The sequence below is a fragment of the Cognaticolwellia mytili genome (assembly GCF_002104475.1).
GTDB lineage: Bacteria > Pseudomonadota > Gammaproteobacteria > Enterobacterales > Alteromonadaceae > Cognaticolwellia > Cognaticolwellia mytili.
Genome location: NZ_NBOF01000001.1, coordinates 922,747 through 1,123,828, shown reverse-complemented (window position 1 = coordinate 1,123,828; position 201,082 = coordinate 922,747). Strand labels below are relative to the sequence as shown.

Genomic DNA, 201,082 nt, shown 5'->3' with positions numbered 1-201,082 from the left:
TGGTTTTGTAGGTAAGTTTGACAACACTCGCAAGAGTGACACGTACATAAAGAATTGAATAAGACACTAACGTATTTATAAATGCTTTCTAGATTAACTTTTTTGTCTAGCGACAATAGCGACATAGCCCCACCTGATCCCATTCCGAACTCAGTAGTGAAATGTGTTAGCGCCGATGGTAGTGTGGGAGTTCCCATGTGAGAGTAGGACATTGCTAGACTTCTATTAAGAAAAGCCCGTTACTAATGTGACGGGCTTTTTGCTGTCTGACGTTTAAAGTTTTAAAATATGAATTAGCGTCGCTGGTTCATAGCGAGTGGGAGTTGTTCTCTATTATGTGAGTCCGTTCCTGCACATTCATGTGCTTACGGCGTTTGTATGTTCTATGCGTCAGTAGCACACAACTCATTGCCATCCTGGCATCGTTGCATTAGAAAATTCATGCACGTCATTGCTAGATTTCTATTAAGAAAAGCCCGATTCGAAAGAGTCGGGATTCTTGTTGTCTACACTTTTACTACTTACTATAGCATCACTCGCTTCTTGCCATCTCGAGAACTACTTCAGCGTTGTTCTAATGACTACATCCATGCTACCGCGATATCAGTATTCCTATAGGTCATAGTAGTGTGACTAAGTTAAAAGTAAGCCAATGTGAACGCGCAATTGGACATGAATAGGCTTTTATTTAAAGAAATCAGTAGTTTAAATGGGATTTTTTTGTTGTTTGGCGTTTGATTAATACAAATGGTGTGAAAAATACTACTTTATGTCATTTTCTTTTTAATGTACTAGCTCTATCCTTTATGATTAAAGGGAGCCTTTGGATAAGTTATGACGGCATAGATAAACACTATTTCTATTTATCGTATTGTCCAATAACGTTTTCAATCGTCATAATGCCAAACATGACTTTACGAATGAATGATTCAGAGCTTCCCACTAAATTGAAGTTTGGGTGTTTTGACCATATCTGTTGAAGCTTTTTATCTAGTTTAATGGCTGCAGTTTCTGATTCATTTCTAATTGGGTTGTTACTTCTGATACTTTCACCTGATTTCGCAGCTGTTTCGAAAAATATCACTGCATCATATCGAGAAAATTCTTCTTCAATGGATGTGTTCATTTGTTTAAAAAAATTTTCTTCAGTACCTGGCCAATAAGCTAGACCGTCGAGTGTACCTCGATCACAAAGCACTAAACATTCTGGATACGTCGCTCTTTGTATATCTTCGAGATGTTTCTGTAAGTTGAATATTGCAGCTTGCTGAGTTTTTAAAACACTATTATTGGACGCTCGTTCTATTCCGCCGCTAAATATCATTGTTGCTGACTCAGGAACTGAGGCTATTCTTCCATTGAACTCTCGTCTGATGAGATCAAGTGCGGTAGTCTTACCTCCACCAGGGCCACCAGTGATAACTATTCTTTTTTTGATATGTAAGTTTGTCATGATAATAGAGGTAATGCGTCGATTAAATTGAGATGTTGATAGCTTAAGCATAACTAAACTTAATATGAATGCAATAGTACTTTAACGTGTTGAAAGGAAAATGTTGATATGATTTACTTTCGAACATTAAATATTGAAAATAAATGCTTTTTTAGTATAAATATACTCTGAATATGTTATGTTTTTCATCAGTAAGTGAAAAATGTTGCTGTTACTTTTTATGTGATAGCTTGCTGACAATTTTTATAAGTGTGAACAATAATAATGAATATTGATGGAAAGTTAACAGCAAAGAATTTACGAGCTGAATTAGCTGTAGAAGTAGCTGAGTTGAAATCTAACTATGGCATTCAGCCTAAATTAACCGTGATTTTAGTTGGTGAAGATCCGGCAAGCCAAGTTTATGTCAGAAATAAAATAAAGCAGACACAAGAAATCGGCATGATTTCTGATGAAATTAAGTTACCTGCTGACACAGGCCAAGAAGAGTTATTAAAATATCTTGAACACTTAAATAATGATCGAAACATTCACGGTATCTTAGTGCAACTACCTTTGCCAAAACACATTGACGAAAGTGTCATTATTGCAGCAATTAATCCGAATAAAGATGTTGATGGTTTTCATGCTATGAATTCAGGTCGGCTTTTCAATGGCGAGACAGGGGCGTTAGTACCTTGTACTCCGCAAGGCTGCATCATGCTAGCGAAACAACATTTGGGTAGCGATTTATCAGGAAAACATGCTGTCGTTATTGGTCGCTCTAACATTGTTGGAAAGCCAGTCGCCATGCTGTTATTACAAGAAAATTGTACCGTGACTATTGCTCATTCTCGTACTAAAAATTTGCCTGAAGTTTGCCAGCAAGCAGATATTTTAGTTGCTGCAGTTGGCATTGCTGAGTTTGTTAAAGCCGATTGGGTTAAAGAAGGCGCAACAGTGATTGATGTTGGTATCAATCGAATATCTACAGAGGAAGGTAAAACTAAGCTTGTCGGTGATGTTGATTTCGATAATGTCGTTGGTAAGTGCGGCGCCATTACACCTGTTCCAGGTGGCGTAGGACCAATGACAATTGCTTGTTTACTAAAAAACACCATAACGGCTGCTAAGCAGAGTGTTTGTTAATCTTGTCTATAACTTCTAAAGCAAGAGAAACAAACTTTAGTTATCTTGCTTTTATTTGTTATTAAGTTGTTGTTTACTAAATATTTATAGGGTTACTTTTACATGCCTATTCACAAATAGTAAATTATATTCCCCGAAACATATTTCAAACTATGTCTGAAGATTGCAAACAATTTCTACTTTGCTACTTGCCTCATTTTATCCGCGGTTGACCGTAAGCCTGCTATCTAATTTGTAATCCACTGTTATTTTCTAGTTATGCCTCTGTAAACCAATACATTGTTATTGGTAAATAAAAAATCAAGTGGAATTACTCTATGAAGTTAACATCAAGTGCTCTTTCTAGCCCTGCAGCAGTTTCAGTTGGCGTTGCTTTAATCCTGCTCGTTGGCATGTTGAGTTTATTTAAACTGCCAGTGCAATTATTTCCAGATATCGAGCGTCCTCGTATTGCCATACAAACTTTTTGGCGTGCAGCATCGCCACAAGAAGTAGAATCCGAATTAATAGAGCCACAAGAGCAAGTACTTCGTGGTATTCCTGGATTAAGTTCAATGAATGCTTTTGCTAATCGCGGTAGCTCTTTTATTAATTTAGAGTTCGGTGTTGATACCAATATGGAGCAAACGCTTATTGAAGTGATTAGCCGTATGACTAGAGTTGCTAACCTCCCTCGTGATGCTAGACCCCCTCGAATCATGCTAGGTGGGTTTGGTGGTGGTACTCCAGCGTTAACTTTCTTTTTCTTGCAGGCTTTACCCGGTAACGACAAGCCTATTGCTGATTATATAGATTTCACTAACGATACTATCAGGCCGCGTATTGAATCTATTGCAGGGGTTTCTAGTGTCGAAACCTTTACGCAACAAAATAGAGAAGAATTACAAATTCGTTTTGATCCGATAAAAGCGGCTGACTACGGTATTCAAATTCCTGAATTGATTGCATTAGTTTCAGAATCAAGTGATGTGTCGGGAGGATTCATAGATGTAGGTCGTCGTCAATATACATTGCGGTTCAATGGCAAGTATCGAGTTGAAGAATTGTCAGACTTGATATTAGAGTCACGTAACGGCAGCAATATTAAACTAAGCGATGTTGCCACTGTAGAGGTACGTAGAAATGATCGACAGAATTTAGCCGTACAGAATGGCAACCCAGCATTTTCCATGAGAATTAACCGTGCCAATGGTGCTAACGTTTTAGAAACGCTAAACCGAGTTAAAAATGAAGTAGATTTAATTAACTCTGAGATTTTAGCTGAACGAGAATTGGTGATGGTGCAATCATTTGACGCATCGGTGTTTATTTATCGTGCGATTAATTTGGTGACTGGGAATCTTTTTGCTGGAGTTGTTTTATCATTGTCGGTGCTATGGTTTTTTATTAGAAGAATGCGTGCAACGTTAATTATTGCCACGGCAATACCGGTAAGTTTGTTGAGTACTTTTATCGTACTAGAAATTACTGGACGATCGCTTAATGTAATTTCACTGGCGGGGTTAGCATTCGCAGTTGGTATGGTACTAGATGCGGCCATTGTTGTACTTGAAAATATATTACGAATGCGTGATAAAGGGGCTGATAACCACAAAAGTGCGGAACAAGGTGCTCAACAAGTTTGGGGAGCACTGCTTGCATCTACGGCAACAACCGTCGCGATATTTTTGCCGGTGTTTTTCCTAAAAGATATTGAAGGCCAGCTATTTGGCGACTTAGCGCTGACTATAGCTATTGCTGTATCTGTTTCCCTAATTGTTGCTGTTGTACTTTTACCAGTATTGGCTAAGTATTTCTTGAAACAGCAATCTGCTGAAGACCCTAATGAAAAACTTTGGCAACGTATAACGTCATTTGTTATGCGTATTACCCGTTCGACTAAAAGACGTTTAACAGTGGCTACTGTGCTACTTATTGTGCCAATTATTGTTACCTATATTGCATTGCCGACATTAGATTATTTACCGCCAGTTAAGCGTGATGCCGTTGATGCTAATTTACGCTTTCCACCAGGTGCAAACGTAAACACTATCGAAAAAGAAGTTGTTGAGCCAATTGTTGCGCGTCTTAAGCCTTATATGGATGGTAGCAAAGAGCCAGCACTGAAAAACTACTATTTATTCTCTGGACCATTTGGCGGTAGTTTAGGAGTTAGAGCAAAAGATCAATCTAAAGTCGATGAGCTGCTTGATATTGTTCGCAATGAAATACTAGTCGATTTACCTGATACTCAAGCTTTTGCCTCTCAAGGGAATTTATTTGGTGGCTTTGGTGGTGGTCGTCAAGTTAGCGTACATTTGCAATCTAAAGATACCCGCGCATTACAAAATACTGCAAGACAAGGTATTGAATGGGTGAAAGCGGCAATTCCAGGCGCACGAGTACAAGCAAACCCAGGCACTGAAATGGCTGAGCCAGAATTACGTTTAACACCTAATGATCGCAGTATTTTGGAGCAAGGTTGGAATCGTCGCGATATTGGTCGCGTGGTCAGAACCATGGGCGATGGTTTATTCGTTGGCGAATATTTTAATGGTAGTAAGCGTTTGAATATGATTTTACGCGCTGAAGGTTGGGGTGATCCCGATAATTTAGGTGATGTGCCTGTTGTCACCGGTACAGGTTCAATAACCCAGTTATCTGAATTGGTTGATATTCAACGCACTGTTGGGCCATCACGATTAACACGAATCGATGGCAACCGTACTATTACGTTAAATGTTAACCCACCAGAAGGCTGGTCATTAGAACAAACTATTGCAGTACTTAAGAGTGAGGTTGAGCCTCAGTTAAAAGCGAGTTTACCTGATGACGCCAATATTTTGTATGGCGGTAGTGCTGATCAATTGGAAAAAGCAATTTCAGTTATGGCGGAGAATTTCGCGTTTGCCTTGGTGATCCTATTTTTATTAATGGCTGCCTTGTTCCGCTCACTTAAAGACAGCGCGTTAGTGCTAATTACCATTCCATTAGCTACCGTAGGTGGAATATTAGCTTTGCAATTACTCAATACTGTTGTCTTCCAGCCACTTGATTTACTAACCATGATTGGCTTCGTTATCTTGCTTGGTTTAGTGGTAAATAACGCTATTTTATTGGTCCATCAAACTCGCACCGCGCAAAATAGCGGTATGTCGCGTGTTGATGCAATTGAGCAAGCATTAACCTTGAGGCTACGACCTATATTCATGAGCACGGCAACCAGCTTTTTTGGCATGTTGCCATTATTACTAATGCCCGGTGCTGGCAGTGTTATTTACCGTGGTCTATCGGCGGTTATTGTCGGTGGGTTAGCCGTTAGCACACTATTTACTATTGTTTTACTCCCATGTTTATTAAGGCTTAATCGCAGTGACTTCACTTTTGTAGCTAAAGAGAAAACATCAATCAAACAGCCAGCACGAATTAAATTAATTGCTGACAAGTAAAAGCTCATTTTAAGGAGATTATGATGAATAAATTTTATAAGTACTTAAGCGTAATGACACTAGCATCAAGCTTAGTCGTTAATGTTAGCGTTATGGCTGAAGAAAAAGAACAGCCAGGGCAATTAGTTAGTGTTGAGAAAGTTAAAAATGAACACGTTAATCCAACATTATGGTTACCTGGAAATGTGATCAGCAGAGTGAATGCGCCAATTTCTGCTGAACAAATGGGGCAGCTACTTTGGATTGAAGACGTTGGCTCACAAGTGGAAAAAGGGCAAGTTATTGCTCGAATCGATAATCGGCATTTAGTTTTACAAATGTCGCGACAGCAAGCACAAATTAAGCGTTATCATGCTGACGTGGTGTATTTAACCAGTCAAAAGAAACGCATGTCTGCTTTGAGCCAAAAGAATAATACAGCCATTAGTGAATTAGAACGTATTACTAAAGATTTAGCTGTAGCTGAAAGTGAAGTACTTGCTTTAAGTATGCAAATCAAACAAACCGAATTAGCGATAGAGAAAACAGCAATAGTAGCGCCGTTTACAGGCAATATCAGTCAGCGTTTCGCTCATGTTGGTGAACTTATTAGTGTTGGTCGCTCGTTAGTGCAATTGGTTGATACAAACCATTTAGACATTATGATTGCTGCGCCAATTTCTATTGCACCTTTTTTGCAGAAAGACGCGAAAGTATTGGTGAAATGGCAGAATAAATTAGTTGAATTACCGGTCAGAACTTGGAGTAAGGTGGGGGTACAATCTTCTCGTACTTTTGATGTTAGGTTAGATGCAAAAGATTTAACCTTGCTGGCAGGTTCGGCAGTAACAGTGTCATTGCCGAAAGAACAAGTGAGTAAAGCGACATTAGTGCCGCGAGATGCATTAGTATTGCGAGAAAAAGAAACCTTTGTACTCACTGTTGATAAAGAAAATAATGCCAAAAAAGTGAACGTTTTAGTTGGCCAAGGTAGCGGCGGTTGGATTTCAGTTTCAGGTGCTATTTGGGCCGGTGATGAAGTTATTGTGCGCGGTGGTGAACGTTTGCAAGAAGGCCAAAAAATTAGAAGAGGTGAGAGTTTAGTGGCTAAAAGGTAATGCGGCTTTATCAAATGATAAGTAAAATAATAAAATTAGAGGATATACATGAGCTACTTTCGAGCCGGTTTGATAACAATTAGTTTAATTTTAGTGCTTGGCTTCTTAAGTAGTTGCTCAAACAACCAAAAAGTCACGAGTGGTTTATTGGCGCCGAAGCCAGAGAACCATCAAGGTGGCGTTATCCAAGTTTATGCTGCAAGAACTTGGGGCGCTAAACAAGCGGTTGCTGTTCATACTTGGTTCAGTGTAAAGCGCAGTGGTGATGACCATTACACAAGTTATGAAATAATTGGTTGGCGATTAAGACGGAGTGATACTGCTTTGGTAGTGAGAACTAATAAGCCAGATCGTGACTGGTGGGGGCATCAACCTGAGTTGTTATTGGATTATCGCGCTGCAGATGCTGACGAACTTATTGCTCGTATAGAGCATATCGTCGAGCAATACCGGTATAAAAACGAGTATCAAGCATACCCAGGTCCTAACAGTAATACCTTTACCGCTGCCATTGGCCGTGAAGTGCCAGAGTTAGGCTTAGATTTACCTTCTACGGCGATAGGTAAAGATTACAAAACCTTTAGTGAAATGTTTGGTCGTTCATCTTCCGGCAGCGGAGTGCAAGCATCATTTTTTGGTTTGTTAGGATTAACACTTGGTGTTGAAGAAGGCATTGAGCTTAATGTTTTAGGTTTGAATTTTGAATTGGACTTATTTGATCTTGCCATTGAATTACCGGGTGTAGGACGCATTGGCGCTGACGTAATATCAAATAATATTAACGAAATTGCAGAAGATAAATCACGCAAGCAAGGAGAGTAGACTTTTTTATTAGCGGCATTGATATAAAGTTAGCATGGAGCTTTAAGCTCAAAAATGTTGTAGGTCTTAGAGCCAAACAGGTGATTTATATTGAAAATATAATATTTAACTTACCTATTGTTATTCACATATTATGAATAAGCTTTTATAATACTATGTGTATCATAATCAGAGGTTTATATGTTTAAGGCAGTTTTAAGAGTGTTAGTTATAGCAATAATGCTTTTTGCCTTTGTTGGACAAACAGTTGCTTTTAATAGCGCTATACCTTGTGAAGCATCTGAAAACTCCCATCCACCTCACGCTAGTGAAACCGCAAAAAATTATGACTTGAATATGACTCATACTGATAGCGAAGAAAATTGCTGTGGCATTGATTGTTGCAATATTGATTGCATTTGTATTGCTAATGCATGTTCGTCAATCGTCTATTTTAGTATAGAAGTTAATTCAGCTGACATATGCACTCTAAGTGATGTTGTTTACACACAGCAGCCTAAGCAAACGATATCTATGGCTACTTTGCTCTATCGCCCTCCTATTCTTATCTCATAAGAACTTTAAATAATCCAAATGAGTTATATACCTGTACTACTTGAAGCTACAGGTTTCAGCAAGTCGAGAAAGGGCTAGCACCAAGGCATTGGTTGAAGAGAATAGTTATTCTATTGTCGAAATCAATAACACTGGAGATAACCCTTTATCGGTTTGCCTTTAGAGAGCTAAGCTAGAGAATCAGTTCCGCGTTTCGATACTTGACACGGGAATTATCATTATCTGCGTACCGCGTCTTGATTTGATGTCCTAGCTTAACTCTGAAATTGCATCTTCAAGTGGGGCGAGTATAAGTAACATTTACTCAATTAATCAGCACTATTGTGCCGAATAATTCCTAAATATAAACTAAGTAATATCTGAGATGAAAATGTTTAAAAAACCTTTTAAAATGGCAGTAGCAGTACTGTTAGCACCTGCGTTTGCATATGCGAATGAAAATATTGTCGAAAATAAGAAAGAACATGCTCATCATGAAGAGCAAGAGCATCATGAACATAGCGATAACAAGGTTGAAGTAATTCAAGTAAGAGCCTCTCGCTTAGGCCGAATTGTTACCGAATCAGCCACTCGAACCGAAATTATAAATGGCGAAGAAATACAAGAAAAAGCACTGATGCGACCTGGAAATATCTCTATGCTAGTTGCTGAAACTGGTGGCGTTAGAGTTCAAACCACCTCACCGGCACTCGGTAGTGCTAATATTCGCCTGCAAGGGTTATATGGGCGTTACACACAGCTATTGAGCGACGGCTTACCTTTATATGGTGGTCAAACAGCGTCAATTGGCCTGTTGCAAATTCCACCGACAGACCTTGCCAATGTTGAAATAATTAAAGGCTCGGCTTCTTCTCTTTATGGAGGCTCTGCGCTCGGCGGGGTGATCAACTTAATTTCACGTACTCCATCGAATGAGTTTGAAGGAGAAGTATTGTTTAATGCTACTTCTAGAGGCGGTCAAGATATAACATCGTACTTTTCATCACCTTTAACGAACAACTTAAGTGCATCAATTACCACAGGTATTCATCATCAAGAAGAAAAAGATTTAGACGACGATGGCTGGATTGATATAGCCGGTTATGAAAGGGGCAGCGTTCGCCCTCGTTTCTATTGGCAAGGTGACAGTGGGGAAAATCTTTACGTCACGCTTGGTGCTATGAAAGAGCAAAGAGATGGCGGAACTTTAGGTAGCGCGACCGTACCTGATGGTAATGAGTTCCTGCAAACGCAAAATACACTTAGAACAGATATTGGCTTTATTTATGACCAACCATTAGGGGACGTTATTAATTTAAACCTGCGTGGCTCTGCCATGAATCAAGATCATGAGCATGAATTTGGTCTTGTTCAAGAAGATGATAACCATGAAAGTTACTTAATAGAGTCGAGCTTATCAGGGTATACTGACAAAACAGCATGGTTGGTTGGGGTAGCACTCCAATCTGAAAAATTTGATTCTAATACCTTTTCTGAGTTTAATTATTCTTATCAAGTACCCGGATTATTTTCACAAGTAGACTATGAAGCAAGTGACGAAATATCACTGTCGCTTAGTGCGCGTGCTGATTGGCACAGTGAATACGGCACACAGGTAAGTCCACGCATTTCATTACTATACAGCCCTGAAAACTGGATTGTTAGGGGAGCATATGGACAAGGTTTTTTCGCACCAAGCCCGTTTATTGAAGATATTGATGAAGCGGGTTTATCTCGTCTTGCGCCGCTAGAAAATATTGATGAAGAACGAGCATCTACTGCTTCTATAGATATTAGCTATATAATGGGCAGTACAGAAACTAGCCTAACGCTGTTTTCGTCAGAGATTGATAACGTAACTGAATTAGAAACCATTGATGGCGTTAATGACGCTTTGGCCAAGCAAGTTCGCATTGTTAATGCTGCAGGTGAAAGTGAAATAAGTGGTGCTGAATTACTATTGCGTTATCGCTGGCGAGATATTAAATTCACCGGTAGCTATTTATACACAGACGCCACTAAAGAAAGTGCGACTGGCTTTGACCGAGTACCGTTAACACTGACGCCACAACATTCTGCAGGTCTCGTTGTTATGTGGGAAGAACATGGTAGTCATTTACTAGGGTTTGAAGCTTATTATACGGGTACGCAGCAGCTTGAAAACAACCCATACCGCGAGCGCAGTGATGCTTATTGGCATTTAGGACTTTTAGGCCAAATTACCATAGGAAAAGTAAGCTACTTTGTTAATGCTGAAAACTTATTAAATGTGCGACAAACTAAGGACGACTCTTTGCTGTTGCTAGAGCAATCCGCTAGCGGGCGATGGACAACCGATATTTGGTCAAGAAACGATGGCTTTACCGTTAATGCGGGATTGCGCTTTCAATTTGGCAGTTAAATAGCAGAGTTTATTAGGTTTCTGGTTGAGCTATATTTTATGAGTTTTGAACGTCATCACCGTTACTTTGAAATATAGCCCAACTCGAATTCTATTGGTATTAGCATTTAGAAATTAAATGTAAATAAAGTTATGAACGATGAATTTAGTTGCTTATTCATATGCTTGATATAAAAAGCATTGTAAACTTTTTTGCTTTTTACGATAGCTAACATATCGGTGTTTAAACTCTTTCGGTAACTGAGCAATATCATGTTCAGCGTTATAATTGATAAATTGGTTTGAATAGTAGAATGTGCTTAATGCAGTGTCTGCGAAACAGAGTATTTGGTGATATTGTATCTGTTCATGTCGGCACTTTTTAGCACAAATGGTTTGTAATAATTGACTCGCAATCCCACGATCTTGATATTCCTTATTCACCACTAAAGCATGCAATAACCAATACGCTCCATTTTCTTGGCCTGCAGAAACCATGGCACAGGCAATAATTTCGTTATCAGCTTTGATAAAATAACAATGGTCCTGCCCGATATAGCTTGCAGCATATCGTTTATTCTTATAAAAGCGTACAATGTCTTTTTTATCTGCTTTTGTTGCTTTTATCACAGCATAATGAGGAGGTGGAGAAGGCAATTTTATTTCGCTATTTTGTTATATTAATTCGTTGCGTACTAAGCCTCGACGAATATTTTTACACAACTTACCCAAACGAGTAATTTCGCCTAAAAGTGGCTGTTCGTTATTTTCCAAGCGAACTTCCCAATATGAAAGTTCAGTATCTGCTAATTCTAATAACTTTTTCGGACAACCGACACACTTTCCTGCACATATTTGTGCCTCAGGTAAACTGAAAGGAAATTCTTTTCTTACCTCGGTAATTAATGTGATCATGGCTGTGTGTCGATCAGGCTTCATTTTATAGGTCTTAAATTACTGCTTCATTCGCGAATTTTACCCGCTATTGCTATGTTATTGTTTGCTGTAACTCAAGTTATGTTTATTTAAGTGACATTAAACGGGATAAATAATAATCGATAAGGTGTTTTGTATTAATAATACGTTTTTTAAAGTAAATAAGGATATTTTTAACTTATTGCCAAAATAGTTTAGCTAAATATGCTCAAGAACAGGTTATAATACGACAATAGTTTATTGGTTTTACCCAACTCGTTTATTAAGTGGAGAGTAAGTTTGCAGTTTAGTGATTTTGGATTAGATAGTAAAATAATGTCAACCGTGGAGCATTTAGGTTTTAATGAGCCTACTGAGATCCAGCAGCAGGCAATTCCTGCCGCCATGACAGGTCATGATTTGATCGCATCATCTAAAACAGGCTCAGGCAAAACATTAGCATTTATTATTCCCGCAATGCAGCGTTTATTAAAGAACCGTGCCTTAAGTAAACGTGACCCACGAGTGGTTATTTTAACGCCAACGCGTGAATTAGCTAAGCAAGTATTTACCCAATTAAGAATGTTTACTTCAGGTTCGCAGTTTAAAGCAGTACTTATTCTCGGCGGTGAAAACTTTAACGACCAAGTAAAAACGTTAGAAAAAGATCCACAATTTATTGTTGCAACACCGGGGCGTTTAGCGGATCACTTAACTCAAGGGCACTTCTACTTAAATGGCTTAGAGCTGCTTATTCTTGATGAAGCAGATCGAATGCTGGACCTAGGCTTTGCTGAGCAATTAGCCCAAATTAATAAGGCAGCGGATCATCGTAAACGTCAAACCTTAATGTTCTCTGCCACTTTAGACCATGCGCAAGTTAATGACTTTGCATTAGCATTATTGAAAAAACCAAAACGTATTGCTATTGGTAGTGCTCATACTGAACATAAAGATATTACCAAGCGCTTTTATCTTTGCGATAACTTAACGCAAAAAGAAAAGCTGCTTCAACATTTTATCGCTCATGAAGAACATCAACAAATGATCATCTTCACTGCCACGCGTGCTGATACTGACAGACTTTCTACATTGCTAACCGAGCAAGGGTTAAGCACTGTTGCGTTAAGTGGTGAACTAAATCAAGGTCAACGTAACCAAATTATGGACGGTTTTAGTAAAGGTCAGCAAAAAATACTAATTACCACTGACTTAGCCTCACGTGGTTTAGATTTAGTTAATGTTTCGCATGTTATCAATTTTGATATGCCAAAGCATACCGAAGAATTCGTGCACCGTATTGGTCGCACAGGTCGCGCTGGTAGCACAGGTGATGCCATTTCCTTTGTTGGACCGAAAGATTGGATAAGCTTTAAAAATGTTGAAGGTTTTTTACAACAAAAGCTTACTTTTGATACCATTGACGGCTTTAAAGCAAAGTTTAAAGGCATAAAACCGAAGAAAGCAAAGGTTGCCGTTAAAGCGAAAGATAATGCCAAGTCAGCAACACAAGTTAAAAAGCCAAAAGCGAAGAAAATTGTTAAGAAAAGCTTTTTAGCGCAAGATGCCGGTGAATTGCCAGTATTAAGACGTAAAGTTGTTGCGCCTGAAGATATTGAAAGTAATGATATTGACGAAGTAGAGTAGGTATTTATATGGCAAGCAACATTGTTGTTCGCATGGCAATTAAAAATGATCATCAGTTTATCTTAGCACTTTCGCCTCGTTTAGCTGAGGTTGCAATGTTAGCATGGCATACTGACGATGTTATCCAAACGATGCAAGACAATTACATCGGCGAGATGTTAGCGAAAACTTCAGTACCTCATACGTTATTAATCGCGGAAGAGCATAAAGTACCGTTAGGTTTTATTCATGTGAAAGAGCACATCGATGAAATTTCTAATGAAGCTTGTGCAATGGTTACATTATTGGCAATTTCACCCGCCGCCCAAGGAAAAGGTACTGGGCAAGTATTAATGCAAGCTGCAGAATCATGGGCAAAGAAGCAAAACTATCGACTATTGCATTTGGAAGTTTTTGCCAATAATGATAATGCACAAGGCTTTTATCAGCACTTAGGTTTCCAGCCTGAAATGATGACTATGGTTAAGCCGCTATAAAAATTCCATCGCAATAATTAAATGACTAGCAGAATGTTATTTTAAATATTTCATCGCTGTTGGCATAACGATATATGAAATTATCGGTACTATAATTGCCACATCAACACAGACTTGTAGTAACTTATTTACTGGTAAAAATGGATTAACTAGTTCTGGAATAAAGTAGACCAGTGGCACTAAAGCAAAGTAATTAATTGTTGCGATAAGGTGTTTGTTAGGTATTTTCATATCGTTATCTCTTAAGGTGATGAGCTGAAGTGGAATCGTTGCTTTGTTGTTAGTGCAAGTGCCGAACCAATTTTTCGGCACTTTACGCTCGGTTTAGAGTGTTATTCCTTGCTCGCTTCTAAATAACTGTTATAAACCCAGTGATATGTTGTGTGTTGACCTAAAACAGCACCGAGTTCCATGCCTTTCTCACTACGCCAATCATCCATTACTTCTGCTAATACGCTGGCCCAAGTTGCTACTTTTACGCCTGCTTGGGTCATACGGTGAATGGCAGCATCGGCAACTGACTTATTCCAAGTACCTGAAGCGTCGACAACTGCGTAAACGTCATAACCTTCTGCTACAGCAGAAATAGCAGGAAACAGTAAACATACGTCAGTAACTATGCCAGCCATGATGATTTTTTTACGACCTGTTGCTTCTATCGCTTGTTTAAATTCTGGGCTTTTCCAAGCATTGATTTCACCGGCGCGTTCAATAATCGTATCCCCTAAAATGTCGGTGATCTCCGGCATAATTGGACCGTTGGGCCCATCAGGCATACTCGCTGTGATAATGGTTGGCATATCGACGGTTTTTGCCATATTACATAAGCCTTTAATATTTTCGGTCATTAAATGAGGGTCTTGATCGCGACAACTGACAAGTAGGCCCGTTTGATGATCGATCATCGCTAATACTGCGTTATCTACGGTTAAAGTTTCTGCAAATTTGTTCATTTTATTCTCCAAATACTGAGTTGGTTTTTATATGTTACTTTCTATATTACTGCTCGCTGATGACAATAATCTCTATGTTCTCATCGGTGCTTATCTCGGTTTTATAGCTGCGTATTAAATCGCCATCTTCGGCATCAAATGTACTGTTTTGATCTGATGTTTTTGCTTGCCCCTTGCTGATATAAAGTAAAGTTTCCTGATCAAAACTGATGCTTTTCCCAGCCGATAAGCGCACAACATCGATGTTAGTTTTACTTGCAAAGGTACCTTTTTGATTATGCTCTCCGCCATATATACGAGTGCTGGCGTTGGGCTTTAATGGATAATGTTTGTATCCTGCTGCTTGGCCTGATTTTTCAGGTAATACCCATAATTGCAACATACGGTTTTTCGTATTATCGGGGTTAATTTCATTGTGTGAAAAACCTTCTCCGCCCGCACGTTGTACTTGTACTTCTCCGGCATGCAAACTTTGTCCATGCTCTAATGAACCTTCATGACTGACACTGCCTTCGATCATGATAGAAATCACATCTATTTCTTTATGAGGATGCATTCGGGTTTCACCGTGAGGATTAAATCGAGCGTCAGCGAGGTAAACAAAGTTGCCGATGCCATCAAAAGTGTTATTGGATTTATTGCTACCAAATACACGACGGTCCATGACTAATCGGTGTTCGGTCAATCCGGCGAATCCGCCTAAAGGTAATGATTTTTTACTGAGTATTTGCATGTGTTGCTCCGTTTTACGTTCTGTCTTTGTTTTGATGATTACCATATTAGTCCGTCGTCATTGTTTGATAAATTCCACATTGTTGTTATGATAATTCCATTTTCAACAACAATTACGCGACTTAAGTAAGCTACTTACAACAGCGTATGGCCTATCAAAACGCGTTAATGACAAGAATGAGCACTCAATGGAACATGATTTAAATGACATGATGGTTTTTCTAGCCGTAGTTGAGTCGGGAAGTTTTACTCACGCTGCAGAAAGATTAGGTATCCCTAAGGCTAATGTCAGTCGAAAGGTTTCTCGTTTGGAAGCGCAGTTGAATATAACGTTACTTGAACGTTCCACTCGTTCACAGCATTTAACTGAAGCAGGTAAGCGCTATATAGTGCACTGCAAACGTGTTCATGAAGAACTAAACCTCGCGAGTGCTTCAGTAGATGAAATTGCTCATAGTTATAAAGGCCGTTTGAAAATTGGCGCATCGGTTGCAAGTGGACAGCAAATACTGAGGCCAGCGCTAGCTAAGTTTATGCATCAATACCCAGAGTTAAATGTGCAGCTTAACTTGGTTAATCGGCGGGTTGATTTTATAGAAGAAGGTTTTGATGTACTGATCCGCATTGGTCAGCTTGATGATTCAATGTTAATCGCCAAAAAACTCGGTACGGTGACAAGAAAGCTCTACGCCAGTCCAGCTTATGTTGCAAAACAAGGATTAGCTCAATCCGTAGCAGAATTAAGTCAGTATCAATTATTGATAATGAACCCAGTGAATAATGCTTTAAAACTAAAGCTAGTTTCTACTAAAAATGAATCTTTCACACTAAACTGCCAACCAAGGTTGTTGGTTGATGATTTTGCTATTTTAAAGCAGTCGATAATAGATGATCTAGGCATTGCAATATTGCCAGACTATATGGCCAAGAATGAAGTGGCCGCAGGTCAGTTAGTGAATGTTCTACCTGAATGGGGTATGGAAAGCGTCGATGTATTTGCACTTTATCCGCGTAATCGAGCGAAAATACCCAAGGTAAAAGCTTTTTTAGACTTTGTTAGTAAGCTTTATACTGAAACGTTAAACTAGGCAAAAGACATAACTATGAAGAATATAACTGAGAAGAATAAAGGCAGTTGTTTATGTGACAATGTCAGCTTTACGGTTGTGAAGTTGGAACCATTAGTCGGGCACTGCCATTGCACTATGTGTCGTAAGTTTCACGGCGCGGCGTTTTCAACCTTTGTTGAAGTCAAACTTGAGCATTTAACTTGGCTAAGTGGTGAAAGTGAATTAAGTGCTTATCAGGCTGAAAATAACTCTGTACGGAAATTTTGTCAGCATTGTGGTTCAAGTTTACTGTTTATTTCTACTTTTAATCAGCAAGCTAAAACCGTGGAAATAGCATTAGCTTGCTTTGATGAAATAGAAACTGTAACGCCTGATGCCCATATTTATTTGGAAAGTAAGATTGATTGGTATGCCAGTATCTCGCAGTTATATTGAACAGGTAAAAGCGCTTATAATATAGGCGCTTTTACCTGCGAGTCTATTCAGCGATGAGTTGCTCTAGCGTAAAGCTTGTTTCTTGTGTGCCTAGCTTGTCTTTTAAGTAAGGTAGGATTTCTTCTAACTGTTTAGTTAACTGCCAAGGTGGGTTAACTATAAATAATCCGGTACCCGTCATGCCATATTCTTGGGTATCGGCTTTTTGGCAAAACTCTACCTGCACAACATTGCGTACATCACTTTTGGTGAAAGCGTTTTGCATTTGTTCTACAAGCTCACGCTTAACGACCGGGTACCATAAAATATAAGTGCCAGTGGCAAACTTTTTATAGGCATTAACAATAGTGCGAACCGCTTTTATGTAATCTTCTTTTAGCTCGTAAGGCGGGTCAATTAATACCACACCACGTCGGTTAGGTGGAGGCACTAAGCCCAAAACACCTTGATAACCGTCTGATTTCTTAACGTGAGATTTATTCCAACGTTGACTGTACGCTTGTAAGTGTTCAATATCAGCAGGATGTAACTCAAAAAGGTGGGCGCTGTCTTGACGGCGGGTGAATTGTCGAGCAATACCCGGCGAGCCTGGGTAAAGCGCTATTTCACCATTTTCATCAATGGTATCTTCGTTTAAGCTTTTGACTAAATCAATGTATGGCTGTAACGATTCTGGTAAGTCATCGTTATCGATTAATTTAGCAATACCGTCTTTGTATTCACCGGTTTTTTGCGCGTATTCGTCTTCAAGTTGATACATGCCGGCGCCTGAGTGACTGTCGATATAATAAAAGCCTTTATCTTTTCGCGTCATGTATTCAAGTACTAAAGTTAGTACAGAATGTTTTAAAACATCGGCAAAATTTCCGGCGTGAAAGGCGTGGCGATAACTAAGCACTTTATTTCCTTAAAGAGTAAGAGGGAAAAATAGGGAAGAACAGATTTGAATCTACAATGGCATCATCTAAAAAAGTGGCACTAGCAAAAAGTGATAATGCCATTTTCAATGATGTCTTACTAACAGCTAACTAAACGTTAACCAGAAGCTTAAATTTGTGATGCTAAGTATTCGTCGTAAGTACCAGCAAAGTCAGTGTAACCGCCAGTTTCTAATTCAATAATACGAGTTGCTAAACTTGAAACAAATTCACGGTCATGGCTGACGAATAAAATAGTGCCTTCAAATTGTTCCATCGCCATATTTAATGATTCAATAGATTCCATATCCATGTGGTTAGTCGGTTCATCCATGATAAGAATATTTGGCTTTTGCATCATGATTTTACCGAACAACATACGACCTTGTTCACCACCAGAAAGCACTTTTACTGACTTGTTAATATCATCAGCAGAAAATAATAAACGCCCTAAATAACCACGAACCGCTTGTTCATCATCAGTTGGTTGACGCCATTGGCTCATCCACTCAAATAAAGTCATGTCATTTTCAAATTCATGACTATGGTCTTGCGCGTAGTAACCAATGTTGACGTTTTCAGACCAAGTGTATAAGCCTGATGTTGGTTGATAGTCATCTTCACCCATAATTGTGCGTAAAAAGGTCGTTTTACCAATACCGTTTTGGCCGATAATAGCAACACGTTCGCCAACTTCAATCATCATATTAAGGTTATTTAACACCTTGTTATCATCAAAGTTTTTGCTCATATCTTCAAGCACAAGGGCGTTACGAAATAGTTTCTTTTCTTGTTCAAAGCGAATAAACGGGTTTACACGACTTGAAGCTTTCACATCCGCTAACTGAATTTTATCAATTTGCTTAGCACGAGAAGTCGCTTGTTTTGCTTTTGAAGCATTGGCAGAGAAACGAGCAACGAAGGCTTGTAGTTCACCAATTTGCGCTTTTTTCTTAGCGTTATCAGCCATTAATTGCGCTCTAGCTTGTGTAGACGCCAACATATACTCGTCGTAGTTACCTGGGAACACGCGCAATTCGCCGTAATCCAAATCAGCCATATGAGTACAAACACTGTTCAAGAAATGACGGTCATGCGAGATGATGATCATGGTTGAGTCACGTTCGTTCAAGGTTTCTTCTAACCATTGAATGGTGTGAATATCCAAGTTGTTGGTTGGCTCATCTAATAATAGAACATCAGGGTTTGAAAATAGCGCTTGTGCCAATAACACACGTAATTTCCAACCAGGAGCAACTTCGCTCATTAAACCATAATGTTGTTCAACGGGAATACCCACGCCCATTAATAACTCGCCGGCGCGACTTTCTGCGCTGTAACCGTCCATTTCTGCGAATTCTGACTCTAAATCACCAGCACGCATGCCGTCTTCTTCACTCATTTCAGGTAAAGCGTAAATACCGTCACGTTCTTCTTTGATAGCCCATAATGCGGTATGACCCATAATTACAGTGTCAATAACAGAAGATGCTTCGAAACCGAATTGGTCTTGGCGAAGTTTACCAATACGCTCGTTAGGGTCTAAGTTAACGTTGCCAGATGTTTGCTCTAAATCACCACCTAAAATTTTCATAAAGGTAGATTTACCACAACCATTAGCGCCGATTAAGCCATAGCGATTTCCGCCACCAAATTTTTGTGAGATGTTTTCAAATAACGGCTTAGCACCGAATTGTTGGGTAATATTGTTTGCAGCTAACATATCTGTTCCGTAGCGAGTGGTTAACGAGTTGAAATGGAATAAAACTCGCAACATTAATAATAAAAAATAATGCGCGCGATTATACAGCGCCCAATGATTAAAGTCTTTAGAACATTTATCATATTTATTAGTAGATAAAGTTGCTAGGTTATACCTCTTAAGAATGTTTGAAAGTGATCTTTTAAATATCTAGTGGTCTTAGGGAAGTCCAAACGGTGGGTACACGAATAACGTAAGTTTTTTCAAATAGCCGTTTTATTGATGAACATAAAAAATTAATAATAATATCATGCGCTTATTATGCCGATTTCTACTAATCGGTATAAGCAGGAGAAGCTTTAGAGTGACAGAATAATTTATTGATTTAGACAGGACGTTTAATCATATTCCTGCAATAGAAGAGTAGCAATAAATAACTCCCCAAATAATGAGAAAAGCACCATGCCTGTTTAGGCTAAGTATCTCTCCTCTATCAATGTAATGAAAAGACACCTACTAAGACGAGTGAATTACATTAACCTTGTTATGTGTTTTTACCAAAGAACATCGTATATAAAACAAATGCATCCAACCCTCTAACGTCAGATTAAAATCCACCACCCTGTTATCAGCTAGGTCGTAACCTAAGCCAGGTTAAACCTGAAGGCTATGAATAGTGTCAAAAAGTCCATACTAAAATTTATCTAAAGTTCTAATAGCCTGAATAATAATAATAATATAGTATCTTAAACCCAAACTTCCAAAGCCTATAATGAGCTAATGGTTCTTATTCAAGATGATTCGACAAAGTTTTCTTAAATTTATTTTTATAGGGGTAGTGACCACACTTTTTTCATTTTGTGTAAACTCGAAACCTGCATTGCAAAAAGTAGTTTTGCCCGTAAGCGAAGGTTGGCCACCGTATTTTTTTAGAAATAACAATGGCTTCTACGAAGGAACAGACATAAGTTTACTGTCAAGCGTTCTAACTAAAATGGATTATTCTTTGGAGTTCAAAGAAGATATCCCCATCAGGCGATTGACTAAATATAATAAGGGTTTAGGATTTAATGCTAATGTTTCTGCAACATTCACTGAAGAACGAGCATTAAAGTACCATTATTCAATACCTTATAGGGTAGAGAATATTGCTGTTTTTTACATAAATTTAGAGTTTAATAAATTTGCGTCTTTGGAAGATCTTATCGTTGGTTCAAAAATCGGTACCATCAATTTAGCTGGGTACTACGGTAAAGAATTTGAAATATTAAAATCTAAATATAAGCAGAAATTAATACATAGCGAAACAGCTACAAGAAGAATAAAACTATTAATGGCAGGAAGAGTTGATTACGTAATCGGTGACGTTAAAAACATGGAATTTTTATTAGAAAAAAATAATGTAACTGGAGTTAGGCAATCATCATTTTTTGTAAATCAGCAAGAAGTTAGTATGATATTCCTCAAAACAGAATTTGACTCAAAATTTATGAATAATTTTAATAAACTACTCAAACAAAAATTAAGTAGTTAACGTTATAGAAATAGCACCCAATATATAACTATTGATAAAAACATATCTACCAAAAGTGTAAATCAAGTTGATTAAATTACGCTTGAAAAAAGTAAAGGTAAACCATGTTAGTTTCTAGTTTTTATAAATAGCTAGAAATAGTCCAATCGAACTACGTTCCCTTCTAATAATGAGTAAAACACCATGCCTCTTAAACTGGTTATATCTAGGCTTTTGATCTCTTCAATATGATAAAGAGGTATCCATTCAAGGGGGAAACTTCATTTGTTCGTTTAAATGTCTTATTGGCTTGGCAGACTATTCAAAATCAGGCTTTAATAAACCAAAGCATTTTAAATCGTGAAATTCGTTTTTCCAATAACCACTAGCACGACGAATACCTTCTTCCTTAAAACCCAATTTTAGCAGCACTGATTCTGAAGCGTTATTGCCAAGCATGGTATCGCCTTGAATTCTATAAAGTTCACCAAAGGGAAGCTGATTTAGAAATGCTGAATCGATCACTTTATGTAATACTTCTGTGGCGTAACCTTGCCCCCAATACTTAGAAGAAAATTCGTAACCTATACCAGCATTTTTCATTTTTTGGTTCCATGAGTTAAAACCACAAGTACCGATTAATTGATTAGTGCTCTTTAAACGTACAGCCCATCTAATGCCGGTACCATCATTGAAACGGGTATTGAAAAATTCAATTAATTTCAGTGACTGTTCTTCGGTGTTATAAGCCTCTATGTCGTAGAATTTAACCACTTCTGTATCAGAAAAAATTTTTAATAGTGCTTCACTATCATTACTTGATAGTTGAGTAAGCTTTAATCTCGGTGTTTCTAATTCAGGGAAATTCACTGGAATTCTCCATGGTATATACAGTGTGTTTTGGCGAGGGTTTTAATAAACTATAGCCATAATAATTATTTAATTAAGATTAATATCCCATAGATTCAATGTTTTATAAAGAATAGTATTCAGTCATTTCCACTTTTATGACAGCAGGTGAGTTAATTTAGTTGAATAACAAAAAAGCCTAGCGATAACGCTAGGCTTGCTGTGACTAAGTTAATCGTTAGAAAACCTATTTAGCTATCTTTTGGTAAGTCTGCAACTTCGATTTCAAGCCATTTCAGTGTTAATTCTGCGACAGCGCTATAGAAAAAATCATGATCATGCTTACTGACTTGTTGAGTAAATTTACCTATCCAGGTCATTAAGTAAGTCTCAATAAAACTGAGCTGATTTTCGATGCTAGCAGATAAACATAAGTGGGCAGCATAGGCCAAAATGACAGCGATATGATCTCCTGGCTCTGGAAAATCACTATGCACCTGTACATTACTATGGTTTAAAAATTCAGTCATTTGCTGATGAAACTCACCAAATACCTGCACTTTTTCTGATTTTTTCTTAGCGTGCTCGATACCACTTAATTCAGTATTAAGGTACTGTCCAGCATAAGGTGAAACACTTGTTCTACCATCGACTAAAAACAAACCACAAAAGTCTGCGGCAAGTTCCAGTAATGATTCATCGCTGTTAAGCTTCGTTAGCTTAGTCTTCATTTTATCGATAGAAGCTGCCAATGTTGGCTCAAGCGCAAGCGAACTTAAAAAGTCTTGTCCTTGCCCTGATGTTAATTGAGCCACTAAATCTTTGTTTAATTCTTTGGCAAATAATGATGACAAAAAATTATAGACAATTGCTCTACCTTGATTCTCACTGGCAACATCTTCTCGGGTAAGTTCTGCTGATGGACTCATGCGCCTATCTCCAATGGGCCAGAAAATGAAGTTACTGGCGGTAACTTTTTGGTAAACTTCTCATAATCAACTAAACAGGTATAAGCAGAGCACGCTTGAGCTAGTTTAGATGAACCAATATCTTGAGTTAACGTATTTGGATCGCCATAACTGCATAGTGCTCCTACTTTTGCGCCGCCGATTAAACTACCATCATCACCTACCGGTCCATACCAAGCACCTTCATGAATACGTATAACACCAGGAGGGAAGTTGTTGCTGATAACAGCACCAGCAAGTAATTGCCCACGGCTGTTAAAAACTCTCACGACATCGCCATTTTTTATGCCACGTTTTTTTGCATCTTGCGGGTTCAAGTAAACCGGCTCTCTGTCTTGTACCGTGTAGGTTTGGCGGTATTCTTTTGATTCACACATTTGTGAATGTAAACGTTTGTCTGGATGACAAGATTGCATCCATATTGGGTGTTTATCTGAGCCAGGACCACCATGACTACGTTCTGTTTTTTCCATCCATGTTGGGTGGCCTTTACAGTCATCATATTGAAAACGTTCAATTTTACGGCTAAATATTTCTATCATACCAGAAGGAGTTCCCAAAGGATTAATTTCAGGATCTGCTCTGAAGTCAGCATGACGCGTCCAAGGCTTTCCTTCACCAAAGTGTACATAACCGTCTTGCCAAAACTGTTCAAATTCAGGCATAGCGAACTTTCCATCATTTGCTTTTTTGCATTCACCGTAAAGCTTTTTCAACCAATCAAGCTCTGTCATACCACGGGTATATTCTTTTTCCTTACCTAGAATTCGTGCAAAACGGGTAAATATTTCATAGTCGGACAAACTGTCAAATAATGGTTCAACCATTTTTTGCATTGCAAGCAAACCTCTATTGGCATAGCTGCCATAAACATCAATATCGTTTCGTTCCATCGTCGTACAAGCGGGCAGTACGATATCGGAAAAACGACAGGTGGCAGTCCAGTTTATGTCGATGCTGACCACACATTCCAGTTTATGAAAGGCTTGTTTCATGCGGTTTCTATCTTGATGATGGTTCCAAGGATTATTACCTGAGAAAATCATCATTTTAATATCAGGATAAGTCACCTTAGAGCCATTGGCATCAATGACTTTACCGGGCTCTAAAATCGCATCAATCCAACGAGCAACAGGGATAGTGCTGCTTGCACCTTTAAAATCACTGTTATCAAATATTGGTTTTTGGCCTTCATCTAGGTTTCTAGGAAAAGCACCAGGGGCCGCAGCACCAGAAGAGGGCACACCAATACTTGAATAATGATGACCATAGCTGATGCCGCCACCAGGTAACCCTATTTGACCTATCATGGTCGCTAATACAGCGGCCATCCAGTACGGTTGTTCGCCATGTTGCTGGCGTTGAATACACCAACCCATTAATATTTGTGTACGATCAGCGACCAAGGTTTTAGCTAAGTCTTTTATAATATCAGCAGGTACAGAAGTGATTTTCTCAGCCCATTGTGCTGTTTTAACGATACCATCGTCTTCACCTGTTAAATACGGAACGAAACGCTCAAAACCTAAGCTGTAACCCTCAATAAATTCTTTATCGTGTAAGTCATTAGTATAGAGTTCATACGCGATGGCAAGCATTAACGCAACGTCGGTTTGTGGATTAACATAGATTTTTTCACAACCTAAGTAGTCCTGCGTTTTAGATGCCACGGGATCTATGCTGATCACACGAATTTTACCTTGCTTTACCTTATCTTTAAGCTGTGCAAGATATTCGTAACTTTCATGTGTTTCGGCATTCCAACCCACTTGTAAGTTTTTATAAGGGTCATTACCCCATAAAACAATGGTTTTGGCATTATCTAAAATAAGTGGCCATGAAGTACCTTGGGCATAAACTTCAGTTGAGCCTAAAACATAAGGTAATATTGTTTGGCCGGCGCCTGTAGAGTAGTCACCAATTTTTTTGACAAAATTGCCATGCATAGCAACAGCGCGTTGCATATGACTAGTGCTTGAGTGCAATTGCCCGGTAGCACGCCAACCTGTTTGTCCTGCATGTAACCCAGAAGGACCGTAGTTAGTTTGTACTTCATCTAGTGATTGTTTAAACAAGGTCAGTGCTTGATCCCAAGTCACCCTGACAAAGCGGAAGTCACCGCGTTGACTGGTATTGCTTTTATGACCTTTAAGTAAAAAATCTAAACGCACCATCGGATAACGAATACGTGATGGGTTATATACTAGGCCTTTTACACCATTGATCATATCCGTGGGATACTTATCTAAATCAAAGGGTTTTACTTGGTCAATAACACCATTTTTGCGCTTAACTTTAAAAGCACCAAAATGTGAACCTGTAGTGAGCCAATCATCACGATTTTTAGCGCCAACTTTTGCTAGAGCGGTTAACGGTGTTAATACGGAAGCAGCACCAGCAAGCGTAAAAGATGTTGCTAGTATTCCTTTTAAAAAATTTCTTCTTTTCATGATAATTAACTCCTATTAATGCTTTTCTTTAACAAAGGTGGAAGAATGTTGTTGCAAGTATTTTTGCACAAGTGCTTGGGTATCTTGATCCATATTGACAAAAGCTATCATGCCTTGGAACATACCTGGCCAAGTGTTGGCGTCAAAGTGAGCTTCATCAGGTTGGGTATGACAAACACTACAACTACTTCTAAAGGTATCTCTTGCATAATCCCAAAGTGGTTGCTGTTCGGTGATTAAGTACTCAGCGTCAGTCCATAATTGGCTTTCAACTCGTTGCCATTTTAAGCCTGTCATATCATCTTCTTTTTCTTCAAAAGCATTGATGACACCTTCGGTTTTTGCTGCGTCTTTTGATAATTGTGCCGTTAACATATTAATGCCGAAATCGTAGTAGATAACACGACCTGCACCCATTTTTTTACGCCAACCTTCAATGGCAATTTTGACTCGATTATCTTTGGTTTCTAAAACCTTAACCTTAGTTGCTACATTAAGTGTTCCTGCCTCTACATCACCATTTGAGCTGAAAAATAGTGGCTTAGTTAACGCTGAAAAATAGTTTTGTTCATTCGTGAATTTACTTGGTCCTGTTCCTACCTCAGCGATCAACTCAGGCGCACGTGCTGTACCCATGTCAGGTAATGTGTGCGCAATACCTTTGTGACAGTCGACACAACTTTGATCTTTTTCTGCGGCGCGCTTCATTTGCTTTTGCGCTAGTTTTGACATTTCATCCCATTTCATCGAGTCATAGTTATGGCAATTTTTACAGGCAAGTGAATCATCACGATCGAAGCGACCCCATTCTCTAGACGCCATTTCTAAACGTTTATCTTCATATTTTTCATCGGTATTAACGGTGTTAAAAAACCATCCCCAAACATCGCTAGAAGCCTCCATTTTACGAGCTATCTTTCGACTCCAATTATGAGGGACATGGCAATCAGGACAAGTTGCTCGTACACCTGAGTGATTTGACCAATGCACAGTTTCTTGTAGCTCTTTATAAGGTTTACTTTCCATACTATGACAACCAATACAGAACTCTTCAGTGTTGGTTGCTTGTATTGCAGTATTAAAACCACCCCAAAAAATAATGCCCATAATAAAGGCCGTTAAGCTGATAGAACCTAGTGTTAAGTATTTGGCTGGTGTATTGAGTGTTTGCCAAAGGGTTACTAACCATTTCATTTGATACTCCTCGTTTTTCTTAATTATATTGAGATGCTAGTGAGCAACTACACCGCCAAATGCTTGAATTAACCAAATGATCAAACCATAACCACCGATAGCGAAAATGCTCAATACGGGAAATAGCACCACAATGATAAAACCAAGTGCCCTAAGCTCTTTGAACTTGCTCTTTTTATTTTCTTCTTTCTTTACTTGTTTCGCAGTCATGTCGAAACTCCTTACTTGTTTATTAAATTAATTCAGCGGTATTGGTTGTTGAGCTAATAAAACTTTTTTGACGGTATAATTTTAAAAAAATAATATGAATAACGATGAAGTGATAAATGACAGCTTGAGTGAGTTTGTGAAAGAATGTGAATAGAAATAAATTGAGAATGAACGCAGTGATTTGTCGATAGGGCATTGGTTGAAGAGAATAACCATTATCTACATAACGCGTCTTGACCTGATGTCCTAGCTTAATTCTGAAATTGCACTTCAAGTGGGGTGGGGGTATATGCTCGAAACATGATTTAAAGAGTAGGCAACATATAATGTATGCCTACTTTACTCTTGCTTTATTACTGACTAATCTGAAACTTGTTATGGCTAGAAGCTTTTACTTGCGCTAAAAACTAAACGGTTATCAAATATTTTTTGCCCTTGTTCTGAGCCATAAACTTTATGTGAGCTATCAATGCTTGAATCATGGTAACGTACATCAATATTAAGGCCGTAAAAGTTTTTACTGGCACCTAAGTTCCAATGAGCCCAACCTTCCGCATTTTCTCCAGATAAATCTTGGTAGCCAATTGAGCCTGAGAGTGTAATACCATTGGCAAATGTTTTACTTGGATGTAGAGCGTAATTAACCCCACTCCAACCATCAACGCCAAACCAGTCATTTAAGGTTGGAGTGACTTCAAGTTTAAGGTTTACGGGACCGAAATCTTTGGCAATTGTCATCCAAAGTTCGGTGTAGTCCATATCTTGGACACCAGGGTAAGTATAATGAAAAATAAAGGCATTATAGCTGATGTCACTATCACCAAAAGTACCAAATTTTCCAATATAAGGTGCAAATACCGCTCTAATATCAGGTGTCGACTCAAACTGATTAGTCGCAGCAAAAACACCAGCATAAATACCATCTTCGTGTGTCCAAGTTAAACTGCCTTTGACTGCTGGGATATTACCGTCAGCAACTTCAGACTCACCACGAAATACATAATCACTGGCTATTTCTAATGAACCACTAAAAGTACCATTGAATAACTTTTCTTTATTTTGTTCTGCACTGACAATAAAAGGGGCAGAGAGTAGCATTGTGCCAATAACTAGGCTGTTAGCGCTTTTTATTACTTTATTCATAACTTAGTACCTCAAGATTGATGTAAATCAGACAAACTATTTTCGATGGGGTTATTGTAAAGAACGCTTATGAACAGCATTGCGTAGATAAATGAACACAATATGTAAAAATATTTATAAATAGTTATTAATTTGTAACTGGACAGGAAATTAGGTTTGAATGATAAACATATCTTAGTTGTTGAAGATGAGGCGATAACACGTGCCAAGCTGGTAGGGTATTTTCAACATGCCGGCTATAGGGTTAGTGAAGCTGAAAATAAAGCACAAATGAATGTCGTATTAGAAAGTAATCACATTGACCTGATCATGTTAGATATTAACTTACCAGATGAAGACGGCTTGATGATCACTCGAAATTTACGTAGTCATTCTACTGTTGGCATCGTGCTTGTGACAGGGCGTACAGATGCTATTGATAAAATAATTGGGCTAGAAATGGGGGCAGATGATTATGTCACCAAACCTTTTGAATTAAGGGAATTACTAGTTAGAGTTAAAAATATTTTATGGCGAATTTCATTAACAGAACAGAAATCGACAGAGGATTTACTTGCAAGCCAAGCTGAGGATGATGATCTATTTCGCTTCGGCCAATGTACTTTCGATATTCCAAAACGAAAGTTACTGAAAAATAATTCGCCAGTAAAATTAACGAAAGCAGAGTACGACATGTTAGTGGCTTTTGTTGCTAATCCAAGTCGAGTATTAAGCAGAGATCGCTTACTTAATCTTCTTGAACATAGAGTTGACGCACCAAACGATAGAACAATAGATGTGCTGGTGCGCCGGTTACGTAATAAAATTGAAGATTGCCCCAAAGAGCCTGAAATTTTTATTACTATCCATGGAGAAGGCTATTTATTTGCAGCAGACATTAGTTAATTAGCTTCAAAGTGCCAACATTAATATCATACAGTGGTTTAAAGTGACTTGGTGATAAAGATAATTCTGCACTTGTTTTATCAATATTTCCTTGATGGATGGTAATAATCTCAGGGGCTAGAAGTACTTTACTTTTACCTGTTTGGATATAATCAACCGCTTGGTTAATTGCCATTTTTCCTTGTAATACCATTTGATCAGAGTTTGCCATTAATATTTTATGGCGTTTAATGCCTCGATATACCGCATGGCTAAGATAGTGGCTAAGAATTTTAGGACGCTGAGTAATGGTTATATCGGCAACTTCATTGATAGCCATTTCTGCCATAACAGCATTGCCTGCTAAGTAATCTAAGTTTTTATATTTATTTAAAGTATCTTTTAATAATGAAAATTGACTTATCTTTTCATTCAAACCATGTTGTATTGTTACTATTTCAATCGTACTTTTTGCCAATGCGTCTTGTAGCCCTTTTGTTGATTGCAAGCTACCTCCGCCGCTTTTGGGGCCGGGGAACCAAGCAAGTTTCGTTGATTTTGAGTTATTATCTGAGTTGTGCTTGTTAACGAGGTAAGCGCCTAATTTATAGCCCATTTGATACCAAGACACGCCAGTTCGTCCGGTAATATGCTCGGTGGATATTTCGTTAACTAGTGCAAAAACGGGGGTTCGCTTGTTAATTTGAGCCAGCTTTAGGTCTAGTTGTTCAAAGTTCACTGAACCTACGAGTATTGCATCTGCTTGCCAGTCAATACATTGTTCTATTTGTTTTAATTGTTCATCTGTATTTTGATATCCACCGGCTTCAAGTACTTTTAATTTAATAGATCTTTGTTTTGCTTGTTCAGTCATGCCAAAATTGATGCTAAGCCAGTAAGAGTCTTTTAAGTGAGGGTAGACTGCACAAAGCTTAATTGGGCTCTTAATTAATTGATTGTTTATTTTGGCTTGAGTTTGAAGACGAGCTAGAGATGAAAAACTCAATAAGTAATTAAATATAAAGAATAAAACAATTAATCGTATTTTTACTAAAATAACATCATCCTTACATTGATTCGCCGTTATACGAGGAAACTACAGTGTACTTTCGCCGAAGTATAGGCAATAAACTTTTATTTGCCTTTAGTTTTGTTGCTGGTCTATTACTCTTTGTGAGTATTGTTGCATGGAATGGCCTGAGCCTTATTGCCAGTACAGGTGATACGATTATTCAGCAAACGCTACCAACGCTTTCAAGCGCGAGGGCATTGGCTAATATTAGCTTGGAGATCACGCATACTACAACATTATTGAAAAATACCACTGATGAAGCCCAACGACAAGAATTCAGTGATAAATTAGTAAGCTTGCACTTAGCCATTGAAGAAAAGTTCGCTGCACTTGCACTGCTCAATATTAATAATAAAAATTTAGTTGAATTATCTACTCTTAAAAATGAAATTAGCCTAGATATCGATAAGCTTGACAGCACTGCTAAAAATAAAATCATCAATAGAGTGCAATTAGATATATATTTTTCAATTGTAAATAATGCGGTGCATGAAATAAGAGAGCTATCACAATCACAAGTAGCGAACGCAAGCACTTTTGCATTAGTTCGTCTATCAGGGTTGTATGATTTAGTTGGCCAGCCCAAAAATGTACAACAGGCACACCAAGATATTGATTTAATTATTGATGAAGATCTCAATTTACTCGACAAAATGTCAGCATTAGAGCGTCATGCACTTGAATTAGAACAAATTGCTACTTTGGTAACTACTACAGAAAAATTTGAGGCGTTAGATAATCTTACTATCCGCAAGAGTAAGCATTTATTATTGATAAAAAAATTAGTGGGCGCTATTACAGATCCATATAGATTGAACTTGGCGCAGGTATCACTTAATAAATTAGCGCGTTTTGAAAGATTAATAAGCTTACAGCAAACAGAAATTGAGCTTTCACAAAACCAAAACTTACTGCACCAGCATATATCTAAGCAATTAGATCAATTAAATTTTGGCATATTAACACTAGTTAATCGACAAGGTGAGCTTGCCACACGTACCAGTGAGCAGCACCAGAAACTGGTTTCATGGTCACAAAATGTTTTTTTATTTACCACATTATTATCATTGATTGTCATTATTTTTGTTATGTGGAAAGTTGTTTATCAAGGCATTGTTTTTAAACTACAAAAACATACTCATGCGATTGAAAAGTTAGCCGCAGGTGATTTAGAAATCACCGTAGAGCCATCTGTTGATGAAGAATTTAAACATATGGCAAATGCTTTGGATGTTTTTCGTACACATGCGATTAAAAAGCAAAAGCTTGAATATGAGCAGCGTCAAATTGAACAAGAATTACGTCTTCACAAAGATAATTTAGAGCAACTGGTGGACGTAAGAACGCAAGAGCTAACTTCTACTAATGAAAAACTTAACCGTGAATCTCAGGCGCATGCTTTAGCAAAACAGCAAGCGGAGCAAGCTAATCGGGCTAAATCTGTATTTTTAGCCAGTATGAGTCATGAAATACGTACACCAATGAACGGTATGATAGGCACGTTAGAGCGGCTAACCGATACTAAGCTTACGGCAGAGCAGAATAAATTTGCGCAAACAATTTTATATTCTAGTGAAAGCTTACTCGATATTCTTAATGATATTTTAGATTATTCAAAAATTGAAGCGGGCCATATTGAGCTTTCTTACCGCGCTATTGATTTAGTAAAACTGGGTCAAGATGTTGTACAACTTATGACCGCACGAGCTGGGCATAAAACCTTGCAGTTACACTTTGAACAAGACACCGGTATTGATAACTGGCGTTTAGCTGACTTAGGGAAATTGCGACAAGTACTGATTAACTTGATTAACAATGCCATTAAATTTACACAACGAGGCAGTATTACATTATCAATAACAGCAAATGATATAGAGCATCAGGGCAGTTCAAATATAACCTTTGCCGTTACTGATACCGGATGTGGTATTGCAAAAAGTAAGCAAGATGATGTTTTTAAAGCATTTACACAATTAGAAAATTTACAAAGCACCGCAGGCACTGGCTTGGGTTTAGCTATATGTCAGCGGTTAGTATCTGCAATGCATGGACGATTATTTCTAGAAAGTGAAGAAAGTCGTGGCAGTTGTTTTTCGTTTACTATTCCATTGCAGCAGGCGTCAAAACACGAAATTACTGCACAGAAAAGGTTGTTTATGCCGTCAGCAGAATTAACTCAAAAATTTAATGTGCTTATCGTTGAGGATAATGACATTAATCTTGAAGTTGCTTGCGCATTAACTGAAAAGCTAGGACATAAGGTAACTGCAGCAAAAGATGGTGCAAGTGCGCTTAAGATTATGCAAAGTCAGTTATTTGATCTCGCATTACTTGATATTAATTTACCCGATATTGACGGCGTTGCACTATCTCAACAACTTAAAGTTATCGCTCAAGAAAAGCAAACATCTCTGAAAACCATTGCGGTATCTGCTCACGTATTTAATGAAGATATTAAAAAGTTTATTTCATCTGGCTTTGATGGCTTTGTTGCGAAACCCGTACAAATGAAAAAGCTTAAACCGACTATTATAAAAGTAATGGCTAATGTCGACACTCCGGCTATCATTGAAGGCAATAAACCTAGCGTTACGGATGACCAAGATGATGATAATAACCAAATGTTAGCCGCTGAAGCTGAAAGTGTAAGTCAGTATCAAATCATAGATATTAATATTCCTAATCAAGATATTGAGTACTTAGGTGCAAAAAAAATTAAGCAACTTGCGCAATTATTTTGCCAGCAAGTTAATACTGAATATCATGACTTTGCAAATATTCCTATTGCGGCTCAACAGGCCAAGTTGCACAAACTTAAAGGTGCTGCAATTGGTTTGGGATTAGTTAGACTATACCAGCTTTGTAAAGCACTTGAAGTGGCAATTGAAAGGGAAAAGCTGAGTGAACGGCAGCTGCAAGCGATTGCCAAACTTATTAAAGATTCGAAGTATAGACTCAGTAAATATGCTGAGACTCTTTAGCCAAAACTGTGGGTTTACTTTCGTCAAGTTCGAAATCTTTTCAGCATCGTTCAATGACAAAAAAGCCTAGCGAGAATGTTAGGCTTTTAAATTTTTATCAATAGGTGAATAAAGTTAACGTGGGTTATTACTGCGCTTTTTCTTAACAGGGCCTTTAGGCTTTCTGTCATTAAACTGGTTGTCAGAAAAACGCGTTAAGCCTTGTTTCGCTTTTTCACCTGGCTTAGCTTTTTTAGCGGTCACTGGCTTTTTGCCAAAACGCTTCTCTTGCCCTGGTGAAGTCTTATTACCTTGTGCGTTATTTTTACCTTTACCGTTATTTTTATAATGCTGTTGGTTTAACTCTCCACGGGTTTCATTTGGTACTAAACATTCTGGCTTTGAACCAATTAGTTTTCTCGCTAGGCCCATTTTAGTGAAAGCTTGGCGTAATATCGGCCAGTTTGCTGGATCGTGGTAACGTAATATTGCTTTATGTAATCGACGTTGAATAGTACCTTTAGGTACAGGCACCGTGTCACTATTCTTTTTAACATTTTTTAGTGAGTTTATTTCAGTATGATAAAGCGTTGTTGCATTCGCTAACGGCGACGGATAAAAGTTTTGTACTTGGTCGAGCTTAAAGTCATTACGCTTTAACCACAAGGCTAAGTTGATCATGTCGAGATCAGTAGTTCCTGGGTGAGCAGAAATGAAATAAGGGATTAAGTACTGTTTCTTACCGGCAAGCTTAGAATAATGATCAAACATTTCTTTAAATTTGTCATAGCTGCCCATGCCTGGCTTCATCATGTTATTTAATGGGCCTTCTTCAGTATGCTCTGGTGCAATTTTTAAATAGCCACCTACATGATGACTGGCAAGCTCTTTAACGTATTCTGGGTCTTGTATCGCCAAGTCATAGCGTACGCCAGAGGCGATAAGAATTTTCTTAATACCTTTAACTTTTCTCGCTCGGCGGTATAAATTAATGGTTGGCGTGTGGTCGGTGTCTAAATGGCCACAAATAGTTGGCCAAACACATGATGGCTTACGACATGTTGCCTCGGCTTTTTCACTTTTACAATTCAATTGATACATGTTGGCGGTTGGGCCACCCAGATCTGAAATTACGCCAGTAAAGCCAGGTACTTTTTCTTTAATGTCTTCAATTTCTGCGATGATTGAATCTTCACTGCGACTTTGAATAATTCGACCTTCATGCTCAGTAATTGAACAGAACGTACAACCACCGAAACAGCCACGCATGATATTAATTGAGGTCTTAATCATATCGTAGGCAGGTATTTTTGCTTTACCGTAAGCAGGATGAGGTACACGTTGGTAAGGTAAACCAAATACACCATCCATTTCTGCTTCAGATAGGGGCTTAGCTGGAGGGTTTAACCAAATCATTCTGCTGCCATGTTTTTGTACTAATGGCTTGGCAGACGTCGGGTTTACTTCTTGATGAAAAATACGTGAAGCATGGGCGTAAAGCACCTTGTTATCTCGAACTTGCTCGAAAGTTGGCAAGTTAATATAAGTAGTTTCCCAAGGCTTCTTTTTCTTATCCCAACTGTCATTTTGTAATTTTTTCGCTCGGTATTCACCAAGCTGAATAGGTTGCGCTGTTTTAGTGACATCTTTGGCTATTTCACCCGTAACGTCCTTGCCTTCTTCTGAACAGGTTTTGGTTGAAATCTCTTGGTAAGGACTGATGATAGGGTCAATTTTTCCTGGCTTATCAATGCTGCGAGAATCAATGCCTTTCCAATTTGGTAATACTTGATTCGTTAAAAAGGCACTACCACGTACATCAGTAATACTTTTAACTTCCTCACCGTTGGCTATTCTATGGGCAATTTCTATTAACGGTCGTTCGGCGTTACCGTAAACTAATAAGTCAGCTTTTGAGTCGAATAATACCGATTGACGGACTTTATCAGACCAATAATCGTAATGAGCGATACGACGTAAACTCGCTTCAATACCACCAATAATAATTGGCACGCCTTTATAGGCTTCTTTACATTTTTGAGTGTAAGCGGTTACGGCGCGATCGGGGCGTTTGCCACCTTCGTCATTAGGGGTATAGGCATCGTCATGGCGCATGCGACGTTCAGCGGTATAGCGATTGATCATCGAGTCCATATTACCCGCGGTAACACCAAAAAATAGATTTGGCTTACCAAGTTGCATAAAGGCGTCTTTTGATTTCCAATCAGGTTGGGCAATAATGCCAACACGAAAACCTTGTGCTTCAAGCATTCTGCCAATAATTGCCATACCAAAACTTGGATGGTCAACATAAGCATCGCCGGTAACGAGTATAATATCGCAACTATCCCAGCCTAGAACATCCATCTCTTTTCGAGACATAGGTAAAAATGGCGCCGTTCCATAGCATTCCGCCCAATATTTTGGATAGTCGAATAGTTTTGGAGTTGTTTTTTGTGTTGACGCTAAATTCATACCATACCTAAATTAGATTCTAAACTGTGGCTTTACGCACATTACGCCATCTCATTATGGCTCATTTATCCGCATTTAAACTGTATTGATGATCAATATCACATTTAAGCGGCGCGCGATTATAGCAAAGTAAATGCTTAAGCCCAAATAATCAGTTCATTAAGTAAAAGAGAAGCTGTTAGGGCTTATTATAGGTAAAAATTAATCTTGGTGATTTTCTTGAAATGAATTGAAGTGCTTTAGATAAAGCAAACGTAATAATATGTGCTTCTTAAGAGTGAAGCCGAGTACGTTTACCCTTACATATTATAGTGTAAAGGCAAACGTATCGTATTATATTTTACAAGCGCCTTGACTTAATATCTGCAAAGCAGAACGCAATTTGTCTTCGGCAACATAACCGCGTTTCTTTAAAAGTAACTCTCCACTACCGTCATATATTAATGTTGTTGGCGATGCTTGGTATCCACCAATGCTACGCAAAAACTTACTATCAGCAATAAATGCAGGTATCGCATTGTGATAATTTTTAAGAGTTTGCTTTAGCTGGCGTCTATTACCATTAGCACCAATTAAAGCAACATTTATTGAGTCATTACATTGTTCAAATACCTTTGCCATTGTAATGCCTTGCTTTTTACACCAACTACATTCCGGCTGAAAAATCATCGTTACCGTTGCCAGATCGTTTGTTTGTATTCGAACGCTTGTATCAGCAGGTTTTAGTGATTTTAGCGAAAATTGAGCAGCACTAACATAATTTACCATTACGATGGCACTAGCAATGACTAGTACCATCTTGATTTGTAGCCAATTTATCTTAAGATAAAAAAGTTTCATGAATATTATTCAATATATAATTTAAAGCTTTATTTCAATGCCAGCGTACATTTCGCGGCCATGTAGCGCACCGTAAATATAAGCAACATCGTAACCACCGTTAGCATCATAAAACAGTGGCGTATCACCATTGTCTATTTGTGTTTCTTCAAACACATTAGAAACGCCAGCATAAATTTTTGTGTGCCCAGTTAATTGATATTGCACTTTAATGTCTGATGTCGTGAAGGCGTCGCCTACTAATGCTTTGGCGGTGCTTGTGTCGTTCAATTTATTAAAACCTTCATAACCATATTCAGCTAAATCTTTCTCACCAAACCAAACCGTTGACCAGAAAACTTTGAGGTTATCTTTTTCATATTGCAGTTCAATACTGGCGCGTTCTTCAACAGGGGCAATAGCATAAGATGATTTAAAATTATTATCGTAATTGAATTTCTCAATACCAATGTTTACGGTAAAATTTTCTGTAACGTTGTAACCTGCAGTAACATCAAAAGTTGTTACGGCTGCGCTGTCTTCAAGCTGTGTTAACAATGGTACACCGTTAGCATCTTCTTCAAGGCTAGCCAAATTATCTACAGAAGAATGTGCAATAGATGCTGTTACCGCCAAGGTTTCATTGTCATAATTTAGTGAATAACTGGCTGAAAGTGATTCTTCTAGAGAGTCGATATCGATTTGATAACCTAGTTCGGCATCTAAAATTCCGTGATCAGTTTCAAAAAATGATAAAGGTGCGCGATAGCCTCGACCCGTTGAAAAGCGAGATGTTAGTTCTTCATTGTGGAAATAACGAATATCTAAACGTGGCGCAATAAAGGTTTCATCAATTTCAGTGCCTACTTTTTCAGGGTCAGTAAAGTCAGCTGTTATTTGGTCAATACGAACGGCAATTGCTACTTCAAACTCTTCCAACGGTGTCCACGTGTCTTGAAAGAAAAGACCGATGGTATCGTAATCAAAGGCATCACTTTGATATGCCGCAACGGCTTCTAATGCATCTGTTGATGAGCGCATTTCCTCTCGGCGGCTATCAATACCGAACGTTATAAAATGTTCATCCGATAATTCCATATCAAACTTTGCACGGGCATACCACATGGTATCGTCTGCCTGATAATCAATACCTTCATAAAAAGAGTCTTGTTTATGCTTAGCATAACTAACTGCAAACTCAGCAACAGTATAGTCACTGATTTCAGTTAAGTATTTGATATAGGCTTCATCACGTGAGGTATCTATCCATTCCGTTGTTTCCCATGGCTTACCGATATAATCATTGCGCACATCATCATCAACGAATAATTGCTCTGATTCCACTTGGTCATAGCCAGCAAGTGCAGCACCAATAGATTTAACACCTTTGCCTAGAATAGGACCACCAAAAATTTCAGATTGCACTTTAGATATACGTAATTGAACGTTACTTGTGTCTGAAAGATCTTGAGTAATAAATGATGTTAACGAAAGGTTTTCAATAAACGGTGCTTCGCTGACTCCATTTTCATCATGATCCTCTTGATCTTGCTTGTCATATTGGCCAATTAAGGTAATACCCGTTTTACCATCATCCGAAATGTTTGTTGCCATGCCTTTCATGGCCGTAAAGTCATGTGAGCCTTTAGCAAAGTCAAACGTGGCAGTATTTTCATAAGCTTCTTTGGTGATTATATTGACCGTACCACCAATGGCTTCAGGTGCTATTAACGACGCGCCAGCACCTCGTGCAACTTCAATCCGATCAACACCCGTTGTTGCAATAGCATCAACGGCATAAAAACCAGAAATAAGGGTATGCGTCGGTAAGCCATCAACAAGTATTGTGGTATGCTCACCTTTCATGCCATTTAGCATAATACGTTTAACACCACACATTGAACATTCATTTGAGACATTAACGCCCGGCTCATTATTAATAGCAGCTGTTAAGCTTAGGGCATTTTTATTTTCTATCGTTAATGCATCTAGTATTTCAGTTTGTTGAATAACATCCTTTAGGCGGCCGGCTTGATCAAGTTTCTGTCTAAAGCTACGAATTTCGATAACTTCTACATCACTACTTTTTGTTGCACCTTCTTCTGCATAAGTGGTTAAAGGCGTGATTAAAGGTAAACTTGTCGCAATTGCAAGGTATAAAGGAGATAGTTTTTTCATTTGTTACTCAATCTTCAATGTTCAAAAGGAATGACTATTAATATGAGTGTTAATGTAAATTATTATCGTTTGTATTTTGTTGATGCAAGTCAACCTTTGCGTGCACTGTGCTAATTTTTTAGATATTTAAAAGGCGATTAGCAATTTGGCTGTTTATTGATTTAATCTCAGCGTTGCTTCTATCTCATTGACCTTATAAAAATGCGCATTGGTCTTGTTGTACAACACTTTCATTGAAAATTAGCTCATTGCTTAGTATAAATAGGCGTTAGTATTGTGATTAAGCACATTATTAATAAATTTGTACTTTATTAAAGATTAATTAACAATTTTTCAAGCGTTTAGATAAATATAACGATGAGGTCAACGAAGCTTATTGTTATTAACCCATATAACTAACAGAAGTTATCCACTACAAGTAAAAATAAATTATGAAATTACAATTAATTGCCGCTGCTATTAGCCTTTCTTTAGTTGCTTGTGCATCTACAGAACAAAAAAAAGCTGCGTTGGAAAATAACGCTTCAGCGCCGAGTGAAGTTACTGCAGCACCTGCCGTAGGTGTTACCAGTTCAACAACGATTACTTTAGAAAAAATCATGTCAAATCCTGATTGGATGGGACGTTCACCTGAGTCATGGTACTGGGGTGATGACAGCCAAACCGTTTTCTACAAGCAAAAGCGTGCAGGTAATCCGCTACGAGATTTAATGCAAAAGAATGTAAGCACCCAAGGTAATGGTAATTTAGTTAAATTAGCGCAAATGCATGTTGTTGCAGACAGCAATGCGGTTTTAAATAGTGACGGTACACATGAAGCCTATGCATTTGAAGGCAATATTTTTGTTAAAACGTTAGCAACACAAAAAGTTCAGCAATTAACTTACACATCAGCGGTTGAATCATCGGTAATGTTTTTAACCAATGGTAATGTGGCTTACCGTGTCGGTAATATATTTTACGCGCATGATATGACTAGCCAAAAAATTATTGAGTTAGCTAACTTAGAAATGACTGATGGCAGAAAACCAAACGTGGCACCAGTGAGTTATATTGCTAAAGAGCAAAATGAGCTTATTGAATATGTTGCATTGCAGCAGCGTAATAAAGACCTACGCGCTGAGCAAAAACGTCAATTGCGAGTAAAAAATAGCACAGTAACACAAACTAATTTTTACTTAGGTAAAGGCAATCGTGTAGTACATGCAAGCCTTTCCCCAGCTGGCGATAAAATGGTAGTTAGTGTGGCTCCGGCAAAGTCTTCTCGCGAAGACAGCGATATTATGCCGAATTATATTGCCAATGATGGTCATGTAAAAGCAGAAAAAGTACGTGCTCGTGTGGCGAATAACCGTCAATATTCTGAACAGCTATATGTACTAGATTTGGCACAAGGCACCAAAGAGCTGCTAAATTACGATACTTTACCTGGCTTTGACGAAGACGTTTTAGCCAGTGTACGTAAAGAAAACTATGCCCGTGAAGGTAAGAAATATAAATCAGAAAAATCAGCACGTAATATTCATGTAATGCAGGCATGGAACCCAATTAAGTGGCAAGAGAACGGCTCACAAGTTGCTATTATGTTAGAAGCTTGGGACAACAAAGATCGTTGGATCAGTACCGTTGATTTTGAAAAGAAAGCTTTAGTACCTCAACACCGCTTACATGATGATGCATGGATTAACTATACCTTCAATGAGTTGGGCTGGTTAGATAATACAGATAGCTTGTATTACCTTTCAGAAGAAAGTGGTTATGCGCATTTATACGTTAAGCCGTTAAATGGTAAAGCAAAAGCCTTAACATCAGGAAGCTTTGAAGTTAACGACTTAACAGTTTCTGCTGATGAGCAAAGCATTTACTTTAAAGCCAATAAGAAACATCCTGGTATTTACGAAATATACAAAGTTGATGTTAATTCAGCGAAAATAACAGTATTAACTGACTTAGGTGGTATGAATGATTATTCATTGAGCCCAGATGAGTCGAAGTTATTGCTTGAGCACTCTGAAATTACTATGCCCCCAGAGCTTTATGTGAAAGATATTGCAAACAATGCCGAAGCAATTCGTTTAACTCATACCGTTTCTGAAGAGTTTCTTGCTATGCCTTGGGCGGCGCCGAATGTTGTTGCCATTGAATCCTCACATCAAGAACAACCAGTTTATTCAAAAGTTTATCTACCAAAAGGTTACGACCAAAATACCGCTAAAAATAAAGCGGTTATGTTTAGCCATGGTGCCGGTTATTTACAAAACTCACACTTAGGTTGGTCAGGTTACTTCCGTGAATATATGTTTCATAGCATGTTAGTTCAACAAGGCTATGTGGTGATTGATATGGATTACCGTGCATCGAAAGGCTATGGTCGTGACTGGCGTACCGCAATTTATCGTCATATGGGTAAGCCTGAAGTACAAGATATGCGTGATGGTGTTAACTGGTTAGTTGAAAATGCTAATGTTGATGCTAAACGTGTGGGTACTTACGGTGGCTCGTATGGTGGTTTCTTAACGTTAATGTCGATGTTTACTGATCCTGACTTATTTCAATCTGGCTCAGCATTGCGTTTAGTGTCTGATTGGGCATATTACAATCATGGCTATACGTCGAATATTTTAAATATGCCGGGTGATGACGCAATTGCTTATGAGCGTAGTTCACCAATTTATTTTGCTGAAGGTTTAGAAAAACCACTACTGATTAACGCGCCTATGGTTGATGACAACGTGTTCTTCCAAGATACCGTACGACTAGTTCAGCGTTTAATTGAATTGGAAAAACAAGATTTTGAAACCGCTATCTATCCAGTCGAGCCACATGGTTTTGTACAACCAAGTTCATGGTTAAATGAGTATCGTAGAATTTATAAGTTATTTGAAAATACCTTGTAAAGCTGCTAGAAAGTGCTCGACAACATTTGAATGATTAAGGCCTCTTCGGAGGCCTTTTATATAACGGCAACAATATATTTTAAAGCATTGATGTCTTGATAAAAGTGGTTATTATTTCGTAGGCATAAGCTTAAATTTCCACTTGTTCCATATCGTTTCGTAGGTGTTATCTAGATAAATACTTTCTAACTTATCGGCTAAATGCGTAATTGTAGTATCATCGGTTTGAGGGCTACAGGCGAAGAAAAAATTTAACGGCAAAGCGTCAATTTTAAATACACGTTGTAGCTTGTTGATATTCGCACCGACTAGCTGAGCCCTATAATTAATCGTTGTATCATCCGCAACGATTAAATCAATTTCTGGGCGAGTAATTAATAGGTTGATCAACGACTCGGTATTATTTAAAACATATAGATGTTTATCTTCTTCAAAGCCTAGCTCCATTAAGCCTGTATGGCCTATATCATTGCGATTTACCGCGAGAGTATATTTTTTTACATCCTCCAGACTATTAACTTTAATATTTTTATCCTTAAGTGCCCACACCACTGTATTGTTAACTTTTGAAATAGGACCAACCCATTTAAATAGCTTCTCACGTGAAGGCAGACGAGCTACTGAAAAGATGCAGTGATTAGGTTTTCTCTGTGCTAGTTTATATGCACGAGCCCATGGATAGCTTTTTAGCGAATAGGTAAAATGGCTACGAGCCATTATTTCTTCAATAATATCAACGGCAAATCCTGATATTGATTTGTCTTCAGCGACAATTTGATAAGGCGGTAAGTGCTCGGTAACTATTTGAATGACTGGATCTTTAATAGAATCAGCAATACTAAAAGGGGAAGTAGAGGACAATAAAGCTAACGCTAGTGTGATATATAATATTTTTTTAATTCTGCTACTACGTACACCTTTTTTGATGGTTACGTAAGGTAAAGTAAATTTTTTTTTGCAAAGCACTTAAATACCCTTATTTAAAACAATGCTACTAGACAGCAAGAATATATCAGTTGAAAATAGATTGGTTTATTTTTAATCAAGTTTATTCATCATATACAAGTTTTATCTTTTTTGTCAGGCAAATGATATTTAATGGCGGTTGAAAGAATAACTATTATTTCAGGTCATCTATTTATACATGGTTAGTATTACTAATAAATATATCAATAACACCATTTAACGAGGTATACATGGACAACATGCTCGGCTTCTTAGAAACTCTCTCGGCATTTTTTATTTTCCTTTTAGCGTTAGGTATTTTCGCTATTATCTATATGTATATTGTTGATCGAATGCAGAACAAGCACGCCATCCGACGAAACTATCCGGTCATTGGTCGTTTTAGGTATCTATTTGAAAAGCAGGGCGAATTTTTTCGACAGTATTTTTTTGCTATGGATAGAGAAGAGTTACCGTTTAATCGTGCCGAGCGTAGTTGGGTTTACCGTGCGGCAAAAAATGTTGATCGAACCATCGCTTTTGGCTCAACACGAAACTTAGAGCCCACCGGTACTATCATGTTCATGAATTGTGCGTTTCCAACCTTAGAAGAAGATGCTGTACCGCCGAGCACGATTACTTTTGGTCAGGGCTGTAAAACTCCGTACAGTACCGATTCACTATTTAATATTTCAGCGATGAGTTTTGGTGCTTTATCAGCGCCGGCGGTAAAAGCACTATCCAACGGTGCTGCAAAAGCGGGCTGTTGGATGAATACCGGCGAGGGAGGCGTAAGTGAGCATCACCTAGCCAGCGGCGCTGATATTATTTACCAAATTGGTACAGCAAAGTATGGCGTTAGCGATGGCAATGGAAACTTGTGTGATGAGAAATTAGCTAAAATGGCTGCAAAGCCACAAATAAAAATGTTTGAAATTAAGATGAGTCAAGGCGCTAAGCCTGGCAAAGGGGGGATTCTACCAGGTAAAAAAGTCACTGCGGAAATTGCTGAAATTCGCGGTATTGAACAAGGGCAAGACTCGATAAGTCCGAATGCTCACCGAGAAATTAAATCAGTAAAAGATATTTTGACCATGGTGAATCATATACGTGATGTTACAGGGAAACCCGTAGGGTTTAAAGCTGTTATTGGTGAGTCATTATGGCTTAGAGAGCTCCTTGAAGAAATTAATCTCCAAGGAGCAGAATTTGCACCTGACTTTATTACCATTGATAGTGCTGACGGCGGCACGGGCGCTGCGCCGCAACCTTTAATGGATTACGTGGGGTTACCGTTAAAAGAAAGCTTGCCATTAGTGGTTAATTTACTGGTGGAGTATGGTTTGCGTAAACGTATTCGAGTGATCTGTGCAGGTAAGCTAATCACGCCATCAAAAGTTGCTTGGGCGTTGGCGGTTGGTGCCGATGCAATTAACTCAGCAAGAGGCTTTATGTTTTCACTAGGCTGTATTCAAGCGCTGCAATGTAATAAAGATACATGTCCGACAGGTATTACTACGCATAATCTTAAATTACAGCGAGGCTTAGATCCTAAAGACAAAGCCGAACGCGTGGCTAATTATCATAAATATATCCAATACGGTGTTGGTTTGTTAGCGCACTCTTGTGGTGTAACACACGCAAGAAAGCTCGAGCGTCGTCACGTACGAATTATTCAAGATAATGGCTTATCGGTTGCGTTAGATAAGCTATACCCTTACAAGTAAGCAGGCGAATAAGATAATTAACGAGTTTTTTTCTTATCTATCATGTAACAAATAATATATGCCAGTAAACCACCGATAGCGCCGAATAGGTGAGCATCGGTGGCAACACTTGATTCGATAAATGATTCAACATCAGCACTCGCTCCATAAAATTGCTCATGCGCTATTTTTAAAATGACACCAATGAGCAATAAATATCCCGTCTTCTCCTTGTGCTTTATATCCATTAAAGCGCCCCAAACAAAAAAGCCATGCAATATACCTGATAAACCAACGTACAAACTAATATCTAACGAGTACCAATGAATGCCAAAGCCACAAACAATGGCACTGGTCAAAAAAATTATCAGATAGTTTTGATGCTGGTAGTACTGGCCATGTAGTGTCCAAAGCAAAATGACAGCAGCACCGTTAAGCAAAAAATGGTTACCATTGGTATGTAAAAAGTGCCCCGAAAGTAAACGATAATATTCGCCTTGTGTCACTAAGTCGCGATTATAAATAAGCAGATCAGCTATTTGTTCATCAAATACAAAAGCAATTAATGCAAAAATAAGCACAATTAACGGACACAGAATATGAATAGTTTGTACAGGTAAAGATTTAAATTGCAGCATGCTAAGTGTATTTTTCAAGTGAGGCATATAACGATGTATAGCACTGTAGCAGTTGCCCTTGGTATTAGAAACTGTAGCTTTATAAAATACGATAGAGTGGTTGATAATCGTACTATTCATTAAGGTGGTGTACAAGTTCGGTTGTCTTTAGTGATAATAATGATAGATAGTGCTGTGTAATGTAATAAATTACTTAAACTCGTTATGAAAGTTACGTAAACTTGCGGTAGTTATTATTTTTTATTAGTTACCAATGTCTAGAATCCTTTGCCAGCAATGTCACCGACCAGAAAAAGCATGTATTTGCGCTTTTGCGATTAAAACTGATAATCATATACATGTGGTTGTTTTACAGCATCCAACTGAAGTGAAACAGAGTAAGGGTACAGTGGCTTTACTACAGCAATCATTAGTGAATTGCGAAGTTATTGTCGGAGAATCATTTGATGATACTGATAATCTGTCTGCGTTGCTAAGCCATTATGGCGATCAGATCGCTTTGTTATATCCAAGTGAAAATGCAATAGAGCTTGAGTTTAGTTCGAAGCAAAGACCTGATACTCATACAGGTGAACTATCGATAGAGACTAATAACATTAAATGTATAGTTATACTCGATGGAACTTGGAAAAAGTCCTACCGTATGTTTATGCTAAACCCTAGTTTACATGACATTAAACATCTTGTTTTACCCTCGGGCATCGAAAGCCTTTATCATATTCGAAAAACTAAAAAAGATGGTGCCTTATCGTCGTTAGAAGCATGTTGTCATGCCTTGGCCCTACTTGAAAATAATCGAGGAAAATATCAACTGTTACTAAATAACTTTGTGAAGTTTAATCAGTTTCAGCAATCATTTAATCAACGAAATAATAATTTTATCAATACATTGTGAGAATAATATTTTATTTTACTATATATTAGTAAATTCTAATGTAGTAATGAGCTATAAAGCCAATAATTGGCAATTAAGGAATATCATGTCAAATTCAGCCGCAAAAGGGCTATTATCAGTATTGCTTATCTCGACAAGCTTGATGGTATTTGCTGAACCAGGTAAGAAGCGCGAAGACCGCGAACCCGAAGCTGCAACAGGAGTAATCGAAAAACAAACTGTTTACGCCAATCATGCAATGGTGGCTGCAGCAAATCCTTATGCTAGTGAAGCGGGTTTTAATATCCTTAAGCAAGGTGGTAGTGCAGTTGACGCGGCAATCGCAGTACAATTAGTTTTAACCTTAGTCGAGCCGCAATCTTCAGGTATTGGTGGTGGCGCTTTTATGTTGCACTGGGATAATAAGTCTGAACAACTGACCACCTTTGACGGCAGAGAAACGGCACCAGCCTCAGCAACTACCGATATGTTTTTAGAAAAAAATGGTCGAACGATGCCATGGATAAAAGCGGTCGTTGGCGGACATTCAGTCGGTGTACCAGGAGTTTTAGCAAGTCTTAAAAAGGCTCACGATAAATACGGTAAATTGCCTTGGCAAACATTATTTAAAGATGCGATAGCGTTGGCTGAAGGTGGCTTTATTGTTTCACCTCGATTAGAAAAACTAGTGACTCTTGAATTTAACCCTGGCATTACTAAGTTGGCGAATATAAAAAATTATTTCTTCCCAAATGGTAAGCCAATAAAGGCAGGGCAACGTTTAAAGAACGCTAAACTAGCAAAGGTTTATCGTAGCTTGGCAAAAGAGGGGATTAGTGCATTTTATCAAGGGTGGATAGCAAAAAAGATAGTTAATGCGGTACAAAATTCAGCGATTGCCCCTGGCCGTTTAACAATGGCCGATATGAAAAATTATCAAGCAAGAGAGTTACCTGCAGTTTGTGGCCCTTATCGAGAATATAATGTTTGTGGTATGGCACCACCAAGCTCTGGTGGTGTTGCCGTTATTCAAATATTAGGTCAATTAGAAAAATTTGATATTGCTCGCTTATCAATGGCGGATGCAGAATTTTCGCATTTGTTCACGCAAAGTTCGCGTTTAGCTTTTGCTGATCGTAATCGTTATATTGCCGATAGTAGTTTTGTTACAGTTCCGACCCAAGGGCTGGTTGCAAAGCCTTACATGGCAGAACGTGCGATGCTAATTAATACTAACAAAGACATGGGGGCTGCTCAGGCAGGAAGTCCAGAAGGAGCACTTGCTCAGGCTGATGATAATGCTTTCGAATTACCGTCAACGAGTCATATTTCAATTGTTGACCAAGAAGGTAACGCTATTTCGATGACAACGAGTGTTGAAATGGGCTTTGGTTCAGCAGTAATGGTTGAAGGCTTTATTCTCAATAACCAGTTGACAGACTTTTCGTTATCGCCCAAAAGAAATGGTCACTGGGTGGCTAATCGCTTAGAGCCTGGAAAAAGGCCACGTAGTTCAATGGCACCAATGATGGTTTTTAATCAAGATAAGTCACTTAAACTGGTTCTTGGTTCGCCGGGTGGAAGCCGTATTATTAATTATGTAGCGCAAACGATGATTGCAATGCTTGATTGGCAGTTAGACCCGCAATCAGCAATAAACCTACCAAAATTAACTAATCGAAACAAAGTTACTACTTTAGAAAAAGGTACGAACTTAGTAAAGATTAAACCAGCGCTTGAAGCTAAAGGTCACAAAGTTCTTATTCGTGACTTAAATAGCGGTATTCAAGCTATTGAAGTAACCAAAGAAGGTTTACGTGGCGGCGCAGATCAGCGTCGAGAGGGGATAGCATTAGGCTTTTAATTAGGTCTATATATTAAAAAAGGCGCCGTTATGGCGCCTTTTCTTTATTTAAAAATAAATTTTAAAATGGATCTTTTAAAATTTTATCGACTACCCAATTACCACTGACTTGAATCATCGATAAGCGCTTTACGTCTTTTATACGGTCGTTATTGTAATGTCCATCGAAGTAAACGGTTATTACTGCACTATCTTTAAACTGTTCTCTTACTTTTACACCGCTATCGTCAGGCGTTATTTCAACCTTGTCGTATGACATGTTAAACAAATGTCGAGCAACGGCTTTAGGTGATTTGTAATGTAAAATGATACGAGATAATTGCGGGCTACAAACCGAGGCAGATTTTTTAATATTTTTTTCATTATATAAAGCATTAAAAAATTCAATGGCAACAACTTCTGGGTTGTCAACATCACTAATAACATCTTTGTCAGACTCACCACAGCCTAAAAGTAGTAATGTGAAAGCTAGAAAGATAATTTTTAAATAATTCATAAGGTAATGGGTATCTATATGGAGTTATTCATATACTACCGTAATTATTGCGAGAAAATCTAGGGGCTTATTAATCTTTCAAGAGGAAATGAGTATAAGAAGGGCATGTTTAAATATTAGATGAGTTGCTATCTGTGAAAGTTGCTAGCTATATAAAGATAATAAAGACTCACTTGGTGAAAAGTGAGCCTTGAGTTTTTTAGTGTCGAGCAATGATTATTGCACAAGCTCTTCATCAGTAAATGAATCAGAAAATAACGCGCTTGAAAGGTAACGTTCAGCTGAACTAGGTAAAATAACAACAATGTTTTTACCTGCGTTTTCTGGTCGCTCGGCAATACGTTTAGCGGCAACTACTGCTGCACCTGATGAAATACCAGCAAGAATACCTTCTTCCTTCATTAAACGATGTGTCATCGCCATAGCATCATCATTTGACACTTGCTCAACAGCATCAACAATTGAAAGGTCCAAGTTGCCTGGAATAAAGCCGGCACCAATACCTTGAATTTTATGAGGGCCAGGTTTTAATACCTCACCTGCCATTGCTTGAGTGATCACAGGTGAGTCTGTTGGTTCAACTGCAACCGATGTTATTTTATGCTCAGCAACGCTTTTTAAATAACGGCTGGTACCGGTAATTGTTCCACCAGTACCCACACCAGCGATAAAGAAATCAACCTTGCCTTTAGTGTCTTGCCAAATCTCTGGGCCAGTGGTTTTTTCATGGATTTCTGGGTTAGCAGGATTATCAAACTGCCCTAGAAGTACAACGTTTTCAGGATCAGCATCTTTAATTTCTTGTGCTTTAGCAATTGCTCCACCCATACCTTTAGCACCGTCTGTTAGTACTAATTTTGCGCCTAAAGCAATTAATAGTTTTCTACGCTCTAAGCTCATAGTACTTGGCATAGTTAAGGTAATGTCATAGCCACGTGCCGCAGCAACAAATGCCAGTGCAATACCTGTGTTACCACTGGTTGGCTCTATAATAGACTTCCCTGCAGTAAGTAAACCTTTCCTTTCAGCATCCCAAATCATATTAGCGCCGATACGACATTTCACACTAAAGCTAGGATTGCGAGCTTCTATTTTTGCGTAGATATTCGTACCATTATCGCCATTAATAATACGATTTAATTTTACCAGTGGAGTATTGCCAATCGCAGTAGAGTTATCTTCAAATATTGTCGACATTATTTGTTCCCGTTTCATCAGTACTAATAGTGCTTTAATACTGAATTATTAATTATTGTATGAGCGAATTAACAGATGCTACTTCAATGTAGTTAATTCTTTGTAATAAGGTTAACGCTTTATGGCAGAAAAAGAAGTGATATTTAGATATCTTATATGCCAAAAAGGAATAGATATCCAACTTTTTAGTGGTTGTTGAACTTTGTTAATATTTTCAGCTGTAAGTGGGCTTTAGTATAAATAATGCATAATGAAGAAAGTTTGCTTGTTCCAACCAAGTGAAACTTTGTTACAGCTAGCGTTAAAAAATTTTAAGCAAAAACTAGAAGTCTATCGCTAGAGCAAATTGAGAAATGCGTAATCTGTTTACTTTTAAAGTTAATTAAACCTTTTTAGATAGTCATTAGCTGCTACTTTTGTATCGAGTACTTAGTGCGAATATTCGAGTACTGATAGTACCGATATATTTTTCGATAATTCTATTTTGACGGTTATTACCGATAAATTTCTTTAGCTGAATGTTGAACTCATTGCGCAAAATTTCGTCATTAAAACCAACGTAGGCATTAACTTCTGGTATTAAGTCATGGCGTTTTATCATTGAAGAATAGTTATCAATTAATGGGAATAAACCGTTACCTGCTAGCTCACTTTGTTCTTGGTACATCTTCAAAAAATAATAGAAAATATAATAGTCTAATACTACTGCATCATATCGGGCCATTAATAACATTTCAGGAAATTTTGACATGTCATGCAATTCGGTATAATTAGCTTGTTTTGTTGCTTGATGAAATGCTTCACCGAAATACCCTGTAGCACCTTGAAAACTTACAATGCGCAAACCTTGTAAGTCAGTAAAACTGTTAATGGCTAACCGACTCTTCTTTAGTGAAAAAATCATTGGACGATATTGAATAAAGGCATTAGAAATAAAAATGTTATCACTATCCTTTTGAAAAAAGGTGGGGAGAAAAGCATCCGCTTCTTTTTTTTTCACTTGCTCCATAGCACGCTTTAACGGAGAGAATTCGACAGTTATGTTATGGCCCATATCCGTTAGAATGGTTTTTACAATGTCGATATCAATGCCAGTACCATTCGCAGCTATCATATGAGGAGGGGCATTTGAGCTAAAAATAACAAGTTCACGACTATTGGCATGACTAAATGTTAATAATATCAGTATGAAGGGTGATATTAATTTTAACGCTAAAACATATATCTTAAGCATAATAATTTCTCCCTTAAAGCAACAGCCAATAAGTGTGACACCCTTGCTTGGTAAAACAGCTAAAGCAATTAACCTTACGGTATAAAGACTTTAGCACTTTACGGTTAGGTTTATATTATTACCTCATCGTGCTGAAGTATCACGTTTTTCAAATTTTAATATGAACTAGCTAAGGTAGCCAAGCATAGCTAATTTTACTATAAATTGTTCGTTGATTACGCTCTAAACTTTTCAAATTATCATCTTGATAACTATTGTCAGAATAGCCAAGATAAAAGACCGTCTGAGGGTTTAACTTATAAGCATAGATAAGTTGTGTTGAAAGTCTGTTATCTTTTGCGGAATACGCTGCTGCATTATTATCTAAGTTAAAATCAATATCAGTGTAAACAACATTAAATTTAAGATAGCTGTTAACATTAAACTGGTATGAAACCCTAAGTTCAGTCAAATTTTCGGTGTATACATTAGCACTCTCTGCTTTTAATTCACTGTAGGTATGTGAAAAATCAAACTCCAAGTGTTTATTTATATTGTAGCTAACGTTGCCGTAAAGTACGGTAATATCGCCCAATCTGTCGTTATCATAATCAATTTTATCGCCTAAAGTCAGTTCTAATTCCGTAGAAAGCTGTGGTGTTGGCTGAATTGTACCGTACACGACAACTTGATTTTCCTGAAAACGCTTAGTATTGCCGTCAATACTATTATTAATAGTTAAACTAGCGTCTAATTCATGTCGACGTAAGCCTATTTTATCGGCTGCTACGACCATTACATCAACAAATGACAGCATTGGCCCGTCAATATTAAAGCTACTAGAAACTGAGCGCTCTAATAACTCACCATTCTCGTTATGGAGAATTTGCCATTGACCTGCGAATTTCATTTCCTGCCAGATACTTTCAGGCTCACCGTAGAACAAGCGATTAACTAAGACTTTACTTTTTTGATAATCAGCGCGTGGCATAAAGCCTAAGTCGGCACGAAATTTATCCCCAATCTCTTGATGCTCGGCATCAACTTCCCAGTATTCAGAATTATGTGCATATTCAATTTTAAATGCTTGATCGGTAAACTTTTCTTCATTGCCGCTTAAGGTCATGCTTGCGGAGTCTTGAGTATCAGCAAAAAGTATTTGGGCCTGAAATGAATTAGAGTCATTTAAACGATATTTAGAGTCAATACCTGAAACATAGTTATGATAATTATCAGTTTGACGTAGAGTGCTGACCACGCCAAATGAGAGATCTTCGTTAACATCGTAACGGTACTTTATTGCGCCAGACTCGCTTTCCTCTGCTAAAGAAATTAATCGGGAGCCTGTATTACCGGGCAGTATAATGTTGGTTTGCGTATCATTGGTTATGAACGCACCGTAGTTATGATTACCTTGGGTGCCGGTAAGTTTTGCACCGTATTCAGGATCAGCGATATTACGGGTATAAACTAAGTCGAAGTTGCTGGAAAAATATTCTGAGTTTTCAACAAAAAATTGACGTTTCTCGTCATAAAACAATGAAAAGGTCTTATTGACGCTTAATTGCCCTGCGTCTGATTCGACATTAGAAAAGTCAGGGTTAATCGTAACATTCAATAGCGTGTTGGCATTGATACCCCAACGAAGATCAAGACCCGCGTCAATATCATTCTCACTATGCCAGTCGTCATTACCAGCAAAAATATCACGCTTTTCATTTCTATTGGCGACTAGAGTCGGTGTTAACATTAAATTTTTACTGGCTTTAGCATTTTTAAAGCCCGTAACTTCTGGTATTTGACATAACCAACAGGCATCGTCTCGATCAAGTTCTATATGTGATATGCGTAAGCGTGCATCTCGAGGATAAAGTCGAATTAATTCCATCGCCCAAGTTTTTATTTCATTGGTGTCGTCAAAATTTAGGATATGGTAAGGAATCGCCATTTCTACTTGGAAACCAGTCCCTGTTACTTTACCAACAGACTCCCAAATACCATCCCATGCTGAGTCAGAGTTTCCGGTCATTTCATTGGTAATTCTGTCGTGTTGAACACCGTATGGGTTGACAAAAAAGTCGTAATTTAATCGACGATTATTGTACGTGTCGAGCTTAAAACCGACTAAATCATCGCCCCAACGAGTATCTCTGTCTCCTAGAGAGCCTATAATGTCTTCGTGGTTAGGGTCTTGCGCGATAAAGGCAACATAGAGAAATTCACCGTTTTCAACCACTTTTGCCATAGTTTTAACAGGGCTAGGTTTGTTATTCCACGGGTTATTAACAATATCAAGAGGCACGTTGAGCGCTTGTTGCCACATAGCTTCATTTAATTCGCCATCAACATTAATACTTTGTTTTACGTGAGGAATATCAAGCTGTGCAAGTTTAACTCTATTTTCTTCCGCCATACTTGGCTGCATTGTAAGTATGAGGGCGGTAGCTAAAACAGATAAGCTACAATTATTTAACGTCAATTTACCACTCCGAAATTATTATTTTGTTATCGCTTAAGCTAACTTATTATCAGTTAACGATAATTCCATTTTTTGCAGTGTTACAAATTTGTAATTAATTGGCAATATATAGTTATCTTTGCTTATAAAAAAGTCATCGCATAGGATGACTTTTTTAATATGGGGAGCTATTGCTAGTGACTTGCGTTGCTATTTTATCCAGGCATAGCTAAATTTCATGAACAAACTTCTTTGCTCTTGCTCTAAGTCATTAAATTCTTCTTCGCTGTAATGAGAGTCGGAATAACCTAAATAAAATACAGTTTGTGGATTTATTTTATAAGCGTACAACAATTCAGTTGATAGTGTTTTACTGTGACGGTTGATATCTTCAGGGGCACTGTATAAGTAATTGTTTGGATTTCTACTGGTGTTATTGAAAATCAGGCTTAATCGTAAAAAGCTCTGAACATTAAATTGATAAGTTGTTCGTAAATCGGTTAGGCGAGCAATAAAAACATTAGCACCATCAGCATTAAGTTGGCTGAAGGTTTGTTTTAATTTAACTTCTAAATGCTTATTAATATTATAATTAATAGTATTTCGTAGCCGGCTAATTTTACCTAGACGGTTATTACGATAATCAATTTGATCACCCCAAGTTAAATTGGCATTGATATAGAAGCCTAATATTGGTTTGGTTTCGGCGAACAATACATACTGATTCTCTGTAAAAAGTGAGGTGTTACCAGCAATAGCAATATCACTTTTATCAAGTCGGCTTCCGACACTTTCACGGTTAGTGTAAGCTAAGCGAAAGTATGAGCTATAACTGGCGTTGAGTTGAGCATTGATATCAAATTCCTTTTCGATCAGGTCATTGTCATCATTATGGGTAATGTCCCAATCGGAATATATTTTAAAGTTTGTCCACCAACTTCCTGGCTCTGCGTACCATTTACGCTCGCCACCAACAACGAATTTATTGTGGTCAACCCGCGACATAAAACCTAAATCACCACGAAAGCCCGCATTTTGCCTATTGTAACTAACACGGTATTCCCATTCACTATCACTGTGGTAATAACCGGCTTTGAAGGCGTTGCCAGTGAATTTGTCTTCTTTTAAGGTACGTAAAACATTTTCATTATAAATGCAGTCACCAAATTGACAATCACCGTTCTGCTTTGGTGTTGCACAATCACTTGCGTCTTGGTCGTCATTAACATTACAAAACTGCTGAAATAAATCATCCGGATATTCTGTTTGAGAAAACAAGGATTGAAATTTAAATACATCAGTTGTACTTAAACGAAATCTCGCGTCAATGCCATTAACGCTGTTGCTATAATCTTCGCTTGTTCGCAGGGTGCTTATCCAGCCCAGCGTTATATCGTCGTTATAGCTATAACGATATCTAAATGCCGCAGCTTTAGATTCTGCCTCAATAGTGGCTACTGAAGATGAACGATTACCAGGGATTAAAATGTTGGTATCTTGATCGTCGGTGACAAATAAACCAAAGGCATGCTTGTTTTCTCGGCCAGTTAATTTAGCGCCATAATTAGGGGCATTTATATTACGAGTATAAATAAGGTTGTAATCACTATCGAAGTAGTCTTGGTTATCGAGGAAGAAAGGGCGCTTTTCTCGATTAAATAGTGCAAAGGTATTGTTGACATTAAGCTGTGCGTTATCTGCTTCAACAGTGGAGAAATCAGGGTTAATGGTCGCATTTAGCAGCCAATCAGGGGTGATCCCCCAACGCACATCTAAACTGGCTTCAGTATTATTATCTCGTTGCCATTGATTATTATCGTCACGATCTTCTTGAGCGCCTAAAACAACAGATGGTGTAACCGTAATATTACTGCCTTGCTTAGCACCTTCAAAGCCTGTTGCTGTTGCTATTTGGCAAATTTCACAATCGTTACCACGGTCAAGGTGAATATTAGATAAACGTAGTTGTTCGTTACGTGGGTAATACCTTAATAATTCTAGCCCCCAAGTCTGTTTGTTTTCACTTTCCTGAAAGTTAAGCATTCTTAGTGGCAAGGCCATTTCAACAACATAGCCGTCAGGAACTATTTTGCCTGCACTTTCCCAAATACCATCCCAGGCATCGCTTTCATTTCCAGTTACTTCGCTTTCAATACCGTCAATTTGTACACCTAAAGGGTTAACAAGAAAACGATAAGCACTGCGTTGGTCATTATAACTGTCAATTTTGATACCAACTAAATCTTCACCCCAAGATTTATCTCGGTCTTTTAAAAATGCACGAATTTCTTTAATGTCAGGATCTTTTGCGATAAATGCTAAGTAGAAATAACCTTCGCTTTCCATTAATAATGCTTCGGTATGCACAGGGCTTGGAATATTGTCGTATGGGCGAGTAACGTTATTAATCAGTACTTTTTTCGCAGACTTCCATTGGGGCTCAGTTAAATTAGCATCAATAACCATGCTGCCTGAAATTTTTGGAATATTGATTATTTCATTGTGGGTATCATTATGAGTGTCGTTGTGGCTGGCGGAAAATGCTACTTGGGGCATGAATAACATAGCAAAAGTCAAAAGCATTGGCTTTTTTTGGAAAAACATTGAAGCTCCATCTAAACGGGTTACAAAAAATTACAACTATGTGCTGATGCTGAATAAAGTTAGTCTAGGTGTCAAAGTAAATTCGATAACTTGCTGTATTCACACGTTCAAATACTAAACATGCTATTACGTGTATATACTATCTATTGTTAATTTATCAATACGACTCAATATTTCTCATTTGTTGAGCATTCGACCAATATTCAGTAATAATCGCTCGAATCTTAAAAACTTCTAGCGCATAATAACTTCATCTTTGTTTATTATCATAAGTCTTTATACGAAACATGCCATTTTCCTTGCTTGATGTTGCTGCCATAAGTTGTTTTATTATTTGTTGGGTTGGTTATACCTGGTTTGCACGTAAAAAAGCCAAAACAACTAACTGTGTCGCACGTTGTTTGCATCAACATCGAATTCACTGGATGTATGAAGTTATTGGTCGTGACATTCGTGTTAGTGAGGCCGCTTTACTCGCAAACCTAGAGCGAAATATTGCATTTTTCGCTTCTTCGACATTATTAATATTAGCGGGTGTTTTAACTTTGTTTTCTCAAGTTGAGCGTTTAGAGTCAGTTATTGAATCGATTCCTTATGCTGAATTCCCTAACCATGTCATGATCCAATTAAAGTTAAGCTTATTGGCGTTGATATTTGTTATGGCATTTTTTCAGTTTACTTGGTCGATGCGTCAATATGGCTTTGTTAATGTGATGATTGGGGCTTGCCCGTATGACTCCAGTGGCAGTAATAAAAATTTGCAACAATATGCTGAGCAAATGGCGGTGGTACAAGATCAAGCGGCTCATTCATACAATTATGGTCTTCGTTCTTATTATTTCTCAATAGCGGCTTTATGTTGGTTTTTTCATCCGATGATTTTTATTATTGCTAGCCTATTTGTAGTTTATACCTTATACAATCGAGAGTTTCATTCGAAAGCGGTGAAAGCTATCACACTAGGGCAGCAGTACTTAGAGCATGAAAGAGCATTAAGGCACCCACCAAAGAATGACTCAATATAAAACAATAACGCAATTGAAAAGTTAACCCCTCATGACCGCTAAGCATTATGCTAATTTTTTGCCTAAACATTTTGACAATTTTGATTGTTTGAAACTGGCGCCTGGTATTTATTTAATTTTATTATTTGTATTGCGTGCTTATATTACCTGGATTATGTCGGTGACTAATATGCGTGACCATGTGGGGATTATTCAATGGGTTTTTCCGCAAACATCACTATTTTATTTAAGCTTATTTTCAGGTGTTGTCGGTTTATTTGTCGTCCTAGTACTAAGCTTACGCCGACCGAACGCTGCAAGTTGGGTGCGAAGTAGTTGGCAACGATGCCATTTGCTATTAATTATTGCACTATTATTTGACTTGTTGATCACCGTACTGGGATTTTTTATTTGGCAACTACAGTCCATATCTTGGTTGTTGGTGCATAGCTCCTTGGTCATTAGTGCTATTACTTATATATTATTGAGTAAACGTTTTGCTATTAATTTAGCAGAATTTCCAGAGCAACTCCCTGAAAAATAATAGTCATAGTAGTTAGGTGCAATTGATGTTTTGCGGTTAAATTTTGTGCTAGATAAAAGCGTTTTAATTGAGACTAGTAGTGTGTAGGCTAGTCATTCTAAATAAAGATTATTCAACAAAAAGTAAAGCGGCTTTTAGCCGAATTCTTTGGACAGTGTTTATTGAGTATTTTTACAGCGTTATCACCTTTTTATGTGTAATAACAACATGGTAAAGACTCTGCACTGTATAAATACCTAACGAATGGCCACAAAAACAATCTTAAAAGGTCAACAGGCCCTAAAAAATTAAAAACGATTTAAAGAAAGGTAAAGCACTTGATTGATGAAAATAGCCAAGACGAACGATTAATTATTCTTGATACGGAAACCACTGGTATTAATCCTCGCGAAGGACATCGTATTGTTGAAATTGGTTGTGTGGAGATGGTCAACCGTCAATTAACAGGTCGTAACTATCATGTATATGTCAAGCCAATGGCCTATGGCATGCAAATGGTGATGGAACAAGAAGTTATCAATATTCATGGCTTAACGGATGACTTTTTGCAAGATAAACCAGTATTTGAACAAGTAGGGCAAGAGTTTGTAGATTTTATTAAAGGTGCTCGCCTTGTTATTCATAATGCTAAGTTTGATGTTGGTTTTATGGATCATGAGTTTGCCATGGTACCGGGCTTACCAAAAACGACAGATATTTGTAGTGTAACCGATACTTTAAAAGTGTCGAAAGACGAATTTGGCTCACCTAAAACGTTAGATTATTTAGCGCGTTTTTATAAAGTTGATAAGCTTATAGATCGTACTTATCACGGGGCACTAATTGATGCCCAGTTGTTAGCGTTTGTCTATATTGAAATGACGCGTAAGCAAGAAACACTGAATTTACACTCAGGTGATGGCAAAAATGCAGATGCCAACGCTATTCGCAGGGTAAATATAAACCGCTCAAAACTAAAGGTTTTACATGCCACGGCCGATGAACTAGAAGAACATGAAAAGCGTTTAGCTATTGTTAGTGAAAAAGGGGCTACGCCGTTATGGCAGAAATAGGCACAGAAAAAGAAATAATGGCAGAAGTGGTGATGGTTGACACAAAGATAACAGCATCAAGCATACCGGCGCTTAATGCGATAAAAAAAAGCGCCTTTAAAATGATAAGCTCACTTAATCAAGCTTCAGCTAGCAACGTTATCGCAGGTTTTATTTTAGCTGTTGCTGCCACTTTGAGTGTAAACGCACAACAGCTAAAAGGTGAAATTGACTATTATGAAGGTGATAATGTTACAAACCAGATCCCTTATTTCGACAATCGCTTTCGCATTGATGCTGAATTAGAAGAAGTTACTTTTTTATTTTATCGTCGCAGTGGTACGCCACCAGTTATTTTAGTACGCCCAGACGGCTCAAAGTTAAAAATAAACACTGCACCAAAAGATAAGGTGCAATGGTTTGATGATCGAACCTTTGACATGATCAAAATAAAATCACCTATGATTGGACCTTGGCAGGTGATTGGTCAAGTTGAACATAATAGTAAAATCATGGTGGTTTCAGAGATAAAGTTAGAAGTGACCCCAATACCTAATATCATATTACAAGGTGAAACGCTTAAAATGGAAGGGCGTTTATTTAATGGTGAATTGGCGATTGATAACCCTGCATTTAATGATGTACTGGTGCTTGATGTAGATTTTTTTAGTACCAACAACGCTAATTTTGATAATTTTGGTGCCGAGCCGATTAAATTAGCCTCATTTCGTGATGACGGTAGAGATTTAGATGAACACGCTAATGACAGCCTTTTTACTGGCGAATTTGAATTAGACTTTGCTCCGGGTGAGTGGGAGCCTATTTATATTATTAAAATGCCAATGGCAACGAGAGAGTTAAGACAAACACCAATAATTGTACAAAAAAACCCTATTACTATTTCAGTAGAAACCACACAAAATAAAAAAGGTTTCCACGTAGTAACTTTTGCCATTGATGAAAGCTACGTTTTAGCTGATAGTGTTTTAATTCAAGGTAAAATTACCTTTCCTGACAGACAAGTGGAACCTTTTTCGGTGATGGAAGGAAAAGGGAAGTCAAGAATTCATAATATTGCTTTTACTGAGCCTGGCATACATCGCGTTAAAATTAGTGTGTTTGGTGAAACAACGAGTGGTAGGGAATTCCGAGCCAAGGTATCTGAGTTTAGCTTTAATGTTGAGGGTATTGATGGCCCACTTGTGCCATCACTTAATGGTACAGAGCTGAGTACTGAACAGAAGAATGCTCGAGCAATAGCTGACGCTGAGAAACTAGCAGAAAAATTGAAACAAGAATTAGCACAAGCAAAAGCAGTACAAGAAGCTGAAATTGCCGCTAAACAGCAAGAAACAATGATATATATTGTTGCTGGGAATATGTTAGTTGTATTGCTTGCCGGTATTTTATTTTTAGTAATGCGTCGTAAAAAGACGAAGAAATAATATTTTAACGTATTTTTATCGGCGTTTTTGCGGTTAAAAACGTCGGATTGCTTATCAATTAGGCATATAGACAAATGAATAGAAAAAACTGGTTGACGGCACCGAATCTTAACCGTATTATTCCCGCCGCATTCAACGAGTTGTGTTGAAAGCAACGATTGATGTGTGGAGTGGTAGTTCAGTTGGTTAGAATACCGGCCTGTCACGCCGGGGGTCGCGGGTTCGAGTCCCGTCCACTCCGCCAATTAATTCAAAGGTTATAAATCCTTTCAAAATTTACAGAAGCAAGAAGTGTGGAGTGGTAGTTCAGTTGGTTAGAATACCGGCCTGTCACGCCGGGGGTCGCGGGTTCGAGTCCCGTCCACTCCGCCAATTGTTTCAAAGGTTGTAAGCCCTTTCAAAACTTACAGAAGCAAGAAGTGTGGAGTGGTAGTTCAGTTGGTTAGAATACCGGCCTGTCACGCCGGGGGTCGCGGGTTCGAGTCCCGTCCACTCCGCCAATTGTTTCAAAGGTTATAAATCCTTTCAAAATTTATAGGAACAAGAAGTGTGGAGTGGTAGTTCAGTTGGTTAGAATACCGGCCTGTCACGCCGGGGGTCGCGGGTTCGAGTCCCGTCCACTCCGCCAATTGTTTCAAAGGTTGAGTCCTAAAACTCAAAAATAAATACGCGGAGTGGTAGTTCAGTTGGTTAGAATACCGGCCTGTCACGCCGGGGGTCGCGGGTTCGAGTCCCGTCCACTCCGCCAATTTATTTAATGCAAGTATACACCTACCTAAAATTTCAAAATATTTCTTATAATAATTAAATACCTACATAAACTATTTTTTTAGTTTTTATTAAGCAATTACTCTACAAAATCAAGCACGTAAACTTACAATGCATATCTTTGTTATCTAAAAAACATATCTAGTAACAAGCTGAATAGCGAATTCAGTTGTTCAGCTTTCTATTCGATAAACATAATGTATATATTGAATTTTCTTAGGCATAAACTCTATTAAATTGTGCCAAATGTAATAAGTTATTGATCAATTTTAAGCTAGGGTAAATGTTCAAGAACAAGCCGCTTGATTGATTAGGGCATGCATGCTCGTAAGTAGAATAATGCAGGCGAAATTATCGAGCAATAATAGCTATTAAGATTGAAATGGTATCAATTACGCGTATTTATTAGATCAGATAATGGGCTAGTAACGCTATCAGCACCGCATTCTATAACATGAGTATAAATTTGCGTTGTTTTAACGTCACTGTGGTCTAATTGTTCTTGGACTGTGCGAATATCGGCGCCTCGCTTTAGTAAATGTGTTGCGAAAGAGTGGCGTACAGCGTGGCAAGTAATATGTTTATCAAGACCTGCCTTTATTGAAGCAACTTTTATAGTTTTTCTAATCGCCATTTCATTAATATGATGGCGTCGAATAGCATTCACTTAAAAGTTGATACTTAGCCTTTTTGAAGGAATAGATAGTGCCACCCGAGCTCTTTCGTGCGTTAGGGTATTTTCTACTTAGTGCGAAAGGTAGTTCAAAAAGCGTTCAACTGCACTATTGTGACAATTATTTGGGTGTTTTTTATCAATAAATATAATATAGGCTTTAATCCAATATAAGTATAACTTGCTCGTTCTTTTAGCGTACTGCTTAGTCCACATATTTTCTTTAATATGTGACAGAAAGTCAGATTTCATTACTTTCTCTTTTATTTCTTTTTAACTGTTTATTTATACAGTTTGGCCGCATTCTCCTTTTCATTCGAGAAACCGAGAATTAGTCTCGCTTTCTCGAATGAAAAGGAGATTGAAATTAGATTAAGGTATTGAAGATAAAGCTAAATGTAAGTATATTAAAATGAAATTTTATATGTTTTTAGGACAGACACACTAAAAGAAAGCGTGATCTAATCCTACTAATAAGTTGTTATGTGTAAGGGATTATTAAATGTCTACAGCAGAAAGTAAAAAAGGAATGCATTGACCAAGCTTGTTTTGGTTTGGCACTGCAATAGTAAGCCTCACTTCTGGTATCTATCAATCAATGCCTTCTAGCATTCTGTTAGGACTTGGTTTTTGTTGCATGGGTTATTCTAGTCTTCGATTACTTCCTTCTGACTTTTTTACCAAGAAGGCTTCGTTTTCTGTAATGCCTGAGACTAGTTACCGTAAATTGGACTTAATTATTCAATTTGTTGGTTTTGTGTTCATAGTAATGGGACTCGTACTCCCAAATATTTACACATAACAAGCCACTCAAGCAGGACAAATAACAGTTGGTTTTGTTCGCTTCGCTCTCTATTATAACCAACTATTATTTGCCTCTTAGTGGGGCGTTATATGCCAACATAAGTTAGGAGTTAACTTTCTAGTGAGCAGAATCTATGAAGAAGAAATCGAAGGTAGAGAGTTCGATTGGTATGCAATCGATTCCGAGGGCAACTTCGGTTTATTTTCAACTGCTGGAGAAGGTTTTGTTCCTAAATATGTACTCGATATTTTCTCTAAACATGATGATATTTCGAATTCTTTAGAATCTCCTAACTGGGGGAGTTCAGATGTTTTCTTAGATTACAGTAAATTAGGCTTTTATGTTTTTGATTGGGATCTACCTAATGGGCCTTACAAAAAACAGTGTGAACCTCTAAATCAAATGGATAAACGACTTAAGTTGCGTTTATTAAAATTAACGGAATCAAGTAAATTAAATATCAACTTCAAAGAGTCTACTGTAGTTTTTGTAGAAAATGGCATATAACAAGCCACTCAAGCAGGACAAAAAACAGTTGGTTTTGCTCCTGCGTCGCTAATTTTAACCAACTATTTTTTGCCTCTTAGTGGGGCGTTATGTGCCTGTCGGAGATTTGAGTTGATATCGAAGAAAGAACGATTTTTTATTGTCTTGGTTATTGTTCTAGCAATAATGATCTTTGGCCTTTATTTTTCAGTTTTTAATGGAAGCTTATCTCCTGATTCATCAGACTGGGGGAGTTTTGGCAGCTATCTAGCAGGTGCTGTGACCTTCCCACTTAGTATTTTAAGTTTATACTTTCTCTACAAAACATACAGAAAAACCGAAGAAACATACCAACTGGAAATATTCAAAAAAGATCTTGAACTAGCTCATGAAGCAATTAGAGAAGCTTCAAATTTTATTGAAAGTTCTTTAAATCATACTATTAATGTTACAACTGAAAACTCAGAAATAGAAAAAATATCATTTCGTGATTTAAATTTTAATCCAGAGTATGCAAATACACTTCTTCTACAAGTTAACTCAAATAATATAATAAACGGTGCGTACAGAGCGTCAGTTGGAAAGCCTTGTCTTTGTTTATATGACTTTCTTTCTTCTGCTGAAAATAAATTTGGTGAAACAGAAACCATTAGATTCTACAAAATTAGGTATCAATGGATTATTAACCTCCACAATCAGTATAATTTAAATGTAATCCAAGGACCTAAGGGAAAGCCTTCACCTTCAGAAATTGAAAAATATTTTTATAGAGAATAGGCACATAACAAGTCATTAAAGCAGGACAAATAACAGTTGGCTTTTGCTCCTGCGTCGCTAATTTTAGCCAACAATTATTTGCCTCTTAATGAGGCGTTATATTACTTTCAAACATGGAGTGTTATTCCTTGAAAAAACTAGTCGTATTATTCTTATCTTTAAACCTAATTTCGTGTAGTGATGTTGGTATTAAAGAAGTAGCTTGGACAACTTCTGACGATGGTATTCATTTTTCTAATGAAAAATTCAAAATGAGTATTATTAAACCTAAAAGCTGGTATGCGCAAAATATCAAAGAGTTAGTCGCAATGCAGCATAAGGGCAAAGATATCATGTCAGGTGATGATGAAAACTTCGAAGCTATAGTTGATGCCTCGTTAAAGACATCGCTCCCATTATTTGGCTTCCATGAATTTACTCCGGGCACACCTACGGATAATAACTCTTCATTAATGGGAGTCGCCGAGAATATATCTGCACTGCCAGGTATAAAAAGTGGCTGTGATTATCTTTATCATGCTAAGCAATTAATAAAGCAAAGCCAAGTTCAAATGGAAATCGAGGATGAGTGCCTCAAGCAAGAAATAAATGGAGTAAATATATCTTATTTCAACAGTCAAATGGCTGTTGGAACCAACACCGTAAAGCAAAAGTATATGGCTTGTTTGTCAGGAGATTATGCCATTGCTGTTATTCGTACTGTTATAAATAAAGAAAATACATCTGAAATTGACGAAGTATTAAATACTTTAAAAGTTCAGTGTAATGCGTAATATAACAAGCTAATAAATAAGGACAAAAAACAGTTTGCTGTTTTCGTTCCTCAACATTTTAGCAAACAATTTTTTGCCCATTATTAGGGCGTTAGGCGTCAGGAGAACGTATGGTTGCTGTTAAAAGGATTCAAGCAGGTCAATACTCTGTATCTGATGGTCGCTTTATAATTAAAGACGGCTCAAGCTGGTACGTTCTAAATAATGAACAGCAACAGGATTTCGGTCCTTTACCAACATTAGCGGCAGCAAAAGAGTATGTTAATAGTGGTACAATTCCCGTAGGAGAGCATAATCTCGCTTCAAAGCATGGAAGACAGCAAAGTAAAAAAGAGTTTAATGCATACTTAGCGTCAGAAACTGAGAATGGTAATCCTGTTCCTGCAATTCTATATGTTCTGGCTATGGTTGCTATTTGTGTTTTCGTATTCGCTGTACGGGGTTATTAGCCACTGAACAGTTTGGTGGTCAGTCGCCTAACAAGGCAATTAAACGGAAAATTTACAGTTGGCTGTTTTTCGTTCCTCAAACATTTTAGCCAACAGTAATTTTCCGCTTATTGCGGCGTTAGCTTACCGCATAGAAAAGGAAGTTTTCATAGAAATGAATGATAGTAGCGTTAGAAATATTATATTCTCAGACATCAAAGAAAAAGATACAGGTAACTTTAAGGTTGTAGGTAAGGCTTATATATTTGAAAACGTTACATTTACAAGTACCACTGTACTAATTGATCATGACATAAAGACTCCATCAAGTAGCTCTGAGTACAAAAATGGAAAGAAAAATTCTTTCAAAGTAGCTGGCTATTTTGCAATGAACTTAGTTTCTGATTTGCTTAATCCCCAAAGCGAGAAAACTCCACCTTTAGAAATAGATATTTTTATGTTTAAGGACTGCATTTTCAAAGAAGATTTCTTTATTGATAGTCATTTAAAAGAGGTAAGTTTTGTAGGTTGTGAATTTGAAAAAAGAATTTATATAAATAGTATAAATAAAGGTGAATCTGAAAATTTGATAATTGAAAAATTATCATTTTTAAACACTAACTTTAAAGATAAATTCAAATTACATAACTCAACCCTATCAGATCTATGTATCCGAAACTGCAATTTTTCTAATAATGCAGATTTTTTTGGTTGCGAAATAAGCTCACTAGAAGCCGAAATAAAATTTCATTCAATAAATTTTAATAAAAGAACTTTATTCGGAGATGTTATTTTCAAATCAAAAGTTGATTTTAAATATGTAACATTTATGGGGTATGTACATTTTAGAAAAGCAACATTCTTAAATGGTATAGGTTTAGATTATTCAAATATAGAGAAGGAAGTAAACTTTTATAATATAAAGGGGCTCGAGTCAAAGGCGTCGGTGAATAATACATCTCAAGAAACTTATCGTATAATTAAACATCAATTAAAGTCAGTGGGTAATACGATCGATTCTAATAAATATCATTCATTAGAATTAAAGAAAAAGAAACATAACCTTAGCTTTTTTTCTTTAGACTATATAGTTTTTTTCTTACACGGACTATGCTCCAATCATTCACAAAGTTGGCTACGCCCTATAGCTGGAATTGTTATAATAGGTTGTTTGACATACTTTTTATTGCTTTTTTTCGGAGCATGCTGCAATGATAATAAATGGTACATTGAAGTATTTAAGTATTTTTCAATCATAAGTAATGAAGAGTGTTTTAAAAGTTCACCTGCAATCTTTTTATTCAATAAATTAACTTTAGGTTATTTATATTATCAATTCTTAACTGCTATACGTAAAGATACCAAAATGTAAGCTAACAAGAGCTTTAAACGGAACTAAAACAGTGGGTTAGGTTTCGCTTCGCTTCACATAATAACCCACTATTTTAGTCCGCTTAAGCTGGCGTTAGGCATATAAGGTGAACTAATGAGTTCAGGTGATAAAAATTTAGAGGATGAAGCCAATAGAGCTACGGATTTACTTAAAGGAAAGGTTGTCCAGCAAGTATTTCGACATAGGACTAAAGAAGTAGGAATACAGTTTACTGATGGAACTACAATTTTTATTGACCATCAACCAACCGAATTAGATATTTCCATTACTTAATAAATACAAATACAGCGGATGTATTTTGGGCTAAATGCCTAACAAGGCGCTCAAGAGGGAAAATTTACAGTTGGCTGTTTTCACTCCGTTCAACATTTTAGCCAACAATAAATTTCCCCTTAGCGGGGCGTTAGCATGCAAGATAAATCGTTGTGTTTTTATCTTTAAAATTCATCGTTTGTTCGCACAATTCCTAGCTCGTTGTAAGTAAGCTATGCACTGAATTTAAGCGGGGCGGCATACTTTCTAGCGGTTAAGTTTTTAAGCATGCTAAAGTCTCAAAAATCAGTTCACTTATTCAACGTAATCAATTACTTTAGGTGTCTATTTTAACAATAACGTTGTTTGCTAGGCTTGGCATGTTGCAATGCTAACAAGCAAATAAACAGGGACAAAAAACAGCAGGCTCTTTTTCGCTTCGCTCATTTTAGCCCACTATTTTTTGCCCGTTATTAGGGCGTTAGAGCTACAGGTAAATTATCTATATGTATCGAAAAAAATTTATAGCATTTATTGATATCCTTGGGTTTGGTTCTTTAGTTGAGCAAAGTGCCCAAATGCCAGATATAGCTAAGAGTATTCATGATGCTTTGGTTTCGATGAATCCTAGCTTACTTCAAGAAACCATGTACGGCTCCTTGAATGAAGAAAAAATTCCTAAAGAAGAGCTAGAAGAAGCAAAAGAAATTGCTGCTTTTATGGCTGCTAAATTAAGTCAGTTATCCCCTGTAACTATTTCATATTTCTCCGATAGCCTAGTTTTATCTGCCGAAGCTGATGATATTGTTGCATCCCAAACAATTTTAGAATTATTGGCAAAACTTAGTATAAAGTTATGGGATGAACACTCTTTATTAATACGTGGTGGTATTACACTGGGAGATTTAGTTCATGATGATAATGGGCCACTTTTTGGGCCAGCAATGAATCAAGCATACTTTTTAGAATCCAAAGAAGCAGTTAGCCCTAGAATTATATTCGACAAACATTGTATTGAGGCCTTTCGAAAAATTAAAACATTTGAGATTTTTGAGGCTTTAATTAATGAAGATGAAAAGTATTGTTATATGTCATTACCATCAAGTTTTAGATATATAACTACGTCTAGTACTTTAGCATTTTCAAGAAGTCTTCAGCTTGAAACTATAGAGAAAGCACAAGCAGGTATATCTAACAAAATTCAAGCGATAATTGACTCTAATCCCCCCTCGCGAGTTAAAGATAAATACCTTTGGCTTAAAAATGAAATGGGTGAAATGTAGCTCTAACAAGTTGCTTAAACGGACAAAAAACAGTTGGCTTTTGCTCGTTCCTCGCTAATTTTAGCCAACTATTTTATTGCCGCTTAGCAAAGCGTTATGTGACTATCGTATGGCAAAGTATAAAAATATCAAAAGTGTTATCCATAATTGGGCTGATTCATTTTTGAGTATCGAAAATCACAGTGAAAAATCATATTTTTCTCAGGTTCTGTTTGAGGCTGCAAATAGATATACCGCCAAGAAAATTGTTATTAATATTCTTACGTCTGATGTATCACCAAAAAAGGTTCTCACACCAAATGTTTCTGAATTTACAAAGTATTGCCCATGGAGCTTTGCAAAACTCTTAGCCTCACAGAATGTTGAGCCTTCGATGATTTCCTCCGCAAGATTAGAGGTAGAGTATGATTTTGATGCACCAATGGGTGATACAACAGGTTATTTCTTCTCTAACCCTGAATCAGCTCCTCAAGCTATTAAATATAAAGCAACTGCTATTGCCATCGACAATCGTGGAGTTGAGCATTCGGCAAATGTAAAAGAATGGTGGCGGAGTTAAAGTCACATAACAAGCTGTTAAACAAGGACAAAATACAGTTGGCTTTTGCTCCTTCGTCGCTTATTCTAGCCAACTATATTATTGCCTGTTAACAGGGCGTTATGTATCTAGGGTGAAATATTGAAGTTCTGTGTTTGGATTTTACTTTTAATGCTTTTCTTCGGGTTAGGTCTTCTAAAGTTGAATCAGGATGAAATCTCCAGATTTGAACTAATACAAGTAACTGGCTCAATTGAGTCTGTTAGCTGTAACTCGGGAAGTAAGGACGGCTCGCCAACTGTAGTGTTAAAAAACGAAGGTGGCATTTCGTCTTACAAGGTATTGGAAGAGTTCTCACTGAGAACCAATTGCGACGAAGAAATGCAAAAATTAATCGGTGGTTCCGTAATAGTTTCTGTTTTGCCTAGCGAGGCTAACTTTGCCATGGCATATGAGTTTACTCTTGATGGAACTAGGATTTATTCATTGGAAGATGTTGTATCCTCGGATAAAGAAACCGCTTATGCACTATTTTTAGTTGCTTTAGTAATGCTTGTTTCATTATTTTTCAACCGGAAAAAAGATACATAACAAGCAATTAAAGCGGGACTTTTTACAGTTTGCTCGGTTCCGCTTCGCTTCACAACTTTAGCAAACTAATAAAAAGCCCCTTAACGTGGGCGTTATGCATCTATATGAAATCTGAAACCTATACTCAATATCACAACTTGTTTTCTAATGAAGTACATCAAGCCACTGGAAGTTATGTAATTTGGAAAGTATTGCAAAATATGCCTTCAGATGACCCTGAGCTGTTAAGTGCTATGAATCAGACACCTAATAGTTGGATTTTTTTGCGCCATTCCATGATGCTTAGCTTAATCATGACACTTGGTAGAATCTTTGACATTGATGGAGATACTATTTCTATTGATGATCTTATAAAAAGCTGTATTTCCGATATCCATCTATTTTCAAAAGATTCACTTCGCGCTAGGAAATTAAAAGGTTCAGGAAATGCTAATGAATGGATTGATGACTACATGGCTAAAGTATACGAACCCACACAAAAAGATTTTCAAATTTTACGTGGTGATATAGCTAAGTTTAGAAGTGTTTACCAAGATGTGTTCCAACCTATTAGACACAATATATTCGCTCATTCAAATAAAGAATACGCAGAAAAAACGGACGAATTGTGGGCAGCTACTAAAAAGGTAAATATCGAAGATTTGTTGAATTTTTTAGTAGATTTTGATGCAACTATTCACGAAGTTTTTAATAATGGAAAACAGCCCATATTAAAAAATAGAGTAATTGATGAAAACTGGTTTGAAAAAGATATCTCTTTGCTTTTAAATAAGTTTAAAATCGGCTGCAATGCATAACAAGCTGTTCAAGCGGGACAAAATACAGTTGGCTGTTTTCGTTCCTCAACATTTTAGCCAACTAAATTTTGCCCCTTAACAGGGCGTTATGTGTTTTTCATATTGGGCACGTAAGTTTTCTAATCAATTTTCACAAAGGAAGTAATCGGTGAGTTTAATAACGGATAATGAAATAAAGAGTATTGTTAAAAAACATATGAGTTTTGCTATTTTCTTAGTAGTTGTGCCAATTGTTTTCATACAATTAATTGCATATTTTTCGGGTGATGCTCAATTGGATAATTTATTGTTTTATATTGCCCCTATTTCTTCTGTTGGTGCATGCGGGTATTTCATCCAACGTGTACTAATCGATATAAATGCAAGTAGAGCAGTAAACACATAACAAGGGTTTTCAAGTCGGACAAATTACAGTTGGCTTTTTGTTCGTGCCTCACTTATTTTAGCCAACAGCAATTTGCCGCTTAAAACGGCGTTAGGTATTACAAGGAGGTACAGTGGATACATCAGTATTAGAAAACACTGCAGAATCAAAAATAGCACATGAACTTCAAAAAAATGGTTTGCTTGTAGCCAAACCCTACTTTGACCAAAATGGTACAGACTTACTAGCATTCATGAATATGAGTGACGGTGTTAAGTTTTGTAGAATTCAAAGTAAAGGCAGGAGCGTACCGAAGGGTAAGAGTAACAATATTCATATTCCTCAAAACTATGTTTCACATGGTTTTATCGTATTTCTTTATTTAGATTTTGGTGACAGCACCGATGAACTCTATATGTTTCTTTCATCTGATCTTGAAACTTGGAAAATAAATAAAAAAAATGAATATGTCTTATCTCTAACAAATAGTAATGTAAGGTCAAAATTAGAGAAATATGTATTCAATTCCTCCAAAGTTACTTTAATAAAAACAATAATAGAAAATGCTGAAACAAACGGTGAGTTTAACAAGTTAATTTATGCTCAAATTACTGAAACATTCTCTTCCTTTACTGAGTCATGTTCAGTTGTGGTAGATAGTAATACCTAACAAGAATTTCAAGCGGGACTGCTAACAGTTTGCTCGGTTTCGCTTCGCTACACATTTTAGCAAACTATTTTCAGCCCCTTAAATGGGCGTTAGGTTTAAAGGGAGTTAAGCTGTATGTTCTGGCAAATATCATTTTGGATACTTGTTGTTATTTTAGTTTTACCATTTCCATTTAAAGTTTTTGGATATATCAAAGGCTCTGACGATAGTACGTTAAGTGTAAAGATAGAAGAGTCTGCTAATGCCATTTTCATGTCTGTTGGTTTAGTCGCTTTTTATGGTTATATAAATAATCAAATATATTTATCTCCAATATTTTGGCAAGCGTGGTTATTAATAGGTGTACTGTGGTCAATTGTTGCAATTTTTTGGTCACCTAAATTAGCTTATGCAACGGAAATAATGGGAAAAAATAAAATGCGCATTGCTGCTGGTATTAGCTGTGTTTTATATATTCCGTTATTTTTAGCTGTTTACTTCTATGCATTTTAAACCTAACAAGGGTTTTCAAGTCGGACAAATTACAGTTGGCTTTTTGTTCGTGCCTCACCTCTTTTAGCCAACTGCAATTTGCCGCTTAAAACGGCGTTAGCTATTCAATCAAGGATGTGTATGTACTCTAAATTTTTAACTGTTTTTGCCTTAATATTTTCATTTCATTCAGTTGCCGGTATTTCAATCAAAGCGGTGAATAACTCAGATGATGAATTAAAAATTAAATATGAACTTGAATCACTTCAAAAAACTTATGATTTATCACCTTGGATTATTACTGATAGTATCGAAGTTGATGAAAAAGCAAGAACTCCTCGAAGCCATCCTGTGCTAACAATGAGTACTCAGGAGGAATACCTCAATAGCAACACTAAACTGCTTTCATCATTTCTACATGAACAATTCCATTGGCATGTAATTAAAAATGGTCGTGGAAGTAAATCTGAGTTTAGAGCAGCTATAAAGGCTGAATTTCCAAATGTACAATTTGAACGTCCATTTGGGAGTGGTACCGAAGGTGGTACGCTTAGTCATATAATTGTTTGCTATCTAGAATATACTGTACTTTCAGAGCTTATTGGCAAAGAAAGTGCGAGTAAAAATATATCTACAAACGAATATTATACGTGGGTGTATCAAACTATTCTTAATCCTATAAACCACAACAAACTAGACAAACTTGTTCAAAAATTTGGTTTAGGGTTTGGTGGTAAGAATAGCTAACAAGTCACTCAAAAGGACAAATAACAGTTGGTTTTTGCTCCTTCGTCGCTTATTTTAACCAACTATTATTTGCCTCTTAGTGGGGCGTTAGGTTTTATGAGTGTGAATATGGATATTAATACGATACATTTAGAAAAAAACATTGAAAGATTTCATAAGGCGTCTATTTCTCTCGCTGAGAAGGCGTCAGGTGTAATGGAAAGTGATTTGAAATTTTTCCCGATTATTATTGGGAAAAGCCCAAAGTTCATGGGAATTACTTCTCCTAATGGCAAAAGGGATCCTGAATATTTCACCCCCTTCATTGTTAATGCTTCATTTACTTTGGAAATGTTAATAAAAGCTATTATTTTCTATGAAGGGAACGGTTGGCAAACTGGACATGATTTAATTGCACTTTATCAAATGATAAGTACTAAATCTAAGAAAAAGGCTAACACATTACTTAAAAAATATTTTAGTGATAATCAGTACTACAAGGGCGTCCTTGAGCAAATAAATAAGGAATTTGATTTGAAAATAAAATTTAATATGGCTGACATACTCCATGCATCTTCAAGTGCATTTGAGTCATGGAGGTACGCTTTTGATAATCAGAAAACTAACTCTAGTTTTATTGGTTATGGTGAAGCGTATCTAGCTTTATCAAAAGTAAAGAACGCAATATTGGAAAATAAAACCTAACAAGAACTTCAAACGGAAAAAATACAGTTGGCTGTTTCACTCCGTTCACATTATAGCCAACTGTATTTTTCCGCTTAAGTAAGGCGTTATGTATTTAGGAGAGGGCATGGAATTCATCACAGAATATAGGGGAGTTGCTGAGTTTATTTACTTCCTATCAGGGCCATTAATGCTGGGTGGTTTAGTTATTGCTATCTTTCAATTAAGACAATTAAAAAATGATTCAAATGTGAAGATATCAAGAGAATCGATGATTAATTCCTTAAGTATTCTAGAAAGAAAGCGAGGTGAAATCACGAAATCACATATGAAAGCATTTTCTAATGAAGGATATGCGACTATTCCTAAATTTGATGGTGATGAAAAAGCCCTTTGTAGGGAAAGCTCAAAGTGCTCAAAGGAATGGGAAGATAGCTTTCGAAATTCAACTATATTTTTCTATTTAGTTGTAGAAAGTTTAAATCATCTAGAGGTGTTATCACAATATATATTGTCAGGTGTTTTAGATGAAGAAAAGTGTTATGAGTTAGAAGGTAGCTCTTTGCTGAATTACCTCACAGACTTTCAACCATATTTTTCAGTCCTCAGACCAAACTCTGAATCAAAGGTTTATACGAACCTAGTAACTCTTTACAAATTATGGAAAGAAAAATCTGAGCATGATTTACTTACTAGTGAACATAGTAAAATACAGTCAAAATTAAGCGTTAGCCAAAGACCACACGCATTAAAAATCATTGGAAAATAAATACATAACAAGAAAATCAACAAGGACACGTAACAGTTGGCTACGTTTCGCTTCGCTACACAATTTTAGCCAACCATTACTTAGCCTGTTATTTGGGCGTTAGGCATACAATCAAGGATGGTGATAATTTGAAATTTATAAGTGTTTTTCTAATTTCTATTTTTTTGAGCGGCTGTTCCACAACAAAGGTGTATTTGTATAAACGATATTTATCCGATGATGATGTTCTTTTAATTACTCAAAAACTCGAAGAAATGGATTATGAAGTTGAAAATAATACTCTGGCTTTTCCTGATGAAATTCAAAATTCTACAATACTCTATTCCCCTTTTATTGAAGGTAAAGGTAGCCTAGATCATTTTATAAGCGTAATCGCCAAGCTTGGATGGTCTGATGCTGATGTACAGCCACTTTTTAAAGGTAATCACTGGTATTCAAAAAACAGCATTGGTTTATTTTTGATTCCTGAAGGGGTGGAGCAAAGTGATAAAGTGCTCAGCCAAGATTTGGTTAATCAATATACAAGTGACAAATGTGATCACTCTGCCAAGCTTAGACTCAATCGAGATAACACTTATCAAATATCCTACAAAAATGATCCTAATAATAAAACCGAACATAAAATGGGGAAGTGGGAGTTAACTGGTTACCCATATATTCAATTAACTTCATCAAATGGTGATTGGACATTTTATTTAGAAATCCATAATAACATTATCACCGATTTAATAGGTAGGGTAGAGTTGCTAGAGCTAAAACCATTAAGCTCACATCATGTTTATCCGAGTTGCAATTTTGTTTACGGGGTAAGAATGTAATCGAGGAAAAGTATGCCTAACAAACTAATTAATAAGGACAAAAAACAGTTGGCTGTTTTCGTTCCTCAACATTTTAGCCAACAATATTTTGCCCATTATTAGGGCGTTAGGCTTTTCTTTAGTTAGGAGTATAAATGGACGTTGAAATAATTAATTTTCCTAAAACAAAAGTTGCGGTTGTTGAACATCACGGTTCGCCTATGCTTGAAAATAATTCCATCATGAAACTTGTCGAATGGCGTAAAGAAAACAAACTACCACCTTCGGAACTTCATCGTAGCTATGGGGTTCATTACAATGATCCTAATATAGTTTCACCATCAGATTATCGCGTAGATTTATGTGTTTCTGTTGAACATGAAATTGCCGAAAATACCTATGGAGTTGTTGCTAAAACAATTCCAGCTCTACGTTGCGCAAAAGTTCGTCATTTAGGATCACGTGAAAATATGACTACAGCGAGAGACTTATATAAAGAGTGGTTACCTAAAAGTGGTGAAACACTTACTGATTTCCCCATTTTTTTTCATTATGTTAATGTTGGTCCTCAAATTAAAGAATCGGATATGATCACAGATGTGTATCTTCCAATACTGTAATCTAGTTCAGCGTACAAAAGCCTAACAAGGGTTTTCAAGTCGGACAAATTACAGTTGGCTTTTTGTTCGTGCCTCACTTATTTTAGCCAACTGCAATTTGCCGCTTAAAACGGCGTTATAAGCCTAAATAAGGTTGTGCATGAACGAACAAGAAAAAATGGCCAATTTTGCAAAAAATATAACTAAAGCAAAAGCAGAAGATTTAGTTTTAATTGCAAAATATACGCGTAACAGAAAAAAATCTAACATAATTCAGGTATTCATATCTTCAGCGATCGCAACAATGGCCGGTGCCGCAATATTTGCATCTTATTTGTTTCCAGAACTTGAAAAAATACCAGTCGCTATAATTTCAATATGCATTGGGGTTATAACTGTTTCTTTATCATTTTGGCAAAGAAAAAAAGAGGATATAAAAACGTTAAGACGTTTTCTGAGAGAAAATGATAATCCAACGGAAGACGACTTAGAAGTCGCTGAAGAGTTCAGAAAAGAAATAATTGAAGCTTTTGAATCGGAGGACAAATAATGTTTCCGACGATTTCAAATATGTTTATTTATGTTGCAATAACTTTTGCAATTATTTTTATTATCTATTCACTATCAGTATCTAAAAAGCTACCAATCTTGACTGATATTTTTTCAATAATGCTCGCGGCAGCAGCTGGTTATACAGGAATTGAGTTATGCTATTTTGTTTTAGAAGGCACCAAAGCTCTTGGTGACTATGAAGATCAAAAGTTAGTAATAATACTTGGTGGTATAAGCGTTTTTTGGGTCTCTTTAACCACAGTTCTTAATTCTGTTAAAGGGTTACATCAAACAGCAGAGTAAAGTGTAAACGGCATATAACAAGAATTTCAAGCGGGACTGCTAACAGTTTGCTCGGTTCCGCTTCACTTCACTATTTTAGCAAACTATTATCAGCTCCTTAAATGGGCGTTAGGTATTTTTCATATAGAGGTGCTAGATTGAATAATCCATTTCATTTATCTTTTGTTGTTCCTAACCTACGGTTAGCAGAAGAGTTTTATGTTAATTTTCTTGGTTGTAAAAAAGGTCGAGATACTGGTAAATGGATAGACATCATCTTTTTTGGTCATCAACTAACTCTGCACCAAGAAACAGAAAAGATGAAGGCACAATCCATAGATCATTTTGGTGTCATTTTAGAAAAAACTGAATGGTTATCTATCGTGAAAAAAATAGAAAATAAAAGCATCGCCTTTGTCCTTCCGCCGAATGAAAAAATAAATAATGATAATAGTGAGTCAGGTAAATTCATTATCAACGATCCTGCAAGTAACAGGCTAGAGTTTAAGTTTTATCAAAAATCACCTGCTGAATATGAATTAGAAGTAGATTGAAAATGGAGAGTGTCCATTTTATCGGGGGAAGATCATTCGTAACAGTTTGCTCGGTTCCACTTCGTTTCACATTTAAGCAAACAATTACTCACCGCTTAATGCGGCGTTAGCATACTTAAGGATGATTGATGTTTCCGATAGAAGTTTGGATTACATATACACTAGCGTGTTTACTTTTGGTTATATCACCGGGCCCAGATAATATTTTGGCTATTGGTCGCGGTTTAAGCCAAGGTAAGCTTGCTGCGTGTTTCTCTGGAGTAGCGTCTGGAATGGGGATTTTATTTCATATATTAACTGCTACATTTGGACTTACATTATTAATACAAACTTCAGAGTTAGCTTTTATCATTGTAAAGTTAATCGGTGCTGGATACTTAATTTGGTTAGGCATCAAAGTACTAAGCTCTCGAAGCCTTATAAACCTAACTCCAACTGAAAAACAACCACTTATTAGTATCTTAACAACTGGATTCTTATCTGCTGCACTCAACCCGAAACCTGGGATATTTGTGCTTGCATTTATTCCACAATTTGTTAATCCTGAACTCGGATCAGTCACAACTCAAATGATTGTATATGGCATTTGGTTTGCTTTGTTAACGGCAGTAGGCTTCGCGTTAATGGGAGTTTTTGCATCACGCTTAGCTGGCTGGCTTCATGAAAAACCTAAAGTTATAAATGGCTTAAATATTGGGGCGGGTTTAACCTTTATAACATCAGGTTTAGCAGTAGCAGCATTAAAACAACAATAGTGTACGCGTATGCTAACAAGCTGTTAAACAAGGACAAAAAACAGTTGGTTTTTGCTCCTTCGTCGCTTATTTTAACCAATTACATTATTCTCTGTTAACAGGGCGTTAGCAGTTTAAGGAAATTATGAAGTTTGTAGCACTTTTCATTCACTCATTACTTTGGTTAATGTTGGCTGCTTCGCCAACAATAGCAGGGCTTATAATTGGCTTTATTCTAAGTGCACAGGCCGGTGACTTATATAACCTTATCATACCCTTATGTGGCTTTGCAGGTTTTATTATTGGGGGGCTTTGGGCTGAGAGAATTCGTAAAACAATAGGCTTAGCTGCATTTTTTGGTAGATTATCTGGAATTTCAAACCCTAAGAGGTAGTTTTAAACAGCTAACAAGCAAATAAAGCGAAACTGCTAACAGTTTGCTCGGTTTCGCTTCGCTTCACATTATAGCAAACTATTAATCAGCCTCATATTTGGGCGTTAGGTTTTTTATCACTATAGAGTTCACAAAAGGATTTATGCATGCGGTTATTAACGTTATTACTCTTAATTATTTTAGTTGCGTTACCTGAAACATCAGCGTCCGATGAAATTAGCATCGGTGAAAATTTCACAATACATTCAGATATTATTGGTGAAGATAGACCTATTTCCGTTTATGTACCTAAAGGAGTAACTGAAGATGACTCGTTATACGTTATCTATCTACTTGATAGTGAACATCACTTTCATACTGTTACTGGTATTGTCCAATCTTTAGTCGACTATGAACAAATACCAAAGACGATGGTCGTTGGGATTCAAACAACAAATCGACCTCGTGACTATTTACCTGCAATCAATGGTGAGCCTAAAACGGAGTTTCAAACTTTCGTTAAGTCTAAATGGCCTAAGTCAGGACAAGATAACTTTCTAAAATTCCTTAGTGACGAGTTATTTCCATTTATTGATAAAAAATACGCTACATACCCACATAGAACCATTATAGGTCATTCCAATGCCGGAACATTGGCGCTATCAGCCTTATTTGAAGAACCTAAGCTTTTTAATAACTATTTATCAATAAGTGCAAATGGGTGGTGGAGTTATGATGAGATAATTCAAAATTCAAAAAAACTCACATTAGCTAAACGTAAAAAACAGAAACTTTTTATTACGGTTGCAGGTGAAGGTAGTCGTTTTTATACCGGCACATTAGAGTTATTAACCAACATGGAAAGAAATAAGCCAGCTAATTTGGATTGGAAATTTGAACACTATCCAGAGCGTACCCACATGAGTGGTATTCTCCCCGCGGTAAGCAATGGTTTAGAGTACCTATATTCTGACATTAATTTTAAAGTTACGCCTGAGTTAGCTATGTATGCTGATGCTTCAGTGCTTAAGAATTACTACGCTACATTATCCAAACAGTTTGGTTTCACTATTTCAGTTCCAGTTGATATTTACGTGGAGTTTGCTGAACAACAACAAATAAACCAACGACCAGTCGAAGCTATTTTTACACTAGAGCAATTTGTACAAGATTACCCCGACTATTCTTATGCTCACATGAGGCTGGCACAAGGTTATGAAAAGGCTAGCAAGCATGAAAAATCACATAGTAGTTTTGTTAAGGCACTCAATTTAGCAAAACAACAAAAGCGTGAGGCTCATATTATAGATGCTCTACAAGATATGGTTAATGAGTCTAAGTCAAAACTAGAGTCATAAAAACCTAACAAGAAAATAAATCAGGACAAATAATAGTTGTTTTTGCTCCTGTGTCGATTATTTTAACCAACTGATATTTAACTATTGTTTGAGCGTTAGCTTACTGAAAAATTATGAGTATACGAGAAGCACAAGTCGAAGATACTGCTGAAATAAGAGATTTAATTATTAAAGCAGTTGAGCCAGAACTTAACCCAGATTTTGATGAAGAAGGTATCAAGCTATTTTATAAACCCAATGACTTATCATCTATAAAAAGCAGAATTCTAAATAAAGATTATTTGACGTTATGCTTTATTAAAGATAAAAAAATTGCCGGATTAATTACTATCCATGTGAATGAAAAGATCGATCAACTTTTTGTAGCTCCTTCTTATAGAAACTTGAAAATATCTAAAAAATTATGGGAAGAAGCAAAAAGCATTTGTTTTAATAAAGGAAATAGGAACGGCTACTGGGTTAAATCATCAACTGTTGCTGTTCCAATTTATGAGAGTTTTGGTTTTCGATTAGATGGTGAACGCCAGAAAAAAAATGGAATAATTTATTATCCTATGGTATCTGTTCAGTGAAAACGTAAGTTAACAAGCCACTCAAGCAGGAAAAATAACAGTTGGTTGGTTTCGCTTCACTTCACATTTTAGCCAACTATAATTTTCCGCTTATTGCGGCGTTATAGGTTTATTGCTCACTGAACTTTACATAGCATCAATCTTACGGATTAAAACGATGAATATTAAAAAAACTTTACTACTAGCATTTAACTTTATATCTATTTGTGGAATATTCTCTATGCCTGCTCAAGCTGACGTACATAAAATATCACTAATGGGCACTATTTATATGGTGACTTTACATACTGATAACTATCAAAAAATGAAAGAGTTTTATAAAAATAAACTTGAGATGAGCATCGTTAATGAAGTTGGAGAATTTATAGAATTCCGTACGAAAGGAATGCGCTTATCTATATCAAGTAAGTCAAACCTTAATTCATTTATTCCAACAAAATCATTACAAGACAAAAGGTCAGGATCAGGGGTTGGAGTTGGTTTTAAATATAAAAGTAGTAAAGACGTTGATTTAACATACGAGAAGTTATTAAAACTTGGTGTAAAGTTTGTTGCAAAACCAGCACGACAACCATGGGGGGAGTACACTGCATTCTTCTCTGACCCTGATGGCAATGTTCATGAATTAGTTTCAGATAATTAAACCTATAACAAGTAATTTAAAAGGACTAAAAACAGCGGGCTGTTCGCTCTGCTTCACATTTTGGTCAACAATTTAGCGCCGCTTAGTAAGGCGTTAGCAGTACAATAATCATATCAACTAATGGAGTATATTTTCATGGTTCAGAAAAGAGGTAAGCCTCAGTTAAAAGAATCAGATGACAATCTAGATCTTCTTCGGATGCAAACGGAAGTTGCACTTATAGATTCAATGACAAAATCAAAAACATTAACAATTATGGTAATTGTTAGTGTTCTTGCATTTTCTGGTTTTGCGTACTTTTTATATAGAATGGCTGGCATGCAATAATCAACGTAATGCGCTGCTAACTTGGTGTTAAAGCGAAAGGTCAATTTTCGATCAATTTGATATTTATATTCTTGCCCCTATATCAATAGTTGTAATTACAACAGCAATTAATTCATGGAGATATATTGTGAGTGTAGAAATAATGTCAATGTTTCAACCTTCATTAAAAAACCTAGCGAAAGCCGAAGAAAGAAAATTGGATCAAAATGAAAATGGCGACGATTCAAAGAAAAGAGCTGAATTAGATAAAATAATTAAAGAAGGTCTTTCACCTAATAGCTTTAAAAAAGAAATAAAGTCAGATGATGGTTCGCTATAACAAGGCGCGCAAATGGAAGAATAGTGTTGGCTTTTTTCACTCCGTTCAACAGTTTAGCCAACAAAATTCTCCGCTTAAGCGGGCGTTATGTGTCTAAAGAATTTGCACTTATCTAATGGTTAAGGGTCAATAAATGAGTTTTTATTTCAGAATTTTCTGGTTTTTAATTTTATTAGCAGTTGCAGGGTGTTCGTCTACCACTATGCAAAAAGCACCTCTCTGTGACGCATATGCTAATCGTTATTTGAACGTTAATGAGGCTCGTGCTGCTGGATTACTTGATGCAGAGTTTGGAGCGACGTATTGCCCAGACTACAAGATGCATCCGAGCTGGGATACAGACAAAGACGGAGTCAACGATTGCGAATCAGAGGGAAGCTGTGGGCCACACCTTGACTACATGTCTGCGCGCCCAGGATAGTTGCTAGACATATGAATCGCCTTAAGCACACTCTATGAATTAACAATGCCAAGCTGCAACATAACAAGTGACTATGGTGTCAAACCTTAATAATTAATTCATTTTAGGATCCCAATAGACACCATCTCTCATCATCGAATTGAGTGTGATCACGAGCTTCCTAATACAGGCTATTATCGCTACTTTTTTGGATTTTCCTACGGCGACTAGCTGATGATAAATCACTTTAAATTTTTGGGGTGCATTGAATGGCTGACATCATTGCCATGTGCATGGCCGCTCTTATTTGTGAATGTTCACCAGGTATCATACGCTTACCTTTATACGAGCCATTTTTTCGGTTGAAAGAAGCTACACCGACCAACGATGCCGCTTCTTTATTGTTGATATAACCAAGCTCAGGTATTTTACTGATTAAGTTGAATGCGACGACTTTTCCTACTCCAAACATGCTCTGAATAGTGTCATTTTTAATTTTATACTCCTCGCAGCTTTCGATGAGTTTGTGTAATTTATTGTCTATTTTTTTTAGCTGATTTTTCAGTGCAGTAAGCATAGGCTTGATGGATGACGTAATTTCTTTTGGTCATAATAAGCCTTCACCCAGAAGGAGTATCGTACCGAAAAACCAGCCCACTCCTCGAAGGCTTGCCTTAAAAAGGCAGGGCAACTATACCACCAATGTGCCTATATTTTTTTGATACTATTTTCAATAACCGGTGTAATACCCACATATTTCTGCACCGGTATAACGTTCTTTATTGTGCCCAAAAGCGACTAATAAATGCGGTGCTAGTTGCGGACCTGCACTAGGTAAACTATCAAAAGTAGCCTTGTTATCTTGTTTCTTGTATCGCTGCTTTATTTAACCTTCAATCCCCATCAGCAACACTTTGAATTGGTATTTATTTGTATCAACACCGGTTTTAATACTTTGATTTATATTTATATTCATAATAAGCTAACTCATACTTGCAAAATTCGGGTTTGAGACCCAGTAGACTATTCGAGTGTTATGTTTGGTGTTCTTTGTCGCATTTGTTCTCGTTATCGGTCTATTACCCAAAAAGGGGATTAAAAAGTAATTTAGATGGATATATTATCCATACAAGCTGTTAAAGAAAGATAAAAGTAGCCAACTTTTTCTCCTTCGTCGCTAATTTTAGCCAGCGGCAATTTGCTACTTAAAACGGTCTTATAAATATTTCATAAAACGGAGTTTGTAATGAGAAAAGAGTTTCAATTCAGAGTTAAAAATCACACAATTAAAATAGTTAATACTTGGACACACGGAGCAAAACTATATGTGGATGGTGACCTGCGAGATCAAGATTCGAGTTTTCTAGCTAATGGAAAAGTAGCTCTTCTATCTGCAAAGCTTGGAGAGCATGGAGTTTTAGAGGTTAATCCAATATCAGGTTTAATGAGTGTGGAAATGGATGTATATTTAACTTTAAACCATTCAAAGCAACAAGTTTATAGTTCCTATAAACGCTTGAGTTTAACTGAACAAAGAACAGCATAGTAAACTTATAACAAGGGTTTTCAAATCGGGCAAATTACAGGTGACTTTATTCGAGCCTCTGTTATTTTAGCCAACTGTAATTTGCCGCTTAAAATGGCATTAGAGCTAAAGGAGATAGCTTTGAATAAATCATACTTTTTACTACCACTTGCACTTTTTGTGACTTCTTGTGCGCCAACAACTAAAGTTGACAAAACTAAAATTGATTACCTCGACTTATCAGGTAAAGAACAAGTTAAACTTGCTGAAGAGTACTGGCGTGTTGTAAAAAGAATTGAACCAAGATATCCCGTTTCAGCTGCAAAAAATAATATATCGGGTTGCGTTGATTTGATTGTTGGCATTGATCAAAATGGAAAAGCTACAGGGTACAAGGTTCGCTCATCGTATCCTAAAGGTGTATTTGATAATAATGCCGCCGCCGCGCTAGTTGAATGGAAGTGGAAAGTTACAGATAAAAATAAGAACAGTACGCCAGTTTTAACTTCTATTCGAATGGATTTTTCGACTAGCAGAAACCCAACGGAAGCGAAGTACTTGGAAAATTGTCCTAAACATGAAGTTTAGCGCTAACAAAAACTTTAAGCGGGACAAATGACTGTTGGCTGTTTCGCTACACATTTTAGCAAGGTGTTATCTGCACAGATATATTGCGGTATATTTCAATCTATAAGGAAATTAAAATGAAAAATATAATCAAATTAAGCCTATTTACTTTAGGCACGTTAGCTTCAAACCTTACAATTGCCAATGAAATTTCTCCAGACTTTCTTAAAAAAGAAATAGCATTGGCTCATACTCAATACTTAAAAGGTACATCTGATAGCGGGCTTTATGCACTTAAAGCGCTAGCTAGGATCTTAGAGTCAGATAATTCTAGTGCTTTACAATCTGAAGTGGGGCCAAATAGTTTATCATTTACTTATCTTAGAATTGGGTTATTACACGAGAGTTTGGGGGATCTATCGAAAGCAGGAGCATATTTTGATAAGGCGATAAATCTTTACAAAGATAAGCATGTTGGAATATCTCAATTAAAAGCCTTTGTTGCGCGTTTGGATGAAATGAGCAGTTAAAAAGCGCTTTAAACGAAAAAGATACCACTGGCTATTTTCACGTTGCTTAACATTTTAACTAACTATATTTTTATGCTTAAATAGGTGTAATGTTTTTCTCACGGTACGGTAAGTTGAAAAAGGTTTTAGTATTAATCTCATTAGTATGCTTATTCGTTGTTTATCAATATGGAAGAAGTTTATGGCATCCGGTAGTGATTAAATTTACGGGTAAAAAAACTGTAGCTGAGGTTATAAAAAAACTAGAGTTAACAGTTTCACAAGAATTATCTTCTTTATTTCTTTCTAAAGCTATAAGCTTTCCTCCTAAAAACCTTTCTCTAATTGCTTTTAAAGACACAAAAGAGTTGGAAGTTTGGGCTTCAAACGAAGATAAAATATTTAAATTCATAACTCGTTATAATGTTAAAGCAGCAAGTGGCATTTTAGGACCCAAATTGGTTGAAGGTGACAAACAAGTGCCAGAAGGTATCTATAAAATTGAGGGTTTCAATCCTAATAGTGCTTACCACTTATCCATGAAGCTAAATTATCCAAATGCTTTTGATTTACAACATGCAATAAATGAAGGGAGAACTTCTCCTGGTACTAATATTTTTATTCATGGTCGTTCTGCTTCTATAGGTTGTTTAGCTATGGGTGACACTGTAATAGAGAACTTATTTTATCTAGTGCATACTACAGGTTTATCTAATACTCGAGTAATTATCTCGCCTACTAATCCATCGTTAAGTGAGCTTAGTATCCCAAATGGCTCTCCTATATGGGTTGCGGAGCTATACAAAGATATAGTAAATGAATATAGTATGGTTACTAAAAACATTACAAGTCATTAAATCAGGACAAAAACCCGTTAGTTCTTTGCTTTTTCGTCGCTTATTTTAGCCAACAATTTTTGCCTCTTAATGAGGTGCTGTAATAGTGTCTGAGCTGTGCAATTAGAATAGTGTCATCTTGTTGTTTATGAACGGTCCGATGTTTATCGTTTATGCGTCATGACCAATAACTTCTTGTGGAGTTCTTTTAACGTATTTAATTAATGAGTTAACAACATGGTCGGTCAATCTATATGAAGTATTTTTTTATTCTATTTTCTTTTCTTTTTTCTTCACTCACGTTTTCTACTGAATTAGAAAGCTTTGATGATTTTATAACTGATTTTTATGCTAGTTTTAGCTCACGGCAGCTGCAGAAAATATCAGAACAACACTTCCATCCTAATGTTCAATTCATTTTTGGTAACCATGTTATGGTTCCAGGAAATAGCAAAAAAGTAGAGTCTATTTTGGCATCAATTATTAAGGCTTTAGAGGAAGACGGCTATCAAAAGTCAGTAATTCGTGATATTTCAAAAACACAATCAGGTTCAAACTTTGTTGTCGCTACCGTATTTTTTGATCGTATTAAAACTAATAGTGAACAATTAGATAGTATGTGTAGCACATATTCAGCAGTAAATTTGAACGGGGAGTGGAAGATTTTAACTTGGTTACCAAGTAAACCCAAAACTGAGACGAGTTGCTTTTAAAGTTACCATACAAACTGCTTAAAACGGCCTTGAGAAGGCAATAATGCTTAAATATACACAATTTCAAAGATATGATTCTACCTTGTCGATTTCAAAATAAAAGCAGTATAGTTAAGCTTGAGTGACGAAATTTTATCTAAGAATGTTGCTCAGACATTTGATATTCAATCGTCCATACTTCTGGCTGGCGAAAAATATCGAGAAAGTAAGTTCTCTATCAAACCTCGCCATAACCTTGCTATTTCATAGTGCTAGAGAGGCTGAATATAGAGCGCATGTAATACAACAACCTTTAATCAAACGTAACATTAAAGCGAGCATGGATCGTCCTAGTTGTTGTACTGATAATGCTGAACTTGAGTCATTTTATTACTCACTCAAAGCGGATATCATTAGAGGAAATAGGCTTGAGACTATGTGCAAATTAGTCATGAAATTAAAAGCTTACCTGTATTACTTTTGCAGTAGACAATGACTGTTTTCGAGTTTAGGGTATGAACCATCTACTGAGTAAGACTAGCAGCAGGTTGAAAATGGAGAGTGTCCATTTTATCGGGAGAAGAGCACTACTAACCGCTTGCTCAATTTCGCTTTTCTACACATGTTAGCAAACATTTTTAGTCCCTTATTGTGCCTATATGATAACCACTAATCAGAGTTATATATGTTAAAGAATATTTTTTTATTTATGGCTGTGTTCTTCTGCAGTGCCTCTGCTTATTCTACCGAAGAAGTACAAGTTCATGCTTATACAAGCTCGAAAGGTTTCACATTTAGAAATTTTAGGCTAACTCTAACACCTCAGAATACTATTTTAGCCTCTGATATTCGACTTAAAAACAGTGGTTATTCTCGTGAAGCTTCAAATTATAGATATGAGATATTAGACGAAAGAAGTATAAATTATACTGAGTACGGGCAGTTTGAAATTTTCATACCAGAGGATAAATTTCCGCTAAAAAATAACGCAAACACTTTTATAATTGCGAGAATGCCACAAACTGATCCAACAATAGCCGATTTTGAAGAAAAAATTACTAAGAAAAAACAGCTCTATAAAAAAATTGTTACCATGGTTAAAAATAACAAAGGCAGTGTAGAGGTAGTGCTTGAGTTTCCTCACGCCAATACAGAGAAAATAGACGCTAATGTATTTTTCAGAGCATACAATGGTGATTATATTGATAAAGTTGGAAAATTATAGCTATATTTTTAATATGATGAATAACGAGTACTTAGAAAAAAAATTATATAAGAAAGCCTATACAACCACCTATGGCGAGGTATGATTTTGGCGTTATATTTTTCTAGAATACGGCGTTAATATCCATAATTTTATGTAATATACGTATTATCTAGTACTTTTTAGTAACCATTTTGTTGATGCACACCCCAAGTTATTTGAGTATGTTTTGCTATTTCTATCAAATCGGTTTTGGCTTTCGAAAATAATACAAACTTATTCATTAATGGTTGTCTTTATCTAATTCAGTCAATAATCTTTCATAGCCATATGTAGCAACACAGCTTTGCTCACCTAGGGGCAGTATGTTGCTTGATCTTCTAATGCTCTTAATTCAATCTTCACAATTTCACTTGCTGAGCCATAACGACCAGTGTTAAGTTATTGGTTTATAAGCTGATCAAAATGTTACACTTGTAATTTTTACTCTCAGCAGGGGCTATAAGCCGTAGCATTACCAGAAAGCCACGTATAGAATATTTTTTAGTGCTTGAGATTAAATATAAGCACTGCTTTGGCACAGAATACGCGTATAGCTGCGATTTTAGCCTGCTTTTATAATAAACTTTAAAATTGAATTTTCAAAAATAAAAATTTTACGGTCTCATTAGTACTCGAAGGAAGGTCATATGCGGTTTGTAGTAATAGTTAGTTTTTTGGTGTTTTTTTTATCAGGTAATTTACATGCTCAAGAGCAGCCGAAAATTCCTGAACGTCCAGCTGTCTTGAAGGCACTGGATGGAAATTGGGTTATGACGGGTGATATTAGAGGTAAGCTTGTTACTCATAAAATGGTCGCCGGACCTACGCTCCAAGGTGCTTTCACAGAGATCTACATTAAAGATGTAGAAACGACGTACGAGGCGCGTGTGCTGATCGGGTACGACGCAGAGAGTGATTCTGTCATTGTACATTGGATTGACAGTTTTGGTGCTAAGCACTCTATTCCACACGGCACAGGCAGTGCTGCAGGTAATTCGATTCAATTCACATTCCTATACGGTAGTGGTCCTTTTCGAGACACATTCACCTATGATTCAGATACAAATACTTGGTTATTCGTACTCGAAGCATCTCAACCAGATGGTACATGGAAGCACTTTGCTCGCTATAATGTTCGTCCGCAGTAACTTAGTACTACAAGCGATTATGTTGTAAGTCACTATTTTTAGTTGCCATTTTTTATATTGATACAAACAGTAAATGCAGGTTTATAAATGTCGGAAGCGTTAAAAGGTATTAAGGTTGTAGATTTAAGCCGAATTTTAGCAGGGCCTTGGGCATCACAAATGCTAGCGGATATGGGGGCTGAAGTTATTAAAGTTGAACGCCCGATTAAAGGCGATGATACGCGTCACTGGGGGCCTCCATTTATTAAACCAGCACATGGTGACGAACCTGCGCAAGCCGCATATTATCACTGTGCAAACCGTAACAAACAATCTATTGCTATTGATATTACTCGAGCCGAAGGGCAGCAAGTGATCAAAGATATGATTGCTAAAGCTGATGTCTTGATAGAAAACTATAAAGTAGGCGGTCTTGAAAATTATGGTTTGAGCTACCAGCAAGTTAAAGCTATTAACCCAAAATTAATTTATTGCTCTATTACTGGCTTTGGGCAAAGTGGTCCGTACGCACATAAAGCTGGCTATGATGCAATGATTCAGGGTGAGGGCGGGTTAATGAGTTTAACGGGTGATCCGAAGGGTCAACCGATGAAAGTTGGTGTAGCTGTTGTTGATGTGATGACGGGGCTTTATAGTGCAAATGCCATTCTTGCAGCACTAATGGCCAGAACACATACAGAACAAGGACAACATATAGATATTGCATTACTTGATGTACAAGTTGCTACGTTAGCAAATCAGGGGATGAACTATTTAACTACTGATAAAAATCCAACACGGTTGGGTAATGGCCACCCCAATATTGTCCCCTATCAAACCTTTGCGACTAATGATGGCAGCTTAATTTTAGCGATAGGTAATGATCAACAATTTGAAAAATTTTGTCATGCCGCTAAATGTTCAGAATTAGCTCAAAATGATTTTTACCAAACTAACCAATTGCGAGTTGAAAACCGGAAGCGGTTAATTCCAATCTTAGCGGCAATTATTGCCCAGAAAAGCACTGGTTATTGGGTGGCGATATTAGAAGCAATTGCAGTACCTTGCGGACCAGTAAACACCTTAGAGCAAGTATTTAAGCACCCGCAGGTTCAACATAGAGGCATGATTAAAAAAATACCAGATAAAAAGGGTAATTTGATTAAAACGATCGCTTCACCGATTAACCTTTCACAAACGCCATTGCAGTATAAGCATGCGGCGCCAAATATTGGTGAGCACAGTAACCAAGTTTTAAGTCAGTTTTTGGCTTACGATGAAGAAAAAATTAAAACGCTAGTTAATGCTAATGTAGTTGAATAATAGGCTGATTAATGAAATTTCACTTTATTGATAAATATTTATTAAAGGATTAGTGCAGAGGTTAATGTAAATCAAACCATTTTAGTTTAAAAAACGCTATGATCATTATATACAATGTAATTAGTTGGTTTTAAAATGAAAAGTATAAAGCAATTGACAAAAAATAGAATAATAAGTGCTACGTTATTGATAATCGCTTCGTTATTAATTTTTGCTATTGCGCAAACAATAGAGACATTGCTAATAGAGTATGAGCTATCTTCGATGTATATTTCATTTTGTGCGGGTTTTATATTGTTTATACCCTTGGTAAGTTTGGTTTTACACCCATTATTATTTAATGATGTTGAAGATAAACAAGCACAAAAATCTACACTTATGATGAATGTTGGCCTTGTGATGGTTGTACAGGGGTTGTTTTTTCTTATTTGGATGACGGATGCTATTGCCATTTATAGTATGTATGTAGACTCTAACTCTTTTTTGGCGAAGGCATTTAATATCAGCAGTGATCATAAGGGGGCTTTTAGTAAAGAGTTTTTCTGGGCAAACTTATTACTAGCGTGGTTGTTTTCTTTGCTCTCACTTGTCGTGGGTTTATTGCCATGCTTAATTGCTCGGTTGAAAAATTTAGGTGTTGTGGGTAATTTTGTTTCGGCTTTTCAATTTGCAAAAGTAAATAAGTTATCGCTTGTTGTTTATGCCTTTTATTTAGCGTTCTCAGCCGTTATACCGCTAATGTATGCTAAGTACTTATTTATCGTATTATTTCCACTGACGCTAGTATGGGCTTTTTTAAATATCTCAAAACGCTACTTAAAACTACATGCCTTTAAAAATACAGCGTAGGTGTTCAAGTGCTAGTTTATTAACTTTTTTTACGGCTACCGATTATAGTTCGCAATATCTGAACTCCCCAAATTTTGCTTTATGAGAAATTGAACGTATTGAGTCTGCAATATGTGTGGAAAGTTTTTAAAGATGGGTGGCTTGGTACTAGTGTAAATATAACCATTGTTAATTGTTAACCTTAAAATATTAAGTAATATTTACACTCCTTACTATATACAGTTTTGTATTTGCTGTTCGTAGAGTTGGTGGATCAGGTCTTCTTGGTAATTCTTCTTAACGGCTTTGATTAACGATGGCTTTAGCTTGATATGCTTTGATTTTTTTGACAAATGTAATCCCCATTCCTTACTACCAAGATGAAAAGCTTTTGATATTATATCGTTATTCATATTTTGCTGATGTAATGCATATTCAATTCCAATTAATGAACCAATAACGGCATCAACACGGCCGTGTTTAAGCATTTTTACTGCTTGTTGGTAACTGTCAACATTAGCTTTATTAAGCTTTCTATCTTGATCAAAGGTCTCTTCAAATTGTGCATTCCTGATCACGGCAATATTTTTTAATGTATATAAGTCATCATAATTATCAATAGTATTATCTATATGGCTCACGACAACTATTTTTGAATATGACAGTGGACCGATATAGTCTGCATCATCTTCAATTGCAGTATTTTTAAAAATTAAGGCAAGGTCTAATTCAGCCGTTTTTAACGAATAAAGTATTCTTGCGTACGGATAATTAACAAATTTCAATTCCACATTAAGGTTTTCAATTGTTTTTTGTACCGCCATAACACTTGCACCAGAGCAGCCTGAGTTTTCAACAAAAGCGTTAAAAGGAGCAAATGACGGTACGCTAACATTTAGTTTATCGTTAGCTGCTTGCAACGAATGACTAGAAAGTAATGCTATGTAAGCTAGTGAAATTAAGTATTTATTGATCAGGTATATTTTCAACGTCGTAATAATAACCATTCATTATGTAAGGCATTATAGAGCAGTAAATGGGAATAGCACTAAATACTTTGAGTTTGTTACTGACTTTAATCTGTTAGTTTAATTTTTATATAAAACAATATTATAAATTATTACTTGTACAATCAAATGATAATGATTATCATTTGATCCGTAAAAAAAGATTCACTAAGGAACAGTTATGCATTGGCAGCTTTTAATGAAAAAAGGTAATCGCTGTTTTGAAGAGCAGCAATGGATAAAAGCTGAGCTTTATTATAAATCAGCCTATAGTCAATTAGAAGGACTCTGGTTGCAGGATGGTGAGTATGAGTCATTACTGATGGCTTGGATTTGTGCGTGCCAAAACCTAGCAATATTATTTGAAACACAAGGCGAATATGACCGTTCAATAGGTTATTTAGTAAAGGCTTATCAAGAAGCTTTTCATACCAGTCAAAACCATATTGCTAGCGATTCCTTGCGAAGTTTAGCTTTTGGCGCTTTGGGAGCAACATTAAAGAAAATTTTACACTTTGCTGATAAATACCCTACTTGTGAGGATTGTTTAACGAAGTTATACCGATTACAGCAAACAATAGAATGCCAAGCTGATGTTGTACATTAATAAGTAAAGTATTTAACTGTTTTAACGTTCATGGTCAAAAGAAATGCTGTTCTTTTGATTAATGGATCTATTAGCGTATTAATTATTTCCTACATGAATGATGAGCTGTAATTTTGAAACTTGTTGCGAAGTCATGAAGATGAAATGGAGTACTGGAATGCTATATAAAATTATTCAAAAGTTGGATGAAGTGTTTAGTTTCGCACAAGCGTTGGCTTATTGTCGTAATATTGAACCAGAAAATGACGACTTTTCTACGTAATTAAGTACGCATGTATACACAATAGGAGCGAGATAATGTTTGGGTTTACTTTCTTTAAAATCAAAGGCGAGAGTATGTCGCCAAAAATACCTAATGAAAGCTACGTGTTATCCTGTAGTTGGTTTAGTAGTTTTTTTCTCGGAGAAGGGAAAAGAATTTTGGTGCAGCATCATAATTATGGTTTGATTGTTAAAACTGTCGCTTTAGTTGACCACCATGGTTTTATTTGGGTGAAAGGAGAAAACAGCCAAAGTATGCCAGTAGAGCAACTAGGGCCAATAAGTGCTAATCAGGTCATTGGGCGAGTGCTGAGTGTGTTTTCCCATACATAGCGTATTAGTAATTAGTAAAGTTGATGCTTGCTATTGCCTCCATCTTCATCTCGAAACGATTGTTGTGCATCTTTATCCAATTCATTCTTTCATTTTATTTAGTTGCTCAATAGTTTTTTGTTTTTATTTTGGGCTCATATTTTCATTTTTTGCAATTTCTTCCTCTACTGTGTCTAGCTCAGCTAACTTGTCTCGCTCAATCCCTTAAGCATTTTTCTAGAAATGACAGCATCATGTCATTAGAACGGTTATCTTTTGAATGAGTTGATTGAGATAGTTATTGCCAATTATCATAATGATGGTCCTTACTTTTAGCGAGCTAAATAGCACTACTCTTAACTATTTTATAGCGGTTATAAATCGCTGTAAGGTGCTAGTGACCGTGCAAACGGAATAGCTCCACCAGAGTTTATAGTGCAAATGTTTAATACGCCTTAGAAATTTAATAGGACAAGGATAATGGTGTAATTTATGTATTGTTGAATTTTAACTACACATGTATTCAGGATAACTTTTATTTTTAAGGTAAAATTATCTTTTTGTGCATAAGGTGGCAAAATAGTGATAAATGAAAACTAAATTATTTAGTGAGGTAAAGTGACATTATTGACAATTAAAGAATATTTTCCACCTGGCGGCTTAGCTAAAGTAGAAAGTGAAATAACGGATATTACTTATACTGATAGAAATGATGTGATTTTAGGGCAGGCAACTCTACCATTATCTAATGTTGCAAAAAAGGTCGCTATTTATTGTCGAAAACTAGACAACGGAAAAATGGAATACCGTGCAGTATCAGCTAAGTGTCCGCATCAAGGTGCTGATATAAGTCAGGATGAATTAAAGCCCGATGGTAACGTATATTGTTCATTACATCGCCGACCTATTTGTATTTTTAGCGAATATAACTATGCCTATTTGGTTGAAAAACGAGGTGAAAAATTTTTTATTAGTAAGTCAGTTAAGTAAATCTAACACCGAAATCAGAAAGTGCTTTCAAAAGATAACAACCTTACTCTAAAGTTAAGGTTGTTATCTAAGCCGAGTGTTAAATATGCCGCAACGTTTAACTAATTAGAGCTTAAAGGAATGGTAGGTTGTTAGCATAATATTTGCTATGTTGGGGTATCTTGCTCAAGTTTTTTAGGTTTATACGAAACGCTACTTTGACTAATTGTGGTGCCGAGCAGGGATAATAAACAGTAAGCGGTGAAGTAATAAAAACCTGCGCCCAATGCCGATAACGTTTCACTACTGACAATTAAGTCTAACTTGAAGCCAAATAGCGCTAATTGTTGCTGTGTCGCTGTTTCTGCGTGGTTGGTTGATAATACAGCAAGGAATATTGCGACAACGAATACGTCTGCCATCGACCATTTACCAATTTGGCTGATAAAGTTATAAATTTTAACTTCTAATGTCGAATGCTTTTTAGCATAAGCAAAGCTTAGTAACGTAAATTTTATGATTGGAATACAAATTGAAAAGGCAAAAATTAGTCCTGCAACCAACAGGCGTTCATCTTGCCACAGCTCTTGAATGGTTTGTAACAAAGACAGGTTTTTGTCGATCAATGTGTTGGTAAGTTTAGCACCACTGACATTAGCGGTCATCGCCATATTTAGTGAAAACATTGGTAATAAAATACCGGGTATGAATAGTGCAATGGCAATGAGGTTAATTACAAAACCTAAATGTTTTCTTATCATTATTTAAAAATTTCCTAAATTATTTATCTATGTGATTACTGACATAATACTAACTGGCTATAAGTTTAACGGGCAATTGCTTTTCGATAAATAGTTAATCTGATCTCGGGATGAGAAATAAGCTTTAATAGCGCTACTGTAGATTTAAACTTGGTAATGCTTTGAGATAACTATTCTTTCACTATCGTTATCCCGAGTTCAGGTCAGTTAACAAATATTAAATTTACGATATTTACGTACGGTTTCGCTAATAGCTGCTTAAACTGCTTTGCAAAATGCAAATTACTATTTTCTGCAATCGTAAATACACTTTTCTATCTTTATTTTATTATTTAAAATCATGAGTTTGCTTTATTTGTCTTTGTTGGTGTACGTTTTGCAATCAATCATACGTAAGTTCAGGAAAGTACTTACCACCAATATTTGATGAGGAAAAAATTATGGCTTCTATTAATGATTTTAAAAACACAAAAGAATTAACTCAATACCATGAAAGTCTGCGTACGAATTGTCGTGGCGATAATCACCAACTAGTCGAAACCTTGAATTACGCACAACAGCACCCTTTAAAAAATGATAACCAGCCAGACGCTTCATTTGGCTTTGTTTTAGGTTATAACTAGGTAGAGGTATTGCTGAATGACTTTAAGTTTTAATGATAATTGCCAATATACGCGCTTGCATATATTGGCTAAATTACTTTTAATGATAGCTGTTTTTAAAAATATCTAGTTCAGTATTTCTAACTCAGTAAGCACGTGTCGAAAAGTAAAATATTACAAATTTAAAGGATGAAAAGTGAAGCAAGTACATATTCTTAACGGCGACTCATTGCAAGGCCAGTTATATGGTTTGATTGTAGCCGAGCTAATTATTGCTCGGGAATGTTTGATTGATGGTAACGTCCAAGGTAATTCTTTAACTGAATTCTATCGTAATCGTGCAAACTTTATTGCTGACTATGATGGCTTTAAAGCTGATGATTACTACCTTAAAACAGTACCTGAAATAGAAAAAATAATAGCGCTACCAGTTGATAAAGAAGTTATATGCTGGTTTGAGGATGACTTATTTTGTCAAACTAACTTTTGGTTTGTTATACATTTATTAGCGAACTACACCGCCGTTGATAATATTTATCTTGTGCGCCCTAATAAAGGCAATGAGTATAGTTTTGCTGCTATGTCTGAGCAAGAGTTAGTAGAGGCACTACAAAACCGTCAAAAGTTATCCTGTGAGCATATAAAACTGCTAGCGCAATTATGGCCTTTGTATCAAAAACAAGATTATCAACAAATGCATATTATTGCAGACACGTTAAATAGCGTGATGTCTTTTTTAACTCCGGTTATAAATGCGCAAGAAAGGAGAACACCTGATGAAAGCGGTTTAGGTTATCCTGAGCGGCAGCTACTCGCTATTATGAAAGGTGTAAATACCATTGATTTTCCGGCTGCGTTTCGAGTATTTTCTGCTCAGGAAGGTATTTATAGCTTTGGTGATCTGCAAGTAAAGCAGATGTTTGATCAATTGATTAAACGCCTTTAAGCTTACAAATACATGTTAGTTGATGGTGAAAGCTGTCAATTTTAATAATTAGTTTAAGTATTACTTTTGTGCTTGTTCAGCTGTAAGTTTATCTACAGTTGCTGAACAAGCTTGTAAAAATATATCCATAAAATACTCAACTTCTGGCATACTTTGTTTAAGCTCGGTTAATTTTAATTCTAAACGTTCTTTTACGTGATCAAACTCATGGTTCTGATGATTTAATTCATCAAGCGCTTTGATGTACGCGACTAAGATATCTGCAGCCTTAACGATTTGTTTATATTGTTCTTCAACGTGATCTTGCACGATAATATCGGCAAAAATCTCTTGAAATTCGTCTGGCAATGAAGCCAAGCATTGCTTTTCTGCTAAATATTCGATTTTTTTAAATTCACGAGCAATTTCAGCATTGGCATATTTGGTTGGGCTAACAATATCGCCAAAACGGGTTTCACTGGCTTCGTGATAAAGCGCTACGGTGGCAACTTTGTCGGCATTAATGCTGCCACCAAATTTCTTGTTTTTTATCACCGCTAATAAGTGTGCAACGATGGCAACCTGATGAGAATGCTCTGCAACATTTTCAGGTTTTACACAAAACATTAATGCCCAACGTTTGATCAGTGGCATTCTAAACATCCAAGCTAGAAAAGTACTTTGCATAATAGCTGCCTTATAGTTGCTGATTTGCTCCCACATGCAATGGGAGGACAATATTGTTGTTATTTAAAAACGATGATAATTGTTACTGACGATAGCTAGCGAAAAAGTTTGCTAGTTTTTCCATCGCTGGTTTTAATTCATCTACATGGGGGAGAAAAACTAAGCGAAAGTAATTTTTTTGCACAATATTAAAAGCACGGCCATGAACTAGTAGAATTTTTTCTTGTTTTAATAAATCTAAAACCATTTTTTCATCATCACTGATGTTAAATTTTTTCTGGTCAACTTTTACAAATAAATATAAAGCGCCCATCGCTGGGTTACAAGACAAGCCGTCAATGTTGTTGATCATTTCGTGGGCTAAGTTTCGTTGTTTTAATAAACGGCCGTCATCATTAATTAGTTCGTTAATACTTTGATAACCGCCTAATGCCGTTTGAATAGCATGCTGACATGGCACATTGGCACATAAGCGCATAGAAGAGAGTATATTTAAACCTTCTAAATAGTCTTCTGCGTGTATTTTGGGGCCAGTTATCACCATCCAGCCCGCGCGAAAACCGGCAATGCGGTAATTTTTCGATAGACCGCCCATGGTTATAATTAGTACGTCGTTAGCTAGTCGTGCTGTCGGAATATGCTGTGCTTGATCATAAAGAATTTTGTCGTAAATCTCATCACTAAAAATGATTAAGCTATGCTTGCGAGCAAGTTCAATAATACCTTGTAAAATCTCTTCACTATATACGGCACCCGTTGGGTTGTTTGGATTAATTAAGACAATTGCTTTGGTTTTAGACGATATTTTACTCTCCATGTCTTTTAAGTCAGGAAACCATTGGTTTTCTTCATCGCAAGCATAGTGCACTGGATTACCACCTGATAATGCCACTGCGGCGGTCCATAATGGGTAATCAGGTGCAGGTATTAATACTTCATCTTCGTTATTTAGTAAGCCTTGCATTGCCATAACAATGAGCTCACTTACGCCATTACCAATAAAAATATCATCTATGCTAACGTCTAAAATGCCTTGCTGTTGAAAATACTGCATAACAGCAACTCGAGCAGGATAAATACCTTTTGATTCGCAGTAGCCTTGAGCTGTAGGTAAGTTATGAATAACGTCCTTGAGAATATCATCAGGGGCTTCAAAGCCAAATGGTGCAGGGTTACCTATATTAAGCTTAAGAATTTTATGACCTTCATCTTCTAAACGTTTGGCTTCTGCGGCGACTTGCCCGCGAATTTCGTAACAAACGTTTTTTAGTTTTGAAGACTTTTGTATATTTTTCATCATGTTTTTCTTCTATATGCTCAAATAAAGGTAACGGAAAGTTTTGGCTTTGCGTTGTGTAAGTTGTCGTGTTGTCTGAAATTAGTTTTATTTAATGTTTAGCTAAACACCGAAAAATCAACCAGTTCCATTGTTGCTAATATTTCTTCACTTTGAAACAGTTACTTGCAAATTTTTTATAGTAAATTGATGATTTTTACACCATCTTGTTATTAACCGCTGTTTTTAACAGTAATATTAACTTTACTATTGTTTGTTATAAGGACTATTTATGCCTTTACCGTTATTGTGGATTGGTGCAGCAGCTGTGTCAGCTTTGGCTGTTAAAGGTTTAGCTGATGATAGAAAAAATCAACAGCGGAAGCGCTCAAATAGTTTTTGTGCGCAATCGTTAGCAGATCTTGAACGTCACGAAAGCCCAATAGCAACTTATCCAACAGATATTTTTGATACTGTGCAGAAAGTAGCTCCCGAGATTGGTGCAATTGTTTGCTGTGGGGTTGGCGGCGTATTAGATCATACTGGCATTTGGGTGGGAGACAATACCATCATTGAACTTGACGGCAATGGTTTAATTAAGCCTGTTTCGCCGCGTCGTTTTACTGATGACCGATCAGGTAAAGGAATTTTTATTGCATGTGATTCTTTAGGAAAGCCATTAAGTAGTGAGTTATCGGCACAAAATGCAATCGAAAAAATTTATCAACAACAAGACTATCATTTATTTGACAATAACTGTCATCAGTTCATTTGGCAATGCTTCCAACCAAATGCCGAAACAATAACCACTTTTAAGTCGTTATCGGTCAATATAGCGCAATTATTCGATCGGGTTATTTATTGGGATCTTTGTGATTGTTAAATTTCTAAGTCGTTTTCTTTCAGTAATTTTTGTATTTTATGGCATTAATTAGGTATGCAGCATAAAATTATTGTATTGCTGTTTAAACTTTAATGCCATGGTCTTATATTGCTATGGCAGTATAATTACACTTATCAATGGAATGAAGTCAGCAAATGCCATACTTTTAAACTTGTAATTAGTGATTTCTATATGCATAAAAAATGTTTTTTCTTGATCTTTTTTCTTCTGAATTCACTTTTCTCAGCATCGATTTGTGCGCGGAATTTTACTGTTGTATTTCTCAATCCAGGTTACCCAGAGAGTAATGCAACTGGCAACTTCTGGGCAAATGTTACACGGTTTATGGTTGCTGCTGCAGATGATTTAAACATTAACCTGCTGACGATTTATGCTTACCGTAATCATGTGCTGATGAAGTCGTTGGCTCAGCAAGTTATTGAGCAAAAGCCTGACTATGTCATTTTAGTTAATGAAAAGGGCATCGCGTTAAATATTGTTAAGAAAATAGCTGAGCATAAAATACCTGTCTTTATGTTACTGAATACGCTAAGTAGCGATGAATATGATTTGTTGTCTCAAGATGAAAAAAAGTTTTTGATTGGCAGCCTAACCCCTGATAATTATCAAGTTGGAAAAAAGCTTAGTGATGATTTAATCAAAGCTTACCTAAAGCAAAATAGCCGCGACAACATGATAAATTTTTTCGTATTACAAGGGGATCATACTACACCGGCGGCAACAGCAAGAGTTAAGGGGTTTAGCGATAGCATAAAAGCACATGAAAATATTAACCTTATTGATAATACGGTGGCAAATTGGTCAAAGCAACAAGCTTATCAGAAGGTAAAAGGAGTACTGCAACGTGATCGTATCGATATTATATGGTCAGCAAATGATGCAATGGCGTTTGGCGCAAAAAAAGCTGTTTTGGAAGCAGAACTAATTTATCAGCCGATTATTGGGGGTATAAATTGGGATGTTAGTGATGAAGGTTATACGATTGATATCTCTTACGGTGGTCATGTTACACTTGGTGCGTATGCGATGGCAATGTTAAAAGGCATTGATGATAAGGTTATAGTGGACGAAGAAAAATATCAATTGATAGATATTTTTGAATCTAGCCATAGTAAGCATTTCTCTTTATTCGAAGCACTTTTAGTTAATAATGAATTATCTCGGTATGATTTTGCACGATTTGGCGAAGACTCTACGACTAAAATGAAATTTTCAATAGAGAATTTAATAGAAACCCTTAAATAAGCCATGCTAAAACAAGCGTAGTAAGTGAAAGCAATATCGGCCTCGCAAATAACGCAAAGCCGATAGTAGCATTGTATGTCTGTTGATACTTTAGCTAGTTAACGAAAATTAGTTTGTAAACAGTGACATTACTTGGCTGATTGCAAGTAGCGATTTTTCACCCGTAATACGGTTCTTCACTTCAATTTCTTGGTTATCTAAATTACGTTCACCAATGACTAATAATAATGGTGTACCCATTAATTCATGATCAGCAAACATAACACCAGGACGCTCTTTACGATCATCAAAAATAACTTCGATGCCGGCAGCTTGTAACTGTTCATATAGCGTTTCAGCAGTTTCTTTAACACGGGCAGATTTAGCCATGTTCATTGGCACAACTGCTACTTGGTATGGTGCGATAGCTTCAGGCCATTTAATACCGTATTTATCGTGGTTTTGTTCAATGGCTGCAGCAACAATGCGAGATACACCAATACCGTAACAACCCATAGTTAAGGTTTGGTTTTTACCGGCTTCAGTTAATACGCCACATTTCATCGCTTGAGCATATTTTTCACCTAATTGGAAAATATGACCAACTTCGATACCACGTTTGATAACGATATTACCTTCGCCGCATGGGCTAGGGTCACCTTCAACCACGTTACGGATATCTTCAACGCTATAGTTTGTCGCGTCACGATCCCAGTTTACGCCGCTAAAGTGCACATCGTTTTTGTTTGCGCCACAAATAAAGTCAGCTAAATGTGCTGCACTGCGGTCAACAATAACATCAATATTTAAGCCGACAGGGCCAATAGAGCCAGCATTACAATTAACCGTTGCCAATATCTGCTCATCAGTAGCAAAAGTTAATGGCGTAGTAACCTGCGCTAAGTTTTCAGCTTTAATTTCGTTTAATTGATGATCACCACGGACAACTAAGGCAACAATTGGTGCTTCATTATCTGCGCTTGCAACACCCATAACCAATAACGTTTTAACCGTATTTGCCGCATCAATTTTAAAGAATGCAGCTACGTCTTCAATAGTGCGAACGTTTGGCGTTGATACTTCTGCTAATGTTTGAGTCGCTTCTGGACGCGTTCCTGTAGGTGCTAGTGCTTCAGCTTTTTCAACGTTCGCGGCAAAGTCACTAACATCACTAAAGGCGATATCATCTTCACCTGAATCAGCCAAAACATGAAATTCATGTGACGCATCACCACCAATAGAGCCTGTATCAGCGATAACAGGGCGGTAATCTAAGCCTAAACGATCGAAAATACGACAATAAGCATCGAACATTGCTTGATAAGTTTTATCTAGGCAATCAGCGCCTAAATGGAAAGAATATGCATCTTTCATTAAGAATTCACGGCCACGCATGACACCGAAACGAGGACGAATCTCATCACGAAATTTTGTTTGAATTTGGAACATGTTCAATGGCAGTTGCTTGTAACTGCTAATTTCATTGCTGACCAGTTTAGTGATAACTTCTTCGTGCGTAGGGCCTAATACGAATGAGCGATTGTGACGATCTTTCAAACGTAATAATTCAGGACCATAGTCTTCCCAACGACCTGATTCTTCCCAAAGGTCAGCAGGCTGCACCATTGGCATTAATACTTCTAATGAGCCAGCACGTTCCATTTCTTCACGAACAATGTTTTCAACTTTACGTAACACTTTTAAACCTGTCGGTAGCCACGTATACATTCCTGAAGCGACATTACGCACTAAACCAGCACGTAACATTAATTGATGACTGATAACTTCAGCACTAGCAGGGGTTTCTTTCAAGGTTGAAAGTAAATATTGGCTTGTACGCATTGAGAATAAATTCCATTAGTAAGCGAGTAATAAATATGAGGCGTATTCTATCAGGGCAATTTCACGCAAAAAAGGTTTAAATTACCCATTTGTTAAAAACTTGGAGAAATAAAGATGTGTTTAACGACTAGAAGAGAATAATAATGTTGAGTATGCGTGGAATATTCCACAATAAAGGCAGTAAACAATTTTTTTTAACAGTGCTTTGAAATCTGTATTCACACCAATATAACTTTATTCTAATTACTTACGTTGATTAGAATTGCTTTCTATCAAAAAAACTATGTTTAGTAAAACCTTAATGAAGCGGGTGTATTTTCCATGAAAGTATTAAGAGTAACGATAAAAGGGTGAAAAAACTTACTTGAAATAATTAGACTCTGCTTTATTTTTTTCTTATGACGAATGCAATTACTGATAAAATTCTAATATATATATATTCATTGTCAGTTTTGGGTGTTTCGAGTTGGAAATTTTTACAGGTGTAAAGGTTATTTAACATGATGTTTGAATATAAATGTTAATGCAGTGTTAGATTTATTTTATTTTCTGTTTTACTTTTTAGCAATTAATAGTAGTATCTTCGTGTTAAATTACAATTATTGTTAAAGATAATTGTAATTAAGGGAGACGCTAAAATTATTATAAGAGATAAAACATGATAAAATTAACTAAATTAACAAAAGCTATTTCATTGGTATTAGTAGCTGGAACAACAGCATTACCAGCCGTAGCTTTTGAAGAAACAAAAGAAAGCGAAGTTGAACGTATTGAAGTTACGGGTTCTCGAATTTTACGTGAAGGCGCAATTGCACCTTCACCAGTAACTGTTATCAGTGGTGCTGACTTACTTAATACCGGTGCTCTTAATATCGGTGAAGCATTAAATGAATTACCAGCGCTAGCTAATACTTATTCCTTAGCAAACTCTGGCCGCTTTATTGGTACAGCTGGTTTAAATATTCTAGATTTACGTAATATGGGTACTGATCGTACATTAGTACTTGTAGACGGTAAACGTCATGTATCTAGTGCTGCAGGTAGTGCATCTGTTGATACCAATACCATCCCTAGTTCTTGGGTGGAGCGCGTAGAAATTATCACTGGTGGTGCTTCTGCTGTTTATGGTGCTGATGCGGTAACAGGTGTAGTTAACTTTATACTTAAGAAACATATCGAAGGCTTAGACGTTAGTGCAACAAAGGGATTTTCTGATGAAGGCCCTTATAAAAACTCTAAATACACATTCTCATATGGTCAAAACTTCGACAATGATCGTGGTAATGCTGCATTCTCAGTAGAATATGTAGAGCAAAATCGCTTTAGCAGACTTGACCGTAAGCAACTAAGTATTCCGTACTCAGACCTTAGAAATACAGCACAAACTGATGAAAATAAAGATTCATTAGATTTTCCTGACAAAATTTACACACCTAACGCGGGTCATTACTATATAAACAATGCCGGTGTATTCAGTGCGGGTGGTGATATTTATAGCTTTAACAGTGATGGAACACCTCGTAAGCAATTTTTAGGTGAAAATGTAGACGGTATTCGTTGTAGTGATTGTGACGTATTTAACTTAGGTCAATTTACTGATATTCAACCTAAGTTTGATCGTCTGAATCTTAACTTTAAAGTTAACTACGACGTTGCGGAAGATCACAACGTTTATTTCAGTGCAAAATATGCAAAAGTTGATGCTGAAGATCAAGGTCAACCAGCGTTTTGGTTCTTTAATGGTTTTAATACCGTTCAACGTGATAATGCGTTTGTTGGTTCTGAACTTGGCCAACTAATGGATGATAACGACTTAACTAGCATCCGAATTAACCGTATGATGACCGATTTAGGTGTTCGTATCGAAGAAGATGAACGTGAAACTCAACGTTTTGTTCTTGGTGCTGAAGGCGATTTATCGGATGATTGGTCTTATGATGTTTCGGCTGTTTACGGTGTAACTGATCATACACGTACAAACCTTAATAACCTTATCCGTGCTAACTATGCGAATGCTTTAGATTCTGTGCGTGACTCATCAGGTAATGCAGTTTGTCGCAGTGAAGAAGCTCGTCAAAATGGTTGTGTAGCTGTTGATATCTTAGGTTTCGGTGCGCCATCTCAGGCGGCGGCAGATTACATTAATACGACTTCTGTTGGTACCAGTAAAATAGAACAAACAGTTATTGGTGGTTCAGTTAGCAATGGTGCATTATTTGATATGCCTGCGGGCCCAGTAGGTTTTGCTGGCGGTTTAGAATATCGTAAAGAAGAAAGTGTAACTAAAGAACCAGAAAATGCAGTAGGTACATTCTTTAACGCATTAGGTGAAGACCAAGGCTCATTTAATGTAAAAGAAGCGTTTATTGAATTGTCAGTGCCTTTATTAACAGATTTACCGTTAATGGAAGACTTAACATTAGAGACTGCAGCTCGTTATGCAAACTACAGTACTATTGGCGACGCGGTTAGCTGGAAAGCAGGTTTAGATTGGTCAGTAGGTTACGGCTTACGCATTCGTTCTACATACTCTGAAGCATTAAGAGCACCAAATATTGGCGAAATATTTGGCGCAGCAAGTGAAACATTCTTTAATGTTGATGATGCTTGTAGAAAAGAAAACTTAGATGACTTAGCAAATAGAACTACACGTGCGAACAACTGTGCTGCATTAGGTGTTCCGGTAGACTTTAACTCTGATTACGATTCTGCTTCTATCCGAGGCTCACAGTCTGGTAACAAAGATATAAAAGAAGAGAAATCAGAAAGTACGACTATTGGTTTTGTATATCAGCCTGAATTTATTGATGGTGCGTCTTTAACTGTTGATTATTGGAAAATCGAATTAACGGATGCAATCTCTTCTACGGGCGCTCAAGATATTATAGACCGTTGTGTAGATTCAGAGTCAGGTATTGATAACCAATATTGTAAGCTAATTACTCGTGATGCTAATTCTCACGAAATTACATTATTACAACGTTCTGTACTTAACTTAGCTGGTCAAGAAGCTTCTGGTATTGATTTTGAAGTTGGCTATGACTTCGATCTTGCTGGTGGAGATGTTAAAACTACTCTAATTGGTACTTACTTGAAAGAGCGTAAGTCTTACCCATTCCAAGATGATCCAACAGATTTTACTGAAAATGCTGGTACTACTGGTGAAGCAGAGTGGCAAGCTAACTTCTCTGTAGGTTATACTCACGGTAACTGGAGTGGTACATGGAAAACTCGTTATCTTGAAAGTGTAAGCTTGTATACAGATCAAGAACTAGAAGATAATCCAAACCCAAGTAGTTTGATGACTTTCCCAAGCTATGTTGTTTCTGATATGACTGTAGGCTATAACTTTGATAACGGTCTTTCTATCAAAGCTGGTATTGACAACGTATTCGATAAAGATTTACCTATCGGAACGTCTGGCACAGGCGGAGGCTCTGCTGGTTATGACAATATCGGACGTTTCTACTACACACAAATCTCATTTTCAATGTAGTTGACTAGTCTTTTTAGTTAAAGTAAAACCTGTCACGAAAGTGACAGGTTTTTTTTTACGTATATATTCTATCGAAAATCTCTTTAATAAATGGGTACAATTTAAATTTTATAAATTCACCAAACTTCAAAAGTTAATTAAGAATATTGATATTTCGTAATGGTAGAGGCTTGCAATATATAAGTCATTACTTTCAGCAACTATTAAAAAATTATCGCATTATCTCCTAGATGAGTGATCTTGCTGTGTGCCTCGATTATGCAGGTGCAGGACATTTCTGTGGTAGTTGGGAAATGAATGACGCCCCAATTTTATCTAATGTGATATGAATAGAGTGTTTTAAAGTTTGTATTAGATATTACAATAAAATCAGATTACAGACATCAAGCGGTAACCTCTTTTCGATTGATTTTGAGTAACTCACAACGAATGCCCCTTATACGGTTGTGATTAAAGGTTGTTTTATTCAGAAACAGGCTAAGCTGTTTTTTGGCCGGGAAATTGTAAACATTAATTAAATGACTACTCTAAAAATATGCATTATTTATTATTAACCTTTATCACGATTGCTTTATGGAGCAGTTTAGCTTTTCTTGTTGCTAAACTTGATCATATACCACCATTTTTTCTACTGGCAGTAACGTTATTTATTGGTGGAAGTTTATCATTACCACGATATAAACAGTGGCGATTAAACCCATTATTATTATTGACCGGAGTTTGTGGTGTTTTCGGCTATCATTTCTTGTTGTTTATGGCGTTCCGACTTGCGCCACCCGTTACTGCCAATTTACTGAATTATTTGTGGCCATTATTTATTTTACTATTTACGCCGTTATTTTTTAAAGGGGTAAATTTAAATAAACGACAATTTTTTGGGGTCTTAATTTCATTGATTGGTGCAGGGTTAATTGTTGCTGAAAATGGTATGGTTTTTTCTGTCGATTATATACTTGGCTATAGTTTGGCAATAACTGCTGCAATTATTTGGGCATGTTACTCGCTGCTTTCAAAGAAGCTAAACCAAAGTCACACTCCGTTTGATTCTGCGACGGTAGGGCTGTTCTGCTTACTTTCAGGCAGCTTAGCTGGACTTTCACATGTGATATTAGAAGTAACTCCAGTCATGGGGTTAAGTGATTTAGGGCTAATCTCCGTATTAGGCATAGGCCCCTTAGGACTTTCTTTTTATTGTTGGGATGCCGCACTTAAAAAGGGCGATCCTAGAGTTATAGCGACAATGTCGTATTTCACACCGTTATTGTCGACTTTATTGCTGATTTTTTTTAGTGATCAGTTATTTAGCTTGCAAATTTTTATTGCGATGGCATTAATCATTACTGGTGCGCTAATTGCTAATTTAAAACTGCGTGTTAAATGAACCTGTGATGATCAAAATCTCAATCCTGCAATGAAGCATATTCTGAAACGAACTTAAAAAGAGATGGGTTTACGTTTTGAACGTGGTTGCTCAATTTGTACGGTGTCGTTTGGCAGGCTTTGAAAGGTAGATGTTTGCTTTTTCTTGTCTTTGACTTTTGATTTATGACTCATTGCTTGTTTAGCTATGACAGGTGATTCTGATAATTTTTTTTGGCTCTTATTTACATTAACTTGAACAATTTCGCCATTGAACTCAATAATATCGTCTTGATAAACTTTTTTTCGCTTTTGAAATTCAACTTCATTATTAACTAAAACATAACCTTCGCTGATAACAATTTTAGCTTCTCCACCGCCGCCAACCATGTTAGCTATTTTCAACAGCTTACATAATTCAATTGGTTGTACAGAAATATCGATCAGAGGAATGTCAGTTGGCATAGTAGGCCTTTAAAGCTGAAAATGAAAACGAGATTATAGCTGAGTTAGTTATCGATGTCCTGTGATCTAGCGCTTAATATTAAAGTGTCAATTTTGATATTCGATACTAATTATCTGATTTTCATTTATAGCCCTGAATCGAAGTTATTTTTATAACAGTTTGATAATAAAATTTAACCTTGTGTTACAACATATCATGTGTATAATGCGCTTCCAGCAGAAACGGCAAGATACTTGAAAGAGTATTACGCAAAACAACCGGTCTAAGGGGTCACCTATGGCAGCGGAGTTTCCAACGCGATTTAGTATCGATAGTTCGTTTCGTTTGTTTTTATTTTATTGATATTAAGGTCCACATGAAAAACGTTTTATTAGCAATCACTTTTATACTTCTAACAACAACTTATTCTCAAAATGTACAGGCACAAAATGTAGCTAAGACTTTATGTGAATATGTTTCGGTTGATGACAAATCCCGTTTACGTTCTTTTTTGAAATCTAACAAATTAAAAATACGCAAAGTGTTTGATGGTGTGCAATGCAATGGCCAAAACCTAGTGGCATTTGCTGGTAAGAATAATTCAATCAAGACAGGTACTCTAATGCTAGGCAAGTTACCTAAAGCAAAAGTTGAAGGTATTTTAGCAACTATTAGTTCTGCAGAATTAACAGCAGTAGCTCAAAAACGGATTAATGGTTAATCTTCAATTCTATTAAACGAAAAGCGGACTATTGTTCGCTTTTCTATTATGCAAAACTATGTGTTATATCGATAATATTCTTGTTATTTAACTAGCAATTAATTACAAAAAGTGTCGGCACCTTTTCTTGTCATTTTGATCTGACAGCAATTTTAATATTTACACTTTCAATCTATTCTTACTTATTCTAGTCGTACTACGCTGTCTCGAATAAAATTTTCCCATGAAAGGCTCATAACTCTAAGTAGTTATATTTTAACTAATTATTTCATATTAATAAGAACAGTTTTTTAAATAATTATCTGCTAATTAACCTGGATCCAGAATTAGTTAATTGCTACAGCAGTGCTTTTAAAGCTTATTTCTATCAGCTTAAGCTACCAATAACTTGTTATTGGACACGCTTAAACTACTTGAGCTCGACAAAAACGCCGCGACTATAGAATGAGTTTTAATAATGCTTTGAAATAGTTTTTTTTTATTCTCATCACCTTGAGTTTAGGCTAAATATAGCTGTTTTTACTTTATCAGTCTAAAGAGAGTAGTTTAAAATAAAAAGTTATTATACGTTGAAGCGATTCTTCGGGTGAGGAGTATCATGAATTAAGTGTGCTATCACGAGCCTAATTTGCTTGCAAAACCAAGGGTGATTATTGAAGTGATAACGTCGATACTTGGAATATTCTTGTGTGTATTGAAAAATAATCATGCTAATTTTGATGCCGAATAATTGTGACAACTACTGCGCTAAGGTAAAGATTTATATATGAGATTGTTGCGGAAGGTAGTTGCAGGGTACGGCAATTTGGTCTAATTAAAAAATTCTTGATGAATCAGGTGTAAATCCAATGCAAGCTCGTTTCTTTTCAAAGTTATATAAGTTATCAAGTTTTTATTAAACAAGTATGAATAATTTAGTAAGAAACAAAGGATATGATTTGAATTTATAAAGTGGTGGACGATACTGGGCTTGAACCAGTGACCCCCGCCTTGTAAGGGCGGTGCTCTCCCAACTGAGCTAATCGTCCATTTTAGTTTTAATTCTTTATGGCAAAGAATGGTGGACGATACTGGGCTTGAACCAGTGACCCCCGCCTTGTAAGGGCGGTGCTCTCCCAACTGAGCTAATCGTCCATTTTAGTTTTAATTCTTTATGGTAAAGAATGGTGGACGATACTGGGCTTGAACCAGTGACCCCCGCCTTGTAAGGGCGGTGCTCTCCCAACTGAGCTAATCGTCCGTCTCTGTCTGTGGAGGCGTATTATAGGGAGAATGAAAAAGCTGTCAACAAAAACTGAGTAATTTTTTGCTATTTTTTTAACTATTTAGTTCAATAGCTTCAATTTTCAACAGGCTGATGGTTTTGTGAACTTCTTTTCAGCACTCTGAGATTATTTGTAAGTAATTTCCTAATCGAGTAGGTGTATTTAACACTTTTGCCTGATAAAATACACACAACTTTATTCACCAAAATATTTGCTTATGATGTTTATATTTAGCGCGTAAGCAATTTAGTTGAGATTTTTATGACTTTAACAACTCGTTTTGCGCCAAGCCCAACAGGATACTTACATGTTGGGGGAGCACGTACTGCTTTATATAGTTGGTTATATGCCCAAAAAAATGGCGGTAACTTTATTCTTCGTATAGAAGACACCGATTTAGAACGTTCAACTCAAGCTTCTGTTGATGCCATTATGGATGGTATGAACTGGCTAAACCTTGAATGGACTCATGGCCCTTATTTTCAAACCGAACGTTTTGACCGTTATAAAGAAGTGATTGAACAACTACTTGCTTCTGGTAATGCCTATCGCTGTTACAGTACTAGCGAAGAAGTTGAAGTGATGCGTGAAGAAGCGAAAGCGAAAGGTGAAATTGAAAAGTACAACGGTTTATGGCGTGACCGCACAGATTACCCGGAAGATAAGCCTTACGTTATTCGTTTCAAAAACCCTTTAGATGGCGACGTAGTGATTAACGACATTGTAAAAGGTGATATTACGATTAGTAACTTACAACTTGATGATTTAATTATCGCTCGTTCTGACGGTACTCCTACTTATAACCTTACCGTTGTTGTTGACGATTTAGATATGGAAATTTCTCACGTTGTACGTGGTGATGACCATATTAGTAATACACCGAAGCAAATTAATATTTTAAAAGCCTTAGGTGCAACTATTCCAGCATATGCACATATTCCGATGATCTTGGGTGATGATGGTAAACGTTTATCAAAACGTCACGGTGCAGTTAGTGTTATGCAATATCGTGATGATGGTTACTTACCAGAAGCATTGCTAAATTATTTAGTACGATTAGGTTGGTCACACGGCGACCAAGAAATATTTTCTCGTGAAGAAATGATTGAGCTATTTGATTTAACAGGTTGTAATCGTGCTCCGTCTGCGTTTAATACTGATAAACTAGTATGGGTAAACCAGCATTACATGAAGACACTTGAGCCAAGTTATGTTGCTACGCAATTAGCATGGCATATGGCTGATCAGGGTATTAATGTTGAAAATGGTCCTGCACTAGAAGAAATTGTAAAAGTACAGGCGGATCGCGTCAAAACCTTAAAAGAAATGGCACAAATTAGCCGTTACTTTTATGAAGACTTTACTGAGTTAGACGCATCAGCTGTTAAAAAGCATTTACGCCCCGTAGTGAAAGAGCCGTTACAGGTTGTTAAAGAGAAACTAGCAGCATTAACTGATTGGTCTCCAGCACTAATTCACGCAGCAATTAATGATACTGCCACTGAACTTGAAGTCGGTATGGGTAAGGTCGGTATGCCATTGCGTGTTGCTGCAACAGGTGGCGGTAATTCACCGTCACTTGATATTACCTTGGCACTACTAGACCAGAAAAAAGTACTTGCTAGAATTGATCAGGCATTAGTTGTGGTTGAAGCACGTATTGCTAATAGCTAACCATTGTTAAATTTTAGTATTAAAAAGCCAGCTTAGTTGCTGGCTTTTTTATGTTCAGCATGAACGGTCAGTTTTATTGTTCCTGACAAAAACTAAGTACCTACATCCATGTAGGCAATGTCATGATCACATGGGCCATTCTATGTATCCCTGACATCATTGCATTAATGCATCCGTGCATGTCATGTGAATGACGATGTTCAGGCCTTTCTCAGACAAGCTACCTTTTTCAGACATGCCATCACAAGATGACCTTAAACCAGGTAATGACTAAAACTTAGTTGTATCTGTGAATAAGCCAACTTTTAAATCTGTTGCCGTGTAAATTACACGGCCATCAACAGACACTGTTCCGTCGGCAATACCCATAAACAATTTGCGCTTAATAACACGCTTTAAGGTAATTTTGTAAGTAACTTTTTTGGCTGTTGGTAAAATTTGTCCAGTAAATTTAACTTCACCAACACCTAACGCACGACCGTGACCTGGACCACCTGACCATGCTAGGTAAAAGCCAGTTAATTGCCACATTGCGTCCAAACCAAGACAACCAGGCATTACAGGGTCACCTTTAAAATGACAGTCAAAGAACCATAAGTCTGGGTTAATGTCTAATTCAGCGATGATTTCGCCTTTGCCATGTTCGCCGCCATCGTCAGTAATACTAACAATTCGGTCCATCATTAACATGTTGTCAGAAGGTAATTGGCTGTTACCAGCACCAAACATTTCACCAGTACCAGCTTTTACTAGGTCTTCTTTCGAGAACGAATTTTGTTGTTCCATGGGGGTCACTTACATCTATTGATAATTTTAAAGGCGTTACTTTAGCGAACAGTTGTACGCTAAACAACTCCGAACAGTTAAATAAATGTAGTTAGCGCTTAACAAAAGACCAAAAATTTGTCAAAATCGGTTATGCGTAACTTTGTAGTTGTTCGATTTTTAATAGGTAAGGCACTGATGAATATAAAGAAGAAAGCACTGACTAATGCAGAAAAGCAAAAACGTTATCGAGAACGACAAAAAGATCGTGGTAAAAAAGAAATGCGTGGCTATCTGTCACCAGAAGCACAAAAATGCTACGAATTGATTGCTGAACAAACAAAATGGAATGATAGCATCATTTTAAGTAATGCGGTTCGTTTGACTTACGCCGCCTATAAAAATGGTCAAATTGGCTTATTAAATAATTGGCTGAATAAGAACGAACTGTAGCAATGGCTAATTTCAAGTTTGATAAGGTAAGTTAAATCGATAAAAAGCGCAATTTTGATTGTGTTAAAGTGTGATTAGCTATATTCTTTTTGCTTAATTTTGCACTATTTCTAAAGTAAAGATAAGGTATTTTACGTTGATAAATGTTTTGTTAGTTGATGACCACGAGTTAGTTCGTACTGGAATACGAAAAATCCTCGACGAAGTTAAAGGATTTAAGGTCATTGGTGAAGCTAAAACGGGCGAAGAAGCTGTACAGTTTTGTCGAAAAACTGAGCCTAGTGTTGTATTGATGGATATGAACATGCCGGGCATTGGCGGTTTGGAAGCAACAAAAAAAATAATTCGCTATGCGCCTGATGTCAAAGTTATAGTACTTACCGTTTACAGTGAGGATCCTATTCCAACGAAAGTAATGCAAATTGGTGCAGCAGGTTACCTGACAAAAGGCGCAGGCCCAGATGAAATGATCAACGCTATTCGCGCGGTAAATAGTGGCCAGCGTTATATTACCCCTGAAATTGCCCAACAAATGGCCTTAAGCCAGTTTAAGTCTGCTGATGAAAACCCGTTTAGTAGTCTTTCTGAGCGTGAATTACAGATCATGCTGATGATAACACGTGGTGAGAAAGTCCCTGATATTTCAGAGCAATTAGTGTTGAGTACTAAAACCATTAATAGTTACCGTTACCGAATGTTTGAAAAACTTAATGTTGGTAATGATGTAGAGTTAACGCATTTGGCTATTCGCCACGGAATGTTGAAAACTGAAGTTTTATAGCATTGTCTGAAGATCTCCCTCCAAATGAAGTATTAGCGTTTGATCATAAAGCCTTTCTAGCTGCCGTATCTGAACAAGCCGGGGTCTATCGTATGTATGATAGCGCCCAAACGGTAATATATGTCGGTAAAGCTAAACAACTAAAAAAACGTCTCGCAAGCTATTTTCGAAAAGATGTTGGCAGCAATAAAACTCGCGCACTTGTTAAACAAATAGCGGCAATTGACGTTACTGTTACACATACCGAGGGTGAAGCACTGATCCTCGAAAATAACTATATTAAGAAATACCAGCCTAAATACAATATTTTATTGCGAGATGATAAATCATATCCTTACTTACTGATCACCGATCATAAACACCCAAAACTTGGGCTGCATCGTGGTGGTAAAAAAATAAAAGGTGATTATTTCGGACCTTATCCAACGGTAGGTGCAGTTTGGGAAAGCTTGCGCTTAATGCAGAAGCTTTTTCCGCTGCGACAATGTGAGGATAGTTATTATCGTGCGCGCAGTCGCCCATGTTTACAGCATCAATTAGGTCGATGTTCAGCACCTTGTGTAGATAAAATATCGCTAGACGACTATCAGCAACAAGTTCAACTTGCGAAACTATTTCTTAAAGGCAAAAGCTCGGCGGTTATTGACTATTTAGTTGAAAAAATGGATGTCGCAAGCAAGGAATTAAACTTTGAGCATGCGGCAAAATATCGCGACCAAATTGTAACGCTAAGAAAAGTACAGCAGCAGCAGTTCGTCAGCGGTAGTGCAGCTGAAATGGATATTATCGGTTTGTATCGACATAAATCGCAAGCTTGTATTCATTTATTGTTTGTACGAGAACAAAAAATTCTTGGTAGTAAAAGCTATTTTCCTACAGTACCTTCAGAAACCAGCGATGGTGAAATATTGGCGGCTTTTATTACTCAGCATTATGTTGGTCATGAAATGAATGCAGGAGCAATACCAAAAGAAATTATCATTCCCCAAGCAATAGAGCATATAGACGATATTCTCGAAGTTATGAGTGCCCAGGCAGAGCATGAGGTTAAAATCTCTCATAATGTTCGTACTGAGCGTGCGCAATATATTAAATTAGCCTGTACCAATGCCCAAACTGCATTAATGACCAAGAATAGCCATAAGGAGTCAATGCAAGCGAGATTCTCGGCATTAAATGAGGTGTTTGAATTAACTAATGGCATTTCGCGTATTGAATGTTTTGATATTAGCCATACCATGGGGCAGCAAACTGTGGCGTCTAATGTGGTTTTTGACCAAGAAGGGCCGTTAAAAAGTGATTACCGACGTTACAATGTGCATGGCATTACACCCGGTGATGATTATGCCGCCATGGCCTTTGCGTTAGATAAACGCTATAGCAAGGTGACAAGTGAAGAAAAGATGCCTGATATTATCTTGATCGATGGTGGTAAAGGGCAGTTGTCTAAAGCAGAAGAGTTCTTTGCTGGCGTAGATAAAGTGAAAACACCTTTACTTGTTGGTGTTGCTAAAGGTGAGTCTAGAAAGCCTGGACTAGAAACACTAATTCTAGCGGGCAGCCATCAATTGATTTCTTTGCCTGCGACATCACCAGCATTACACCTAGTACAACATATTCGAGACGAATCGCATCGGTTCGCAATTACGGGTCATCGAGCAAAAAGACAAAAGGCCAGTAAAAAATCAACATTAGAGACTATTCCTGGAATAGGGGCTAAGAAAAGGCAAGCGCTTTTACAATACTTAGGTGGATTACAAGAAGTACTAAAAGCAGATAAAGTAACATTAGAAAAAGTGCCGGGGATCAGTAAATTATTAGCAGAAAATATTTATGACGCCTTGCATGACAATTAGAACACGATCTGTGTAAAATGTATTTTAGCACCATTCATTTTCGATAAAATAAAGATAAGAGTATTAGAAATACTATGTGGACAATCCCCAATCAAATAACATTATTTAGAATTATTTTAATTCCCGTTTTTATCATAATATTTTATCTACCGGTATCATGGAATCATTTTGGCGCTTTTGCGGTATTTTGGTTTGCGGCAATTAGTGATGCCTTAGATGGTTACTTGGCGAGAAAACTTAATCAGTCATCAGCCTTTGGTGCGTTTATTGACCCGGTTGCAGATAAACTTATGGTGATAGCGGCTTTGGTGATCTTAATTCAGGATTTACAAGTCTGGTGGATATCAGTCTCTGCAATTTTAATGATTTCGCGAGAAATTTTTATTAGCGCCTTACGGGAGTTTATGTCGTCACGTGGAAAAAGAGATGATATTGCGGTTTCTCAATTAGGTAAATATAAAACAGCAGCACAAATGCTCGGTATTATGGGGTTAATTTGGTATCCAACTTATGATATTCCATTAATTTTATTTGAATTTCCGCATGAAATATTAATTTTTGCAGCATATAGTTTTTATGCTATCGCTACAGTGCTTACTTTTTGGTCTATGATCGTCTACTTTAAAGCGGCTTGGCCAGAGCTAACAAAGTAGTTAATAACGAAATTAGGTATAAAAAGCTTCACTTTAGCTAAAAAAACATCAGATAAGTCGCTTTTTGAGCAGTCGAAATAAAATTGAAATTAAATGGTTGACTCATCAGTTTTTCAATGTAGAATGCGTTCCCAGTTGACAGGGAGTCAGCAGATGAAGCGGCTGTAGCTCAGCTGGTAGAGCATCACGTTGCCAACGTGAATGTCACGAGTTCGAGTCTCGTTAGCCGCTCCAATTTCTCTTTATGAGATTACTTAAGGAATACTACTTTATAGGTAGTTGATAAAAATGGCGGGTTGGCAGAATGGCTATGCAGCGGATTGCAAATCCGTGGACCTCGGTTCGACTCCGGGACCCGCCTCCATTTTTTTTGCCCGGGTGGTGGAATTGGTAGACACAAGGGATTTAAAATCCCTCGCCGAAAAGCGTGCCGGTTCAAGTCCGGCTCCGGGTACCATCAACGTACTAATGTAGTTTATACATGTTGGCTTATGTATATTTAGAGTTAAAGTTTAAAATTATGAAGCGGCTGTAGCTCAGCTGGTAGAGCATCACGTTGCCAACGTGAATGTCACGAGTTCGAGTCTCGTTAGCCGCTCCAAATTTTAAATGTATAAAAGCTTAATTTACTTTTAGATTAAGATTATGAAGCGGCTGTAGCTCAGCTGGTAGAGCATCACGTTGCCAACGTGAATGTCACGAGTTCGAGTCTCGTTAGCCGCTCCAAATATTGATGGTTTATATCATCAGAGTAGGAAACCAATTTCTACTATAAAAAATACTTCTCGTTGCCCGGGTGGTGGAATTGGTAGACACAAGGGATTTAAAATCCCTCGCCGAAAAGCGTGCCGGTTCAAGTCCGGCTCCGGGTACCATTTTCTTTCTAGAAGATTGGCAGAGAATTCAAAGTTTATTATTAAAGTATCCGAAGCGGCTGTAGCTCAGCTGGTAGAGCATCACGTTGCCAACGTGAATGTCACGAGTTCGAGTCTCGTTAGCCGCTCCAAATATTGATGGTTTATATCATCAGAGTAGGGAACCAATTTCTACTATAAAAAATACTTCTCGTTGCCCGGGTGGTGGAATTGGTAGACACAAGGGATTTAAAATCCCTCGCCGAAAAGCGTGCCGGTTCAAGTCCGGCTCCGGGTACCATCTTCTTTCTAGAAGATTGGCAGAGAATTCAAAGTTTATTATTAAAGTATCCGAAGCGGCTGTAGCTCAGCTGGTAGAGCATCACGTTGCCAACGTGAATGTCACGAGTTCGAGTCTCGTTAGCCGCTCCAAATCTTGGTGATTTATATCATCAGAGTAGGGAACCAATTCCTACTATAAAAAATACTTCTCGTTGCCCGGGTGGTGGAATTGGTAGACACAAGGGATTTAAAATCCCTCGCCGAAAAGCGTGCCGGTTCAAGTCCGGCTCCGGGTACCATCTTCTTTCTTGAAGTTTGGCAGAGAAATTCAAAGTTTATTTTTAAAGTATCCGAAGCGGCTGTAGCTCAGCTGGTAGAGCATCACGTTGCCAACGTGAATGTCACGAGTTCGAGTCTCGTTAGCCGCTCCAAATTAACATTTCGTAAGATCTAATCTCTAGTTTTGCTACCAACGAACTTCTATTAAAACAACTCGTCTAGCTTAATCTCTACATGTTATTAAACGATGCCGTCACTTTTTCATATATTTTAGCCGTTTCATTAAAAGCTATTAAATCTTCGAAAGGTGATCATTTCTTTTTCCAATTCACCAAAAATGTAATTAACAACCAATTATTGTAAGTGCTAATGTTTTTATATCAAAAATAATTGGTTTGGCCAATTGCAAATGAATTAGAAACAAGGCAATGATTGAAGGGGGGGAATCCTATTACTGGTATAGATAACACTGTAGACGGTCCTTTATTGTGAACTAGTATTACAGCACTATAAGAAAATAACCAATACTTGCGTGCTGTGTCTTGCGTTGATTTTCTAGCAATTTGGATCTACCACACTTAATACATATTCGTTGTCTGAATAATTTAAAGCAACAAATGTATCTGGTATGCACTTTTCAAATGAGGCTGCTGGTTATGGTTGGGTAATTGATATTATTTATGATGTTAGCGAGAGCCTTCGGCCTTCTAGTTGTTGACGAGTTATTTCTTAATGAACCAATACCCGAAAAATTTGAAAGTACTTATCCTCTTACTCTTGGTGCAATCTATAGTGTGAATTCAGCCTGAACGCTTAATCACCTGACGATGATAGCTATGGTGCATTGTAAGTGCAATATATCGATTAACGGTAGGTGAGAGTATCAAATTTTAGTGTTTTTAATATTAATGCCATAAGCACTATGCTTGTCGGATATGGCACGTTATTAGAGACGTTAGGTGCGCTTGGTGATAAAGTTAGCACTTTACATCAGAAGGTAGTGCTTTATTCATTTAGAGTAAAAAATATAATTTTCAATATTTACCTGTATTTTGACTGTTTAGGCTTTGAATAAAAATAAAGCCAATCATTGCTGTAATTGGCTTGTCATTTAGACCAAAATTTAAATTATTACCACATAGTTAGCAGTTTTTTAGCTTTCTCTTTTTCAGGAAAGAACTGTTTACTATCAACGGCTTCCATTAAGAAGTTTTTAGCTTCGGCGATTCTGTTCAATTTCTGTAAAGTCACAGCTAAATGATACTTAATTTCAGCGTTATCATAATCTTTAGTCAAGGCATATCTAAAAAGTGAGAGTGCTTCTTTATGATTACCTAATCGACTTTCAATCCATGCATAGGTGTCTATGATAGCGACATTTTCTTTTAAGTAACTGTATGCTTCTTTCGCGTACACTCTTGCTAATTCGGTATTATTTAAATCAAAATAGATATTGGCAGCATTGTTTAACAATATGGGCATTTTTCCATGCTTAGTGAGCAGCTTTTCATATTGCTCAGCCGCTTGCTGTAGTTTATCTGCGTGCTTATAACTGTCTGCTAAGGAAATTTCTACGGCTAAGTCATCAGGATACTTCTCAAGCCACTCGTGCAAGTAAGGTATGACAGGTAGAAGGTTTTTCTCGCTCTTAAAACTCTGATACAGCCCTAAGATAGCTTGCTTTTGATCAGAGAGTTTTAAAGCGGCTAGATAATGCTTCTTTGATTTTTTTATATCATTAAGTGACAAATAGAGGTCGCCTAACAATACTTGCTCTAAGCTTGTGCTTTTAGTTAACGTTAAGATGTTAGATATTAAAGTCAAAGCAAATGATTCGTTCTTGTTTTTTATCAGTAAGTTTAATAAGCCAATATGTGCAGGTATTGAACTATCGTCTGCTACGATCGCCTTTTTATAGGATTGAATCGCACCAGAAGAGTCACCCGCTAAAAGCTGAGCCTTAGCCAGAAAAATAGAGGCGGATGCTTTATTCGCGGATTTTCTGACATAGTCTCGTAATGCTAATATCGCTTGTTCATGCTTATTTTGGCTTTGATATAAGCCTGCAATGAGCCTTAATGCTTCTGATATGTTTGAATTTTGTCCAATGAATAAATCAACCGTTTCAATGGCCTTATCCATTTGATTATTTTTTGCTAATGCATTGGTATACTTAGATAAAATATAGTAATTATTGATTGATGCCGCATGCGCTTTTGCACTCCAAGTTAATGCTTCAGTTATATTGTTCTCATACATATATGCGTCTGAAATTTCGGCCATAATCAATGCGTTTTGAGGGAATTCTAATAGCTTTTTTTCGAGGAACGTTCGTGCTGATTGGTAATTATTTTCAATAATATCCATTCTTGCTAAATGAACAATTGCAGCGATATTACTGTTATCTAAGCTGAGAGATTTCTGAAAAGCATCGCGCGCTTGTGCTATTTGTTTGTTCCAGCCGTAAAGTGAGCCAATTCTTTGCTGAAAATAACTATCGTCAGGATATTGTGTAACTAGTTCTAAGGCAATGGTGATGGCTTTATCAATAGCCTTATTACTTTCAAAAGAATCAATCAAAAGCAGTTTTATTTGCACCTGATTTACAGTATTACCTTTAATGCTCAGTAGGGCGTCAATGGCTGACTGGTATTCGCCTGATTGCATTTTACTGCGAGCAAGATTACTTATACCAATTTCTGACTCTGGGTGTAGCTTTAGGACACTTTTAAAGTAGCTCTCTGCTTTCTTTGAATCGTTTAATTGCAAATATGCCATACCAAGCAACGTTAATATATTAGCATTGTTAGGGTGAGTTAAATTTGCCTTTTTAAGTAAGTTTTTGGCTGAAATAGAATTACCCGTTTGTAATTCTATTTGTGCAATCATACGAATAGAGTCAAGATGGGAGTCTACGTAAGTCAGATATTTCTCTAAATAGCGCTTAGCATCGACTAAATTTCCATATTGAAAATTAGTTAGGCCTGCTAAATAATAATAATCGGGCGTGTTCTTCATAACCTCATCAGGCACTGCAGCTAAGGTGCTAATAACTTCTGTTAGCTTTTTACTGCCAGGGCTCTCTTTTGTTGTACTAAGATTGGCATTGATGAGGGCCTTTAAATACCCGGCTCTTGGCTCATTTGGTATCTCATTAAGTATAATGTCAACGTGAGGCTCTGCGAGTGCATATTCGTTTAAATTTATGTGTAACATCGCTTTTGTTAGCTGTGCTGATAGATGCTTATTGTCAATTACCAGTGCTTTATTAATTGCGTTAAGTGCTTTTTCGACTTCACCTAACTGCGATAGGATATTCGCTTTTAAAATTAAACCATTTATAAATGGTTTTGGGTTTAATAACGAGCGTTCGACATATTGAAGAGCACGCTCTGGTTTTAGAGATATAAGAGCTATTTGAGCTCTACCAAGTAACGCCAATTGATTATCTGGCGATAAGATCAATGCTTCAGTAAAAGTCACATCAGCAGACCGGTAACGTTTTTGTCCAATTTGGGCTTGGCCCTTAAAAATTAAAAGCTCAGTCTCTACCTTGTTGCCCCGACTTCCTGGCTTGGTTACATTAAGTACTTTTTCATATTTATGCTGTAATAAATAAGCGTGAGCAAATAAAGTTACTAAGCGATCTCTATCCGCATTATACGCCTGTGCCTTAGTTAATTCTATTTCAGCTAAGTCGCCATTTCCTTGTGCTAATAAGGCTTGTGCTAGTAATATACGTGAAGGCAAATGTTCGCTTTGTTGTAAAATACTTTTAAGATGGATAATAGAGGTGTTTATTTTTTCATTATGAAAGGCAATAAGTGCATCTTCATATTGCTGGTTGATATCGGTATTGGCATAACCGCTTAGGGAAAACGTGCTGAGTATCGTGGCAATTAGACACACCTTTTTAAATGGTTTTACTGCTTTATTTTTTACTACTTTAACTTGAGGTAACAATTTTTTCATAGGTAGACCTTGGCAATAGCAACTGTTATGTTGCTAAGGAAAACAAGTTTATGATTTTGCCTCGATGTTAATGATTTTTGGTTGCCTAAGCCAGAAGTATTGAACACTTTGCACCAAGTTAATTGCTTAATAGTTTTGAAAGTGAATAATTTCATTGCATAAGAAGGAACAACAGTGTCTTTTTATGATAGAATTCTTTCTAATTAGATAGTTTTGCTGTCGAGTATTTTTACAGACTAAAGAATATCGACTGTAAATATAGATAAAGCAAAAAAAATAAAGCGATAAGTCTTTGTTGTTGGTGCTGTTTTTTTTGTTGGTCTATATTTTGCATTTGATTTGGGTGTTAAGCGATTTAGCGTTTTATGCTATTGGAAGTAGAAATAACATATTATTGGAATATTATGATGTCGATGATTAAAAAAAGTTTAAAAATATTTGGCTTAGCTGTATTTTTAGTGAGTTCGAATGCCTCTGCTACAGACATTAGTGTTGGAGGCTCTAGCGTTTCAATTAATGATAGAGCTGACTCTGGACAAGGTGGTACAAGTGCTAATGGTTATTTATATAATATCAATAAAATGAATGTAAAGTGGTCATCTAATAATACGATAACGGTCGATGTTTTTACTAACTTTGCTAGAAAGAATGGCTTTGAGAATAATTACCATGATGCCTTAGGAGGAAACAATAACAACAATAATAATATAATTTTTGGGGATTTACTTATTGGTGCCAATAAAGGCAGTGATTCTGGTTATAACTATGCATTTTCTCTGGGTGACTTTATGAATAGCAGTGCTACCCGATTTAACTGGAATAATCTTTCTAATGAAACAGCCGGTGGGTTGTATGCTATTAATAGTACTGAAAGCGCAGGGCAATATCATGGTTATAAAAAAAATGGAAGGATAAAGCATAAAGGCGCTGTGTTTGGTAATACTACAGGTTTAGAGCAAAATGCTAATTCATCATTTTGGTCAGTATCTGGTGGTGCCAATACAGGTAAAATCAGTTTTAGCTTTAATGTAGGTGGTATAGACGCGTTTAAAAATGCAACATCTTTATCACTAAGTTGGGCAATGTCATGTTTTAACGACGCCGTTCATGATACCTTTGCTGTCAATCGTGGTAACAAACCTGCAGTAGTTCCTGAGCCATCAACTATTATACTGATGTTACTAGCATTGGTAGGTATTACTTACCGTCAAAGAACTAAGCGCGATTCATTTTCTGCGTAAAATTTACTAATCCGTTTTCGGGATAGTTAATCAGTCTTTAGAAAAAGCCAAGTGCGTTTGCATTTGGCTTTTTTGTTTGTTGTGAGAAATGTTTTTTGACTAATACGGTAGGTAATATATTAAATAGTAGAGCCTGCTGAACTTTCGATATTGTTTTTTTAGCGGCTTGTTGGGTATTTATACAAGGTAGAGCCTTTATCATGTGATTGTTCCCATTGAGGGGGAAAGCGCTGTAAATATATCCCAAAAACACTGCTCAAAGCCTTCGCCTGGAAGCGTTTACTCTTTGTTGTCTGTATAGTGGTAGGTGCTTAGCGAGCGCGCGGGGCAGAAGTTGTGAGCAGTATTTGCTTCGAAAGGCTAGGCTATACACTACTCGTACCCAATTAAAACACTTTACCTCGAACAAAATTTAGTCTTGAAAGTTTAATAGACCTTGCAGTTAAGGAGGTATTTTTACTCGTATTGTTAGCGAAAGATCTGTGTGATGGTTTTTAATAATGATAATACTAGTTTGACTAAGGTAATGCTGACATGGATTATTTTAATAAGTACAGATGAGCAATAACTCAGTCAAATTGGTATAAGGCAGATGTTAATAATAACAGCAGCATTATGAATAAAGCTAATGCTATACTGTTGACAATAAAACGATATTTTAATCACGCAGTTTTTACATTTGGAGGTTTTTATGGCGCAGCAAGGCTCTGGCGGCAATGTTTTAGCAGCACTTTGTAGTATTTTCATCCCTGGATTAGGACAATTAGTGCAGGGACGTATTATGCCTGCAATCTTGTTTTTTATTTCTTGGACAGTTGCAGGTGCATTAATGTGGGTGGGTATTGGCTGGATATTACTGCCGATTGTTTATATTTGGTGCATCATTGATGCTGCTCGATATACAAGTAGAGGCAGCTGATGATAAATACAGACTATTTTAAGCGATTTAAAAGGTATGCATTATTGGTATTTACCGCCATTGCCATGCTGGGCTGTCAATCAGCTTATTATTCAGCAATGGAAAAGGTTGGTGTCCATAAGCGTGATATTATGTTGGATCGTGTTGAAAATGCCCAAACGGCGCAGCAAGACGCTCAACAACAGTTCAAATCGGCACTTGATCAACTTTCGCAATTAATAAATTATGATGGTGGCGATTTAGCTGCGCAATATGAACTCGTCAATGACCAATACGAAGCTAGCAAATCATCAGCAGAAGAAGTTGAATCGCGTATTGTTGCAATTGAAAATGTTGCTGATGCATTGTTTGATGAATGGAATGATGAAATTCAGCAATATTCAAGTGCAAGTTTGAAGCAGCAAAGCCAACAAAAAATGAAAAAAACTCAACGTAACTATCAAAGTTTGATTAAATCAATGTATCGAGCAAAAGATAGAATGGCGCCAGTTTTAGCGGCACTTAAAGACAACAGTTTGTATTTGAAACATAACTTAAATGCTCAAGCTATTGGTGCTTTGCAAGGTGAATATAAAACCATTAAACGTGATGTTGAGTCATTAGTTGCTGAAATGAGCAAAGCGATTGAACAATCACAACAGTTTATCGATTTATTACAACCAGAATAAACTCTATTAATAACTTTTGGACCAGAGTAAGTATTACTATGGTCCATTTTTTTACTCTTTATTTTGTTAAGCTTCTATTGAAATATCAAATAATCTAATCACAGTAAAGTATAGGAATATACGATGAGACGCCATCTCAAAAATTTAATAAAAATTATCGCCATCACAGTTTTCGTTCTTTATTGTTTGATCTGGTTACTTTCACCAGTAATCGCCAATTATGTGATTAATAACCATGGCTTACCTAAAGGGTACTCTATTGTATCGAGCTCTAGTATTCGTTATAACCCATTTATGGCTCGCCTTAGTATTAGTGACTTAGAGCTTCAACTTAAAGAAAAAGGAACGGTATTAAAATTAGAAAACCTTAACGCAGAGATACATTTATATCAGCTGCTCTTCGATACCATTTATATTGCTGAGTTTGAAGTTGATGGTGTTTATATTCCCGTTGTTGCTAAGAATACCTCTCTAACTGTTGCTGGTTTCGAATTAATAAATGGTGAAGCTGAAAGCGATTCGGAACAAGTAGTAGAAAATGAAAACTCAGAATCTCCCTATAAGCTTGTTATTCCTAACTTTGACTTAAACAACGCGACTGTTGAATTAGAACATTTAGATAAAAACCATCATATTCAATTAAACTCCTTGTCGATTGAAGACATATTGCTATCCCAGAAAGAACAAGATTTACAGCTATTGTTAATGAGTAAAATTAATGACGCACCTATACGTTTAGAGGTAAATGCTAAGTTAATAGAGCAACAAGGTTTGATTGACGTTGCTTTGAATGTAGATGAGTTCTTATTAAACCATGCTCAAGGCTTTATGCCTGAAACATTAAAAGCGTTGAATGGCGAGCTGAGCTACTCTAATAAATTAAGTGTTAAATTATCATCAGACAGCACAATGATAAATGTTGATAGCTTATTACTTTCCATTAATAATTTCCACGTTGAACAAGGCAATTTCTCTGTTGATATTGCTAGTCAACAAGTACAAAGTGATGATTTATTAGTGACTTTGATAGCTGAAACACCTGCTAACATTGCAGCTAGCATAGTTAGCAAAACTAATGGGGTTTTAGTAAAAACAATTACTGGTAATGAACAATTAGTCAAAATTGAAGATATTGCCGTTGAAGGTGTTTCGTTAACCGTTGCTGAAGATATTCCTAATGTAGCAATTAATACCCTGAATGTGAGTGACGGCGTGTTTTCTCAACATTCTATGAATGATTTACCCGCATTAGCATCATTTAAACAGCTTGCTATTAATGATATCGGCTACAAGCCCAATAGCGTTTCAATTCAAGATATTACGCTTTCTGGTTTAGTCAGTAATTTATTACTAGATGAGAATAAAAAGTTAGCAACACTCATCTCGTTAAATGAAACTCAAGCATCGACAGCTGATACTCAAGCACTAGTTGATGAAAAGGACAGTGAAGAAGAAAGCACCCTTGCTAACACCGAAGTTAAAGAAAGTGACGGGTCTGAATTTGCATTTAGCTTAGGTGAGTTCAAGTTACTTGATGACGCAGTAATTGATTTTAAAGACAGCAGTGTTAAACCTCACTATCAGCGCAACGTTCAAATTAATACTTTATCATTGAAAGATATAAATACTGCCAAACCAGAGCTTGAGAGTCTGTTTAATTTACAAGGTAAGAGTGATAAATATGCAAACTTTGTTGTTAGCGGCAGTGGACAGCCTTTTGCGGAAAAACAAAGTTTTAATATGAATGCGGTGATTAAAGAAGTTAGTTTACCTGGTATTTCAAGTTACATAAAAAATGCCTTGAAGTATGAAATTGAAAGTGGACAACTGGATGTTAAAATAAAGGCAGGCCTTGATGGTAGCGAAATAAATGGTGATGTTGATTTATTACTTCGAGGAGTAGAGTTTACTGCTGCTGACGATCATGAATCAGGTACAGTAACGGATCAAACGAGTGTACCGTTTAATGTCGCATTAGGGATGTTAAAAGATTCAGATGGCAATGTAGAACTTTCTGTTCCTTTATCAGGAGATACAAGTTCACCTTCGTTTGGCTTTTCCGGTTTTATAACTTTACTTGTTAAACAAGCAACTATGTCAGCTGCAAAAGAGTACTTAATCACAACTTTTGTACCTTATGCAAGTGTAATGAAAGTAGCGATGGCGGCAGGAGAGTATGCGTTAAAGCTACGCATTAATGATTTAAATTATCTGCCCAAGCAAGTTGAATTGAGCACTGAACAGCTTGAATTTAGTCGTCAAATGTCAGTCATGTTAGAAGACCAGTCAGATATAAATGTTAAGTTATGCGCAATTGCAACGCCTGCTGATATTGCAGCAACAAGTGCTGAAGAAGCTCATCTACCAGACAATGTTGAACGCCTAAAAGCTATTTCGCAACAGCGTGTAGAATTGTTCAAAGATTATATGGTAGAAAAACTAAATGTTACCTCGGCAAAGCTTTTACTTTGTACGCCGCAAATTGATACGTCAAAAGAAGCAAGATCAAGAATAGAGTTTGTTATTTAGTTTTAAAAAACACCTTTGATTATAAACTTGCTGTATTAGAATTTAACATTCTTACAGCAAGCTTTGTACTCGTTTAAAAAACTAACGGCTCTATAGGATAAAGCTCGCTTTTTGTTGGCTTTCCTTTTATGGTATTCAAAACAGTAGCTTATTATTGGTGCCGATTGAATATAAACCTTTCCAGATTATCTAATATCATTCTTTTTGAAATGATTCGCTTGTTTAACACTAAACGTGGATTACTGGCGTTACTCGCGTTTGCCACGATTTGGTTTATCATTCTTTATCATTTTGTTGGCTCGGCTGCATCTATTGTCACGTCTAACACCTTTGAAAGTATGGCTCATCAGCTATTTGGTGCACTTGGCTTATCTGCTTTACTGGATTGGCCGGTGTCTGAATACGCTATTTATTGGCTTGTTGCTGTTTACTTTTTCCCTATTTTCTCAGTTTTAGCTTGCAGCGATCAAATTTGTTCTGATAAACAACGAGGCACTTTAAGGTTTATAACATTGCGCTCTACTCGATTAGAATTGATAGCAGGGCGCTATTTAGGTCAATTATTGATAGTTTCGATACTTATAATGTTAACAATTGCAGCTACGGCTATTTTGGCAAGCGTACGTGATATTGCACTCTTTGGAGAAAGCGTGCTCATAGGTGCAAAACTTGCATTCGAATTATTGATCGTTGTTATGCCATTTATTGCGTTAATGTCGTTATTAAATATCATAGTCAGCTCAGCAAGAATGGCGATAGTCGTGGCGACGTTATTTTTTGGTTTAGGGCCATTAATTATCACTTTTATAAAATACCAACTCGGGCGAGAATTTTACTTAAGTTTGATATTTCCTGGTGGTCAAATAAATAGTATTTTGTCTCAAAATGGCTTAGATGGAAGCCATTATATTCTGCCATTAATCCAAACTGTCGTGTTACTTACAGGTAGTCACTTACTTATGAAGAGGACTGCAATATGAGTTTAATTATTGAAGTTGAAAATGTCTGTAAGCGCTATGGCGATAAACAAGCATTACAAGGTGTTAACTTCTCCTTAAATCAGGGGGCACCGGTTGCACTTGTTGGACCTAACGGCGCTGGAAAAACAACATTATTTAGTTTGCTATGTGGTTACATTCAACCAACGTCTGGTAGTATTAAAATATTGGGTCACAAACCAGCTAACTCTGCTTTGTTTGGGCGATTGTCTGCTTTGCCTCAAGATGCCCAATTAGACCCACGTTTTTCAATTGCTAGGCAGCTAACTTTTTATGCACGCTTGCAAGGTATGAGTAAAAAACTAGCTTTAAAGGATACCCAGCGAGTAATTGCGATGGTGGGGCTAGAAGATGCTGCTAATAGTCGACCGAGTGAGCTTTCTCATGGCATGCGTAAACGTGCAACAATTGCACAAGCGCTGTTGGGGGCGCCTGAAATAGTTATGCTAGATGAGGCTACTGCGGGGTTAGATCCAATAAATGCAAAAGAAATTAGAGCCATTGTTGCTGAGCATGCTAACGATGTTAATTTTATTCTTAGTTCCCATGATTTAAGTGAATTAGAGCGTTTGTGTGATCAGGTACTTTACTTAGAGTCAGGCCAATTAAAGCAACATACTGATTTAAATTCAAAAGAAAGTAACAGATTCATTACTTTAAGAATGAAGCAAGAATATCCAGAATTTTTACCTTCATTGATGGCTATGCAAGGCGTAACTCATGTAACAGTCACACAAGATAGGGAGTATTTATTATCAATAGATACACAACAAAACACTGTGGCTATTGAAATAGCACTGTTAACAATGCTTGATAAAAACTCTTGGCTTTATGCGCAATTAATAAACGGAAAGACCTTAGAGAATCAATTATTCTAATCACAGTTATTTTTCTGCTGGAATAAAGTCACCCTCTAGGCTAGGCGGTATTTGGCCATTAGTCAGGTTATTTAACCAGTGTATGTAGTCAGTATGAGGCATAGGTTTAGCATAATAATATCCCTGACCTATGTCACAACCAAATTGGCGTAATGTTGCTTCATCTAACGCACTACTAATGCCTTCAGCAACTACTTCTAAGCTTAAACCTTTTGCCATTTTTACCGTAGTTTCCGCAATAACTCTGCGTTTATTATCACTACAAACATTTTCAACAAACTCTCGGTCAATTTTTAACTCTTGAAATGGTAAATGACTAATTTGAGACATTGATGAATAACCCGTACCAAAATCATCAATGCTGATAGTGATACCCAACTCAATTAACTTTTCTATCGTGCAAATAGCAACACTGTGTTCAGCAAATGAAATTGATTCAGTCAATTCAAAAATAATTTTTTCAGCTTTAATATCAATATTATCTATTATCTCTATTACGCTATTAATAAAGTTTGCTTGGATTAAGTCTTTACCACTGATGTTGATCGATACCATATGATTAAAGCCTGTTTGTGCAGTTAGCTCAACTTGCTGATGTAATGCTGTAGCTATAACCCAACAGGTCAATGTTGGCATTAAGCCGAAATCTTCAGCGATAGGGATAAATACTTCTGGAGAAACATAGCCAAGAGTTGGATGGCTCCACCGAATTAAACATTCACTGCTGCAGACTTTGTTGGTTTTTAAGTCAATTTGTGGTTGATGGTATAGCTCAAAACCTTGGCGTGATATTGCTTGCTGTAAATCAATAGCCAATTGCATTGATGACGGTAACTGTTCATTCCTCTCAGAGGAAAAATAACTCCACTTACTTTGTTCCAATTCGGCGTTATTTGCTGCCTGCGAGGCATTTTCGACTAAGCTATCGCTCGAATTACCATGTTTAGGGTAACTTGCTAATCCAACATAGGCAGATAAAGGTAGTTTTAATTCTTTTAGATAGAAAACCTCACTGGCGACACCTTGAATTGAGCGCACAATAAGTGAAATATCTTGTTGGTTTAAATCATTATTAACTACCATAGCCAAGCAATTGTTTTCTAAGAAACATAGTTTTTCTTGTTGATCAGTAATATTGAGTACTGCATCATTAAAGCGAAATAAAGATGACAGCTTACGATTTAACCCCTGGAAAAAATTAATACGAGTTTGCTCATCAATGTATAAATCAATACGCTTAAACTGTTCTGGTTTAATCACGATAACTGTTAGGTTATCGACGTTGCTTGCTATTGATTGTGAAATACAATGATCTAAGTTTGTTTTTCTCGGCAAATGATTACTTTGATGGTAAGCAATCATATTCAGTTTCTCTTTTTCATTACGACGAATACGCTCTGCTAGGGCAAATGCCATAAAGGTGACTTCAATCATTACGGCAAACAAAAAAGCATTGCGAGTTAAGAAGCTATATTCAAGCTTATTCAATAAAACCATTGGTTGTATAACTGCGCCAGTGAGCAGTGGCAGCCAAGAAATAAAATAAAAACGCGCCCAAGAAAAATCTCTTTTAAAGCGATTGAGAATTAAGAAAAGCGCAATAATATAAAAAGCTGGCTGTAGTGAGAAAAATACTTTGGTTTGTGCTAATTCATCTAACGAAAGTGAATAAATGGCAATTATAGCGACAAACGAAGCCGCAATAATTGAATACTTAAATGCCCAGTGCTTTAAAAGATCGTACCGTAAAAAGTATAAAGTAAATAATAATAAGAAAATAATCAGCAAGAAATCGAAAAAGATTAAATGTTGGTTGAGCCATAACATCACGGTATTAGAAAATAAAAAATAGCCATAACCGGTTAGTGATGACAAAACGGTAAATGCCGATAATAAATAGCCAATATATAATAAATACACTTTATCTTTGGCGGCAAAAAATAATACTAAATTGTATATTGCCATAATCAACAAAATACCAATAAATGCACCATATACCAATTGAGATAGCATTAAGCGTTGCTCAAAGTCTTTCGGGCTGAACAATAGCAATGGAATATTAGGTGGACCTGAGTTTTTAACATGAATTAAAAACTCGTTGTGTCCAAATGAATTTAATTTTAGAACAGTGGAAGGGTAGACCTGTTGAGAACTAGTCAACTTTTGAGCTGATTGAGAATAAATTAACTTTGCTGATGTTAAAGCATCGATACTATAAACATCAAATGCTTGTAACATGCTGTGTTCAGCCATCAAAATAATTTTATTCGAAGGCGTTTGTTGTATAAAGTTATCTGCTTGTACTTCCTTGCCAGTAGCTCTAGATAACGATTTATCGTTAACAGGATAATGTAATGCTAATTTTATCCAGTAACTTTGGTTCGCTAATGCGTAAGGAATGCTATTAAGTTCGCTGTTGAAGAATTTTGCATTATGTAAAACATTATTAGCATTAGAAGCAGTTTCCGTATCAATATAGTAACTGCTGACGATACTAAAATGACTATTTTTTTCAGTGATGTTTTTCAGGTCAATGGTATTTAGCATGTTCACAAAGTAGACAACAATGACTAATAATGTGACAGAAATTAATGCAGTAAAAAGCCATTTACAGGTATTGAAAAATTGCAATAAGAATTACTCGTCTAAATTGATGACTGTTAAAAGTTATTTTTTTATAAAGTTAAATGTAGCAGAAAACTTTAGAAACTACGGCATTTTGCTAGGAAATAAATCCCCAAACCATGTTTGATATAATTTATGATAGATAGTAATTATATCAAACTGTTCGCTTAACGAGAATTAAAAATTTAGTAGCAAACGTTTTCCGCATATAGTGATAATTATATACATAGAGGGCATGGAAAATGCGCTGTGAGCTATCATTAAACCTTTGTATTTGAAGCCGCTATGATCATTTTATTTCTCAACCACTTATTTGCAGGTTCTTTGTCAACATTAACGTGCCAGTACAAATGAACATCAATTCCAGGCAATTCAACAGGCATAGGATAGGTAGTGATATCGAGCATTTCACTATACATTTTTGCGGCTGTTTTTGGCAATGTAAGTAGCATATCATTACTTATAATTACTCGACAGGCTGATAATGCATGCTGACATCGCAATGATATTTTACGATGTAAACCAATGCGAGATAATTCAAAATCTTCCAAACCAGGGCCTGTTGATCTAGATGACACCAATACATGATCTAAGCTAAGGTAAGTTTCCAAATCGAGCTTGTCTTTAATAGCTGGGTGGTTATTGCGCGCGACAACAACCAATTGGTCGAGCTCTAATTGCGTGTGCAAAATATTATTGCTGACGGGGATCAGCGCATCAATCGCTAAGTCTATATCGCCGCTGGCTAATTTGTTTTCTAGCTCACTTCGCCTCACTCGTCTATTACTTCGCAAGTTTATTGCTGGAGATTCTACCGACAAGCTTTCTTGCAGTATGGGTAAATAGTAGGGCTCTAATGAGCCGTGCAGTGAAAGTGAAAAGTTCTTCCGAGAGGTTAATGGTTCAAATTGTCGTGACTGTACCAAACAAACTTGTAATTGATGTAGTGCTTCTCTTACATCGTCAATAACATTTTTTGCAACTGGGGTCGGCCTCATTTCATTACCCTGTCGAATAAACAAGGCATCGTCAAAGTAAGTACGTAATTTACCTAAAGAATGGCTGACTGCTGGTTGTGATAAATTCAATACCGATGCGGCTTTGGTGATATTGCCTTCACAATATATGGCATCAAAGACCACAAACAAATTCAAATCAATTTTCATACTTACTCCATTACATTCTTTTTATCACAAGGTCTGAAGTTAAACATCAGAGCAATTAACACATACCTCAGCACATATCTCAACAGGTACTATTTAAAATACAAATAGTAGGGTATTAGAACTATTCATTTGTTTAATTTAGATGCTAGGCTTAGCATAGTCAAGTACATTCGAACTACCGTACTTGCTATATAAAAGTGGTAGTTATTTAAAACAGAGCTAAGGAGGCAATATGGTTGTTTTCGAAATAAAAACAATAACTAAAAGCCAATTCAACGACAGGTTTATACCTTCCTTGTTGAGCTCGATATTTTATATTAAGGCTGAGCAGTAGCAATGGCAGCAATTTATTTGATTCGTCATGGCCAGGCATCTTTTGGTAGTGCTGACTATGATCAGTTATCCGAAAAAGGTAGCAAACAGGCTGAGTTGCTAGGTCAGTATTGGCGTGCGCGAGCTAATCCGAGTAAATTTTATTCAGGTGACTTATTACGTCACAGCCAAACTTTATCTAGCTTTAAAGAAGGCTATCAAGGTACTGCTACACCAATGATTATTCATTCTGGTTTTAATGAGTTTGACCATGTTGATATCTTAAAAAACTATCAAGCTCAATGGCAAGACCTGACCAAAATGAGCGAAGAAATTAATCAACTTAAAGAGCCAAACAAAACCTTTCAAAAAGAATTTTCTCAAGCGCTTAATCGTTGGGTTTCGGGTGATAAAGACCAAGAATATAAAGAAAGCTGGCTTGAATTTAAAACACGCTGCATAAGAGCACTGCACGATATTATTGCTCAGGAGCTTGCCAATAAACGTAAGGTTAACGCTGAGGGCAACGAGCTTAAAAAATCAAAAGACATCTTAGTTTTTACTTCTGGCGGTACGATTTCAGTGATCGTTCAGCACATATTAAAACTCAGTGATCAACAAGCATTAGAAATTAATCAGCAGGCTAGAAACACTAGTGTAACTAAACTGCTATTTTCTGAAAACATGCTTAGTGTTGATTATTTGAATAACTATAGTCATTTGGAACAAGCAGGCGATGACTGGATTACCTTTAGATAGTCACTTGTTAAAAAATTAACCAAAATTTAAGTAGGGAATATCATGAATAATGGCAATTTATTTGATTTATCAGGAAAAATCGCATTAGTTACCGGCGCTAGCCGAGGTATTGGTGAAAGTATTGCAAAGTTACTTGCTCAGCATGGCGCACACGTTATTGTTTCAAGTCGAAAAATTGCAGGCTGCCAAGCTGTTGTTGATGATATAACGAAAGCAGGCGGCAGTGCGCAAGCGATAGCTTGTCATATCGGAGAAATGGATCAAATTGATGCTATTTTTGCCAGTATTGCCGAGCAACACGGCAAGCTAGATATTTTAGTGAATAATGCCGCCGCTAACCCGTATTTTGGTCATATTTTAGATACTGACTTAAGTGCCTTTCAAAAAACGGTTGATGTCAATATTCGTGGCTATTTCTTTATGTCGACACTAGGCGCTAAGTTAATGAGAGAAAGTGATGGTGGCAGCATTGTCAATGTCGCTTCTATTAATGGTGTGATACCTGGTGACTTCCAAGGTATTTATTCTATTACGAAAGCGGCGGTTATTTCGATGACAAAAGCTTTTGCTAAAGAATGCGCGCCATTCAATATTCGTGTTAATGCCTTATTACCAGGTGCAACAGACACTAAGTTTGCCTCCACCTTAGTGAACAATCCTAAAATTTTAGAGCAAGCCATGGCACATGTGCCAATGAAGCGTGTTGCTCAACCCGATGAAATGGCAGGTACGGTACTGTATTTAGTGTCAGATGCATCGAGTTACACTACCGGTACAGCTATTAATGTTGACGGTGGATACCTGATTGGCTAATGCCAATTAATTGCTAAATAGCGCTTTACCTTAAGCATATTAAAAATTACGAGAAAATATTTATGACGAAGAACACAGACACAACAGTCACCACCAATACCGACGCATTATTTAAAACGTTTTCAGTTAAGTCATTAACACTAAAAAATAAAACGGTAATGGCACCAATGACACGTGCGTTTTCTCCGAACAACATACCGTCAAAAGACGTTGCAGCATATTACCGCAGGCGCGCTGAAGGTAATGTTGGTCTAATTATTACCGAAGGTACCTTCATTTCACATAAAGGTGCTAATGGTTATGAAAATGTGCCAGCTATTCATGGTGAAGAAGCACTTGCTGGTTGGAAACACGTGGTTGATGAAGTACACGCCGCTGGTGGTAAAATTGCACCACAATTGTGGCATGTGGGCTCAGTTAGAAAACTAGGTGTAGGTCCAGATAAAGAAGTACCAGCATATAGCCCGTCAGGTTTATTTAAACCGGGCGCTGAAAATGGTGTAGCCATGACTCAAGCCGATATAGATGAAGTTGTTGCATCATTCGCGCAAGCGGCGCTTGATGCGAAAAACATAGGTTTTGATGCTATTGAAGTTCATGGTGCCCATGGTTATTTAGTAGACCAATTCTTTTGGCAAGGCACTAATCAACGTGACGACCAATACGGTGGTTCGTTAAAAAATCGTACGCGCTTTGGTGTTGAAATTGTCCAGGCCATACGCGCTGCTGTTGGTGAAGACTTCACGATAATATTTAGATTTTCTCAATGGAAGCAACAAGATTACAGTGCCAAGCTTTGTCAAACACCTGAAGAATTAGGTATATTTTTAGGTTTACTTAGTGATGCTGGCGTTGATGTCTTTCATGCTAGTACACGTCGTTTTTGGGTCAGTGAATTTGAAGGCTCGGATTTAAACCTCGCGGGGTGGACGAAAAAACTAACCAATAAACCTGTTATTACCGTAGGTAATGTTGGCTTAGACGCTGACTTTATTGGCGAAGGCAATAAAGACTTATCAGGTACCTCGAATCCAACTGGGATTGAAGAACTACTTGAACGCTTAGGCAACAATGAGTTTGATTTGGTTGCCATTGGACGCGCATTGCTAGTTGACCCTGATTGGGTTAATAAAATCGGCGTTAACGCGATTGAAGAAATTAAACCTTTTACTAAAAAGTCACTAATGTCATTAAGCTAAATTTGCTTGTTAACAAGATTAAATAAGGACCATACGATGAATTTTGAATATAGCGAAAAAGTTCAAAAACTTATTAAGCAAGTATCTGATTTTATGGATAGCCATGTTTTTCCTGTTGAACAAGAAATGCATGATCTTGTTGCTAAAGACCAATGGACAACACCAGCATTAATGGAAGAGCTAAAAGCAAAAGCAAAAGCGGCGGGTTTATGGAATTTATTTCTTCCTGTCGCCTATGGTAAATATAGTGCTGGTTTAACCAATTTAGAATATGCACCGCTTGCTGAAATCATGGGTAAAGTGATGTGGGGACCTGAAGTTTTCAATTGTGCAGCACCTGATACTGGCAATATGGAAGTACTGGCAAAATATGGCAGTGAAGCACAGAAAAAACAATGGTTAGAGCCACTGTTAGAGGGGAAAATCCGTTCTGCTTTCGCGATGACTGAACCCGAAGTTGCTTCAAGCGATGCAACCAATATTGAACTACGAATTAACCGCGAAGGTGATGAGTACGTTATTAACGGCCGTAAGTTTTATATCAGTGGTGCTTGTCGTAAACAATGTGAAGTCATGATTGTGATGGGAAAAACTGATCCGGAAAATAGCAATCGTTACATTCAGCAATCGCAAGTTTTAGTACCAATGAAAACGCCAGGGGTAACAATTGTTCGCCCTATGCAAGTGTTTGGTTATGTTGATGCACCTGAAGGGCATGCCGAAATTACCTTTGAAAATGTTCGAGTACCGATAGAGAATATTATTGTTGGTGAAGGTAAAGGCTTTGAAATTGCTCAGGGCCGATTAGGGCCAGGGCGTGTTCATCATTGCATGCGTTCAATTGGTGTTGCTCAACGTGCTTTAGATCTAATGTGTAAACGGGTTAATGAACGTATTGTTTTTGGTCGTCCGATGATCAAACAACAATCTATTCGTGAAGATATTGCCTTATCTGCTTGTCAAATTGAACAAGCCCGCTTAATGACCTTAAAAGCTGCGCATAAAATGGATACCGAAGGTAACAAGGCGGCTAAAGACTTAATTGCCATGATCAAAATTGTAGCGCCAAATATGTCACTTGATGTCCTAGATCAAGCAATTCAGTGTCATGGTGCCGTCGGTGTTAGCCAAGATACTTTCTTAGCTCATGCCTATGCAGGACAAAGAACCTTACGTTTAGCTGATGGCCCTGATCAAGTGCATATGATGCAATTAGGGCGAGATTTAGTTAAGCAAAAGGCAGAATGATTTATTGCCATCGCGCCAATTATTTTAATTAAGAGTAGTGAATAAATGCCAAATGCTTTAGCCATTGATATGGATGTTTTAACGAATTACCTCGAGCATCACGTTGCCGGCTTTAAAGGGCCGATAAGCTTAGATAAGTTTCCAGGAGGGCAGTCAAACCCTACCTTTAAAGTAATTGCTCAGTCAGGTACTTATGTTTTACGTCGGCAACCCCCAGGTAAGCTATTGAAATCAGCCCATGCGGTTGATCGTGAGTTTAGAGTACTAGATGCGCTTAAAAATAGTGATGTCCCTGTGGCTCAGGTTTATCACCTTTGTCTAGACACCAACATTATAGGTTCAATGTTCTACTTGATGGAGTTTTGTGACGGCAGTATTTATTGGCATGCATCGTTAACTGAAATTGAAGATAATCACCGTAGAACAGCGATGTATGACGCCATGAATAACGCCTTAGTGGCGCTACATAGTGTTGATATTGAAAAGGTTGGTTTAAGTGACTACGGCAAAATGGGGAATTATTTTAAGCGCCAACTGGAACGCTGGTTAGCACAATACAAAGCCTCTGAGCTACAAGATATTCCGGCTATGAATACACTAGGACAATGGTTAGAAGCCAACCTACCTGAAGATGATGGCCGTATATGTTTAGTGCATGGTGATTATCGTTTAGACAATATTATGTTTGCGAAAGACAAGCCTGAGATTATGGCGATATTGGACTGGGAACTTTCTACCTTAGGACACCCATTTTCAGATTTAGCCTATCAATGTATGGGATTACGTATGCCGCAGGGCTTAGGCAGTATTGATGGCCTAAAAGGTATTGATCGCAGTAGTTTGGGTATTCCAAGCGAAGAAGAATACGTTGAACAGTACTGTCAACGAATGAATATCGAAAAAATAGAAAATTGGACGTTTTATCTTACCTTTAGTTTTTTCCGTTTAGCCGCCATTGTTCAAGGTGTGGCTAAAAGGGCATCGCAAGGTAACGCCTCTAATGCTAATGCCAGTAAAATTGGTACGTTTGTCGAGCCGTTAGCAAAAATGGCTTTAGAAATTATTGCCCAAGAAAAATAAAATATAACCTAAAAACGAATAAAAATATTAACAACAATAACATTCAATCTTTTTTATAGGGACTTCATCATGGATCCATTGTTAGATTTTACCGGTAAAGTTGCGGTTATTACTGGCGCTGCGCAAGGTTTTGGTCAGCTACTGGCTGAAGAGTTGGCTAAACGTGGCGCGAAATTAGTCATAAGTGATATTAATGAAGCGGGCGTTCATAAAGTGGCTGATGCAATTGCCGCTACTGGCGCAAAAGTTTTAGCAATGAAATGCGATGTCTCTAAAAATGAGCAATGTAAAGCCATGGTCGATGCCGCCATTGAAGCATTTGGATGTGTCGATATTGGCGTAAACAATGCAGGTATTGCCCATGAATTTATGCCATTGCATGATATTGATGAAACCTTAATGGACAGTCAATTTGCCATCAATGTTAAAGGTGTGCAATTTGGTATGCGCCATCAAATAAAACAAATGTTGCAGCAGGGGGAAGGCATTATTCTTAATGTTAGCTCTATGGCTGGTCTTGGCGGTGCAGCACGTGGTAGCGCCTATTCTATGGCCAAGCACGCTGTGATCGGTTTAACTAAAACCGGAGCAGTTGAATACGGTCGCAATAATATTCGAATCAACGCAATTTGTCCTTTCTTTACCTTAACACCAATGGTGACCAATTTTGCTGACGAAGAAAAGCAAAGCAAAATGGGCCGTGGTGCGCCAATGAATCGCTTAGGAGAGCCCAAAGAAATCGTTGCTATGATGCTAATGATGTTATCACCTGCTAATACATACTTAACAGGTCAATGTATCGCAGTCGATGGTGGCGTATCCGCGACCTAGCAAACATGAGCCAATAAAATAACTAAATAAGATCACATGTTTTAACTTCTTAACGAATAAAGAGAATCGTATGGCAGCAGCAATGATAAATGAGCGTGATTTGGAGTTTATGCTTTATGAACTATTTGATAGCGAAGGGCTAATTGGCAGAGAGCGCTATCAAGACCATGATCGTCAAACATTTAATGAAGTTATTAATACGGCAAAAGCGATTGCAGAAAAACATTTTCTTCCTATTCGTCAGAAGCTAGATACTCATCAACCGACCTTTGATGGTAAAAAAGTGCATTTAATTCCAGAGCTTAAACCCGCTATTGCAGCGGTTAATGCTTCTGGTATTGGCTCTGCAACGGCAGATTATGAATTAGGTGGTATGCAATTACCGCCAATTGTTGCCAGTGCTGCAGCTACTTATCTTACCATTGCCGGTGGTGTTGGTATGGGTTACAACATGTTAACCACCGCCAATGCTAACTTACTACAAGCCCATGCTAGTAAAGAATTGATCGACACATGGGTAAAACCAATGTTAGACGGGCGCTTTATGGGCACCATGGCGATGACTGAGCCCGGCAGTGGCTCAGGTTTAGGTGACTTATCAACCAAAGCGGTAAAAGCAAGCGATGGCAGTTATCGAGTTTCGGGCAGTAAAATTTTCATTTCTGGTGGCGATCACGACTTAAGTGAAAACATTGTTCATTTAGTGCTTGCCCGGGTGCAGGGTGCTCCTAAAGGGGTAAAAGGTATTTCACTGTTTGTTGTGCCTAAATTTTTACTCAATGATGACGGTTCAATTGGAGCAGATAATGAAGTGGCACTTGCGGGCCTATTTCACAAAATGGGTGGTAAGGCGCAAACATCAACGGCATTAAGCTTTGGTGAAAAAAGTGGCTCTGTTGGTTACTTAGTCGGAGAAGAAAACCAAGGCCTTAAGTACATGTTTCATATGATGAATGAAGCACGCATTATGGTCGGTACCAGTGGCGCAGTTCTGGCAAATGCAGGTTTTCAGTATTCGCTCGATTATGCGAAAAACCGTCCTCAAGGGCGCTTGCCCTCTTGTAAAGACCCGTTATCACCTATGGTTAATATTATTGAACATGCTGATGTTCGCCGCATGCTTTTGGCGCAAAAAGCCTATGCAGAAGGTGCAATGGCACTGGTGCTTTATGGCACGCAGTTAAGTGATGATGAGAAAACTGCACCTTCACAAGAGCAACGTGAATATGCTCATACCTTATTAGATTTTTTAACGCCGATTATTAAAACCTGGCCTTCAGAATATGGACCAAAAGCCAATTCATACGCCATTCAAGTATTGGGTGGTCATGGTTATATTAATGAACATCCGGTGGAGATGTTTTATCGTGACAACCGCCTTAATGCTATTCATGAAGGTACCACAGGGATTCAATCGTTAGATCTTATTGCTCGCAAAGTACCAATGAATAATATGGAGGGTTATTTAGCAACCATAAGTGAAATGAATAAAACCATCGTAATCGCGAAGGAAATTGAAGGCTTAAATGAATTTTCAAGTGAACTAAAAAATGCGGTTAACACGCTAAACAGCACAACCGAATCGGTATTAAAAGCTATGTCGACTAAAAATATCGACCTTGCTTTGGCTAACTCTGTGAGCTACTTATCAATGTTTGGTCACGTGATTATTGCGTGGTTATGGCTAAAACAAGGTATTGTTGCAAGTAATGCTTTAGCTGAGCAACCACATCAAGACGATAAACATTTCTATCAAGGCAAGCTACAAGCCCTACAGTACTTTTATCGAATTGAATTACCACAAGTTGCTGTGTGGCAAAAAGTATTAGTGAATACTGACAGCACAAGCTTTGATATGCAGGCAGAGTGGTTTTAATAACCTAAGGTTTTTAAGTTAGCGTCAACTCCGATTAAAAAAATCGAATCAAACCAATGTGTGTTTTCGTAATACATTGTGGAGCTACCTAACTCAAAATAAAAAATATAAATTAAAAAACATTGTCGATAGCATTATCGATGATGTTTTTTTACTTTTAAGCTCTTCATTTATTTAACGTTCTCATCATTCTTTAAAACCCTTAACTATTCGCACTGTAAATATATAGATATCAAAACTATTCATTTGTTTAATTTTACCGTCCCGATTAGCATGAGTTATCGCTTAAATTTCATTCATAGCAATATTCGACATGTGAACAACTAACATATGAAGCATAAAGGGACAGTGAATATGCCGACAGTTATCAATAGAGAAGAAATAGCCAAATTTATTGGCTTTGAAGCCGAACCAACCGACTGGCATCAAATAACTCAAACACAAATTAATCAATTTGCTGACTGCACATTTGATCATCAGTTCATTCATGTGGATGAAGAAAAAGCACAAGCAACGCCATTTGGTTCAACAATTGCTCACGGTTTTTTATCCTTATCTATGCTGTCTCATTTTGCTGAAAGTTTCAGTGTCATTATTGATGGCTTTTATATGGGGCTAAATGCAGGTTTCGATAAAGTTAGGTTTTTACAACCCGTAACGGTGAATAGCCGGGTACGCGCTCATGCTAAAACTCTATCAATTGAAGAGAAAAAGCCCGGACAATTTCGTTTATCTACCCAAGTCACTATTGAAATTGAAGGTTGTGATACTCCAGCGTTAGTTGCCGAGTGGATTTCAGTACAAATGGTCAAGTAACGCCTTTTAGGTAAATAAAAGTAAAAAGTTTAATACCGTTAAAAATTAAAAATTAAAAATTAAAAATTAAAAATGTTTAAGGAAAAAATATGACCATCAGTTTCGCAGGACAAGTCGCGATTGTAACCGGTGCAGGTAACGGTTTGGGGCGTTCGCATGCATTGGAATTAGCAAGGCGTGGCGCAAAAGTTGTTGTCAATGACTTAGGCGGTGCTCGTGATGGTAGTGGTGCGTCAAGCGCAGCATCACAAGAGGTTGTTCGTTTGATTGAAGAAATGGGCGGCGAAGCTATCAGCCATGGTGCTAATGTTGCTAATTTCGACGAAGTGCAAGATATGGTTACGCAAACCATGAGTAAGTGGGGGCGTGTTGATATTCTGATTAATAACGCTGGTATTTTACGTGATAAATCATTTACCAAAATGAGCTTAGAAGATTTCAAATTAGTGATGGACGTGCATGTTATGGGTACCGTCAATTGTACGAAAGCGGTTTGGGATATTATGCGTGAGCAAAACTATGGTCGTATTGTTATGACCACCTCTTCTAGCGGCATGTACGGTAATTTTGGCCAATCGAACTACGGTGCGGCAAAAATGGCGGTTTTAGGCTTAATGAATACGTTGGTGCTTGAAGGGGCAAAAAATAATATTCATGTTAATGCCTTAGCACCAACAGCAGGTACTCGCATGACCGAAGATTTAATGCCTGAAGAAATTGTTAAAGCCTTTGCGCCTGAAGCGGTAACGGCGGGTATGTTGACCTTATGTGATGAAAAAGCGCCAAATCGCTTTATTTTATGTGCTGGTGCTGGTGGTTACTCAAGTGCCAGTATTTTTGAAACACAGGGCTGTTTTATTCCCCAAGCTTCACAAAACCCAGAAACTGTACGTGAACATTGGGATGAATTGATTGCTCAAGATAAGCAAGCATCACTAGCATCGGGGGCTAAACAAGGTGAAAAATTTGTTATGAAAGCAATGGCGTTTATGAAGTCTCAGCAGCATTAGCAACAATAAAAATATTAATTACCATTGACCAAAGACTTTACACCTAAGTCTTTTAAACGTCAGCAATTTGAAAGTTAAGTAGCTTTAATCCATAAAATATAAAAATTTACTCAACAGGAATTATCATGAGAGAAGCCGTCATTGTATCAGCCGCACGTACCCCGATTGGTAAAGCTTATCGCGGTGCTTTTAATGATTTATCAGCGCCAACCTTAGCAGCAGTTGCAGTAAAGGCTGCTGTTGAAAGGGCAGGAATTGATCCAAATGAAATTGACGACTGTATTTTCGGCGCGGCGTTAACCCAAGGTAACCAAGGTATGAACTTTGGTCGTCAGGTAGCAATGGCGGCAGAGCTACCGGTTTCAGTGCCCGGCATGACGATTGATCGCCAATGTTCATCAGGTTTAATGTCAATAGCCACGGCGGCAAACCATATTGTTTGTGATGGTGCTAACGTAGTTATTGCTGGCGGTTGTGACTCTATCAGTTTGGTACAAAACGATAAAATGAATATGCACCGCGCCGTTGACCCAAGCGTCAAGGCATATCGTCCCGCTATTTATATGCCGATGTTAGATACTGCAGAAGTTGTTGCGAATCGTTATAGCATTTCACGCGCACAGCAAGATGTTTACGCGCTGAAATCTCAGCAACGCACCGCACAAGCGCAAGCTGATGGTAAGTTTGATGATGAAATTGTGCCAGTAACTTGTACTAAGTTAGTCATGGATAAAGCTAGCGGTGATATCAGCAAAGAGTCGGTAACATTAACGAAGGATGAAGGTAATCGACCATCAACTAATTTAGATGGCTTATCAGGTCTAAAAGCCGTCAAAGATAATGGTTCAATTACCGGTGGTAATGCCTCGCAGTTATCTGACGGTGCTGCGGCTGTTGTGGTGATGGAACGCGAATTAGCACAAGAGCGTGGCTTAACACCGTTAGGTGCATATCGTGGTTTAGTGGTTGCCGGTTGTGAGCCTGACGAAATGGGCATTGGTCCTATTTATGCTATTCCAAAGCTACTTGAGCGAAATGGCTTAACCATGGACGATATTGGTTTATGGGAGATTAATGAAGCTTTCGCGGTACAAGTGCTTTATTGCGCGGAAAAGCTCGCTATTCCAGAAGAACGTTTAAACGTTAATGGTGGGGCAATTTCTATCGGTCACCCTTATGGCATGAGCGGCACTCGCATGGTGATGCATGCGCTAATTGAAGGTAAACGTCGTGGCGTTAAGTATGTCGTGGTCAGTATGTGTATTGGCGGTGGTCAAGGAGCAGCAGGATTATTTGAAGTACTCTAAGCTAGAACAACAATAATTAAAATAAGAGGAAAGCATTGTGGAAAAAATTTGGCTCGAAAAAAGTTACCCACCAGGCGTAGAATTTGAAATAGATCCTGATAAATACAGCTCTTTGGCGGAGCTATTTTTCAAGTATACCAAGCTGTATAACAGCAATACTGCCTTCATTAATATGGATGTCAGTATTAGTTATCAGGAACTAGCCCAACAGGCCACAGACTTTGCTGCATATCTACAAAAAGATCTCGGTTACGTTAAAGGTGACAAGTTCGCGATAATGATCCCCAATACCTTACAATATCCAATTGCATTGTTTGGCGCGTTAATCGCAGGTTTGACTGTGGTAAACGTCAATCCGCTTTATACACCTCGTGAATTACAACATCAGCTCAAAGACTCCGGTGCAAAGGGCATTCTTATTCTAGAAAATTTTGCGCATGTGCTAGCGAAAGTTATCGATGATACTGACGTTGAACATGTGATCACTACAGGTGTTGGTGATCGGTTAGGTGCTTTAAAAGGCACATTAATAAACTGCGTGCTTAAATATGTTAAAAAACAAGTGCCTGCCTATAGTTTACCTGATGCAGTAAAGTTTAATAATGCGATGGCTAAAGGCAGTAAGTTAAGCTTTAGCCCTGTTGAGATTAATGGCGCTGATCTAGCATTTTTACAATATACCGGTGGTACCACAGGTCCTTCAAAAGGCGCCATGCTTACGCATCGCAACATGGTTGCTAACATTGAACAATCAAATGCCGCAACTAAGAATGTCTACGTTGTTGGTGAAGAAATCATGATAACGGCATTGCCGCTTTATCATGTCTATGCGTTAACCTCTAATTGCTTAGCCTTTATGCCCTTTGGCGGTAAAAATTTACTGATCACTAACCCGCGAGATATGGCAGGTTTCGTTAAAGAGTTGGCTAAATATCCTTTTACCGCTATTACCGGGGTAAATACCTTATTTAATGCGCTTTTACATACCCCGGGATTCGATAAGCTTGATTTTAGCTCATTAAGAGTTGGCTTTGGTGGTGGTATGTCGGTACAACGCCCTGTTGCTGAACTTTGGGAAAAGGTAACAAACACTCACCTTTTAGAAGGTTATGGCTTAACTGAGTGTGCACCGTTAGTTTCAATGAGCCCTTACAATCAAGAAACCTACAATGGCACCATTGGTCTTCCTGCATCGTCAACAGATGTACGATTAATGGGTGACGATGGCAAAGAAGTTGCTATTGGCGAACCTGGCGAAATGTGGGTAAAAGGCCCGCAAGTGATGAAAGGCTATCACAACCGCCAAGATGCAACTGATGAAGTATTGAAAGACGGTTGGTTAGCAACAGGTGATATTGCCACCATGGATGAAAATGGCTTCTTTACCATTGTCGACCGTAAAAAAGACATGATCATTGTTTCTGGTTTCAATGTCTTTCCAAATGAAATTGAAGAAGTGCTCGTTAGTCACGAAGGTATTTTAGAAGCTGCTGCGGTTGCTGCGCCAAGCGAGGTCACCGGAGAATTGGTGCGAGTATTCGTAGTGCGTAAAAACCCTAGTTTAACTGAGCAAGATGTTCTCGATCATTGTGTTGAACTACTGACAAACTACAAACGGCCGAAAGAGGTGGTGTTTTTAGATGAATTACCGAAAACCAATGTCGGTAAAGTATTACGAAAAGAACTTCGCTAATGAGTACTGAATAGCGCTTATCGGGTGTTGAGTGGGTATTGAGAACGATACCCGCTAACTTTCACCCATAACCTTCACCATAATCACTCACCATTAGGATGATGTTAAATAAAACATGTTAGAAATTTACGCCGGTGAAACGGCTTTAAACACTATTAAAGAAAACGGCTTTTCGCCAAATATTTTCAATAACTTTTTAGGTGCCAGTGGTGGACCTAAGTGGTTTGTTTTATATGGCTTAGATAAATACTTTTTTGGTGACTTCTTTAAACACCAACAACAACCATTAAATTTAGTTGGTTCAAGCGCTGGCGCTTTTAGAATGGCATGTTTTGCTCAGGCTGATCCCGTTGCCGCTATTGAACGACTCGCAAAGCATTATAGTGAAACAGTTTATTCAACTGATGCTAAACCGACAGAAATAACCGAAAAAGCACGAGAATTATTAGACATTCTATTTGGTGATTCTGGCGCCAATGAAATCATCAATAATAAAATATTTAATGCCCATTTTGTTGTTGCTAAGTGTCGAGGTTTTGTTGCTTCTGAAAATAAGTTGGTGCTGGGCTTAGGTTTGTTAATGAGTTTATTGCGCAACAGTGTTGATCGCTCGTTAATAAAAAGCCAATACGAACGTTATGTTTTTCAGCATCAGGCAAGCCAATTACAACTTCATGACCCTGATAATATCGCGACAACACGTTTAGCTTTTACGGAAAACAACATTAAAGATGCATTACTTGCCTCAGGTGCTATTCCTATGGTGATGCAAGGGATAAAAGATATTGCTGACTGTGAAAACGGCATGTATCGCGATGGCGGCATTATTGATTATCATTTTGATGTTGCGCTAAACGGACTAACCTTGTATCCGCATTTTAGCTCAACACTAAAAGCCGGCTGGTTTGATAAAAAGTTATCAAGAAGTGTCCGAGCTCAACATTACGATAAAACTGTATTGGTTTGTCCTTCACAACAGTTTATTGATTCACTGCCTTATGGAAAAATTCCTGATCGTACGGACTTTACCACTTTAGAGCCAGAGCAACGTTTACAGTATTGGAAACGAGTATTTTTGGAAAGTGAGAAATTGGCAGAAGCCTTCAAAAGCTTCTACCAAGAGCAAAACATTAGCAAGATAAAGCCTATTAGCCAGCTAGTGGCTTAACTATTAAATAAAAATTCGTATAAAGAACTTAAAAGAGAATTAAAAATATGACTACTTATACCGCAATAAACTTAATCGCTCGTCCAAGTGGCGGTCCAGTTGGTCCTGAACTGTTTGAAGTGGTCACGAAAGACCTGCCAAGTGTTGGCGAAGGGGAGTTTTTAGTTAAGCAAAATCATATGTCGCTTGATCCAGCAATGTTCGGTTGGATGAGTCCAGATACTGAAAGCTACATTCCGCCTGTTGAACTAGGCACCGTAATGCGTAGCTCTGGTGTCGGTGAAATTGTTGAAAGTAATCACCCCGACTTCGCTGTGGGTGACCGAGTGATGGGTATGATGGGTTGGCAAGAATACTTTTTAAGTAATGGGGTTGGCTTAAATAAAGTCACCGCACCATTACCTGACGAAGCAATATTATCTGTGTTTGCCTTACCGGGCTTAACGGCAACACAAGGACTGTACAGTATTGGTAAGCCGAAAAAAGGTGAAACAATTGTAGTTTCTGGTGCTGCAGGCTCTGTTGGTTCAATTGTTGGCCAGCTAGCTAAAGCTGACGGTTTAACCGTTATTGGTGTTGTTGGTAGCGATGAAAAAGCTGACTGGATTGTTAACGAGCTAGGCTTTGATGGCGCAGTGAATTACAAAACTGATGACTTAGCAGCAAAGCTTGCTGAATTAACGCCAAAGGGTATCGATGTTTATTTTGAAAATACCGGCGGTCCTATTCAGCACCATGTTTTCGCGCGCATGAATGCTCATGGTCGTATTGCGGTATGTGGTTTAATTGCTGACTATCCAAAGGCTGAGCCAGACTTAGCACCAAATTGGATACCGATCATCAAAAAACGTTTAACCGTGCAAGGCTTTACCATGCCAGACCATTTCGGTGAAGTACCTGCGCTTTTAGCCAAGTTAACGCCTTATGTAATGAAAGGCCAAATTAAGCATCGTGCTCATGTGTTACAAGGGCTTGAGTCGGCAATGACAGGTTTAAATTTGTTCTTTACGGGTGCCAATAAAGGCAAGTTGATCGTGAAATTATAAACGCGTTAATACCTAACTAACCTCAACTAGCTTTATTGGATGGCGTTGCTTAAGCCGAGTTGAGATTAACTAGCCACAAGGTAAATAGTCGCTAAGTAACAATTTACTTTGCGGCTAATTTAACCATCTATTTAGGTCGGGATTTAACGAATACATTTAAGCCAACGAACTGGAAATTAACATGATCAATTTAATAATAAAAAGAACACTGCCATTGGCTTTAGCCTCTTATTTAATGTCATTACCGACATACGCCCAAACCAACAACGTAAAAGAAAACGCTACCGCAGCATTTGAAACACTTAAATCGACGGTAAAAGAAGCGGTAACCACGCTCAAAGAAGTCGTTTCTAATGAAGAGGTTCCGAAAAAAGGCTTACCGGTAAATATTACTGAAGAAACCTTTAGTTGTATTCGAGATATGACGCCGGTAAGACATTTTTATGTTGATAATGTTTTAGGTGATATTAAAGCTACGCTGACTGCTGCGAATAACCCCGAAGGCGCTATTTATCCTGCAGGTTCAGTGGTGCAGCTTGTGCCAACTGAAGTGATGGTAAAACGCGAAGCGGGAACGTCACCAGCAACCGGTGATTGGGAGTTTTTTGAATTGCAAGTCGATGAAACGGGCTCAACTATCGCCAAACGAGGCTTTGTTGATGTAAATAATCGCTTCGATGGTAACTGCTTTGCTTGTCACGCACCAGCGCGTGAACCTTGGGATTTTATCTGTGAATCTGACCATGGTTGTGATCCTATTCCTATTGACCACAAAATGACCGGTGCTTTACAACGCTCAGACCCTCGTTGTGGTGACGCTGTACCTGAATCAGGTGACTGGATGGCGCTTTTCAAGCTTAAAACCATGGTTTCTATTGGTTTAACCAAGAAATGGTTTGAAGAGACGTTTTAAGCGAGAAATATAGCTTAAAACTTTTTATAAGATATGACCCAAGCCCATTTTATGTATCAACTTTAGGTAAAAGCATGACTGACATTAAAACACATTATCGTAATTGCAATATTTGTGAAGCCATGTGTGGCTTGGAAATTCAGTATAAAGACAAAGAAATATTGTCTATTAAGGGTGATCAAAAAGACCCATTTAGCAAAGGCTATAACTGCCCTAAAGCTACTGCGTTACAAGACTTTTACAATGATAAAGAGCGTTTAAAAACTCCGATTAGACGCACAGCAACAGGTTGGGAAGATATTTCTTGGGACGAGGCTTTTGAAGAAATAACCGAAAAGTTTAGTGCTATCCAACAAGCACATGGAAAAAATGCCTTGGCAATATATTTAGGTAACCCCAACGCCCACAGTTTGGGCAATGGTTTATTTTTAAAACCTTTTATGAAGTCGCTCGGTACCATTAACCGATTTAGCTCTGCATCTACAGACCAAATGCCACATCATGTTGCTGCTAATTTTATGTTAGGGGCGGGTATGTTGATACCTGTGCCGGATATTGACCGAACTGATTTTATGTTAATTATTGGCGGAAATCCTGTGGTTTCAAACGGTAGCATGATGACAGCACCTAATGTTATTGGTCGAATGAAAGCTATTCAAAAACGCGGTGGTAAAGTAGTAGTGGTTGACCCTCGGCGCACACGCACGGCAAAAATTGCGGATCAGCATTTGTTTATTCGCCCTGAAAAAGATGCTTTATTACTTTTTTCGATGATCCACTGTGTTTTTGCCGCGAAAAAAATTAACTTACGCCACTTATCTTCAATGGTTGAAGGGGTGGAAAAGCTAGAGCATTTAGCAAAAGATTACGCGCCTGAAACTGTTGCTGAATTTGTCGGTATTGAGGCCAATGCTATTCACGCTCTTGCTAACGATATGATGACTGCAGATTCAGCGGTTTGCTACAGCCGCATGGGCGCATCAACGCAAACATTTGGTGGTTTGTGCCAGTGGCTAACCAATGTGCTAAACATTGTTACCGGTAATTTTGATCGTGCAGGTGGTGCGATGTTTCCACAGCCTGCATTTGACATGATCAGAAATCATAAAAAAGGTCATAAAAGCTCATTTGGTCAATACCACTCGCGAGTAAGAAAGTTGCCATTTTTTAATGGTGAATTTCCAGTGGCGACATTAGCAGACGAAATTTTAACCCAAGGTGAAGGACAAATAAAAAGCCTGATCACCATAGCAGGTAATCCGGTTCTTTCAGCGCCAAGTGGTGATAAACTTGCTGATGCTTTTGACAGCTTAGACTACATGGTGTCGGTAGACATTTATCTCAATGAAACCACCAAACACGCTAATATTATTTTACCGGGCACAACCGGTGTTGAAAATTCGCATTTCGATATTTTCTTCAACTCATTTTCAGTGCGAAATACTGTTAAATACTCACCGCCATTGTTTGAAAAAGAAGAAAACCAACGTGCTGATTGGCAAATATTGGCAGAATTATCAGCCCGCATGGCAGGCGTGCCGCTTGATCATAAATCATTAAAAATTACGCCTGAAATGATACTCGATATGGAATTAAAAAATGGCCCATACGGTGAGCAAGGCATGAGTTTACAAAAGCTGATTGATAACCCACATGGTATTGATATTGGCCCGTTAATGCCTTGTTTAGAAGCGCGCATTAAAACCGAAAATGGAAAAATACATATACTCCCACAATTATATGTTGATGACTTACCACGTTTAAATGCGGTAATGACAAAGCCTGCGCGCGATAACCAATACCCGTTTGATTTAATTGGTCGGCGTTTAGTTAAAAGCCATAATACTTGGACACAAAACTCAGACCGCTTAGTGAAAGGTAAAAACCCCTGTACGTTGGAGGTAAATCCAGAAGATGCAAAAGCGTTAGGCATCAGCAAAGGCCAGATACTCAAAGTCAGTTCAATTAACGGCGCAGTTGAAATAGAAGCCGTGATCACTGACGACATACAAAAAGGCGTGGTGAGCATGCCGCAAGGCTGGGGACATAATCAAAAGGGCACAAAAATGTCAGTGGCTGCCACGCAACCGGGTGTCAGTATTAATGACTTAACCGATGCCAACCGTGTTGATACATTAACCGGAAATGCTGCACTTAATGGTACGCCTGTCGCCATAGCAGTAGCCTAAGGGAATTAGCATAAGATGAAGTACTTTTCACCGTTGTTTTTGTTTATTGCCGGTTGGTTTTTACTATTTTTCACTGAAACGTTAGCCTTTATCGGCTTTATTAATGGCACATTGCAGTTGCTATTATTTACTTTGGTGGTTTGTATTCCTGCATGGCGCACAGGGCGCATGTCATATGTTGATATTGGCTGGCCTTGGGGTCTTACCCTAATTGGCGTGCTGACTTGGATTTATGGCGAAGGTGATAGTACTCGCGTTGCCATTGTCAGTATCGCGTATATTTTTGCTGGCAGTAGAATGGGGCTTGGCGCGTTAAAAATGTGGAAGTTAGGGTATTTAAAAACTGAATTTCCGCGTTATGAATATCAAAAGCGTCGCTGGCAAAAAGCAGGTAAAACCAATACCGCGCTAGCCATGCAAGTTGAAGCTATTTTACAAGGCTTAGCCAATGCTTCGTTTCTTGCCATGCCAGCCTTTGTTATTGCAACAAATCCTGATGGAAATATTTCAATATTCGAAATAGTCGGTATTATTGTCTGGTTGAGCGCCTTTGCCATGGAAACACTGGCTGATATGCAAAAATTAGCGTTTCTTCGTAAGATGAAAAAATTAGGTGAGAAAAACAAAGTCTGTAATGTCGGCTTGTGGAAATATAGCCGTCATCCGAATTATTTTGCCGAATGGATGGTGTGGAACGGCCTTGTGATTGCCGCTATTCCTTCTTGGTTAACCCTCTATCAACAAGAGTCGTTAGTTATTTGGCTGTTATTAGGTATTGGTGTGCTGCTAGCCTCAAGAATGATGTACACCACCTTAGTATTTTATACTGGCGCGGTACCGTCTGAGTTTTATTCACTGCAGAAACGTCCAGAATATAAAGCGTACCAGCAAACAACGAATATATTTTTCCCCGGCGCTAATAAAAGTAAAAGAACATCATAAATTTATAGGGTAAACCCATGTTTAAAAGTACAGATAATTACATTGCATCCGATGATCTAACAATGGCGGTTAACGCAGCCATTGCGTTAGAGAAGCCTTTATTAATCAAAGGTGAGCCTGGAACGGGTAAAACACAGTTAGCAGAAGAGCTAGCAAGCTCATTGAATTGTAAACTGTATCAATGGCACATTAAATCAACCACCAAAGCGCAACAGGGCTTATACGAATACGATGCGGTATCTCGATTACGTGACAGCCAATTAGGCGACGAACGTGTGCACGACATTTCCAACTACATCGTTAAAGGTAAGTTATGGCAGGCATTTGAAGAAGAACAGCGGCCGATTTTATTGATTGATGAAATTGACAAAGCTGACATTGAATTTCCAAATGATTTATTACAAGAGCTCGATAAAATGGAGTTTTTTGTATATGAAACTCAGCAGGTGATTAAAGCCAAGCAACGTCCAATTATTATCATCACCTCCAATAACGAAAAAGAGCTGCCTGATGCCTTTTTACGTCGCTGTTTTTTCCATTACATTAAGTTTCCAACCAAAGTAGAAATGGCGAAAATAATTGATGTGCACCACCCAAATGTTAAGCAAGACTTATTAAAACAAACCTTAGAAGTGTTTTTTGATTTAAGAGAGCTTAACGGTATCAAGAAAAAACCGTCAACGTCAGAATTAATCGACTGGTTAAAATTGCTGATCTCAGATGATATTGCCCAAGATGTATTGCTGAACAATAAGTCAGACATTATTCCACTCTTTGGCGCGTTATTAAAGAATGAGCAAGATGTTTCGCTAATTGAAAAGCTGGCCTTTATGAGCAGAAGAAACGGGTGATCTAACTGTGTTTATTGATTTTTTTCTCACCTTAAAAAAGCACAAAGTACCGTGCAGTTTACGTGAGCTGTTAGATCTTATCGCGGTGCTTAAAAAGGGGGTGATTTTTGCGAATATTGACGACTTTTATAACCTGGCTAAAATTGTCATGGTAAAAGATGAAATACATTACGACAAATATGACAACGCCTTTGCTGAATACTTTAAAGGCATAGAAAATATTGATGTTTTTGACCAAGTTTTACCAGAAGATTGGCTGCGTAAGGAATTTGAAAAACACTTATCGCAAGAAGAAAAGGATAAGCTTAAAGCGCTAGGTGGCCTTGAAGCGTTAATGAAAACTTTAAAAGAGCGCCTTGAAGAACAAAAAAAACGTCATGCCGGTGGTAATAAATGGGTAGGTACTGGTGGCACATCACCATTTGGCGCTTATGGTTATAACCCAGAAGGTATTCGTGTAGGGCAAGATAAAAACCGTAACAATAGTGCCGTAAAGGTTTGGGATAAACGAGAGTTTAAAAACTTCGACCAAGACCGTGAATTAGGCTCGCGAAATATCAAACTAGCACTAAAAAAACTGCGTAAGTTTGCCCGTACCGGCGCTAGTGAAAAGCTCGATATTAATACCACGATACGCTCTACTGCACAAAATGGCGGTTTGCTTGATGTTCATATGGAGCCTGAGCGTCATAATGCTGTAAAAGTGCTGATGTTCTTCGATATTGGTGGCTCAATGGATGAATATATTCATACCTGTGAAGAACTGTTTTCAGCGGCCCACGCGGAATTTAAGCATTTAAAGTTTTTCTATTTTCATAACTGTTTATACGAGAAAGTTTGGCAAGATAATCATCGTCGTTATCAAGAAACCATCGACCTTGAAGAAGTTATTCGAACCTTTGGCTCAGATTACAAAGTTATTTTTGTTGGCGACGCGACAATGGGGCCGTACGAGATTATTGCCCGTGGCGGTAGTGTTGAACATTGGAACGAAAAACCGGGTGTTGATTACATGAACCGCGTACTGAGTCATTTCAATAAGGTTGCTTGGTTAAATCCGCAGCCTGAAACGCATTGGTCTTATCATCATTCTATTTCTGTTATCCAACAAATAGTAGCTAACAAAATGTATCCGCTGACGGTTGACGGTATTGGGCGTGCGATAAAAGAAATCAGTTAGTTTTCTATCAAGTTAACTGACTGAAAACAGCAACAATGAGAGAGATTATGGAATTTTTACGTACAGAAGACAGCTGCTTCGAAGATTTGCCGGACTATAACTTTTCACCTAACTACTTAATGGTTGATGACGGTGAAGAAGGAAGATTGCGTGTTCATTATCTTGATGAGGGCCCACAAGATGCAGAGCCAATACTATTGATGCATGGTGAGCCAACGTGGAGCTTTTTGTATCGTAAAATGATCCCTATTCTGGTAAAAGCGGGGCATCGCGTTATTGCACCGGATTTAGTTGGTTTTGGTCGCTCAGATAAGCCGACTAAACCCGATGATTATACCTATCAGCGTCATGTTGATTGGATGGCGTCATTAATGCGACAACTTGAATTAACAAGCATTACACTTGTTTGCCAAGATTGGGGCGGGCTTATCGGGTTACGTTTAGCGGCCGAAAACAGTGCATGTTTTTACCGAATAGTAGCTGCTAATACCATGTTACCGACAGGTGACCATGATCCCGGAGATGCTTTTAAACAATGGCAAGTTTTTTCGCAAGAGGTACCTGAATTTCCAACCGGTAAAATAATTAGCCAAGCGACAACAACAGAGCTTTCTTTGGCTGTAATTGCTGCCTACGACGCACCATTTCCTGACGAAAAATATAAAGCAGGGGCTCGACAGTTTCCATTACTAGTGCCGATCACTCCTGATGACCCGGCATCAGAAAAAAATCGCGCAGCATGGCAAGTATTATCACAATGGCAAAAACCATTTTTAACTGCGTTTAGTGATTCGGACCCTATTACGGCGGGTGGTGATAAACTGATGCAAAAACTTATCCCTGGCACAAAAGGGCAAAAGCACACCACGATAGTTAATGGCGGCCACTTCCTGCAAGAAGATCAAGGTGAACTATTAGCTAAGGTTGTGAATAATTTTATTGCTGATAATAACGATGTTAATGATTAAGTTCACAAAACAGTTAAAGAAAAAATGGTTACATATGGTAAGGCCGTTTCGCATGTATAAAGTGGATTGGCTTTGGGGACTGAAAGGTGTAACACCATTACATCAGATCAGATAATGGACTCATAACCCCATTAGCACCGCATTCTATAACATGAGTATAAATTTGCGTTGTTTTAACGTCGCTGTGGCCTAATTGTTCTTGGACTGTGCGAATATCGGCGCCTCGCTGTAATAAATGTGTTGCGAAAGAATGGCGTAAAGTGTGGCAAGTAATATGTTTATCAAGACCGGCTTTTATTGAAGCAACTTTTATAGTTTTTCTAATCGCCGTTTCATTAATATGATGGCGCCTGACCCTATTAACCTCTGGATCTAAGGACAGTTGGGAAGATGGAAATAAGTAATGCCAATTGAAATCAGTGCAGGCACTTGGGTATTTTCTCGCTAAAGCAAAGGGTAAATATACGCCAGAGTAATCTGGATTTTTTACATCGGTAAGATAATGGTATTTTGAGAAGGCTATTTGCGCTTTTAAACTAGAAGTTAATTCTGCTGCCAAGGTAACTCGGCGATGCTTCCCTCCTTTACCGTTCCAAACCTGAATAGAATTATAATTAAAATCAATGTCTTGAATCCTAAGTCTTACGGTTTCCATCAGTCGTAGGCCGCTACCATACATTAACTGACAGAGTAATAGATGTTTTGTGTTAACAAAGCGAAATAACGCTTTAATTTCTATAGGTGTGAGTACGGTAGGCAGTTTAGGCTGTACTCGCGATTTATTAAAGTTCAGCTCCATGCTAAGTGGCTTATCCAAAATATGTTTATATAAATAACTTAATGAATTTAATGCTAAAGCTTGAGACTTAGGTGCTAGATTAAGGCTATTTGAAAGGTAGTTCAAAAAGCGTTCAACTTCACTATCGTGACAATTATTCGGGTGCTGTTTATCAATAAATATAATATAGGCTTTAATCCAATATAAGTATGACTCGATCGTTTTTTTAGCGTACCGGCTAGTCCACATATTTTCTTTAATATGTGACAGAAATTCAGATTTCATCACTTTCTCTTTTATTTTCCTTTTACTGTATCTTTGTCCAGTATAGGTTGTATTCTCCTTTTTGGATAGAAATCGAGAATTTGTCTCGCTTTCTCGAGTGAAATAGAGATTGAAATTAGATTAAGGTATTGAAGGTAAAGCTAAATGTAAGTATATTGAAATGAAATTTTATATGTTTTTAGGATAGATTCACTAAAAGAAAGCGTGATCTAATCCTACTAATAAGTTGTTATATTTATCAGGAGAATCAGGTGAGAGTTGGTATTTCAATTGTTGTTTTATTGTTGGTAAGTTTTTTTGCACTGAGCTTTCCTGCTGAAGCCAATGGACCTGCAGTTAAAAAAAGTAAAAGCGGTATTTGTCACAAAAAAGGCAGTACTTATTATGCTAGAACTAAAAAATTCACTTCATATCCATCAATGAAGTCCTGCCTTAAAAGTGGTGGCCGTAGACCTAAAAGATAAATATAACAAGGGTTTTCAATTCGGACAAATTACAGTTGGCTTTTTGTTCGTACCTCACTTATTTTAGCCAACTGCAATTTGCCGCTTAAAACGGCGTTATGTGTTTTTCATATTGGGCACGTAAGTTTTCTAATCAATTTTCACAAAGGAAGTAATCGGTGAGTTTAATAACTGATAATGAAATAAAGAGTATTGTTAAAAAACATATGAGTTTTGCTATTTTCTTAGTAGTTGTGCCAATTGTTTTCATACAATTAATTGCATATTTTTCGGGTGATGCTCAATTGAATAATTTATTGTTTTATATTGCCCCCATTTCTTCTGTTGGTGCATGTGGATATTTCATCCAGCGTGTACTAATCGATATAAATGCAAGTAGAGCAGTAAACACATAACAAAGGTTTTCAAGTCGGACAAATTACAGTTGGCTTTTTGTTCGTGCCTCACTTATTTTAGCCAACAGCAATTTGCCGCTTAAAACGGCGTTATTTGGCACCACGAAATCAGTAAAATATTTATTTGTAAAATCGGTGTTTTGTAAATGTGTTTGGTGGGTTACGCCTTAGTTTTCGCCTATACGGTTTAGTTCAATACGCTAATAGGCTTTACTGTTTTAAAGACACTTTGCCGTAAAGCCATTATCTTGTTCAGACTTTTGTGTTGGGCTCAAAGTTCAGGGTTTGGTTAGTCGTGGTGCTGGGCACTTTTTGCTTCTACGGTCGGGCTGCCAATAAGTTAAAAGCGCTTGTTATCATTAGTGTTTATCGCTAGCATCAAATAACAAGGCAATTAAACAGGGACAAAAAAAAGTTTGCTTTTTTCGTTCCTCAAAATTTTAGCAAACAAATTTTTGCCCGTTAATATGGGCGTTAGGTCTACTATTAAGGACAGGTGTTTAAATTAGTATGAAATCAGAAATCCCAAATTATCAAGTAAAAGACTCTGCTGATCAGTACATGGAAGCGTGGAAGATTTTGAATCAGTTACTACCTGGTTCTGGGGTCTTATTGCCTCTACTAAATACCGGAGTAGTTGCAATTGAACTCTATTTGAAATGTATGTCTTCTCAGGATGTGTATACACCTCTAGGTGCAGAAGAGGGGATTAGTGTTGTTACTGCAAAACCTCAACAATCAGGACACAACTTAAAGAGTATTTTTAATAAAGTTCCAGAAGAATACCGACGTGTAATAAAAGAACTTTATGCTACTAGCCCTAAACAAAATCCTTATAATTTTGAGCAAGAAATACGCGACTTTGATAATGATATTTCAAACCTAGAAGGAGCTTTTATGCAATCACGATATCCATACGAAAAAGGATTTGATATCACGAAATTTGATATTGAAATACTTGATGGTTTATGTGTTTTTCTTAGCAGCTTCGTATCGGGCTTACAAAATAAATAAGTCACACTATGTAGTTAATTAGACCTAACAAGCTGTTAAACAAGGACAAAAAACAGTTGGCTTTTGCTCCTTCGTCGCTATTTTAGCCAACAATTTTTTGCCTGTTAACAGGGCGTTATGTACTTTGAGGTTAGCAATGAGAGTAGAGCAAATAGCTAAGTTCCAAAATCAGGTTGATTCAGCGGTTTTTGGCTATTTAAACATATTAGAGCGGAAAGAATTACTTGCCGTTTCAATTGAGCTAAATAAGTCATTAGCTTGCCTTGAACCACTAATTTGTAAAAGCATCCTAGCGATTCAGGATACTTTATATTCCTCATTGATGGTTGAAGTACATGCTTGGTTATTTGATAAATCAAGTAACTCATGCAATCTAAGTCTTTATGGTTTACTAGAAAAGCTGGCTGATAGTAAAACCAATACAAAGCATCTAAAAAGTTACTATGTTAAGCCACCAAAAACCATTGATATTGGTGGAGCCAATGAAAGTTGGCATCAACACTTTATAGAAGGTCGCGAAGATAAATTTGAAGCTTGCTTCATGGATTGTAAGTTTAAAATTGAGACGTTGCTTGCGTCTGAAGAAGCTAAAAAAGTAATATCTCTACGGGACAAAATGCTTGCTCATAAAGATGGGCACTATGATGTCAAATCAAATGGCCATACAGTAGGTGATGTGTTTTATTTATTAGAAAATATGAAGTCAATCTTGCTTGATTTGAGTGCCTTAATGACACGTACTAGTTATCCAATTTTACAGTCTGAAGCGCATGCAAAAGTAATGGCTAAAAAATTTTGGGAACATGTGGCACGTACATAACAAACTAATAAATAAGGACTAAAAACAGTTTGCTGTTTTCGTTCCTCAACATTTTAGCAAACAATTTTTAGCCCATTATTAGGGCGTTAGCTGTATCTCAGACTAGGATGTCAATATGACAAAATTTGAAATTGCCATATCTGCTGTATTATTAGGTTTTATACTAAGTCAATCCGTTGATTTATTTAAATACAGATGGCGAATCTCTCGTAAAAAGAAAGCGATAAAAGACGAAGTCAAAGAGTTGGCAGTGGAATTCGATGAAAGAATCTCTCGAATTGGAACAATTTTAAATGACATAGCTAACGAAAAGCTTAGCGGTATTCCTACACCTAGTATTATTCCCGATATTATTTACAAAAATCACTATGCGGAAGTAGCGCCTTTCTTCAAACCTAGTGAACGTAAAGCAATTTCTCTAATTTATAGTGGTGTAAATAATTATAACGAAGAAGCCGAAAATAAGAACTCACCTGATCTTCATGCTAAGAAAAAATCACTCGTGGAGCTATATTATTATTGCCAAATGGGTAAAACATCAGCTGAATACTTTAATAAATATGGTGGTAAAAATTTACTCCACAAAGAGCATTCTAAGCTAAAAGAGATCAATGAAACTGTTAACACATTTGCAAGTAAACATATAACACAGTAGGTTTACATACAGCTAACAAGTCATTAAAGCAGGACAAAAAACAGTTGGTTTTTGCTCGTACCTCGCTTATTTTAACCAACTATTTTTAGCCTCTTAATGAGGCGTTATATTTTGAAAGGAACTCATGCGCACATCAACATCACTCTTCAAATACAGAGCATTCAATAAATCTTCTATCGAGCTATTAGTTAATAGAGAATTGTGGTTCGCTAAACCAGAAACACTTAACGACCCATTTGAATGTCAGCTTTCCTATGAGCGTGTTTTGGAAGCGGTATGGAATAAAAAAGAAATTGCTGAACAGCAACAAAACAATCTAAAAGATGAACTAGATAAAAGACTTTCTGAATTAGGTATATGTTCATTTAGTCGTACTCGTAAAAATCAATTGATGTGGTCACATTACTCTGATGAACATCGAGGTTTCTGTATCGGCTTTAACGAGAACACCTTAAAAAATACAAGTGAGCGTTTCCACTCAATCCCTGTAGATTATCAAGCGGACTTACCATATAAAAAAATAATAGAGCGCTTTGAATACTTTGAAAGTAATGAACCATTAAATAATAAAATTTCTGATATTTATGGTGATATTCTTGGGTCAGTAATAGGTACAAAGTACACAAACTGGAAATATGAAAAAGAAACACGATTAGTAACTTATGAGTTTGGTGCTTTAAAGTTTGAGCCTAAATCGGTAGTTTCGATTGCATTTGGGTTAAGAATGGCAGATAGAGATAAAGTTACTTTAAAAAAGTTGCTTAACTCACCTGAATGGAGTCATATAAACTGGTTTCAGGCTGAAAAAGCCAAAGATAAATTCGGATTGGAGTTTGTCAAAATATAACAAGGGTTTTCAAGTCGGACAAATTACAGTTGGCTTTTTGTTCGTGCCTCACTTATTTTAGCCAGCTGCAATTTGCCGCTTAAAACGGCGTTATAAGTTTCGAGGTTTTCGTGGCAATCAGTGAGTTTGAGTTATTCAAAGTAGAAGCGATCGCAAAGAAATTCTGTGGGGATAGAAATCAACACTTTCCTCCAGAGCAACTTTTTATTGACTATAAAATGGAAGAGCAAACCTTATATATTTTGGAGGTTCGCCCTAAATGGAATGATCCAGCCGTAAAAACGGAGTTGTTTGTTGCTAAATTTACCTATGTAAAAAAAGATAAAATTTGGAAACTATATTGGCAGCGTCAAAATATGAAATGGCAACAATATGAACCTAATGGTATTAATCAGCATTTAGAGCCATTAATCCAAATTATTAGCGAGGATCCCCAAGGATGTTTTTGGGGGTAAAAACTTATAACAAGCAATTAAACAAGGACAAAAAACAGTTGGCTTTTGTTCCTTCGTCACTATTTTAGCCAACAATTTTTTGCCTGTTAATATGGGCGTTATGTGTTTCGGTAGTTTGTGTGCATCTTAAAAGCATTTTGTGCATCACGACTACGTTGTTTAGATAAGGAGGTTTAAAATGTTTGGTCAGTTATTTATTTTTATAATTGGTATATGTAGCTTGATTATGGGTATTCAAGATGGCGATTATATTTGGGCTTTCTGTGGTCTAGTCATGTCACTATCAGGCGTCCATCTTATATATAAATTGAAAACAGGTAAAAACATCTGGGATAAATCAAACACATAACAAGTAATTAAACAGGGACAAAAAACAGCGGGCTGTTCGCTTCGCTCCATTTTAGCCCACTATTTTTTGCCCGTTAATTGGGCGTTATGTAACTTAATAAGGTAAGCAGATCATGGAAGGTTTTGTTGTAATAATTTTGTTTTTGACCATAGGGTTATTTTGGTTAATTCCACTAGTCTTGTTAATTAAATCAGATAGAACATCAGGTGGTACAAAACTTCTCTGGCTTTTGGTGTTTTTGTTTATTTCTTGGTTTGCATGGTTAGCTTATATTTTTCTTGTGCCCAAAAACCAACCAGTTAAAAAGTTTGCTAATACTCAGTAATCGTTACATAACAAGCCACTCAAGCAGGACAAATAACAGTTGGCTTTGTTCGCTCCGCTCTCTATCATAGCCAGCTATTATTTGCCTCTTAGTGGGGCGTTAGGTAACACGGAAGATGTCGAGCATAATTAATCGCATGAATAACAGTTTAAAGGTTAGTTACCTTTATCTATTGCTTGGCGTCATAGCGTTTATTGTCGGCATTTTTGTTACTACAAATACCATCGAGTTTACTCAGCAAGCAATTAATACCAAAGGTAAGGTTTCTAATTTGGTTGTTGTTGAAACAAAAATTTATCCCGAAGTAACATTCTCAAGTTCTTCAAATGAAACTCATAAATTTATATCTAATTCTGGTTGTAAGCCTGCCTGTTACAAGAAAGGTGAAAGAGTAAATGTTTTATATTTGCCAAACCAACCGAGTCAGGCTCAATTAAATTCGTTTGTGTCACTTTGGGTACCAACTTTACTTACTTGTGGCATAGGTTTAATCTTCATAGCTTTTAGCTTATTGCAAATAAAACGGCTTAAGGTGTAAAGTGTTACCCATAATTAGTGGACACCTTCTATAGTTAGATTATGTCTAACATTGAGGTGACACATGACGAAGAAACAAACCCAAGCATATACTGAAGAATTTCGTAAAGAAGCTGTGCGTCGAGCCGAGCAAAAAGGTAATACTGCAGCCTCTGTTGGGCGAGAATTAGGTATTAGTGCACAACAAATCTATAACTGGCGTCGTCAGTTTAATCGTCTCTCAGACAAACAATTCAACTCACTCAACGGTGTCGATTATTCTAAAAAAGAAACCGAAGAAGTGCGTAAACTCAAGCGAAAGCTACATGAATTAGAACAAGAAAATGAGTTCCTAAAAAAGGCTACTGCGTACTTTGCGAAGCACCAAGAGTAAAGTACGCACTGATTAATGAATTCAAACAACGATTCACTGTAGTGTTAATGTGTCGTGCGTTGAAAGTCTCACGGTCTGGCTTTTATCGCTGGTTAAGTAGCCCTGATAGCCGTTGGCAGCTAAAACGTCGATTGATAACGGCTAATGTGCTTGATGTCTATGCGAGGTTTAAAGCGCGTTACGGTGCACCACGCATTGCTAAAGAGCTCTCAGCCTTAGGCATTAGTTGCTCAAAAAACTACGTGGCTAACATCATGCATAGCGAAGGATTACGAGCGCGTAACGGTAAAGCCTTTAAGTACAGTCGTCATAGCCCTGCGATGATTAACGTCGCGAGGAATGTATTAAAGCGGCAGTTCGCTGTGGATAAGCCTAATCAAAAATGGGTGACCGATATTACCTATATTTGGGTGAAAGACCAGTGGCTCTACTTAGCCACAGTCATGGACTTGTTCTCTCGCAGTATCATTGGCTGGTCACTAGATTTGACGATGACGGAGCAACTTAATACAGATGCGCTGCAGATGGCCTTTGTTCGTCGGGATATAGCGCCAGGGCTGATTATTCATTCAGATAGAGGTGTGCAATATAGGGCAGTTAAATATCAAGACTTAATACGTAGCCAAGGTGGTGTGGTGAGTATGAGCCGCCGAGGTAATTGTTGGGATAATGCAGTGATGGAATCTTTCTATAGTCGCTTGAAAGTAGAGCTAATTTACGCTGAACAATACCGCTCGATTGATGAAGCCAGATCGGGTATATTTGAATACATTGAGGTTTTTTATAACCGTTTACGTAGGCATTCAGCCTTGGGCTATGTCAGTCCTGCTGAATATGAGCGCATTGGCGCATAACCAGTGTCTACTTTTTATGGGTAACACCAACGTTTAGTCAGGATTGGAGTTCAATGGACGGTCAAGTAATCAAAATTCAGCGAAGTGGGTATCTGATAAAAGCTTGGATGTTGTTTGTAATGTATTTACAAGTGGCTCAGTATTATCAAACAAATATTTTGGATTTTGGCGAACTAGCTGCCACCTTTGGAATACTTTTTTTCCTCCGCGGTCTTCTACTAAATCCATTATTACTCGCATCACCTTTAAAAAGTTGCTTTAAATCAGGCTTCAGTTTTACCAAAAGTAGTTACAAATATTTTCTACTTGCTGTAGTTTTAATAGCAGTTGGTGCACTGTAAAAAACGTATAACAAGATATTAAACAAGGACTAAAACTGGTTGGCTTTAGTCACTTCGTTCCTAAATTTAGCCAACCAATTTTAGCCTGTTAATGTAGGCGTTAGGTGTTTCTCAGGTTTAATTATGAAATCATATATTGGTGGAAAGTACATACCGTTAAAGCTAGTTTTATTTCCATCATTAGCTATGTTTGCTGCGCTTTTTTTCTTATTAATGCCCATTACGTTATCTATTAAAAGTGTACCTTTTGAAAACTGGCCATCCGCGTTTTGGATGCTGACTTTAATTGGGTTAACAATGGTCGGTTTCTTTTCAACTATGGCGTGGGTGTTTTGCGAGCTTTGCGCTTCTAATTTTTCACGTATTAAAGCAGCAATAACTTTTGGCGTAATAAGCCCGTTCGTATTCATTTTAATGTTAACGTTAGTAGCAATGACAAAAGGTCATGACTTCTTATCTGGTATTAATATGCCGCAAGGTATCGAAAACATTGCAATTTTAGGTGCTAGTGCTTTTGTTTTTGCTGTTATTATCTTCTGGCAAAGTACTAAAAACACCTAACAAGAATTTCAAGCGGGACTGCTAACAGTTTGCTCGGTTCCGCTTCGCTACACATTTTAGCAAACAATTATCAGCCCCTTAAATGGGCGTTAGCTTTATCAACAAGGAAGTTCCATGAAACAAATCACAACTACATTTAATATTTATTCCACATTAGCTCTTATTACAGTTTGGTCAATATTCGAAGCTTTATTTAGTGAGCATCAAAATGTAAATACATTAATTGATGATTTAACCACTAGTATTTTTTTAAAGGCTCTAATATTTATTTGCTTATTTATACTTGCAGCTATGATTACTTCTAAAGTTTTCAAAGAAATTTGGAATCGTTTTATTTGTAATGTATTTGAGAAAAGAGAGATTACAATAAATGAATCTTATGCGGTTTGTTTTTTAATTACGCTTGTATTTGTACAGTAAAGCTAACAAGCGCTTCAAACGGAAAAAATACAGTTGGCTGTTTCACTCCGTTCACATTATAGCCAACTACGTTTTTCCGCTTAAGTTGGCGTTATATTTTTAAATGAGTTTGAGTATTCAAGGAGGTTTATTTGTTATATCCAATGTTTTTAATGGTACTACTAACTCTTGTTATTGGTGTTTTTGCTGTAAGAGCTCGATTTGCGAGTGTTAAAAATGGCGAGGTACGAGCAAAATATTACAAACTAATGGATGGGCAAGATGTTCCTGAAGTAGTTACAAAAACCACTCGAAATTTTAATAATCAATTCGAAATCCCTATTCTATTCTATGTTGTGTGCACATTATATCTAGCCTTTGGCATAGAGCATTTTATTGCCGTTGTTTTTGCATGGTTATTTGTTGGCTTTAGAGTTTTACATTCTTATATTCATATAACTTACAATCATGTCATTCATCGTTTGCTTGCATTCGGAGCTGCATTTTTTTGTGTTATCGTTCTTTGGGTTATTTTGTTGGTACAAAAAATATAATAAGCATTTAAAGTGGGAAGATCACAAAAAACAGCTTTCTAGGGGGGGGAGTTAACATCCATACTTTTATGCAATATTCGCATGATAAATATTTGACTGTTTTTATACTCTTTATAGTAAATCATATGGCTAGCTTGTGGGTATTTACTGTAACCTGCTCTAATATAGTCACAGTTAATTCCTAGTTTGGGATCAGCAGCTAATAAATGGAATGTACTATCTAATACTTTTAGATAATCATTCCGTTGAGAGAGTCCCCAAGTTTTTTGGGTATATTTAGCTATTTTAATTAAGTCTGTTTTGGCTTTCGAAGATAATACAAACTTATTCATTAATGGTTATCTTTATCCAAATCAGTTAATAAGCTTTCATAACTGTACTCAGCAACACCGCTTTGTTCGCCTTGGGTTAACATATTGCGCAAATTTAAAAGCTTAGCTTCTTGATCTTCTAAAGCTCTTAACCCAGCTCTAACAATTTCACTTGCTGAGCCATAACGACCAGTGTTAAGTTGTTGGTTTATAAACTGATCAAAATGATCGCCCAGTGTTACGCTTGTATTTTTAGCCATGTTGTAAAACCTTATAAGTACCTATATATAATATATTATGGTATAGAAAGTACAACAAGTCATTCAAAAGGACAAATAACAGCCGGCTTTTTGTTCACTACGTTCACCTATTTTAGCCAGCAATTTTTGCCTGTTAATCGGGCATTAGCAGTATGGCGTTGACCTGTCGTTAAGGTGACGTAAATGTGTCGTATAAAAAAAAGGAGTTTTTCAACAGGATATAGTTTCAATATATTCTTGTGAGAAATACAAATGGAAATGAAAATAAACGCTAAAAAAATTATAGAAGAACGTAAAGTCAGAGCTTGGAGTCAGCAACATTTAGCTGATGCTAGTGCTGTAAGTTTAAGAACTATTCAAAGAGTAGAAAATAATGGTTCAGGTTCACTGGAAACGGTTAAAGCATTAGCTTCCTGTTTTGAACTAGATGTTGCTAAGTTATTTCAGCCTGAAACACCATTAAAGAAAAGTCATTCCAAATCAAAAATAGCAATATTATCTTCAATGATTACGGCCATTTTCAGTAGCGTTTTATTTCTTGTGCCATCTTCAATGGCATCGGATATAAAAATACACTCAGATAAAGTCATAACATCTACAAATAATGATTATCGAGTTTACAGTAACAATGTAGAGATTTTTTTGCCAAACACTCTAAGTTATGAAGTTTTAGTTGATTCAAAGTGGAAAACTGCTACACCAAAAATAGCCAGTGGTAGCGTAAAGATACATTTGGAAAACTCAGTTATTTTTATTGAAAAAGCAATCATAACTAAAACTGAAAAAGGAACGAAAATCAGTACTAATTATGCAAAATTTACTAATACTGAGTAATATACAGCTAACAAGAATTTCAAGTGGGACAAATAACAGTTGACTGGTTCCGCTTCGCTTCACATTTTAGCCAACTACAATTTGCCTCTTAACGAGGGCGTTATGTTTTTCGAGAGACTAGAGTATGGAATACGCATCGGGGTTAATTAAGCTCAAGCCTGAGACCGAAAGTAAAGTAGAGGAGTGGAAAAACACGATTTCTTCTCGGCTAAATGAAGCAGCGGCAACTTTGCAGGATGAAGAAGTTCAGATAGAGTCTTGGTTTAAAATTGAAATCGAGGGTTGTAAATACCTTCTTTGGTATTTGCGTGCCAAATCAATTAAGCGTGTATTCGAGGTTTCAATGAAATTGAAGCACCCAATTGATAAGTTTCACTATGAGTTAATGGCTGAAATTACGGCAGAAGATGGAAATATCTTAGCAGAGCCACTTATAGATATACCGAGAAAATAACATGACAAGCCATTCAAGCAGAACAAATAACAGTTGGCTTTTGCTCCTTCGTCGCTTATTTTAGCTAACAATTTTTTGCCCATTATTAGGGCGTTATATTTTTCAAAAGGTTTGGCATGAAAATCGATAATGCATCAAAAGCTGATTACTTAGCTTTAATTGAAATTTGGGAAAAGTCTGTGCGAGCAACGCATGATTTTTTACCTGAAGAAAATATAAAAACGTTGAAGCCTCTTATTTTAGAGCATTATTTTGATGCTGTTGATTTAAGAGTTGCTAAAAATGATAGCGACAATATTATTGGTTTCATTGGTGTCGAAGGGGGCAATGTAGAAATGTTGTTTATATCACCTAATTCTCGTAATAGTGGCGTTGCTTCTCTTTTATTAAAAAATGCAATTGAGTATCAATCTGCCAGTAAAGTTGATGTAAATGAACAAAACCCAGATGCTATTGGCTTTTATAAGCATTTAGGGTTTCAGGTGTTTGATCGTTCCCCATTAGATGGTCAAGGTAATCCTTTCCCATTGTTACACATGGAGTTAGGTAAAATATAACAAATCATTAAAGCAGGACATGAAGTTGGCTGTTTTGTTCACTCCGTTCACCTATTTTAACCAACAATATTTTTGCCTCTTAGTGAGGCGTTAGTCGTATAGAGGATTTTGATGCAGCAAAGTAATAAAGTTTTAACTAAAAATAAACATGGTATTGTTTCAGGAACATTATCGGGTCTAGCTGAGCATTTTGGCATAAGCAAAGGGCGCTTACGTTTCGTTTTCTTTATTTTAGGCTTTATGGGAATTGGCTTTATTTTCTACTTCGTTCTCTGGATTAGTATACCAAATTATTCCCAAAGAGCGGAATTACAAGAAAGACAGTAGACTGATGAATAGTATCTATTTTAACCTGTTATTTAGGCGTAGCATGACAATGAAAGGAATCTACTATGCAATTAATTATCAATGAACGTAAAGTTGAAAACCCATTAGCTATTATAGCTATGCTGCTATTTGCAATGTCTCTTGTTGGTGGTGTTATAGCACTGCTCTTGTTTGTATTACTCCCTTTAATTGGTGTTTTCATTTCTGGCATATTGGTTCTAGTTTTCGTAATAGTTACACCCATAATTCTATGGTTTGTTTTACCTATATTGTTTCTTTCAATAATAAGCTGGTTTTTTGGCAAAATATTAAAGTAAAAAGGTCTGTCAGGAAAATCATGCTAACAAAGTATTAAATCAGGAAAATTTACAGTTGTCTGTTTTCACTGCGTTCAACATTTTAGCCAACTGAAATTTACCGCTTAAAACGGCGTTATATTTTTCTAATGGCCGGCGTAATGTCCACCAACAGCGAATATATAAATATACTCTTCATTGAATTTGTAAATGATTCTGTCTTTTTGAGGAATTCGCTTCGACCATAAACCAGACAGGTTATGCTTTAGTGGCTCGGTTTTTCCTAATCCACTACTGGGATCTGAGCGAAGTATTTCTTTTAATATTTTACATAGTGCTTTATGTGATTTTTTATCTTAACTGCTCACAAGTGAGCCACGTTTTACCTTCAAAGATTAATGGTCTCATCTAATTGCTCTTGCGTTGGTTTGCGGCCTTTATTACTTTTATGCGTATTCATTGATTCAGCTATTTGTTGCACCAAGCTATTACTCTGTAATACGTGTAATGTTTCTTGTTCTCTTTCCCAGTCATCGGCACTCATTACAATAAAAGCATCACCAGCACGCCCAGTTACTTTAATAGGTTCATGCTCGTTAACTGTTTGTTCAACGTATGTTTTTAAGTTGTCTCGAAACTGATTTACACTTATGCTATCCAGAGTAAACTCCAATTTATGTAGGGTATTGTCGTACGTTGTAGTTTAAAAATATAACAGGCCACTAAAAGGACAAATAACAGTTGGCTTTTGCTCCAGCGTCGCTTATTTTAGCCAACAATTTTTTTGTCCATTATTAGGGCGTTATGTTTTAGGTATATATGCACGTAAGTAAGCTATTTACTATCAACTAGAGGATATCTAATGAAATTAACCCTTTTTCATATGGGGCATTGCCCATACTGCAAGCGAGTTATTAAAACCATTCAAAGTAATAAAGTTGCAGTAACTTATAAAGACTTAGATGTGCATGAAAAATTTAGAAAAGAGTTAATAAGTGGTGGTGGAAAACAACAAGTACCTTGTTTATTGATTACAGAAAAAGGGAAGAGTGATCAGTGGTTGTATGAATCTCTAGACATTATTGAATTTCTAAAAAAGTAGAAGTATGTTGTGTCTTCCAAGTAGTAAAACATAGCAAGCTACTTAAGCGGGGCGTTATGTGCTTTTCGTATTGCTGTCATATACGACAGCGTACGATTGTCGTAACCGACAGTGCGCTTTAAGAGGGAAAATCACCTCCTTTAATAAGGAGTGTATAATGGAAGATATGATTAATAATAAATTACTAAAACAACTAAGAAATCAAAAAAATTGGTCTCAAGAAGAGCTGGCAACTGTATCAGGCTTAAGTCATAGAACAGTACAAAGAATTGAAAGCTCGGGAAATTGCTCGTTAGAGTCTAAACGTGCATTAGCTGTAGCATTAGAAATAGAAGCAAGTAAACTAGAAACCCAAGAATCCAAATGGATACTAGCACTTCAGCTTTTAAAGCTTCCTCAACAAACACAAGTAATAGTTTATTTTTTACTTACAACTTTGATAATTTCAATTTTTGTGATTAGGAATTACCAAAAAGACATTGAATTTAATTTTGTTATTGAAGATAAGCATGGCGTATACACTAACACTTTAAATATAGAGCCTCCGCTAGGTTCAACAAAAGTAATTGAATTGCATAACGGTTATTCACTGGAAGTTGATTATATCTTCGGACTAACACCGAGATTAAAATCACAGTTGTACTATACAAGCGCTAACGGTAAAACCTTGATTCATTCAAGCAATCGTATTTATACTGACTTTCCACCTGTAAAATATCAAATAAACTCGCAAGGCCAAATAAGTTTTATTTCACCATTTATTACGAGTAATAGTGAAAGCAGCACATATAAAGCCACTTAAACGGAGCAAAGAACAGTTGGTTTTTTCTCCTGCGTTGTTTATTTTAAACAACTATTTATTAGCCCCTTAGTGGGGCGTTATGTGCCAGTGAAAAAGGGAGTTAGCATTGAGTTTTAGTGTTCAATCAAAATTATTAATTAGTGCTGGAGTTATTGCTTCAGCTTCAGCGACCTGGCATCTGCTTTGTATTTTTGGTGGCCCTAGCTGGTTTGCATTTGCTCGTGCTCCTCAGCAAATAATTGAGTCTGCTCAACAAGGAACTATGCTTGCTCCTATTGGTACAGTTGTCGTTGCCGGTTTGATGCTTGCTTGTACTATGTTTGCTTTTTCAGCCGTAGGATTAATTCGCAAAGTTCCTCTACTCAAATCAGCTTTAATTACTATCGCAACGCTCTGCATTTTACGAGGCCTAATTGCTATTCCAACATTTCTTACTCCTACAGGTTTAGATATTTGGCAAATTGTAGCAAGCACTGTTTGGTTTTATGTTGGCATTTGTTTCGTAACTGGTAGTATAGAGCAATATAAGCTTGATAAATCAGACATATAACACATATGAGCCGATCTCTCGTTAATAGGTAGTTAGTTGTTATCAATCAGTAAATCCGTCTTCTTCGTGATGTCGGTTAGTCGCTAAACACTTGTTTACGGCAAACACATATTGAAGCTCTCTTAATGTGATATCATCACTACCTGCTCTTTCTCGTTTTGGTTTTGTCACCTAAAAGTTTAGCTAAACGCTGAACTTTAGGGGGGAGGCTCAATTAGTATTAAGTTACTCAAACGGACGCTAAAAAGTTGGCTAGCGCTCGTTCCTCGCAATTTTAGCCAACAATTTCGCGCCGCTTAGTAAGGCGTTAGAAATCATCATACGTAGGTGCCAATGTTAGAGTTTTTTTTATCTGTTTCTGTCCATCTAGGATTTGTTTTTGTTATCCTTTTAGCTTTATCAAAAATGAAATTGGTAACTATAGATTTAAAGTGGGCAGTTGCCTCTTTAGCGTTATTTTTGACTTATTTTGTTGTTGTTCTTACCGGTGGTGAAATTATCCCTGTCAATAAACTAGTTCCTGATTTAAGTTGGAATTGGGGCGGTAAAGTTGCAGGAATTCTTTTATGGTTAGCAGCTTTGATTGTACTGTCACGTTTTAAGCGTGATTTTAAAATTGCTGACGCAGGGTTTACTCTAAAACAAAATACCGACTCTTTTAGACCCGCTTTTATCGCGACTATTTTATTTATATTTTTGCAGTTACTACTTTCGATTCTTTTAGGCGATGGTCCTAACTATGATTTTGAAAAATTACTATATCAAGCGTTAATGCCTGGGCTAGATGAAGAACCTATGTTTAGGGGACTTCTTTTATATACTTTATCGTTCGCAATTATTTCTACTCGTTTTAATATACTTGGCGCTAAAATCAATGTTGCAGGTTTATTATTAGTTCTATTATTTGGTTTAGTTCATGGAGTAATGTACGTCAGTGGTGAGTGGAACTTTTCTTTGATTACTGTATTGCTAACAGGCTCTTATGGTTTTATTCTACTTTGGTTAAGAGAAAGAACAGGAAGTTTAGTTTTTCCTATAATAGCCCACAATTTAGTTAATTTTTCAGGCCAGTTTGTTTGATTTCTAACAAGTGACTATGGTGTCAATTTCTAATTATTGATTTATTTTTGGACCCCAATAAACACCATGTTTTATCATTGAGTTTAAGGCCTCTGCCATCTTTCTAACACAGGCAATAATGGCTATTTTCAGTTTTCAGCGGCTGACATGTTGCCCTGAAAACAAGGTTACATTGGTAAGTGGCTTTTAACAGTAGTTCATAACATTTTTAAGTGGTCAAACTTATGGTTGTTAATGTTAGTAAATCATATTAGCCTATCTAGAGCGCCATAATATTTAGGAGTTGGTTATGCCGACAAATAAGCACAAACGAAAAGCATCATCTCATGGCAATAAAACAGCCCAAAATTTGCCGTCATCAGGAATAATAACATTACATCCGAAGTCTTCTTTTTGGACTGGTATGTTTTTAGTTGCTGTTAGCATGTACCTTTTAGCCTTTGAGTCTCAAAATAATGCTATGTTCGGTCTTGCGATGCTTTCGCTTATTACTGGTGTTGCGGTAACTGCTTTCGCAAAAATGTCGCTTAATAGCAAAAGTAAGCACTAGTTAGATGTCTAATTCTATGGCATTAGAAAAAATATTTATCATTATCGCCATCATATTAGGGGTAGGCTCAGCGGTTGATTTAGTGTATTCCTTAGCAAGTCTACAGTTCGAGCTTAGTGAAATATTACGTTGTGTTTTAAATATACTTATTGCCGTTTTTTTATATGCATATTTTAATAAAAAGCGTAAGGCTATGTTGGAAGTAATAAAAACGTAAGTAATTTCTGTAACCTCTCTGTATAACATGATGATTTGGGGTAAGGGCGTGCCAAAGAGGGCATTTATATCTTTAGCTTTTTATTCATTATTCTCTATCTTTTAGATCCCTCCACCAGTATTTAAAAATATAGCCTGATCTAATAACACTCAATAAATGTATGCTTATTGAACGTATTCATTAAATCTTATCTACAGATGATAATTGTTACATATTTTATGCTAATAATTACGCTTAACAGTAGCATTCTGCCTCACTTTAGATTAAATTTGCCGCCTTAAATTTACAGTTAACCAGAGCGCCTTATGTTAGAAAATACTCTCCCTCATCTCGAAAAACTGATTGAAGACATTATCGAAAAAAATAACCTACTAAAAAGTAAAATAGTAGAATTAGAGCAAGAAAAATCTGCACTTAAAGATGAAAATGAAACGTTGCAGCTTGAAGTACTTGAAAGTGAAGAAAAGCAAACGCAAACAAACACTGTTTTAACCAATCTATTAGGTAAATTGCAAAGTGTAGATGAGCCTAATTAATGTCTTTGGAAGGCTCTAAAGGCATTAGTGTTGAAATTATGGGTAAGCAGCATCAATTTGCATGTTCAGATGAAGATGCAGAGGACTTAAGGCAAGCAGCTAGAAAGCTTGCGTTGATGTGCGATGATATTAAAAAGAATACGGGTGATGCCAATAGCGAGCGAGCTTTGTTGGTTGCGTCAATCAATTTAAGTTATTCACTGTTAGTAGCTAACAATAAAATTGACCAGTATCAGCAAGGGCAAAGTGCTTTGATTTCGACATTAAAAAGCGCTTTATAGCACTTTCACCTTTCTATATTACCACTTTTGTTTAGTTACGATAGTGGCAATGTAAACAATTTAATTTCTACAAATGTTAAGTTGCTATATAGGAACACTTTCATTATGGCTGATGCCAACATTGAATTTAAAGGGTCAAGCTTCACCCTATCTGTTTTACATCTAAAAACGTCAATATTAGCTGATATTCACGCTGATTTAGCTAAAAAAGTAGCACAAGCACCTGATTTTTTCTATCTGGTTCCTGTTGTCGTTAATATTGAAAAAATAACTTGTTCAATTGATTATCAAGAGGTTAAAGCATTAATTGAAGCATTTAAATTTACTTTTGTTGGTTTTACTGGTGCTGTAACAAAAGAGCAACGTAGTCTTATACGTGAACTCGGTTTTTCATTTGTTAATACGACAAAAATAACGACCTCAGCTAAAGCTGTTGTTGCAGAGCCCTCAACAGTAGAAAAAATTGCTGAAGCTGCCGCGACTCCTGCGCCTGATTTATATACCGATAAAGTGCATCGAGGCCAAATTCGGTCTGGTCAGCAAATTTATGCTAAAAGTCAAAATTTAGTGATCATTGGCTCGGTCTCGGCAGGAGCAGAAGTGATTGCTGATGGTAACATTCATGTTTACGGCTCGCTCCGTGGTCGAGCTATCGCTGGTGCGAAAGGTCATCATAAAGCACAAATATATTGCCAAAATCTAGAAGCCGAATTGGTGTCGATTAATGGTAACTATTGGCTAAGTGAATCAATGGAGCAACATTGGGGGGCACCTGCATTCATACATTTGATTGACAGTGAATTAATGTCATCAAAACTTATTTAGCATTTATCTATAACAATTAATTTATAAAGGATATTCGGTCTATGGCACGAATAATAGTAGTTACGTCAGGCAAAGGTGGCGTTGGCAAAACAACATCAAGTGCAGCTGTTGGGTTAGGCTTAGCGTTGAAGGGCCATAAAGTTGTTTTAATCGATTTTGATATTGGGTTGCGTAATCTTGACTTGATCATGGGCTGCGAACGACGTGTTGTATACGACTTCGTTAATGTTATTAATGGTGAGGCAACGTTAAACCAAGCGTTAATTAAAGATAAACGCGTTAGTAGCTTGTCGATATTACCGGCTTCGCAAACACGAGATAAAGATGCCTTAAACAAAGAAAATGTTGGCAAGGTGCTAGAAGAGCTTGGTGAAAGCTATGACTTTATCGTTTGTGATTCACCTGCTGGTATTGAAGCGGGTGCTATGATGGCACTTTATTATGCGGATGAAGCCATTGTAACGACTAACCCTGAAGTGTCATCTGTTCGTGATTCTGATCGTATTTTAGGCATGCTAGCTAGCCGATCACGTCGTGCTGAACTTGGCTTGGAGCCAATCAAAGAGCACTTGTTATTAACGCGTTATTCACCTAAACGTGTTGAAGAGGGTGAAATGCTCAGTGTTGAAGATGTTGAAGACATTCTTTCCATTCCATTATTAGGTGTTATACCTGAGTCGCAAGCGGTACTTAAGGCGTCTAATGCTGGTGAGCCAGTGATTTTAGATACTGAAAGTGATGCCGGTAAAGCATATCAAGATGTGGTTGATCGTCTTTTAGGTGAAACCGTTGAATTTAGATTTTTAGTTGCCGAGAAAAAAGGCATTTTTAGTCGTATGTTTGGAGGGTAGCATGGCATTATTGGATTATTTTTTGCGTAAAAAAGAAAAACAGGTAACAACGGCTTCAAAAGCAAAAGAACGCCTTCAAATCATCGTTGCTCACGAACGTAATAGCCGCAATAAACAGCCTGATTATTTACCGCAACTTACTGAAGATATTCTTGCCGTTTTACGCAAATATATTCATGTTTCTGATGAAAGTTTTTCGATAAATCTTGATAATAAAGATGGCGATTTAAATGTATTAGAACTTAATATCGAATTACATGAAGAGAAGAATACCGAATAAAAACAGTACTTTTAATTGGTATGGATAACAATGAAGGCTTAGAGGGACGCTAAGCCTTAATCCAGCCACTTAGCGTTTTGATAGACTTAGCTTTTTTGTATATTGACTTTGAACGTTCTATTACACTTTATAAAACTTAATTTATTCAGATATTTAAAAAACGTAGGAGTAGGCTTTAATAGCGATGTTATAGCATTTTTCTTATCCCGCCCTCAGGTTATTTCCCTTTACTCGTTAACATCTCTTATCGAAACTACAATGTAACTTATTGGCTGTTTAACAATGCTTGGGAAGATCTGTCATCTATAGGAGGGGGCAGAAAAATAAAAATAGGTTAGATTTATCTTAATTCTATAGTGACAAATTAACCTTTATTCTTCATATAGATACTATTTTTTTACTTCTGAGAAATTCGAGCTAGTATAAATATATAACTCTGATTATTGGTATCATAAATATGCCCTTCACATTGCTTAAAAGTGATGAAAAAAAAGTATTGTTGAATCCTTGGCGAATACTCATTGTCGATGATGAAATAGATATACATACGGTCACAAAAATGGCACTAAAGCGCTTTGAATTGGAAGGAAGGGAAGTTGAATTTTTAAGTGCATTTAATTCAAATGAAGCTAAGCAAGTGATTGAAGATAATGACGATATAGCGTTAATATTTCTTGATGTTGTTATGGAAACTGATGATGCGGGATTAAGAATTGCTAAATGGCTTCGAGAAGAAAAAAAGAATATTTTTACCCGCATTATACTTAGAACTGGGCAGCCAGGTCAGGCGCCCGAAGAAGAAGTTATCATGGGTTATGATATTAATGACTACAAACAAAAAACAGAATTAGACCGGACTAAATTATTTACCTCGGTTGTAACCGCATTAAGGGCTTATCGTGATCTGATAAAAATAGATCAGTCAATAACATACGAAAGAGCTTACAGAAGAGGTTTGCAGAAGGTTATTGAATCCACCACGGACTTACTTGAAAAGAAAACATTAAAACACTTTTTTAATGGGCTATTACAACAAGTTATTTCATTAATCCATGCAGATCAAGAAGGTGCGTTAATAAAGCCTGTAGATGGAGCTGGAACAATTTGTTATGCAAATGATTATCAAGTCATTGCTGAATGCGGCAATATTTCGTTAAACAATTGTTTAGAACCTAAAGCTATTGAGCTATTGGATAAAGCCAGAAAAATAAAAGGCAGTGTTTATGAAGATGAACACTATGTTGCTTACTTCCCCTCCAAGAGTGATCAAGAAAGCTTGCTTTATTTACGAGGTAATCAAATTGAGCAGTTAACTGATATTAATATTCAGTTGTTAAATTTATTTTCGAATAGCATTGGTATTGCATTTGATAATCTTTTGCTCAATGAAGAAATAATAAAAACCCAAGAAGATTTAATTAATCGATTAGGCAATGCAGTAGAGTCCCGTTCAAAAGAAGCCGGCAATCACATTAAACGTATGTCGGAGTTTTGTTACATATTAGCCAAAGAATTGAACTTATCTGACAGCGACTGTGATATTTTAAAGCAAGCAACGCCGATGCATGATGTTGGTAAAATATCGACACCAGACAGCGTGCTATTGAAGCCAGGTAAATTAACCGAAAAAGAAATGAATACTATGAAGCAGCATGCTCAGATGGGTTTTGACATCTTAGCAGGCTCTGAACGACCAATATTAAATGCGGCAGCGATAATTGCACAGCAACATCATGAGAAATATGATGGAACTGGATATCCTGCCGGACTTAAAGGCGATAACATCCATATTTTTGCACGAATTGTTGCGGTTGCAGACGTATTTGACGCGTTAATCCATCGACGTTGTTATAAAGAACCTTGGGCTTTAGAAGATATTTTGCAACTATTTAACGAGGAAACAAATAAGCATTTCGATCCTAAAGTTGTATCCGCTCTTGTGAATAAACTTGACGATATACTTATTATAAATAGTCAATTGACTGAAAGTGATAATTTGTAGCCATATGAATTTAAATAAAAAAGCCGACAAAAACAACCTCAACACCATCAATGCTTTGTTGGAAATATCTTCACTTGTATTGTCTAAGTTAACCTTACCTCAAATTTATAAAAATATTCATGAGATAGTCTCTAAAATAATTTATGTGAAAAACATTGCCATACTTTTATATGATCCGGTTGAAAAAATTATTATTTATGATTACTTCATTGATGAGAAAGATCAGGTAACTATCGGCACTACCTTGCCTATTGGAGATGGCGTCTCTTCTTATGTCATTCGGAAAAATAACCCTTACCTTTTTACCAGTGAAGATCAGAAAGAGCTTGAAACTAAAGGTGAAATTTCTAAAGTTATTGGTTCTTTAAGCAAAAGTTGGATGGGGGCCCCTATTTCCAACGGTGAAGATGTTATGGGCATAATTATTGTTCAGAGCTATTCAAGTGACAATATTTATGACCAGAATGATTTACAATTGCTTTCTTTTATTGCGTCTAATTTAGCAGTTGTTCTTCAGCAGAGAAAATTTATAAATAAACAAATAGAGGATAAAGAATCACTTAAAAATAATTTACAACTTATAAAAGAGCAAAATTTAGCATTAGAAAGTATGATGGAAACGCTTAAAGGAGCGCAAGATGAGCTTGTACAAAAAGAAAAAATGGCTTCTCTTGGAAATTTAGTTGCGGGTATCGCCCATGAAATTAATACCCCTATAGGTATATGTGTAACAGCAATAACGAATTTACATCATCAATATAAAAGTTTAAAAAATAAAATATCAAATAATACGGCATCAGATAAACACCTAGATTACTTTTTTGAAGATGTCGATGAAGCTTGTACCATCATAGAATCAAATACATTAAGAGCTGCAACACTCATAAATAGTTTTAAAGAAATCGCGGTTGATCAATCTTCAGAAGCTGCACGTGAAATAAATATGAAGCAGTATATTAATGAAGTATTACTTTCTATGCGTCCGATTCTGAAAAAGTTGTCTCATGAAGTTATTGTTGAGTGCCCTGATAACTTACTGATTGAAACCGTACCTGGTGCCATTTCTCAAGTCCTTACCAATCTGATAAATAATTCAATTATTCATGGTTTGAATACGATAGAAAGAGGTTGTATAAAACTTATTATTGTTAAAGAGAGTGATAACTTAATTATTCATTATCAAGATAATGGCAAAGGGATGAATGAAGATGAAATAAAAATGCTATTTGAACCTTTTTACACGACTAAAAGAGGGAGTGGTGGTAGTGGTTTAGGCACTCATGTCATTTATAATTTAGTCACCTCAACCTTAGGTGGAAAAATTACAGTGCAAAGTGAAGAATGTAAGGGTCTTCACTACCATATTTCTATTCCGATTAAGCCCTTATAATATCTTGCAACGCTTGATTCAAATAACAAAGAATTAGTTTAATAAAATCATTTCTAAAAACTTCTTTTAAACTTACCGTAGACCTTTAATTAATCGAATTAGCCAGTCGCTATATCAAAGAAAATCTCTTTAAATAGTTTAGGTGCAAATACGACTATTTTTGACCAAACCAATCTAAAATACCTAGCGGCTTTAGTCTGCTAATTTGTTACGAGTCGCTAAGAGTATAACTACTTTGCATCAAAAATTTCGGTTGGCCTGAGTGCCTAAGTATATCAGTTAAAAGCTAGTTGTTTTTGAACGTAATTAAATTAATAATTACAAGTGTTTATAAATAAAACAGCTTATAATCATATTACAAAATTTTATATATCTAAAGTAAAGGAACTACTACCTTGAAAGTAGCATTAATAATACTGACGTCCTATTTGCTAATAAATTTTTCTGCCCATGCAATGGCAAATACAAGTAAAAATCTAGCAGAGTTTGAAAATAAATTTGATACAAGTATACAAGAAATCAAAGATGGTATAGCCACTTATCTCGTATATTTTGGTGAAGATTGGAATGATGAAACAACGTTTGCAACTAGAAAAAGCAGCCCCTTAAAATCAATAAATCAACAAAAGTATATATCGTCGCGTCGAGCAAATACCATCAAAGCAATAGCTTCTGAAAAATATCAACTTATACATAGTTATAAAGCCGTTCCTGCGATGGTCATTCGAGCGTCTGAAAAAGTCATTAGACAACTTGCTAAATCACCTTTAGTAAGAAAAATTGGTTTGGATAATAGTGGTGGTAGTGGTCATCTTAATGATGCTATCCCACAAGCAAATATGGATTTAGTTAAGGCGTTACCTTTATCCGGCGTAGATGTTGAAGTTGCGATTATAGATTCAGGCCTTGATCAAAACCATCCTGATTTTGCCAACAGGGTTGCCTCACAAGTTTGCTTTTCCAGTGACTGTAATATTTCAATATACGATCAAAACGGTCATGGGACCAATGTTGCTGGCATTGTGGCTGGTGCAGGTTCTATAGCCCCAGAAGGCGGAGCACCCGGAGTAACGTTGCATATACTTAAAGTTTTAGATGCGGATAATAAGTTCGATACAGCGTCGCAAATAGTCTCTGCTCTTGATCATATCATCACTGAGTTACCCAATGTATCTATCGTTAATATGAGTGTTGGCACTGGGCAACTATTTGCCTCTTCGTGTGATGATGACTATAGCTGGACAAGGTCTTTAGCAGCTGCTGTTAACCAACTTAATGCAAGAGGCGTTGCTCTTTTTGCTTCTTCAGGCAATGAAGGTAATAAAGCAGAAATTACCGCGCCAGCCTGTTTAAACAACGTTATTGCTGTTGGTGCTACTTGGGATAATCGTATCAGTAATTATAGCGGTTTTTGTACTGAGTCATCTCCTATTGCAGGCGAAATAACATGCTTTAGCAATAGCAATGATAATGTAGATCTTGTTGCCCCCGGTGCAATAATAACAAGCACTGGGCGTAATCATGGCATATCTAATTATGCTGGAACATCTATGGCAGCTCCTCTAGTCGCATCTTGCGCTGCGTTACTTCGTCAGTATAAACCTGCATTAACACCATTAGAGCTACGCAATACTTTAGTAAAAAATGGTGGGGCGATAGTTACCGATGTTCGTGGTCGAAGTTTCCCCAGCTTAGATTGTTGGCAGGCTTATTCATCGCTACTTGCCGATCATCCTCCTATTTTAACGCGATTATCTCCGCATTCACCATTATCGAGTACAGAAACAGTATTAAATTTTACTTTAAACGCACAAGATAACGAAGATGGAAACATTGCAGAGCAAGTTACTTGGTGGATAAACAATGTTAACACTGAAATAACAGGTGGAAACTTTAATTATACTTTTGCTTTAGGGAATTATACCGTAACAGCTAAAGTAATCGACAGTGCAAATAATGAGGCGATATTAAACTGGGAAGTTGCAGTGGCTGCTGAAGAAAATGCACTACCAAAAATTACTATTAACTTACCAGATAACAATAGCGAACATAACAATGGTCAAAGTATAAACTTTTCAGCAATAGCAACAAGTCAACACAATGATGATATTAGTGATAATATTCAGTGGCTATATAATAATAAGATCATTGCTGAAGGCGCAAGTTTTAATCAGGTATTTAGTGCTGGCTCTCATGCCATTATTGCAAAAATACAAGACAATAACCAAAATGAAGAACAAACAACAATTAATTTTACAGTGAAACAACCTCCCATTGTCACAGAGCCTACTTCGGGTTCAAGTGGTGGTTCAATTAACATGGCTCTATTGCTTTTATTAATTGCTCGTTTTGTTCTTCATCAAAATTTGAACATAACATTACAGAGCATCAAAAGACTGTCTAAATATAGGTAACCTCAAAGCGCTTTAATCAATGGGATTGTTTAAGTTGGTGTTAGGTAGCTTTTAAAGCTTTGGTCGTCAGGGTTTTCAAAGTTTTACGTGCATTTAAATACTTACAAAAATTTTGCTTAAATTATGAGTATTTAAATGCAACAAGCCTTGTAGTTACCTCAAACGAGATTAATCAGCGGCTATTCTATTTTACTTACCGAGATCAGGTTACTTAGTTCACAGGTATTATGGGTAGCTAGATGGGCGGCTATCTAGCATCAATATGTCGAGCTTTTCTTGTGCTTTTTTAGGGTTTTTTAGATCGCTAACTTCAATCATTTCGCACTCATCTCTTACCATTTCAGCAATCAGGCTAGGATAATGACGGCAATCTTCAGGCCGGTCCAAATAAATACTGCAAGTGTATTTATCTTTTTCGCTAGGCTTTATTTTCGGTGCTATGTCGAGAAAGGGGCACCTTTTCAGCCTAACACCTGATTTAGGATCGAACCATATTTCGTTATTTTTAACGTAGTCGAATATGTCAGGATTAAATATTTCCCAAAGATCGATTTCTTCTTGGGTCTCTGAAAGGTCGCCATCGCCATATTTGATGCAACATTTTCCGCATTGATTACAATTTTTCATGTTTTGCTACTGAGCATCTGAGTTTTTATTCCTAGTACATAGTCACATAAGAACAGCGCTTTTGCTAATCGCTATGTATAAAGAAGGTTACAAATATCGACTAAAAAATTCTACAACGCTACTTTCTGCTTTTTCTTTGTTTAGTTGCCAAAGGCGAGTATGTGCGCCACCTTCAGCTTGCCAGAACTGTTTTGGTTCTTTCGCTGCCGAAAATAAACGCTCGCCATGGCTAAAATCAACAGTGGTATCGGCAGTACCGTGCATTATGTAGATAGGGCGCGGGGATATTTGTGCTATGTAGTTTTCTGGGTCTGTTTCCTTACTGTCTAAATTACCACGCCATTCAAAAAACAGTTCGACTAGTGGCATTAATGGGTAACGTGGCAGGCCATAAATAACTTTCGCTTGCTCTGATAAAACGTCCATTGAATTGGCATAACCACCGCTAAAAACGCCGACTTTTATGCGTTGATCTTCTGCCATTACTATTATGCTTGTTGATGCGCCCATCGAAAACCCCATGACGCCAATTGAACTAAAACCTTTTATTTTCTCTAAATAATCCAGAGCTGCCACGACGTCTTTCTTTTCGTGATAACCCATGGTGGATAATATTGCAGGGTCTTGACGTGGGTGGCGTAAGTCAATTGCTAACACGCTGTAACCTGCATCGATAATTGCTTTGGCGTATCGCATGCCTTCATGGCGACTTGCGGTTCTACCGTGTACTAATAATACGGCATGTTTTGCATTTTCAGCAGGCATAAACCAAGCGGGTATAGTAAAACCGTCAATGGTTTCAAAACTTACATCTTCAAATACTATTGCTTGAGTACTGGGGTCGCCACAAAATACAAAGTGCTCTACATCACATTCTGTAATACCTAATTCGAGTATTTTAGAAGAGAAAAACCATGCGCTGCCAACATAAGCGAACATCATGATCACAATGATTGATATTATTATTTTTTTCATCATTATGTTGACCTGTAGTTTAATGGTATTGTAGCTAACCACGATGAGTGTTTATGAAAAAATCACTGATAATTCTATAAACACTCAAGCGGCTTAAAGTATGGCTAATATCACTTTTACGCGATATTACTCGCAAGTATTTATAGTGCTATGATGCTTTTTTTATCAATTTCGATAGCTTCATCTAATGCGGCTAAAATTGCTGCACGCTCTTTTAATTTTGTGCCATGATGTGCAGTCATATTTAATGTTTGCATTTGCTTAGCAATCGCTTGTGCCGTTGTCATTAACGCTTCTTCTTCAACAACAACGTCAAGGAAGCCGGCAATGGTCGCTGCTTCTGGCGAAAATAACTCAGCGTTAATTACCGCACGCGTTAAGTAATTAGTCGGAATACGGTTACGCGCAATTTCGATACCAGCATTGTGCATAGTCATACCAATAGCGACTTCGTTTAAACCTATTTTAAAGTTGCCAGCACAGCCAATACGGTAATCACAGCTAAGCATTAAAAAAGCCCCTTTTGCGATAGCATGACCATTACACAAACCAATAATTGGTGTTGGAAAGGCTAACATTCTACGCGCTAATTTTGAGCCTTGTGTCACAAGTGCAATTGCGGACTCTGGACCGGCTTTCATGGTTTTAAGATCGAAACCACCAGAGAATATTCCCGCTTGGCCCGTTAAGATCACAATCGCTTTTTCTTGCTCTGCATGATCTAAAGCGCTATTGATTTCGGTGATAACTTGCGGCGATATAGCATTAACTTTGCCATTATTTAGCGTAATAACATGTACATTGTTTTCAATTGCTACGTTGATCATTTCCATTTTCTTACCTTTGAGTCATTCATTATTTATTGTTGTTTATACAGGGGTTTAGTCAAAACACCAAATGGATTTTATCCGTGCTTCGCTGCTACTTGATAGGCTGCTCTTTCCTGCATTACGCCAAGATAACGTTTAATGTTGGTTTTATCTTCAATCAATTTTAAACTATCCGCGATTTCTAAGATGATTGTCATCATGATATCTGCGGCGCTAAAGGTGTCTCCAGCGAAGTAACTGTTTTTTGCTAAAGTGGCATCTATATAGGAAAAATCTAAGGCTATTTCCTTGGCAATGTAATGATCAAGTGGGTTTGCGCCGTCTCGTTTTTCCATTGCCATCAATAGTGTTGAAATTACCGGTAACGCTAATGAACCTTCAGCAAAATGCAGCCACTCAAGGTATTGATAATATGCAGCGCTATTGAGTTCTGGCCTCAACTTAAGTGTTGATTCACTTTGGTTTAAGATATATTCCATCACCGCGCCAGATTCACAAAGTGTTATATTGTCGTCAACAATAATAGGTGCTTTAGCGAGCGGATGAACTAACTTCAAACTTGCAGGTGCTAAGTTAGAAATCGGGTCACGTTGATGATTAACTAAGGTATATGGCATATCAAGTTCTTCGAGTAACCAGATAACTCGCTTTGAGCGTGATTTATTTAAATGATGTACGGTGAGCATTACGTTTATTTTCCTATGAATTATTCTTTATTTTGCTCAACACTGAGTCTAACAATATGATTACTCTTCGGTGTTGAATGAAATTTAAGATGTATTACTTTTACTAGTATACCGGCAGTAAATAGCATAATCAGTGTGTAAATTGCCGGTGTAAATGACATTTTATAATTAGCCAATAGGGTTAACGCCATAAACATCGATAAAGTACTATTTTGTAAACCAACTTCAATAGTAATCGAGGTTCTCTGCGCTGTGGTTAATTTTAACCATTTACTGGAGTAATAGCCTAGTGCCATTGTTGTTATGTTTAATATTAATGAAACGGGTCCAGTAGCAATAAGTGCGGGAATAACGATATCTTGTTGAATGTATGTTAAAAAAATCATTAATAATGCTAAAAACAAAATACCAAATTTTGCGACATAAACATTTAACTTTGCTGCTAATTTTGGTGCGAACGCTTTTATCAACATACCAATTGTAATTGGTACGATAGTGAGTTTCATCAAACTGATCATGGTGGTAATTATCGGTAACTGAAATTCATTTCCTTGGCCCATGAAATGATGCAAAGAAAAATTCAGCACCACAGGGATAGTAAATACGGTGATCAGACTAGCAACCGCGGTCATGGTAACGGAAAGAGCTACATCTCCTTTAGCTAAGTGGCTGAACATATTTGAGGTGGTACCACCTGGGCAGACAACCAATAGCATAACACCAACAGCATATTCTGGCTCTAATGGCATCACCGTTGCTAGAGTAAACCCAATAATGGGCAAGAAAATTAATTGATTCACTAAGCCAATGGAAACTGCTTTAGGCGACTTAGTAACACGCTTAAAATCATTGGGTACTAGTGAGAGTCCCATGCCCATCATAATCAAGAAAATACAGATTGGGATAACCTGTGTATTTACAAACGTAACTAATTCAGTACCTTCCATAACTACCTCTTGTTGACGTTAATATTGAACACTTTCATCTTTTAGATCACAAAGAAATTATTTTTCCTATCGACGCATCAGCTTTACCTAATAACACCTCTTGGTAGGCTTTGTTGATAGCTGCTTTTCCCGTTGAATGTTCAATTGTCATTATGGTATGACAAAAGGTAATGTAACCCTGTAACGACTGGCCAATTTTATTCATGGTTTCAATAGCTCCCCAGTCATTTGTACGTTTCTTTAATTGTGTTGGCGCAAAAAAGAATGTGGGCACAACACCAGGTAAGGTACTTTTTGTGCTTAATTCGTTTGGTACAAGGTCATGGTGGTGAGTAGCACCAATGCGACATGAATAGCGCAGCTGGTCAATAAAGTGTGTGTGTATGGCTGCTAAGGTTTTTTGGCTACCGGCCATGTCCACCAAAATGCTTGGAGCGCTGCTATCAAGGTGGGTAATTTCATCATAACTGATGACTTTGTCGTAGCAGCCCAGACTTTCAACAAATTTTCGATTACTGTTCGACGTTATACCAACAGCAGTGAGGTCGCCTCTGGCTTTAATGGCAAAGGCTAAGGCAATGCTGGTTTTACTTGATGCGCTTGTGATTAAGTATTGCTCAGCTGAAAAATAGTTTTGATCAAACATAAAGTCTTCAATTAGCCACGAGGTGGTAAATAAACCACGTACGAGCATCTCGAAGTCTTCGTTTTCTTGTTTATAGAAAGGATTTTGTTTTACCCGTTCGAATGAAGCATAAACTGGCGATAAACCGGCACGGTGTTCACTAAGATCGAAAAATCCTGTTGCACTCACTTTGCCTGCAAGCACTTTTACATGGCTTGCCATAGGAACAAAACCCCAAATACGTTCTCCGACAGCGATCTCACTACAATTAGATACCATGACTTCGGAAAATCCCATCGCAGGAATACGACCCCATGGCAGTAATGTGGGGAAAAAGTTCCAATAACCCAAAGTATCACCGGCGATACCGTAGCTAATATTATTGGCGGTAAGGGCGAACTTATCTATTTTTAGGATCAGTTCATTTTCTTCGAGCTCAGTATCAAGTTCAGTACTGATGTGACGGGTATTTTGTAATTTTAATCTTTCTACTTCGAATACTGTTGCGTTAACCGTGCTCATAAGATGCCCTTTATTGGTGGTATAGCAGGAAACATACCCGCACTAATTGAAAATGTTGAAGTCTATGTTTTTGAGGTGACACAGGCATAAACTAACTAAAAAAAGCGACAGCATTATCGAGAGTTTCGCGATCCGTTCTGGTTTTATTCACTGCTGCGCTTTCATCGGCGTAACCAAAAGACATACCAAATAAAATTCCGCGTTCATCAGGTAAATTTAATATTTTTCTGACGGGATCAGGAAATTGTCCCAATGCCCCTTGCATACAATTTGAAATACCGTGCTCAGCCATGATTAACGAAAGCGTTTGTGCGTAAATCCCCAAGTCAACAGCGCCCATAATATCTAAGTACTTGTCCATGGTGAAAAATATGGCATGAGGTGCATCAAAAAATTGCCAATTGCGCACCATCGCCATTTGCCGTGCTTTTTTATCTTCTCTGGCGATAGCCACTGAACTATAAAGTGCATTGGCCGAGCCAAATTGGCGCTCTCTATGAATGCCAGCGTACTGGGCTGCCCAATTAAAATCAGGATTTGGCACTGCGCCGCTCATTAATATTTCAATGAACTTACTTTGTAATTGCTCCTTTGTTTGACCTGAAACAACACAGGTTTGCCAAGGTTGTACATTACAATTTGAAGGTGACAGTTGAGCACTAGAAAAAATGTTCTTTAAAGTTTCAATTGGGACGGGTTTATCAATAAATGCGCGAACAGAGTGGCGCTCTTTTAGTATTGCTTCAATAGACATAGTACGGGCTCTAAAATTATGAGAACTGAAGTAACAGGGAAAAATGAAGCACTAGGCTTAATTTTCTCTGTTACTCACAGTGTGATGTTATGACTTAAAATTCATACGATAAAGTTGCGCCAAAGGTACGTGGCTGACTTGGGTAACCATTAAAACTGCCTGCTTGAATTGGCGGTGGAAATGATGACAATAAATATTTGTCATTATTTAAATTTCGCACCCAAACTTGCAAGGCAAGCCCATTGCTAAAGTGCAAACCTGCACTCGCATTTAACGTACCTACTTCACGAGTTATTGATTCAGGTACGTTTTCTGCTGTATGAACTTTACTTTCATACAGATAGTCAGAGCGCACATAACCATAGGCTCCGCTTGCTAATTCAAAGTTGTAGGTAATACCTGCGGTAATACTACGTTCAGGAATAGCAGCTGGTTTCTCGCCTGATAAATCAACCGGTCCAGTAAGTCCTGACGCTCCTTCAAATGAGTCATATATAGGATCAAGAAAGGTACCCGCTAACGTTAGTGACCAATTGTCTGTTGGGTTATAAACCGAATCAAATTCAATACCTTTGGTACTTTGCTTACCTGCGTTTGCTAAGACAAAACCGGTACCGATAAATATTGATGATTGAAAGCCATCAATGGTTTGGTCAAATATAGTGGCGTTGAATGCGCCTTTATCAAATCGAGCCTTCATGCCTACCTCATAAACCGTTGCTTCTTCAGGAGAAGCAAAACGGCCACCATAATTTTGGTTTGCTAAGGCTAAACCGCTACTTTCCAATGCGGCTTTATCTTTTGCAAAGGGACTAGAATAGCGAGATAAATTCCACGAGGTTGCCTTAAAGCCGGTTGCGGCAGAAGTGAATAAATTAATGTGATCATTGAGCTCATACGCTAATCGCATTGACCAAGTTGTTTTACTGTCATTTGATTGATTATTTTCAACGGCATTAGGTAAACCAAGCATTGGTGGTAAAAACTGGAGCCCTTTAATTGTTGGTATTGCTGGGGCAAGTTGTGGGATCAAACCAATAGGAACACCAAAAAGTGTGTTTTGTGTATCAAGATCCAAGCCTGAAAGCTGATCACTATTACTTTGCGTGATGGTCAGGTCTTTTTCATCTTTGGTGTAGCTGAGACCAAAAGTGGCAGTCAAGTCGTCTGAAATATGATAATCAAAATTAGCAAATAATGAATATGCGTCGTTATCTTGTTTGAATTTAGAGCTTACTGTTGATTGAGTTGATAAAAATGTTCCGGGTGCAAGCCCATATACACCTTCAACAGCCCCTAACAAACCACTAGCACCACCCGCTGCTAACAAAACATCAAAGTAACTTCGAATATTGTCACCGTAATCAAGGGTATCTCCGGTGTCTACTTCTTCGTGAAAAATATAGGCACCAACCATCCATTCTAGTGTTTGTTTAGTTGTAGAAGTTAAACGAAACTCTTGGGTGAAAGTATCAACCTTAGTTTGTCCGTCCTCGGTTAAAATGTCTAAAGAGGTGTAATCAACGTCGTTAACATAACTTGATTCGTTATTACGTAATGCGGTAATAGAAGTAAAGGCGTAATCATCGAAATCGATATCGACTTGTATCGATATACCACCATCTTCTACGTTATTAATCGGGTCTAAATTTAATGCTGACTGGTAGGCAAAAGGGTCATTATCCTCAAGCACAATACCACCAAGTGCGCGAACTGCAGCCGTGGTGGGGCCATTAATAATATCGGCTACACTACAACAAGCTTCTTCAATTTCACTGTAGTCGGCGATTATTCTAACCGTAATATCTTGATTAGGCTGATAAAGTGCTTGGCTACGAATGTTCCAACGATCACGGTCGTTAATTTGATTTAAACCAACAACACTATCAGTAAAGCCATCGCGGGTGTTAAAACCACCAGATAAGCTTAATGCTAAGGTGTCTGACACGCCATTTGTAACATAACCTTTCATCGTGCGTTGATTAAAGTTACCTATACCTAATTCTATTTTGCTTTCAAGATCATGTGATGGCGCCAAAGTACGTACGTTAATAACACCGGCGGAGGCGTTTTTACCAAATAAAGTACTTTGTGGACCGCTTAATACTTCTATTTGCTGTAACCTTGGCAAGTCACCTATTTGAGCTGCAGCACGAGAACGGTAAACACCATCAATGAATACCCCAACAGAAGGCTCAATGCCAGTATTGTTTGTACCATTGCCAAAACCACGAATGGCAAAATTAGTATTAATAGAGCGCTGTAAAGGCGTAACACGTAAAGTTGGTATAAGCGTTTGCAAATCATTCATGTCCATGACTTTGCTCTGTTCTACTGCTTTACCACTAATAACCGTTACAGCCACCGGCGACTCTTGTAAGCCCTTTAAACGTTTCGAGGCCGTTACGTAAATTCTTTCAATATCTTCTTCATCTTTTTGACTAATTGTATTTTCTTCTTGAGCGCTTGCTGTTGAACTTATTGCTCCGATTACGGCAAATGCGAGTAAAGAGTGCTTAAAAAGTTTTATTTTATTATTATTCATTGCTTTCCCCAATACTGACTGATGGTTATTAGATAATCTTGTTAATACATTGTTTTATATGGAATATGTGTGACGCTTGAGCGCTCTTATTTTTAACCTGTAAATATATAAAATTAACGTTGTTCAATAACAACAAAGGCATTGCTCAAAAGTGAATTTACTCTTCTGAATATAACGTGCTAGCACTTATAATGAACATTTAATCGCCAAATCATGCTAATTGCAGTGATTAAATTAAACCAATCAATTGTTTTGATGGGCAACTATTCACGAAAAGAATAATGTCGTGACAAAAATCACTTTTGTGAAAGTTTTATTTTTATACAGGCATGTAGTTGCGAGAACCGATTGGTTTAATAAAGCTATTCTGATGTGTAGGCTAGAAAATGAGTTCGGCGTTACTGCTCTTAGTAATAGAGTGACTATGACCTAAGTGCTGCATCTTGCGTTGATTTTCTTGCGCACGTTGAAGCTGAATTTTCAAATTGTTTGAATCGATTTATAATTAAAAGTTATATATAGGTATAAGTATTATTCATTTGGATAATACTTATGGGTGATTTAGCATGTAGTCATCATCGAGATTATTTGCATGAGGAACTCATCCAGGTAATCACTAAATTATATAGCCATAGAGAATTTTTTGGAGAGCTACCATGCTGCAATATAAAGCGCCGATTCGTGATGTTAAGTTTGTTATGCAAGAGTTACTTGATTGTGAAAGCCACTATCAACACTTAGGCTATGAAGATGCAAGCATCGATATGGTTGATGCCATTATTGGTGAAGCGGCAAAATTAACCGAGCAAGTTGTTGCGCCATTAAACCAAATAGGGGATCAACAAGGCTGTACATGGACCGATGGTGTTGTAACCACACCTGATGGTTTTAAAGAAGCCTATCAACAGTATGTTGAAGGTGGCTGGCCAACCTTGTCTCAATCAGAAGAATTTGGTGGTCAAGGCTTACCGCATTCGTTAAATATTAGTATTGCCGAATTATTTTCGAGTGCCAATCATAGTTTTGCTATGTATCCAGGTTTGAGCCATGGTGCTTTAGCAACAATAGAAGCACATGGTACGGTAACTCAAAAACAACAATTTATGCCTAAATTAGTTGAAGGTAACTGGACCGGCACCATGTGTTTAACTGAACCTCATTGCGGTACTGATTTAGGTATGCTGCGTACAAAAGCCGTGCTTAATGAAGACGGTAGCTATTCATTAACGGGCACTAAAATATTTATTTCAGCGGGAGAACATGACTTATCTGACAATATTGTTCATATTGTTATCGCCCGTATTCCTGGTGCACCAGAAGGTAATAAAGGTATTTCGTTATTCATCGTACCAAAATTTAATGTTAATGATGACGGCACCATTGCTGATAGAAATGGCGTAAGTTGTGGCTCTATTGAACATAAAATGGGCATTAATGGTAATGCGACTTGTGTTATTAATTTTGATAGCGCTAAAGGACACTTAATTGGTGAACCAAATCGTGGCCTTAAATGTATGTTCACTTTTATGAATGCAGCGAGAATAGGTGTGGCAAGTGAAGGTGTTGCTGCTGCTGAAGCTTCATTTCAAGGTGCATTAGCTTATGCAAAAGATCGCCTGCAAATGCGTTCAATTAGTGGTGTAAAAAATCCAGACGGTCCCGCTGACCCTATTATTGTGCACCCAGATGTTCGCAGAATGCTATTAACGCAAAAGTCTATATCAGAAGGTGGACGGGCATTAGTTTCTTATTTAGCGCAACTTGTTGATATTGGTCATGCAGAAAAAGATCATGAGGTTAAAGCTGATGCCGAAACTAAATTAGCTTTATTAACGCCTATTGCTAAGGCTTTTCTTTCGGAGCTAGGCTTTGAATGTACTAGCCATGGCGTGCAAATATTCGGTGGTCACGGTTTTATCAAAGAGTGGGGGATGGAGCAATTAATGCGAGATACTAAAATCAGTTGCTTATATGAAGGTACTACTGGTATTCAAGCATTAGATTTACTGGCCCGTAAAGTTATTGGCTCTAAGGGAGAAGTGTTAAAACCATTCTCTAAAGATATAACAGTATTCTGCCAAGAAAATATGGATAACCCCGAAATGTCAGAGTTCATTCAACCTATTATGGCTTACGCCAAAGAGTGGCATGAAATAACCGTGACTATTGGTGCTAAAGCGATGAAAAATTCTGATGAAATTGGTGGTGCTTCTGTCGACTATTTGATGTTTTCAGGCTACGTTACTTTAGCGTATTTTTGGGCGAAAATGGCAAAAGTAGCGCAAGAAAAAATAGTTCAAGGCACTGAAGATAATGCTTTTTATCAAGCCAAGATTAAAACAGCACAGTTTTTCATTCAACGTATGCTACCAAGAGCAAAAGGTCACTCTGCTTGTATCAATAATGGTGTCAATTCAATGATGGCACTAAAAAATGAAGACTTTGCTTTTTAACTTCACTGTATGGAAGCTTGAATTGTTATGGGCTATAAATTTTTAGCGCAGTATTTTTTAAGTAGTATATGAAAGTCTGAGACGAAAGTTTCCGACTTTCTGTTTTTATGAACTAGTATGTCACCGCAGCATTGAGTTATTTTTAGTAACTTGTTGAGTATAAAAATAAACTATGTATATTGTCGTGAATAAAAACACACTGCTGTGCGTTGTTTTCTTGTAAAAAACGAGCGATATTCATTGCAATAAGCTGTTCATTATTTCGGAGGTTATGTGGAGAAAAAAGTACTACTTAAAAAAAGCCATGAGTTTTCTCAATATGTAGCAATTTTTTTAACCATTATATTTACTACTTTTGTAATACGAACTTTAGAGGATAGTTTTACTCATTTCCAAGAACTATCATTTCTGATGAATTTAGGTTTATATCTAACAATATTTTTCCCGTTTCATTACGCAGTTTCAACGTTTACCGATTGGCTGTATTCTGGTAGCGAAGAGAAAAATACAAACTAATAAATAAGAACAAAAACATTTGGCTGTTTACGTTTCTTAACATTTTAGCCAATAGTTTTGCCCATTAGTTGGGTGTTTATAAGCCTAAGAGGTTATTGAGTTGACATCACTTCCTGAGTTTGAAACTGAGCATATGATTGTGTCGGTTTTAACCCCAAAAAATTATGAGTTACTTGCCAAGTACGAAAGTGATAATCGCAGTCATTTGTCACAGTGGGAGCCAACGAGAACTAAGGATTATTTTAGTGAGGCAGAAACTAAAAAACGTTTAAAATTAAGCTTTCAAGATTATCATTTAGGCTCTTCAATTACTCTAGTTGGTTTTGATAAAAGTAAATCTGAAATTATTTGTTTATGTTCATTTTCTAATATTGTTCATGGGCCATTTCAAGCTTGTCATCTTGGCTATTCAATTTCAAAGAATAAACAAGGTAAAGGTTTAATGTTTGAACTGCTTAAAGTATCAATACAATATGTATTTACTAAATATAAGTTACATAGAGTTATGGCTAATTATATTCCGTCAAATAAACGCTCTGAAAAGTTACTCGATAAACTGGGCTTTCAAAAAGAAGGGCTAGCAAAGTCATATTTAAAAATAGCGGGTACATGGCAAGATCATGTTTTAACATCAAAAATTAATGAAAATTAAAATTAATATATAACAGTTGGCTAAAATAAATTTAAAGTAGCCATGTTAATAGATTCTTAACTTGATTTTACATCATTTTGGTAAACAGTTATCAATTTTTTAAATAGATGCTGATATGATCACTCTTGTTATATTAAACACAAGCCCATGATTAGTGTTGCATGTTCACTACGCGATAGTAAATGAAATACTTAATAGTGAATTACTAATATTTGTGAATAACCGTATAAGCACGGCGGATATTTTTATCAGCACTAAGTCATTCTTGGTCCGTAATAAATACCAAACAACGATTGAAGCTATTTGTAGTTACATACTTTGTAATATTTACCATTCTATTAACTCTAACTATGGACTTCCAAAACTTTACTTGTATCAATAATTTTTCCTATACATGAATATCAAATTAAAATGTTTGAAAAGGGAGCTTCAGGACAAAAGACTTATAAAAGCATTGAAGAAATGGTCATAACTAATAAATTTTCTGCCCCTGAATAACGCATGATTGCTTATATGATGTCATCCAAGAATAAATTTTATGATCATTTCAATAGGAAAATAATGGATGTAGCTCCTCACCACATTGAGGGGGCTACAATGTCCAAATATCCCCAACCTAGAAAGACATGGTTCTGTCTTGTCGATTTCAAAATTAAAGCGGTATAGCTAAGCTTAAAAGGCGACGTTTTATTTAATGATGTTGCTCACTCACTTTAAATTGAGTAATGTTTTTGATTGTTAAAAGAAAATAATAGAGTTAGAGTATTTTGAGTATAAAACAATATAAAAACGAGCAACTCTACAGGCTTGTAATATTTCCTTTTACAGGAGTGTTAAATGAGTATATTTTTTGAGTTTATACCGAATTTGTTTATGGCTTTGGCTTTCGATTTTATTCTGTATATCACTGGGGCAAGTCTATTACGTATAGCTTCCTTCGGTTCATCTAAACATAAATTGCATAGCTATAGTGCATACAAAAAGTTAAAAGGTAAGTCCAATAATAGTTACCTTTTACCTTACGTGATCGGTATTGTGTTTTATGCGCTAATTATCGTTTCAATTGCCTTGTTCAACTAAGAAAAATATAACAAGTGACTATGTTGTCGACATTGCCTGAGTGACCAAAGCCATACCTGTTGGGATGCTCTTTCGGTTACTGTGTGTTCAAGTTCAATCTGATGACTAAAATTTAAATTGGTTAATTCATTTATTATTGCTTTTTGAATACATAAATTCGGTATAATTTATGCTCTTCGTACTAAGTTTAATTACGCGAGCGTGTGTGCTTTGAATAATTAAGTGAAATTTTTAATCTGTTGATTACTTTTTTAAGTAATGATTTTCTGTGTAAAGATGGAAGTGATAAAATAAGGATAGGATGAAATGTTAATGGTTTTCACCTAAATCATACTCTATTAAAGCGCGCCATTATCTGTAGAACTTTTATATGGTGAAATAATAAAGCGTGATATCGAAAAATAAAAAATATTGCATGGAAATATGAAAAATCTGACACTTAGTGCTCAGCGATATGTTTCCATTATCTTAAATGAAGGTGTGTAATAAACATGGTTCAATATATTGTAATAGCAACATTATTAACTGGCTCTATTGGCTTAATGTTATTTGTTATAGGTTCTATTTTTAGTGCTGTTGTGGCTTTAGGTAACAAACAGCATTTATTTGGTTGGTCAATTATTCTCTTCTTACCTGCTTCATTAATTTACTGCGGAAAACACTGGGACATCGCGTCATACTCTGGAAAAATGGTTTATTCAGGGGCTGCGTTGTTAACGGTAACTGCAATAATATTGAAAGTTGGTGGTGTAATATAATTTACCATCGCTTCAGGTTGTTTAGCTCGATATTTGAGTCTTCCACGAATGTGTCGGATAGTGACTTGAATTAAATAAAACTTTCGTTATTGCCGATGCTTTGCATGATAACGCTATTAGAAAGCGTTATAATGCACAGCATCAGGCATTCGCCACTCATAATTGATGATTCAACGCGGAATATACATGAATTTAGAACAAGCTTTATTGGAAATAGGTAATGCACATGGCAACGAACTACCTATTGCAGCGATCGAAGTGCTTAAAACGAATTGGTCAGAATTTTATCCTGAATTAGAACGCACAATAGATCAATTTATCGCGCTTGAAAACTCGCTAAGCGATGAGCAGAATGCGGTGTTATTTTTTGGCACCTTGCTGTTAGCAGAATTAAAATACACCCCAGCGTTGTCAAAATGCTTACAGCTATTTTCCTGCAGTGACACCTATTTAACCCCTATTGAAGGTGTATTTGGTGATGCGTTGACCGAATTAACACCAAGCTTATTTTATAATGTTGCAGACGGTAGTACACAATCCTTGTCTGACTATATTGCTGATGGTCATCAAGCTATGTATTGCAAAGCATCTGCTATTGAAGCGGTATTTGCTCAGTACGAATTCGGCACCATTGATAAGGCTGAATTAACTGAACATGTAACGCGTTGGTTAGCTGCATTTTTGGCGATACCGAGTGCAATTAATAGCTTTTTAATTAGCGCATTAGCGGATTCTTGTATTACCTATCAACTTGATGATTTTAAAGCTCAGTTTATTGAACTGTGCGATAAAAATTTATTTGATGAAGACCGCTTTAAAGAAGCAGAAGTAAAAGCTTGGGATAAGGAATATACATTTAAGCTGATTGAATCAGGCACGATTGAAACCGAGTTTAATCTTGTTGATACCTTAAAGTCATGGGCTAATGATGACGCGGAAGATGAAGCATTAGATGATTCGTCAAACGAAGATTTTGATGGCTTTGATTCGTTAATGGGTGAGGGTGGTTTGTTGTCTAATATCCTGTACGATGAAAAAACAATTCTAGATAACAGTGTGCCTGTTAGTTCATTACCAACCACTGGCCGCAATGAGCCTTGCCCATGTGGCAGTGGCAAGAAATATAAGAAGTGTTGTTTACAGTAAATAGTATACTGAGATAGCTTATTAAACTAATATCGATGAGGTATATCGCATATTCAACGTATGCCTCTTTCACATTGCACTTGAAACGTTGGATCTAGGTTTTGAACTAACAATCTTCAAATTTTCCCATCGAATCTCAAAATAATAATTTAATGCGGAACAACACGTAAAAATGAAAATATTTTTGCTTACCCATGAACGGGAAATGCGTAGGGGCACCAATACGGGTGTTATCGCGATAGAAGACGCTAATAATATTGTTGAACGTATACCCTGGGAAAGACTAAACCCTAATAAAGACCTTGTTCGATTAATCGAAAATAATCAGGCCGTATTATTATATTCGAAAGGAGAACTGTCATCGACTGGATCTCCGGCTATGCCATCGGCTGAACCTCAGACTGAAGAGCCAATTGTATCATCAGCTGTATCAAAGGTCGTTTCAACGGTTATGTCGAAGGTAGGAGTTGAAGCATATGAAAATATCATTATTATTGATAGCACATGGCAAGAAGCCAATAAGATCTTTAACCAAAGTTCTTATTTAAAAAATGCACCGCAATTTACTCTGAAAACGACAAATGATTCTTCATACAAACTTAGGGCTAATCAACCTAAAGGAGGGTTATGCACCATCGAATGCATAATCGAAGTTTTAAGGCTTAAAGGACAAGATAAACTGGCAGCAGAATTATCAGTAAAGTTTGAACAATTTAATGGCTAAAACCTTAACAAATCGATTGTAGTTAGCCACAATTACAATTTTTCTGGATTTTGTATTACTCATCAATACAACATTCATATTGAAGAAATGAAATAACAGTAAGTAACTTCTCATATTCCACCACACAATGCTTCTGCAGCTATTGTTGGAGTAAAAAAGCATACTAAACAAGTAGTAAAAATAATTTCAAAGAGTTTATTACAAGGTAATAATTGACTGAGACTTTAATTAGGCTCAGCGTTAATAACAATTTTTATTTGCTCTCTCGGCACTGCTTGCCCTTTGTTATTCACTAAGGCTAAATTTAACGATTCACCTGTATTCACATCAATGAAAGAAGAAAGTCGTTGGTCATTTTCAATTAAGTGTTCATAGCCAAATTGCGCCATTGCAATTAAAAGTGGCAATGCAGTAACTCCCTTTTCGGTCAGGATGTATTCATTGTGTATACGGCTTCCCTGCTGCTTATATTCGGATTTTCCTAGTAGTCCATGATCAACTAATTTTTTCAATCTTTGTGTGATTATTGTCGAAGAAGCACCGATATGCTTTTGTAAATCTTGGAATTTTGTTACACCAAAATAAACATCCCTTAAAATAAGTAGCGTCCATTTATCGCCTAAGATGTCTGTGCAGGCCTTAATTCCACAGTGCGTTGTGTCAACGTTTTTCCAATCCATTATCTACCCATGTTTTGTATTTACATCTGACTTTATCATTTAAAGCTAGATCTTTCTAACTTTAGATAGTAAAGTTGGGTCTGAGTTTAAAAAGTAAAGTCAGCTTTGGAGTTCAACCATAACTTAGTTATACAGGTGAATTATTTTTTCAACTAAGTGAAGTATTAGTTATTTGCGATAAAAACGACTTAATACTCTTGATCGTAATAGTAAATTTAATCATAGGATAATTGGATATGAGTAGTATTAAATTAAATGAAGCATTTAAGCTAAATAATGGCGTCATTCTTCCGAACAGAATAATGAAATCTGCAACCAGTGAACAACTTGGCGATAAGAAAAGAAACCCCAAGCCTGACTTGGCGACGCTTTATGAAACATGGTCGTTGGGAGGAGCTGGCTTATTAGTGACGGGCAACATTATGGTTGATCGAACTGCTATTGGCGAACCCTTTAATGTTGTACTTGATGAAGAAAGTGACCTTTTTCAATTCGTTAGATGGACACAGTTAGGTACGGTAAAGGGCAATCAGCTATGGGCTCAACTTAATCACCCGGGTAAACAAAGCCCTAATGTTTTGAGTAAAGTGCCTGTAGCTCCCTCAGCTATCTCTTTGGAAGGAGATATAGCTAAAGCGTTTAATACACCAAAAGCACTCTCAGATGATGAAATAAATCAAATTATTAAACGTTTTGCTACATCGGCACGCTTGGCTAAAAAGGTAGGTTTTACGGGGGTTCAAATTCATGGTGCCCATGGTTATTTAGTTAATCAGTTTCTATCTTCCAGACATAACCAACGTACTGATAACTGGGGCGGAACATTAGAGAATCGCATGAAGTTTGTACTTGATATTTATCATGCGATTCGACTTGAGGTGGGTGATAACTTTCCTGTCGCGATTAAACTGAATTCGGCTGATTTTCAAAAAGGTGGTTTCACTGAAGAAGAGTCTATGCAGGTTGTTGAAGCATTGGTGCAAGTGGGTATTGATTTTATTGAAATATCTGGTGGCAGTTATGAAAATCCAATGATGGTGACTGGAGATGTTCAAACCGCTAGCAAATCGACAAGAAAGAGAGAGGCATATTTTTTAAACTATGCTGAAGCGCTGAGAAAACGAACTGATATTCCACTAGCCGTTACTGGCGGCTTTAGAAGTTCTGAAGGCATGATGCAGGCAATTAATTCGGGAGCAACCGACATCGTCGGGCTTGCAAGGCCGATGATTTTAAAACCAGATTTACCTATGGCTGCATTTTCAGATACAAAATTTGTGTTTAACTGGAATGAACCAACTACGGGATTTAAAAAGTTCGATATGATGACAATGCTAACGCTTATTTGGTATGAAAAGCAGATGTGGCGCATAGGGAAGGGGCAAGCGGTTAAATTGAAGTTGTCTCCATGGATGGCTTCTCTGACATCAATTTGGAAAGTATTAACTAGTCCTCCTGTCAAAAGACGTTCTTAACATTAGTAGAATACGAATGGCTTCATAATGCCTTCAGGTGTGACTTATTGGATTAGTTACACCTGACACGGTTATGGCCAACTGACTCACGAAAAGGAGACTTCTTCCTGATTGAATTTCCTAGTCTTAGCAGTTTATTTAAATGGTTGATTTTGTATTTATAGCCATTGCTTTTACAGTCAACGTTTATGGTTTTTTCATTTGTAACACTAATTGAATGTAGTGCATTGGATCCTGATATTTATTGTTAAATCTGATGAGTATATATGTAAATAATGTATTAATTTATAATGGTTTAGAAAAACAACTTAATTATATTCTATACTTTATTATACATTTGAAATATTTAATCACTATAAGAGGCTTTATGCTGAATATTAAACATAACCTGTGTGCTATAGATAGAATAATAAGAGGGGTAATTTCAGTTGCCTTAATTATTTATGTTGTACTGTTTTTTAATCAAATTGGCGATATGTTATTACAAATTTCTATTTTGGTTTTTGCTTTAATGAATTTAATTTCCTTCGTCACGGGATGGTGTCCGGTATATAATATTGCGAATATAAACACTTGTAAAAAAGGTTAGATATTAAGGTATATGAATAACACTGACTTATCCTTAGGCCTAAGGAAACGTGTACTTTATAGTTCAATTGGATTAGCTATTGTTGTATCAGCTATTTTCATTAGTGTTGCATTTAATTTGTCACGTGATCTTGGCCAATCTTTAGAATTTGATCATAGTAATAAAATGCTTTTACAGCTTACTAAGAGTGTTAAGGCAATTATTTTCGCTGACGAGATTAATGAATTTCCATTGAACGAAGACGTAAAGAAAGAGCTAATAGCACTGCTAGATAAAGATGTGATCGGATTTGAAATATGGATTAATAACAAACATATTAAATTAAAAAACTCTTCTTTCTACTCCCAAGATGATGGGATTGCTAATGCGATTAACACTAAAAAGTCTAGCTATGGTTTTATAGAAAACGAAACTGAAATGTTATTTTGGGTTTATGAAAGTTCATCTAACGATGATCTATCAATATTAATGGTAAATAAAACGCATGCGTTAGATAAGGCAATAAGTTACGTATCTAATAGGCTTTTTATTACTGCTTTTCTAACATTTTGGCTTACTGTTTGGGTAGCGTTATTTATTTCAGCGCTGCTCACTAAACGATTCGAACAAAGTAACGAGCGACTCAAATACCTAGCCACACACGATATGCTAACTGGCTTGCCTAACAGGGCCTATTTATATGAGCATGCGCAGTCGTATTTTAACCCTGAAAGCGTAAAAAAACATCAAGACTTAAATACACTATTTGCTGTTTATGTTATTGACCTGGATAAATTTAAGGACATCAATGACACTATGGGTCACTTGGTGGGAGATGAACTCTTAAAAGCAATATCAAAACGTTTATGTAATTTAAGAGATAAAAATTCACAGGTAATACGCTATGGTGGTGATGAGTTTGTCGTTTGGTGTGATGATTTAAATGAGAATGATGCTATCTCATTGGCTGAAGATATTGTTTTGTTATGTCGCCAACCCATCAGCGTCAATAATTATGTTTTTGAAACCAGCGTTAGCGTCGGTGTCGCCTATTATCCTGCAAGTGGTCAAAAGCTTGAAGACCTTCTTAAAAATGCAGATATTGCTATGTATAGAGCAAAAAAACATCGGCTTGGTTTTCAAGTGTTTCAGCAAGAACTGTTTACTCGTACGGAGTTCAGAATAAATCTACGAGGACAACTAAATGCTGCTCTTGAAAAGCATCAATTTGTTTTACATTATCAGCCTAAAGTACAACTGCCAGATAATAATATTGTTGGTGTGGAAGCACTAGTACGTTGGTTACACCCCAAAGAGGGGTTGTTAATGCCTAACATGTTTATAGATATTATTGAACAAAGCATGTTTGTACACGAATTTACACGGTACATGTTATTGCAGGCTATCATTCAATGTCGTGAGTGGTTAAACAATGGCATAGAGTTACCAATAGCAGTGAATATTTCACCTTACAACTTAATGGACCCTGAGCTAGTCGGCTATCTCTGTGATCTATTAAAACATTATAAAGTTCCAGCTGCGCTGATTGAAATTGAACTTACCGAAAATGCCAGTATGGTAAACATCGATAAAACACGTGAGGTTTTTTTACAATTAAAAAAATTGGGTGTGAAATTGTCAATTGATGATTTTGGAACAGGTATGAGTTCATTAGCTTATATTAAACATTTAGATGTGGATTATATTAAGATTGATCGCTCGTTTATTATTGATGTTGTAACAGATAGCAGAGACGAAGCTGTGATTTCTGGTTTGCTAGTGTTATGTCAAAAGTTAGATAAATTAACTATTGTTGAAGGTGTGGAAACAATTGAGCAAGCTAATAAATTGGCTAGTTTAGGTTGTACCTTAGCTCAAGGCTACTTATATAGTAGGCCGTTATCGGCAGAAGGAATAGTTAGCTTATTAAGCAAACAGAAAGTCGAAACTGATAATGAAATTATAAATATTAATTAATGCGTTAGTGTTCACTATGACGAAACATTTTCGTTATTAAAATCTTAACTGTTACATTATTAAAAAAACAATGGAAGTTTAGATTATTAGCTTAAATATCAATACATTAAGTGGGTGGTCTATCTAGCCTTATCTAAAGTTTTCGTAAGTTGACGGCTAAAATTATAAGACATGATAGGGTTTTCTGTTTTACCTCGTCTTAGCAGTTCATTGAAATGGCTGATTTCGTAATTATAACCCTTGGTTTTACAGTCAAAGTTTATAGTTTCTTCGTTTGTGTCGTTAATTAATGTGACAGTTGTCGGGCCGTGAAAGCCATTGTTAATTTTAATTACGCCGTATTCGCAATAAAACACAGCTTCACCGGGAGTAGATTCTAACAATGTCGATTTTAATAATGCTGTCGCATTGTTATAGCTAAACTCCATAATGTAGGAAGAATCTACTCCGTTATCAAAAAAAGAATAAAAACAAAAAAGATTGAAGACGGGCTTCATCAATAATGATCGTTTTCGCTTTGAAACGACATCAAGCTTTTATGGAGATACATCAGCTTTATCTGATTTCCATGCCTTGAGGTCTATTGACTCAAGGGCTCCATAGTCTTCAAAGCTGCGCTTGAGTATACATAATGATTAAATAGTTAGCGAAAGTAACACTTGATTAGATACGATTAATATCGTTGAAAGTACCAAAGTAACCATCGCTGGAATTGCGTCTTTAATCGTATCGAATCTCAGGTGAAAGTAAATTGCGCCAATTGAAGTGAATGCAATCATTATGGAACCAACGCCATTTAAGAGTTCGTTGCTTAAATAAATTGAGCTGATCAACAATAAGGCTGCGGCTAGCTCAGCTATCCCAATCAATAACATCTGTAGGCGGTTTAATCCGTATTTTTTGAAAAAAGCTAATTGGGATTCGAAGATAAATTTTTGCCAGCCCAATATTTTAATCGAACTTGCGAAGATGAAAAAGAATGCTAAAAGTATAGTAAGTATGATCATGTTTTGATTCCAAATATTATATATGATGCAATTTAATCATTCCTTAATTTGTAGTTAAATGGTATTTTTGTACTTATTAGTATTCCTATTTGGAATGTATGTGGATAAATTAAATTGTATAAAACTCTTTACCTGTATTGCTCGTTTAGGTAGCTTTACTCGAACTGCTGACGACCTAAATATGACACAAGGGGCCGTTAGTAAGAGAATTGCTTGGCTAGAAAATGAACTTGGATTCAAGCTCTTTCACCGTACCTCGCGTAAAATTAGTCTTACTAGCGCAGGGGAAGAATACTTAAGCTATTGTCATGTTTTGATTGAACAGATGACACATACAGAGCAACGGCTTAAAAATGAATTAAGCAAAGTTGTCGGTAATTTAAAAATATCAGTGCCCACAGCTTTCGCCACACAAAAGCTAGCCGCACCTCTTGGGAAATTTCTATCCCTGTATCCCGATGTCACGGTTAATATCTCAGTCAATGATAAGCTGGTCGATCTCTATAGAGATGACATTGACATTGCTATCCGAGCGTCGCACCTTAAAGATTCTGGTTTGAAAGCCAAGAAACTGCTTGAGCATGAGCTTTGTTACTTCGCATCGCCCGGATACTTAAAACAATATGGGACACCAATAAATGTTAGAGATATAAAAGAGCATTCATGTATTACTTATTCGCTGAGCAATCCATCTAATATTTGGTTATTAAATAATGAAAAATTTGTCGTTAGAGAAGCTATATCCTCTGATAGTCCAGAAATGATTGTTAGCATGGCGTTATTAGGCCATGGTATTGCTGCCATGCCTAAATGGATGGTGCAAGGCAACATTGAGAACAATGAACTTATTGAGATATATTCAGATCTTCCAAAGAGTTCGCTTCCTATGTATGCGGTATACAAGAGCAGTGAGCATCTGCCGTTTAGAATTAGAGCATTTATTGATTTTTTAACTGATTATTTTCAACGAAGCACACTAGTAAGCGATTAAATAAGTTCTTCGAAAGCCATAAATTTTATGTTAATGACTATTACGGTGGCAAGTTGGCTGCCTGATATACTTAAACCGCAAGTAGTAGGAACACTCTCGATTTTCTATCTAGGAGATTTGATAAAACATTGTTTTTGTTCTAAATGAGAGACAAATTTTATTATGTTAAGAATTTGGCTAAGCGTTAATTAAAATCCATGTAAGATGGCTCTTCCAATTTTAATAGGTCAATAAATTTTCTAACTTTAGGTATATTGATGATATCTCGGTGAACAAGGATCCAAGTGTTAACTTCCCAATGCTGATCAGTTTCCAATACTTGCAATTGATTATTATTTTGGACAGCTTCCTTTGTTGTAACGCCAATACCAGCACCCGTTTGCAATGCGTAATTCAGAATTTGTTGTGAGGTACTAGATACCGATATATTTTCCGCTAAAGCATGGTTATG

General features: G+C 37.0%; 198 protein-coding genes, 19 tRNA genes, 1 rRNA gene, 2 pseudogenes and 1 riboswitch (1 of these 221 cut by a window edge). Of the genes and pseudogenes, 161 read left to right on the top strand and 59 right to left on the bottom strand.

What is annotated here, in order from left to right; translation table 11 throughout:
* Positions 1-105: 105 nt before the first annotated feature.
* Positions 106-220, top strand: a 5S ribosomal RNA gene (gene rrf / locus B7C41_RS05000).
* A gap of 639 nt (positions 221-859) precedes the next feature.
* On the opposite strand, the gene B7C41_RS04995 is transcribed toward rrf, so the two are convergent.
* Positions 860-1,504 carry an AAA family ATPase gene (locus tag B7C41_RS04995; RefSeq protein ID WP_235839600.1) on the bottom strand — a complete coding sequence of 215 codons (645 nt, stop codon included), beginning with the start codon at positions 1,502-1,504 and terminating at the stop codon, positions 860-862.
* A 213-nt stretch (positions 1,505-1,717) separates the two neighbouring features.
* On the opposite strand from B7C41_RS04995, the gene folD reads away from it, so the two are divergent.
* The 6 genes from folD (at position 1,718) to B7C41_RS04965 (ending at position 10,863) form a co-directional block, all read left to right on the top strand.
* On the top strand, positions 1,718-2,581 hold the full coding sequence (gene folD, locus B7C41_RS04990) for a bifunctional methylenetetrahydrofolate dehydrogenase/methenyltetrahydrofolate cyclohydrolase FolD (RefSeq protein WP_085297648.1): 864 nt from the start codon (positions 1,718-1,720) through the stop codon (positions 2,579-2,581).
* Positions 2,582-2,898: 317 nt separating this feature from the next.
* Positions 2,899-6,009: an efflux RND transporter permease subunit gene (locus tag B7C41_RS04985; RefSeq protein ID WP_085297647.1), complete on the top strand. Its 3,111-nt coding sequence runs from the start codon at positions 2,899-2,901 to the stop codon at positions 6,007-6,009.
* A gap of 20 nt (positions 6,010-6,029) precedes the next feature.
* Positions 6,030-7,106 carry an efflux RND transporter periplasmic adaptor subunit gene (locus B7C41_RS04980; protein WP_085297646.1) on the top strand — a complete coding sequence of 359 codons (1,077 nt, stop codon included), beginning with the start codon at positions 6,030-6,032 and terminating at the stop codon, positions 7,104-7,106.
* Between the two features lie 48 nt (positions 7,107-7,154).
* Positions 7,155-7,928: a DUF3750 domain-containing protein gene (locus tag B7C41_RS04975; protein WP_085297645.1), complete on the top strand. Its 774-nt coding sequence runs from the start codon at positions 7,155-7,157 to the stop codon at positions 7,926-7,928.
* Positions 7,929-8,108: 180 nt separating this feature from the next.
* The gene (locus tag B7C41_RS04970) at positions 8,109-8,483 is read left to right on the top strand and encodes a hypothetical protein (protein WP_085297644.1); all 375 of its coding nucleotides are present in this window, start codon (positions 8,109-8,111) and stop codon (positions 8,481-8,483) included.
* A 370-nt stretch (positions 8,484-8,853) separates the two neighbouring features.
* Positions 8,854-10,863 (top strand): TonB-dependent receptor plug domain-containing protein, encoded by a 2,010-nt coding sequence (locus B7C41_RS04965; RefSeq protein WP_085297718.1) that lies wholly within the window; start codon positions 8,854-8,856, stop codon positions 10,861-10,863.
* A 153-nt stretch (positions 10,864-11,016) separates the two neighbouring features.
* On the opposite strand, the gene B7C41_RS04960 is transcribed toward B7C41_RS04965, so the two are convergent.
* Both B7C41_RS04960 and B7C41_RS04955 read right to left on the bottom strand, forming a co-directional pair.
* A complete protein-coding gene (locus tag B7C41_RS04960) occupies positions 11,017-11,499 on the bottom strand; it encodes a GNAT family N-acetyltransferase (RefSeq protein WP_158089082.1) in 483 nt (160 codons plus the stop codon).
* An 18-nt stretch (positions 11,500-11,517) separates the two neighbouring features.
* Entirely contained in the window at positions 11,518-11,781 is a 264-nt protein-coding gene (locus tag B7C41_RS04955; RefSeq protein ID WP_085297642.1) for a hypothetical protein, read from the bottom strand.
* Between the two features lie 276 nt (positions 11,782-12,057).
* Between B7C41_RS04955 and B7C41_RS04950 the strand changes: the two genes are divergently transcribed.
* Both B7C41_RS04950 and B7C41_RS04945 read left to right on the top strand, forming a co-directional pair.
* Entirely contained in the window at positions 12,058-13,404 is a 1,347-nt protein-coding gene (locus B7C41_RS04950) for a DEAD/DEAH box helicase (protein ID WP_085297641.1), read from the top strand.
* A gap of 8 nt (positions 13,405-13,412) precedes the next feature.
* Positions 13,413-13,880, top strand: coding sequence for a GNAT family N-acetyltransferase (locus tag B7C41_RS04945; protein ID WP_085297640.1), 468 nt, complete (start codon positions 13,413-13,415; stop codon positions 13,878-13,880).
* A 36-nt stretch (positions 13,881-13,916) separates the two neighbouring features.
* Here B7C41_RS04945 and B7C41_RS04940 read toward each other — a convergent pair whose 3' ends face one another.
* From B7C41_RS04940 to B7C41_RS04930, 3 genes are all read right to left on the bottom strand, one after another.
* On the bottom strand, positions 13,917-14,111 hold the full coding sequence (locus B7C41_RS04940; protein ID WP_085297717.1) for a hypothetical protein: 195 nt from the start codon (positions 14,109-14,111) through the stop codon (positions 13,917-13,919).
* Between the two features lie 101 nt (positions 14,112-14,212).
* Positions 14,213-14,833 carry an isochorismatase family protein gene (locus tag B7C41_RS04935; protein WP_085297639.1) on the bottom strand — a complete coding sequence of 207 codons (621 nt, stop codon included), beginning with the start codon at positions 14,831-14,833 and terminating at the stop codon, positions 14,213-14,215.
* Between the two features lie 46 nt (positions 14,834-14,879).
* Positions 14,880-15,611, bottom strand: a complete 732-nt coding sequence (locus tag B7C41_RS04930) for a pirin family protein (RefSeq protein WP_235839599.1) — start codon at positions 15,609-15,611, stop codon at positions 14,880-14,882.
* Between the two features lie 142 nt (positions 15,612-15,753).
* Here B7C41_RS04930 and B7C41_RS04925 point away from each other — a divergent pair, with 142 nt between their 5' ends.
* Positions 15,754-16,653, top strand: a complete 900-nt coding sequence (locus B7C41_RS04925; protein WP_085297638.1) for a LysR family transcriptional regulator — start codon at positions 15,754-15,756, stop codon at positions 16,651-16,653.
* Between the two features lie 15 nt (positions 16,654-16,668).
* Positions 16,669-17,070 carry a GFA family protein gene (locus B7C41_RS04920; protein WP_085297637.1) on the top strand — a complete coding sequence of 134 codons (402 nt, stop codon included), beginning with the start codon at positions 16,669-16,671 and terminating at the stop codon, positions 17,068-17,070.
* A 43-nt stretch (positions 17,071-17,113) separates the two neighbouring features.
* On the opposite strand, the gene B7C41_RS04915 is transcribed toward B7C41_RS04920, so the two are convergent.
* Both B7C41_RS04915 and B7C41_RS04910 read right to left on the bottom strand, forming a co-directional pair.
* A complete protein-coding gene (locus tag B7C41_RS04915) occupies positions 17,114-17,968 on the bottom strand; it encodes a 23S rRNA (adenine(2030)-N(6))-methyltransferase RlmJ (protein ID WP_085297636.1) in 855 nt (284 codons plus the stop codon).
* Between the two features lie 149 nt (positions 17,969-18,117).
* Complete coding sequence (locus B7C41_RS04910; protein WP_085297635.1) at positions 18,118-19,710, bottom strand: ABC-F family ATPase; 1,593 nt, start codon at positions 19,708-19,710, stop codon at positions 18,118-18,120.
* 775 nt (positions 19,711-20,485) lie between these two features.
* On the opposite strand from B7C41_RS04910, the gene B7C41_RS04905 reads away from it, so the two are divergent.
* Positions 20,486-21,223 carry a substrate-binding periplasmic protein gene (locus B7C41_RS04905; RefSeq protein ID WP_085297634.1) on the top strand — a complete coding sequence of 246 codons (738 nt, stop codon included), beginning with the start codon at positions 20,486-20,488 and terminating at the stop codon, positions 21,221-21,223.
* A 297-nt stretch (positions 21,224-21,520) separates the two neighbouring features.
* On the opposite strand, the gene B7C41_RS04900 is transcribed toward B7C41_RS04905, so the two are convergent.
* From B7C41_RS04900 to B7C41_RS04875, 6 genes are all read right to left on the bottom strand, one after another.
* Positions 21,521-22,072, bottom strand: a complete 552-nt coding sequence (locus tag B7C41_RS04900) for a GNAT family N-acetyltransferase (RefSeq protein WP_085297633.1) — start codon at positions 22,070-22,072, stop codon at positions 21,521-21,523.
* A 230-nt stretch (positions 22,073-22,302) separates the two neighbouring features.
* Positions 22,303-22,980, bottom strand: coding sequence for a molecular chaperone TorD (gene torD, locus B7C41_RS04895; protein WP_085297632.1), 678 nt, complete (start codon positions 22,978-22,980; stop codon positions 22,303-22,305).
* Positions 22,977-25,469 carry a trimethylamine-N-oxide reductase TorA gene (torA, locus tag B7C41_RS04890; protein WP_085297631.1) on the bottom strand — a complete coding sequence of 831 codons (2,493 nt, stop codon included), beginning with the start codon at positions 25,467-25,469 and terminating at the stop codon, positions 22,977-22,979. Before torA ends, torD begins: the two co-directional genes overlap by 4 nt.
* A 15-nt stretch (positions 25,470-25,484) precedes the next feature.
* Entirely contained in the window at positions 25,485-26,663 is a 1,179-nt protein-coding gene (gene torC / locus B7C41_RS04885) for a pentaheme c-type cytochrome TorC (RefSeq protein ID WP_085297630.1), read from the bottom strand.
* 36 nt (positions 26,664-26,699) lie between these two features.
* Positions 26,700-26,873 (bottom strand): trimethylamine N-oxide reductase system protein TorE, encoded by a 174-nt coding sequence (gene torE / locus B7C41_RS04880; RefSeq protein WP_085297629.1) that lies wholly within the window; start codon positions 26,871-26,873, stop codon positions 26,700-26,702.
* 381 nt (positions 26,874-27,254) lie between these two features.
* Positions 27,255-28,016, bottom strand: a complete 762-nt coding sequence (locus B7C41_RS04875) for a TorF family putative porin (protein ID WP_085297628.1) — start codon at positions 28,014-28,016, stop codon at positions 27,255-27,257.
* A 156-nt stretch (positions 28,017-28,172) separates the two neighbouring features.
* Between B7C41_RS04875 and torR the strand changes: the two genes are divergently transcribed.
* Positions 28,173-28,901 carry a two-component system response regulator TorR gene (torR, locus tag B7C41_RS04870; protein ID WP_085297627.1) on the top strand — a complete coding sequence of 243 codons (729 nt, stop codon included), beginning with the start codon at positions 28,173-28,175 and terminating at the stop codon, positions 28,899-28,901.
* Here the strand turns inward: torR and torT are convergent.
* Positions 28,894-29,886, bottom strand: a complete 993-nt coding sequence (gene torT, locus B7C41_RS04865; protein WP_235839598.1) for a TMAO reductase system periplasmic protein TorT — start codon at positions 29,884-29,886, stop codon at positions 28,894-28,896. The two genes, torR and torT, sit on opposite strands and share 8 nt — an antisense overlap.
* A gap of 95 nt (positions 29,887-29,981) precedes the next feature.
* Here torT and torS point away from each other — a divergent pair, with 95 nt between their 5' ends.
* A complete protein-coding gene (gene torS, locus B7C41_RS04860; RefSeq protein WP_085297625.1) occupies positions 29,982-32,933 on the top strand; it encodes a TMAO reductase system sensor histidine kinase/response regulator TorS in 2,952 nt (983 codons plus the stop codon).
* 114 nt (positions 32,934-33,047) lie between these two features.
* Here the strand turns inward: torS and B7C41_RS04855 are convergent, their stop codons facing one another.
* The 3 genes from B7C41_RS04855 to B7C41_RS04845 all read right to left on the bottom strand — a co-directional run bounded on the left by B7C41_RS04855 (position 33,048) and on the right by B7C41_RS04845 (position 38,384).
* Positions 33,048-35,387, bottom strand: a complete 2,340-nt coding sequence (locus B7C41_RS04855; RefSeq protein WP_085297624.1) for a YgiQ family radical SAM protein — start codon at positions 35,385-35,387, stop codon at positions 33,048-33,050.
* Between the two features lie 333 nt (positions 35,388-35,720).
* The gene (locus B7C41_RS04850) at positions 35,721-36,227 is read right to left on the bottom strand and encodes a TlpA family protein disulfide reductase (protein ID WP_143764287.1); all 507 of its coding nucleotides are present in this window, start codon (positions 36,225-36,227) and stop codon (positions 35,721-35,723) included.
* A gap of 21 nt (positions 36,228-36,248) precedes the next feature.
* Complete coding sequence (locus B7C41_RS04845; protein WP_085297622.1) at positions 36,249-38,384, bottom strand: TonB-dependent receptor plug domain-containing protein; 2,136 nt, start codon at positions 38,382-38,384, stop codon at positions 36,249-36,251.
* A gap of 431 nt (positions 38,385-38,815) precedes the next feature.
* Here B7C41_RS04845 and B7C41_RS04840 point away from each other — a divergent pair, with 431 nt between their 5' ends.
* Positions 38,816-41,281, top strand: a complete 2,466-nt coding sequence (locus B7C41_RS04840) for a S9 family peptidase (RefSeq protein WP_085297621.1) — start codon at positions 38,816-38,818, stop codon at positions 41,279-41,281.
* A gap of 111 nt (positions 41,282-41,392) precedes the next feature.
* Here the strand turns inward: B7C41_RS04840 and B7C41_RS04835 are convergent, their stop codons facing one another.
* The gene (locus B7C41_RS04835; RefSeq protein WP_085297620.1) at positions 41,393-42,247 is read right to left on the bottom strand and encodes a substrate-binding periplasmic protein; all 855 of its coding nucleotides are present in this window, start codon (positions 42,245-42,247) and stop codon (positions 41,393-41,395) included.
* Between the two features lie 230 nt (positions 42,248-42,477).
* Between B7C41_RS04835 and B7C41_RS04830 the strand changes: the two genes are divergently transcribed.
* Positions 42,478-43,953 (top strand): FMN-binding glutamate synthase family protein, encoded by a 1,476-nt coding sequence (locus B7C41_RS04830; RefSeq protein WP_085297619.1) that lies wholly within the window; start codon positions 42,478-42,480, stop codon positions 43,951-43,953.
* Between the two features lie 17 nt (positions 43,954-43,970).
* Here B7C41_RS04830 and rrtA read toward each other — a convergent pair whose 3' ends face one another.
* Positions 43,971-44,570 (bottom strand): rhombosortase, encoded by a 600-nt coding sequence (rrtA, locus tag B7C41_RS04825; protein WP_085297715.1) that lies wholly within the window; start codon positions 44,568-44,570, stop codon positions 43,971-43,973.
* 253 nt (positions 44,571-44,823) lie between these two features.
* On the opposite strand from rrtA, the gene B7C41_RS04820 reads away from it, so the two are divergent.
* The gene (locus B7C41_RS04820; protein WP_085297618.1) at positions 44,824-45,465 is read left to right on the top strand and encodes a tRNA-uridine aminocarboxypropyltransferase; all 642 of its coding nucleotides are present in this window, start codon (positions 44,824-44,826) and stop codon (positions 45,463-45,465) included.
* Positions 45,466-45,550: 85 nt separating this feature from the next.
* Entirely contained in the window at positions 45,551-47,308 is a 1,758-nt protein-coding gene (gene ggt, locus B7C41_RS04815) for a gamma-glutamyltransferase (RefSeq protein ID WP_085297617.1), read from the top strand.
* A gap of 61 nt (positions 47,309-47,369) precedes the next feature.
* Here the strand turns inward: ggt and B7C41_RS04810 are convergent, their stop codons facing one another.
* From B7C41_RS04810 to B7C41_RS04790, 5 genes are all read right to left on the bottom strand, one after another.
* Positions 47,370-47,804, bottom strand: coding sequence for a hypothetical protein (locus B7C41_RS04810; protein WP_085297616.1), 435 nt, complete (start codon positions 47,802-47,804; stop codon positions 47,370-47,372).
* Positions 47,805-48,020: 216 nt separating this feature from the next.
* Positions 48,021-49,001: a cysteine synthase A gene (gene cysK / locus B7C41_RS04805; protein WP_085297615.1), complete on the bottom strand. Its 981-nt coding sequence runs from the start codon at positions 48,999-49,001 to the stop codon at positions 48,021-48,023.
* A 403-nt stretch (positions 49,002-49,404) separates the two neighbouring features.
* Positions 49,405-50,235 carry a substrate-binding periplasmic protein gene (locus tag B7C41_RS04800; RefSeq protein ID WP_085297614.1) on the bottom strand — a complete coding sequence of 277 codons (831 nt, stop codon included), beginning with the start codon at positions 50,233-50,235 and terminating at the stop codon, positions 49,405-49,407.
* A 169-nt stretch (positions 50,236-50,404) separates the two neighbouring features.
* A complete protein-coding gene (locus B7C41_RS04795; protein ID WP_158089081.1) occupies positions 50,405-52,627 on the bottom strand; it encodes a carbohydrate binding family 9 domain-containing protein in 2,223 nt (740 codons plus the stop codon).
* 255 nt (positions 52,628-52,882) lie between these two features.
* The gene (locus tag B7C41_RS04790) at positions 52,883-55,276 is read right to left on the bottom strand and encodes a carbohydrate binding family 9 domain-containing protein (RefSeq protein ID WP_085297612.1); all 2,394 of its coding nucleotides are present in this window, start codon (positions 55,274-55,276) and stop codon (positions 52,883-52,885) included.
* Positions 55,277-55,563: 287 nt separating this feature from the next.
* Between B7C41_RS04790 and B7C41_RS04785 the strand changes: the two genes are divergently transcribed.
* From B7C41_RS04785 to B7C41_RS04740, 9 genes are all read left to right on the top strand, one after another.
* On the top strand, positions 55,564-56,301 hold the full coding sequence (locus B7C41_RS04785; protein ID WP_085297611.1) for a DUF599 domain-containing protein: 738 nt from the start codon (positions 55,564-55,566) through the stop codon (positions 56,299-56,301).
* Between the two features lie 31 nt (positions 56,302-56,332).
* Positions 56,333-56,824: a DUF2919 family protein gene (locus tag B7C41_RS04780; protein WP_085297610.1), complete on the top strand. Its 492-nt coding sequence runs from the start codon at positions 56,333-56,335 to the stop codon at positions 56,822-56,824.
* Positions 56,825-57,141: 317 nt separating this feature from the next.
* Positions 57,142-57,876 (top strand): DNA polymerase III subunit epsilon, encoded by a 735-nt coding sequence (dnaQ, locus tag B7C41_RS04770; protein ID WP_235839597.1) that lies wholly within the window; start codon positions 57,142-57,144, stop codon positions 57,874-57,876.
* The gene (locus B7C41_RS04765) at positions 57,864-59,300 is read left to right on the top strand and encodes a TIGR03503 family protein (protein ID WP_235839596.1); all 1,437 of its coding nucleotides are present in this window, start codon (positions 57,864-57,866) and stop codon (positions 59,298-59,300) included. The genes dnaQ and B7C41_RS04765 overlap by 13 nt, the downstream gene beginning before the upstream one ends.
* Before the next feature lie 167 nt (positions 59,301-59,467).
* A tRNA-Asp gene (locus tag B7C41_RS04760) sits at positions 59,468-59,544 on the top strand.
* A gap of 51 nt (positions 59,545-59,595) precedes the next feature.
* Positions 59,596-59,672 (top strand) — tRNA-Asp (locus B7C41_RS04755).
* Between the two features lie 51 nt (positions 59,673-59,723).
* A tRNA-Asp gene (locus B7C41_RS04750) sits at positions 59,724-59,800 on the top strand.
* A 51-nt stretch (positions 59,801-59,851) separates the two neighbouring features.
* Positions 59,852-59,928 (top strand) — tRNA-Asp (locus tag B7C41_RS04745).
* A 43-nt stretch (positions 59,929-59,971) separates the two neighbouring features.
* A tRNA-Asp gene (locus B7C41_RS04740) sits at positions 59,972-60,048 on the top strand.
* A 408-nt stretch (positions 60,049-60,456) separates the two neighbouring features.
* Here B7C41_RS04740 and B7C41_RS20580 read toward each other — a convergent pair.
* Together B7C41_RS20580 and B7C41_RS20575 are read right to left on the bottom strand one after the other, a co-directional pair.
* A complete protein-coding gene (locus B7C41_RS20580) occupies positions 60,457-60,735 on the bottom strand; it encodes a tyrosine-type recombinase/integrase (protein WP_328590762.1) in 279 nt (92 codons plus the stop codon).
* 78 nt (positions 60,736-60,813) lie between these two features.
* Positions 60,814-60,993, bottom strand: a complete 180-nt coding sequence (locus B7C41_RS20575) for a phage integrase N-terminal SAM-like domain-containing protein (RefSeq protein WP_328590761.1) — start codon at positions 60,991-60,993, stop codon at positions 60,814-60,816.
* A 673-nt stretch (positions 60,994-61,666) separates the two neighbouring features.
* Here B7C41_RS20575 and B7C41_RS04730 point away from each other — a divergent pair.
* From B7C41_RS04730 to B7C41_RS04595, 28 genes are all read left to right on the top strand, one after another.
* The gene (locus B7C41_RS04730) at positions 61,667-62,053 is read left to right on the top strand and encodes a hypothetical protein (RefSeq protein WP_085297609.1); all 387 of its coding nucleotides are present in this window, start codon (positions 61,667-61,669) and stop codon (positions 62,051-62,053) included.
* 111 nt (positions 62,054-62,164) lie between these two features.
* Positions 62,165-62,809 (top strand): hypothetical protein, encoded by a 645-nt coding sequence (locus tag B7C41_RS04725; protein ID WP_085297608.1) that lies wholly within the window; start codon positions 62,165-62,167, stop codon positions 62,807-62,809.
* A 128-nt stretch (positions 62,810-62,937) separates the two neighbouring features.
* Positions 62,938-63,582, top strand: a complete 645-nt coding sequence (locus B7C41_RS04720) for a hypothetical protein (RefSeq protein WP_085297607.1) — start codon at positions 62,938-62,940, stop codon at positions 63,580-63,582.
* Positions 63,583-63,692: 110 nt separating this feature from the next.
* Positions 63,693-64,031 (top strand): DUF4339 domain-containing protein, encoded by a 339-nt coding sequence (locus tag B7C41_RS04715; protein WP_085297606.1) that lies wholly within the window; start codon positions 63,693-63,695, stop codon positions 64,029-64,031.
* A gap of 58 nt (positions 64,032-64,089) precedes the next feature.
* Positions 64,090-65,382: a hypothetical protein gene (locus B7C41_RS04710; RefSeq protein ID WP_085297605.1), complete on the top strand. Its 1,293-nt coding sequence runs from the start codon at positions 64,090-64,092 to the stop codon at positions 65,380-65,382.
* A 114-nt stretch (positions 65,383-65,496) separates the two neighbouring features.
* On the top strand, positions 65,497-65,676 hold the full coding sequence (locus tag B7C41_RS04705; RefSeq protein WP_085297604.1) for a hypothetical protein: 180 nt from the start codon (positions 65,497-65,499) through the stop codon (positions 65,674-65,676).
* 485 nt (positions 65,677-66,161) lie between these two features.
* On the top strand, positions 66,162-66,938 hold the full coding sequence (locus B7C41_RS04700) for a hypothetical protein (RefSeq protein WP_085297603.1): 777 nt from the start codon (positions 66,162-66,164) through the stop codon (positions 66,936-66,938).
* Positions 66,939-67,047: 109 nt separating this feature from the next.
* Positions 67,048-67,497 (top strand): hypothetical protein, encoded by a 450-nt coding sequence (locus tag B7C41_RS04695; RefSeq protein WP_085297602.1) that lies wholly within the window; start codon positions 67,048-67,050, stop codon positions 67,495-67,497.
* Between the two features lie 180 nt (positions 67,498-67,677).
* Positions 67,678-68,067 (top strand): hypothetical protein, encoded by a 390-nt coding sequence (locus tag B7C41_RS04690; protein ID WP_143764285.1) that lies wholly within the window; start codon positions 67,678-67,680, stop codon positions 68,065-68,067.
* A gap of 104 nt (positions 68,068-68,171) precedes the next feature.
* Positions 68,172-68,864 (top strand): AbiU2 domain-containing protein, encoded by a 693-nt coding sequence (locus B7C41_RS04685; RefSeq protein ID WP_085297600.1) that lies wholly within the window; start codon positions 68,172-68,174, stop codon positions 68,862-68,864.
* Between the two features lie 148 nt (positions 68,865-69,012).
* Positions 69,013-69,249: a hypothetical protein gene (locus B7C41_RS04680; protein ID WP_085297599.1), complete on the top strand. Its 237-nt coding sequence runs from the start codon at positions 69,013-69,015 to the stop codon at positions 69,247-69,249.
* A 112-nt stretch (positions 69,250-69,361) separates the two neighbouring features.
* Positions 69,362-69,898 (top strand): hypothetical protein, encoded by a 537-nt coding sequence (locus tag B7C41_RS04675; protein WP_211279484.1) that lies wholly within the window; start codon positions 69,362-69,364, stop codon positions 69,896-69,898.
* Positions 69,899-70,012: 114 nt separating this feature from the next.
* Positions 70,013-70,390 carry a hypothetical protein gene (locus B7C41_RS04670; protein ID WP_085297598.1) on the top strand — a complete coding sequence of 126 codons (378 nt, stop codon included), beginning with the start codon at positions 70,013-70,015 and terminating at the stop codon, positions 70,388-70,390.
* 120 nt (positions 70,391-70,510) lie between these two features.
* The gene (locus tag B7C41_RS04665) at positions 70,511-71,116 is read left to right on the top strand and encodes a hypothetical protein (protein ID WP_085297597.1); all 606 of its coding nucleotides are present in this window, start codon (positions 70,511-70,513) and stop codon (positions 71,114-71,116) included.
* 27 nt (positions 71,117-71,143) lie between these two features.
* Positions 71,144-71,800: a hypothetical protein gene (locus tag B7C41_RS04660; RefSeq protein WP_143764284.1), complete on the top strand. Its 657-nt coding sequence runs from the start codon at positions 71,144-71,146 to the stop codon at positions 71,798-71,800.
* Positions 71,801-71,906: 106 nt separating this feature from the next.
* Positions 71,907-72,548, top strand: a complete 642-nt coding sequence (locus B7C41_RS04655; protein ID WP_085297595.1) for a DUF4760 domain-containing protein — start codon at positions 71,907-71,909, stop codon at positions 72,546-72,548.
* A gap of 128 nt (positions 72,549-72,676) precedes the next feature.
* The gene (locus B7C41_RS04650; RefSeq protein WP_085297712.1) at positions 72,677-73,366 is read left to right on the top strand and encodes a hypothetical protein; all 690 of its coding nucleotides are present in this window, start codon (positions 72,677-72,679) and stop codon (positions 73,364-73,366) included.
* 134 nt (positions 73,367-73,500) lie between these two features.
* The gene (locus tag B7C41_RS04645) at positions 73,501-73,965 is read left to right on the top strand and encodes an AraC family transcriptional regulator (RefSeq protein WP_085297594.1); all 465 of its coding nucleotides are present in this window, start codon (positions 73,501-73,503) and stop codon (positions 73,963-73,965) included.
* A gap of 139 nt (positions 73,966-74,104) precedes the next feature.
* Positions 74,105-74,494 carry a hypothetical protein gene (locus B7C41_RS04640; RefSeq protein ID WP_085297593.1) on the top strand — a complete coding sequence of 130 codons (390 nt, stop codon included), beginning with the start codon at positions 74,105-74,107 and terminating at the stop codon, positions 74,492-74,494.
* Positions 74,494-74,799 carry a hypothetical protein gene (locus B7C41_RS04635; protein WP_085297592.1) on the top strand — a complete coding sequence of 102 codons (306 nt, stop codon included), beginning with the start codon at positions 74,494-74,496 and terminating at the stop codon, positions 74,797-74,799. The genes B7C41_RS04640 and B7C41_RS04635 overlap by 1 nt, the downstream gene beginning before the upstream one ends.
* 137 nt (positions 74,800-74,936) lie before the next feature.
* Positions 74,937-75,332 (top strand): dioxygenase, encoded by a 396-nt coding sequence (locus tag B7C41_RS04630; RefSeq protein ID WP_143764282.1) that lies wholly within the window; start codon positions 74,937-74,939, stop codon positions 75,330-75,332.
* A 128-nt stretch (positions 75,333-75,460) separates the two neighbouring features.
* Complete coding sequence (locus B7C41_RS04625; RefSeq protein ID WP_085297590.1) at positions 75,461-76,087, top strand: LysE family translocator; 627 nt, start codon at positions 75,461-75,463, stop codon at positions 76,085-76,087.
* 124 nt (positions 76,088-76,211) lie between these two features.
* Positions 76,212-76,460 (top strand): hypothetical protein, encoded by a 249-nt coding sequence (locus tag B7C41_RS04620; RefSeq protein WP_085297589.1) that lies wholly within the window; start codon positions 76,212-76,214, stop codon positions 76,458-76,460.
* Positions 76,461-76,606: 146 nt separating this feature from the next.
* Positions 76,607-77,797, top strand: coding sequence for an alpha/beta hydrolase (locus tag B7C41_RS04615; RefSeq protein WP_085297588.1), 1,191 nt, complete (start codon positions 76,607-76,609; stop codon positions 77,795-77,797).
* 113 nt (positions 77,798-77,910) lie between these two features.
* Positions 77,911-78,369 (top strand): GNAT family N-acetyltransferase, encoded by a 459-nt coding sequence (locus B7C41_RS04610; RefSeq protein WP_085297587.1) that lies wholly within the window; start codon positions 77,911-77,913, stop codon positions 78,367-78,369.
* Between the two features lie 157 nt (positions 78,370-78,526).
* Entirely contained in the window at positions 78,527-79,012 is a 486-nt protein-coding gene (locus tag B7C41_RS04605) for a VOC family protein (RefSeq protein WP_085297586.1), read from the top strand.
* Between the two features lie 135 nt (positions 79,013-79,147).
* Positions 79,148-79,339, top strand: a complete 192-nt coding sequence (locus B7C41_RS04600) for a hypothetical protein (protein ID WP_085297585.1) — start codon at positions 79,148-79,150, stop codon at positions 79,337-79,339.
* Positions 79,340-79,466: 127 nt separating this feature from the next.
* The gene (locus B7C41_RS04595; RefSeq protein WP_085297584.1) at positions 79,467-79,658 is read left to right on the top strand and encodes a hypothetical protein; all 192 of its coding nucleotides are present in this window, start codon (positions 79,467-79,469) and stop codon (positions 79,656-79,658) included.
* A gap of 514 nt (positions 79,659-80,172) precedes the next feature.
* Here the strand turns inward: B7C41_RS04595 and B7C41_RS04585 are convergent.
* A pseudogene (locus B7C41_RS04585) lies at positions 80,173-80,665 on the bottom strand (transposase); the annotation flags it as partial.
* Positions 80,666-81,304: 639 nt separating this feature from the next.
* Here B7C41_RS04585 and B7C41_RS04580 point away from each other — a divergent pair.
* The 8 genes and pseudogenes from B7C41_RS04580 (at position 81,305) to B7C41_RS04550 (ending at position 85,412) form a co-directional block, all read left to right on the top strand.
* Positions 81,305-81,604: a hypothetical protein gene (locus B7C41_RS04580; protein ID WP_085297582.1), complete on the top strand. Its 300-nt coding sequence runs from the start codon at positions 81,305-81,307 to the stop codon at positions 81,602-81,604.
* Between the two features lie 120 nt (positions 81,605-81,724).
* The gene (locus tag B7C41_RS04575) at positions 81,725-82,171 is read left to right on the top strand and encodes an energy transducer TonB (protein ID WP_235839594.1); all 447 of its coding nucleotides are present in this window, start codon (positions 81,725-81,727) and stop codon (positions 82,169-82,171) included.
* 116 nt (positions 82,172-82,287) lie between these two features.
* Entirely contained in the window at positions 82,288-82,680 is a 393-nt protein-coding gene (locus B7C41_RS04570; RefSeq protein WP_085297581.1) for a hypothetical protein, read from the top strand.
* A gap of 113 nt (positions 82,681-82,793) precedes the next feature.
* On the top strand, positions 82,794-83,516 hold the full coding sequence (locus B7C41_RS04565; RefSeq protein WP_085297710.1) for a L,D-transpeptidase family protein: 723 nt from the start codon (positions 82,794-82,796) through the stop codon (positions 83,514-83,516).
* 233 nt (positions 83,517-83,749) lie between these two features.
* Entirely contained in the window at positions 83,750-84,208 is a 459-nt protein-coding gene (locus B7C41_RS04555) for a hypothetical protein (RefSeq protein ID WP_085297580.1), read from the top strand.
* Between the two features lie 117 nt (positions 84,209-84,325).
* A complete protein-coding gene (locus B7C41_RS20505) occupies positions 84,326-84,457 on the top strand; it encodes a hypothetical protein (RefSeq protein ID WP_268875394.1) in 132 nt (43 codons plus the stop codon).
* Positions 84,444-84,683 (top strand): annotated as a pseudogene (locus B7C41_RS20655) (IS3-like element ISCps9 family transposase); the annotation flags it as partial. The gene B7C41_RS20505 and the pseudogene B7C41_RS20655, both read left to right, overlap by 14 nt.
* A gap of 189 nt (positions 84,684-84,872) precedes the next feature.
* Positions 84,873-85,412, top strand: coding sequence for a hypothetical protein (locus B7C41_RS04550; protein ID WP_085297579.1), 540 nt, complete (start codon positions 84,873-84,875; stop codon positions 85,410-85,412).
* Positions 85,413-85,745: 333 nt separating this feature from the next.
* Here B7C41_RS04550 and B7C41_RS20570 read toward each other — a convergent pair whose 3' ends face one another.
* A complete protein-coding gene (locus B7C41_RS20570) occupies positions 85,746-85,796 on the bottom strand; it encodes a hypothetical protein (RefSeq protein ID WP_328590765.1) in 51 nt (16 codons plus the stop codon).
* Between the two features lie 284 nt (positions 85,797-86,080).
* Between B7C41_RS20570 and B7C41_RS04540 the strand changes: the two genes are divergently transcribed.
* The 3 genes from B7C41_RS04540 (at position 86,081) to B7C41_RS04530 (ending at position 88,732) form a co-directional block, all read left to right on the top strand.
* Positions 86,081-86,581 carry a DUF1579 family protein gene (locus B7C41_RS04540; RefSeq protein ID WP_085297578.1) on the top strand — a complete coding sequence of 167 codons (501 nt, stop codon included), beginning with the start codon at positions 86,081-86,083 and terminating at the stop codon, positions 86,579-86,581.
* Positions 86,582-86,668: 87 nt separating this feature from the next.
* On the top strand, positions 86,669-87,883 hold the full coding sequence (locus B7C41_RS04535) for a CaiB/BaiF CoA transferase family protein (RefSeq protein WP_085297577.1): 1,215 nt from the start codon (positions 86,669-86,671) through the stop codon (positions 87,881-87,883).
* A gap of 135 nt (positions 87,884-88,018) precedes the next feature.
* On the top strand, positions 88,019-88,732 hold the full coding sequence (locus B7C41_RS04530) for a hypothetical protein (protein ID WP_085297576.1): 714 nt from the start codon (positions 88,019-88,021) through the stop codon (positions 88,730-88,732).
* Positions 88,733-88,944: 212 nt separating this feature from the next.
* Here B7C41_RS04530 and B7C41_RS04525 read toward each other — a convergent pair whose 3' ends face one another.
* Entirely contained in the window at positions 88,945-89,718 is a 774-nt protein-coding gene (locus tag B7C41_RS04525) for a substrate-binding periplasmic protein (RefSeq protein WP_085297575.1), read from the bottom strand.
* Positions 89,719-89,899: 181 nt separating this feature from the next.
* Between B7C41_RS04525 and B7C41_RS04520 the strand changes: the two genes are divergently transcribed.
* The 3 genes from B7C41_RS04520 to B7C41_RS04510 all read left to right on the top strand — a co-directional run bounded on the left by B7C41_RS04520 (position 89,900) and on the right by B7C41_RS04510 (position 91,888).
* Positions 89,900-90,325 (top strand): hypothetical protein, encoded by a 426-nt coding sequence (locus tag B7C41_RS04520; RefSeq protein ID WP_085297574.1) that lies wholly within the window; start codon positions 89,900-89,902, stop codon positions 90,323-90,325.
* Between the two features lie 336 nt (positions 90,326-90,661).
* Positions 90,662-90,919, top strand: coding sequence for a S24/S26 family peptidase (locus tag B7C41_RS04515; RefSeq protein ID WP_143764281.1), 258 nt, complete (start codon positions 90,662-90,664; stop codon positions 90,917-90,919).
* Between the two features lie 606 nt (positions 90,920-91,525).
* A complete protein-coding gene (locus B7C41_RS04510) occupies positions 91,526-91,888 on the top strand; it encodes a Rieske (2Fe-2S) protein (RefSeq protein WP_158089080.1) in 363 nt (120 codons plus the stop codon).
* Positions 91,889-92,034: 146 nt separating this feature from the next.
* Here B7C41_RS04510 and B7C41_RS04505 read toward each other — a convergent pair whose 3' ends face one another.
* Positions 92,035-92,628, bottom strand: coding sequence for a paraquat-inducible protein A (locus B7C41_RS04505; protein ID WP_085297571.1), 594 nt, complete (start codon positions 92,626-92,628; stop codon positions 92,035-92,037).
* A 440-nt stretch (positions 92,629-93,068) separates the two neighbouring features.
* Between B7C41_RS04505 and B7C41_RS04500 the strand changes: the two genes are divergently transcribed.
* Positions 93,069-93,251 carry a hypothetical protein gene (locus B7C41_RS04500; RefSeq protein ID WP_085297570.1) on the top strand — a complete coding sequence of 61 codons (183 nt, stop codon included), beginning with the start codon at positions 93,069-93,071 and terminating at the stop codon, positions 93,249-93,251.
* Between the two features lie 175 nt (positions 93,252-93,426).
* On the top strand, positions 93,427-94,176 hold the full coding sequence (locus B7C41_RS04495; protein ID WP_085297569.1) for a hypothetical protein: 750 nt from the start codon (positions 93,427-93,429) through the stop codon (positions 94,174-94,176).
* A gap of 60 nt (positions 94,177-94,236) precedes the next feature.
* On the opposite strand, the gene yfbR is transcribed toward B7C41_RS04495, so the two are convergent.
* Together yfbR and B7C41_RS04485 are read right to left on the bottom strand one after the other, a co-directional pair.
* The gene (gene yfbR, locus B7C41_RS04490) at positions 94,237-94,842 is read right to left on the bottom strand and encodes a 5'-deoxynucleotidase (protein WP_085297568.1); all 606 of its coding nucleotides are present in this window, start codon (positions 94,840-94,842) and stop codon (positions 94,237-94,239) included.
* Between the two features lie 82 nt (positions 94,843-94,924).
* Positions 94,925-96,139: a pyridoxal phosphate-dependent aminotransferase gene (locus B7C41_RS04485; protein WP_085297567.1), complete on the bottom strand. Its 1,215-nt coding sequence runs from the start codon at positions 96,137-96,139 to the stop codon at positions 94,925-94,927.
* A 271-nt stretch (positions 96,140-96,410) separates the two neighbouring features.
* On the opposite strand from B7C41_RS04485, the gene B7C41_RS04480 reads away from it, so the two are divergent.
* Together B7C41_RS04480 and B7C41_RS04475 are read left to right on the top strand one after the other, a co-directional pair.
* Positions 96,411-97,001, top strand: coding sequence for a hypothetical protein (locus tag B7C41_RS04480; RefSeq protein WP_085297566.1), 591 nt, complete (start codon positions 96,411-96,413; stop codon positions 96,999-97,001).
* A 213-nt stretch (positions 97,002-97,214) separates the two neighbouring features.
* On the top strand, positions 97,215-98,267 hold the full coding sequence (locus B7C41_RS04475; protein WP_158089079.1) for an ABC transporter substrate-binding protein: 1,053 nt from the start codon (positions 97,215-97,217) through the stop codon (positions 98,265-98,267).
* Positions 98,268-98,375: 108 nt separating this feature from the next.
* On the opposite strand, the gene B7C41_RS04470 is transcribed toward B7C41_RS04475, so the two are convergent.
* Positions 98,376-100,088 (bottom strand): proline--tRNA ligase, encoded by a 1,713-nt coding sequence (locus tag B7C41_RS04470; protein ID WP_085297564.1) that lies wholly within the window; start codon positions 100,086-100,088, stop codon positions 98,376-98,378.
* A 658-nt stretch (positions 100,089-100,746) separates the two neighbouring features.
* On the opposite strand from B7C41_RS04470, the gene B7C41_RS04465 reads away from it, so the two are divergent.
* Positions 100,747-103,584: a TonB-dependent receptor domain-containing protein gene (locus B7C41_RS04465; protein ID WP_085297563.1), complete on the top strand. Its 2,838-nt coding sequence runs from the start codon at positions 100,747-100,749 to the stop codon at positions 103,582-103,584.
* A gap of 535 nt (positions 103,585-104,119) precedes the next feature.
* Positions 104,120-104,965: a DMT family transporter gene (locus tag B7C41_RS04460; RefSeq protein ID WP_085297562.1), complete on the top strand. Its 846-nt coding sequence runs from the start codon at positions 104,120-104,122 to the stop codon at positions 104,963-104,965.
* Between the two features lie 53 nt (positions 104,966-105,018).
* Here the strand turns inward: B7C41_RS04460 and B7C41_RS04455 are convergent, their stop codons facing one another.
* Entirely contained in the window at positions 105,019-105,408 is a 390-nt protein-coding gene (locus B7C41_RS04455) for an RNA-binding S4 domain-containing protein (RefSeq protein WP_085297561.1), read from the bottom strand.
* A gap of 214 nt (positions 105,409-105,622) precedes the next feature.
* Positions 105,623-105,705: riboswitch (cyclic di-GMP riboswitch) on the top strand.
* Between the two features lie 59 nt (positions 105,706-105,764).
* Here B7C41_RS04455 and B7C41_RS04450 point away from each other — a divergent pair.
* Positions 105,765-106,109 carry a DUF3718 domain-containing protein gene (locus tag B7C41_RS04450; protein WP_085297709.1) on the top strand — a complete coding sequence of 115 codons (345 nt, stop codon included), beginning with the start codon at positions 105,765-105,767 and terminating at the stop codon, positions 106,107-106,109.
* A 952-nt stretch (positions 106,110-107,061) separates the two neighbouring features.
* Here the strand turns inward: B7C41_RS04450 and B7C41_RS04445 are convergent.
* From B7C41_RS04445 to B7C41_RS04435, 3 genes are all read right to left on the bottom strand, one after another.
* Positions 107,062-107,137 (bottom strand) — tRNA-Val (locus B7C41_RS04445).
* 30 nt (positions 107,138-107,167) lie between these two features.
* Positions 107,168-107,243: transfer RNA gene (locus tag B7C41_RS04440), tRNA-Val, on the bottom strand.
* Between the two features lie 30 nt (positions 107,244-107,273).
* Positions 107,274-107,349: transfer RNA gene (locus tag B7C41_RS04435), tRNA-Val, on the bottom strand.
* Positions 107,350-107,635: 286 nt separating this feature from the next.
* On the opposite strand from B7C41_RS04435, the gene gltX reads away from it, so the two are divergent.
* Positions 107,636-109,048 carry a glutamate--tRNA ligase gene (gene gltX, locus B7C41_RS04430; RefSeq protein WP_085297560.1) on the top strand — a complete coding sequence of 471 codons (1,413 nt, stop codon included), beginning with the start codon at positions 107,636-107,638 and terminating at the stop codon, positions 109,046-109,048.
* 270 nt (positions 109,049-109,318) lie between these two features.
* On the opposite strand, the gene fabA is transcribed toward gltX, so the two are convergent.
* A complete protein-coding gene (gene fabA / locus B7C41_RS04425; RefSeq protein WP_085297559.1) occupies positions 109,319-109,834 on the bottom strand; it encodes a bifunctional 3-hydroxydecanoyl-ACP dehydratase/trans-2-decenoyl-ACP isomerase in 516 nt (171 codons plus the stop codon).
* Between the two features lie 177 nt (positions 109,835-110,011).
* On the opposite strand from fabA, the gene B7C41_RS04420 reads away from it, so the two are divergent.
* The 15 genes from B7C41_RS04420 to B7C41_RS04350 all read left to right on the top strand — a co-directional run bounded on the left by B7C41_RS04420 (position 110,012) and on the right by B7C41_RS04350 (position 115,123).
* Positions 110,012-110,266, top strand: coding sequence for an anticodon-binding domain-containing protein (locus B7C41_RS04420; protein ID WP_169712425.1), 255 nt, complete (start codon positions 110,012-110,014; stop codon positions 110,264-110,266).
* Between the two features lie 136 nt (positions 110,267-110,402).
* Complete coding sequence (gene uvrY / locus B7C41_RS04415) at positions 110,403-111,047, top strand: UvrY/SirA/GacA family response regulator transcription factor (RefSeq protein WP_085297558.1); 645 nt, start codon at positions 110,403-110,405, stop codon at positions 111,045-111,047.
* Between the two features lie 2 nt (positions 111,048-111,049).
* Entirely contained in the window at positions 111,050-112,903 is a 1,854-nt protein-coding gene (gene uvrC, locus B7C41_RS04410; protein ID WP_085297557.1) for an excinuclease ABC subunit UvrC, read from the top strand.
* Between the two features lie 74 nt (positions 112,904-112,977).
* Complete coding sequence (gene pgsA / locus B7C41_RS04405) at positions 112,978-113,556, top strand: CDP-diacylglycerol--glycerol-3-phosphate 3-phosphatidyltransferase (protein WP_085297556.1); 579 nt, start codon at positions 112,978-112,980, stop codon at positions 113,554-113,556.
* Between the two features lie 158 nt (positions 113,557-113,714).
* Positions 113,715-113,790: transfer RNA gene (locus tag B7C41_RS04400), tRNA-Gly, on the top strand.
* A 56-nt stretch (positions 113,791-113,846) separates the two neighbouring features.
* Positions 113,847-113,920, top strand: a tRNA-Cys gene (locus tag B7C41_RS04395).
* Between the two features lie 8 nt (positions 113,921-113,928).
* A tRNA-Leu gene (locus B7C41_RS04390) sits at positions 113,929-114,013 on the top strand.
* A gap of 68 nt (positions 114,014-114,081) precedes the next feature.
* Positions 114,082-114,157: transfer RNA gene (locus tag B7C41_RS04385), tRNA-Gly, on the top strand.
* 49 nt (positions 114,158-114,206) lie between these two features.
* Positions 114,207-114,282, top strand: a tRNA-Gly gene (locus tag B7C41_RS04380).
* 64 nt (positions 114,283-114,346) lie between these two features.
* Positions 114,347-114,431, top strand: a tRNA-Leu gene (locus tag B7C41_RS04375).
* Between the two features lie 55 nt (positions 114,432-114,486).
* Positions 114,487-114,562, top strand: a tRNA-Gly gene (locus B7C41_RS04370).
* Positions 114,563-114,626: 64 nt separating this feature from the next.
* Positions 114,627-114,711 (top strand) — tRNA-Leu (locus B7C41_RS04365).
* A gap of 55 nt (positions 114,712-114,766) precedes the next feature.
* Positions 114,767-114,842, top strand: a tRNA-Gly gene (locus tag B7C41_RS04360).
* 64 nt (positions 114,843-114,906) lie between these two features.
* Positions 114,907-114,991: transfer RNA gene (locus B7C41_RS04355), tRNA-Leu, on the top strand.
* A 56-nt stretch (positions 114,992-115,047) separates the two neighbouring features.
* Positions 115,048-115,123, top strand: a tRNA-Gly gene (locus B7C41_RS04350).
* Positions 115,124-116,102: 979 nt separating this feature from the next.
* On the opposite strand, the gene prsT is transcribed toward B7C41_RS04350, so the two are convergent.
* Entirely contained in the window at positions 116,103-118,943 is a 2,841-nt protein-coding gene (gene prsT, locus B7C41_RS04345; protein WP_085297555.1) for an XrtA/PEP-CTERM system TPR-repeat protein PrsT, read from the bottom strand.
* A 404-nt stretch (positions 118,944-119,347) separates the two neighbouring features.
* Between prsT and B7C41_RS04340 the strand changes: the two genes are divergently transcribed.
* The 6 genes from B7C41_RS04340 to B7C41_RS04315 all read left to right on the top strand — a co-directional run bounded on the left by B7C41_RS04340 (position 119,348) and on the right by B7C41_RS04315 (position 126,176).
* Positions 119,348-120,184: a PEP-CTERM sorting domain-containing protein gene (locus B7C41_RS04340; RefSeq protein ID WP_158089078.1), complete on the top strand. Its 837-nt coding sequence runs from the start codon at positions 119,348-119,350 to the stop codon at positions 120,182-120,184.
* Between the two features lie 691 nt (positions 120,185-120,875).
* Positions 120,876-121,103, top strand: coding sequence for a hypothetical protein (locus B7C41_RS04335; protein ID WP_085297553.1), 228 nt, complete (start codon positions 120,876-120,878; stop codon positions 121,101-121,103).
* Positions 121,103-121,771 (top strand): DUF2959 family protein, encoded by a 669-nt coding sequence (locus B7C41_RS04330; RefSeq protein ID WP_085297552.1) that lies wholly within the window; start codon positions 121,103-121,105, stop codon positions 121,769-121,771. Before B7C41_RS04335 ends, B7C41_RS04330 begins: the two co-directional genes overlap by 1 nt.
* A 123-nt stretch (positions 121,772-121,894) precedes the next feature.
* Positions 121,895-124,300 (top strand): DUF748 domain-containing protein, encoded by a 2,406-nt coding sequence (locus B7C41_RS04325; protein ID WP_085297551.1) that lies wholly within the window; start codon positions 121,895-121,897, stop codon positions 124,298-124,300.
* A 218-nt stretch (positions 124,301-124,518) separates the two neighbouring features.
* Positions 124,519-125,280 carry a hypothetical protein gene (locus B7C41_RS04320; RefSeq protein WP_407919548.1) on the top strand — a complete coding sequence of 254 codons (762 nt, stop codon included), beginning with the start codon at positions 124,519-124,521 and terminating at the stop codon, positions 125,278-125,280.
* Entirely contained in the window at positions 125,277-126,176 is a 900-nt protein-coding gene (locus B7C41_RS04315) for an ABC transporter ATP-binding protein (RefSeq protein WP_085297549.1), read from the top strand. The genes B7C41_RS04320 and B7C41_RS04315 overlap by 4 nt, the downstream gene beginning before the upstream one ends.
* Positions 126,177-126,182: 6 nt before the next feature.
* Here B7C41_RS04315 and B7C41_RS04310 read toward each other — a convergent pair whose 3' ends face one another.
* Together B7C41_RS04310 and B7C41_RS04305 are read right to left on the bottom strand one after the other, a co-directional pair.
* Positions 126,183-128,807 carry an EAL domain-containing protein gene (locus tag B7C41_RS04310; RefSeq protein ID WP_085297548.1) on the bottom strand — a complete coding sequence of 875 codons (2,625 nt, stop codon included), beginning with the start codon at positions 128,805-128,807 and terminating at the stop codon, positions 126,183-126,185.
* 254 nt (positions 128,808-129,061) lie between these two features.
* A complete protein-coding gene (locus B7C41_RS04305) occupies positions 129,062-129,967 on the bottom strand; it encodes a LysR family transcriptional regulator (RefSeq protein WP_085297547.1) in 906 nt (301 codons plus the stop codon).
* Positions 129,968-130,303: 336 nt separating this feature from the next.
* Here B7C41_RS04305 and B7C41_RS04300 point away from each other — a divergent pair, with 336 nt between their 5' ends.
* From B7C41_RS04300 to B7C41_RS04210, 19 genes are all read left to right on the top strand, one after another.
* Positions 130,304-131,038, top strand: coding sequence for a histidine phosphatase family protein (locus B7C41_RS04300; protein WP_085297546.1), 735 nt, complete (start codon positions 130,304-130,306; stop codon positions 131,036-131,038).
* A gap of 42 nt (positions 131,039-131,080) precedes the next feature.
* Entirely contained in the window at positions 131,081-131,851 is a 771-nt protein-coding gene (locus B7C41_RS04295; protein ID WP_085297545.1) for an SDR family oxidoreductase, read from the top strand.
* 62 nt (positions 131,852-131,913) lie between these two features.
* Positions 131,914-133,050, top strand: a complete 1,137-nt coding sequence (locus B7C41_RS04290; RefSeq protein ID WP_085297544.1) for an NADH:flavin oxidoreductase — start codon at positions 131,914-131,916, stop codon at positions 133,048-133,050.
* Positions 133,051-133,086: 36 nt separating this feature from the next.
* Entirely contained in the window at positions 133,087-134,298 is a 1,212-nt protein-coding gene (locus tag B7C41_RS04285) for an acyl-CoA dehydrogenase family protein (protein ID WP_085297543.1), read from the top strand.
* A gap of 45 nt (positions 134,299-134,343) precedes the next feature.
* Positions 134,344-135,378 (top strand): phosphotransferase family protein, encoded by a 1,035-nt coding sequence (locus B7C41_RS04280; RefSeq protein WP_085297542.1) that lies wholly within the window; start codon positions 134,344-134,346, stop codon positions 135,376-135,378.
* Between the two features lie 69 nt (positions 135,379-135,447).
* Positions 135,448-136,209, top strand: a complete 762-nt coding sequence (locus B7C41_RS04275) for an SDR family NAD(P)-dependent oxidoreductase (protein WP_085297541.1) — start codon at positions 135,448-135,450, stop codon at positions 136,207-136,209.
* Between the two features lie 70 nt (positions 136,210-136,279).
* A complete protein-coding gene (locus B7C41_RS04270; protein ID WP_085297540.1) occupies positions 136,280-138,085 on the top strand; it encodes an acyl-CoA dehydrogenase in 1,806 nt (601 codons plus the stop codon).
* A gap of 354 nt (positions 138,086-138,439) precedes the next feature.
* On the top strand, positions 138,440-138,901 hold the full coding sequence (locus B7C41_RS04265; protein WP_085297539.1) for a MaoC family dehydratase: 462 nt from the start codon (positions 138,440-138,442) through the stop codon (positions 138,899-138,901).
* Between the two features lie 89 nt (positions 138,902-138,990).
* Positions 138,991-139,911, top strand: coding sequence for an SDR family NAD(P)-dependent oxidoreductase (locus B7C41_RS04260; RefSeq protein WP_085297538.1), 921 nt, complete (start codon positions 138,991-138,993; stop codon positions 139,909-139,911).
* A gap of 125 nt (positions 139,912-140,036) precedes the next feature.
* On the top strand, positions 140,037-141,218 hold the full coding sequence (locus tag B7C41_RS04255) for an acetyl-CoA C-acyltransferase (RefSeq protein ID WP_085297537.1): 1,182 nt from the start codon (positions 140,037-140,039) through the stop codon (positions 141,216-141,218).
* Between the two features lie 37 nt (positions 141,219-141,255).
* Entirely contained in the window at positions 141,256-142,911 is a 1,656-nt protein-coding gene (locus B7C41_RS04250) for an AMP-binding protein (protein ID WP_085297536.1), read from the top strand.
* A 115-nt stretch (positions 142,912-143,026) separates the two neighbouring features.
* Entirely contained in the window at positions 143,027-144,079 is a 1,053-nt protein-coding gene (locus B7C41_RS04245; RefSeq protein ID WP_085297535.1) for a patatin-like phospholipase family protein, read from the top strand.
* 47 nt (positions 144,080-144,126) lie between these two features.
* Complete coding sequence (locus B7C41_RS04240; RefSeq protein WP_085297534.1) at positions 144,127-145,125, top strand: NADP-dependent oxidoreductase; 999 nt, start codon at positions 144,127-144,129, stop codon at positions 145,123-145,125.
* A 181-nt stretch (positions 145,126-145,306) separates the two neighbouring features.
* Entirely contained in the window at positions 145,307-146,038 is a 732-nt protein-coding gene (locus B7C41_RS04235; RefSeq protein ID WP_235839593.1) for a hypothetical protein, read from the top strand.
* A 74-nt stretch (positions 146,039-146,112) separates the two neighbouring features.
* On the top strand, positions 146,113-148,227 hold the full coding sequence (locus B7C41_RS04230) for a molybdopterin-dependent oxidoreductase (protein ID WP_085297533.1): 2,115 nt from the start codon (positions 146,113-146,115) through the stop codon (positions 148,225-148,227).
* 15 nt (positions 148,228-148,242) lie between these two features.
* A complete protein-coding gene (locus tag B7C41_RS04225) occupies positions 148,243-149,169 on the top strand; it encodes a DUF1295 domain-containing protein (RefSeq protein ID WP_085297532.1) in 927 nt (308 codons plus the stop codon).
* A gap of 17 nt (positions 149,170-149,186) precedes the next feature.
* Positions 149,187-150,020 carry an AAA family ATPase gene (locus B7C41_RS04220; RefSeq protein WP_085297531.1) on the top strand — a complete coding sequence of 278 codons (834 nt, stop codon included), beginning with the start codon at positions 149,187-149,189 and terminating at the stop codon, positions 150,018-150,020.
* 7 nt (positions 150,021-150,027) lie between these two features.
* Positions 150,028-151,200, top strand: coding sequence for a vWA domain-containing protein (locus B7C41_RS04215; RefSeq protein WP_085297530.1), 1,173 nt, complete (start codon positions 150,028-150,030; stop codon positions 151,198-151,200).
* A 47-nt stretch (positions 151,201-151,247) separates the two neighbouring features.
* Positions 151,248-152,168 (top strand): haloalkane dehalogenase, encoded by a 921-nt coding sequence (locus tag B7C41_RS04210; protein WP_085297529.1) that lies wholly within the window; start codon positions 151,248-151,250, stop codon positions 152,166-152,168.
* Positions 152,169-152,265: 97 nt separating this feature from the next.
* Here B7C41_RS04210 and B7C41_RS04205 read toward each other — a convergent pair whose 3' ends face one another.
* Positions 152,266-153,231, bottom strand: a complete 966-nt coding sequence (locus B7C41_RS04205; RefSeq protein ID WP_085297528.1) for an integron integrase — start codon at positions 153,229-153,231, stop codon at positions 152,266-152,268.
* A 251-nt stretch (positions 153,232-153,482) separates the two neighbouring features.
* On the opposite strand from B7C41_RS04205, the gene B7C41_RS04200 reads away from it, so the two are divergent.
* From B7C41_RS04200 to B7C41_RS04130, 15 genes are all read left to right on the top strand, one after another.
* On the top strand, positions 153,483-153,695 hold the full coding sequence (locus B7C41_RS04200) for a hypothetical protein (protein WP_085297527.1): 213 nt from the start codon (positions 153,483-153,485) through the stop codon (positions 153,693-153,695).
* A 158-nt stretch (positions 153,696-153,853) separates the two neighbouring features.
* Complete coding sequence (locus B7C41_RS04195) at positions 153,854-154,090, top strand: hypothetical protein (protein WP_085297526.1); 237 nt, start codon at positions 153,854-153,856, stop codon at positions 154,088-154,090.
* 510 nt (positions 154,091-154,600) lie between these two features.
* On the top strand, positions 154,601-155,104 hold the full coding sequence (locus B7C41_RS04190) for a hypothetical protein (RefSeq protein ID WP_085297525.1): 504 nt from the start codon (positions 154,601-154,603) through the stop codon (positions 155,102-155,104).
* Between the two features lie 136 nt (positions 155,105-155,240).
* Entirely contained in the window at positions 155,241-155,924 is a 684-nt protein-coding gene (locus B7C41_RS04185) for an AbiU2 domain-containing protein (protein ID WP_085297524.1), read from the top strand.
* Positions 155,925-156,039: 115 nt separating this feature from the next.
* Positions 156,040-156,579, top strand: a complete 540-nt coding sequence (locus tag B7C41_RS04180; protein WP_085297523.1) for a hypothetical protein — start codon at positions 156,040-156,042, stop codon at positions 156,577-156,579.
* A gap of 124 nt (positions 156,580-156,703) precedes the next feature.
* Positions 156,704-157,426, top strand: coding sequence for a DUF2971 domain-containing protein (locus tag B7C41_RS04175; protein ID WP_085297522.1), 723 nt, complete (start codon positions 156,704-156,706; stop codon positions 157,424-157,426).
* Between the two features lie 110 nt (positions 157,427-157,536).
* Positions 157,537-157,881: a DUF3024 domain-containing protein gene (locus tag B7C41_RS04170; protein WP_085297521.1), complete on the top strand. Its 345-nt coding sequence runs from the start codon at positions 157,537-157,539 to the stop codon at positions 157,879-157,881.
* Positions 157,882-158,342: 461 nt separating this feature from the next.
* The gene (locus B7C41_RS04165; RefSeq protein ID WP_085297520.1) at positions 158,343-158,555 is read left to right on the top strand and encodes a hypothetical protein; all 213 of its coding nucleotides are present in this window, start codon (positions 158,343-158,345) and stop codon (positions 158,553-158,555) included.
* A 115-nt stretch (positions 158,556-158,670) separates the two neighbouring features.
* Positions 158,671-159,093: a DUF3592 domain-containing protein gene (locus B7C41_RS04160; RefSeq protein ID WP_085297519.1), complete on the top strand. Its 423-nt coding sequence runs from the start codon at positions 158,671-158,673 to the stop codon at positions 159,091-159,093.
* A gap of 63 nt (positions 159,094-159,156) precedes the next feature.
* Positions 159,157-159,465 carry a transposase gene (locus tag B7C41_RS04155; protein ID WP_211279482.1) on the top strand — a complete coding sequence of 103 codons (309 nt, stop codon included), beginning with the start codon at positions 159,157-159,159 and terminating at the stop codon, positions 159,463-159,465.
* An 8-nt stretch (positions 159,466-159,473) separates the two neighbouring features.
* Positions 159,474-160,319 carry an IS3 family transposase gene (locus B7C41_RS04150; protein ID WP_328590764.1) on the top strand — a complete coding sequence of 282 codons (846 nt, stop codon included), beginning with the start codon at positions 159,474-159,476 and terminating at the stop codon, positions 160,317-160,319.
* 53 nt (positions 160,320-160,372) lie between these two features.
* Complete coding sequence (locus tag B7C41_RS04145; protein WP_085297518.1) at positions 160,373-160,660, top strand: hypothetical protein; 288 nt, start codon at positions 160,373-160,375, stop codon at positions 160,658-160,660.
* Positions 160,661-160,783: 123 nt separating this feature from the next.
* Positions 160,784-161,221, top strand: coding sequence for a hypothetical protein (locus tag B7C41_RS04140; protein ID WP_085297517.1), 438 nt, complete (start codon positions 160,784-160,786; stop codon positions 161,219-161,221).
* Between the two features lie 114 nt (positions 161,222-161,335).
* A complete protein-coding gene (locus tag B7C41_RS04135) occupies positions 161,336-161,641 on the top strand; it encodes a hypothetical protein (protein WP_085297516.1) in 306 nt (101 codons plus the stop codon).
* 131 nt (positions 161,642-161,772) lie between these two features.
* Positions 161,773-162,174 carry an MAPEG family protein gene (locus tag B7C41_RS04130; protein ID WP_085297515.1) on the top strand — a complete coding sequence of 134 codons (402 nt, stop codon included), beginning with the start codon at positions 161,773-161,775 and terminating at the stop codon, positions 162,172-162,174.
* 38 nt (positions 162,175-162,212) lie between these two features.
* Here the strand turns inward: B7C41_RS04130 and B7C41_RS04125 are convergent, their stop codons facing one another.
* Both B7C41_RS04125 and B7C41_RS04120 read right to left on the bottom strand, forming a co-directional pair.
* Positions 162,213-162,506 carry a type II toxin-antitoxin system RelE/ParE family toxin gene (locus tag B7C41_RS04125; RefSeq protein ID WP_085297514.1) on the bottom strand — a complete coding sequence of 98 codons (294 nt, stop codon included), beginning with the start codon at positions 162,504-162,506 and terminating at the stop codon, positions 162,213-162,215.
* Positions 162,506-162,745: a type II toxin-antitoxin system ParD family antitoxin gene (locus tag B7C41_RS04120; RefSeq protein WP_085297513.1), complete on the bottom strand. Its 240-nt coding sequence runs from the start codon at positions 162,743-162,745 to the stop codon at positions 162,506-162,508. The genes B7C41_RS04125 and B7C41_RS04120 overlap by 1 nt, the downstream gene beginning before the upstream one ends.
* A gap of 252 nt (positions 162,746-162,997) precedes the next feature.
* Between B7C41_RS04120 and B7C41_RS04115 the strand changes: the two genes are divergently transcribed.
* From B7C41_RS04115 to B7C41_RS04095, 5 genes are all read left to right on the top strand, one after another.
* On the top strand, positions 162,998-163,579 hold the full coding sequence (locus tag B7C41_RS04115; RefSeq protein WP_085297512.1) for a helix-turn-helix transcriptional regulator: 582 nt from the start codon (positions 162,998-163,000) through the stop codon (positions 163,577-163,579).
* Positions 163,580-163,703: 124 nt separating this feature from the next.
* The gene (locus B7C41_RS04110) at positions 163,704-164,033 is read left to right on the top strand and encodes a DUF6176 family protein (protein WP_085297511.1); all 330 of its coding nucleotides are present in this window, start codon (positions 163,704-163,706) and stop codon (positions 164,031-164,033) included.
* Between the two features lie 116 nt (positions 164,034-164,149).
* Positions 164,150-164,590, top strand: coding sequence for a GNAT family N-acetyltransferase (locus B7C41_RS04105; RefSeq protein WP_085297510.1), 441 nt, complete (start codon positions 164,150-164,152; stop codon positions 164,588-164,590).
* A gap of 111 nt (positions 164,591-164,701) precedes the next feature.
* Positions 164,702-164,917 (top strand): PspC domain-containing protein, encoded by a 216-nt coding sequence (locus B7C41_RS04100; RefSeq protein ID WP_085297509.1) that lies wholly within the window; start codon positions 164,702-164,704, stop codon positions 164,915-164,917.
* Between the two features lie 65 nt (positions 164,918-164,982).
* A complete protein-coding gene (locus B7C41_RS04095) occupies positions 164,983-165,234 on the top strand; it encodes a hypothetical protein (RefSeq protein ID WP_085297508.1) in 252 nt (83 codons plus the stop codon).
* A gap of 125 nt (positions 165,235-165,359) precedes the next feature.
* On the opposite strand, the gene B7C41_RS20370 is transcribed toward B7C41_RS04095, so the two are convergent.
* Together B7C41_RS20370 and B7C41_RS04085 are read right to left on the bottom strand one after the other, a co-directional pair.
* The gene (locus tag B7C41_RS20370) at positions 165,360-165,527 is read right to left on the bottom strand and encodes a type II toxin-antitoxin system YoeB family toxin (RefSeq protein ID WP_235839608.1); all 168 of its coding nucleotides are present in this window, start codon (positions 165,525-165,527) and stop codon (positions 165,360-165,362) included.
* Between the two features lie 74 nt (positions 165,528-165,601).
* Positions 165,602-165,886: a type II toxin-antitoxin system Phd/YefM family antitoxin gene (locus B7C41_RS04085; protein WP_235839592.1), complete on the bottom strand. Its 285-nt coding sequence runs from the start codon at positions 165,884-165,886 to the stop codon at positions 165,602-165,604.
* Positions 165,887-166,075: 189 nt separating this feature from the next.
* Here B7C41_RS04085 and B7C41_RS04080 point away from each other — a divergent pair, with 189 nt between their 5' ends.
* From B7C41_RS04080 to B7C41_RS04070, 3 genes are all read left to right on the top strand, one after another.
* Positions 166,076-166,315: a glutaredoxin family protein gene (locus B7C41_RS04080; protein ID WP_085297507.1), complete on the top strand. Its 240-nt coding sequence runs from the start codon at positions 166,076-166,078 to the stop codon at positions 166,313-166,315.
* Positions 166,316-166,472: 157 nt separating this feature from the next.
* Entirely contained in the window at positions 166,473-167,117 is a 645-nt protein-coding gene (locus B7C41_RS04075; RefSeq protein WP_085297506.1) for a helix-turn-helix transcriptional regulator, read from the top strand.
* Positions 167,118-167,223: 106 nt separating this feature from the next.
* Positions 167,224-167,667 (top strand): hypothetical protein, encoded by a 444-nt coding sequence (locus B7C41_RS04070; RefSeq protein WP_143764279.1) that lies wholly within the window; start codon positions 167,224-167,226, stop codon positions 167,665-167,667.
* 42 nt (positions 167,668-167,709) lie between these two features.
* On the opposite strand, the gene B7C41_RS20500 is transcribed toward B7C41_RS04070, so the two are convergent.
* Positions 167,710-167,838 carry a hypothetical protein gene (locus tag B7C41_RS20500; RefSeq protein WP_268875393.1) on the bottom strand — a complete coding sequence of 43 codons (129 nt, stop codon included), beginning with the start codon at positions 167,836-167,838 and terminating at the stop codon, positions 167,710-167,712.
* Positions 167,839-168,000: 162 nt separating this feature from the next.
* Between B7C41_RS20500 and B7C41_RS04065 the strand changes: the two genes are divergently transcribed.
* From B7C41_RS04065 to B7C41_RS04015, 11 genes are all read left to right on the top strand, one after another.
* Positions 168,001-168,747 (top strand): CPBP family glutamic-type intramembrane protease, encoded by a 747-nt coding sequence (locus B7C41_RS04065; protein ID WP_085297505.1) that lies wholly within the window; start codon positions 168,001-168,003, stop codon positions 168,745-168,747.
* A gap of 289 nt (positions 168,748-169,036) precedes the next feature.
* Positions 169,037-169,297, top strand: a complete 261-nt coding sequence (locus B7C41_RS04060) for a hypothetical protein (protein ID WP_085297504.1) — start codon at positions 169,037-169,039, stop codon at positions 169,295-169,297.
* 16 nt (positions 169,298-169,313) lie between these two features.
* Positions 169,314-169,514 (top strand): hypothetical protein, encoded by a 201-nt coding sequence (locus B7C41_RS04055; RefSeq protein ID WP_085297503.1) that lies wholly within the window; start codon positions 169,314-169,316, stop codon positions 169,512-169,514.
* 305 nt (positions 169,515-169,819) lie between these two features.
* On the top strand, positions 169,820-170,050 hold the full coding sequence (locus tag B7C41_RS04050; protein WP_085297502.1) for a cell division protein ZapB: 231 nt from the start codon (positions 169,820-169,822) through the stop codon (positions 170,048-170,050).
* Positions 170,050-170,331, top strand: a complete 282-nt coding sequence (locus B7C41_RS04045) for a cell division protein ZapA (RefSeq protein WP_085297501.1) — start codon at positions 170,050-170,052, stop codon at positions 170,329-170,331. The genes B7C41_RS04050 and B7C41_RS04045 overlap by 1 nt, the downstream gene beginning before the upstream one ends.
* 105 nt (positions 170,332-170,436) lie before the next feature.
* Positions 170,437-171,156, top strand: coding sequence for a septum site-determining protein MinC (gene minC / locus B7C41_RS04040; RefSeq protein WP_085297500.1), 720 nt, complete (start codon positions 170,437-170,439; stop codon positions 171,154-171,156).
* Positions 171,157-171,197: 41 nt separating this feature from the next.
* Complete coding sequence (gene minD, locus B7C41_RS04035) at positions 171,198-172,007, top strand: septum site-determining protein MinD (protein ID WP_085297499.1); 810 nt, start codon at positions 171,198-171,200, stop codon at positions 172,005-172,007.
* A 1-nt stretch (position 172,008) separates the two neighbouring features.
* Positions 172,009-172,287, top strand: coding sequence for a cell division topological specificity factor MinE (gene minE / locus B7C41_RS04030; protein WP_085297498.1), 279 nt, complete (start codon positions 172,009-172,011; stop codon positions 172,285-172,287).
* Positions 172,288-172,756: 469 nt separating this feature from the next.
* Positions 172,757-174,289 (top strand): HD domain-containing phosphohydrolase, encoded by a 1,533-nt coding sequence (locus tag B7C41_RS04025; protein ID WP_235839591.1) that lies wholly within the window; start codon positions 172,757-172,759, stop codon positions 174,287-174,289.
* 4 nt (positions 174,290-174,293) lie between these two features.
* Entirely contained in the window at positions 174,294-175,679 is a 1,386-nt protein-coding gene (locus B7C41_RS04020; protein WP_085297496.1) for a GAF domain-containing sensor histidine kinase, read from the top strand.
* A gap of 395 nt (positions 175,680-176,074) precedes the next feature.
* A complete protein-coding gene (locus B7C41_RS04015; RefSeq protein ID WP_143764278.1) occupies positions 176,075-178,093 on the top strand; it encodes a S8 family serine peptidase in 2,019 nt (672 codons plus the stop codon).
* 225 nt (positions 178,094-178,318) lie between these two features.
* Here B7C41_RS04015 and B7C41_RS04010 read toward each other — a convergent pair whose 3' ends face one another.
* From B7C41_RS04010 to B7C41_RS03975, 8 genes are all read right to left on the bottom strand, one after another.
* Positions 178,319-178,720 (bottom strand): YkgJ family cysteine cluster protein, encoded by a 402-nt coding sequence (locus tag B7C41_RS04010; protein ID WP_085297494.1) that lies wholly within the window; start codon positions 178,718-178,720, stop codon positions 178,319-178,321.
* An 87-nt stretch (positions 178,721-178,807) separates the two neighbouring features.
* Positions 178,808-179,698, bottom strand: coding sequence for an alpha/beta hydrolase (locus B7C41_RS04005; RefSeq protein ID WP_085297493.1), 891 nt, complete (start codon positions 179,696-179,698; stop codon positions 178,808-178,810).
* A 137-nt stretch (positions 179,699-179,835) separates the two neighbouring features.
* Positions 179,836-180,528, bottom strand: coding sequence for a crotonase/enoyl-CoA hydratase family protein (locus tag B7C41_RS04000; RefSeq protein ID WP_085297492.1), 693 nt, complete (start codon positions 180,526-180,528; stop codon positions 179,836-179,838).
* Positions 180,529-180,599: 71 nt separating this feature from the next.
* Positions 180,600-181,211, bottom strand: coding sequence for a glutathione S-transferase family protein (locus tag B7C41_RS03995; protein ID WP_085297491.1), 612 nt, complete (start codon positions 181,209-181,211; stop codon positions 180,600-180,602).
* 20 nt (positions 181,212-181,231) lie between these two features.
* Positions 181,232-182,158, bottom strand: a complete 927-nt coding sequence (locus B7C41_RS03990; RefSeq protein ID WP_085297490.1) for a bile acid:sodium symporter family protein — start codon at positions 182,156-182,158, stop codon at positions 181,232-181,234.
* A 46-nt stretch (positions 182,159-182,204) separates the two neighbouring features.
* Positions 182,205-183,305, bottom strand: coding sequence for a DUF2855 family protein (locus tag B7C41_RS03985; RefSeq protein ID WP_085297489.1), 1,101 nt, complete (start codon positions 183,303-183,305; stop codon positions 182,205-182,207).
* 91 nt (positions 183,306-183,396) lie between these two features.
* Positions 183,397-184,059 carry a nitroreductase gene (locus tag B7C41_RS03980; RefSeq protein ID WP_085297488.1) on the bottom strand — a complete coding sequence of 221 codons (663 nt, stop codon included), beginning with the start codon at positions 184,057-184,059 and terminating at the stop codon, positions 183,397-183,399.
* Positions 184,060-184,153: 94 nt separating this feature from the next.
* Positions 184,154-186,604, bottom strand: a complete 2,451-nt coding sequence (locus tag B7C41_RS03975; protein WP_085297487.1) for a TonB-dependent receptor — start codon at positions 186,602-186,604, stop codon at positions 184,154-184,156.
* A 656-nt stretch (positions 186,605-187,260) separates the two neighbouring features.
* Here B7C41_RS03975 and B7C41_RS03970 point away from each other — a divergent pair.
* From B7C41_RS03970 to B7C41_RS03940, 6 genes are all read left to right on the top strand, one after another.
* Complete coding sequence (locus B7C41_RS03970) at positions 187,261-189,057, top strand: acyl-CoA dehydrogenase C-terminal domain-containing protein (RefSeq protein ID WP_085297486.1); 1,797 nt, start codon at positions 187,261-187,263, stop codon at positions 189,055-189,057.
* Between the two features lie 616 nt (positions 189,058-189,673).
* Positions 189,674-190,225: a GNAT family N-acetyltransferase gene (locus B7C41_RS03960; RefSeq protein WP_235839590.1), complete on the top strand. Its 552-nt coding sequence runs from the start codon at positions 189,674-189,676 to the stop codon at positions 190,223-190,225.
* 837 nt (positions 190,226-191,062) lie between these two features.
* Positions 191,063-191,305 carry a hypothetical protein gene (locus B7C41_RS03955; protein WP_085297484.1) on the top strand — a complete coding sequence of 81 codons (243 nt, stop codon included), beginning with the start codon at positions 191,063-191,065 and terminating at the stop codon, positions 191,303-191,305.
* A gap of 491 nt (positions 191,306-191,796) precedes the next feature.
* On the top strand, positions 191,797-192,063 hold the full coding sequence (locus B7C41_RS03950; RefSeq protein WP_085297483.1) for a hypothetical protein: 267 nt from the start codon (positions 191,797-191,799) through the stop codon (positions 192,061-192,063).
* Between the two features lie 186 nt (positions 192,064-192,249).
* Complete coding sequence (locus B7C41_RS03945) at positions 192,250-193,209, top strand: DUF1186 domain-containing protein (RefSeq protein WP_085297482.1); 960 nt, start codon at positions 192,250-192,252, stop codon at positions 193,207-193,209.
* Positions 193,210-193,414: 205 nt separating this feature from the next.
* On the top strand, positions 193,415-193,933 hold the full coding sequence (locus tag B7C41_RS03940; RefSeq protein ID WP_235839589.1) for a tRNA-uridine aminocarboxypropyltransferase: 519 nt from the start codon (positions 193,415-193,417) through the stop codon (positions 193,931-193,933).
* A gap of 224 nt (positions 193,934-194,157) precedes the next feature.
* Here B7C41_RS03940 and B7C41_RS03935 read toward each other — a convergent pair whose 3' ends face one another.
* Positions 194,158-194,613, bottom strand: a complete 456-nt coding sequence (locus B7C41_RS03935) for a winged helix-turn-helix transcriptional regulator (protein WP_085297480.1) — start codon at positions 194,611-194,613, stop codon at positions 194,158-194,160.
* 236 nt (positions 194,614-194,849) lie between these two features.
* Between B7C41_RS03935 and B7C41_RS03930 the strand changes: the two genes are divergently transcribed.
* From B7C41_RS03930 to B7C41_RS03920, 3 genes are all read left to right on the top strand, one after another.
* Positions 194,850-196,088 carry an NADH:flavin oxidoreductase/NADH oxidase family protein gene (locus tag B7C41_RS03930; protein WP_085297479.1) on the top strand — a complete coding sequence of 413 codons (1,239 nt, stop codon included), beginning with the start codon at positions 194,850-194,852 and terminating at the stop codon, positions 196,086-196,088.
* Positions 196,089-196,344: 256 nt separating this feature from the next.
* Positions 196,345-196,677 carry a YgaP family membrane protein gene (locus B7C41_RS03925; RefSeq protein WP_328590759.1) on the top strand — a complete coding sequence of 111 codons (333 nt, stop codon included), beginning with the start codon at positions 196,345-196,347 and terminating at the stop codon, positions 196,675-196,677.
* 12 nt (positions 196,678-196,689) lie between these two features.
* Positions 196,690-198,633: a putative bifunctional diguanylate cyclase/phosphodiesterase gene (locus B7C41_RS03920; protein WP_085297478.1), complete on the top strand. Its 1,944-nt coding sequence runs from the start codon at positions 196,690-196,692 to the stop codon at positions 198,631-198,633.
* A 635-nt stretch (positions 198,634-199,268) separates the two neighbouring features.
* On the opposite strand, the gene B7C41_RS03910 is transcribed toward B7C41_RS03920, so the two are convergent.
* Complete coding sequence (locus B7C41_RS03910; RefSeq protein ID WP_085297476.1) at positions 199,269-199,640, bottom strand: DoxX family protein; 372 nt, start codon at positions 199,638-199,640, stop codon at positions 199,269-199,271.
* Positions 199,641-199,740: 100 nt separating this feature from the next.
* Here B7C41_RS03910 and B7C41_RS03905 point away from each other — a divergent pair, with 100 nt between their 5' ends.
* Positions 199,741-200,631, top strand: coding sequence for a LysR family transcriptional regulator (locus B7C41_RS03905; protein ID WP_085297475.1), 891 nt, complete (start codon positions 199,741-199,743; stop codon positions 200,629-200,631).
* Positions 200,632-200,815: 184 nt separating this feature from the next.
* Here the strand turns inward: B7C41_RS03905 and B7C41_RS03900 are convergent, their stop codons facing one another.
* Positions 200,816-201,082, bottom strand: the 3' portion of a protein-coding gene (locus B7C41_RS03900) for a LysR family transcriptional regulator (RefSeq protein WP_143764277.1). The gene runs 651 nt beyond the window's last position; only the last 267 of its 918 coding nucleotides appear in the window; its start codon lies beyond the right edge, outside the window; the stop codon is at positions 200,816-200,818.

What these genes read in the sequence shown, in the direction of transcription:
- B7C41_RS04045 (WP_085297501.1), top strand. Translation starts at nt 170,050, where the DNA reads ATGTCTTTGGAAGGCTCTAAAGGCATTAGTGTTGAAATTATGGGTAAG.
- B7C41_RS03910 (WP_085297476.1), bottom strand. Translation starts at nt 199,640, where the DNA reads ATGATCATACTTACTATACTTTTAGCATTCTTTTTCATCTTCGCAAGT.
- B7C41_RS03945 (WP_085297482.1), top strand. Translation starts at nt 192,250, where the DNA reads ATGAATTTAGAACAAGCTTTATTGGAAATAGGTAATGCACATGGCAAC.
- B7C41_RS04975 (WP_085297645.1), top strand. Translation starts at nt 7,155, where the DNA reads ATGAGCTACTTTCGAGCCGGTTTGATAACAATTAGTTTAATTTTAGTG.
- B7C41_RS04255 (WP_085297537.1), top strand. Translation starts at nt 140,037, where the DNA reads ATGAGAGAAGCCGTCATTGTATCAGCCGCACGTACCCCGATTGGTAAA.
- B7C41_RS04905 (WP_085297634.1), top strand. Translation starts at nt 20,486, where the DNA reads ATGATTCGACAAAGTTTTCTTAAATTTATTTTTATAGGGGTAGTGACC.
- B7C41_RS04810 (WP_085297616.1), bottom strand. Translation starts at nt 47,804, where the DNA reads ATGAATTATTTAAAAATTATCTTTCTAGCTTTCACATTACTACTTTTA.
- B7C41_RS04485 (WP_085297567.1), bottom strand. Translation starts at nt 96,139, where the DNA reads ATGAAAAATATACAAAAGTCTTCAAAACTAAAAAACGTTTGTTACGAA.
- B7C41_RS03930 (WP_085297479.1), top strand. Translation starts at nt 194,850, where the DNA reads ATGAGTAGTATTAAATTAAATGAAGCATTTAAGCTAAATAATGGCGTC.
- B7C41_RS04525 (WP_085297575.1), bottom strand. Translation starts at nt 89,718, where the DNA reads ATGGTTATTATTACGACGTTGAAAATATACCTGATCAATAAATACTTA.
- B7C41_RS04185 (WP_085297524.1), top strand. Translation starts at nt 155,241, where the DNA reads ATGAGAGTAGAGCAAATAGCTAAGTTCCAAAATCAGGTTGATTCAGCG.
- B7C41_RS04260 (WP_085297538.1), top strand. Translation starts at nt 138,991, where the DNA reads ATGACCATCAGTTTCGCAGGACAAGTCGCGATTGTAACCGGTGCAGGT.
- B7C41_RS04160 (WP_085297519.1), top strand. Translation starts at nt 158,671, where the DNA reads ATGTCGAGCATAATTAATCGCATGAATAACAGTTTAAAGGTTAGTTAC.
- B7C41_RS04295 (WP_085297545.1), top strand. Translation starts at nt 131,081, where the DNA reads ATGAATAATGGCAATTTATTTGATTTATCAGGAAAAATCGCATTAGTT.
- B7C41_RS03995 (WP_085297491.1), bottom strand. Translation starts at nt 181,211, where the DNA reads ATGCTCACCGTACATCATTTAAATAAATCACGCTCAAAGCGAGTTATC.
- B7C41_RS04620 (WP_085297589.1), top strand. Translation starts at nt 76,212, where the DNA reads ATGAAGTTTGTAGCACTTTTCATTCACTCATTACTTTGGTTAATGTTG.
- B7C41_RS04615 (WP_085297588.1), top strand. Translation starts at nt 76,607, where the DNA reads ATGCGGTTATTAACGTTATTACTCTTAATTATTTTAGTTGCGTTACCT.
- B7C41_RS04115 (WP_085297512.1), top strand. Translation starts at nt 162,998, where the DNA reads ATGGAAATGAAAATAAACGCTAAAAAAATTATAGAAGAACGTAAAGTC.
- pgsA (WP_085297556.1), top strand. Translation starts at nt 112,978, where the DNA reads ATGTGGACAATCCCCAATCAAATAACATTATTTAGAATTATTTTAATT.
- B7C41_RS04980 (WP_085297646.1), top strand. Translation starts at nt 6,030, where the DNA reads ATGATGAATAAATTTTATAAGTACTTAAGCGTAATGACACTAGCATCA.
- B7C41_RS04700 (WP_085297603.1), top strand. Translation starts at nt 66,162, where the DNA reads ATGTATCGAAAAAAATTTATAGCATTTATTGATATCCTTGGGTTTGGT.
- B7C41_RS04105 (WP_085297510.1), top strand. Translation starts at nt 164,150, where the DNA reads ATGAAAATCGATAATGCATCAAAAGCTGATTACTTAGCTTTAATTGAA.
- B7C41_RS04220 (WP_085297531.1), top strand. Translation starts at nt 149,187, where the DNA reads ATGTTTAAAAGTACAGATAATTACATTGCATCCGATGATCTAACAATG.
- B7C41_RS04765 (WP_235839596.1), top strand. Translation starts at nt 57,864, where the DNA reads ATGGCAGAAATAGGCACAGAAAAAGAAATAATGGCAGAAGTGGTGATG.
- B7C41_RS04140 (WP_085297517.1), top strand. Translation starts at nt 160,784, where the DNA reads ATGAAATCATATATTGGTGGAAAGTACATACCGTTAAAGCTAGTTTTA.
- B7C41_RS04970 (WP_085297644.1), top strand. Translation starts at nt 8,109, where the DNA reads ATGTTTAAGGCAGTTTTAAGAGTGTTAGTTATAGCAATAATGCTTTTT.
- B7C41_RS20575 (WP_328590761.1), bottom strand. Translation starts at nt 60,993, where the DNA reads ATGAAATCTGACTTTCTGTCACATATTAAAGAAAATATGTGGACTAAG.
- B7C41_RS04235 (WP_235839593.1), top strand. Translation starts at nt 145,307, where the DNA reads ATGATCAATTTAATAATAAAAAGAACACTGCCATTGGCTTTAGCCTCT.
- B7C41_RS04790 (WP_085297612.1), bottom strand. Translation starts at nt 55,276, where the DNA reads ATGTTTTTCCAAAAAAAGCCAATGCTTTTGACTTTTGCTATGTTATTC.
- minC (WP_085297500.1), top strand. Translation starts at nt 170,437, where the DNA reads ATGGCTGATGCCAACATTGAATTTAAAGGGTCAAGCTTCACCCTATCT.
- B7C41_RS03990 (WP_085297490.1), bottom strand. Translation starts at nt 182,158, where the DNA reads ATGGAAGGTACTGAATTAGTTACGTTTGTAAATACACAGGTTATCCCA.
- B7C41_RS03975 (WP_085297487.1), bottom strand. Translation starts at nt 186,604, where the DNA reads ATGAATAATAATAAAATAAAACTTTTTAAGCACTCTTTACTCGCATTT.
- B7C41_RS04505 (WP_085297571.1), bottom strand. Translation starts at nt 92,628, where the DNA reads ATGATAAGAAAACATTTAGGTTTTGTAATTAACCTCATTGCCATTGCA.
- B7C41_RS04610 (WP_085297587.1), top strand. Translation starts at nt 77,911, where the DNA reads ATGAGTATACGAGAAGCACAAGTCGAAGATACTGCTGAAATAAGAGAT.
- B7C41_RS03955 (WP_085297484.1), top strand. Translation starts at nt 191,063, where the DNA reads ATGAGTATATTTTTTGAGTTTATACCGAATTTGTTTATGGCTTTGGCT.
- B7C41_RS04800 (WP_085297614.1), bottom strand. Translation starts at nt 50,235, where the DNA reads ATGCTTAAGATATATGTTTTAGCGTTAAAATTAATATCACCCTTCATA.
- B7C41_RS04125 (WP_085297514.1), bottom strand. Translation starts at nt 162,506, where the DNA reads ATGAATAAGTTTGTATTATCTTCGAAAGCCAAAACAGACTTAATTAAA.
- B7C41_RS04515 (WP_143764281.1), top strand. Translation starts at nt 90,662, where the DNA reads ATGTCGCCAAAAATACCTAATGAAAGCTACGTGTTATCCTGTAGTTGG.
- B7C41_RS04210 (WP_085297529.1), top strand. Translation starts at nt 151,248, where the DNA reads ATGGAATTTTTACGTACAGAAGACAGCTGCTTCGAAGATTTGCCGGAC.
- B7C41_RS04715 (WP_085297606.1), top strand. Translation starts at nt 63,693, where the DNA reads ATGGTTGCTGTTAAAAGGATTCAAGCAGGTCAATACTCTGTATCTGAT.
- B7C41_RS04065 (WP_085297505.1), top strand. Translation starts at nt 168,001, where the DNA reads ATGTTAGAGTTTTTTTTATCTGTTTCTGTCCATCTAGGATTTGTTTTT.
- B7C41_RS04965 (WP_085297718.1), top strand. Translation starts at nt 8,854, where the DNA reads ATGTTTAAAAAACCTTTTAAAATGGCAGTAGCAGTACTGTTAGCACCT.
- B7C41_RS04665 (WP_085297597.1), top strand. Translation starts at nt 70,511, where the DNA reads ATGTACTCTAAATTTTTAACTGTTTTTGCCTTAATATTTTCATTTCAT.
- B7C41_RS04845 (WP_085297622.1), bottom strand. Translation starts at nt 38,384, where the DNA reads ATGAAAAAACTATCTCCTTTATACCTTGCAATTGCGACAAGTTTACCT.
- B7C41_RS04555 (WP_085297580.1), top strand. Translation starts at nt 83,750, where the DNA reads ATGAAGTATTTTTTTATTCTATTTTCTTTTCTTTTTTCTTCACTCACG.
- B7C41_RS04155 (WP_211279482.1), top strand. Translation starts at nt 159,157, where the DNA reads ATGACGAAGAAACAAACCCAAGCATATACTGAAGAATTTCGTAAAGAA.
- B7C41_RS04135 (WP_085297516.1), top strand. Translation starts at nt 161,336, where the DNA reads ATGAAACAAATCACAACTACATTTAATATTTATTCCACATTAGCTCTT.
- B7C41_RS04520 (WP_085297574.1), top strand. Translation starts at nt 89,900, where the DNA reads ATGCATTGGCAGCTTTTAATGAAAAAAGGTAATCGCTGTTTTGAAGAG.
- B7C41_RS04230 (WP_085297533.1), top strand. Translation starts at nt 146,113, where the DNA reads ATGACTGACATTAAAACACATTATCGTAATTGCAATATTTGTGAAGCC.
- B7C41_RS04205 (WP_085297528.1), bottom strand. Translation starts at nt 153,231, where the DNA reads ATGAAATCTGAATTTCTGTCACATATTAAAGAAAATATGTGGACTAGC.
- B7C41_RS04645 (WP_085297594.1), top strand. Translation starts at nt 73,501, where the DNA reads ATGGACGTTGAAATAATTAATTTTCCTAAAACAAAAGTTGCGGTTGTT.
- minE (WP_085297498.1), top strand. Translation starts at nt 172,009, where the DNA reads ATGGCATTATTGGATTATTTTTTGCGTAAAAAAGAAAAACAGGTAACA.
- B7C41_RS04910 (WP_085297635.1), bottom strand. Translation starts at nt 19,710, where the DNA reads ATGTTAGCTGCAAACAATATTACCCAACAATTCGGTGCTAAGCCGTTA.
- B7C41_RS04305 (WP_085297547.1), bottom strand. Translation starts at nt 129,967, where the DNA reads ATGAAAATTGATTTGAATTTGTTTGTGGTCTTTGATGCCATATATTGT.
- B7C41_RS04685 (WP_085297600.1), top strand. Translation starts at nt 68,172, where the DNA reads ATGAAATCTGAAACCTATACTCAATATCACAACTTGTTTTCTAATGAA.
- B7C41_RS04945 (WP_085297640.1), top strand. Translation starts at nt 13,413, where the DNA reads ATGGCAAGCAACATTGTTGTTCGCATGGCAATTAAAAATGATCATCAG.
- B7C41_RS04820 (WP_085297618.1), top strand. Translation starts at nt 44,824, where the DNA reads ATGTCTAGAATCCTTTGCCAGCAATGTCACCGACCAGAAAAAGCATGT.
- B7C41_RS03985 (WP_085297489.1), bottom strand. Translation starts at nt 183,305, where the DNA reads ATGAGCACGGTTAACGCAACAGTATTCGAAGTAGAAAGATTAAAATTA.
- B7C41_RS04500 (WP_085297570.1), top strand. Translation starts at nt 93,069, where the DNA reads ATGGCTTCTATTAATGATTTTAAAAACACAAAAGAATTAACTCAATAC.
- B7C41_RS03925 (WP_328590759.1), top strand. Translation starts at nt 196,345, where the DNA reads ATGAGTATATATGTAAATAATGTATTAATTTATAATGGTTTAGAAAAA.
- minD (WP_085297499.1), top strand. Translation starts at nt 171,198, where the DNA reads ATGGCACGAATAATAGTAGTTACGTCAGGCAAAGGTGGCGTTGGCAAA.
- B7C41_RS04075 (WP_085297506.1), top strand. Translation starts at nt 166,473, where the DNA reads ATGGAAGATATGATTAATAATAAATTACTAAAACAACTAAGAAATCAA.
- B7C41_RS03970 (WP_085297486.1), top strand. Translation starts at nt 187,261, where the DNA reads ATGCTGCAATATAAAGCGCCGATTCGTGATGTTAAGTTTGTTATGCAA.
- B7C41_RS04190 (WP_085297525.1), top strand. Translation starts at nt 154,601, where the DNA reads ATGAAATCAGAAATCCCAAATTATCAAGTAAAAGACTCTGCTGATCAG.
- B7C41_RS04460 (WP_085297562.1), top strand. Translation starts at nt 104,120, where the DNA reads ATGCATTATTTATTATTAACCTTTATCACGATTGCTTTATGGAGCAGT.
- prsT (WP_085297555.1), bottom strand. Translation starts at nt 118,943, where the DNA reads ATGAAAAAATTGTTACCTCAAGTTAAAGTAGTAAAAAATAAAGCAGTA.
- B7C41_RS04280 (WP_085297542.1), top strand. Translation starts at nt 134,344, where the DNA reads ATGCCAAATGCTTTAGCCATTGATATGGATGTTTTAACGAATTACCTC.
- B7C41_RS04640 (WP_085297593.1), top strand. Translation starts at nt 74,105, where the DNA reads ATGAACGAACAAGAAAAAATGGCCAATTTTGCAAAAAATATAACTAAA.
- B7C41_RS04020 (WP_085297496.1), top strand. Translation starts at nt 174,294, where the DNA reads ATGAATTTAAATAAAAAAGCCGACAAAAACAACCTCAACACCATCAAT.
- B7C41_RS04655 (WP_085297595.1), top strand. Translation starts at nt 71,907, where the DNA reads ATGGAATTCATCACAGAATATAGGGGAGTTGCTGAGTTTATTTACTTC.
- B7C41_RS04165 (WP_085297520.1), top strand. Translation starts at nt 158,343, where the DNA reads ATGGAAGGTTTTGTTGTAATAATTTTGTTTTTGACCATAGGGTTATTT.
- torA (WP_085297631.1), bottom strand. Translation starts at nt 25,469, where the DNA reads ATGAAAAGAAGAAATTTTTTAAAAGGAATACTAGCAACATCTTTTACG.
- B7C41_RS04325 (WP_085297551.1), top strand. Translation starts at nt 121,895, where the DNA reads ATGAGACGCCATCTCAAAAATTTAATAAAAATTATCGCCATCACAGTT.
- B7C41_RS04005 (WP_085297493.1), bottom strand. Translation starts at nt 179,698, where the DNA reads ATGATGAAAAAAATAATAATATCAATCATTGTGATCATGATGTTCGCT.
- B7C41_RS04330 (WP_085297552.1), top strand. Translation starts at nt 121,103, where the DNA reads ATGATAAATACAGACTATTTTAAGCGATTTAAAAGGTATGCATTATTG.
- B7C41_RS04855 (WP_085297624.1), bottom strand. Translation starts at nt 35,387, where the DNA reads ATGAATTTAGCGTCAACACAAAAAACAACTCCAAAACTATTCGACTAT.
- torD (WP_085297632.1), bottom strand. Translation starts at nt 22,980, where the DNA reads ATGAGTCCATCAGCAGAACTTACCCGAGAAGATGTTGCCAGTGAGAAT.
- B7C41_RS03940 (WP_235839589.1), top strand. Translation starts at nt 193,415, where the DNA reads ATGCGTAGGGGCACCAATACGGGTGTTATCGCGATAGAAGACGCTAAT.
- folD (WP_085297648.1), top strand. Translation starts at nt 1,718, where the DNA reads ATGAATATTGATGGAAAGTTAACAGCAAAGAATTTACGAGCTGAATTA.
- B7C41_RS04240 (WP_085297534.1), top strand. Translation starts at nt 144,127, where the DNA reads ATGACTACTTATACCGCAATAAACTTAATCGCTCGTCCAAGTGGCGGT.
- B7C41_RS04635 (WP_085297592.1), top strand. Translation starts at nt 74,494, where the DNA reads ATGTTTCCGACGATTTCAAATATGTTTATTTATGTTGCAATAACTTTT.
- torC (WP_085297630.1), bottom strand. Translation starts at nt 26,663, where the DNA reads ATGAAATGGTTAGTAACCCTTTGGCAAACACTCAATACACCAGCCAAA.
- B7C41_RS04095 (WP_085297508.1), top strand. Translation starts at nt 164,983, where the DNA reads ATGCAATTAATTATCAATGAACGTAAAGTTGAAAACCCATTAGCTATT.
- B7C41_RS04080 (WP_085297507.1), top strand. Translation starts at nt 166,076, where the DNA reads ATGAAATTAACCCTTTTTCATATGGGGCATTGCCCATACTGCAAGCGA.
- B7C41_RS04285 (WP_085297543.1), top strand. Translation starts at nt 133,087, where the DNA reads ATGAATTTTGAATATAGCGAAAAAGTTCAAAAACTTATTAAGCAAGTA.
- B7C41_RS04540 (WP_085297578.1), top strand. Translation starts at nt 86,081, where the DNA reads ATGCGGTTTGTAGTAATAGTTAGTTTTTTGGTGTTTTTTTTATCAGGT.
- B7C41_RS04550 (WP_085297579.1), top strand. Translation starts at nt 84,873, where the DNA reads ATGTTAAAGAATATTTTTTTATTTATGGCTGTGTTCTTCTGCAGTGCC.
- gltX (WP_085297560.1), top strand. Translation starts at nt 107,636, where the DNA reads ATGACTTTAACAACTCGTTTTGCGCCAAGCCCAACAGGATACTTACAT.
- B7C41_RS04850 (WP_143764287.1), bottom strand. Translation starts at nt 36,227, where the DNA reads ATGAAACTTTTTTATCTTAAGATAAATTGGCTACAAATCAAGATGGTA.
- B7C41_RS04705 (WP_085297604.1), top strand. Translation starts at nt 65,497, where the DNA reads ATGAGTTCAGGTGATAAAAATTTAGAGGATGAAGCCAATAGAGCTACG.
- B7C41_RS04995 (WP_235839600.1), bottom strand. Translation starts at nt 1,504, where the DNA reads ATGCTTAAGCTATCAACATCTCAATTTAATCGACGCATTACCTCTATT.
- rrtA (WP_085297715.1), bottom strand. Translation starts at nt 44,570, where the DNA reads ATGCTGCAATTTAAATCTTTACCTGTACAAACTATTCATATTCTGTGT.
- cysK (WP_085297615.1), bottom strand. Translation starts at nt 49,001, where the DNA reads ATGTCGACAATATTTGAAGATAACTCTACTGCGATTGGCAATACTCCA.
- B7C41_RS04940 (WP_085297717.1), bottom strand. Translation starts at nt 14,111, where the DNA reads ATGAAAATACCTAACAAACACCTTATCGCAACAATTAATTACTTTGCT.
- B7C41_RS04625 (WP_085297590.1), top strand. Translation starts at nt 75,461, where the DNA reads ATGTTTCCGATAGAAGTTTGGATTACATATACACTAGCGTGTTTACTT.
- B7C41_RS04225 (WP_085297532.1), top strand. Translation starts at nt 148,243, where the DNA reads ATGAAGTACTTTTCACCGTTGTTTTTGTTTATTGCCGGTTGGTTTTTA.
- B7C41_RS04780 (WP_085297610.1), top strand. Translation starts at nt 56,333, where the DNA reads ATGACCGCTAAGCATTATGCTAATTTTTTGCCTAAACATTTTGACAAT.
- B7C41_RS04580 (WP_085297582.1), top strand. Translation starts at nt 81,305, where the DNA reads ATGAGAAAAGAGTTTCAATTCAGAGTTAAAAATCACACAATTAAAATA.
- B7C41_RS04935 (WP_085297639.1), bottom strand. Translation starts at nt 14,833, where the DNA reads ATGAACAAATTTGCAGAAACTTTAACCGTAGATAACGCAGTATTAGCG.
- B7C41_RS04275 (WP_085297541.1), top strand. Translation starts at nt 135,448, where the DNA reads ATGGATCCATTGTTAGATTTTACCGGTAAAGTTGCGGTTATTACTGGC.
- B7C41_RS04830 (WP_085297619.1), top strand. Translation starts at nt 42,478, where the DNA reads ATGGACAACATGCTCGGCTTCTTAGAAACTCTCTCGGCATTTTTTATT.
- B7C41_RS04340 (WP_158089078.1), top strand. Translation starts at nt 119,348, where the DNA reads ATGATGTCGATGATTAAAAAAAGTTTAAAAATATTTGGCTTAGCTGTA.
- B7C41_RS04335 (WP_085297553.1), top strand. Translation starts at nt 120,876, where the DNA reads ATGGCGCAGCAAGGCTCTGGCGGCAATGTTTTAGCAGCACTTTGTAGT.
- B7C41_RS04695 (WP_085297602.1), top strand. Translation starts at nt 67,048, where the DNA reads ATGGCAAAGTATAAAAATATCAAAAGTGTTATCCATAATTGGGCTGAT.
- B7C41_RS04450 (WP_085297709.1), top strand. Translation starts at nt 105,765, where the DNA reads ATGAAAAACGTTTTATTAGCAATCACTTTTATACTTCTAACAACAACT.
- B7C41_RS04985 (WP_085297647.1), top strand. Translation starts at nt 2,899, where the DNA reads ATGAAGTTAACATCAAGTGCTCTTTCTAGCCCTGCAGCAGTTTCAGTT.
- B7C41_RS04930 (WP_235839599.1), bottom strand. Translation starts at nt 15,611, where the DNA reads ATGGTAATCATCAAAACAAAGACAGAACGTAAAACGGAGCAACACATG.
- B7C41_RS03920 (WP_085297478.1), top strand. Translation starts at nt 196,690, where the DNA reads ATGAATAACACTGACTTATCCTTAGGCCTAAGGAAACGTGTACTTTAT.
- fabA (WP_085297559.1), bottom strand. Translation starts at nt 109,834, where the DNA reads ATGGAACAACAAAATTCGTTCTCGAAAGAAGACCTAGTAAAAGCTGGT.
- B7C41_RS04535 (WP_085297577.1), top strand. Translation starts at nt 86,669, where the DNA reads ATGTCGGAAGCGTTAAAAGGTATTAAGGTTGTAGATTTAAGCCGAATT.
- B7C41_RS04175 (WP_085297522.1), top strand. Translation starts at nt 156,704, where the DNA reads ATGCGCACATCAACATCACTCTTCAAATACAGAGCATTCAATAAATCT.
- B7C41_RS04000 (WP_085297492.1), bottom strand. Translation starts at nt 180,528, where the DNA reads ATGGAAATGATCAACGTAGCAATTGAAAACAATGTACATGTTATTACG.
- B7C41_RS04420 (WP_169712425.1), top strand. Translation starts at nt 110,012, where the DNA reads ATGAATATAAAGAAGAAAGCACTGACTAATGCAGAAAAGCAAAAACGT.
- B7C41_RS04100 (WP_085297509.1), top strand. Translation starts at nt 164,702, where the DNA reads ATGCAGCAAAGTAATAAAGTTTTAACTAAAAATAAACATGGTATTGTT.
- B7C41_RS04055 (WP_085297503.1), top strand. Translation starts at nt 169,314, where the DNA reads ATGGCATTAGAAAAAATATTTATCATTATCGCCATCATATTAGGGGTA.
- B7C41_RS04570 (WP_085297581.1), top strand. Translation starts at nt 82,288, where the DNA reads ATGAAAAATATAATCAAATTAAGCCTATTTACTTTAGGCACGTTAGCT.
- B7C41_RS04785 (WP_085297611.1), top strand. Translation starts at nt 55,564, where the DNA reads ATGCCATTTTCCTTGCTTGATGTTGCTGCCATAAGTTGTTTTATTATT.
- B7C41_RS04290 (WP_085297544.1), top strand. Translation starts at nt 131,914, where the DNA reads ATGACGAAGAACACAGACACAACAGTCACCACCAATACCGACGCATTA.
- B7C41_RS04670 (WP_085297598.1), top strand. Translation starts at nt 70,013, where the DNA reads ATGTTCTGGCAAATATCATTTTGGATACTTGTTGTTATTTTAGTTTTA.
- B7C41_RS03950 (WP_085297483.1), top strand. Translation starts at nt 191,797, where the DNA reads ATGGTTCAATATATTGTAATAGCAACATTATTAACTGGCTCTATTGGC.
- B7C41_RS04180 (WP_085297523.1), top strand. Translation starts at nt 156,040, where the DNA reads ATGACAAAATTTGAAATTGCCATATCTGCTGTATTATTAGGTTTTATA.
- B7C41_RS04840 (WP_085297621.1), top strand. Translation starts at nt 38,816, where the DNA reads ATGAAATTACAATTAATTGCCGCTGCTATTAGCCTTTCTTTAGTTGCT.
- B7C41_RS04145 (WP_085297518.1), top strand. Translation starts at nt 160,373, where the DNA reads ATGGACGGTCAAGTAATCAAAATTCAGCGAAGTGGGTATCTGATAAAA.
- B7C41_RS03935 (WP_085297480.1), bottom strand. Translation starts at nt 194,613, where the DNA reads ATGGATTGGAAAAACGTTGACACAACGCACTGTGGAATTAAGGCCTGC.
- B7C41_RS04245 (WP_085297535.1), top strand. Translation starts at nt 143,027, where the DNA reads ATGTTAGAAATTTACGCCGGTGAAACGGCTTTAAACACTATTAAAGAA.
- B7C41_RS04300 (WP_085297546.1), top strand. Translation starts at nt 130,304, where the DNA reads ATGGCAGCAATTTATTTGATTCGTCATGGCCAGGCATCTTTTGGTAGT.
- B7C41_RS04480 (WP_085297566.1), top strand. Translation starts at nt 96,411, where the DNA reads ATGCCTTTACCGTTATTGTGGATTGGTGCAGCAGCTGTGTCAGCTTTG.
- B7C41_RS04925 (WP_085297638.1), top strand. Translation starts at nt 15,754, where the DNA reads ATGGAACATGATTTAAATGACATGATGGTTTTTCTAGCCGTAGTTGAG.
- B7C41_RS04265 (WP_085297539.1), top strand. Translation starts at nt 138,440, where the DNA reads ATGCCGACAGTTATCAATAGAGAAGAAATAGCCAAATTTATTGGCTTT.
- B7C41_RS04315 (WP_085297549.1), top strand. Translation starts at nt 125,277, where the DNA reads ATGAGTTTAATTATTGAAGTTGAAAATGTCTGTAAGCGCTATGGCGAT.
- B7C41_RS04875 (WP_085297628.1), bottom strand. Translation starts at nt 28,016, where the DNA reads ATGAATAAAGTAATAAAAAGCGCTAACAGCCTAGTTATTGGCACAATG.
- B7C41_RS04470 (WP_085297564.1), bottom strand. Translation starts at nt 100,088, where the DNA reads ATGCGTACAAGCCAATATTTACTTTCAACCTTGAAAGAAACCCCTGCT.
- B7C41_RS03980 (WP_085297488.1), bottom strand. Translation starts at nt 184,059, where the DNA reads ATGTCTATTGAAGCAATACTAAAAGAGCGCCACTCTGTTCGCGCATTT.
- B7C41_RS04110 (WP_085297511.1), top strand. Translation starts at nt 163,704, where the DNA reads ATGGAATACGCATCGGGGTTAATTAAGCTCAAGCCTGAGACCGAAAGT.
- B7C41_RS04060 (WP_085297504.1), top strand. Translation starts at nt 169,037, where the DNA reads ATGCCGACAAATAAGCACAAACGAAAAGCATCATCTCATGGCAATAAA.
- torE (WP_085297629.1), bottom strand. Translation starts at nt 26,873, where the DNA reads ATGACTGCGAAACAAGTAAAGAAAGAAGAAAATAAAAAGAGCAAGTTC.
- B7C41_RS04120 (WP_085297513.1), bottom strand. Translation starts at nt 162,745, where the DNA reads ATGGCTAAAAATACAAGCGTAACACTGGGCGATCATTTTGATCAGTTT.
- yfbR (WP_085297568.1), bottom strand. Translation starts at nt 94,842, where the DNA reads ATGCAAAGTACTTTTCTAGCTTGGATGTTTAGAATGCCACTGATCAAA.
- B7C41_RS04530 (WP_085297576.1), top strand. Translation starts at nt 88,019, where the DNA reads ATGAAAAGTATAAAGCAATTGACAAAAAATAGAATAATAAGTGCTACG.
- B7C41_RS04050 (WP_085297502.1), top strand. Translation starts at nt 169,820, where the DNA reads ATGTTAGAAAATACTCTCCCTCATCTCGAAAAACTGATTGAAGACATT.
- B7C41_RS04270 (WP_085297540.1), top strand. Translation starts at nt 136,280, where the DNA reads ATGGCAGCAGCAATGATAAATGAGCGTGATTTGGAGTTTATGCTTTAT.
- B7C41_RS04010 (WP_085297494.1), bottom strand. Translation starts at nt 178,720, where the DNA reads ATGAAAAATTGTAATCAATGCGGAAAATGTTGCATCAAATATGGCGAT.
- B7C41_RS04455 (WP_085297561.1), bottom strand. Translation starts at nt 105,408, where the DNA reads ATGCCAACTGACATTCCTCTGATCGATATTTCTGTACAACCAATTGAA.
- B7C41_RS04600 (WP_085297585.1), top strand. Translation starts at nt 79,148, where the DNA reads ATGGTTCAGAAAAGAGGTAAGCCTCAGTTAAAAGAATCAGATGACAAT.
- B7C41_RS04795 (WP_158089081.1), bottom strand. Translation starts at nt 52,627, where the DNA reads ATGGCGGAAGAAAATAGAGTTAAACTTGCACAGCTTGATATTCCTCAC.
- B7C41_RS04605 (WP_085297586.1), top strand. Translation starts at nt 78,527, where the DNA reads ATGAATATTAAAAAAACTTTACTACTAGCATTTAACTTTATATCTATT.
- ggt (WP_085297617.1), top strand. Translation starts at nt 45,551, where the DNA reads ATGTCAAATTCAGCCGCAAAAGGGCTATTATCAGTATTGCTTATCTCG.
- B7C41_RS04465 (WP_085297563.1), top strand. Translation starts at nt 100,747, where the DNA reads ATGATAAAATTAACTAAATTAACAAAAGCTATTTCATTGGTATTAGTA.
- B7C41_RS04955 (WP_085297642.1), bottom strand. Translation starts at nt 11,781, where the DNA reads ATGAAGCCTGATCGACACACAGCCATGATCACATTAATTACCGAGGTA.
- B7C41_RS04920 (WP_085297637.1), top strand. Translation starts at nt 16,669, where the DNA reads ATGAAGAATATAACTGAGAAGAATAAAGGCAGTTGTTTATGTGACAAT.